Source organism: Variovorax sp. GW821-FHT09B01 (assembly GCF_059418345.1).
The window spans coordinates 1-191,446 of record NZ_JBWKPQ010000016.1; the positions used below are offsets into that span (position 1 = coordinate 1).

171 protein-coding genes, 1 tRNA gene and 1 pseudogene are annotated in these 191,446 nt (G+C 68.8%); 95 read left to right on the plus strand and 78 right to left on the minus strand.

Going from position 1 to position 191,446, the window contains the following annotated elements:
- Nucleotides 1-98 precede the first annotated feature (98 nt).
- From ybgC to AC07RV_RS31720, 7 genes are all read left to right on the plus strand, one after another.
- Nucleotides 99-548, plus strand: a complete 450-nt coding sequence (gene ybgC / locus AC07RV_RS31690; RefSeq protein WP_057594488.1) for a tol-pal system-associated acyl-CoA thioesterase — start codon at nucleotides 99-101, stop codon at nucleotides 546-548.
- The gene (gene tolQ / locus AC07RV_RS31695; RefSeq protein ID WP_093344331.1) at nucleotides 545-1,264 is read left to right on the plus strand and encodes a protein TolQ; all 720 of its coding nucleotides are present in this window, start codon (nucleotides 545-547) and stop codon (nucleotides 1,262-1,264) included. Before ybgC ends, tolQ begins: the two co-directional genes overlap by 4 nt.
- A 16-nt stretch (nucleotides 1,265-1,280) precedes the next feature.
- On the plus strand, nucleotides 1,281-1,721 hold the full coding sequence (locus tag AC07RV_RS31700; protein ID WP_093344332.1) for an ExbD/TolR family protein: 441 nt from the start codon (nucleotides 1,281-1,283) through the stop codon (nucleotides 1,719-1,721).
- A gap of 22 nt (nucleotides 1,722-1,743) precedes the next feature.
- Nucleotides 1,744-2,700 (plus strand): cell envelope integrity protein TolA, encoded by a 957-nt coding sequence (tolA, locus tag AC07RV_RS31705; RefSeq protein ID WP_093344334.1) that lies wholly within the window; start codon nucleotides 1,744-1,746, stop codon nucleotides 2,698-2,700.
- A gap of 154 nt (nucleotides 2,701-2,854) precedes the next feature.
- A complete protein-coding gene (locus AC07RV_RS31710; protein ID WP_296785258.1) occupies nucleotides 2,855-4,585 on the plus strand; it encodes a peptidoglycan D,D-transpeptidase FtsI family protein in 1,731 nt (576 codons plus the stop codon).
- Between the two features lie 67 nt (nucleotides 4,586-4,652).
- Nucleotides 4,653-5,906: a M48 family metalloprotease gene (locus tag AC07RV_RS31715; protein WP_296785256.1), complete on the plus strand. Its 1,254-nt coding sequence runs from the start codon at nucleotides 4,653-4,655 to the stop codon at nucleotides 5,904-5,906.
- A complete protein-coding gene (locus AC07RV_RS31720; RefSeq protein WP_296785253.1) occupies nucleotides 5,903-11,110 on the plus strand; it encodes a DUF4011 domain-containing protein in 5,208 nt (1,735 codons plus the stop codon). The genes AC07RV_RS31715 and AC07RV_RS31720 overlap by 4 nt, the downstream gene beginning before the upstream one ends.
- Here AC07RV_RS31720 and AC07RV_RS31725 read toward each other — a convergent pair.
- On the minus strand, nucleotides 11,085-11,480 hold the full coding sequence (locus AC07RV_RS31725; protein WP_093344340.1) for a YgiW/YdeI family stress tolerance OB fold protein: 396 nt from the start codon (nucleotides 11,478-11,480) through the stop codon (nucleotides 11,085-11,087). The two genes, AC07RV_RS31720 and AC07RV_RS31725, sit on opposite strands and share 26 nt — an antisense overlap.
- A gap of 124 nt (nucleotides 11,481-11,604) precedes the next feature.
- Complete coding sequence (gene dnaE, locus AC07RV_RS31730; RefSeq protein WP_296785249.1) at nucleotides 11,605-15,123, minus strand: DNA polymerase III subunit alpha; 3,519 nt, start codon at nucleotides 15,121-15,123, stop codon at nucleotides 11,605-11,607.
- 129 nt (nucleotides 15,124-15,252) lie between these two features.
- Here dnaE and AC07RV_RS31735 point away from each other — a divergent pair, with 129 nt between their 5' ends.
- From AC07RV_RS31735 to AC07RV_RS31755, 5 genes are all read left to right on the plus strand, one after another.
- Nucleotides 15,253-16,047, plus strand: coding sequence for a sulfurtransferase (locus AC07RV_RS31735; protein WP_296785247.1), 795 nt, complete (start codon nucleotides 15,253-15,255; stop codon nucleotides 16,045-16,047).
- Nucleotides 16,048-16,062: 15 nt separating this feature from the next.
- Nucleotides 16,063-16,770 (plus strand): response regulator, encoded by a 708-nt coding sequence (locus AC07RV_RS31740; protein ID WP_093344346.1) that lies wholly within the window; start codon nucleotides 16,063-16,065, stop codon nucleotides 16,768-16,770.
- The gene (locus tag AC07RV_RS31745) at nucleotides 16,730-18,292 is read left to right on the plus strand and encodes a sensor histidine kinase (protein ID WP_296785246.1); all 1,563 of its coding nucleotides are present in this window, start codon (nucleotides 16,730-16,732) and stop codon (nucleotides 18,290-18,292) included. Before AC07RV_RS31740 ends, AC07RV_RS31745 begins: the two co-directional genes overlap by 41 nt.
- A gap of 101 nt (nucleotides 18,293-18,393) precedes the next feature.
- Entirely contained in the window at nucleotides 18,394-18,915 is a 522-nt protein-coding gene (locus AC07RV_RS31750; protein ID WP_371268817.1) for a tripartite tricarboxylate transporter TctB family protein, read from the plus strand.
- 4 nt (nucleotides 18,916-18,919) lie between these two features.
- Nucleotides 18,920-20,479 (plus strand): tripartite tricarboxylate transporter permease, encoded by a 1,560-nt coding sequence (locus AC07RV_RS31755; RefSeq protein ID WP_296785243.1) that lies wholly within the window; start codon nucleotides 18,920-18,922, stop codon nucleotides 20,477-20,479.
- Here AC07RV_RS31755 and AC07RV_RS31760 read toward each other — a convergent pair whose 3' ends face one another.
- The gene (locus tag AC07RV_RS31760) at nucleotides 20,480-20,893 is read right to left on the minus strand and encodes a hypothetical protein (protein ID WP_208512817.1); all 414 of its coding nucleotides are present in this window, start codon (nucleotides 20,891-20,893) and stop codon (nucleotides 20,480-20,482) included. It lies immediately after the preceding gene.
- A gap of 143 nt (nucleotides 20,894-21,036) precedes the next feature.
- Between AC07RV_RS31760 and AC07RV_RS31765 the strand changes: the two genes are divergently transcribed.
- Entirely contained in the window at nucleotides 21,037-21,504 is a 468-nt protein-coding gene (locus AC07RV_RS31765; protein ID WP_296785239.1) for a GNAT family N-acetyltransferase, read from the plus strand.
- Between the two features lie 13 nt (nucleotides 21,505-21,517).
- On the opposite strand, the gene AC07RV_RS31770 is transcribed toward AC07RV_RS31765, so the two are convergent.
- From AC07RV_RS31770 to AC07RV_RS31785, 4 genes are all read right to left on the minus strand, one after another.
- Nucleotides 21,518-22,447 carry a pirin family protein gene (locus AC07RV_RS31770; protein WP_296785236.1) on the minus strand — a complete coding sequence of 310 codons (930 nt, stop codon included), beginning with the start codon at nucleotides 22,445-22,447 and terminating at the stop codon, nucleotides 21,518-21,520.
- A 51-nt stretch (nucleotides 22,448-22,498) separates the two neighbouring features.
- Nucleotides 22,499-23,050, minus strand: a complete 552-nt coding sequence (locus AC07RV_RS31775; RefSeq protein ID WP_208512818.1) for a flavodoxin family protein — start codon at nucleotides 23,048-23,050, stop codon at nucleotides 22,499-22,501.
- Between the two features lie 37 nt (nucleotides 23,051-23,087).
- A complete protein-coding gene (locus AC07RV_RS31780; protein WP_296785233.1) occupies nucleotides 23,088-23,510 on the minus strand; it encodes a DoxX family protein in 423 nt (140 codons plus the stop codon).
- A 103-nt stretch (nucleotides 23,511-23,613) separates the two neighbouring features.
- Nucleotides 23,614-24,315 (minus strand): pirin family protein, encoded by a 702-nt coding sequence (locus AC07RV_RS31785; protein ID WP_296785230.1) that lies wholly within the window; start codon nucleotides 24,313-24,315, stop codon nucleotides 23,614-23,616.
- A gap of 165 nt (nucleotides 24,316-24,480) precedes the next feature.
- Here AC07RV_RS31785 and AC07RV_RS31790 point away from each other — a divergent pair, with 165 nt between their 5' ends.
- From AC07RV_RS31790 to trmB, 4 genes are all read left to right on the plus strand, one after another.
- Nucleotides 24,481-25,434: a LysR family transcriptional regulator gene (locus AC07RV_RS31790; RefSeq protein ID WP_093344364.1), complete on the plus strand. Its 954-nt coding sequence runs from the start codon at nucleotides 24,481-24,483 to the stop codon at nucleotides 25,432-25,434.
- Between the two features lie 118 nt (nucleotides 25,435-25,552).
- Entirely contained in the window at nucleotides 25,553-26,671 is a 1,119-nt protein-coding gene (locus AC07RV_RS31795) for an NAD(P)/FAD-dependent oxidoreductase (RefSeq protein ID WP_296785227.1), read from the plus strand.
- Nucleotides 26,672-26,711: 40 nt separating this feature from the next.
- Nucleotides 26,712-27,626 (plus strand): tRNA glutamyl-Q(34) synthetase GluQRS, encoded by a 915-nt coding sequence (gene gluQRS / locus AC07RV_RS31800; RefSeq protein WP_296785225.1) that lies wholly within the window; start codon nucleotides 26,712-26,714, stop codon nucleotides 27,624-27,626.
- Nucleotides 27,623-28,366: a tRNA (guanosine(46)-N7)-methyltransferase TrmB gene (gene trmB, locus AC07RV_RS31805; protein WP_296785224.1), complete on the plus strand. Its 744-nt coding sequence runs from the start codon at nucleotides 27,623-27,625 to the stop codon at nucleotides 28,364-28,366. Before gluQRS ends, trmB begins: the two co-directional genes overlap by 4 nt.
- A 13-nt stretch (nucleotides 28,367-28,379) precedes the next feature.
- On the opposite strand, the gene AC07RV_RS31810 is transcribed toward trmB, so the two are convergent.
- Complete coding sequence (locus AC07RV_RS31810; RefSeq protein ID WP_093344372.1) at nucleotides 28,380-28,853, minus strand: energy transducer TonB; 474 nt, start codon at nucleotides 28,851-28,853, stop codon at nucleotides 28,380-28,382.
- Between the two features lie 84 nt (nucleotides 28,854-28,937).
- Between AC07RV_RS31810 and AC07RV_RS31815 the strand changes: the two genes are divergently transcribed.
- Nucleotides 28,938-30,104, plus strand: coding sequence for an ABC transporter substrate-binding protein (locus tag AC07RV_RS31815; RefSeq protein ID WP_296785220.1), 1,167 nt, complete (start codon nucleotides 28,938-28,940; stop codon nucleotides 30,102-30,104).
- A gap of 4 nt (nucleotides 30,105-30,108) precedes the next feature.
- On the opposite strand, the gene AC07RV_RS31820 is transcribed toward AC07RV_RS31815, so the two are convergent.
- From AC07RV_RS31820 to AC07RV_RS31845, 6 genes are all read right to left on the minus strand, one after another.
- On the minus strand, nucleotides 30,109-30,783 hold the full coding sequence (locus AC07RV_RS31820; protein ID WP_296785216.1) for a helix-turn-helix domain-containing protein: 675 nt from the start codon (nucleotides 30,781-30,783) through the stop codon (nucleotides 30,109-30,111).
- Between the two features lie 76 nt (nucleotides 30,784-30,859).
- On the minus strand, nucleotides 30,860-31,264 hold the full coding sequence (locus AC07RV_RS31825; RefSeq protein ID WP_057597523.1) for a cupin domain-containing protein: 405 nt from the start codon (nucleotides 31,262-31,264) through the stop codon (nucleotides 30,860-30,862).
- A gap of 116 nt (nucleotides 31,265-31,380) precedes the next feature.
- Nucleotides 31,381-31,992 (minus strand): DJ-1/PfpI family protein, encoded by a 612-nt coding sequence (locus tag AC07RV_RS31830; RefSeq protein WP_296785213.1) that lies wholly within the window; start codon nucleotides 31,990-31,992, stop codon nucleotides 31,381-31,383.
- Between the two features lie 38 nt (nucleotides 31,993-32,030).
- A complete protein-coding gene (locus tag AC07RV_RS31835) occupies nucleotides 32,031-32,357 on the minus strand; it encodes a ferredoxin family protein (protein ID WP_296785211.1) in 327 nt (108 codons plus the stop codon).
- A 10-nt stretch (nucleotides 32,358-32,367) separates the two neighbouring features.
- Nucleotides 32,368-33,696 carry an MFS transporter gene (locus tag AC07RV_RS31840; protein WP_093344384.1) on the minus strand — a complete coding sequence of 443 codons (1,329 nt, stop codon included), beginning with the start codon at nucleotides 33,694-33,696 and terminating at the stop codon, nucleotides 32,368-32,370.
- 338 nt (nucleotides 33,697-34,034) lie between these two features.
- The gene (locus tag AC07RV_RS31845; RefSeq protein WP_296785209.1) at nucleotides 34,035-34,913 is read right to left on the minus strand and encodes a LysR family transcriptional regulator; all 879 of its coding nucleotides are present in this window, start codon (nucleotides 34,911-34,913) and stop codon (nucleotides 34,035-34,037) included.
- A 124-nt stretch (nucleotides 34,914-35,037) separates the two neighbouring features.
- On the opposite strand from AC07RV_RS31845, the gene AC07RV_RS31850 reads away from it, so the two are divergent.
- Nucleotides 35,038-35,589, plus strand: coding sequence for a GNAT family N-acetyltransferase (locus tag AC07RV_RS31850; protein WP_444814057.1), 552 nt, complete (start codon nucleotides 35,038-35,040; stop codon nucleotides 35,587-35,589).
- A 3-nt stretch (nucleotides 35,590-35,592) separates the two neighbouring features.
- Nucleotides 35,593-37,101: an MFS transporter gene (locus tag AC07RV_RS31855; protein ID WP_296785204.1), complete on the plus strand. Its 1,509-nt coding sequence runs from the start codon at nucleotides 35,593-35,595 to the stop codon at nucleotides 37,099-37,101.
- On the opposite strand, the gene AC07RV_RS31860 is transcribed toward AC07RV_RS31855, so the two are convergent.
- Nucleotides 37,077-37,796: a Crp/Fnr family transcriptional regulator gene (locus AC07RV_RS31860; protein ID WP_296785202.1), complete on the minus strand. Its 720-nt coding sequence runs from the start codon at nucleotides 37,794-37,796 to the stop codon at nucleotides 37,077-37,079. The genes AC07RV_RS31855 and AC07RV_RS31860 overlap by 25 nt on opposite strands.
- A gap of 174 nt (nucleotides 37,797-37,970) precedes the next feature.
- Between AC07RV_RS31860 and AC07RV_RS31865 the strand changes: the two genes are divergently transcribed.
- The 13 genes from AC07RV_RS31865 to AC07RV_RS31925 all read left to right on the plus strand — a co-directional run bounded on the left by AC07RV_RS31865 (nucleotide 37,971) and on the right by AC07RV_RS31925 (nucleotide 52,091).
- Nucleotides 37,971-38,561, plus strand: a complete 591-nt coding sequence (locus tag AC07RV_RS31865; RefSeq protein ID WP_296785199.1) for an HD domain-containing protein — start codon at nucleotides 37,971-37,973, stop codon at nucleotides 38,559-38,561.
- A gap of 26 nt (nucleotides 38,562-38,587) precedes the next feature.
- Entirely contained in the window at nucleotides 38,588-39,355 is a 768-nt protein-coding gene (locus AC07RV_RS31870) for a class II aldolase/adducin family protein (RefSeq protein ID WP_093344395.1), read from the plus strand.
- Between the two features lie 93 nt (nucleotides 39,356-39,448).
- On the plus strand, nucleotides 39,449-40,327 hold the full coding sequence (locus tag AC07RV_RS31875) for a bile acid:sodium symporter family protein (protein ID WP_296785197.1): 879 nt from the start codon (nucleotides 39,449-39,451) through the stop codon (nucleotides 40,325-40,327).
- Nucleotides 40,328-40,334: 7 nt separating this feature from the next.
- A complete protein-coding gene (locus AC07RV_RS31880) occupies nucleotides 40,335-41,261 on the plus strand; it encodes a LysR family transcriptional regulator (RefSeq protein WP_296785194.1) in 927 nt (308 codons plus the stop codon).
- A 77-nt stretch (nucleotides 41,262-41,338) separates the two neighbouring features.
- Nucleotides 41,339-42,766 carry an FAD-dependent tricarballylate dehydrogenase TcuA gene (tcuA, locus tag AC07RV_RS31885; RefSeq protein WP_296785191.1) on the plus strand — a complete coding sequence of 476 codons (1,428 nt, stop codon included), beginning with the start codon at nucleotides 41,339-41,341 and terminating at the stop codon, nucleotides 42,764-42,766.
- On the plus strand, nucleotides 42,750-43,979 hold the full coding sequence (gene tcuB, locus AC07RV_RS31890; RefSeq protein ID WP_281078644.1) for a tricarballylate utilization 4Fe-4S protein TcuB: 1,230 nt from the start codon (nucleotides 42,750-42,752) through the stop codon (nucleotides 43,977-43,979). The genes tcuA and tcuB overlap by 17 nt, the downstream gene beginning before the upstream one ends.
- A 34-nt stretch (nucleotides 43,980-44,013) precedes the next feature.
- Nucleotides 44,014-44,802, plus strand: coding sequence for a class II aldolase/adducin family protein (locus AC07RV_RS31895; RefSeq protein ID WP_296785187.1), 789 nt, complete (start codon nucleotides 44,014-44,016; stop codon nucleotides 44,800-44,802).
- Nucleotides 44,803-44,839: 37 nt separating this feature from the next.
- Entirely contained in the window at nucleotides 44,840-45,805 is a 966-nt protein-coding gene (locus AC07RV_RS31900; protein WP_296785185.1) for a tripartite tricarboxylate transporter substrate binding protein, read from the plus strand.
- Nucleotides 45,806-45,818: 13 nt separating this feature from the next.
- A complete protein-coding gene (locus tag AC07RV_RS31905) occupies nucleotides 45,819-46,718 on the plus strand; it encodes an amidohydrolase family protein (RefSeq protein WP_296785182.1) in 900 nt (299 codons plus the stop codon).
- A gap of 29 nt (nucleotides 46,719-46,747) precedes the next feature.
- Nucleotides 46,748-47,746 carry a Bug family tripartite tricarboxylate transporter substrate binding protein gene (locus AC07RV_RS31910; RefSeq protein WP_296785180.1) on the plus strand — a complete coding sequence of 333 codons (999 nt, stop codon included), beginning with the start codon at nucleotides 46,748-46,750 and terminating at the stop codon, nucleotides 47,744-47,746.
- Nucleotides 47,743-48,720, plus strand: coding sequence for a D-2-hydroxyacid dehydrogenase (locus AC07RV_RS31915; RefSeq protein WP_296785178.1), 978 nt, complete (start codon nucleotides 47,743-47,745; stop codon nucleotides 48,718-48,720). Before AC07RV_RS31910 ends, AC07RV_RS31915 begins: the two co-directional genes overlap by 4 nt.
- Nucleotides 48,721-48,756: 36 nt before the next feature.
- Nucleotides 48,757-49,731 carry a tripartite tricarboxylate transporter substrate binding protein gene (locus AC07RV_RS31920; protein WP_296785175.1) on the plus strand — a complete coding sequence of 325 codons (975 nt, stop codon included), beginning with the start codon at nucleotides 48,757-48,759 and terminating at the stop codon, nucleotides 49,729-49,731.
- A gap of 95 nt (nucleotides 49,732-49,826) precedes the next feature.
- Nucleotides 49,827-52,091, plus strand: coding sequence for a glycoside hydrolase family 3 N-terminal domain-containing protein (locus tag AC07RV_RS31925; protein ID WP_296785173.1), 2,265 nt, complete (start codon nucleotides 49,827-49,829; stop codon nucleotides 52,089-52,091).
- Nucleotides 52,092-52,104: 13 nt separating this feature from the next.
- Here the strand turns inward: AC07RV_RS31925 and AC07RV_RS31930 are convergent, their stop codons facing one another.
- From AC07RV_RS31930 to AC07RV_RS31960, 7 genes are all read right to left on the minus strand, one after another.
- Nucleotides 52,105-52,554, minus strand: a complete 450-nt coding sequence (locus tag AC07RV_RS31930; protein WP_296785170.1) for a DUF3592 domain-containing protein — start codon at nucleotides 52,552-52,554, stop codon at nucleotides 52,105-52,107.
- 70 nt (nucleotides 52,555-52,624) lie between these two features.
- On the minus strand, nucleotides 52,625-54,760 hold the full coding sequence (locus AC07RV_RS31935; RefSeq protein WP_296785168.1) for a YadA family autotransporter adhesin: 2,136 nt from the start codon (nucleotides 54,758-54,760) through the stop codon (nucleotides 52,625-52,627).
- A gap of 31 nt (nucleotides 54,761-54,791) precedes the next feature.
- Nucleotides 54,792-57,047, minus strand: a complete 2,256-nt coding sequence (locus AC07RV_RS31940) for a phosphocholine-specific phospholipase C (RefSeq protein ID WP_296785166.1) — start codon at nucleotides 57,045-57,047, stop codon at nucleotides 54,792-54,794.
- A gap of 52 nt (nucleotides 57,048-57,099) precedes the next feature.
- Nucleotides 57,100-57,297, minus strand: a complete 198-nt coding sequence (locus tag AC07RV_RS31945; RefSeq protein WP_143129180.1) for a hypothetical protein — start codon at nucleotides 57,295-57,297, stop codon at nucleotides 57,100-57,102.
- A 147-nt stretch (nucleotides 57,298-57,444) separates the two neighbouring features.
- Nucleotides 57,445-58,479: a phosphonate ABC transporter, permease protein PhnE gene (gene phnE, locus AC07RV_RS31950; RefSeq protein ID WP_296785164.1), complete on the minus strand. Its 1,035-nt coding sequence runs from the start codon at nucleotides 58,477-58,479 to the stop codon at nucleotides 57,445-57,447.
- Nucleotides 58,476-59,306: a phosphonate ABC transporter ATP-binding protein gene (locus AC07RV_RS31955; protein WP_093345025.1), complete on the minus strand. Its 831-nt coding sequence runs from the start codon at nucleotides 59,304-59,306 to the stop codon at nucleotides 58,476-58,478. The genes phnE and AC07RV_RS31955 overlap by 4 nt, the downstream gene beginning before the upstream one ends.
- A gap of 50 nt (nucleotides 59,307-59,356) precedes the next feature.
- Nucleotides 59,357-60,292 (minus strand): phosphate/phosphite/phosphonate ABC transporter substrate-binding protein, encoded by a 936-nt coding sequence (locus tag AC07RV_RS31960; protein ID WP_093344422.1) that lies wholly within the window; start codon nucleotides 60,290-60,292, stop codon nucleotides 59,357-59,359.
- Between the two features lie 191 nt (nucleotides 60,293-60,483).
- Here AC07RV_RS31960 and AC07RV_RS31965 point away from each other — a divergent pair, with 191 nt between their 5' ends.
- Entirely contained in the window at nucleotides 60,484-61,338 is an 855-nt protein-coding gene (locus tag AC07RV_RS31965; protein ID WP_093344424.1) for an HAD-IIA family hydrolase, read from the plus strand.
- On the opposite strand, the gene AC07RV_RS31970 is transcribed toward AC07RV_RS31965, so the two are convergent.
- Genes AC07RV_RS31970 through AC07RV_RS31980 form a run of 3 tightly spaced genes read right to left on the minus strand, consistent with a single transcriptional unit; the run spans nucleotide 61,325 to nucleotide 64,647 of the window.
- Nucleotides 61,325-62,257, minus strand: a complete 933-nt coding sequence (locus tag AC07RV_RS31970; protein ID WP_296785159.1) for a MurR/RpiR family transcriptional regulator — start codon at nucleotides 62,255-62,257, stop codon at nucleotides 61,325-61,327. The genes AC07RV_RS31965 and AC07RV_RS31970 overlap by 14 nt on opposite strands.
- Before the next feature lie 44 nt (nucleotides 62,258-62,301).
- Nucleotides 62,302-63,597, minus strand: coding sequence for an aspartate carbamoyltransferase (locus tag AC07RV_RS31975; protein WP_296785157.1), 1,296 nt, complete (start codon nucleotides 63,595-63,597; stop codon nucleotides 62,302-62,304).
- Between the two features lie 51 nt (nucleotides 63,598-63,648).
- A complete protein-coding gene (locus AC07RV_RS31980; RefSeq protein ID WP_296785156.1) occupies nucleotides 63,649-64,647 on the minus strand; it encodes a LysR family transcriptional regulator in 999 nt (332 codons plus the stop codon).
- Nucleotides 64,648-64,748: 101 nt separating this feature from the next.
- On the opposite strand from AC07RV_RS31980, the gene AC07RV_RS31985 reads away from it, so the two are divergent.
- The 3 genes from AC07RV_RS31985 to AC07RV_RS31995 are packed head-to-tail and all read left to right on the plus strand — an operon-like array spanning nucleotide 64,749 to nucleotide 67,665.
- Entirely contained in the window at nucleotides 64,749-65,978 is a 1,230-nt protein-coding gene (locus AC07RV_RS31985) for a pyridoxal phosphate-dependent aminotransferase (protein ID WP_296785153.1), read from the plus strand.
- A complete protein-coding gene (locus AC07RV_RS31990) occupies nucleotides 65,975-66,961 on the plus strand; it encodes a Bug family tripartite tricarboxylate transporter substrate binding protein (RefSeq protein WP_208511538.1) in 987 nt (328 codons plus the stop codon). The genes AC07RV_RS31985 and AC07RV_RS31990 overlap by 4 nt, the downstream gene beginning before the upstream one ends.
- 14 nt (nucleotides 66,962-66,975) lie before the next feature.
- Nucleotides 66,976-67,665 carry an RraA family protein gene (locus tag AC07RV_RS31995; protein WP_296785147.1) on the plus strand — a complete coding sequence of 230 codons (690 nt, stop codon included), beginning with the start codon at nucleotides 66,976-66,978 and terminating at the stop codon, nucleotides 67,663-67,665.
- Between the two features lie 103 nt (nucleotides 67,666-67,768).
- Here AC07RV_RS31995 and AC07RV_RS32000 read toward each other — a convergent pair whose 3' ends face one another.
- The 8 genes from AC07RV_RS32000 to urtA form a co-directional block, all read right to left on the minus strand.
- Complete coding sequence (locus AC07RV_RS32000) at nucleotides 67,769-68,119, minus strand: alpha/beta hydrolase (RefSeq protein ID WP_208511540.1); 351 nt, start codon at nucleotides 68,117-68,119, stop codon at nucleotides 67,769-67,771.
- A gap of 250 nt (nucleotides 68,120-68,369) precedes the next feature.
- Nucleotides 68,370-68,714 carry a zinc ribbon domain-containing protein gene (locus tag AC07RV_RS32005; protein ID WP_093344436.1) on the minus strand — a complete coding sequence of 115 codons (345 nt, stop codon included), beginning with the start codon at nucleotides 68,712-68,714 and terminating at the stop codon, nucleotides 68,370-68,372.
- Nucleotides 68,715-68,740: 26 nt separating this feature from the next.
- Nucleotides 68,741-69,973: a formamidase gene (gene fmdA, locus AC07RV_RS32010; protein WP_057593110.1), complete on the minus strand. Its 1,233-nt coding sequence runs from the start codon at nucleotides 69,971-69,973 to the stop codon at nucleotides 68,741-68,743.
- A 27-nt stretch (nucleotides 69,974-70,000) separates the two neighbouring features.
- On the minus strand, nucleotides 70,001-70,702 hold the full coding sequence (gene urtE, locus AC07RV_RS32015) for an urea ABC transporter ATP-binding subunit UrtE (protein WP_057593109.1): 702 nt from the start codon (nucleotides 70,700-70,702) through the stop codon (nucleotides 70,001-70,003).
- Between the two features lie 331 nt (nucleotides 70,703-71,033).
- On the minus strand, nucleotides 71,034-71,777 hold the full coding sequence (gene urtD / locus AC07RV_RS32020) for an urea ABC transporter ATP-binding protein UrtD (protein WP_261207132.1): 744 nt from the start codon (nucleotides 71,775-71,777) through the stop codon (nucleotides 71,034-71,036).
- A 14-nt stretch (nucleotides 71,778-71,791) separates the two neighbouring features.
- On the minus strand, nucleotides 71,792-72,976 hold the full coding sequence (gene urtC, locus AC07RV_RS32025; RefSeq protein ID WP_296785143.1) for an urea ABC transporter permease subunit UrtC: 1,185 nt from the start codon (nucleotides 72,974-72,976) through the stop codon (nucleotides 71,792-71,794).
- A gap of 25 nt (nucleotides 72,977-73,001) precedes the next feature.
- Nucleotides 73,002-73,916 carry an urea ABC transporter permease subunit UrtB gene (gene urtB, locus AC07RV_RS32030; RefSeq protein WP_057593106.1) on the minus strand — a complete coding sequence of 305 codons (915 nt, stop codon included), beginning with the start codon at nucleotides 73,914-73,916 and terminating at the stop codon, nucleotides 73,002-73,004.
- 153 nt (nucleotides 73,917-74,069) lie between these two features.
- On the minus strand, nucleotides 74,070-75,335 hold the full coding sequence (gene urtA / locus AC07RV_RS32035; protein WP_057593105.1) for an urea ABC transporter substrate-binding protein: 1,266 nt from the start codon (nucleotides 75,333-75,335) through the stop codon (nucleotides 74,070-74,072).
- 270 nt (nucleotides 75,336-75,605) lie between these two features.
- Here urtA and AC07RV_RS32040 point away from each other — a divergent pair, with 270 nt between their 5' ends.
- Both AC07RV_RS32040 and AC07RV_RS32045 read left to right on the plus strand, forming a co-directional pair.
- The gene (locus AC07RV_RS32040) at nucleotides 75,606-79,022 is read left to right on the plus strand and encodes a hybrid sensor histidine kinase/response regulator (RefSeq protein ID WP_296785140.1); all 3,417 of its coding nucleotides are present in this window, start codon (nucleotides 75,606-75,608) and stop codon (nucleotides 79,020-79,022) included.
- The gene (locus tag AC07RV_RS32045; RefSeq protein WP_093344446.1) at nucleotides 78,994-79,905 is read left to right on the plus strand and encodes a response regulator transcription factor; all 912 of its coding nucleotides are present in this window, start codon (nucleotides 78,994-78,996) and stop codon (nucleotides 79,903-79,905) included. The genes AC07RV_RS32040 and AC07RV_RS32045 overlap by 29 nt, the downstream gene beginning before the upstream one ends.
- Before the next feature lie 9 nt (nucleotides 79,906-79,914).
- Here the strand turns inward: AC07RV_RS32045 and AC07RV_RS32050 are convergent, their stop codons facing one another.
- Nucleotides 79,915-81,810, minus strand: coding sequence for a GspE/PulE family protein (locus tag AC07RV_RS32050; protein ID WP_296785138.1), 1,896 nt, complete (start codon nucleotides 81,808-81,810; stop codon nucleotides 79,915-79,917).
- Nucleotides 81,811-82,165: 355 nt separating this feature from the next.
- Between AC07RV_RS32050 and AC07RV_RS32055 the strand changes: the two genes are divergently transcribed.
- The gene (locus tag AC07RV_RS32055) at nucleotides 82,166-83,071 is read left to right on the plus strand and encodes a LysR family transcriptional regulator (RefSeq protein WP_093344449.1); all 906 of its coding nucleotides are present in this window, start codon (nucleotides 82,166-82,168) and stop codon (nucleotides 83,069-83,071) included.
- Nucleotides 83,072-83,179: 108 nt separating this feature from the next.
- On the opposite strand, the gene AC07RV_RS32060 is transcribed toward AC07RV_RS32055, so the two are convergent.
- Together AC07RV_RS32060 and AC07RV_RS32065 are read right to left on the minus strand one after the other, a co-directional pair.
- A complete protein-coding gene (locus tag AC07RV_RS32060; protein WP_093344450.1) occupies nucleotides 83,180-84,127 on the minus strand; it encodes a fumarylacetoacetate hydrolase family protein in 948 nt (315 codons plus the stop codon).
- A gap of 31 nt (nucleotides 84,128-84,158) precedes the next feature.
- A complete protein-coding gene (locus AC07RV_RS32065; protein ID WP_177239363.1) occupies nucleotides 84,159-85,166 on the minus strand; it encodes a Bug family tripartite tricarboxylate transporter substrate binding protein in 1,008 nt (335 codons plus the stop codon).
- A 340-nt stretch (nucleotides 85,167-85,506) separates the two neighbouring features.
- Between AC07RV_RS32065 and AC07RV_RS32070 the strand changes: the two genes are divergently transcribed.
- The 3 genes from AC07RV_RS32070 to AC07RV_RS32080 all read left to right on the plus strand — a co-directional run bounded on the left by AC07RV_RS32070 (nucleotide 85,507) and on the right by AC07RV_RS32080 (nucleotide 88,736).
- A complete protein-coding gene (locus AC07RV_RS32070; RefSeq protein ID WP_296785135.1) occupies nucleotides 85,507-86,550 on the plus strand; it encodes a porin in 1,044 nt (347 codons plus the stop codon).
- 180 nt (nucleotides 86,551-86,730) lie between these two features.
- Nucleotides 86,731-87,759: an amidohydrolase family protein gene (locus AC07RV_RS32075; RefSeq protein WP_093344455.1), complete on the plus strand. Its 1,029-nt coding sequence runs from the start codon at nucleotides 86,731-86,733 to the stop codon at nucleotides 87,757-87,759.
- Nucleotides 87,756-88,736, plus strand: coding sequence for a Bug family tripartite tricarboxylate transporter substrate binding protein (locus AC07RV_RS32080; RefSeq protein ID WP_143129181.1), 981 nt, complete (start codon nucleotides 87,756-87,758; stop codon nucleotides 88,734-88,736). The genes AC07RV_RS32075 and AC07RV_RS32080 overlap by 4 nt, the downstream gene beginning before the upstream one ends.
- 46 nt (nucleotides 88,737-88,782) lie before the next feature.
- Here the strand turns inward: AC07RV_RS32080 and AC07RV_RS32085 are convergent, their stop codons facing one another.
- Together AC07RV_RS32085 and AC07RV_RS32090 are read right to left on the minus strand one after the other, a co-directional pair.
- Nucleotides 88,783-89,208 carry a VOC family protein gene (locus tag AC07RV_RS32085; protein ID WP_296785129.1) on the minus strand — a complete coding sequence of 142 codons (426 nt, stop codon included), beginning with the start codon at nucleotides 89,206-89,208 and terminating at the stop codon, nucleotides 88,783-88,785.
- Nucleotides 89,209-89,282: 74 nt separating this feature from the next.
- Nucleotides 89,283-90,326, minus strand: coding sequence for a CDP-6-deoxy-delta-3,4-glucoseen reductase (locus AC07RV_RS32090; protein WP_093344461.1), 1,044 nt, complete (start codon nucleotides 90,324-90,326; stop codon nucleotides 89,283-89,285).
- A gap of 272 nt (nucleotides 90,327-90,598) precedes the next feature.
- Between AC07RV_RS32090 and AC07RV_RS32095 the strand changes: the two genes are divergently transcribed.
- A complete protein-coding gene (locus AC07RV_RS32095) occupies nucleotides 90,599-91,267 on the plus strand; it encodes a nuclear transport factor 2 family protein (RefSeq protein WP_296785127.1) in 669 nt (222 codons plus the stop codon).
- Nucleotides 91,268-91,280: 13 nt separating this feature from the next.
- On the opposite strand, the gene AC07RV_RS32100 is transcribed toward AC07RV_RS32095, so the two are convergent.
- Complete coding sequence (locus tag AC07RV_RS32100; protein WP_296785271.1) at nucleotides 91,281-92,777, minus strand: sensor domain-containing diguanylate cyclase; 1,497 nt, start codon at nucleotides 92,775-92,777, stop codon at nucleotides 91,281-91,283.
- A gap of 120 nt (nucleotides 92,778-92,897) precedes the next feature.
- Nucleotides 92,898-93,866, minus strand: a complete 969-nt coding sequence (locus AC07RV_RS32105) for a tripartite tricarboxylate transporter substrate binding protein (RefSeq protein ID WP_093344466.1) — start codon at nucleotides 93,864-93,866, stop codon at nucleotides 92,898-92,900.
- A gap of 193 nt (nucleotides 93,867-94,059) precedes the next feature.
- Here AC07RV_RS32105 and AC07RV_RS32110 point away from each other — a divergent pair, with 193 nt between their 5' ends.
- A complete protein-coding gene (locus tag AC07RV_RS32110; RefSeq protein ID WP_296785124.1) occupies nucleotides 94,060-94,494 on the plus strand; it encodes a hypothetical protein in 435 nt (144 codons plus the stop codon).
- A 104-nt stretch (nucleotides 94,495-94,598) separates the two neighbouring features.
- Nucleotides 94,599-95,045, plus strand: coding sequence for an SRPBCC family protein (locus tag AC07RV_RS32115; protein WP_296785123.1), 447 nt, complete (start codon nucleotides 94,599-94,601; stop codon nucleotides 95,043-95,045).
- A gap of 11 nt (nucleotides 95,046-95,056) precedes the next feature.
- Here the strand turns inward: AC07RV_RS32115 and AC07RV_RS32120 are convergent, their stop codons facing one another.
- On the minus strand, nucleotides 95,057-95,962 hold the full coding sequence (locus AC07RV_RS32120) for a LysR family transcriptional regulator (protein WP_296785121.1): 906 nt from the start codon (nucleotides 95,960-95,962) through the stop codon (nucleotides 95,057-95,059).
- A gap of 108 nt (nucleotides 95,963-96,070) precedes the next feature.
- On the opposite strand from AC07RV_RS32120, the gene AC07RV_RS32125 reads away from it, so the two are divergent.
- The 4 genes from AC07RV_RS32125 to AC07RV_RS32140 all read left to right on the plus strand — a co-directional run bounded on the left by AC07RV_RS32125 (nucleotide 96,071) and on the right by AC07RV_RS32140 (nucleotide 98,818).
- On the plus strand, nucleotides 96,071-96,979 hold the full coding sequence (locus AC07RV_RS32125; protein ID WP_296785119.1) for a ferritin family protein: 909 nt from the start codon (nucleotides 96,071-96,073) through the stop codon (nucleotides 96,977-96,979).
- On the plus strand, nucleotides 96,979-97,380 hold the full coding sequence (locus tag AC07RV_RS32130) for a RidA family protein (RefSeq protein ID WP_296785117.1): 402 nt from the start codon (nucleotides 96,979-96,981) through the stop codon (nucleotides 97,378-97,380). The genes AC07RV_RS32125 and AC07RV_RS32130 overlap by 1 nt, the downstream gene beginning before the upstream one ends.
- Nucleotides 97,370-98,290 (plus strand): alpha/beta hydrolase, encoded by a 921-nt coding sequence (locus AC07RV_RS32135; protein ID WP_296785115.1) that lies wholly within the window; start codon nucleotides 97,370-97,372, stop codon nucleotides 98,288-98,290. The genes AC07RV_RS32130 and AC07RV_RS32135 overlap by 11 nt, the downstream gene beginning before the upstream one ends.
- A 111-nt stretch (nucleotides 98,291-98,401) precedes the next feature.
- Nucleotides 98,402-98,818, plus strand: coding sequence for a PaaI family thioesterase (locus AC07RV_RS32140; RefSeq protein ID WP_057593094.1), 417 nt, complete (start codon nucleotides 98,402-98,404; stop codon nucleotides 98,816-98,818).
- 22 nt (nucleotides 98,819-98,840) lie between these two features.
- Here the strand turns inward: AC07RV_RS32140 and AC07RV_RS32145 are convergent, their stop codons facing one another.
- Entirely contained in the window at nucleotides 98,841-99,257 is a 417-nt protein-coding gene (locus tag AC07RV_RS32145) for a hypothetical protein (RefSeq protein WP_296785113.1), read from the minus strand.
- 76 nt (nucleotides 99,258-99,333) lie between these two features.
- The gene (locus AC07RV_RS32150) at nucleotides 99,334-101,556 is read right to left on the minus strand and encodes a M1 family metallopeptidase (protein ID WP_296785268.1); all 2,223 of its coding nucleotides are present in this window, start codon (nucleotides 101,554-101,556) and stop codon (nucleotides 99,334-99,336) included.
- 902 nt (nucleotides 101,557-102,458) lie between these two features.
- Between AC07RV_RS32150 and AC07RV_RS32155 the strand changes: the two genes are divergently transcribed.
- Both AC07RV_RS32155 and AC07RV_RS32160 read left to right on the plus strand, forming a co-directional pair.
- The gene (locus tag AC07RV_RS32155; protein ID WP_296785111.1) at nucleotides 102,459-103,292 is read left to right on the plus strand and encodes a hypothetical protein; all 834 of its coding nucleotides are present in this window, start codon (nucleotides 102,459-102,461) and stop codon (nucleotides 103,290-103,292) included.
- Between the two features lie 85 nt (nucleotides 103,293-103,377).
- Nucleotides 103,378-103,911, plus strand: coding sequence for a 3'-5' exonuclease (locus AC07RV_RS32160; RefSeq protein ID WP_296785110.1), 534 nt, complete (start codon nucleotides 103,378-103,380; stop codon nucleotides 103,909-103,911).
- Between the two features lie 74 nt (nucleotides 103,912-103,985).
- Here the strand turns inward: AC07RV_RS32160 and AC07RV_RS32165 are convergent, their stop codons facing one another.
- Nucleotides 103,986-104,879 carry an alpha/beta fold hydrolase gene (locus AC07RV_RS32165; RefSeq protein ID WP_296785108.1) on the minus strand — a complete coding sequence of 298 codons (894 nt, stop codon included), beginning with the start codon at nucleotides 104,877-104,879 and terminating at the stop codon, nucleotides 103,986-103,988.
- Nucleotides 104,880-105,075: 196 nt separating this feature from the next.
- Here AC07RV_RS32165 and AC07RV_RS32170 point away from each other — a divergent pair, with 196 nt between their 5' ends.
- From AC07RV_RS32170 to AC07RV_RS32180, 3 genes are read left to right on the plus strand one after another with little or no spacing between them, the layout of a single operon-like run.
- Nucleotides 105,076-105,762 carry a response regulator gene (locus AC07RV_RS32170; protein WP_093344488.1) on the plus strand — a complete coding sequence of 229 codons (687 nt, stop codon included), beginning with the start codon at nucleotides 105,076-105,078 and terminating at the stop codon, nucleotides 105,760-105,762.
- Nucleotides 105,759-107,246 (plus strand): sensor histidine kinase, encoded by a 1,488-nt coding sequence (locus AC07RV_RS32175; RefSeq protein WP_256222610.1) that lies wholly within the window; start codon nucleotides 105,759-105,761, stop codon nucleotides 107,244-107,246. The genes AC07RV_RS32170 and AC07RV_RS32175 overlap by 4 nt, the downstream gene beginning before the upstream one ends.
- A 49-nt stretch (nucleotides 107,247-107,295) precedes the next feature.
- Nucleotides 107,296-108,120: a substrate-binding domain-containing protein gene (locus tag AC07RV_RS32180; protein WP_296785104.1), complete on the plus strand. Its 825-nt coding sequence runs from the start codon at nucleotides 107,296-107,298 to the stop codon at nucleotides 108,118-108,120.
- 13 nt (nucleotides 108,121-108,133) lie between these two features.
- Here AC07RV_RS32180 and AC07RV_RS32185 read toward each other — a convergent pair whose 3' ends face one another.
- Complete coding sequence (locus tag AC07RV_RS32185) at nucleotides 108,134-109,060, minus strand: LysR family transcriptional regulator (RefSeq protein WP_296785101.1); 927 nt, start codon at nucleotides 109,058-109,060, stop codon at nucleotides 108,134-108,136.
- A gap of 116 nt (nucleotides 109,061-109,176) precedes the next feature.
- Between AC07RV_RS32185 and AC07RV_RS32190 the strand changes: the two genes are divergently transcribed.
- Entirely contained in the window at nucleotides 109,177-109,584 is a 408-nt protein-coding gene (locus AC07RV_RS32190) for a RidA family protein (RefSeq protein WP_296785099.1), read from the plus strand.
- Nucleotides 109,585-109,588: 4 nt separating this feature from the next.
- Here the strand turns inward: AC07RV_RS32190 and AC07RV_RS32195 are convergent, their stop codons facing one another.
- From AC07RV_RS32195 to AC07RV_RS32220, 6 genes are all read right to left on the minus strand, one after another.
- Entirely contained in the window at nucleotides 109,589-110,230 is a 642-nt protein-coding gene (locus tag AC07RV_RS32195; protein ID WP_296785097.1) for a LysE family transporter, read from the minus strand.
- Nucleotides 110,231-110,301: 71 nt separating this feature from the next.
- Nucleotides 110,302-112,821 (minus strand): response regulator, encoded by a 2,520-nt coding sequence (locus tag AC07RV_RS32200; RefSeq protein ID WP_296785094.1) that lies wholly within the window; start codon nucleotides 112,819-112,821, stop codon nucleotides 110,302-110,304.
- A complete protein-coding gene (locus AC07RV_RS32205; RefSeq protein WP_093344502.1) occupies nucleotides 112,814-113,272 on the minus strand; it encodes a response regulator in 459 nt (152 codons plus the stop codon). The genes AC07RV_RS32200 and AC07RV_RS32205 overlap by 8 nt, the downstream gene beginning before the upstream one ends.
- On the minus strand, nucleotides 113,265-115,544 hold the full coding sequence (locus tag AC07RV_RS32210) for an ATP-binding protein (protein ID WP_296785092.1): 2,280 nt from the start codon (nucleotides 115,542-115,544) through the stop codon (nucleotides 113,265-113,267). Before AC07RV_RS32210 ends, AC07RV_RS32205 begins: the two co-directional genes overlap by 8 nt.
- A 111-nt stretch (nucleotides 115,545-115,655) precedes the next feature.
- On the minus strand, nucleotides 115,656-116,330 hold the full coding sequence (locus AC07RV_RS32215) for a biliverdin-producing heme oxygenase (RefSeq protein ID WP_296785090.1): 675 nt from the start codon (nucleotides 116,328-116,330) through the stop codon (nucleotides 115,656-115,658).
- Nucleotides 116,330-116,719, minus strand: coding sequence for a response regulator (locus tag AC07RV_RS32220; RefSeq protein ID WP_093344508.1), 390 nt, complete (start codon nucleotides 116,717-116,719; stop codon nucleotides 116,330-116,332). The genes AC07RV_RS32215 and AC07RV_RS32220 overlap by 1 nt, the downstream gene beginning before the upstream one ends.
- 206 nt (nucleotides 116,720-116,925) lie before the next feature.
- On the opposite strand from AC07RV_RS32220, the gene AC07RV_RS32225 reads away from it, so the two are divergent.
- Nucleotides 116,926-117,657: an ABC transporter substrate-binding protein gene (locus AC07RV_RS32225; protein WP_296785089.1), complete on the plus strand. Its 732-nt coding sequence runs from the start codon at nucleotides 116,926-116,928 to the stop codon at nucleotides 117,655-117,657.
- Between the two features lie 4 nt (nucleotides 117,658-117,661).
- On the opposite strand, the gene AC07RV_RS32230 is transcribed toward AC07RV_RS32225, so the two are convergent.
- From AC07RV_RS32230 to alaS, 25 genes are all read right to left on the minus strand, one after another.
- Entirely contained in the window at nucleotides 117,662-118,984 is a 1,323-nt protein-coding gene (locus AC07RV_RS32230; RefSeq protein ID WP_296785086.1) for an MFS transporter, read from the minus strand.
- A 28-nt stretch (nucleotides 118,985-119,012) separates the two neighbouring features.
- Nucleotides 119,013-120,119, minus strand: a complete 1,107-nt coding sequence (locus tag AC07RV_RS32235; RefSeq protein WP_296785084.1) for a porin — start codon at nucleotides 120,117-120,119, stop codon at nucleotides 119,013-119,015.
- A gap of 46 nt (nucleotides 120,120-120,165) precedes the next feature.
- A complete protein-coding gene (locus tag AC07RV_RS32240) occupies nucleotides 120,166-121,134 on the minus strand; it encodes a PDR/VanB family oxidoreductase (RefSeq protein ID WP_296785083.1) in 969 nt (322 codons plus the stop codon).
- A gap of 17 nt (nucleotides 121,135-121,151) precedes the next feature.
- The gene (locus AC07RV_RS32245; RefSeq protein WP_296785082.1) at nucleotides 121,152-122,207 is read right to left on the minus strand and encodes a Rieske 2Fe-2S domain-containing protein; all 1,056 of its coding nucleotides are present in this window, start codon (nucleotides 122,205-122,207) and stop codon (nucleotides 121,152-121,154) included.
- A gap of 10 nt (nucleotides 122,208-122,217) precedes the next feature.
- Entirely contained in the window at nucleotides 122,218-122,439 is a 222-nt protein-coding gene (locus tag AC07RV_RS32250) for a recombinase-like helix-turn-helix domain-containing protein (RefSeq protein WP_057595700.1), read from the minus strand.
- 29 nt (nucleotides 122,440-122,468) lie between these two features.
- Nucleotides 122,469-123,638, minus strand: a complete 1,170-nt coding sequence (locus tag AC07RV_RS32255) for an FAD-dependent monooxygenase (RefSeq protein ID WP_296785080.1) — start codon at nucleotides 123,636-123,638, stop codon at nucleotides 122,469-122,471.
- A gap of 31 nt (nucleotides 123,639-123,669) precedes the next feature.
- Nucleotides 123,670-124,656, minus strand: coding sequence for a Bug family tripartite tricarboxylate transporter substrate binding protein (locus AC07RV_RS32260; RefSeq protein WP_444814283.1), 987 nt, complete (start codon nucleotides 124,654-124,656; stop codon nucleotides 123,670-123,672).
- 14 nt (nucleotides 124,657-124,670) lie between these two features.
- Entirely contained in the window at nucleotides 124,671-125,642 is a 972-nt protein-coding gene (locus AC07RV_RS32265; RefSeq protein WP_296785078.1) for a VOC family protein, read from the minus strand.
- A gap of 15 nt (nucleotides 125,643-125,657) precedes the next feature.
- Complete coding sequence (locus AC07RV_RS32270) at nucleotides 125,658-127,133, minus strand: aldehyde dehydrogenase (RefSeq protein ID WP_296785076.1); 1,476 nt, start codon at nucleotides 127,131-127,133, stop codon at nucleotides 125,658-125,660.
- 8 nt (nucleotides 127,134-127,141) lie between these two features.
- Nucleotides 127,142-127,939, minus strand: coding sequence for an aspartate dehydrogenase (locus AC07RV_RS32275; protein WP_296785074.1), 798 nt, complete (start codon nucleotides 127,937-127,939; stop codon nucleotides 127,142-127,144).
- A 32-nt stretch (nucleotides 127,940-127,971) separates the two neighbouring features.
- The gene (locus tag AC07RV_RS32280; RefSeq protein WP_208511932.1) at nucleotides 127,972-129,678 is read right to left on the minus strand and encodes a thiamine pyrophosphate-binding protein; all 1,707 of its coding nucleotides are present in this window, start codon (nucleotides 129,676-129,678) and stop codon (nucleotides 127,972-127,974) included.
- Nucleotides 129,671-130,513 (minus strand): SDR family oxidoreductase, encoded by an 843-nt coding sequence (locus AC07RV_RS32285; RefSeq protein WP_296785071.1) that lies wholly within the window; start codon nucleotides 130,511-130,513, stop codon nucleotides 129,671-129,673. The genes AC07RV_RS32280 and AC07RV_RS32285 overlap by 8 nt, the downstream gene beginning before the upstream one ends.
- A 5-nt stretch (nucleotides 130,514-130,518) precedes the next feature.
- Nucleotides 130,519-131,355 carry an IclR family transcriptional regulator gene (locus AC07RV_RS32290; RefSeq protein ID WP_093344539.1) on the minus strand — a complete coding sequence of 279 codons (837 nt, stop codon included), beginning with the start codon at nucleotides 131,353-131,355 and terminating at the stop codon, nucleotides 130,519-130,521.
- Between the two features lie 39 nt (nucleotides 131,356-131,394).
- Nucleotides 131,395-132,252: an alpha/beta fold hydrolase gene (locus AC07RV_RS32295; RefSeq protein ID WP_296785069.1), complete on the minus strand. Its 858-nt coding sequence runs from the start codon at nucleotides 132,250-132,252 to the stop codon at nucleotides 131,395-131,397.
- Nucleotides 132,253-132,263: 11 nt separating this feature from the next.
- Nucleotides 132,264-132,812, minus strand: a complete 549-nt coding sequence (locus AC07RV_RS32300; RefSeq protein ID WP_296785067.1) for a cupin domain-containing protein — start codon at nucleotides 132,810-132,812, stop codon at nucleotides 132,264-132,266.
- A gap of 33 nt (nucleotides 132,813-132,845) precedes the next feature.
- The gene (locus AC07RV_RS32305; protein WP_296785066.1) at nucleotides 132,846-133,661 is read right to left on the minus strand and encodes an SDR family oxidoreductase; all 816 of its coding nucleotides are present in this window, start codon (nucleotides 133,659-133,661) and stop codon (nucleotides 132,846-132,848) included.
- Between the two features lie 7 nt (nucleotides 133,662-133,668).
- Nucleotides 133,669-134,652, minus strand: a complete 984-nt coding sequence (locus tag AC07RV_RS32310; protein WP_296785064.1) for a Bug family tripartite tricarboxylate transporter substrate binding protein — start codon at nucleotides 134,650-134,652, stop codon at nucleotides 133,669-133,671.
- A 151-nt stretch (nucleotides 134,653-134,803) separates the two neighbouring features.
- Complete coding sequence (locus tag AC07RV_RS32315; protein ID WP_296785062.1) at nucleotides 134,804-135,379, minus strand: RNA polymerase sigma factor; 576 nt, start codon at nucleotides 135,377-135,379, stop codon at nucleotides 134,804-134,806.
- Nucleotides 135,380-135,491: 112 nt separating this feature from the next.
- Nucleotides 135,492-148,031 (minus strand): filamentous hemagglutinin family protein, encoded by a 12,540-nt coding sequence (locus tag AC07RV_RS32320; RefSeq protein ID WP_296785060.1) that lies wholly within the window; start codon nucleotides 148,029-148,031, stop codon nucleotides 135,492-135,494.
- Between the two features lie 203 nt (nucleotides 148,032-148,234).
- The gene (locus AC07RV_RS32325) at nucleotides 148,235-149,233 is read right to left on the minus strand and encodes a FecR family protein (protein WP_296785059.1); all 999 of its coding nucleotides are present in this window, start codon (nucleotides 149,231-149,233) and stop codon (nucleotides 148,235-148,237) included.
- A gap of 115 nt (nucleotides 149,234-149,348) precedes the next feature.
- Complete coding sequence (locus tag AC07RV_RS32330) at nucleotides 149,349-149,864, minus strand: RNA polymerase sigma factor (RefSeq protein ID WP_296785058.1); 516 nt, start codon at nucleotides 149,862-149,864, stop codon at nucleotides 149,349-149,351.
- 2 nt (nucleotides 149,865-149,866) lie between these two features.
- Nucleotides 149,867-150,613: a hypothetical protein gene (locus tag AC07RV_RS32335; protein ID WP_444852631.1), complete on the minus strand. Its 747-nt coding sequence runs from the start codon at nucleotides 150,611-150,613 to the stop codon at nucleotides 149,867-149,869.
- Nucleotides 150,614-150,730: 117 nt separating this feature from the next.
- Entirely contained in the window at nucleotides 150,731-151,987 is a 1,257-nt protein-coding gene (locus tag AC07RV_RS32340; RefSeq protein WP_296785055.1) for a D-amino acid dehydrogenase, read from the minus strand.
- A gap of 52 nt (nucleotides 151,988-152,039) precedes the next feature.
- A complete protein-coding gene (locus AC07RV_RS32345; protein ID WP_093344567.1) occupies nucleotides 152,040-153,056 on the minus strand; it encodes a 2-dehydropantoate 2-reductase in 1,017 nt (338 codons plus the stop codon).
- Nucleotides 153,057-153,072: 16 nt separating this feature from the next.
- Nucleotides 153,073-155,697, minus strand: coding sequence for an alanine--tRNA ligase (gene alaS, locus AC07RV_RS32350; protein WP_296785051.1), 2,625 nt, complete (start codon nucleotides 155,695-155,697; stop codon nucleotides 153,073-153,075).
- Nucleotides 155,698-155,995: 298 nt separating this feature from the next.
- On the opposite strand from alaS, the gene AC07RV_RS32355 reads away from it, so the two are divergent.
- Both AC07RV_RS32355 and oxlT read left to right on the plus strand, forming a co-directional pair.
- Nucleotides 155,996-156,820: a ferritin-like domain-containing protein gene (locus tag AC07RV_RS32355; protein ID WP_093344573.1), complete on the plus strand. Its 825-nt coding sequence runs from the start codon at nucleotides 155,996-155,998 to the stop codon at nucleotides 156,818-156,820.
- A 211-nt stretch (nucleotides 156,821-157,031) separates the two neighbouring features.
- Nucleotides 157,032-158,360, plus strand: a complete 1,329-nt coding sequence (gene oxlT, locus AC07RV_RS32360; protein WP_296785048.1) for an oxalate/formate MFS antiporter — start codon at nucleotides 157,032-157,034, stop codon at nucleotides 158,358-158,360.
- A gap of 64 nt (nucleotides 158,361-158,424) precedes the next feature.
- Here oxlT and AC07RV_RS32365 read toward each other — a convergent pair whose 3' ends face one another.
- The gene (locus tag AC07RV_RS32365; RefSeq protein WP_495338100.1) at nucleotides 158,425-158,706 is read right to left on the minus strand and encodes a hypothetical protein; all 282 of its coding nucleotides are present in this window, start codon (nucleotides 158,704-158,706) and stop codon (nucleotides 158,425-158,427) included.
- Nucleotides 158,707-159,007: 301 nt separating this feature from the next.
- On the minus strand, nucleotides 159,008-159,385 hold the full coding sequence (locus tag AC07RV_RS32370) for a VanZ family protein (RefSeq protein WP_296785046.1): 378 nt from the start codon (nucleotides 159,383-159,385) through the stop codon (nucleotides 159,008-159,010).
- Nucleotides 159,386-159,523: 138 nt separating this feature from the next.
- On the opposite strand from AC07RV_RS32370, the gene AC07RV_RS32375 reads away from it, so the two are divergent.
- The 36 genes and pseudogenes from AC07RV_RS32375 (at nucleotide 159,524) to AC07RV_RS32550 (ending at nucleotide 191,390) form a co-directional block, all read left to right on the plus strand.
- Entirely contained in the window at nucleotides 159,524-160,282 is a 759-nt protein-coding gene (locus tag AC07RV_RS32375) for a hypothetical protein (RefSeq protein WP_296785044.1), read from the plus strand.
- Between the two features lie 8 nt (nucleotides 160,283-160,290).
- The gene (locus tag AC07RV_RS32380) at nucleotides 160,291-160,923 is read left to right on the plus strand and encodes an FMN-binding negative transcriptional regulator (protein ID WP_296785043.1); all 633 of its coding nucleotides are present in this window, start codon (nucleotides 160,291-160,293) and stop codon (nucleotides 160,921-160,923) included.
- Entirely contained in the window at nucleotides 160,923-161,396 is a 474-nt protein-coding gene (locus AC07RV_RS32385) for a thermonuclease family protein (protein ID WP_296785041.1), read from the plus strand. The genes AC07RV_RS32380 and AC07RV_RS32385 overlap by 1 nt, the downstream gene beginning before the upstream one ends.
- Nucleotides 161,397-161,771: 375 nt before the next feature.
- Entirely contained in the window at nucleotides 161,772-162,404 is a 633-nt protein-coding gene (locus AC07RV_RS32390) for a hypothetical protein (RefSeq protein WP_143129183.1), read from the plus strand.
- A gap of 69 nt (nucleotides 162,405-162,473) precedes the next feature.
- Nucleotides 162,474-162,547 (plus strand) — tRNA-Gly (locus AC07RV_RS32395).
- 240 nt (nucleotides 162,548-162,787) lie between these two features.
- Complete coding sequence (locus tag AC07RV_RS32400; RefSeq protein ID WP_296785039.1) at nucleotides 162,788-164,716, plus strand: tyrosine-type recombinase/integrase; 1,929 nt, start codon at nucleotides 162,788-162,790, stop codon at nucleotides 164,714-164,716.
- A 570-nt stretch (nucleotides 164,717-165,286) separates the two neighbouring features.
- Nucleotides 165,287-166,042 carry a hypothetical protein gene (locus AC07RV_RS32405; RefSeq protein ID WP_296785038.1) on the plus strand — a complete coding sequence of 252 codons (756 nt, stop codon included), beginning with the start codon at nucleotides 165,287-165,289 and terminating at the stop codon, nucleotides 166,040-166,042.
- 118 nt (nucleotides 166,043-166,160) lie between these two features.
- Nucleotides 166,161-166,373: an AlpA family transcriptional regulator gene (locus tag AC07RV_RS32410; RefSeq protein ID WP_003158604.1), complete on the plus strand. Its 213-nt coding sequence runs from the start codon at nucleotides 166,161-166,163 to the stop codon at nucleotides 166,371-166,373.
- A 42-nt stretch (nucleotides 166,374-166,415) separates the two neighbouring features.
- The gene (locus AC07RV_RS32415) at nucleotides 166,416-167,291 is read left to right on the plus strand and encodes a ParA family protein (protein WP_296785012.1); all 876 of its coding nucleotides are present in this window, start codon (nucleotides 166,416-166,418) and stop codon (nucleotides 167,289-167,291) included.
- The gene (locus tag AC07RV_RS32420) at nucleotides 167,275-167,523 is read left to right on the plus strand and encodes a type II toxin-antitoxin system HicA family toxin (protein ID WP_296785010.1); all 249 of its coding nucleotides are present in this window, start codon (nucleotides 167,275-167,277) and stop codon (nucleotides 167,521-167,523) included. Before AC07RV_RS32415 ends, AC07RV_RS32420 begins: the two co-directional genes overlap by 17 nt.
- The gene (locus AC07RV_RS32425) at nucleotides 167,516-169,144 is read left to right on the plus strand and encodes a ParB family protein (RefSeq protein WP_296785007.1); all 1,629 of its coding nucleotides are present in this window, start codon (nucleotides 167,516-167,518) and stop codon (nucleotides 169,142-169,144) included. Before AC07RV_RS32420 ends, AC07RV_RS32425 begins: the two co-directional genes overlap by 8 nt.
- Before the next feature lie 15 nt (nucleotides 169,145-169,159).
- Nucleotides 169,160-169,720 (plus strand): DUF2857 domain-containing protein, encoded by a 561-nt coding sequence (locus AC07RV_RS32430; RefSeq protein WP_034065544.1) that lies wholly within the window; start codon nucleotides 169,160-169,162, stop codon nucleotides 169,718-169,720.
- A 3-nt stretch (nucleotides 169,721-169,723) separates the two neighbouring features.
- A complete protein-coding gene (locus tag AC07RV_RS32435; protein WP_296784999.1) occupies nucleotides 169,724-170,980 on the plus strand; it encodes an STY4528 family pathogenicity island replication protein in 1,257 nt (418 codons plus the stop codon).
- A 317-nt stretch (nucleotides 170,981-171,297) separates the two neighbouring features.
- Nucleotides 171,298-172,098 (plus strand): PFL_4669 family integrating conjugative element protein, encoded by an 801-nt coding sequence (locus tag AC07RV_RS32440; RefSeq protein ID WP_296784997.1) that lies wholly within the window; start codon nucleotides 171,298-171,300, stop codon nucleotides 172,096-172,098.
- Nucleotides 172,095-172,622 carry a DUF3158 family protein gene (locus AC07RV_RS32445; RefSeq protein ID WP_008268255.1) on the plus strand — a complete coding sequence of 176 codons (528 nt, stop codon included), beginning with the start codon at nucleotides 172,095-172,097 and terminating at the stop codon, nucleotides 172,620-172,622. Before AC07RV_RS32440 ends, AC07RV_RS32445 begins: the two co-directional genes overlap by 4 nt.
- A gap of 73 nt (nucleotides 172,623-172,695) precedes the next feature.
- Nucleotides 172,696-173,136, plus strand: a complete 441-nt coding sequence (locus AC07RV_RS32450) for a single-stranded DNA-binding protein (protein WP_022579833.1) — start codon at nucleotides 172,696-172,698, stop codon at nucleotides 173,134-173,136.
- A 269-nt stretch (nucleotides 173,137-173,405) separates the two neighbouring features.
- Nucleotides 173,406-175,418 carry a DNA topoisomerase III gene (locus AC07RV_RS32455; protein WP_296784990.1) on the plus strand — a complete coding sequence of 671 codons (2,013 nt, stop codon included), beginning with the start codon at nucleotides 173,406-173,408 and terminating at the stop codon, nucleotides 175,416-175,418.
- 538 nt (nucleotides 175,419-175,956) lie between these two features.
- Nucleotides 175,957-176,187 (plus strand): annotated as a pseudogene (locus AC07RV_RS32460) (hypothetical protein); the annotation flags it as partial.
- A 330-nt stretch (nucleotides 176,188-176,517) separates the two neighbouring features.
- Nucleotides 176,518-176,730 (plus strand): hypothetical protein, encoded by a 213-nt coding sequence (locus tag AC07RV_RS32465; protein ID WP_296784984.1) that lies wholly within the window; start codon nucleotides 176,518-176,520, stop codon nucleotides 176,728-176,730.
- 21 nt (nucleotides 176,731-176,751) lie between these two features.
- Nucleotides 176,752-177,144 (plus strand): hypothetical protein, encoded by a 393-nt coding sequence (locus AC07RV_RS32470; RefSeq protein WP_125283307.1) that lies wholly within the window; start codon nucleotides 176,752-176,754, stop codon nucleotides 177,142-177,144.
- 170 nt (nucleotides 177,145-177,314) lie between these two features.
- Nucleotides 177,315-178,001 carry a hypothetical protein gene (locus AC07RV_RS32475; protein ID WP_022579837.1) on the plus strand — a complete coding sequence of 229 codons (687 nt, stop codon included), beginning with the start codon at nucleotides 177,315-177,317 and terminating at the stop codon, nucleotides 177,999-178,001.
- A gap of 79 nt (nucleotides 178,002-178,080) precedes the next feature.
- Complete coding sequence (locus AC07RV_RS32480) at nucleotides 178,081-178,818, plus strand: DUF5983 family protein (protein ID WP_296784977.1); 738 nt, start codon at nucleotides 178,081-178,083, stop codon at nucleotides 178,816-178,818.
- A 94-nt stretch (nucleotides 178,819-178,912) separates the two neighbouring features.
- On the plus strand, nucleotides 178,913-179,191 hold the full coding sequence (locus tag AC07RV_RS32485) for a hypothetical protein (RefSeq protein ID WP_022579839.1): 279 nt from the start codon (nucleotides 178,913-178,915) through the stop codon (nucleotides 179,189-179,191).
- A 279-nt stretch (nucleotides 179,192-179,470) separates the two neighbouring features.
- Nucleotides 179,471-180,283 (plus strand): hypothetical protein, encoded by an 813-nt coding sequence (locus AC07RV_RS32490; RefSeq protein WP_022579840.1) that lies wholly within the window; start codon nucleotides 179,471-179,473, stop codon nucleotides 180,281-180,283.
- A gap of 378 nt (nucleotides 180,284-180,661) precedes the next feature.
- Nucleotides 180,662-181,576: a DUF3577 domain-containing protein gene (locus AC07RV_RS32495; protein WP_296784967.1), complete on the plus strand. Its 915-nt coding sequence runs from the start codon at nucleotides 180,662-180,664 to the stop codon at nucleotides 181,574-181,576.
- 54 nt (nucleotides 181,577-181,630) lie between these two features.
- A complete protein-coding gene (locus tag AC07RV_RS32500; protein ID WP_296784965.1) occupies nucleotides 181,631-182,329 on the plus strand; it encodes a DUF3275 family protein in 699 nt (232 codons plus the stop codon).
- A gap of 94 nt (nucleotides 182,330-182,423) precedes the next feature.
- Nucleotides 182,424-182,831 (plus strand): hypothetical protein, encoded by a 408-nt coding sequence (locus tag AC07RV_RS32505; protein ID WP_296784962.1) that lies wholly within the window; start codon nucleotides 182,424-182,426, stop codon nucleotides 182,829-182,831.
- 84 nt (nucleotides 182,832-182,915) lie between these two features.
- A complete protein-coding gene (locus tag AC07RV_RS32510) occupies nucleotides 182,916-183,566 on the plus strand; it encodes a hypothetical protein (protein ID WP_296784959.1) in 651 nt (216 codons plus the stop codon).
- A 31-nt stretch (nucleotides 183,567-183,597) separates the two neighbouring features.
- Nucleotides 183,598-184,752 (plus strand): DUF6094 domain-containing protein, encoded by a 1,155-nt coding sequence (locus tag AC07RV_RS32515; RefSeq protein ID WP_444852630.1) that lies wholly within the window; start codon nucleotides 183,598-183,600, stop codon nucleotides 184,750-184,752.
- Nucleotides 184,753-184,853: 101 nt separating this feature from the next.
- Nucleotides 184,854-185,165 (plus strand): hypothetical protein, encoded by a 312-nt coding sequence (locus AC07RV_RS32520; RefSeq protein WP_077566210.1) that lies wholly within the window; start codon nucleotides 184,854-184,856, stop codon nucleotides 185,163-185,165.
- A gap of 69 nt (nucleotides 185,166-185,234) precedes the next feature.
- Nucleotides 185,235-185,540, plus strand: a complete 306-nt coding sequence (locus AC07RV_RS32525) for a hypothetical protein (protein WP_077566208.1) — start codon at nucleotides 185,235-185,237, stop codon at nucleotides 185,538-185,540.
- A 136-nt stretch (nucleotides 185,541-185,676) separates the two neighbouring features.
- The gene (locus AC07RV_RS32530; protein ID WP_296784946.1) at nucleotides 185,677-187,956 is read left to right on the plus strand and encodes a helicase-related protein; all 2,280 of its coding nucleotides are present in this window, start codon (nucleotides 185,677-185,679) and stop codon (nucleotides 187,954-187,956) included.
- 140 nt (nucleotides 187,957-188,096) lie between these two features.
- Nucleotides 188,097-188,426: an ArsR/SmtB family transcription factor gene (locus AC07RV_RS32535; RefSeq protein WP_296784944.1), complete on the plus strand. Its 330-nt coding sequence runs from the start codon at nucleotides 188,097-188,099 to the stop codon at nucleotides 188,424-188,426.
- Nucleotides 188,427-188,552: 126 nt separating this feature from the next.
- The gene (arsD, locus tag AC07RV_RS32540; protein WP_106685119.1) at nucleotides 188,553-188,912 is read left to right on the plus strand and encodes an arsenite efflux transporter metallochaperone ArsD; all 360 of its coding nucleotides are present in this window, start codon (nucleotides 188,553-188,555) and stop codon (nucleotides 188,910-188,912) included.
- Nucleotides 188,913-188,925: 13 nt separating this feature from the next.
- Complete coding sequence (arsA, locus tag AC07RV_RS32545) at nucleotides 188,926-190,692, plus strand: arsenical pump-driving ATPase (RefSeq protein WP_296784941.1); 1,767 nt, start codon at nucleotides 188,926-188,928, stop codon at nucleotides 190,690-190,692.
- Nucleotides 190,689-191,390, plus strand: a complete 702-nt coding sequence (locus tag AC07RV_RS32550; RefSeq protein ID WP_296784939.1) for an arsenic resistance protein — start codon at nucleotides 190,689-190,691, stop codon at nucleotides 191,388-191,390. Before arsA ends, AC07RV_RS32550 begins: the two co-directional genes overlap by 4 nt.
- The last annotated feature ends 56 nt before the right edge of the window (nucleotides 191,391-191,446 follow it).

Below are 191,446 nucleotides of genomic sequence, written 5' to 3' on the forward strand. Positions count from 1 at the left end.
CTTTTCTTTGGTTACTTTCTTTTGGCGAAGCAAAAGAAAGTGACTCGCCCGCCGGGGCGAGACCCGGCCAACAGCCTAAAAAAAGAACACCAAAAGCAATGACCTACGAGTTCCCCCTACGCGTCTACTGGGAAGACACCGACGCCGGCGGCATCGTCTTCTACGCCAACTACCTCAAGTTCATGGAACGCGGCCGCACCGAATGGCTCCGCTCCCTGGGCGTCGAGCAGCACAAGCTGCGCAACGAAACAGGCGGCCAGTTCGTCGTCAGCGAGACCCAGATCAAATACCACCGCCCCGCCCGCCTCGACGACCAGCTCATCGTCACCGCCGACCTGCGCCAGATGGGCTCCGCCTCACTGATAATCGCGCAGACCGTGCTGCTGAAGCCGGAGCAGGCGGGCGCCACCCCCACCCTGCTGTGCGAAGGCACGATCCGCATCGGCTGGGTCGACGCCGCCAGCCTGCGCCCGGCACGGATTCCGGCGCAGGTTTCGGGAACCCTCGAACGCTATCGCGGCTCCATGACTCAACCCTTCAAGCCATGAATCAAGATCTCTCCATCATCAATCTCCTGCTCCATGCCAGTTTCATGGTGCAAGCGGTCGTGCTCCTCCTGGTGATCGTCTCGATCGCGAGCTGGGCCGCGATCATCCGCAAGTACTTCGCGCTCAAGCGCATGCGCGCGCTCAACGACGACTTCGAGCGCGAGTTCTGGTCGGGCACCAGCCTCAACGAGCTGTTCGCCTCGGCGGCGCAGAACGCCAAGTTCGCCGGCCCCATGGAACGCATCTTCGCCTCGGGCATGCGCGAGTACCAGAAGCTGCGCGAACGCCATGTGAGCGACGCGCCCACGCTGCTCGACGGCGCGCGCCGCGCGATGCGCGCGAGCTTCCAGCGCGAGCTCGACGCGGCCGAACAGAACCTGTCCTTCCTCGCCACCGTCGGCTCGGTCTCTCCCTACGTCGGCCTGTTCGGCACGGTCTGGGGGATCATGCATGCCTTCACCGGCCTGGCCGCTCTGACCCAGGTCACGCTCGCCACCGTGGCGCCCGGCATCGCCGAAGCGCTGGTGGCCACCGCCATCGGCCTGTTCGCCGCCATCCCGGCCGTGGTGGGCTACAACCGCTTCGCGCGCGAGATCGACAAGATCGCGATCGCCCTGGAGACCTACATCGAGGAGTTCTCGAACATCCTCCAGCGCAACCTGTCCTCCAACCCGTCCGCGGCGGCCCCGGCGGGCCCCTCGGCCACCAACCGCTGAACCGGAGCGCGCACGCATGCCCGCCGTTTCGTCCCGCGGCCGCGGTCGCCGCACGATCAACGAGATCAACATGGTCCCGTTCATCGACGTGATGCTGGTGCTGCTGATCATCTTCATGGTCACCGCGCCGCTGATCACGCCGAGCGTGATCAACCTGCCCACGGTCGACCGCGCCAACAAGCAGCCCGACAAGCCGATCGAGATCGTCATCAAGAGCGACGACGAGGTCCAGGTCAAGAAGGATCCCTCCCAGGGCACCGGCGGCGCCTCGGTGCCGATGACGCAGATCGGCAGCATCGCCAAGGCCGCGCAGAACGGCGACGACCAGCGCCCGGTGGTCATCAGCGCCGACAAGTCGGTCAAGTACGAGACCGTGGTGAAGGCCATGAACCAGCTCAAGCGCGCCGGCATCGAGCGCGTGGGCCTGTCGGTCCAGACCACCAACGCCAAGCCGTAGCGCCAGCCGGACCCCGAAACGCATGTCACTTGCCCTCGATCGCCCCGAGTTCGCGCCGCCGCCGCAGCGCGGCACGCCGCGCGCCGTGGTGCTCGCCCTGATCGCGCACGCGCTGCTGATCGCCGCGCTGACCTGGGGCGTGCGCTGGAAGAGCGAAGGCGACGACGACGCGGTGGAAGCCGAGCTGTGGTCGCCCACGCAGCAGGTCGCCGCGCCGCGCATCGCCAACCCGCCGCCGGCCCCAGAGCCCACGCCCGCACCGCCGCCTCCCCCGCCCCCGCCGCCTCCTCCGCAGGCCGTGCGGCCCGATCCCACGCCGGCGCCCAAGGCGCCCGACATCGCGCTCGAGCGCGAGAAAAAACTGCGCGAGGAAAAGGAACAGCGCGAGCGCGAACAGGAACAGCAGCGCCAGCAGGAAAAGAAACGCCAGGAAGCCCAGGCCAAGAAGGAAAAGGACCAGCTCGAGGCCAAGAAGCGCGAGGAAGACCGCCAGAAGGAACTGCAGCAGCAGAAGCAGGCCGAGCAGCAGAAGCTCGCGGAACAGAAGAAGCGCGACGACGCCAAGAAGCTCGAGCAGCAGAAGGCGCAGCTCGACAAGGACCGCCAGGACAACCTGCGCCGCCTGATGGGCCAGGCCGGCTCCACGGCCGAGCAGACCACCGGTCCGCGCTCGGGCAAGGGCGCGGGCAGCGGCGGTCCGTCGGCCGGCTACTTCGGCCGCGTGGCCGCGCTGATCAAGCGCAACGTGGTGTTCGATCCGAACTCGATCAGCGACAACCCCGCGGCCGAGATCCAGATCCAGACCTCGCCCGACGGCACCATCGTCGGTACGCCGCGCCTCGTGAAGTCCAGCGGCAATGCCGCCTGGGACGACGCCGCCCTGCGCGCGGTGCAGAAGACCGAGGTGATGCCGCGCGACGTCGACGGCCGCGTGCCCTCGCCGTTCCCGATCATCAGCGTGCGGCCGAAATCGCAGTGATGCACTGAAGAAGCGAGCGGCGCGGTGCTTCGGCCCCGCGCCGCCGCAGTCTTAGCGCCGAATGAGCGCGCGCGCCGGCCCGGAACTCGCGGCCTCCGGGCCCCTCTACCGCCCACAACAACACGGCGGGGAAGAGCGCTCCCTCAGAAGAACGATGAAGCCCAACGGACACATCCGGTATGGCAGCAGCCCCCTGCTCGCGAGCAGGACACCGGTCTGGCGCAGCAAGCTCATCGTCGCCGCCGTGGCCTTCGGCTTCCTGCTGCTGGCGGTGCGCGCGGCCTACGTGCAGGTCTTCGACAACGACTTCTTCCAGCACCAGGGCGAGGTGCGCTACCTGCGCACGCTCGAGCTGCCGGCCAACCGCGGCCGCATCCTCGACCGCAACGGGCTGATCCTGGCCTCCGACATTCCCGCGCCCAGCATCTGGGCCATTCCCGAGGACATCGAGCGCGACGACCCCGCGGTGCAGGCCCGGCTGCACGAGGCGGCGCGGTTGCTCGGCATGCCGCAGAAGGACTTCGACAAGAAGCTCGAGGACGAGGACAAGAGCTTCGTCTGGATCCGGCGCCAGGTCGACGAGTCGATCGCCAAGCAGGTGGCCGCGCTCGGCATCAAGGGCCTCTACCTGCGCCGCGACTACCGCCGCCAGTACCCCGAGGGCGAGGCCGCGGCCCACCTGGCCGGCTTCACCAACGTCGAGGACATCGGCCAGGAAGGCGTGGAACTGGCCTTCGACAAGGACCTGGCCGGCAAGGCCGGCTCGCGCCATGTGCTCAAGGACCGGCTCGGCCACATCGTCGAGGACACCGAGGACCAGGTGCCGCCGACCGACGGGCGCGACATCCAGCTGAGCATCGACGACCGCGTCCAATCGCTGGCCTACGAGAAGATCCGCGACGCCGTGGTCGCGAACAAGGCCCGCGCCGGCAGCGTGGTGGTGGTCGACGCGCGCACCGGCGAGCTGCTGGCGATGGCCAACTACCCGAGCTACAACCCCAACGACCGGCGCAACCTCAGCGGCGAGCAATTGCGCAACCGCGCCATGACCGACGTCTTCGAGCCCGGCTCGACGATGAAGCCGATCACCATCGCGACCGCGCTGCAGCTCGGCCGCGTCACGCCCAAGACCATCATCGACACCAACCCCGGCCGCATCACCGTCTCGGGCGCCACCATCCACGACGACGAGAACTTCGGCGTGCTCACGGTCGAGGGCGTGATCCAGAAGTCGAGCAACGTCGGCGCGACCAAGATCTCGCAGCGCATGTCGGCGCAGGAGATGTGGAACTCGCTGACCGCGGTCGGCCTGGGCCAGAAGCCGCAGACCGTGTTTCCGGGCGCGGTGACCGGGCGGCTGCGGCCGTGGAAGTCGTGGCGGCCGATCGAGCAGGCCACCATGTCCTATGGCTACGGCCTGTCGGCCTCGCTGTTCCAGATCGCCCATGCCTACACCGCCTTCGCGCACGACGGCGAGGTGATCCCGGTCAGCCTGCTGAAGAACGACGGCACGCCGCCCACGGGCGTGCAGGTGTTCTCGCCGCTGGTGGCCAGCGAGGTGCGCCAGATGATGCACCTGGCGGCCGCGCCCGGCGGCACCGCGCCGCTGGCCCAGACCATGGGCTATTCGGTCGGCGGCAAGACCGGCACCGCGCACAAGCAGGTCGGCAAGGGCTATGCCTCCGACAAGTACCGCGCCTGGTACACCGGCATGTCGCCGATCGACAAACCGCGCATCATCGTCGCGGTGATGGTCGACGAGCCCGGCGCCGGCAAGTACTTCGGCGGGCTGGTGGCCGCGCCCGTGTTCAGCCAGGTGGTGCAGGAGACCTTGCGCATCATGAACGTGCTGCCCGACCTCGCGGTCGCACCAATGGCGCACTGACGAAGGACGGCGCCGCCACAGTGCTCGTTTAGGATCGTCGGCAACTCTTGTTACCGGCGATCCCGACATGGTCGACTCCTCTCCCGGCGCCCCCTCCCCCACGCTTTCTCCCGTCGGCCTGGCCGATCTGGCGCCGCTGCCCTACCAGCAGGCGCTGGCCGCCCACCTGCAGGCGAACGAACCCGAGGCCTGGCGCTGGGCCGCCTCGGCCGAGGCGCGCGAGGAGCATGCGGCCGCCGTGCGCGCCGAGCTGCTGCGCCAGTCGTACCGGCTCGACGCCGACGCCCATCCCGAGCTGCATGCGCACAGCGCGCTGGTCGCGCAGCGGCTCGGCGTCACCGTGCCGATCACGCTCTACCAGGGCCAGGACGGCGCGATGAACGCCGCCATCCACATGCTGCCGGGCGAGGCCCACATCGTGCTCTCGGGCCCGCTGCTCGAGCGGCTGCAGGGGCCCGAGCTGCAGGCCGTGCTCGGCCACGAACTGGCCCACCACCTGCTGTGGACGCGCGACGACGGCCGCCACCTGGTGGTCGACCGGCTGCTGCAGGCGACCGCGGCCGATCCGCGCGCCGACGCGAGCCATCTGCAGACCGCGCGGCGCCACAGCCTCTACACCGAGGCCTTCGCCGACCGCGGCGCCTGCGTGGGCTGCGGCGCGCTCGAGCCCGCGGTGAGCGCGCTGGTCAAGGTGCAGACCGGCCTCGCGCAGGTCCATGCCGCGAGCTACCTGCGCCAGGCCGACGAGATCAGCGCCGGGCCCGACGCGGCCACGCGCGGTACCAGCCATCCCGAGGTCTTCGTGCGCGCCCGCGCGCTGCGGCTGTGGAGCGAGCGCGATCCGCAGGCCGATGCCTGGCTGGCCGGCGCGCTCGAAGGCCCGCTCGACCTCGCCACGCTCGACGTGCTGGGCCAGGAGCGCGTGGGCGGCCTGACCCGCGCCGTGGTCGCGCGGCTGCTGCGCGAGCCCTTCATGCAGTCCGATCCATTGCTCGCGCATGCGCGGCGCTTCTTCCCGGGCTTCGTGCCCTCCCTGCCGCAGGCCGTCGAGCCGCCGCCGCCCGATCCGCTGCCCGCCGGGCTGCACGACTACATGGCCAGCGTGCTGGTCGATTTCGTCGCGGCCGATCCCGAGCTCGACGATGCCGCGCTGGCCGCGGCGCTCGCGCTGGCCGAGCCGCTGGGCTGCGCCGCGCCCCTCGAGCAGCGGCTCGCGCAGGACCTCAAGCTGGCCAGGCGCACGCTCGCGCGCGTCAAGCGCGACGCCGCCACCGTGCTCGACAAGGCCCGGGCCCAGCACGCACGGAGCGCCACGGCATGACGGGCATCGCACCACTGTTGCAGTTGCTCGACACCGCCGATGCCCACGGCGGCCTGCAGACCGACGACGTGCTGGCCCTCGCGCTGCCGCTGCTGCGCGAGGTCTCGGCGCTGCACGAGCAGGGCCGGGTCGCCGCGCTGGGCCATGCGATGGCCTACCGCGTGAACGAGCTGCCCGCGCTGGAACTGGCCCAGCCCGCGGGCGCCGAGCCGAAGCGCAACCCGCAGGCGATCGCGCCGCTCGAGCGCCCGGTGGCCTCGGTGCTGCGCGTGGTGGGCGAGGAACGCGTCACCGTCGAGGGCGGCATCGGCGTCGCGCGCGAGAACCTCGAGGTGCTGCCCGAGGCCACGCCCGACACCGTACCGCAGCGCCCGGCCTACCTGCCGGGCTACGGCGCCTGGGAGCAGCGCTTCGCGCACCACGACGCGCTCAGCGACATGCTGTGCCTGGGCCAGGTGCTCGCCAGCCTGGCCTGCGGGCTCGACTTCACGCAGGGCGAGGAGCTCGCGCGCTTCGCCGAGCACCGCGGCAACCTGTTCGAGATCAACCGCCGGCTGCACCCGGTGCTGGCCGCGGTGATCGTCGAGATGACGGCGCTCGACCGCCACGAGCGCGCGCGCGATCTGCCCTCGGTGATCCGCCGCCTCGAGACCTACCGCGACCAGCCGCTGGACCTGGGCCTGGAGCGCCTCGCGAACCCGAAGGACGGCGCGGGCCAGCGCCGCCAGGCGATCCAGTTGCACCTGCGCGACCGGCTGTTCGACCTCTCGCGGCGCAACCGGCTGCTGTACTTCAAGCCCACGCAGGCGCACGTCAACCTCACGGTGGCCAGCGTGCCGCTGGTGGTCGACCTGCAGAGCATCCGCGTCGACCAGCTCTGCGTGTGGGACGGCCGCTTCGCCGCCGAGGTCGCGAGCGGCGACCCGGTGCCGCTCGCGCGCTGGCTGCGCTTCGAGGACCAGCCCTACCTGCCCGGTGCGCTCGACCGCATCCTGCAGGAGGCGCGGCGCGACCGCGCCGAGTACGGCCTGTCGCAGCTCTCGCTGGTGATCGCCTTCCTGCGCTGGCACAACCTCAAGGAGGATGCGGACGAGCGCATCGTCTCGCCACTGCTGATGCTGCCGGTGGACCTCTCGCGCAAGAAGGGCGTGCGCGACCAGTACCTGCTCGAGGCCGCGGGCCCCGAGGCCCAGGTCAACCCGACGCTGCGGCATCACCTGCGCCAGCTCTACGGCATCGTGCTGCCCGAGAGCATCGACCTGCGCGAGACCTCGATCGAGCAGTTCCATGCCGAGCTGGCCGCGCAGATCGCGCGCACCGAGCCCGGCGTGCAGTTGCGGCTGCTGCGGCAGCCCGAGATCGCGCTGATCCACCAGCGCGCGCGCCAGCGGCTCGAGCAGTTCAAGCGGCGCGTGCGCGAACGCGCGCCCTCGGCCGTGCCCATCGCGGCCACCGACTACAGCTATGCGCAGGACGATTTCCGCCCGCGCGGACTGCAGCTCTTTCATGCCCGCGTGCAACGCGTGCCGCTGCCGCTGGCCGGCGCGGTGGGCGCGCGCCCGACGCCCCGCGCACCACAGATGGCGCCCGCCGAGGCCGAGCGCCAGACCTTCGCGCTGCGCGAGAACGCCGGCAATCCCTACCAGTGGGACGTGGACCTCACGGCCGTGACGCTCGGCAACTTCAACCATCGCAAGATGTCGCTGGTGCGCGACTACAGCGGGCTGGTCGAATCGGACATGGCGAGCGAGGCCTTCGACCGCGTGTTCTCGCTGCAGCCGCGCCAGGTCGACACCGAGACGCCCGCCGTGCTGCCGCTGGCCGAGCAATGGCCGGTGGTGCAGGCCGACGCGACCCAGACCGCTGCCGTGGCGCTGGCGCGCACCGGGGCCAGCTACATCATCCAGGGGCCGCCGGGCACCGGCAAGTCGCAGACCATCACCAACCTGATCGCCGACTACGTGGGGCGCGGCCGCCGCGTGCTCTTCGTCTGTGAGAAGCGCGCCGCGATCGACGTGGTGTTCCACCGCCTGCGCCAGCAGGGGCTGGACGAGCTGTGCTGCATGATCCACGACTCGCAGGGCGACAAGAAGGCCTTCGTGCAGAACCTGCGCCAGACCTACGAGCAGTGGCTCGAGGCGCCCTCCACGCTCGAGGCCGAGGGCGCCGAACGCACGCGGCTGCTCGATGCGATGGACCTCGACCTGCGCGCGCTCGAGCGCTTCGATGCCGCGATGCGCGAGGTGCCCGCGCACCTGGCCGTCACGCTGCGCGAGCTGGTGGCGCGGCTGGTCGCGCTCAAAACCGCCGATCCGCAGCTCACGCCGCTGCAGGCCGAGGCCCTGCCCGACTACGCGGCCTGGCGCCGCCATGCCGAGCTGGCCGCTCGGCTGCACCTGGCCGTCACCGAGAGCCTGGGCGCGCCCACGCTCGCGCAGCATCCGTTCGCGCTGCTCGCGCCCGCACTGCTGCGCCAGCCCAAGCCACTGGCCGCGCTGGTCGAAGGCTCGGAACGCGCCGCGGCGCAAAGCGGGGCCTGCCGCGATGCGCTGGTCGAGGCCTGGCCGCCGCTGGCCGAAGCCGGCGTGACATGGCGCGACGCGCTCGCGCTGGTGGCCGACGCGCGCCGCGTCGCGACGCTGGCCGCGCGCGGGCAGCTCGCGCTGCTCGATGCCGCCCATCCCGCGAGCCAGGCGCTGAATGCCGCGCTGGCCGAACGCCGCGGCCTGCAGCAGGCGCTCGACGAGAAGCTGCAGCGCACCACGCATTGGCGCGACAAGCTATCGCCGGCCGACACCGAGGCCGGCCTCGCGCAGGCCCGCGCGCAGCAGCACTCGCTGCTGCGCTTCCTCCAGCCCTCGTGGTGGCGGCTGTCGGGCGAACTCAAGCGCCGCTACGACTTCGCCGCGCATGCGGTGCGGCCGAAGCCCGCGCAACTGCTCGAGGAACTGCTGGCCGAGCACACCGCCCGCGCCGCGCTGCAAAAGCAGGCCGCGCAGCTCGAGGCCGACTACGGCTGCACCGACCCCGAGGCCTACGCGCAGCAGATGCAGGCGCTGCGCGGCCTCGACGACGCCGGCAGCCTGCGCGTGGCCTTCCAGGCCCATCTGCGCAGCGCGCCCGGCGCGAGCCGCGACGTCGAACGCCTGGTCACCGCGGGCTCACGCTGCGACGCGCTCGATGCGCTGTGGCGCGACCTGGTCCACGACCCGGCGAGCCTGCCGCTGGCCACGCTCGAAGACCTCGCGCGCACGCTGCACGACCAGGCCGATGCGCTGCCCGCGGTGCTCGCGCCGCTGCAGGAACTCGCCGATGCCGACCCGGCCGTGGCCGCCGCGCTGCGCGGCCTGCCGCTCGCGCCCGAGGCGATCGAGTTCGCGGTCGCGCGCGAGGGCCTCGAGCGCGTCTACCGCACCGAGCGCTGGCTGCCGCGCTTCGATGCGGCCACGCTCGCGCGCCATGCGCAGCGCCTGGGCGATGCCGAGCGCCAGTTGCTCGGCCGCAATGCGCGCACGCTGGCCGCCGCCGTGCGCCAGCGCTTTCGCGACCATGTGCAGAAGAGCGCCCTGCCCGCGAGCCAGCTCGATGCCGAGGGCAAGGTCTTCAAGAAGAGCTACAACGCCGGGCGCCGCGAGCTCGAGCACGAGTTCGGCAAGACCATGCGCTACAAGGCGATCCGCGAGCTCGCGAGCGGCGAGACCGGCCAGGTGGTGCGCGACATGAAGCCGATCTGGCTCATGAGCCCGCTGTCGGTGTCCGACACGCTGCCGCTCGCGGCCGACCTGTTCGACGTCGTGATCTTCGACGAGGCGAGCCAGATCCCGGTCGAGGAAGCGGTGCCCGCGCTCTACCGCGCGCCGCAGATCATCGTGGTGGGCGACGAGATGCAGCTGCCGCCGACCAGCTTCTTCTCGTCGGGCCGCGATGCCGAGGACCAGACCGTGTCGGTCGAGGACGAGGACAACGAGGGCGACCGCATCGCGGTGGTGCTCGATGCCGACAGCCTGCTGAACCAGGGCGCGCGCAACCTGCCGGCCACCCTGCTGGCCTGGCACTACCGCAGCCGCTACGAGTCGCTGATCGGCTTCTCGAACGCGGCCTTCTACGCGGGCAACCTCTACACCATCCCCGACCGCAGCCTGCCGAGCGAGGAGCGCGCCGAGATCCTGGTGCAGTCGACCGCCGCCTCGGCCGGGTCGGTGGCCGCGCAGGCCGATGCACTGCTCTCGCGCGCCATCAGCTTCCACCGCGTGACCGACGCGGTCTACGACAGCCGCCGCAACACCGGCGAGGCGCGCCACATCGCGCAGCTGGTGCGCGAGCTGCTGCGCCGCGGCACCGGGCGCAGCCTCGGCATCGTGGCATTCTCGGAGGCGCAGCAGGGCGAGATCGAGGCCGAGCTCGACAGCCTCGCCGCGGCCGACGCCGAGTTCGCGGCACGGCTCGAGGCCGAGTACGTGCGCGAGGAGGACGACCAGTTCTGCGGCCTGTTCATCAAGAACCTCGAGAACGTGCAGGGCGACGAGCGCGACATCATCCTGCTGAGCATCTGCTACGGCCCGAATGCCGAGGGTCGCATGCTGATGAACTTCGGGCCGATCAACCAGCGCGGCGGCGAGAAACGGCTCAACGTGATCTTCAGCCGCGCACGCCACCACATGGCGGTGGTCTCGACGATCCGCCACGAGGCGATCACCAACGACCACAACGAGGGTGCCGCGGCGCTGAAGAATTTCCTGCGCTATGCCGAATGCCTGTCGCGCGGCGACGATGCCACCGCCACGCACGTGCTCGAGGGCATGAACCCGCTGACGCGCGGCGCGGTGCGAGCGGGCCACGTACCGGCCGACGCGGTGAGCGTGCAGCTCGCGGCCGCGCTGCGCGCGCGCGGCCATGCGGTGGACGAGCAGGTGGGCCAGTCGCGCTTTCGCTGCGACCTGGCGATCCGTGCCGCTGGCACGGGTTCAGATGCGGGGGACAGCCACTACGCGCTCGGCATCCTCGTGGACACGGCGGCCCACTACGAGAACCGCAACGTGCTCGAGCGCTATGTCTCGCGCCCGCGGATCCTCGATGCCTTCGGCTGGGGGGTGCGGCAGGTGCTCGCGAAGGACTGGCTGCACGCACCGGAGGCGGTGCTCGACGGGATCGAGCACGCGCTGGTCGAGAAGGGCGCGCTCAGCGCACCACGACCAGCTGCTTGACGTCGAGCTCGACCTTGTTGCCCACGAGGTCCTTGTCGAACTCGCCGGTGATCTCGACGCGCACCTTGTCGTCGATCCTCACGCCGGGCGGGAAGTACTTGGCGTCGATCTCGACCTTCATGCGGCCGGTGTCGTCGGCGAAGGTGTAGTGCTCGCCGCCGTCGTGCGAGACGATGAAGCCGCGCAGGGTGGCGTGCTGGTCGTCCTTGCCGGTGTCGAGCAATTGCTTGACGGTCATGGCGGGCACCGAGCTCGGGCCGGCGTACTGGGCCAGGCTGCTCAGGGGCAGTGCCAGCGCCAGGGCGGCTGTGGCCAGGAAGGCCTGCTTGATGGATGCGTTGCGGGTGCCGGTGGCGGTCTTGTATGGCATGGCGAATGTTCCTCCTCGAACTTGCCGGTTGAAAACGCGCAGGCGCGAAGCCTGCCCCGGTAAGAAGGCCCAGACCGCGAGGAGTTCCCGCTATCGCTTTTCGCCGTCCCTGCGCGCCGCGCGGTTATTCGTAGATGACCGCGGCCTTGCCCGCCTCGGCCTGCGCGGTCCAGCTCGCGAGCGCCGCATCGGTCGGGAAGAACTTCGCGCGCTCGCCGAGTTGCAGCTCGACCTGCGCGCCGCCGCGCGCCATCGACAGGCGCACCGGCAGGCCCTGCACCAGCTCGCCATGCTCGCTCTGCTCGGTGCGCGCCGGGAAGTCCTTGAGCAGGCGCGCGATGTCGGGCGCCTTGCCGTTGACCGCCACGCGCAGGAACTTGCCGAAGCGGCAGCGCGCGCTGGCCAGGTCCCAGACCTGCTGCACCTGGAAGCGCGCCTCGAAGCCGCCGCGCGCGGGCTGCAGCCGGCCCGAGACGATCACCAGTTCGTCGTCCTTGAGCGTGTTGCGGTTGGCGTTCATCAGCGCCTCGTCGGCGGTGGCGTCGATCGAGTCGGACTTGTCGTCGAGCTTGAAGATCGCGAGCCGGCCGCGCTGGCCGTTGATGACGCGGAAGTCGCTCACGATGCCCGCGATCACCTGCTGGTCGCGGCTGTCGAGCAGGTCGGTGATCTCGCGCTTGCAGAAGCGCCGCACCTCGTGCGAGACCTCGTCGAACAGGTGGCCCGAGAGGTAGAAGCCGACCGCCGTCTTCTCGAAGGTCAGCCGTTCCTTCACGCCCCAGGGCGTGGCGTCGACCAGCTCGGGCTCGGCCGTGGCCGAGCCGTGCTCGCTGTCGCCGAAGATGTCGACCTGCGCGGCATTGGCCGCGGTCGCGTTGGCGAATTCGAAGGCGCGGTCGACCGAGGCGATCAGCGAGGCGCGGTTCTGCTGGATGGCATCGAAGGCGCCGGCCTTGATCAGCGCCTCGACCGTGCGCTTGTTGATGCGCTGGCGGTCGATGCGCACGCAGAAGTCGTACAGGCTCTTGAACGGACCGCCCTCCTCCCGCGCGCGCACCACGGCCTCGACCGCGAGCTGGCCCGTGCCCTTGACGGCGCCCAACCCGTAGCGGATGACCTTGTCGGTGACCGGCTCGAAGCGGTAGTTGCCGCGGTTCACGTCCGGCGGCTCGAAGGTGAGGCCGAAGTTCTTCTGCGCGTCCTCGAACAGCACCTTGAGCTTGTCGGTGTCGTCCATTTCCACCGTCATGTTGGCGCAGAAGAATTCGGCCGTGTAGTGGACCTTGAGCCAGCCCGTGTGATAGGCCAGCAGCGAGTAGGCGGCGGCGTGCGACTTGTTGAAGCCGTAGCCCGCGAACTTCTCCATCAGGTCGAAGATCTCGTCGGCCTTGTCCTGCGCGATGCCGTGCGTGCTCAGGGCACCCGCGCGGAATTTCTCGCGGTGCTCGGCCATCTCCTCGAGCTTCTTCTTGCCCATCGCGCGGCGCAGCAGGTCGGCGCCGCCGAGCGAGTAGCCGCCCAGGATCTGCGCGGTCTGCATCACCTGCTCCTGGTAGACCATGATCCCGTAGGTCTCCGAGAGCATCTGGGCCACGGCCGGGTGCGGATACTCCACGTCCTCGCGGCCGTGCTTGCGCGCCACGAAGCTGGGGATCAGGTCCATCGGGCCCGGGCGGTACAGCGCGTTGAGCGCGATCAGGTCCTCGAGCCGGGTCGGCCGCGCGTCCTTCAACATGCCCTGCATGCCGCGCGATTCGAACTGGAACACGGCCTCGGTCTTGCCCTCGGAGAACAGCCGGTAGGTCGGCGCGTCGTTGAGCGGGATGTTCTCGTAGGCGAAGTTCTCGCGGCCCTTGTGCCGCTTCATGATGAACTCGCGCGCGATCTCGAGGATCGTCAGCGTGGCCAGGCCCAGAAAGTCGAACTTCACGAGGCCGATGGCCTCCACGTCGTCCTTGTCGTACTGGCTCACGGCCGAGTCGCTGCCGGGCTGCTGGTAGAGCGGGCAGAAGTCGGTGAGCTTGCCGGGCGCGATCAGCACGCCGCCGGCGTGCATGCCGATGTTGCGGGTCATGCCTTCGAGCTTCTGCGCCAGCTCGACCACGGTCTTGACCTCTTCCTCCTTCTCGAGCCGCTCCGCGAGCTGCGGCTCCATCTCGAGCGCGTAGTTGTTCTTGTCGCCCTCGATCTTCTGCGCCGGCGGGTACTGCAGCGTGACCGACATGCCGGGCTTGTTCGGGATCAGCTTGCTGATGCCGTCGCAGAACATGTAGCTCATGTCGAGCACCCGGCCCACGTCGCGGATGGCCGCGCGCGCGGCCATGGTGCCGAAGGTGGCGATCTGGCTCACGGCATTGCGGCCGTACTTGTCCTTCACGTAGTCGATCACGCGGTCGCGGTTGCCCTGGCAGAAGTCGATGTCGAAGTCGGGCATCGAGACGCGCTCGGGATTCAGGAAGCGTTCGAACAGCAGGTTGTATTCGAGCGGATCGAGGTCGGTGATCTTCAGCGCGTAGGCCACCAGCGAGCCCGCGCCCGAGCCCCGGCCCGGGCCGACCGGGCAGCCGTTCTGTTTGGCCCAGTTGATGAAGTCGCCCACGATCAGGAAGTAGCCCGGGAACCCCATCTTCAGGATGGTGTTGATCTCGAACTCGAGCCGCTCGACATAGCGCGGCCGCTGCGCATCGCGCTTGGCCGCGTCGGGGAACAGGTGCTCGAGGCGTTTCTCGAGCCCCTCGAACGATTCCTGGCGGAAGAACTCGTCGATCGGCATGCGCACGCCTTCGCTCACGAAGGGCGTGGGGAAATCGGGCAGCTGCGGCTTGCCGAGCACCAGCGTCAGGCTGCAGCGCTTGGCGATCTCGACCGAGTTGGCCAGCGCGCTCGGGATGTCGGCGAACAGCGCCTGCATCTCGGCGCTCGACTTGAAGTACTGCTCGGGCGTGAAGCGGCGCACGCGCCGCGGGTTGCCGAGGATCTCGCCCTCGGAGATGCACACGCGCGCCTCGTGCGCCTCGTAGTCCTCGCGCGTGGCGAACTGCACCGGGTGCGTGGCCACCACCGGCAGCCCCAGCCGCGCGGCCAGTTGCACCGCGGCCAGCACGTGCGGCTCGTCCTCGGGACGGCCGGCGCGCTGCAGCTCGATGTAGAAGCGGTGCGGGAAGATGCCCGCGAGGCGCAGCGCGAGCTCGGCCGCGCGTTCGCCCTGCCCCGCGGCCAGCGGCGCGCCGAGCGGGCCGGCCTGCGCGCCCGACAGCGCGATCAGCCCGCCCTGCAGTTCCTCCACCCATTCGAGCTTGCAGGCCGCCTGGGCCTGGCCGCGGCCGACGTTCTGCGTCCAGGCGCGTGCCAGCAGCTCCGAGAGGTTGAGGTAGCCCTGCTTGTTCTGCACCAGCAGCACGATGCGCGTGAGCGTCGCGGCATCCTTGCCCATGCCCTCGAGGAAGATCTCGGCGCCGATCACGGGCTTGACGCCCTTGCCGCGTGCTTCCTTGTAGAACTTGATCCCGCCGAACAGGTTGTTGAGATCGGTGATGGCCATCGCGGGCTGCTTGTCGGCAGCGGCGGCCTTGACGACTTCGTCGATGCGGTTGGTGCCGTCGACGACGGAGAACTCGGTGTGCAGGCGCAGGTGAACGAACATCCGTCCATTGTAGGAAGGCGGGCCTCCACGATGTGAGTTGGCGCGGCCCCTATTGACACCCGGGCCGCCAGTGGTTCGGGAGTGCCCGAGTCAGGAACGGGTCAACCTGCGGCGCCTAGAATTCCCGCCGTGCAAGAGACCCAAGAGATATTGAACATCGCGGCCTACAAGTTCGTGGCCATCGACGACGGCCCGGTGCTGCGCGAACGCCTGCTGGAACGCAGCCGCGCGCTCGGGCTGATGGGCACGATCCTGATCGCGCCCGAGGGTATCAACATGTTTCTGGCCGGCGAGCCCGGCGCGATGGCGGACTTCCTGGCCGGCGTGCGCGCCGATGCGCGCTTCGCCGACCTCGAGACCAAGGACAGCTGGTCGGCCGCCCAGCCGTTCCGGCGCATGCTCGTGAAGCTCAAGCGCGAGATCATCCGCATGGACCATCCCGCGATCCAGCCCGCGGCCGGCCGCGCGCCGGGCGTGGACGCACCCACGCTCAAGCGCTGGCTCGACCAGGGCCACGACGACGCGGGCCGCGCGATCGCGCTGCTCGACACGCGCAATGCCTTCGAGGTCGACCACGGCAGCTTCGAGGGCGCGATCGACTGGCGCATCGAGAAGTTCACCGAGTTCCCGCCCGCGCTGCGCGAGCACCGCGCCGAGTTCGCGGGCAAGACGGTGGTGAGCTTCTGCACCGGCGGCATCCGCTGCGAGAAGGCCGCGATCCTGATGCGCGAGGAAGGCGTCGACAACGTGCTGCAGCTCGAGGGCGGCATCCTCAAGTACTTCGAACTGGTGGGCGGCGCCCACTACCAGGGCGACTGCTTCGTGTTCGACGGCCGCGAGGCGCTCGCGCCCGACCTCAGCGCCCGCGCGGCCAAGGCCAGCGCGCGCGCCGCCGAAGACCCCGACCTCCACAAGAAACGATAGGCCGACCGCCCCGCGATGCGCATCCTGCTGGTGGAAGACGAACTGGACATGGCCTCCTGGCTGGTGCGCGCGCTCACGCAGAGCGGCTTCGTCACCGACCATGCGCCCGATGCGCGCACCGCCGAGGCCTTCATGGCCGGCACCGAGTACGACGCGGTAGTGCTCGACCTGCGGCTGCCCGACAAGCACGGCCTCGCGGTGCTGGCCGACATGCGCAATGCCGACGACCGCACGCCGGTGCTGATCCTCACCGCGCAGGGCGCGCTGCAGGACCGCGTGCGCGGTCTCCATCTTGGCGCCGACGATTTCCTCACCAAGCCCTTCGAGCTGGTCGAGCTCGAGGCGCGGCTGACCGCGCTGGTGCGGCGCAGCCGCGGCCGGCAGCATCCGCGGCTGCAGTGCGCCTCGCTGGCCTACGACGGCGAGAGCCATGCCTTCACGCTGCGCGGCACGCTGCTGGCGCTCACGCCGCGCGAGCACGCGGCCCTGAGCGCGCTGCTGATGCGCAGCGGCTCGCCGGTCGGCAAGTCGCAGCTGTTCGGCAAGGTGTTCACCAACGACAGCACCGCCGGACCCGATGCGATCGAGGTGGTGCTGCACCGGCTGCGGCGCAAGCTCGCCGACAGCGACGTGCGCATCGTCACCGTGCGCGGGCTGGGCTACATGCTCGAAGGCATCGCCGATGGACCCGCACGCGCCGCCGCCGTCTCCACCCCCCACTGAAAGCTGGCGCTTCGGCATCCGCGCGCGCCTGCTGGCGCTGCTGCTGCCGGGCATGGTCGCGCTGCTCGCGCTCGACAGCTGGAGCAACTACCAGGCGCTGACCGAGAGCCTGGTCGACGCCTACGACCAGAGCCTGCTCGAGCCCGTGCAGGCGCTGGCCAACGGCATCGTGGTCGCGAGCGACGGCAGCGTGCGCGTGCAGGAGGCCTTCTCGGTGCAGGCGATGTTCGAGTCGACCCACCTGCGCTACAAGTACCTGCACGTGGGCGCGGCGCCGCTGGCCAGGGGCGAGGCCGGCACCGAGGAGACGCTGATGGGCGTGCCCGACCTGCCCGCCCCGCCGCCGAAGACCGCCACCGGCGCCGACGACGCGCCGGTGTTCTACGACGCGGTCTACCAGCAGCACCCGGTGCGCGTGGCCGCGCTGCGCCAGACGGTCTACAACAGCCACGCGGGCAGTGCCTACACCGTGCTGATCCAGGCCGCCGAAGGCACCGGCCCGCGCCAGCGCGCGGTGGACGAATCGCTGCGCCAGGAACTGCTGCGCGCCGCACGCATGGTGCTGGTGATGGCCCTGCTGGTGTGGCTGGGCGTGGCCTGGACCTTGCGCCCGCTCGAGCGGCTGCGCCGCTCGCTGCGCGAGCGCGCGCGCGACGACATCAAGCCGCTCGACCCGGCCGGCGTGCCGCAGGAGGTGGTGCCGCTGGTCGACGCGGTCAACCACCACATCGGCCGCCATCGCCGCATGGTGGCCGAGCATTCGCAGTTCCTCGCCGATGCCTCGCACCAGCTGCGCACGCCGCTGGGCATCCTGTCGATCCAGGCCGGCTACGCGGTGCGCGAGACCGACCCCGAGCGCATGCGCGAATCGCTGCATGCGATCGTCGCGCAGCTTGCGCGCACGCGGCGCCTGAGCGAACAATTGCTGGCGCTCGCGCATGCGACGCACGAGGACGAGACCGAGGCCGCCGCGCCCGGGATCGTCGACCTCAACGCGATCGCGCGCGCGGTGGTGCTGCAGTACCTGCCGCTCGCGCGCGAGCACGACCAGGACCTGGGCTGGGTCGATGCGCGCGGCGACACCGCGGCCGACGGCCTCGCCGCGCCCGACGAGGAAGAGGACGCGGCATCGCCCGTGATCCCGGTGCGCGCCAACGCCGAGGAGCTGCACGAGCTGCTCGCGAACCTGGTGCACAACGCGATCAAGTACACACCGCGCGGCGGCAACATCACGGTGACGGTGCGGCGCGATGCCTCGCAGGCGCTGGCCGAGGTCTGCGACAGCGGCCCCGGCATCGCGCCCGAACGGCGTGCCAGCGTGTTCGAGCGCTTCCAGCGCGACCCGGCCTCGCATGGCGCGAACGCACCCGCGATGCAGGGCGCCGGCCTCGGCCTCACCATCGCGCGCGGCTATGCGCGGCGCAACGGCGGCGAGATCCTGCTCGACAGCGCCGACATGCCCGAGAGCGCCAACGGCGGCGGGCTGCGCGCGATCCTCCGATTGCCGCTTGCTCGTACGTGATAACACGTATTTTGGGCCTCGAAGGCCCTTGCAAGCGTGTTGCGAAAGGGGATTGAAAGGCCCGCTTCCTAGACTGCATTGCTTCAGCCCGAAGGAGACATATGCAGCACAGCACGGGTGGTGGCGCGGCCTCGCAGGCATCGCGCGCCCCATCGAAATTCAAGAAAGACTATTACGGCGGAGCCCTGATGGTGATCGTCGGACTGGCCGCCGCCTATGCCGGCTACGGCTATCGCGTCGGCGAACTCGCGCACATGGGACCGGGCTTCTTCCCGGTCGCGCTCGGGCTGCTGCTGGCCTTCATCGGCCTCTTGATGGTGATCTCGGCGCGCGGCCAGCAACCGGCGCCCGAGGCCGCCGTCTCGCACGGCCATCCCGCCGGCCTGCCCGACCTGCGCGGCTGCGTCTGCATCGTGCTGGGCATCCTGGCCTTCCTGCTGCTCGGCGAGTACGGCGGGCTGTTGCCCGCGACCTTCGCGATCGTGTTCATCTCGGCGCTCGGCGACCGCGACAACACGCTGCGCGAAGCGCTGCTGCTCGCGCTCGCGATGATGGCCATCGCGGTGGTGGTGTTCTGGTGGGCGCTGAGCCTGCAGTTGCCGCTGTTCCAGTGGGGAGGCTGAGACCATGATCGGACAATCGCTCCACGACCTCTGGTTCGGTTTCGGCGTCGCGTTCCAGGGCTCCAACCTGCTCTGGTCCTTCTTCGGCGTGCTGGTGGGCAACCTCATCGGCGTGCTGCCCGGCATGGGCGCGCTGCAGGCCATCTCGATCCTGCTGCCGCTCACCTACGTGATGCACCCGGTGCCCGCCATCCTGATGCTGGCCGGCATCTTCTACGGTTCGCAGTACGGCGGCGCGATCGGCGCCATCCTGATGAACATGCCCTCGCACCCGCCGCACGCGGTGACCTGCCTCGACGGCTACCCGATGACCAAGCAGGGCAAGGGTGGCGTGGCGCTCGGCGTGACGATGATCTCCTCGTTCTTCGCAGCCTCGGTGGGCATCGTGGTGATGATCTTCGCCTCGCCGCTGCTGGTGCAGATCGCGTTCAAGTTCGGCCCGACCGAGATCTTCTCGATCATGATGCTGGGCCTGCTCGCGGGCTCGACCATGTCGCGCGGCTCGGCGCTCAAGGGCGTGGCGATGACGGTGTTCGGCCTGCTGTGCGGCGTGGTCGGCACCGACGTCAACAGCGGCAGCTTCCGCTTCGCCTTCGACCTGCCCGAGCTCAGCGACGGCCTCGAGCTGGTCGCGATCTCGATGGGCCTGTTCGGCGTGGCCGACTTCCTGCTCAACGTGAACCGCATGAAGAGCATCGGCGACACCGGCACGCTCAAGCTCAGCGACATGCGCCCGAGCAAGGAAGAGCTCAAGCGCGCCTTCCCCGCGATGATCCGCGGCACCATCGTGGGCACGATCTTCGGCGCGATGCCGGGCACCGGCCCGACCATCACCACCTTCATCGCCTATGCGCTCGAGCGCAAGGTGTCGAAGACGCCCGCGGCCTTCGGCACCGGCATGATCGAAGGCGTGGCCGGGCCCGAGGCCTCGGCGCATTCGAAGACGCAGGTCGACTTCATCCCGACCATGAGCCTGGGCATCCCGGGCGACGCGGTGATGGCGCTGATCCTCGGCGCGCTGCTGATCCAGGGCATCCAGCCCGGCCCGCAGCTGATCACCGAGCACCCGGACATCTTCTGGGGCCTGATCGCCAGCTTCTGGATCGGCAACGTGATCCTGGTGGTGCTCAACGTGCCGCTGATCGGGGTCTGGGTGAAGCTGCTGAAGGTGCCCTACAAGTACCTGTTCCCGGCGGCGATGTTCTTCATCGCGGTGGGCGTGTTCAGCACGCAGAACAGCCTGTTCCAGATCTGGGAGGTGCTGGTGTTCGGCATCATCGGCGCGCTGCTGATGTCGCTCGAGTTCTCGGTCGCGCCGATCCTGCTGGGCTTCGTGCTCGGGCCGATGGTGGAGGAGAACTTCCGCCGCGCGCTGCTGCTCTCGCGCGGCGACATGTCGGTGTTCATCACGCGCCCGATCAGCGGTACCTTCATCGGGCTGTGCGTGCTGCTGCTGATCGGCGTGGGCTACTCGGCCTGGCGCGGCTCGCGCCGCAAGTCGCAGCTGCTGCCCGATGCGCCCGACGGTGCGCCACCGGCCGAAGCGGTGACGCTGGGCAAGTAGTTAGAGGCCTTCGGCGAAGGCCAGCACGCGGCGCCCGTCGGCCTCGGTGTAGACCGCGGCCGGCGTGAGCCCCACATAGCGGCCGCCCTCGTGCGGCCGCGCTTCCACCAGCTGGAAGCCCACCACCTCGCCCGACTTCACGTAGCGCGTCTCGATGTAGATGCCGGTCTGGCCGGCCTTGTTGATCGGCAGCTGCGCGACCGCCGCATAGTCCTCGGCCTTGAGCAGCGCGGTCAGGCGGTCCTTGAGGTGGAAGTCGTACCAGGCCTGCTTGTAGATCTGCGACTCGCCGGTCTTCACGTGCTTGAGCATCACCAGCAGCTTGCGCTGGAACAGCTTGAGTTCCTTCATCAGGAATTCGAACAGGTCGCCGTACTCGCCCGGTGCCGTTTCCGGCGTCTTCTGAATGGCCATCTCGCCTCGCTCGCTTTCTTCAACGTCGTTGTGGTTGTGGGTCGCGAGGCCGGTGTTCCCTCCCCCGCGGCGGGCGCACTTTACTATCGGACGATGGCATTTCGCGCCGCCTGGCGCGCGAACGATGCAACAGAGTTTCACAAGTGAACCCAATAGTTTTCAGAACCGCGACACGCGCCGACCTGGCCGCCATCGTCGCCCTGCTCGCCGACGATCCGCTGGGCCGCGAACGCGAGGCCGCGGGTGCTTCACCCGATGCCGTCGATGCGCGCTACGTCGCCGCCTTCGAGGCCATCGCGGCCGATGCGAACCAGCAACTGGTGGTGGTGGCCGAGGGCGACACGGTGGTCGGCACGCTGCAGCTCTCGTTCATTCCGGGCATCGCGCGCCAGGGCGCATGGCGCGGCCAGATCGAGGCCGTGCGCATCGCGGCGCAGCGGCGCGATGCGGGGCTGGGCCAGCGGATGTTCGAGTGGGCGATCGCGCGCTGCCGCGAGCGGGGCTGCACCCTGGTGCAGCTCACGACCGACAAGCGCCGGCCCGATGCCCATCGCTTCTACGAGAAGCTGGGCTTCGTGGCGAGCCACGAGGGCTACAAGCTCACGCTGTAGCCGCGCAACGCGCTCAGGTGGGCGTGCTGCCCGTGTCGGGCTCGCGCACGCCGAAGGGCTTGCCCGGCAGCGGGATGAACTCGGTCTCGCCGGGCACGTGGCCCATGCGCTGCGCGGCCCAGTCCTCGCCGGCCTGCAGGATGCGTTCGCGCCGGCTCGAGACGAAGTTCCAGGTGATGTAGCGCGGACCGTCGAGCGGCTCGCCGCCGATCACCACCAGCCGCACCGGCGCGGTCACGGGTGCCGTGAGGTTGGCACCCTGCCCGTCGGCCAGCACCGCCATGGTGTGCATCGGTGCCACGACGCCGTCGATGCCGACGTCGCCATCGATCGGGTAGACCGCGAGCTCGGGCGCCAGCGCGGGCAGCGCGAAGCTCGCGCCGGCCGGCAGGGCGATGTCGAGGTAGACGGTCTGCGAGAAGGTCGTGACCGGCGAGCGCACGCCGAAGGCCTCGCCCACCAGCACGCGCACGCCCACGCCCTGCTCGAACAGGGCAGGAATGGCGTCGGACGCGGTGTGCTCGAAGCTGGGCTCGACCTCTTCATGGGCCTGCGGCAGCGCGGCCCACAGCTGCAGGCCGTGATTGACGAAGCTCTCGGCCAGCAGGCGCTCGGGCTTGCGCTCGGAGTGCACGATGCCGCGGCCCGAGGTCATCCAGTTGATGGCGCCCGGCAGGATCTCCTGCACGCTGCCGATGCTGTCGCGGTGCATCATCGCGCCCTCGAACAGGTAGGTGACGGTGGCCAGGCCGATGTGCGGATGCGGGCGCACGTCGTGCGAGTTGCCCGGCTGCTCGGTGGCCGGGCCGAAATGGTCGAAGAACACGAAGGGGCCGACCGAGCGGCGCACGGCCGCGGGCAGCAGGCGCCGCACGTTGAAGCCGCCCCCCAGGTCCTTGTCATGCGGTTGCAGCAAACGGGTGGTGGGGGTGGCGTCGGTCATCGTGTTCTCTCCGTGGGTGCCCCGGGCCGGGGCGGCCCGCGCAGGCGGTGGTCAGCCGCGCGATCTTGCCACCGCGGCCACGCGCTCGCCGAAAGACCGCGCGGTGTCGAGGTCACCGCGGGGGATCTCGGCCGGGCTCGCGTCCGAGGGCGACTGCGTCAGCAGGCCGCCGTAGCCGCCGATGTAGTTGGTCGAGTCGCGCGTGGCGGCCTTGTTGTTGGTCGGCAGGATGCCCATGCTGACCCAGATGCCGCTGTGCTGCATCGCGAGCGTCCAGAGGTAGGTCATGGTCGTGACCTTGTCGCCGTTGATGGTGGCGCTGTTGGTGAAGCCGGCGAACAGCTTGTCCTTCCAGCCCTGCGTGTACCAGACCTTCGACGATGCATCGGCGAATTTCTTGAACTGCCAGCTCACGCCGCCCATGTAGGTGGGCGAGCCGAAGATGATCGCGTCGGCCGCGGCCAGGGTTTCCCAGCCGCCCTCGGGCAGGTTGCCGTCGGCGTCGATGGCGAGCAGTTGCGCGCCGGCGCCGTCGGCCACGGCCTGCGCCACGCGCTGGGTATGGCCGTAGCCGGAATGGAAGACGATGACGATGTTGGCCATGTTCGGTTGCTCCTCGTGGTGGATGGGTGGGCGCGGCTCAGCGCTTGTCGATGCTGAAGCGGCCCGGGCCGAAGGCGGCGAAGGCGAGCAGGCCGCCGGCGATGGCCATGTTCTTGTTGAAGTTGATCTGCTGCATCATCTTCATCGCATCGGGCACGGCCCAGTACTTGTGGAAGAACAGCGCGGTCACGACGGTGAAGATGGCCATGACGATCGCGGTCCAGCGGGTCTTGAAGCCCAGCAGCAGCGCGATGCCCAGGCCGAGTTCGATGACGATCGCGACCGCGGCCGCCACCTCGGGCAGCGGCAGGCCGGCCGAGGTGATGTAGCCCACGGTGCCGCCGAAGCCCATGAGCTTGCCGATGCCGGCCGGGATGAACAGGTAGGCGATCAGGATGCGGCCGATCAGCGCGAGCGTGTCCTGCGCGCCATTGGGGGTTGCGGTGGTGGTGGTGGTCATTGCTGGGAACTCCTCTGTGGTTGTGGATGGGAAACGGGGAAAAACAAGGAGGGTGAGCAGGAAGACGCGCCCCGCGGACAGGGCGCCTCCCCTTCTACACCGCTCAGGCGGCCAGGTCGAACACCAGCACCTCGGCGTCCTTGCCGGCGGCCAGCGTCAATTGCGATTCGCCTTCGAGCATCGCGGCATCGCCGCCCAGGAGCTTCTGGCCATTCACTTCGAGCTCGCCGCGCACCAGGTGCACATAGCTCTTTCGCGTCGGGTCGAGCACTAGGCTGGCCTGCTCTTCGCCGTCGAGCAGACCCGCGAAGAGGCGCGCATCGGCATGCACCGTCACCGAGCCGTCGCTGCCGTCGGGCGAAGCCACGAGACGCAGCTTGCCGCGCTTCTCGGCGTTGCTGAACTGCTTCTGCTCGTAGCCCGGCTCGATGCCGCGCACATTGGGCTGGATCCAGATCTGCAGGAAGTGCGTGGTCTCGTCGGCCTTGTGGTTGAACTCGCTGTGCATCACGCCGCGGCCGGCGCTCATGCGCTGCACGTCGCCCGGCGGGATCGATTCCACGTTGCCCATGCTGTCCTTGTGCGCCAGCTCGCCCGAGAGCACGTAGCTGATGATCTCCATGTCCTTGTGGCCATGGGTGCCGAAGCCGGCACCGGCGGCCACGCGGTCCTCGTTGATCACGCGCAGGTTGCCGAAGCCCATGTGGGCCGGGTCGTAGTAGTTGGCGAAGGAAAAGCTGTGGAACGAGCGCAGCCAGCCGTGGTCGGCATAACCGCGTTCCTGGGATTTACGGACTTGCAACATCGTCGGACTCCTTGGGCCGGGCCCCGTGGGGGAAACCTTCGGCCTTCTTCGTATGCCGCGCCGGATGCGCAGCGGATGGGAAGAACTTTAGGCCCGCGCCCCCGAGGGAAAAGCGCCGCGCTTTGATGGCATCATTCAAATTTTTTGAATGATGGAGCCGCGACCATGCCCAGCCCCCGCGACGTGCTGACCCCCGATGCGCTCGCCATGCTGCAGACCGTGGCCCACACCGGCAGCTTCGCCGCGGCGGCGCGCGCGCTCGACCTCGTGCCCAGCGCGCTGAGCTACCGCGTGCGCCAGATCGAGGACGCGCTCGACGTGCTGCTGTTCGACCGCAGCGCGCGGCAGGCGAAATTGACCGAGGCCGGCGCCGAACTGCTGCGCGAGGCGGCGCGGCTGCTGGGCGAGATCGACGCGGTGGCCAACCGCGTGAAGCGCGTGGCCACCGGCTGGGAGCCGATGCTCACGATCGCGGTCGACAGCGTGATCGCGCGCGATCCGCTGCTCGACCTCGCCACCGCTTTCTTCGCGCTCGAGCCGCCGACGCGCCTGAAGCTGCGCGACGAGACCCTGCTCGGCACCATCGAGGCGCTGACCAGCGGCGAGGCCGACCTCGCGATCGGCGCGGTGCTCGATGCCGCCAGCCTGGCCCTGACCGCCACCGGCCTGCGCAGCCGGCCGCTGGGCACCTTGCGCTTCGTCTATGCGATGGCGCCGCACCATCCGCTCGCGCGGCTCGAGGAGCCCCTGAGCGACGCGGTGCTGCGCCAGTACCGTGCCGTGGCCGCGGCCGACTCGGCGCGCAGCAGTCCCGGCCTCACGGTCAACCTGGTCGGCGGGCAGGACGTGCTGACGGTGCCGACCATGCAGGCCAAGCTCGCGGCGCAGCTGCACGGCCTGGGCGGCGGCTTCCTGCCCGAGCCGATGGCGCGTCCCTACATCGAGGCCGGCCACCTGGTCGAGCGCCGCACCGAACGCCAGCCGCCGCTGGGCACCATGCACTGCGCCTGGCGCGTGCGCGCGGCCGGCAAGCCCGGGCGCGCGCTCGAATGGTGGCTCGCGCAGTTCGAGCACGAGGGCACGCGGCTCGCGCTGCTCGAACGCCATCGCGGCCGCTGATGCCCGCGCGGCGCGCATCGTCGTTTGCCCCAGGGTGGCTGCGGCGCGCGCGAAGACCGGGTTAGAGTCGGCGCAGCATCCAACCGTCTTCACCTCGTCACAAGAAAAGGGTCCAGCAATGACCACTCGTCCTCGCGCCAAGGCAGACCGCCACCGAACCCCGGCCCCCTCCCCCGACACAGCCCCCGACACGGCCTCCGCCGCCGCACCGCGCCACTACGCCGTCGTCGGCGCCGGCATGGCCGGCGTGGCCTGCGCGCGCACGCTGGTGCAGGCCGGCCACCGCGTCACGCTGTTCGAGCGCGGCGACGGGGCGGGCGGCCGCATGGCCAGCGTCGACACCGCCTTCGGCCGCTTCGACAGCGGCGCGCAGTACTTCACCGTGCGCGACGCGCGCTTCGCGCTGGCGCTCGAGACCGTGCCCGGCCTGTGCCGGCGCTGGAGCGCCAACCTCGTGCGCGTGCTCGATGCCCACGGCCGCGTGGCCGAGGCCGCGCTGCCCTCGCTCGAATCGCACTGGGTGGCCCAGCCCGGCATGGACTCGCTGGTGGCGCAATGGGCCCGGCCGCTGGGCGACAGCCTGGTCACCGGCACGCAGGTCACGCGCATCGAGCCCGACGCGCTCGATGCCGCGCGCTGGCAGCTGCGCACCGCCGGTGCCGGCGACTCGCAGCGCGTGTACTCGGGCTTCGACGCGGTGCTGCTCGCGGTGCCGCCTTCGCGCGCCCGCGCGCTGCTCGAGGACGGCAAGCTGTCGCGCACCATCAGCCGCCAGGTCGAACCCGTGCGCATCGCGCCGTGCTGGACGCTGATGATCGCCTTCCCGCAGGCCAACCAGCCGACCATGTCGCACCTCGGCCCGCAATGGAATGCCGCGCGCAGCACGCACCACCGCGTGGCCTGGCTGGCGCGCGAATCGTCCAAGCCCGGCCGCGAACGCATCGAGCGCTGGACCCTGCAGGCCAGCGCCACCTGGTCGCAGGAACACCTGCGCGACGACGCGCCGCGCATCGAGGCCAAGCTGCTGCGCGCCTTCTCCGAGATCACCGGCATCCATGCCACGCCGGCCCATGCACAGGCGCTGTGCTGGGCCGAGGCCCAGACCCAGGTGCCGGTGGGCCAGAGCCACCTGTGGGACGCCAAGGCGCGCATCGGCGTGGCCGGCGACTGGTGCATCGGGCATCGCGTCGAGGACGCCTTCGTCTCGGGCCTGTCGCTCGCGCTCGCGGCGCTGTAGTTCGCGTTCCGGGGCCGGCCGCGGCCCCTTGCTGTTCTTCATGCCTCCCGTCGGCCGCTTCGCTCCCTCGCCCACCGGCCCGCTGCACGCGGGCTCGCTGGTCGCCGCGCTCGCGAGCTGGCTCGACGTGCGTGCGCGCGGCCCGCAGGCGCGCTGGCTGGTGCGCATCGAGGACGCCGACACCGAGCGCTGCCTGCCGGGCATGGGCGAGCGCATCCTGCGCCAGCTGGCCGACTGCGCGCTGATCCCCGACGAGGAGCCCGTGTGGCAGACCGCGCGCAGCGCGCGCTACGAGGCCGCGCTGGCGCGCCTGCGCGAACGCGGCCTCGCCTACCCCTGCGGCTGCTCGCGCAAGGACATCGACGCCGCGCTCGCGCGCCTGGGCCAGCAGCACGAGCGCCATGGCGAACGCGTCTACCCCGGCACTTGCCGCGACGGCCTGCATGGCAAGCCCGCGCGCGCCTGGCGCTTCGCCACGCAGAAGTTCGAGGCCGCGGCGCCGGGCGAGCTCCACTGGACCGACCGCCGCCTCGGCGATCAAAGCCAGGACGTGGGCCGCGAGGTCGGCGATTTCGTGCTGCGCCGTGCCGATGGCCCCTGGGCCTACCAGCTCGCGGTGGTGGTCGACGATGCCGACCAGGGCGTGAGCGACGTGGTGCGCGGCGAGGACCTGGCCGACAACACGGCACGCCAGATCCTGCTGCAGCGCGCGCTCGGCCTGCCGACGCCGCGCTACCTGCACACGCCGCTGGTGCGCGGCGCCGACGGCCACAAGCTCTCGAAGCAGAACGGCGCGGCGGCCTTCGACACCTCGACGCCCGAGGCCGCGCGCGCCGCGCTCGATGCGGCCGCGCGCGTGCTCGGCCTGGGCCCCGCTCGCGGTGCTTCGTGCGCCGAGGCGCTGGCCGGCTGGGTGCCCGCATGGCGCGCTCTCTACAATTCGCGGCCGCAATGACCTTTCCCGACACCGTGTCCCACGACCTTCCGCCCGCCGACGACGACGCAGGCGACAGCACCTCGCCCCATCCGCTGCACCGCCGCCTCAAGAGCTTCGTGAAGCGCGGCGGCCGCACCACCGACGGCCAGGCACGCGCCTTCGCCGAGCTGGGCCCGCTGTTCCTGCTGCCCTACCGCGAGGAGACGCTGGACCTGGCCGCGGCCTTCGGCCGCGAGGCGCCGACCGTGCTCGAGATCGGCTTCGGCATGGGCGAGGCCACGGCCCACATCGCGACCGTGCGGCCCGACACCAACTTCCTCTGCTGCGAGGTGCACGAGCCCGGCGTGGGCGCGCTGCTCAAGCGCATCGGCGAGCAGGCCATCCCCAACATCCGCATCTGCGCGCACGATGCCGTCGAGGTGCTCGACCACATGCTGCAGTCCGCCACGCTGGCCGGCGTGCACGTGTTCTTTCCTGATCCCTGGCACAAGAAGCGCCACAACAAGCGCCGGCTGATCCAGGCCGAGTTCGTGACCAAGCTCGCGCAGCACCTGCGCCCCGGCGGCTACATCCACTGCGCCACCGACTGGCAGCCCTATGCCGAGCAGATGCTCGAGGTGCTGTCGGCCGAGCCGCTGCTGCGCAACACCGCCGCCGACTACGCGCCCAAGCCCGATTACCGGCCGCTGACCAAGTTCGAGAACCGCGGCCTCAAGCTGGGCCACGGGGTCTGGGACCTGGTGTTCGAGCGCGCCTGAGCGCGCGCCTGCGTCAGTCCTCGACCACGAAGCGGAACGGCAGCCGCATCGCGCTGCGCAGGCCCTGGCCGTTCGCGTCGCGCGCCGGCTCGAAGCGCCAGGCTTCGAGGGACTTCGTCACCACCTGCGACAGCAGCGGATGCGGCGAGCTGACGATCCGGATCCGGTCGGCGCGCCCCTCGGGGTTCACGTCGAAGGCCGCGACCACCGTGCCCGCCACGCCCTGCTCGGCCAGTTGCGAGGGATAGCTCGGGATCGAGCGCTGCAGCACGCGCGCATCGGACACCGGCGCTGGCTGCCGCGCCGGTGTCGGATCCGCCATGGGCGGAGGCGCGATCGTGGGCGGCGCGGCGATCTCCAGCGTCGGCGTCCCGGTCCCGCCCTGCGAGAAGTCGGCCTCCTGCGCCTGTGGCGCCCTGTTCCGGGCCAGGTCGGTGCAACCGGCCACCACGGCACATCCCAGTGCCAGCACAGCGATCTTGTTCATGCCGGCGATTCTGCAGTGCGCAAAACTTCCCGCCGGGCATCCAAATTGCTACACTTTTTTACTATTTTGAGCAAAGGGTGTCCGATGAACGACGCACGCAGACAGTGGCTGATCAAGACGGGCGCCCTGTTGGCCCTGGGCACGGCCGGGCCGCGCGCGTTCGCGCAGGCCACCCGCGCGGCCGCGGCCGGCGGCGCCCGCGTGGTGCTGCTGGGCCAGTCGGTGCCGCTGACCGGCACGGCCGGCGAGATCGGCCTGGCCTTCGCGGCCGGCAGCCGGCTCGCGGTGAGCGACTTCAACGAACGCAATGCCGCCAGCGGCCTGCAGCTCAAGCTGCTGCAGCTCGACGACGGCTACGACGCGAGCCGCGCGGCGGCCAACGCCCGCACCCTGCTGTCGCGCGACAAGGCCGACATGCTGTTCGGCTTCGTCGGCACCGCCAGCAGCAATGCCGGCGCCGAGGTCGCCACCCAGCAGGGCAGCCTGCTGTTCGCGCCCTTCGCGGCCTCGGACACCTTGCGCGGCCCCGCGCATCCCAACGTGTTCCATGTGCGCCCCGGCATGATCGACGAGGCGCTGAAGATCGTGCGCCAGTGCGCCACCGTGGGGCAGACCCGCATCGCGCTGGTCGGCGACGACGATGCGATGGGCCATGCCGGCCTCGCGGCGGTGCAGCAGGCCGTGAGCGAACTCAAGCTGCCGCCGCTGGTCGCCACCGCGCTGGTGCCCGCGGGCGGCGGCAAGCCGCTCGAGGATGCGCTCAAGGCCGTGCAGAAGCCCTCGCCCCAGGCCATCGTGCTGGTGTCGCTCTCGGGCACCACGGCCAATGCCATCCGCGCGCTGCGCAAGAGCGGCTACACCGGCAGCTTCATGGCCTTCTCGATCGTGGGCATCGACCCGCTCTACGCCGAGCTCGGCAAGGACATCGGCGGCATCGTGATCTCGCAGGTCGTGCCCTCGCCGCGGCCCTCGGCGATCCCGATCGTCAAGGAGTACCGCGCCGCGGTCGACAACTCCGACCAGGCGCCCTCGTACGAGGGCCTCGAGGGCTTCATCGCCGCCAAGACCGTGGGCGAGGCGGTGCGCCGCGCGGGCCGCGGCTTCACGCCGCAGAGCCTGCAGCGCGTGATGAGCGCGATGACCGACTACGACGTCGGCGGCTTCCGCATCAACCTGCGCCCGGGCCTGCGCGACAACGTGCGCAGCATCGACCTGATCAGCATCTCGGCCGACGGACGCGTTCTGCGCTGAGGCTTCAAGCCAGGTTCGGGTGGTAGCCCACGGGCGAATAGATCACCACCAGCGCCGTGGCCGGCCCCGCGAGCGCATGCCCGCGGTGCGGGATGCGCGCGTCGAAATGCAGCGTGTCGCCGGGTTCGAGGATGAACTTGTCGACCCCGACCTGCCACTCCACGCGGCCCGTGAGCACATGCATCATCTCCTCGCCCTCGTGCTCGAAGAACACGAACTTGTCGACCTTGTCGGGGAAGGTGAACAGGAAAGGCTGCAGCGCGCGGTCGGTGGTCGCGTCGGTCAGCGCGAAGTAGTCGTAGCCGAAGGCGCTGCCGCCCATCACGGTCGGGCGCTTGTCGGCATGCCGCACCAGGCTCACGCCGCGCCAGCTCTGCTGCGCGTGCGTGTTGTCGGTCAGCAGGCTCGCGGCCTCGATGCCCAGCACGCTCGCGATGCGCGCCAGCGAGCCGATCGGCGGCACCTTCTGGCCGCTCTCGATGCGCGAGAGATAGGCCTTGCCGAAGCCGGCTTGCTCGGCCAGCGCCGCGAGCGTGAGGCCCGCCTCGAGGCGCCGCTGCTTGAGGCGCACGCCGAGGTCCACATGGGCCGGCACCTCGGCGGGGGCCGCTGCAACGGCGGCAGCGGCGGGGGCCGCCGCACGCTTGGGCGCGCGGGCGGTTTTCTTTGAAGCAACCATGCTCCGAATTTAACGGAACCGGTTTACCCGCCGGCACAACCGGTTGCCCGGATGGCCGGCACCGCGCAGGAAGAACTCAGTTCTTGTCGGCTTCGAAACCCGCCGCGTTGAAGAACACATTGGGCTTGCGATAGATCGCGAGGATGGTGCAGCCTTCGTCCGAGCGCGTCTCGTGCAGCGAGCCCGGCTGGCGCCAGACGAACTGGCCCGCGCGGCAGATGCCGTCGTGGTCCGAGAACGAACCCTCGAGCACCCAGCTCTGCTCGATCTCGGGATGCTTGTGGAACGGCAGCACCGCGCCGGGTTCCCACTTGAGCAGCACCGTCATCTCGCCCGATGCGTCGTTGCGGTAGAGCACCTTCATCTGGATCTTCGGAAACTGCGAGGGCCGCCATTCGAGCGTGGCGGGATCGACGTAGACGGAACCACCGATGGTGGGTTGCAGCTTGCCGGAGAGGCGTTCCTTGAAGACGGCGGACATGGTGTTTGACTCCTGTGGATGAATGGATGGGTGGGGACGGGGGACATCGCCGCAGCGGGTGGATTCGATTCTAGATCGAAGTTTCCCATTGGACAACTTTTGAAAATCGAAAGCGCTCAGCCCGCGAAGCGCAGCCGGTTGGCCTCGCGCGCGGCGCCGTATTCCATGATCCGGGCCACCTCGGCCGCGGGTGCGGGGCCGAAGCGTTTCTCGATCAGGTACAGCACGGCGTCGATGCACAGCGTGACGCCGCCGCCGGTGACCACGCGGCCGTTGTCGACCACGAGCGCGGGCTCGGTGCGGATCGCCGGATAGCGTTGCCGCAGCTCATCGAGCGGCGAGGTCTCGGGTGGCACCACCTCGAACTTGGTGGTCGCGCGCAGGCCGTCGAGCACGCCGGCCTCGGCCAGGATCATTGCGCCGGTGCAGACCGAGCAGACCAGCGCTTCGGGCGCCACGCGGCGCACGAACTCGAGCACGCGCGCGTCCTGCGAGGCGGCGCGCCAGCCGGGCCCGCCGGGCACCAGCAGCACGTCGACCTCGCGCACCTCCTCGAAGCTCTTGTTCGGCAGCACCTGCAGCCCGTTGGCGAGCGTGACCGGCGCGCGGTCGAAGGACACGGCCTGGTAGCCGAGCTCGGGGATCACGCGCCGCGCCATCGAGACCACGCCGATGGCGGCGAGGTCGACGGGCTCGATGCCCTCGTAGAGCAGGAAGGTCATGTGCATTCGCGGGTCTTTCGTTCTGGATGAAAAGGCGTTGGGGTTCATGGCTCGAGGATCAGGCGCTCGCGCTTGGCCGTGTCGAAGGCATGCGCGTCGGCATCGGCCAGCGGCCGGGTGTCGACCGCCACCGGCCACTGCGCCGCGAGCCGCGCATTGAGCGCGATCCAGTCGCGCTGGTCGGGCGCGAGGTCGGCCGCGGGATGGATCGCCTGCACCGGGCACACCATCTCGCACAGGCCGCAGTTGGCGCAGGCGCGCGGATCGATGACCACGAAGTTCGGTCCTTCGTGGAAGGCGTTCTGCGGGCACACCGACACGCACTCGCCATAGCGGCATGCGATGCAGGCTTCGGTCACGACGAAGGTCATGCGGCCGCGCTCAGAAGTTGCGCACCGAGTCGTCGCGCGTCTCGTGCGCGAAGAAGGCCGCCACCAGGGTCACGCAGGCCAGGCCGATCAGCATGATCGACACGCCCGCGGTGCCGCCGAGCTTGCCCACCAGCAGGGTGGCGAGGATCGGCGCCAGCCCGCCGCCGAGCGCGGCCGACACCTGGAAGCCGAACGAGGCGCCGGTGTAGCGCACGCGCGCACCGAAGAGCTCGGGAAAGTAGGTGGCCTGCGGGCCGAACATCAGGCCGTGGCCGAAGCTCAGCGCCACCGCGGTCGCGGCGATGATGATCCACGGATCGCGCGTGTCCACCAGCCAGAACAGCGGGAACGCGAAGACGATGGTGAAGAGCGTGCCCGCGAAGTAGAACGGGCGGCGGCCGATGATGTCCGACAGCCAGCCGAACAGCGGAATCGTCACCACCTCGATCGCCGCCGCGACCATGATCGCGTTGAGCAGCATCTCCTTGGGCAGGCCGAGGTTCTTGGTCGCGTAGACCACCATGAACACCGTGAGCATGTAGACCCACGAGACCTCGCAGATCTTCAGGCCCACCGCGATCAGGAAGTTCTTCGGGTCGCGGAACACGGCCTCGGCGAAGGGGTTGCGCGCGATCTCCTTCTTGGCCTTCATCTCGAGGAACACCGGCGACTCCGACACCCGCGTGCGGATGAAGGCACCGAGCGCCACCAGCACCACGCTCAGCAGGAAGGGCACGCGCCAGCCCCAGGCCATGAAGTCCTCCTCGGGCAAGGTCGACACCATCGAGTAGACACCGGCCGACAGGATCAGGCCGATCGGGAAACCGACCTGCACCAGGCTGCCGCAGAGCCCGCGCCGGCGCTTCGGCGCATGCTCGAGCACCATCAGCGCCGCCCCGCCCCACTCGCCGCCCAGGCCGATGCCCTGCACGATGCGCAGCACGATCAAGAGGATCGGCGCCCAGACGCCGATCTGCTGGTAGGTCGGCAGCAGGCCGATGGCGAAGGTGCCGAGCCCCATGATCGCGAGCGTCAGCAGCAGCATCGACTTGCGGCCCAGCCGGTCGCCGAAGTAGCCGAACACCGCGCCGCCGAAGGGCCGCGCGAAGAAGCCCACGGCCGCGCTGCCCAGTGCGGCCAGCGTGCCCATCAGCGGGTCGTCGGCGGGAAAGAAGATCTTGTTGAAGACCAGCGCGGCGGCGGTGCCGTAGATCAGGAAGTCGTACCACTCGATGATGGTTCCGACCGAGCTGGCGAACACGACACGGCTGACTTCGGAGCTGTCGGTCTCGGCCGACCGTCCCTCCTGGGCCAGCGCGGGATTGGCGGGGTGATTCATGGTGGTGGCTCTCCGATGCGAGGTTGATGGCTCTGCTGACGGGGACCGCCCGCCTCGGGGGCGGTGGCGGCGTGGGTTGCCCGTTTTCGTGCACGGGCGGTGAAGCTGCGCGAAGATTAGTTTTGTTTCCCAATGGGAAACATATCGCTTTCCCTGAGAAGCAAAATCCATCATTTCAGGGGTAAGTCCTGTATCAGGAGTTGCCCAAGATTGGTGAATAAGTTTCCCATCGGGCGACTTCTTCGCAAGAGCCATGCCACCGGACAGGCGTGCGCAGGCCGCCGCCCGCGGGCGGAATGCATCGGTTCAGGAAGGTCGGGGCGAAGCCGCGCAGCGGCTCAGGCCGTGCTGTCGAGCAGCAGCTCCGCGAAGCGCTGCTGCACGTAGCGCGCGGTGGCGCCCAGCGGCCGCCCCTGCAGCCACAGCATGCGCACCGACAGCCGCGGCAGTGCCAGCGCGGGGCACGGCAGTTCCTTGAGGGCCTGGCGGTAGCCCTCGTAGTGCGCGATGTTGACGGGCAGCACGGCCCATCCGAGCTTGTCGGCCACCATCTCGGCCGTGCTGTAGAAGCTGTCGGAGCGCCACACGCGCGGGCTGTAGGCCACCTCGTGCACGTCGTCCGCATGCATCAGCAGCTGCCGGTGCCCGACCAGGTCCTTGCGCCGCACGGTGCGGCCATCGGCCAGCGGATGGTCGACCGCCACGAACACGCCCTGCGGCACGCTGCCGATGCGGCGCAGCTCGAAGCAGGCGCGCGCCGGGCCGCGGTCGAAATGGAAGGCCACGCTCGCGCGCTCCTGCTCTACGTAGTCGGCCACCTCGGTGGCGGTGCCGTTGAGCAGCGTGAGCTCGAGGTTCGGGTACTTCACCGAGATCTCGCGCAACAGCGTGGCGATGGCGGTGTACGGCAGCGCCTCGTCGAAGGCCATCGAGAGCGCGGCCTCGCTGCCGTCGTGCAACGAACGCGCGCGCTGGTCGAGCTGCTCGGCCTGGCGCAACAGCTCGCGCGCCTCGAGCAGCAGCACCTGCCCCGCCTCGGACAGCTGCGCATTGCGCCGCGAGCGATCGAACAGCGCCACGCCGAGGTCGGCCTCGAGCAGGCCGATGGCCGTGCTCACGGCCGACTGCGCCTTGCCGAGCCGGCGCGCGGCCGCCGAGAACGAGCCGCAGTCGGCGGTGGTGACGAACTGGCGCAACTGGTCGACGGTCCATTCCATGGCACGGCCTCTTCTATCTATTTATCAGATGGGTTTCATCTTTATTCATCCATTCTATTGAAGCAAGATCGGCGGTCCAGGCGAGGCGACCTCGCCCCGTCCCTGAAAAGAGAAGTTCGTTCGTATGCCGATCTCCCGTCTCGCGATGCCCCGCATCCACACCTCCCCCTTGACCCTGCACTGGTGCCACGACCCCGCGCAGGAAGCCGCCATCGCCGCGCTGTTCATGCGCCAGCTGAGCCCGCGCTACATCTCGCATTCCGAGCTGCAGGGCGCACGCGCCGTCGCGCCCGGCGAATGGCGCCGCGACCTGCCCGAAGTGCTGCGCGCCGAACTGCGCGAAACGCTCGCGCTGCCGCCGGCCACGGCCGCCTCGCTGATCGCCACCGCGCATGCCGGCGATGCGCTGGCCGCGATCGCGCTGGTGTCCATCGACGAGGCCCGGCGCGCCGCGCGCGCCTTCGCCACGCTCGACGACCTCGTGGTCGATGCGCCGTTCCAGTCGGCCGGCGTCGGCGGCCAGCTGTTCGACTGGGTCTGCGCCGAACTGCGGCAGCGCGGCATCGCGCGCCTGTTCCTCGAGAGCGGCATCGGCAACCAGGGCGCGCACCGTTTCTTCGAGGCGCGCGGCTGCACGCCGGTCTCGGTCACGATGCTCAAGGAACTGGAGGCCTGAGCGATGAATACCGTGTTCAAGAAATGGATCACGCTGGTGATCGTCTCGATGGCGCTGCTGCTGATCGTGGTCGACATGACCGTGCTCTACACGGCGCTGCCCACGCTCACGCACGACCTCGCGGCCTCCTCGTCCGAGAAGCTCTGGATCGTCAACGCCTACACGGTGGTGGTGTCGGGCTTCCTGCTCGGCATGGGCGCGCTCGGCGACCGCGTGGGCTACAAGCGCATGTTCCTCGCGGGCCTGATCGTCTTCGGCGTGGCCTCGCTGTGCGCCGCCTATGCCGGCAGCCCCGCGGCGCTGATCGCGGCGCGCGGCCTGCTGGGCGTGGGCGCCTCGATGATGATGCCGGCCACGCTGGCCATCATCCGGCTCGCCTTCGCCGACGAGCGCGAACGCGCGGTCGCCATCGGCGTCTGGGCCTCGGTCGCCTCGGGCGGCGCCGCGTTCGGCCCGGTGGTCGGCGGCGTGCTGCTCGAGTACTTCTGGTGGGGCTCCGTGTTCCTCATCAACGTGCCCGTGGTCGTGCTCGCGCTGGTGCTCGGCGCCTGGCTGCTGCCGGGGCGGCGCGCGGGCGCCACCGCGCAGCCGAAGCCCTTCGACGTCATCGGCTCGGTGCAGGTGTTCGTGGCGCTGGTCTGCCTGGTGCTCGCAATCAAGGAATTCGCCAAGCCCGTGCCCTCGGGCCTCGCGATGGGTATCAGCGCCACCGCGAGCCTGCTGGCCATGGCGCTGTTCGTGCGGCGCCAGCGGCGCAGCGCGAGCCCGCTGGTCGACTTCCGGCTGTTCCGCGACCCGTATTTCTCGGGCGGCGTGATCGCGGCCATCGTGGCCTCGGTGGCGCTGATCGGCGTCGAGCTGGTGTTCAGCCAGCGGCTGCAGCTGGTGACCGGCCTCTCGCCGCTGCAGGCCGGCCTGACGATCCTGCCGGTGCCGCTCGCCGCCTTCGTGGCGGGGCCGCTCGCGGGCATGGTGCTGTCGCGCACCGGCTCGCGCCCGCTGATCCTCGGCGGCCTGCTGGCCACGGCGCTCTCGCTGTGCGGGCTGGCGCTGGCCGTCGATGCCACGGGCGTGCTCAAGCTCGCGGTGCTGGTGCTGCTGGGCCTCGGCGTGGGCGCGACCATCACGGCGGCCTCGAACGCGATCATGAACAACGCGCCGGCCGAACACGCGGGCATGGCGGCGTCGATCGAGGAGGTGTCGTACGAACTCGGCGGCGTGCTCGGCATCGCGCTGCTCGGCAGCGTGCTCTCGTCGACTTACACGGCCACGCTGGCCATTCCCGACACGCTGGCGGTGCCGGCCTCGGCGCGCGACGGCATCGACGGCGCGCTGCTCGCGGCCGAGACACTGCCCACGCAGATCGGCACGCAGCTGGTGGCGCTCGCGCACACGGCCTTCGACCAGGCCTTCTTCGCGGTGATGGCCGTGGCCGTGGCGATCGTCGTCGCGGCGGCCTGTTCGGTGGCGCTGCTGGGCCGGCGCGTTCAGCCGGCGCGTACCAGCTGCTGAAGCGCGTCGAGCGACACCAGCTCGATGCGCCCGTAGCCCAGCGCGACCACGCCCTCGCCCGCCAGCGCATTCAGTTCCTTCGACAGCGTCTGGCGCGTCACGCCGAGCATCATCGCCAGCGCCTCCTGCGGCAGCGCCACGCGCTGGCGCGTGTGCTGCGACTGCGTGGCATCGCCGCGCGCCAGCACCAGCAGGCGGTGCGCGACACGCGCGCGCAGGCTGCGCAGCGTGGCGTCCTCGGCCAGGCCGTAGAGCATGCGCACGCGCGCGGCCAGCATGGCGGCGATCGCGTTGGCGAACACCACGTCGCGCATCAGCTGGCCGAAGGACTGCGGCGAAATCACCAGCAGGTCGAGCGCCTCGAGCGCGGTGGCATCGTGGGTGCGCGGCGAGCCGTCGATCAGCGTGATCTCGCCGAACCAGTTGCCGGGCTCGAGCACCGCGAGGATCGCCTCGCGGCCGTCCTGGCGCAGCGACGAGATCTTGATGGTGCCCGCGGCCAGCCCGAAGAAGCCGCCGTCGGCGATCACCGGATCGCCCTGGCGGAACACCATGGCGCCGCGCCGCAGGTGGATCAGCTCGGCCGCGCCCAGCAGGTTCTCGCGCTGCGCGCGCGGCATGCTCATGAACCAGGGGTTGGACTCCATCGCCGCGCGATGGGGGGCGGACAGGCGCGGTTTGGCGGGAGCGGACATGCGGTGCGGCGGTGGCCGGAAAAAGGTGGAGGCCGATGGCGCGAGACAAGTCGGCGACAGGCGCGGGCGGGGTTTACCAGCAGCCTCAATTGTCAAATTCTTGACAGTTGAGCGTCAAGCCCGGGTCTACAGTGCCCTCACCCACGAACGAGAGACCCACCGGAGACGACAACGATGAATGCACGGGCAAGCTTCAAGACCATGCAGGACAGCACGCGCGAGGACTGGCAGCTGATCGGCGGCGAATTCATGCAGTTCACGCGCGGCCTGCCGGAGCGCGTGATCAAGCACCTGCAGATCCTCGAGGGCGACTACGGCGGCTTTCCGGTCGACCGCTACACCCACTCGCTGCAGACCGCCACGCGCGCGCTGCGCGACGGCCGCGACGAGGAGTACGTGGTGTGCGCGCTGCTGCACGACATCGGCGACACGCTCGGCAGCTTCAACCATCCCGACATCGCCGCCGCGATCCTCAAGCCCTTCGTGAGCGAGGCCAACCACTGGATGGTGCAGAACCACGGCATCTTCCAGGGCCACTACTTCTTCCACCACATCGGCCTGGACCGCGACATGCGCGACAACTTCAAGGACCATCCCCACTACGAGCGCACGGCCGAGTTCTGCGCGCTCTACGACAACCCGGCCTTCGACCCGAAGGCCGAGACATTGCCGATCGCCGAATTCGAGCCGATGCTGCGGCGCGTGATGGCGCAGCCGAAGCAGAGCATCTACAAGGCGGCACTGAAGGAGCCGGCCACGGCCTGAACCCATACCTCCAAAGGACCCCCACCATGAACGCCACCACCCAATCCGAAGTCCAGAAGCTCGTTTCCGCCGAGGAATGGCAGCTGCGCGTCGACCTCGCCGCCTGCTACCGCCTGGTGGCGCTGTACGGCTGGAGCGACCTCGTGTTCACCCACATCAGCGCGCGCGTGCCCGGCCCCGAGCACCACTTCCTGATCAATCCCTACGGCCTGATGTTCGACGAGATCACGGCCTCGAGCCTGGTCAAGGTCGACCAGCAGTGCAACAAGATCATCGACTCGCCCTACCCCGTGAACCCGGCCGGCTTCGTGATCCACAGCGCCGTGCATGCGGCGCGCGAGGACATCCAGTGCGTGCTGCACACGCACACCAAGGCCGGCATCGCCGTCAGCGCGCAGAAGAACGGCGTGCTGCCGATCAGCCAGCAGTCGACCTTCGTGCTGGCCTCGCTGGCCTATCACGACTACGAGGGCGTGGCCTTCCGCGACGACGAGAAGCCACGGCTGCAGGCCGACATGGGCCACGCCAACTTCCTGATGCTGCGCAACCACGGCCTCTTGACCTGCGGCAAGACCATTGCCGATGCGTTCCTTTCGATGTACACCTTCGAGAACACCTGCCAGATCCAGATCGCGGCCCAATCGGGCGGCAGCGAACTCACGCACGTGAACCCGCAGATCATCGAAGGCGTGGGCCAGGCCATGAAGGTGCAAAGCGGCGGCCTCGGCGGCATGTTCGTCTGGCCCTCGCTGATCCGCAAGCTCGACCGCATCGACGACAGCTACAAAAACTAAGACGCGTCGACCCCGGTTTCCCAGGCTGCCAGCACCCGCGCGACGGGGGCCGGCAGCCATTTTTTTAGAACGACGAATGAGGAGACAACACCCATGGACGCCACGCTCATCGTGACCCGCTTCCTGTTCGGCGCGCTCGCGCTCGTGATGTTCGGGCTCGGGCTGTCGCTCTCGCTCGACGACTTCCGGCGCCTGTTCCGGCATCCGAAGGCCGTGACCATCGCGCTGCTGCTGCAGGTCATCGGCCTGCCGCTGGCCTGCTACGCGATCATCGTGGGCTTCGGGCTCTCGCCGGTGTTCGCGATCGGGCTCATGCTGCTCGCGGCCTCGCCCGGCGGCATTTCGGCCAACCTGTTCTCGCATCTGTTCGGCGGCAACGTGGCGATGAACATCTCGCTCACGGCCGTCAACACGCTGCTGTCGATCGTCACGCTGCCGCTGATCGCCAACTGGGCCATCAACCATTTCGCGCAGAGCGGCCAGGTGGTGCCGCTGCAGACGCGCAAGCTGGTCGAGGTGATCGCCATCGTGCTGATCCCGGTGGCCATCGGCATGTTCGTGGCCTCGCGCCGGCCCGGCTTCGCGGCGCGCATGGAGAAGCCGACCAAGATCTTCAGCGGCGTGGTGCTCGCGGTGGTCACGGTGCTGGCGATCGCGAACGAGTGGAAGACCATGGCCGCCACCTTCGCCGAGATCGGCCTGCCGGTGGTGCTGTTCAACGTGCTGAGCCTGCTCGCGGGCTACTACCTGAGCCGCGCCGCGGGCCTCGAGAAGCCGCTGGCCACCGCCATCAGCTACGAGATCGGCATCCACAACTCCACCTTGGCGATCTTCGTCGCGGTCAGCGTGCTCGGCAGCTTCCAGCTCGCGCTGCCGGCTGCGGTGTACTCGGTGGCGATGTACGTCACCGCCCCGCTGTTCGGATGGTTGCTGCTGCGCCGTCGCGCGAGCGAAGTGGCGCCTGCGCGATGATGCGCGCATGGAACTGAGGCAACTGCGCTACTTCGTCAAGGTCTGCGAACTGCGCAGCATGGGCCGCGCGGCCGTCGAGCTCGGCGTGGTCACCTCGGCGCTGAGCCAGCAGATCAGCCGGCTCGAGAGCGAGCTCGCCACCCGCCTGCTGCAGCGCAGCTCCACGGGCGTCACGCCCACCGATGCCGGCCTGGCCTTCCTGCAGCAGGCCCAGCTCACGCTGCGCCATGCCGACGACGCGGTGCGCGCGGCGCAGCAGGCGCGGCTGTCGGGCCATGTCAGCGTGGGCCTCGCGCCCACCACCGCCACCGTGCTCGGCGTGCCGCTGATGCGCGCCATGCAGGAGCGCTATCCCGAGGTGCGGCTGCACATGGTCGAGGCGCTGTCGGGCCATCTCACGACCATGCTGCATGCGCGCCAGCTCGACCTGGCCGTGCTGTTCCAGACCGACACGCCGCGGCGCTGGAGCGTCTCGCCGCTGCTGGCCGAGAAGCTCTTCGTGGTCGCCTCGCCCACGCTGGCCAAGCGCCCCATGGGCACCAAGGTGCGGCTCTCGCAGTTGGCCGAGGTGCCGCTGATCCTGCCGAGCGGCAGCCACGGCCTGCGCGCCACGCTGATGGCGGCCTTCCTGCGCGCGCGCGTGCAGCCGAACATCGTGGCCGAGGTCGACGGCCTCGCGCTGCTGATGGACGCGGTGCGCGCCGGCTACGGCGCCACCGTGCAGCCCGGCGCCGCCACCGCGCGCCACGACCGCGACGACCTCGAGCTCACGCAGATCGCCGATGCCCACGTGGGCCGGCGCAACCTGCTCGTGAGCCTGTCGGACGACGAGCTCTCGCCGGCCGCGCTGGCCACGCGCGTGGTGGTGGCCGACACCGCGCGCAGCCTCGTTCGCGACGGCCGCTGGACCGGCGCCAGTCTTCTCGAAAACTGAACACCCGTTGCCTCATCCGGCCTTTCGCGTGAAGGCCGCGCTGCCTAAAGTCTCCTGGATTCCAAGGAGACCCACGAGTGATAGACGTACTGGTTGTCGGCGGCGGCAATGCCGCGCTGTGCGCCGCCCTGATGGCGCGCGAGGCCGGCGCTTCGGTGCTGCTGCTGGAGGCCTCGCCCAAAGAATGGCGCGGCGGCAATTCGCAGCACACCCGCAACCTGCGCTGCATGCACGACGCGCCGCAGGACGTGCTGGTCGATGCCTACCCTGAAGAGGAGTACTGGCAGGACCTGCTGAAGGTGACGGGCGGCCTCACCGACGAGCATCTCGCGCGGCTGGTGATCCGCGCCTCGTCGAACTGCCGCGACTGGATGCGCGGCCACGGCGTGCACTTCCAGCCGCCGCTGTCGGGCGCGCTGCACGTGGCGCGCACCAATGCCTTCTTCATGGGCGGCGGCAAGGCGCTGGTCAACGCCTATTTCCGCAGTGCCGAAAGGCTCGGCGTGCAGATCCGCTACGACACGCCCGTGGCCTCGGTCGAGCTCGACGGCGAGCGCTTCGTGGCCGTGCGCACCGAGGCCGGCGAACGCATCGCGGCGAAGAGCTGCGTGCTCGCGGCCGGCGGCTTCGAGTCGAACCGCGAATGGCTGCGCGAGGCCTGGGGCCAGAACGAGCGCGGCGAATGGCCGGCCGACAACTTCCTGATCCGCGGCACGCGCTTCAACCAGGGCGTGCTGCTCAAGCACATGATCGCCGCGGGCGCCGACAGCATCGGCGATCCCTCGCAGGGCCACATGGTCGCCATCGACGCGCGCGCGCCGCTCTACGACGGCGGCATCTGCACGCGCATCGATTGCGTCTCGCTCGGCGTGGTGGTCAACCGCGAAGCCCGGCGCTTCTACGACGAGGGCGAGGACTTCTGGCCCAAGCGCTATGCGATCTGGGGCCGGCTGGTGGCGCAGCAGCCGGGGCAGATCGCCTGGTCGATCATCGACCAGAAGGCGGTCGGCCGCTTCATGCCGCCGGTGTTCACGGGCACGCAGGCGAGCACGCTCGGCGAACTCGCGCAGAAGATCGGCCTGGACGAAGCCACTTTCGTGCGCACCGTGCAGGACTACAACGCCGCCTGCCGCGTCGGCCGCTTCGACCACACCGCGCTCGACGACTGCCACACCGAGGGCCTCGCACCCGCCAAGACGCACTGGGCGCGCCCGCTCGACACCGCGCCCTTCTACGCCTACCCGGTGCGCCCCGGCATCACCTTCACCTACCTGGGCCTGAAGGTGGACGAGACCGCGGCCGTGCGCTTCGGCGGCCGGCCCAGCCCCAACCTGTTCGTGGCCGGCGAAATGATGGCCGGCAACGTGCTCGGCAAGGGCTACACGGCGGGCGTCGGCATGAGCATCGGCACGGCCTTCGGCCGCATCGCCGGCACGCAGGCAGCGAAAGCCGCCAAGAACATTTCGAAGAATTCCCCGGAGACCCCTCTTGCAGCAGCTCACTGATCTCGTCGCCCGCGCGCGTGCCGATGCGGACGGCATCGGCGCCACCCCGTCGCGCGTGATCCCGATCCAGCCCGCCCTTCCGCTGACCGCCCCCGAGGGCGAGGTCGCGCGCATCCTGCAGATCTGCAACGCCTGCCGCTACTGCGAGGGCTTCTGCGCCGTGTTCCCCGCGATGACGCGGCGCCTCGAGTTCGGCAAGGCCGACACGCACTACCTGGCCAACCTCTGCCACAACTGCGGCGCCTGCCTGCATGCCTGCCAGTACGCGCCGCCGCACGAGTTCGCGGTCAACGTGCCGCAGGCCATGGCCCAGGTGCGCATGCAGACCTACCACGACTACGCCTGGCCCGCCGCGATGGGCTCGCTCTACGAGAAGGCGGGGCTCACGGTCGCGCTGGCCCTGGCCGGCGGCCTCGCGCTGTTCCTCGTGCTCGCGGTCGCGATGAGCGGCTCGCTGCTGCACGAGCCGCTGGCCGGCAACTTCTACGCGATCTTCCCGCACAACTTCCTCGCGCTGCTGTTCGGCGCGGTGTCGCTGTTCGTGCTGCTCGCGCTGGCGCTGGGCGTGCGGCGCTTCTGGCGCGAGGTCTCGCCGGCCAACGACCCCGGCAACGCGCCGGCCATGGCGGGCGTGCGCGGGCCCGCGAGCGCGGAAGCGGCGCACGACGCGTTGCGCTTGAAGTACCTGGGCGGCGGCCACGGCGAGGGCTGCAACAACGAGGACGACCGCTTCACGCTGTGGCGCCGGCGCTTCCACCACTTCACCTTCTACGGCTTCATGCTGTGCTTCGCCTCGACCTGCGTGGCCACGCTCTACCACTACCTGTTCGACCTGCATGCGCCCTATGCGCTGACCAGCCTGCCGGTGCTGCTGGGCACCGCGGGCGGCATCGGCCTAGTGGTCGGCCCGATCGGCCTCTTGTGGCTCAACCTGCGGCGCGACCCGGCGCATGGCGACGTCGCGCAGCGGCCCATGGACCGCGGCTTCATCGCGCTGCTGTTGCTGACCAGCCTCACGGGCCTGGCGCTGCTGGCCTGGCGCGACACGAGATTCATGGCGCTGCTGCTCGCGGTGCACCTGGGCGTGGTGATGGCGCTGTTCCTCACGCTGCCCTACGGCAAGTTCGCGCACGGCATCTTCCGCTGCGCGGCGCTTCTGAAGTTCGCGATCGAGAAGCGCCTGCCCAGCCGCCTGCAGCTCGGCGCCGACTGAACCCATACCCGATATCGAAGAAAGGACCTCCGCGATGACGAACCCTGGCGTGCTCCAGATCCCCTCCATGAAGGACCAGTGCTCCCCCGCCGAATGGCAGGCGCGCATCGACCTCGCCGCCTGCTACCGGCTGGTCGACCTCTACGGCATGTCCGACATGATGGCCAACCACATCTCCTCGCACGTGCCCGGCGAGAAGGGCGCCTTCCTCATCAACCCCTACGGGATGATGTACGAGGAGATCACCGCGTCCAGCCTCATCAAGGTCGACGCCGACGGCCGCATCCTCTCCTCGCCTGACTTCGGCGAGCTCGACTACGGCATCAACAAGGCCGGCTACGTGATCCACAGCGCGGTGCATGCCGCGCGGCCCGACGTGGCCTGCGTGATCCACACCCACAGCTGGGCCTCGATGGCGGTGTCCTCGCTCGAATGCGGGCTGCTGCCGCTCACGCAGACCGCGATGCGCTTCCTCAAGATCGGCTACCACGACTACCAGGGCGTGGTGCTCAACACCGCCGAGCAGGCCTCGCTGCTGGAAGACCTGGGCGACCGCGAGGCCGTGATCTTCCGCAACCACGGCGCGCTGGTGGTGGGCCGCAGCGTGGGCGAGGCCTTCAACTGGATGCACCGGCTCGAGCTGGCCTGCCGCGCGCAGATCGGCGCGATGTCGTGCAACACGCCACTCAAGGCCGTGCCGCAGAGCGTGCTCGAGGAGACCTGGAACAACTACCAGCCCGGCACGCGCCGCCCCTACGGGCTCATGGAATGGCCGGCGCTGCTGCGCAAGCTCGACCGCATGGATCCGGGCTTCCGCGACTGAAGCACCCGCCTCCCTCGAAGAACCAAGACGACTCCCGATGAAAAGAAGACTGTTCCCCGCCGTACTGGCGCTGCTCGCTGCGGCCATGGCCGTTCCCGCCTTCGCGCAGAAATTCCCGCAGAAGCCCGTCACGCTGGTCGTGCCCTTCGCGCCCGGCGGCAACCTCGACGTGGTCGCGCGCACGCTCGCGCCCGTGCTCGGCCAGATCCTGGGCCAATCGGTGATCGTGGACAACCGCGCCGGTGCGGGCGGCGCCATCGGCGCCTCGTACGTGGCACGCGCGCAGCCCGACGGCTACACGCTGCTGGTCAGCACGCCCAATGCGCTGGTGGTGCTGCCGCTGATGACGAAGACCACCTACGCGCTCGACAACTTCGCGCCCATCGGCCTCGCCGCCACCACGCCGCTGGTGATCGCGGTGCGCGGCCAGGGTCCGTACAAGGACATCGAGACACTGCTCACCGCCGCGCGCGGCAAGCCTGGCCAGGTCACGGCCGGCCATGCGGGCCCGGGCACCACCAACCACATCGCGCTGCTGCAGCTCGAGCGGGCCGGCAAGCTGAGCCTCAACACCGTTCCCTACAAGGGTTCGGCGCCGGCGCTCACCGACCTGCTGGGCGGCCAGATCGACCTGGTGGTGGACCAGCTCACGAGTTCGGCCGCCCACATCCAGTCGGGCATGCTGCGCGCGGTGGCCGTGATGTCGAAGGAACGCGACCCCGCGCTGCCGAACGTGCCGACCCTGCGCGAGGCCGGCCTCAAGGACTTCGACGCCACCACCGCCACCGGCCTGCTCGCGCCGGCCGGCACGCCCGCCGACGTGGTGCAGACGCTCAATGCCGCGCTGCGCAAGGCGCTGGCCGACGAGAACGTGAAGCGCCGCCTGATCTCCGTCGGCAGCCCCGGCCAGGCCTCGTCGCCCGAGGAGTGGCTCGCCACGCTGAAGAAGGAAGACGCCGGCGCCCGTCTGCTCGCGAAGAGCGGCAAGCTCAAGGTCGACTGAGGAGGCAGCCCGCATGACCCGCCCCTGCCTGCCTCCCCACGAGGCCTTCGCACCCGTGGCCTTCGCGCCGCCGCCCGGCGCCTGCGACAGCCATGCCCACGTCTTCGGTCCCTACGCACGCTTTCCGCTCGCCGAGGACCGCAGCTACACGCCCGCCGAATACCCGGGCGCGGCCTTCATCGCGCACCTCGACCGGCTCGGCCTCGCGCGCGGCGTGCTGGTGACCGGCAGCGCGAGCGGCACCGACAACGGCGCGGTGCTCGAAGCCCTGTCGCAGTACCCCGGGCGCCTGCGCGGCATCGCCGTGCCGCGCGCCGACACCGGCGATGCCGAGCTCGACCGCTGGCATGCGGCGGGCATCCGCGGCGTGCGCTTCAACCTGTTCCAGCGCGACGGCCATGCGGTCTACCGCAACGGCGTGGGCATCGAGGTGCTGGAGGCACTCGCGCCGCGCCTCGCGGAACGCGGCTGGCATGCGCAGATCTGGATCCACGCACCCGACCTGGTCGAGCTCGCGCCGCGCCTGCTGCGCCTGGGCCTGCCGCTGGTTATCGATCACATGGGCCGCATGGCGGCCGCGCGCGGCATCGAAGACCCGGGCTTTCGCACGCTGTGCCGGCTGCTGGCCGACGGCAAGGCCTGGACCAAGATTTCGGGCGCCGACCGCAACACCGGCCTGGGCCCGCCCTACGCCGACATCGATCCCTTCGCCGAAGCGCTGCTGCAGGCCAATGCCGAGCGCGTGGTGTGGGGCAGCGACTGGCCGCACATCAACTACTTCGAGGCGCAGCAGGTGCCCGACGACGGCGCCTTGCTGAACCTGCTGGCGCGCTGGCTGCCCGACGCGGCGCAGCGCCGGCGCGTGCTGGTCGACAACCCGGCCGCGCTGTACGACTTTCCCCCGCCCGTGTAGAGCCCATCCACCCCCAGAGGATCACAAGAATGAAACGAGACAAGCCCTCCCTCCTGCCGCGACGACTCCTGGGCCTGGCCGCGGCCCTGCTGCTGGCCGCGGGCCTCGGCGCCGCGCCGCGCGCGCAGGCGCAGGCCGCCTATCCCGCCAAGCCCGTGCGCGTGGTCGTCGCCTTCACCGCGGGCGGCACCACCGACATCCTCGCGCGCGCCGTCACGCAGCAGCTGTCCGAGAAGCTCGGCCAGCCCTTCGTGATCGACAACAAGCCCGGCGGCGGCGGCAACATCGGCACCGAGTTCGTGGTGCGCGCGCCGGCCGACGGCTACACGCTGATCGTCAACTCGGTGGGCCCGATGGCCGTCAACCAGACGCTCTACAAGAACCTCCCCTACGACCCGCTGCGCGACCTGGTGCCCGTGGTGCAGATCGCCGACGTGCCCAACGTGCTGGTGGTGAACCCCGAGGTGCCCGCGAAGACGCTCGAGGAATTCATCGCCTATGCCAAGGCCAACCCGAACAAGCTCAACTACGGCTCGACCGGCATCGGCACCTCCTCGCACCTGTCGAGCTACATGCTCGGCAAGCGCATCGGCGCCGACACGCTGCACGTGCCCTACAAGGGCGCCAATGCGCTCACCGACCTGCTCGCGGGGCGCATCCAGTTCATGTTCGCGACCATTCCCTCGGTGATCCCGCACATCCGCGCGGGCAAGCTGCGCGCCATCGCGGTCAGCAGCCTCAAGCGCTCGCGCTCGCTGCCCGACGTGCCGACCGTGGCCGAGAAGGGTTTCGGCGATTTCTCGGCCGGCTCCTGGTTCGGCTTCTTCGCGCCCAAGGGCACGCCCGCGCCGGTGATCGCGCTGCTCAACAAATCGGTCAACGACGCGCTGCCCTCGCTCGAAGCGCAGATGATCCGCGAGGGCGCCGACCCGGTGGGCGGCACGCCCGAGCAGTTCGGCCGGTTCACGCGGCAGGAGTACGAGAAATGGAAGAGCATCGTTCGCGAGTCGGGCGCGACGGCCGAATGAGCGGGCCGCTGCGCATTCTGATGACCGAGGCCGCCGCGCTCCAGGCCGGCACCGGCCTGGTCGAGGCATTGGCCGGCCGCGCGCACGTGGTGGTGGCCGAGGGCGACGATGCCGACGTGGCCTTCGTCTCGCGCGACGTCACGGGCCTGTCGACCAAGCACGAGCTGCTGCCGCAGACCCGGCGCTTTCACGATGCGCTGCGCCATGCGCCCTCGCTGCGCTGGGTGCATGCCCATTCCTCGGGCGCCGACCGGCCCGTGTACGGCGAGCTGCGCGCGCGCGGCGTCGAGGTGACGACCTCCTCGGGCGCCAATGCGGGCGTGGTGGTGCAGACCGCGCTGGCCGGCGTGCTGATGCTCGCGCGCCGCTTTCCGCAACTGCTCGCGGCGCAGCGCGAGAAGACCTGGGCGCCGCTCGTGGGCAGCGGGCTGCCGCGCGACCTCGCGGGCCAGACCGCGGCGATCGTGGGCTGGGGGCCGATCGGTCAGGGCCTGGGCGCGCTGCTGTCGGCGCTCGGGCTGCGCGTGGTCTCGGTGCGCAGCAGCGCCGATGCGGCGCTGGCGCCCGCCGTCGAGAGCGTGCGCTTCGAGGACATCGGCCAGGTGCTGCCGCGCGCCGACTGGCTGCTGCTCGCCTGCCCGCTGACCGAACGCACGCGCGGGCTGGTCGATGCCGCCGCGCTCGCGTTGCTGCCGCCGGGCGCGCGGCTCGTGAATGTCGCGCGCGGCGAGGTGGTCGACGAAGCCGCGCTGATCGAGGCGCTGCGCGGCGGCGCGCTCGCCGGTGCCTATCTCGACGTGTTCGCGCACGAGCCGCTGCCCGCCGACTCGCCGCTGTGGTCGCTGCCGAACGTCATCGTCACGCCCCACACGGCCGGCCATTCGGACGGCAACGAGGCGCGCGTGGCCGCCCTCTTCCTCGACAACCTGCGGCGCTGGAACGCCGGCCTGCCGCTGCGCAACCGCGTGACCTGACCACCCTCTTCATAACAACACCAAGACCCCACGACCATGAAAAGACAAGCCTTCCTCCGCACCACCCTCGCGACCCTGCTGCTGGCCGCGGGCACCCTGCCCGCGCTCGCCGCCGACTGGCCGAGCAAGCCCATCACCCTCGTGGTTCCCTTCGTGGCCGGCGGCACCACCGACATCGTCGCGCGCACCGTGGGCCAGAAGCTCTCGGAATCGCTCAAGCAGCCAGTGATCGTCGACAACCGCGGCGGCGCGGGCGGCACCGTGGGCGCGACCCTCGCGGCCAAGGCGCCGGCCGACGGCTACACGCTGTTCCTCGCGACCATCGCGCACTCGATCGCGCCGGGCCTCTACAAGAAGCTGGCCTACGACTTCCAGCGCGACTTCGACCCGGTGGCGCTGGTGGCCTCCACGCCCAACGTGCTGATCGTCAACGACAAGGTGCCCGCGAAGACCGTCGCCGAACTCGTGGCCTACATCAAGGCCAATCCCGGCAAGATCAACTTCGGCTCGGCCGGCAACGGCAGCACCGAGCACATCTCGGGCGAACTGTTCCGCTCGATGACGAAGACCGAGATCGTGCACGTGCCCTACAAGGGCGGCGCGCCGATGATGGCCGACCTGATGGGCGGCCAGATCCAGATGGCGATCGAGACCAGCCCCTCGGCCTCGCCGCACGTCAAGGCCGGCAAGGTGCATGCGCTGGCCGTGACCACGAAGGCGCGTTCGCCCGCCTACCCCGGCGTGCCCACGCTCGACGAGGCCGGCCTCAAGGGCTACGACATGACGACCTGGTTCGCGCTGATGGCGCCGCACGGCACGCCGCCCGAGATCGTGCAGCGGCTCAACACCGAGCTCTCGCGCGCGCTGCAGCAACCCGACGTGGTCAAGCGCTTCGAGGAACAGGGCGTGACGGCCGGCCGCATGAAGCCCGCCGAACTCGCGGCCTTCATCGGCAGCGAGACCACCAAGTGGGTCAAGGTGGCGAAGGAGTCGGGCGCGACGGCCGAATAGCCCACGGCTCGTGTGAACGGGTCGGACATCGCCCTACGGGCAGGGCGGAAACCCGCTTGCGACCGCGGCGGGCGATGTCTGCAGAATGGGCGCCCATGCACGTCGGAAAAAAAGCCCCGTTCCTCTTTCTCGCCCTCGGTCTCCTCGCCAGCCTCCTCGCCTTCGCCCAAGCCCCCGTCCCGGCCGTCACCGATCAGCGCATCGAGGCGCTGATCGCGCGCATGACGGTCGAGGAGAAGGTCGGCCAGTTGAGCCTCTACGGCCCGGCCGATACCAACATCCCCGGCAACCCGCAGGCCAACCGGCGCAATGCGCAGCTCGAGGCCGACGAGGTGCGCGCGGGCCGCGTGACCGGCCTCTTCAACAACGAGGGCCTGACGCGCAAGCGCGAGCTGCAGCGCATCGCGGTCCAGGAATCGCGCCTGGGCATTCCGCTGATCTTCGGCGCCGACGTGATCCACGGCTTTCGCACCATCTTCCCGATGCCGCTGGCCGAGGCCTCGAGCTGGGAACCCGCGCTGGCCGAGCGCACCGCGCGCGCGGCGGCGGTCGAGGCCAGCGCCGACGGCTTCCGCTGGACCTTCGCGCCCATGGTCGACATCGCGCGCGATGCGCGCTGGGGCCGCGGCATCGAGGGCGTGGGCGAAGACCCGCTGCTCGCGAGCCGCTTCGCCGCCGCGCGCGTGCGCGGCTTCCAGGGCGACGACCTGTCGCGCGCCGATGCCATGCTCGCCACGCCCAAGCACTTCGCGGGCTACGGCGCGGCCGAGGGCGGGCTCGACTACAACACCGTCGACATCTCCGAGCGCACGCTGCGCGAGGTCTACCTGCCGCCGTTCCGCGCCGCGCTCGACGCGGGCGCGCTGTCGCTGATGAGCGGCTTCCACGAGATCTCGGGCATTCCCTCGACCGCCAACCCGGCGCTGCTGACCGGCGTGCTGCGCGGCGAGTGGGGCTTCCGGGGCTTCGTGGTGTCGGACTACACGGCCGACGAGGAACTGATCGCGCACGGCTACGCGGCCAACGGCCGCGAGGCCGCGAAGCAGGCCTTCCTCGCGGGCACCGACATGAGCATGCAGAGCGGCCTCTACATGCGCGAGCTGCCGGGCTTGGTGGCCGCGGGCGAGGTGCCGATGGCGCGGCTCGACGACGCGGTGCGCCGCGTGCTCCACGCCAAGCTCAGGCTCGGCCTGTTCGACCAGCCGATGCGCGGCCTCGACGGCCCGCCGGCCGCGCAGCGCGCCGAGGACCCGGCCTTCATCGCGCTGGCGCGCGAGAGCGCGCGCCGCTCGATCGTGATGCTGAAGAACGAGGGCGCGCTGCTGCCGCTCGCGAAGACCGGCACCCGGGTCGCGCTGATCGGCCCCTTCGCCTCGGGCACGCAGGACCTGCTGGGCGCCTGGAGCCTGTTCCCGGGCCAGAGCGCGCCGGTGGGCATCGACCAGGGCCTGCGCGCCGCGCTCGGCGACGCGGCCTCGCTCACGGTCACGCGCGGCTCGAACGTCGAGTCGCTCGTGCCCGGCGGCATCGAGGCCGCGGTGGCCGCGGCGCGCCAGGCCGACGTGGTGGTGCTGGCCATCGGCGAAGGCGAGCGCATGTCGGGCGAATCGCGCTCGCGCGCCGACATCGGCCTGCCGCTGGTGCAGCAGGCGCTGGCCGAGGCGGTCGCGGCCACCGGCAAGCCGATCGTCGTGCTCTTGAGCAACGGCCGCGCGATGGCGCTGCCGCCGGTGGTGCGCGATGCGCGCGCGATCCTCGTGACCTGGTTCCTCGGCGTGCAGACCGGCCACGCGATCGCCGACGTGCTGTTCGGCGACTTCAATCCCTCGGGCCGGCTGCCGGTGAGCTTTCCGCAGGCGGCGGGACAGGTGCCCTACTACTACGCCCACAAGCGCACCGGCCGCCCGCTGCCACCCGACGCGCCCGGCACCGCCTTCAAGACGCGCTACATCGAGGCCCCCAACGAGGCGCTCTATCCCTTCGGCTTCGGCCTGGGCTTCGCGCCGGTGCGCTACGACAGCGTCGCGCTCGACAGCGAGCAGTTGCCGATGACGGACGGCACGCTGCGCGTGCGCGCCACCGTCACCAACACCGGCCAGCGCGAGGCCGAGGAAGTGGTGCAGCTCTACATCGCGCAGCGCACCGCGAGCGTGACGCGACCGGTGCGCGAGCTCAAGGATTTCCGCAAGCTGCGCATCGCGCCCGGCGCCTCGGTGCAGGTCGAGTTCGCGCTGCGCGCGGCCGACCTCGCCTTCATCGGCCGCGACCTGCGGCCCACCGTGGAGCCCGGCGACTTCGACCTGTGGGTATCGCCCTCGGCCGTGGGCGGGTTGCACGCGCGCTTCGCGCTGGTGCGCTGAAGTGCGCTGAAGCTCAGCCGCGCGGCGGCAGGAACGACAGGTCCACGTGGTAGCGCTTCGGGTTCGCGGGATCGACGTAGACCGCGATCCGGCGACCGCTCAGGTGCCGCGTGGGATCGAACCAGATGTTGGCGCTGCGGAACTGCCGCAGCTCGCGCCCGAAGCCGGCGCGCGCCTCGACGATGGCGCGGTAGGGATGCCGGCCGTTGACCTGGAACGAGGTGTTGAGCTCGACCTCGCGCAGCTCGGCATCGATGCGCTGGCCGTGCTGCAGCAGCCAGGCCGCGCGCTTCGCATTGCGCTCGCCGACGAACAGGATGCCGCCGCCCACGCCCGTGAACATCAGGCCCAGCAGCGTGAGCAGCCACTTGGCCTCGTTGGGCACCACGATCGCGATGACCAGCAGGCCCAGGCCGACGGCGATGAAGATCCACTTGAGCAGCGTCAGCGACGTGTTGTGCATGAGGGATGCGGCGGGTTGAACAGGGCCGCTGCGTTATAGCAGAGCCCCTGCGCCCGCCGGCACCGTGTCCTCAGTCGAACACGCCCGTGAGCGCCACGCGCGTCACCACGCCCGAGCTGCTCGCGCCCACGCCGAGCGTGACGCTGTAGCGGCCGTCCTGCGAGGTGTGACGCAGCGAGCCGCCGATCGCGCTCTCGCTGCGGTAGTTGCCCAGGCCCACGGCATAGCTGATCTTGCCGGGCACCATCGGCGCGGCCTCCATCGCGGCCACGCTGGCGATGCCGGCGTAGGCACGGCGGGCCGTGTCGTCGATCTGGCTCTGCAGGCGGGCGGCCGTGAGGTCGGTGTAGGCCCTGCCGACCGGCAGGCCCTGCGCGGCCACGGTGTCGGTGTAGGCATTGGCCTGGCTCACGCCCTCCTTCACCATGCCCTGCACCTGGCCGACGTTGGTGGCGTCGGTGGGCGCGCTGCCCGGGGCCACGCCGGTGATCTGGCGGTTGCCCAGCGCCACCTCGCCCATCGACGACTGCACGCCGGCCATGCCGATCGCGGTGTAGTTGTTGAGCGCGCCGCGCGTGGTCGCGCTGCCGGCGCCGAGCGCCACGCTGTTCGCATGGTTCACCACGGCGCCGTTGCCGATCGCCACGCCCGAGTCCTCGAAGGCCTGCGCATTGGTGCCGATGGCCAGCGAGTTGTCGGCACTGGCGCGCGCGCCGGCGCCGATCGAGGCGGTCTGGTTGGCGCTCACGTAGGCGCCCGAGCCCGAGCCGATCGCGATGTTGTCGTTGCCGCGCACGTGCTGGCCCGCGCTGTTGCCCTGCGCGAGGTTCGAGTTGCCGCTGACCGCCTGGCCCGCCATCGTGCCCGAGGCCACGTTGTTGCTGCCCTGCACGCCACCGCCCGCGGCCTGGCCGGTGGCGATGTTGTTGTTGCCCGAGACGCCCGCGCCGGCCTGCATGCCCGAGGCCTGGTTGCCCACGCCGGTGACGCCCGCGCCCGAGCCCTGGCCCATCGACAGGTTGTTGCTGCCGTTGACGTTGTTGCCCGCGCCCGTGCCGTAGGCCTGGTTGCCGTTGCCCTTGACGTTGCTGCCGGCACCGGTGCCGTAGGCCTCGTTGTCGTTGCCGGTCACGTTCTGGCCGGCGTTCTGGCCCGTGGCGTCGTTGCGGCTGCCGGTCACGTTCGAGCCGGCCGCGTAGCCGGTCGAGTTGTTGTAGTCGCCGGTCACGTTCTGGCCCGAGCTGCGGCCCATGGTCTGGTTCCAGCCGCCGTTGACGTTGGTGCCCGCGTAGTAGCCGATCGCCTGGTTGGCGTTCTTGCCCGACACGTTGCTGCCCGCGCCCTCGCCGATCGCCAGGTTCCAGTTGGTGCCGACGTTGTTGCCCGCGCCCTCGCCGAGCGACACGTTGTTGCTGCCCGTCACGTTGCTGCCGGCATTGGTGCCGATGCCCGTGTTGTCGCTGCCCGTGACCTTGCTGCCGGCGCCGTTGCCCATGGCGTTGTTGTTGCTGCCGGTCACGGTCATGCCGGCGTTGGTGCCGGTGGCGTTGTTGTCGCTGCCGGTCACGCCGCTGCCGGCATGGAAGCCGGTGGCGTTGTTGTGGTCGCCGGTGACGTTGTCGCCCGCGCTGCGGCCGATCGACTGGTTCCAGCCGCCCTTGACGTTCTGGCCCGACTCGAAGCCGATGCCGACGTTGGCATTGCCGCCCGACACGTTGGTGCCCGCGTTGTTGCCGATCGCGAGGTTCCAGTTGGTGCTGACGTTGTTGCCGGCGCCCAGGCCGATCGAGATGTCGCTGGTGCCGGTGACGTTGTTGCCGGCGCCCTGCCCGATGGCCTGGTTGGTCGGGCCGGTCACGTTGTTGCCGGCGTTCTGGCCGATGGCCTGGTTGCCGCTGCCGTTGACCGTGTTGCCCGCGCCCTCGCCGATCGCCTGGTTGTTGCTGCCGGTGACGCCGGCGCCGGCGTTCTGGCCCACGGCCAGGTTGTCGTCGCCCGTCACCTTGGTGCCGGCCTTGGTGCCGACGGCCGTGTTGTTGCTGCCGCCGACCGTGGTGCCGGCATCGGTGCCGACGCCGAGGTTGGCCTTGGCCGGGTCCCAGACCACCGGCACCGTCTGGGCCAGGGCCGGGCCGCAGATCGCGGCCAGGGCCAGCGACGCGCCGAGCAGGCTCGCGCCGCGCGGCATGCGCTTGTTCTTCTTCATGGTGTTTCTCCTCGTTGGGGTGGAAGCGCGCTCAGGCCTGCAGGTGCATCGCCATCGCGGGGTCGCTCACGGTGGGCTTGCCGGTCTCGACACGGCCCGCGAAGCGGCGCACGGCGTTGCCGGCGGTCACGGTGAAGTCGTACCAGTGGCCGCTGTCCTTGAGCTCCCAGTGCAGCGTGCCCATGTCGCCCTTCGGCGCCCTGAGGGTCCAGGGGCCGTCGGTGCGGTAGGCGTTCGACTGCACGGTCACCTCGCCGTCGATGCTGCCGTTGTTGTGCACCTTCACGTAGACGTCGCCGGCGGCCGGGTCGTAGCAGACCTGGACCTCGGGCCTGAAGGCGGCCGCGTTGAAGGCCATCGCGTCGCCGCTGAAGCTGCGCACGAAGCCGTTGGTGCTGTAGACCCAGAGGTCGTACTTGCCGCCGTCGGTGGCACCGGTGTCCCAGTAGTCCTGCAGCTGCTTGCCGGCTTCCACCGTGTAGCGGCGCGGGATGCGGTCCAGGTGCAGCTTGTCGTAGACGTGGAACACCGCGCCCTGGTCGCCGGTGTTGCTGAAGATCAGCGAGACCAGGCCGCGCGCCTCGACGCGCGCGCTGGTGTGCAGCTCGTAGGGCAGCGCGCGCGAGAAGCGCGTGCCGGTCTCCTGGAACAGCGGCGTGGCGGGCACGGGCGCCTTGGTGATGACGCCGGTGTTGCCCAGCGCCTTCTGCGCCGTGTTGATGGCGGGATAGCCGCTGGTGTCGGGCAGCTTGGGCACCACCGGATCGTTCGGGCTGACGAAGTCGAAACAGCTCGTGAGGTCGCCGCAGACCGCGCGGTGCCACGGGCTGATGGCGTCGATCGTGATGTCGAAGCGCTTCTCGAGGAAACGGCCCATCGAGGTGTGGTCGAACACCTGCGAGTTGACCCAGCCGCCCTTGCTCCACGGCGACACCACGTACATCGGCACGCGCGAGCTCAGGCCCCAGGGACGGATCTTGCCGCTGACGGTGTCGGCGGCGTTGAGGTAGCTGCCCACCGAGGCGTCGAAGTACTCGCCGTCCAGCGGCACGGTGGACTTGCCCATCAGGTTGCCGTTGGCGTCGTACGAGGGCACGGCGGGCATCGCCAGGTGGTCGAAGAAGCCGTCGTTCTCGTCGAAGGTCACGAACAGCGCCGTCTTGCTCCAGACCGCGGGGTTCGAGGTCAGCGCGCTCAGCACGTCCGAGATGAAGTCGGCCGCGCCGGCCACGCCTTCGCTGCTGCCCGGGTGTTCGGCCAGTGCCTGCGTGGGCAGCACCCACGAGACCTGCGGCAGGGTGTCGTTCATCACGTCCTGCTTGAGCTGGGCCAGGAAGTTGGTGGCGCCGTCGGCCGCGGCGGGACCGCCGGTCAACCCGTGCTGGTAGACCGGCGAGCCGGGCTGCGCGGTGCGGAAGCTCTGGAACGCCAGGCAGCCGTTCATGGCGCCGGTCCAGTTGTTGTTCATGTTCTGGTAGATGTGCCAGCTGATGCCGTTCTTCTGCAGCACGTCGGGCAGCGTGTCCCACTTGAACGCGTTGTTGACGTACTTGTAGTTGTAGGCGCCCGTGGTCGCGTTCTTCTGGCCCGTGCCGTCGGCTTCCTGCGGGTTGCCCGCGATCCAGTTCGACGGGCTCGGCCAGCAGCGCGAGTTGACCGGTTCCGAATCGGTGTCGGTGCTGTTGATGCCCTTCTTGCGCAGCTCGGGATTGAAGTTGGAACCCGACCAGAACACGATGCGGTTGGGATCGGTGCCGGTGAGGATCGAGCAGTGGTAGCCGTCGCAGATCGTGAAGGCATCGGCCAGCGCGAACTGGAACGGGATGTCCTCGCGCAGGTAGTAGCCCATCGTCACCTGGTTCTTGAACTGGATCCAGCGGTCCATCTTCCCCTGCGCCCAGGCGCCCTGCATGTCGGGGAAGCTGTGCGGCGCGCCCGAGCCGATCAGCGCGTTGGCGATCGTGGAGTCGCGGCGGAAGGGCTGGATCTCTGGCGCGCCCGCGGTGGTGTTGGGTTGGAAGAACACCGACTTGCCGTTGGCCAGCGGGATCGGGAAGCGGTCGCCGAAGCCACGCACGCCCTTCAGCGTGCCGAAGTAGTGGTCGAAGCTGCGGTTCTCCTGCATCAGGATCACGATGTGCTTGATGTCCTTGATGGAGCCGGTGTCGACCGCGGCCTCGACCGCCAGGGCCTTGCGGATCACGGGCGGAAGCATGGTGAGGGCCGAGGCCGCGCCGATGGCGCCGGCCGACTTGCGGAAGAAATCGCGACGGGAGGTGGTGTTCATGGGAGGTTCTTTCAACGCAGGGGCGAAGGGAGGTCAGGACGAAGGCGCGGACTCAGGGCGCGCACTTGAGCGCGGGCTGGGGCGGCGGGTTGTTGCCGTTGCCGTTGTTGCCGTCGCCGGCCGGCGGGGTCTGTCCCGGCGGCAGGATCGGCAGGCCACCGCCCCCACCACCGCCACCGCAGGCGGCGAGGCTCAGGCACAGGAGAAGGCCTGCCGCAGCGAGGCCGTACCGGGAAGATGCTGTTTTCATGAGGGTTCCTTTCGAATCGAGGGACGTGGGAGACAAAGGCGCGGCCGAAGCCGCTCCGCGCGGCGGACAAGCCGCGCGAGAGTTCGGACAGAAATCAGGGAATGGGGGCGGGCGCCGCGAACGCGGTGCCCGCGGGGGACTCAGGGCTCAGCCATAGCGGCTGCGCAGCCGGGCGGCGATGCGGTCGAGCACCAGCACCGTCAGGAAGATCGCGATCAGGATCGTGCCGACATGCGCATAGTTGTACATGTCGTAGCGGCCCTTGAGCTCCTGGCCGATGCCGCCCGCGCCGACCAGGCCGACCACGGTGGCCATGCGCACGTTGCGGTCGAGCACGTAGAGCGTGTAGGCGATGAACTGCGGCATCACCTGCGGCAGCACCGCGAAGCGCATCACCTTGAGCTTGTTGGCGCCGATGGCGCGCAGCGCCTCCTGCGGCTTGTCGTCGGCGGTCTCGATGTCCTCGGCGTAGAACTTGCCGAGGAAGCCGGCCGAGTGCAGCGCGAGGGCCAGCACGCCGGCGATCGGGCCGAAGCCGTAGGCCAGCACCAGGAACAGCGCGCTCACCAGCTCGGGCACCGCGCGGAACAGGCCGACCACGCTGCGCGCGAGGCCGTAGGCCAGGCGGTTGGGCGCATAGTTCTTCGCGCTGCACCAGGCCAATGGCGCGCTCAGCACGATCGCGATCAGCGTGGCCCAGACCGCGATCTCGAAGGTCTCGAGCATCTTCACCGCCACGTGCCACAGGTAGCCCAGCGGCTCGATCAGCACCTCGCGGCGCTCGACGCGGTCCTCCATCTGCAGGGTCTCGGGGTTCAGCTTGGGCTCGTGCGTCTCGAGGGTCTCGACGCGCGAGAACCAGGGCAGCCGGTTGCGGTCGAAGCCCTCGACGCGCGCGACCTCGGTCTGCTCGGAGATCTGCGGCGGGAACAGCGAGCGCGCGATCGAGCCCAGCCCCGAGAGCACCTGCGAGTTGTCGCGCAGGCCCACCGCGGCGAGCACGCCCTCGCCGGTCAGCGAGAGCATGCGGCCCATCTCCACGCGCTGGCCCGCGAAGAAGCCCACCACGAGCACCAGCAGCAGCACGACCAGCGTGCGGGTGCCGAAGGGCCGCGGCAGGTCCCAGGCCGAGGCCGGGCGCGACGCGCGCGCGTCGGAAGAGGAGGAAGAGATCGTGTTCATTGCGCGAGCTCCAGGGCGCCGGCATGCAGCGGCAGCGCCGCCTCGGGCTCGCCGGCCATCGATGGCCGGGCCGCGGGCACGGACTCGGGCGCGGTGTCGCCGCGGCCGTAGATCGCATCGAAGACCTGCGGCTGGAACATCCGCGGCGCGCCGTCGAACACGACCACGCCGCGACGCAAGGCCACGATGCGATCGGCGAACTCGCAGGCCAGTTCGATCTGGTGCAGGCTGCACAGCACCGTGGTGCCGCGCTCGCGCGCCTGCCGGCGCAGCAGCGACAGCACGTCGTGGCTGGTCTGCGGATCGAGGCTGGCCACCGGCTCGTCGGCCAGCACCAGCGGCGGATCGAGCATGAAGGCGCGCGCGATGCCCACGCGCTGCTGCTGGCCGCCCGAGAGCTCGCTCACGCGGCGCAGCAGGTGCTCCTCGCCCAGACCCACCGACTCGACCAGTTCGCAGGCCTTGCGCCGCTGCGCGTCGGTGAACAGGCCGAGCAGCGCGCGCCAGGTGCCCAGGGCCGGCAAGGCGCCGGCGAGCACGTTCTCGGCCACGCTCGAGCGCAGCACCAGGTTGAACTGCTGGTGGATCATGCCGATGCGCGGACGCACGCGTGCCAGCGAGCCCGGCGCGATGCGCACGCCCTCGACCCGCACCGTGCCCTGCGTGGGCACGACCAGGCCGTTGGCGGTGCGCAGCAGGGTCGACTTGCCCGCGCCCGAGGCGCCCAGCACCACGCAGAACTGGCCCGCGGGCACCTCGAGCGACACGCCGCCGAGCGCGCGCGTGCCGTCGGGGTGGCGCATGGCGACCGATTCGAACTGCAGCATGGGCGTGCTTCCGGCGGCGGGCTGGGCGGCGTGCGTGCGATCGCCGGCGATCAACGCTCGGCCGCCTTGGCGAGGATGCGGCCCTTGAGGTCGTCGGTCAGCAGGCCCAGCTTCTCGGCGGCGACGTTGAACTCCTCCTCGGAGAACTTGGTGTCGTAGCCGTCGATCTTGCCGCCGCCGTAGCCGCGGATCATGTCGGGCGTAATGCCGGGGGCCTTGTTCACGGTCTGGAAGGCGTCCTTGAGCTTGGTCTTCAGCGCCTCGGGCAGCTTGGAGTTCAGCGCCAGCGGCGGATAGGGAATGGCCATGCTCTTGGCGATCACCTTGATGGTCTTCGGATCGGCCGCGCCCTGCTTGACCGCCTTCTCGTACGAGTCGAACGAGAGCGAGGCCACGTCGACCTGGTCCTGCACCAGCGCGGCCAGGCTGCTGGCGTGGCTGCCGGTCATGCGGATCGCCGACAGGTCCTTGGCCGGGTCCATGCCGGCGTCGAGCAGCATCGCGATCTGGAAGGTGAAGCTCGAGGCCGAGTTCACGTCGCCGAAGGCCACGCGCTTGCCCTTCAGGTCCTTGATCGAGGCGATCGGCGCATTGGCCTTGGCGAACATGCCGGCGTAGTAGACCGAGGCGCCCTTCTCCACGCCCACGGCCAGCAGCTGCGCGCAGCCGCGCTTGTGGGCCTGCACGTACGACACCGGGCCGAAGAAGGCGATGTCGGCGAGCTGGTTGCACATGCCCTCGACCACGGCGCCGTAGGACTGGCCGACCTTGAGGTCGAAGTTCAGGCCGGTGCTGCGCGTGATGGCGTTGAACACCGGCGCGTAGTCGGCCTTGGTGCCCGATTCGGTGCCGCCGTCGGCGGGAATCAGCAGCACGCGCAGCGGATGTTCGCGCGAGCCGTCGGCCACGGACTGGGCATGGGACGGGAGGGCCAGCAGCGCGCTGAACGAGACGGCGGCGGCGGCGATGGCCAGGAGTTTCTTCATGATCGGTTCCTTCGGTTCGGGGGCGTTTCTCGGGCGAGTGCCTCGCTCGGTTGCGTTGAACTTTAGAAGTCGAAGATGACAAGCAAATGAAATAAGCTCATTTGAAAATTAGCAAACGACTGAGCAATGTTCAATACAATCCCGCCGCACGGCCAGCACCCCGCTCCCCCGATGGCCCGAACCGGAGATCCATGAAGAACATCGCAACCCAGACCCGGGCGCCGGGAGGCCCCGCGGCAGCGGACCTGGCACCGCTCGCGCAGGCGCGTCACCTGCTGCTCGACCTCGACGGCACGCTGGTGCGCCAGAACGAGGCCATCGATGGCGCGGCCGAACTCCTCGAGCGTTTCGAGGGCCGCTTCGCGATCGTGTCGAACAACTCGACCCACACCGCCCAGGGCCTCGCGCTGCGGCTGCGCCGGCTCGGCCTGCGCGCGCCGCCCGAGCGCATCGTGCTGGCCGGCGAGCTCGCCGTGAGCCTGCTCGCGCGCCAGCACCCCACGGCGCGGCTGATGGTGGTGGGCACGCCGGCCTTGCAGCGCCATGCGCGCGCGCTCGGCTTCCGGCTGGTCGCGTCCGAGGCCGAGTTCGTGCTGCTCGCGCTCGACATGCGCTTCAGCCATGCGCGGCTGGGCGCGGTGGCCAACGAACTGCTGCGCGGCGCGCGGCTGGTGGTCACGAACGCCGACGCCACCCATCCGGGCCCGCACGGCCGCGTGGTGCCCGAGACCGGCTCGCTGCTCGCGGCCGTGCTCACGGCCAGCGGCGTGCAGCCCTGGCGCATCGTCGGCAAGCCCGAGCCGCTGCTGTTCGAGGAAGGCCTGCGCTGCCTGGGCGCGGAGCCCGCGAGCACGGTGGTGATCGGCGACAACCCGGCCACCGATGCCGCGGGCGCCGCGCGGCTGGGCATGGCCTGCCTGCTGGTGGGTGCCGCGCCCGAGGCGGTGGCGCCTTCGGTCGCCGGCCTGCTGCTGCCGCGCGCCACGGCCGAGGTGACCGCCCTGCCCGCGCGGCCGCCCGAGCGCAGCCGCCTCAGTACCGCTTGAGCGACAGCACGTCGAAGGTCTGGCGCAGCGTGCGCACCGAGGTGTCGTAGTCCGACAGCGCCAGGCAGGCGATCAGCACGTCGATGATCGCGAGCTGCGCGAGGCGGCTGGTCATGGCCTCGGTGCGGAAGTTGGTCTCGCGCGCCATGGTGAACAGCAGCACGTCCGAGAAGGCCTGGATCGGCGACTTGCCGAAGTTGGTGATGCACACGGTCGAGGCGCCGGCCTCCTTGGCCAGCCGCGTCGCGGTCACGGTCTCGTGCGTGCTGCCCGAGTGCGAGATGGTCAGCACCGCCACCCGCGAGTCGGTGAGCGAGGCGCTGATCGCCTGCACGTGCGAATCGACCACCACCTTCGCGTTGAGGCCGATGCGCAGCATGCGGTAGTGCGCGTCCTCGGCGATGGTGGCCGAGCTGCCGATGCCGTAGATCTCGATGCGCTCGGCGTCGCGCAACAGCTTCACCGCGCGTTCCATCGAGCCGGCATCGAGCGTGGCCTGCGTGTCGTGCAGGGTCTGCACGTTGCTCTGGAAGATCTTGCGGATCACCGCTTCGGCCGCGTCCTGCGGATCGAGGTCCTCGTGGATGAACTGCACCGGCCGCACGATCTCCTGCGCCAGCGCGATCTTGATCTGCTGGAAGCCGGTGGCGCCGAGGTTCTTGCACAGGCCGACGATGCTGCCCTCGCTCGAGCCGGTGCGCTCGGCCACCTCGCTGACCGACATGTGGACCACCTCGCGCGGGTTCTTCACGATGAAGTCGGCGATGCGCTGGCCCACCGGGCCGAGCGAGGACCAGAGGGTCTCGATGCGCGCGAGCACCGCGAACACCGGGGCGCCGCCGGAGGCCTCGGTGGCCGGGGCCTTGCCGTTCGCGGCGGGGGGAACGCTGGTGGACTTGGCGGTGGTGTTGCGCTTCATGGGCGGCGAGCTTACCCGCGCTCGATGGCGGTTTCGCGCCAGCCTCAGTCGAGGCCGTGGAAGCTGCTGTCGTCGGGACCGATGTGCGAGGGTGGCGTCCAGGCCGCGTCGCGCATCGAGCGGCTCACGAGCCGGTCCACGCCCAGCAGCGTGGCGAAGATGGCCATGCGCACCGGGATGCCGTTGTCGGTCTGGCGGAAGATCGCCAGCCGCGGGTCGTTGTCGAGATCCGTGCTCAGGTCGTGCGAGCCCGGGCGGCCGTCGCGCGGCAGCGGATGCATCAGCACCACGTCCTTCCTGCACGCCGCATCGACCAGCGCGCGGTCGATCGCGAAGGCCTGGTCGAAGCCCTCCAGCACCTCGTCGTGCGCGAAGCGCTCCTTCTGGATGCGCGTCGCGTAGACCACGTCGGCGCCGGCCAGCGCCTGCGCCGGCGCGGTGGCGGTCTCGACCACGTGGCCGTTGCGGCTCACCAGCTCCACGATCTCCGCCGGCATCGCGAGCTGCAGCGGCGCGACCAGCGTGAACTTCAGGCCGCGGTACAGCGCGAGCAGCTTGATCAGCGAATGCACCGTGCGGCCGTACTTGAGGTCGCCGACCATCGCGACATGCGCGCCGTCGACCAGCTTGCCCAGGCGCGAGAACTCGCGCTGGATGGTGTAGAGGTCGAGCAGCGCCTGGCTCGGATGCTCGCCCGGCCCGTCGCCGCCGTTGATGACCGGCACGTTGGTGGCGCGCGCGAACTCGGCGACCGAGCCCTGCTCGGGATGGCGCACCACGATCGCATCGGCATAGCCGCTGATCACGCGGCTGGTGTCGCGGATCGATTCGCCCTTGGCCATCGAGGAGAAGGTGAAGCCCGTCGTGTCGCAGACCGAGCCGCCGAGCCGGCAGAAGGCCGCGCCGAAGCTCACGCGCGTGCGCGTGCTGGCCTCGAAGAACAGGTTGGCCAGCACCGCGCCCTCGAGCACGCGGCTGACCTTGCGGCGACGCGCGATCGGCTGCATCACGTCGGCGAGCCGGAACAGCTCGTCGATGGCCTCGCGATCGAACTGGGCCACCGACAGCAGGTGCTGCGCGCCGTCGACATGGAGCGACCGGCGCAGTGCACCATTCTGTGCGCTCTGCGTATATTCTCCGGGGCGCCCGCTCGAGGCCAGGATCTCGCTCACGAAGCGCCGTGCCACCTCGGGCATGGCCCGAAATTCGTTCGACTCGTCGGGCAGCAGCCAGGCGTCGAGCGCCCTCCGGCGGCTGCCGATGCGCTCGGCGAAGGCATCGCGCGTCATGTTGAGCTGACGCATCGCGTCGCGGAGAAGCACTTGCTGCGGCATGTTCATAGGCCGCGAGTTTATACGCAATGCGTATATTTCAGAAATCCCGCCCGGATCCTAGCGCCGGGCCACCTTCACGGGCTTCTTCGCGCCCGGGCGCAGCGCGCGCTGGCGCGTGCCCGCGCCGCGCGCGGGCCCCGCGGGCGCCACGTCGTGCTGGCTCGCGCGCAGCTTGAAGTCGCAGGTCTGCACGGCCAGCTCGACGATGCGCGCCAGCGCCGGGCTCGCGTTGTCGCGCCGGTGCACGGCGCTGTAGACCAGCGGCGGCGGCATCGGGTCGCTGCGCACGATGCGCAGCAGGCCGCTGCGGATGTCGGGCCGCACGTAGTCGAGCGCCTGCTGGCTGATGCCGAAGCCGCTGATCGTCAGCTCGCGCAGCACCGTCGTGCTGTTGGTCAGCATGACCTTGCCGAAGCGGAAGCCGTGCTCCGCGCGCCAGGCCTCGTAGAAGCGGTTCTTCGAGGCGCCCGCGGGCTGCTCGATCACGGGGTAGTCGGCGAACTCGTGCGGCTTCAGCGCGCGCTGCGGAATGCGCAGCCGCGGGCTCGCGATCCAGGCCTGGTCGACCTGCCCCACCTTGACCGATTCGAAGGCTTGGCCCCAGAAGGTGCCCGGCATGATCGTCAGGTCGAGCTTGTTGGCCTCGAGCCGCTCGAACAGCGTGAGGCCGGCATCCACCACCGGCTCGATCGTCACCTGCGGATGCAGCTTCTGCAGCAGCTGGATCAGCCGCGTGAGCCAGGTCATCGCGATCAGTTCCGTCACGCCCACGCGGAAGCTGCCGCGCAGCGTCTTGTCGAGGCTGATGTCGTGCTCGATGCGCTGCCACAGCCGCAGCGCCTCTTCCGCCAGCGGCAGCAGCTCGCGGCCGGGCTGCGCCAGCTCCAGCCCGTGCGAGGTGCGGTGCAGCAAGGGACCGCCGAGCGACTCCTCGAGCTCGGCCAGGCGCTTGGAGATGGCCGACTGCGTGGTGTGCAGCTTCACCGCCGCGGCGCTGAAGCTCTGGAGCCTGGCACTGAACAGGAAGGCCTCGAGCTGCTTGAAGGTGAAGTTCATGCGGCGGAATGTACGCCCACCACCGGCCAGGAAAAAAAGGAATACCGAGCCACGCCGATTACTCGTTTGTCCCGCGGCGAAGGCACTTCGATACTGGCCGCATGCTTCACATCGCACCACGACTGAACCGGATCCAGCCTTCTCCGAGTTCCATGGCCGGCCAGAGGGCGCGCGAGCTGCGCGCGCAGGGCCGGGACATCCTCGCTCTCACCGCCGGCGAGCCCGACTTCGAGACGCCCGAACACATCAAGCAGGCCGCCATCCGCGCGATGGCCGACGGCCAGACGCGCTACACCGACGTCGGCGGCACGCCGGCGCTCAAGGAGGCCATCGCGGGCAAGTTCCTGCGCGAGAACCGGCTGCGCTACGCGCCGGGCGAGATCATCGTCGGCACCGGCGCCAAGCAGGTGATCTTCAATGCGCTGATGTGCACGGTGGCGGCCGGCGACGAGGTCATCGTGCCGGCGCCCTACTGGGTCTCGTACCCCGACATCGCGCGGCTGGCCGGCGGCGTGCCGGTGTTCGTCGACGGCCCGGCCGCGGCGGGCTTCAAGCTGCAGCCCGCCGACCTCGAGCGCGCCATCACCGGCCGCACGCGCTGGCTGATGCTCAACTCGCCGAACAACCCGAGCGGGGCCACCTACACGCGCGCCGAACTGCTGGCGCTGGCCGAGGTGCTGCGGCGCCATCCGCAGGTCTGGGTGCTGACCGACGACATCTACGAGCACCTGGTCTACGGCGACGCGCCCTTCGCCACCCTCGCCGAGGTGGCGCCCGACCTGCAGGAACGCACGCTGACGGTGAACGGCGTCTCCAAGGCCTATGCGATGACGGGCTGGCGCATCGGCTACGGCGCCGGGCCCGCGGCGCTGATCAAGGCGATGGTCAAGCTGCAGTCGCAGAGCACCTCGGGCCCGAACTCGATCGCGCAGGCGGCCGCCATCGCGGCGCTCACCGGGCCGCAGGACAGCATCGCCACCAACCGCCAGGCCTACCGCGCGCGGCGCGACACGGTGGTCGAGGCGCTCAATGCCGTCGACGGCATCCGTTGCGAAGTGCCCGACGGCGCCTTCTACGTCTTCGCCTCGTGCAGCGCGCTGTTCGGGCTGCGCACGCCCCAGGGCACGACGATCGCCGACAGCGACGACTGGGTGATGCACCTGCTCGACGCGCAGGACCTCGCGTCACTGCAGGGCAGCGCCTATGGCGTGCCGACGCACTTCCGCCTCTCGTTCGCCGCCGGCATCGAGCAGCTGCTCGAAGGCTGCCGGCGCATCGCGCGCGCCCGCGCCGAACTCTCGGGCCCACCGCTTCACCAGGAACCGCAATGAAACTCCGCTCCCTTCTCACGCTGCTGCCGGTCGTGGCCGCGGGCACGGCCTGGCTCGGCGCCGCCACCGCGAGCGCGGCCGACACCTTTCCATCGAAGCCCGTGAAGATCCTCGTGGGCTTCTCGCCCGGCGGCTCGAACGACGTGGTGGCGCGGCTGATCGCACCGAAGCTGGCCGAGGGGCTGGGCCAGCAGGTGCTGATCGACAACCGCCCCGGCGCCGGCGGCAACATCGCGGCCTCGGCCATGCTCGCCGCGCCGGCCGATGGCCACACCCTGCTGATGTGCACCACGGGCACGCTGTCGATCCAGCCGCATGTGCTGAAAAGCATGCCCTTCGATCCCGAGAAGGACATCGTGCCGGTCACGCAGGTCGTCAATGCGCCCTACATGCTGCTGGTCAACGCGAGCCTGCCGGTGAAGAACGTGAAGGAGCTGGTCGCCTACGCCAAGCAGAAGCCCGGCGAGATCAACTTCGCGTCCTCGGGCACGGCCACCGGCGGCCATCTCGCGGGCGAGATGCTCAAGAGCCGCGCGGGCATCGACATCGTGCACGTGGCCTACAAGGGCACGGGCCAGGCCATGACCGACCTGATCGCGGGCCAGGTCTCGATGATCTTCGACCAGCCCGTGAGCTCGATGCAGTACGCACGCGCCGGCAAGCTGCGCGCGCTCGCCGTGGCCAGTCCGCGCCGGCTCGCGGCCTTTCCCGAGATTCCGACCGTGGCCGAGGCCGGCGTCGCCGAGGTCGAGCCCGTGACCTGGGCCGGCATCTGCGCGGCGAAGAACACGCCGCCGGCCGTGGTCGAACGCCTGCAACGCGAGATCGCGAAGGTGCTCGCGCAGCCCGAGATCGCCAAGCGCCTGACGGCCGACGGCCTCGAGCCCGTGGGCAGCACGCCCGAGCAGTTCCGCGCCTTCCTCGCGGCCGACAAGCGCAAGTGGGGCCGCGTGGTGAAGGACGCCGACGTCAAGGCCGAATGAGAGAACACCAGACCATGAACCCGCATCCCGACATCGTTCGCGACTTCGAGCGCGTTGCCCCCGAACTGCTGCACCGCGCCGCGGCCTTCCAGCCGGCCATCCTCGCCGACGTCGCGGGCCGCCGCGGCGCCCTGCACGGCCGCATCGAGGCCCTGCGCCACCGCATGAAGCTGGTGGGCAGCGCGCTCACGGTGGAGGTGCGGCCCGGCGACAACCTGATGATCCATGCCGCGATCGCGCTCGCGCAGCCGGGCGACGTGCTGGTGATCGACGGCAAGGGCGACCGCAGCGCGGCGCTGATGGGCACGATCATGATGAATGCCTGCCGCCAGGTCGGCATCGCCGGCGTGGTGATCGACGGTGCGGTGCGCGACAGCGTGGAGATCGACGAGATGGACTTCCCGGTGTTCTCGGTCGGCACCAACCCCAACGGCCCGACCAAGCTGGCCTCGGGGCGCATCGGGCACCCGGTGTCGGTCGGCGGCGTGGCCGTGCGTCCCGGCGATCTGGTGATCGGCGATGCCGATGGCGTGGTAGTGGTCGAGCGGGAGAAAGTCGAAACCCTGCTTCGCGCGGCGCAGAAGAAGGTCGAGGACGAAGCCGCGCGCATCGAAGCGATCAGGCAAGGCCACACGGCGGCCAGCTGGCTCGACGCGGCACTGCGCAACGCGGGCGTGCTCAAGGAAGGCGAGACGCTGGCGTGAGCGGCGCGCTGTCGCGCCAGACACGAGGAAAGGGCCCGCAGGCCCTTTCCTCATTCGCTTCTTTCATGCGGCCGGTGCTCTCGCACCGGCGTGCCACCGTGGCTCAGAGGCCAGCTTGACGCGTGAACGACACGCTGGGCTTCTTGTAGGCTTGCGGCACTTCGTCGCGGTAGAAGGCGCGGCGGTCGAGGCTTTGCAGCGGATCGTGGGCCTTGGCAACGGCTTCGGCACGGATGGTCGCGCGGTCGGCGGTCGAGCTGAAGGGTTGCGCACCGGCGGTGGCACCTTCGCTGTAGGCATCGCCGGCACGGGCTGCTGCCACGGCTTGCGATGCGACTTCGGAACGCGAGACCGTGGAGTGCACGGTGTGGACGCCGTCATAGGTTTCGGCTTGTGCGCCGGTGGCGGCAAGCAGGGCAACGGCAACGGCGGCGAGGATCTTCGAGGCGGTCATTTGGTATCTCCTTCAGGTTGAACGGTGGTTTGTCCGTGAGGAGAAGTTTGATCCTGTTCGATCCTTTTGAATCACCGCAAAAAGAATCACGGCGTTCGCCGTTTCGAAACAATCCAGAAAGTTTTGGGCAAGTTTCACGCATGCGAGCGGGGCGCTGAATCTACCCTCTTCAGAGGGAGATTGGTCGAAAGCACTACTTTCCCGCATCCTTTGCATGCGCACGGCGCATGCATGAAATCTTGCCGAATCCTCAATGCGAGATCATCCACGGCCGCCGCGACGGTGCCGATTTGGCACCGTTCGACGCGGTCACCGTGGCACCGCGGCGCGCACTCGTCGAGCAGCATCCGCAGCCCGATGGATGGCGCAATCGCGCGTAGTCGCGCGAGCTCGCGGGCTCGTGCCGCGCGCGTTCGTTGGTGGCCATCGCGAGGCGCGTGTCGGCCGCCATGAGCGCGAGGCGCGGCGCGGCCGCGAGCACGCGCGGCGAGGCGCCGCCGCAGTCGGGGCAGGCAGCGGGTTCGTCGCGCAGCGCCGAGGGGCGCAGCGCCTCGAAGCCGCCGCAGCGTCCGCAGTCGTAGTCGTAGGTGGGCATGCGGCTTCCTTGTTCTTCTTTTCTTCTCAGCGCAGGTCGGGCGACAGCGGCATGTCGATGCTGCCGTCGATCATCTTCACCGGCCCCGTGGCGTTGGGATTGATGTCGAAGTCGAAGATGCCCGTGGGCAGCCACAGGGTGGCGCAGGAGTTGGGCACGTCGACCACGCCGCTGATGTGGCCCTGCACCGGTGCCGTGCCGAGGATCGAGTAGGCCTGCGCGCCCGAGTAGCCGAACTTCTTCAGGTACTCGATGGCGTTGAGGCAGGCCTGGCGGTAGGCCACGTTGACGTCGAGGTAGTGCTGCTTGCCGCTCTCGTCGACCGAGATGCCCTCGAAGATCAGGTAGTCGTTGTACTGCGGCGTGATGGGGCTGGGCTTGAAGATCGGGTTCTTGATGCCGTACTTGGCCATGCCGCCCTTGATGAGCGAGACCTTCATGTGCACCCAGCCGGCCATCTCGATGGCGCCGCAGAAGGTGATCTCGCCGTCGCCCTGGCTGAAGTGCAGGTCGCCCACGCTGAGGCCCGCGCCGTCGACGTAGACGGGGAAGAACACCTTCGAGCCGCGCGACAGATCCTTGATGTCGCAGTTGCCGCCATGCTCGCGCGGCGGCACGGTGCGCGCGCCCTCGGCCGCGGCCTTGGCACGCGCCTCGCCGGTCATCTTGCCCATGTGGGCGGTGCCGGCGAACGGCGGATTGGCCAGGCCCGGCACGCGATCGGGGTCGGTGGCGATCAGCGCCTTCTCGCGCTCGTTCCACATGTCGAGCATGGGCTTGTCGGGCAGGCAGCCGATGAGGCCCGGATGGATCAGGCCCGCGAAGTTCACGCCCGGGATGTGGCGCGAGCTGGTGAACATGCCCTTGAAGTCCCAGATCGATTTCTGCGCTTCGGGAAAATGATCGGTGAGAAAACCGCCACCGTTCTTCTTCGAGAAAAATCCGTTGAAGCCCCAGAGGCTGTCCTGCTTGGCGCCGATGTCGAGCAGATCGACCACCAGCAGGTCGCCGGGCTCGGCACCCTTCACGCCCACGGGGCCCGAGAGGTAGTGCACGGTGCTCAGGTCGATGTCGCGCACGTCGTCGGCGCTGTCGTTGTTCTTGATGAAACCGCCGGTCCAGTCGAAGGTCTCGAGGATGAAGTCGTCGCCGGGGTTGACCCAGCAGGCCATCGGAATGTCCGGGTGCCAGCGGTTGTGGATCATCTCGTTCTCGGTGGGCGACTTGGTCAGATCGACCTTGATCAGCGTGTCCGTCATTGCAGTGGCTCCTGGTTGGGGTTGTGGTTAAACAGAGAGATAGGCCTTGATGCGCTCGACATCGGTCTTGTCGCGCGCGGTCTCGTGCACGAGGCGCCCGCCTTCGATCACGAACAGGCGGTCGGCCACGTCCATCGCGAAGCTCAGCACCTGCTCCGACACGACGATGGTCAGGCCGCGCAGCTTGCGGATCTCGTTGAGCGCCTTGGCGATGTCCTTGATGATCGAAGGCTGGATACCCTCGGTGGGCTCGTCGAGCAGCAGCACCTTGGGATCGGTGACGAGGGCGCGCGCGATGGCCAGCTGTTGCTGCTGCCCGCCCGAGAGGTTGCCGCCCTTGCGCCGGCGCATGTCCCACAGCACGGGGAAGAGCGCGTAGATCTCCTCGGGGATGCGGCGGGTCCTGGAGTTCTCGAGGCCGGTCTCGATGTTCTCCTCGACGGTCAGGGTCGGGAAGATCATGCGGCCCTGCGGCACGTAGGCGATGCCTTTGGCGACGCGCCTGAAACTCTCGTCGCGCGAGACGTCCTGTCCCGCCACCTCGATGCGGCCGCTCTTCAAGGGGAGCACGCCCATGAGGCTCTTGAACAGCGTGGTCTTGCCCATGCCGTTTCTGCCCATGATGGCGACGGTCTCGTTGGCCATGCCTTCGAACGAGATGCCATGCAGGGCTTCGCTCTGGCCGTAGGCTACGTGGAGGTTTTCTACCTTGAGGTTGATGTTGCTCATTTGCTTGGCCTCTGTTTGGGTCCGTTCTTTGTCTGGGGTGCTGCTGTTCGGGGCGCGTGCACAGGACAGCGGGTACTTCCCTCCGCGAATGTCCCCCGCCCTTCGGGCTCCTCCTTTATTTCGCTGCGGGAAGCACCCACTGCCCTGTGCACGGGGACGCCGCGGTGGTGCCGGCGACTCAACAACCGTTGCGTCCAGGCGCACGTCGATGGGGTACTCCCCGCAGCGAAATAAAGGAGGAGCCGAAGGCGGGGGACATTCGCGGAGGGGAGTACCCCATCGACGTGTGCCCGCTCCAACCGATGAACACTCGGCACAACGAGAAAACTCATCAATGCCCCAGATAAACGTCGATGACCTTCGGATCCGCCTGCACCTTCTCCATGGGCCCCTCGGCCAGGATCTTTCCCTGGTGCATCACAGTGACCTTGTGCGCGATCTGCTTCACGAAGGCCATGTCGTGCTCGATCACGATCACCGCACGGTTCTGGCAGATGCGCTTGAGCAGCTCGGCCGTGAGTTCGCGTTCGCGCGCGCTCATGCCCGCGATGGGTTCGTCGAGCATCAGCAGTTCGGGTTCCTGCATCAGCAGCATCCCGATCTCCAGCCACTGCTTCTGGCCGTGGCTCAGCAGGCCCGCTTCGGTGTCGAGCCGGTCGGCCAACCCGATCTCCGTCGCCACGGCCTGCACGCGTGCCTTGACCTCGTCGTCGCACTGGAAGGCCAGCGCGCCGAACACCGAGCGGCCCTTGGGGAAGGACACCTCGAGGTTCTGGAACACGCTGAGGTTCTCGTAGATCGACGGTGTCTGGAACTTGCGCCCGATGCCCAGCCGCACGCGCTTGTGCTCGGCCATCTTCGTCAGCTCGGTGTTCTTGAACTTGATGCTGCCGCCGCTGGCGCGCGTCTTGCCGCAGATCAGGTCGAGCAGCGTCGTCTTGCCGGCCCCGTTCGGGCCGATGATCACGCGCAGCTCGTTGCGGTCGATGTAGAGCGTGAGGTCGTCGATGGCCTTGAAGCCGTCGAAGGACACGCTGAGGTCTTCCACGGCGAGCGCGAAGTCGGTGTTGCTCATGGTCGGTCTCCGGTTCAGGCGCGCTGGCTGCCCACGCCTTCGGGCAGCGTGGGTTCGGGTGTTGGCACGACCGGAGTCGCGGCCACCGCAGGCGGCTTGACCGCAGCCTCGCGCAGCGCCTGGCGACGCGACTTCCACCACGGACGGATCTTTTCTTCCCACAGGCCCGCCAGGCCCATCGGGAAGGCCATCGTCACGCCGATGAACAGCCCCGCCATCAGGAACAGCCACAGGTCCGGGAAGCTCTCCGAGAACAGCGTCTTGCCCGCGTTCACCAGCAGCGCGCCGTAGACCGCGCCCACCAGGCTCATGCGGCCGCCCACCGCGCAGAAGATCACCATCTCGATCGAGGGCACGATGCCCACGAAGCTCGGCGACATGAAGCCCACCTGCAGCGCGAACATCGCGCCGCCGATGCCCGAGAGCCCGGCCGCCAGGCAGAAGGTGAAGACCTTGAAGTTCGACACGTCGTAGCCCGAGAAACGCACCCGGTCTTCCTTGTCGCGCATCGCCAGCAGCAAGGTGCCGAGCTTGCTGGTCTGGATCCAGCGGCACAGCACGATGGCCGCAACCAGCAGCGCCACGCAGACGTAGTAGAGGATGTACTTCGCGCTGTCGGTGCGCGTGTCCCAGCCCAGCATCGTCTTCAGGTCGGTCATGCCGTTCACGCCGCCGGTGTAGCCCTGCTGGCCGATGATCAGCACCGTGAGGATCAGCGCCACCGCCTGCGTGATGATCGCGAAGTAGACCCCGCCCACGCGGCGCTTGAACATCGCGAAGCTGATCAGCCAGGCCAGTGCCATCGGCACCGCCACCACCAGGATCAAGGTCAGCGGCAGGCTCTTGAACGGCAGCCAGAACGCCGGCAGCGCCGTGATCTGGTTCCAGTCCATGAAGTCCGGAATGCCGGGCGTCGACTGGATCTTTGTCGACACCGGATCGGAGGCCTCGAGCTTGAGGAACATCGCCATCGCGTAGCCGCCGAGCCCGAAGAACACGCCCTGCCCGAGGCTCAGCACCCCGCCGTAGCCCCACACCATCACCAGCCCCACGGCGACGAAGGCATAGGTGAGGTACTTGCCCACCAGGTTGAGTCGGAAGATGTCGAGCGACAGCGGCAGCACCACCGCGAGCAGCAGCACCAGCAGCAGCAGGCTGCCGAGCTGGTAGCGCTGGATCGAGGCCTTGAGGAAATTCATCGGGAGTTCTCCGGGAAAGCGAAAGTCAGCGACGCACCTTGACGGCGAACAGGCCCTGCGGCCGCATCATCAGAATGAGCACGATCAGCGACAGCGTCAGCACCTTGGCCATCGAGCCGGTCATGAAGAACTCCGAGACCGACTGCGTCTGCGCGATACCGAAGGCCGAGACCACCGTGCCCAGCAGGCTGGCCGCGCCGCCGAAGGTGACGACCAGGAAGGCGTCGACGATGTAGAGCGAGCCCGAGGTCGGCCCGGTCGAGCCGATGGTGGTGAAGGCCGCGCCCGCCACGCCGGCGATGCCGCAGCCGATCGCGAAGGTCAGGCGGTCGGTCTTCTTCGTGTCGATACCGGTGGCGTTGGCCATCGTGCGGTTGGCCACCGTGGCGCGCACCCGCAGGCCCCAGCGGCTCCGGTGCAGCGCGATCAGCACGCCGCCCGTGACCAGCGCCGTGAGCACCAGCACGAACATGCCGTTGATCGGGATGTCGAGGCCCTCGTGCGGCGTCCACGAGCCCATCAGCCACTCGGGCAAGGTCGGGCTCACCTCCTTCGGACCGATGAAGGTGCGAAAGATCTGCTGCAGCCCCAGGCTCACGCCCCAGGTCGCGAGCAGCGTGTCGAGCGGCCGCTTGTAGAGATGGCGGATCAGCGCCCATTCGACCAGCCAGCCGACGATGAACGCGAACACGAAGGCCAGTGCGATCGAGATCGGGAAGTAGTACGGCATGAAGGCCGGTGCCAGGTGCTCGGTCACCTGCGCCGCGAGGAAGACCGAGTAGGCCCCGATGGTCATGAACTCGCCGTGCGCCATGTTGATGACGCCCATCTGGCCGAAGATGATCGCGAGCCCCAGGCCCATGAGCAGCAGCACCGCGAAGAGGCTCAGCCCCGCGAAGCCCTGCATCAGGCCGATGTTCCACATGTCCGACAGCGTCATGGCGACAGTTCCAGGTATTGGGGTGTTGGCTCCTTCCCCCTCTGGGGGAAGGTCGGGATGGGGGCATGCGGCGTGCGCGGTGGTGACGCCGCTTGCCCCCACCCCTGCCCTCCCCCAGAGGGGGAGGGAGAAAGACAGGCAGGCAGGCGGGAATTACTGGTAGCCCTTGGGGAACGGATCCGGCTTGATCAGCTCCGCCGACTCCGCCACCACCTTGAAGGTCCCGTCCGGCTGCCCCTGGCCGATGCGCGCCTTACTCCACAGGTGGTGGTTCGCGTCGAGCTTCACGTAGCCTTCGGGCGCGGTCTTGAGTTCGATGCCCGGCGAGCCCGCCACCACCTTGTCGACGTCGAAGCTGCCGGCCTTCTCGACCGCGGCCTTCCACAGCCACGGGCCGAGGTAGCCGGCCTGCGTCACGTCGCCGATCACCGCGTCCTTGCCGTACTTGGCCTTGAAGGCGGCCACGAACTTCTTGTTGTTCTCGTTGTCGAGCGACTGGAAGTACTTCATCGACGAATAGAAGCCCGCGAAGTTCTCACCGCCCACGCCGGTCATCTCGTCCTCGGTCACGGCCAGGGTCAGCAGGAACTGCTTGTCGCCCGTGATGCCCGCGGCCTTGAGCTGCTTGTAGAAGGCCACGTTCGAGCCGCCCACCACGGCCGCGAAGATGCAGTCGGGCTTGGCGACCTTGATCTTGTTGATCAGCGAGTTGAAGTTGGTGTGGCCCAGCGGGTAGTACTCCTCGCCCTTGACCGAACCCTTCTGGAAGTTCTCGATGTGCTTGCGCGCGATCTTCATCGAGGTGCGCGGCCAGATGTAGTCGGAGCCGACGAGGAAGAAGGTCTTCGCCTTCTTCTCCTTCGCGCCCCAGTCCAGGCCCCAGATGATCTGCTGCGTCGCTTCCTGGCCCGTGTAGATCACGTTCTTGCTCTGCTCCAGGCCTTCGTAGAAGGTCGGGTAGTACAGCAGGCCGTTCTCCTTCTCGAACACCGGCAGCACGGCCTTGCGCGAGGCGCTGGTCCAGCAGCCGAAGACGGCCGCGACCTTGTCGTTGACCAGCAGCTTCTTCGACTTCTCGGCGAAGGTCGGCCAGTCGGAGGCGCCGTCCTCCTTGATGACCTTGATCTTGCGGCCCAGGATGCCGCCCATCGCGTTGATCTGGTCGATCGCGAGCTGCTCGGCCTGGATCGAGCCGGTCTCCGAGATCGCCATCGTGCCGGTGGACGAATGCAGTTGGCCCACCGTCACCTCGGTGTCGGTCACGGCGAGCTTGGTGGTGTTGACCTTGGCCGTGGGGAACTGGCCCTGGCCGAAGCTCAGGCCGCTCAGGCCCATCACGGGCAGTGCGGCGGCGCCTTGCAGCAGGCGGCGGCGACGCAATGCCAGGGCATCGAGGGAAAGATCGGAATCACGCGACATCGAAGAACTCCAGCAGGTTGAGGAAAGTACAGGCCGCGCACCATCGAAGTGCATCGGACGGTGCGGCTGGCACCATGGCTGGAACTTTAGAAATCACTGGCCGCTGCGCGAATACGTCATTCAACGTAGCGGCCTGCGCATCGCCTGCCCGCAGACTCGCGGGACCGACGACGACGGACCGGGGGGCGCACGGCGGGCACGGAGCGCTTCTTGCAATGCAGCTGCACCATGCCGATCCCCTCGCCGTCGCCGTCTCCACGAGACACCCCGATGCCTTCCGTCAATTCCGTGAGCGGGCAGAAGATCTTTCGCATCCGACGCGACTACAACGCCTGGGTCGCGAACGAGACGCTGGAGGACTACGCGCTGCGCTACACGCCGCGCAGCTTCCGCAAGTGGTCGGAGTTCCGGGTCGCGAACGCCGCCTTCGGCGCCACCTCCTTCCTCGCGCTCGAGGCCATCGGCGGCGCGATCGCGCTGAGCTACGGCTTCTCGAACGCGCTGTGGGCGATCCTGGTGGTGGGGCTGATCACCTTCCTCACGGGCCTGCCGATCTCCTACTACGCCGCGCGCCACGGCGTCGACATGGACCTGCTCACGCGCGGCGCCGGCTTCGGCTACCTGGGCTCCACCCTCACCTCGCTGATCTACGCGAGCTTCACCTTCATCTTCTTCGCGCTCGAGGCCGCCATCCTCGCGCTCGCGCTGCAGATGTACCTCGACTGGCCGCTGTGGCTGCTCTACCTGGTGTCCTCGCTGGTCATCATTCCGCTGGTGGCGCGCGGCATCACGCTGATCTCGGGGCTGCAGCTGTGGACGCAGCCGATCTGGATCGTGCTGTTCGTCTGCCCCTTCGTCGCGGTGCTGGTGAAGAAGCCCGAGCTCTATGCCGACTTCACCGGCCTCGTGGGCCGGGTCTCCAACAGCAGCGGCTTCGATCCGCTGATGTTCGGCGCCGCCGCCACGGTCGCCTTCTCGCTGGTGGTGCAGATCGGCGAGCAGGTCGACTACCTGCGCTTCCTGCCCGAGAAGACGGCCGCCAACCGCGCGCGCTGGTGGACCGCGGTGCTGGTGGCCGGGCCGGGCTGGATCGTGCCGGGCATGCTCAAGATGATGGGCGGCGCCTTCCTGGCCTTCCTCGCGCTGCAGCACGAGATCCCGGCCAACCACGCGATCGAGCCGACGCAGATGTACCTCACGGGCTTCGCCTACGTGCTGCGCGACCCGGCCTGGATCCTCGGCATCACGGTGCTGTTCGTGGTGGTCTCGCAGATGAAGATCAACCTCACGAACGCCTATGCCGGCTCGCTGGCCTGGTCGAACTTCTTCGCGCGGCTCACGCACAGCCATCCGGGCCGGGTGGTGTGGCTGGTGTTCAACGTGGTGATCGCGATCCTGCTGATGGCGCTGGGCGTGTTCGCCGCGCTCGAGCATGTGCTGGGCTTCTACAGCAACATCGCGATCGCCTGGGTCGGCGCGCTGGTGGCCGACCTGGTCATCAACAAGCCGCTGGGCTGGAGCCCGAAGACCATCGAGTTCAAGCGCGCCCATCTCTACGACATCAACCCCGTGGGCCTGGTCGCCACGCTGGTGGCGGCGGCGCTCGCGATGCTGGCCTACTCGGGCGCCATCGGCCAGTGGGCGCGCTCCTTCTCACCCTTCATCGCGCTGGCCACCGCGCTCGCGGTCTCGCCGCTGCTGGCCTGGCGCACGCGCGGGCGCTACTACCTCGCGCGGCGCGACATCGCGCACTGGACGCCGGGCCAGATCGTCAAGTGCTCGGTCTGCGACAACGGCTTCGAGTCGGAGGACATGGCGCACTGCCCGGCCTACAGCGCGCCGATCTGCTCGCTGTGCTGCACGCTCGAGTCGCGCTGCCACGACCGCTGCAAGACCGACTCGCGCGCGGCCGAACAGATGAGCGGCTGGCTGCAGTCGCTGCTGCCGCCGGCGCTGTCGGCGCGGCTCAACTTCCGCGTCGCCCACTACCTGATGGTGGCGGCCTCGCTGGTGGCGCTGCTGGCCACGGTGATGGGCGTGGTCTACGCGCAGGAGGCGATCACCGGCGCCAGCGCGGTCGATCCGCGGCTGCGCGACGCCTTCCTCAAGGTCTTCACCCTGCTGTCGCTGGTGGCGGCGGTGGCGGCCTGGTGGGTGGTGCTGGGCAGCGAGAGCCGGCAGATGGCGCAGGAGGAGTCGAACCGCCACAACCACCTGCTCACGCTCGAGATCGAGGCCCACCAGCGCACCGATGCCGCGCTGCAGGCCGCCAAGGAAGCGGCCGAGGCGGCCAACCAGGCCAAGACCCGCTACGTGGCCGGCATGACGCACGAGCTGCGCACGCCGCTCAACAGCATCCTGGGCTACTCGCAGATCCTGCTCAAGGGCGATGCCGCGCTGCCGCCGCGCGAGGCGGTGCAGACCATCCACCGCAGCGGCGAGCACATGCTGGGCCTGATCGACGGCCTGCTCGACCTCGCGCGCATCGAGGCCGGGCGGCTGCAGCTCGAGCCGGCGCCGCTGGCGCTGCCGGCCTTCCTCGACCAGGTGGTGCACATGGTGCGGCCGCAGGCCGAGAACAAGGGGCTGGCTTTCGTCTACACCCACGCCGGGCGGCTGCCGCCCTGGGTGCATGCCGACGCCAAGTGGCTGCGCCAGATCCTCATCAACCTGCTGACCAATGCCGTGCGCTTCACCGACAGCGGCACCGTCACGCTGCACGTGGACGCGCGCCGCGAGGTGCTGCGCTTCGACGTGATCGACACCGGCATCGGCGTGGCGCCGCAGGACCACCAGCGCATCTTCCTGCCCTTCGAGCGCGGTGCGGCCGGGCGCCGGCGTGGCGAACCCGGCACCGGGCTGGGCCTCACGATCACCGGGCTGCTGACCTCGCTGATGGGCGGCGAGCTCAAGCTGGCCGCCACCTCCTCGGCCGGCAGCACCTTCAGCGTGCGCGTCTACCTGCGCGCGGTGGCCGACCCCGGCCCGCAGGCCAAGGCCGGCGCGCTGCGCCAGCCGGTGTCGGGCTACCTCGGCGAGCGCCGCACGCTGCTGGTGGTCGACGACCAGCCGGTGCAGCGCCAGATGCTGGCCGGCATGCTGGCGCCGCTGGGCTTCGAGGTGCGCGAGGCCGCGAGCGGCACCGAGTGCCTCGACAGCCTGCGCGAGGAGCTGCCCTCGGCGATCCTGCTCGACCTCAGCATGGACGACCTCGACGGCTGGCAGACCGCGAGCCTGGTGCGGGCCTCGGGCTTCGATGCGCTGCCGATCATCATCGTCTCGGCCAACATGTTCGAGAACCAGGCCGAACGCCTGCGCGCCGCGGGCTGCCAGGCCTTCGTGGGCAAGCCGGTGATCGAGTCCGAACTGATCGCCACGCTCGAGCGCCACCTCGGCCTCGAATGGCTCGATGCCGCCGACGCGCTGCGCCCGCGGGCCGACGAAGAACTCGCGCCGGTTCGCCCGCCGCGGCTGCTGCTCGGCGAGGACGACCGGGCCGAGCTGATGCGGCTGGTGCAGATGGGCCACGTGCGCGGCCTGCACCAGGCGCTCGACCGGCTGGCCGCCCAGTCGCCCGGCGCGGCCGCCACCTGCACCTGGCTGCGCGGCATGGTCGCGCGCTTCGAACTCGACTCCCTCCGCAAGGCCCTCGCCGAAGATGCAGACACCCTCGCCTCCCCTTCCTGAAGCCGAACGCCCCGTGGTGCTGGTGGTGGACGACGCCCCCAGCAGCCTCGGCATGCTGTGCGACACGCTCGAGGCCAGCGGCTACACCGTGCTGGTGGCGGCCGACGGCGAATCGGCGCTGCAGCGGCTCGAACTGGTGGTGCCCGACGCCATCCTGCTCGACGGCATGATGCCCGGCCTCTCGGGCTTCGAGACCTGCCGTCGCATCAAGGCCGACGCGGCGCTCGCGCACATCCCCGTGATCTTCATGACCGGCCTCTCTGAAACCGCCGACGTGGTCGAGGGCTTCGAATGCGGCGGCGTCGACTACGTGGTGAAGCCGATCCGCGCGCAGGAGGTGCTGGCGCGCCTGCACACCCATGCGCGCAACGCCCGCATCACGCGCATGGCGCGCGACGCGGTCGACGTGGCCGGCATGGGCGTGGTCTTCGTCGATGCGCGCGGGCGCGTCGCCTGGCGCTCGCCGCAGGCCGGCCTGTGGCTGCATGCGCTGGGCGAGGCGCGCGCGCCGGGCCTGCTGCCGCGCGCGCTCGAGGCCGCGCTGGCGCCCGGCGCCACCCTCGGCGTGGTCACGGCGGCCGGCATCCGGCTGTCGGTGCGCAACCTCGGCGCGGCCGCATTGGGCGAGACCATGCTGCTGTTCGCGGTGCAGCGCGAGGGCGCGGGCGGCGCCTCGTCGGCGCGGCTGGCCGAGGCCGCGCTCACGCCGCGCGAGACCGAGGTGCTGTCGTGGCTCGCCAAGGGCAAGACCAACCGCGACATCGGCGAGATCCTCGGCACCAGCCCGCGCACGGTGAACAAGCACCTCGAGCACATCTTCGAAAAGCTCGGCGTGGAGACCCGCGCGGCCGCGGCGGCGCTGGCCAGCGGCCAATTCGATTGAGGTTCGCGCTCAGGCGTTGCTCGTCGCGCGCACTTCCTCGATCGTGGTCTGGCCCGCCAGCACCTTCTCGATGCCGTCCTGGCGCAGCGTGCGCATGCCTTCCTTCAGCGCCGCCTGCAGCAGCTCCTCGGCGCGCGCCCCGCTCTGCACCAGCCGGCGCAGCTCCTTCGAGACCGTCATCAGCTCGTGGATGCCGACGCGCCCGCGAAAGCCCGTCTTCGCGCAGTGCTCGCAGCCCGCGCCGCTGTGCAGATGCAGCCGCCCGTCGCGGCCGAAGCGCTGCAGCCAGCCATCGAGCGTGGCCTGCCGGCGCGCCGGGATCTCCTCGGCCGGGAAGGCGTGCAGGTAGTCGGCCAGCAGTTCCTCGACCGCCTCCTCGCTCGCGGGCGCGCTGCGCACGCAGTGGCCGCAGATGCGACGCACCAGCCGCTGCGCCAACACCGCGAGCAGCGAGTCGGCGAAGTTGAACGGGTCCATGCCCATGTCGAGCAGGCGCGTCACGGTCTCGGGCGCGCTGTTGGTGTGCAGGGTCGACAGCACCAGGTGGCCGGTCAGCGAGGCCTCGATCGCGGTCTTCGCGGTCTCCTCGTCGCGGATCTCGCCGACCATGATCACGTCGGGATCGGCGCGCACGAAGGCGCGCAGCGCCTTGGCGAAGGTCCAGCCGATGCGCGGATTGATCTGCACCTGGCGCAGCCCGTTCTGCGTGATCTCCACCGGGTCCTCGGCGGTCCAGATCTTGCGCTCGGGCGTGTTGATGTGCATGAGCGCCGAATGCAGCGTGGTGGTCTTGCCCGAGCCCGTGGGCCCCACGCACAGCACCATGCCGTAGGGCCGTTCCACCGCGTGGGTCAGGCGCCGCAGGTTGTCGGGCGACAGGCCCAGCGACTGCATCGGCAGCGGCTTGGCCGAGGCCAGGATCCGCATCACCACGTCTTCCAGGCCGTTGTTGGTGGGAATGGTCGCCACGCGCAGCTCGATCTTGTGCTGCGGCGAGTACTTGGCGAAGTTGATCTTGCCGTCCTGCGGGTTGCGCTTCTCGCTGATGTCGAGGTCGCACATGATCTTCACGCGCGCCACGATCGCGTTGCGGTAGCTCGGCGGCAGCTCGAGGTAGGTGTAGAGCAGCCCGTCGCGGCGAAAGCGGATGCGCGTCTTCTCCTGGCCCGGGTAGCTCTCGATGTGGATGTCCGAGGCGCCATCGCGGTGCGCCTCCTGGATCATGCTGTTGATCATGCGCACCAGCGAGTTGTCCGACTGCTCGATCGGCGACTCCGCGGGCGCCGGCGCCGGGCCCTCCTTCTCGAGCGTCTGCAGCAGCTCGCTGGTGCCGGCCATGTCGAACTCGAGCGGACGCATCGGGTCGAGATTGGCCGCGCCGCCGCCGCCGCCGTCGGCCACGTCGCCGATCTTCTCGTAGGCCGCGGCCAGCACGCCGTCGAGGTCCAGGCACTGGCCCACGACCGGGATCACCTTCATCTGCGCGACGAACTGCACCTCGTCGATCACCGAATAGCGGCTCGTGGGATCGTCGATCGCGATCACCAGCCGCCCCTCGTGCAGCATCAGCGGCATGACCTGCAGCCGCCGCGCCACCGCGTGGCCCACCTTGCGCAGCGCCTCGGCCGCGGGCGGGAACACATGCAGGTTGACCAGCGGATAGCCCATCTTGCGCACCAGCGCGGTCTGCAGCTGGCCGCGGCTCACGGCGCCCATGCGCACCAGCGTCTCGCCCAGCGGCACCAATGGTTCGCGGCGCTGCTGGCGCAGCCCGGCGGCGAGCTGGTCGCCGGTGATCATGCCCAGCGCGACCAGCGCCTCGCCGATCCGCGTGATCGGCATCCGGCTCTGCGCATCGAGCGCGCGCACGAGCTGCTCGGGCAAGGCGACTTCGGCGAATGACATGGCTTGTTCTTTTCCTGTTGTTGGGTTGGGCGGCGCGCCGGATGGCGATGCGATCGCGGCACGCGGGATGCGCGATCGTAGAGCGCCACGCGAGGGCGCGCCACCTGGCGGGATCGAGCAATACGCAAGTTCTCATACGGCAGTCACCTCGACGAAATGCAAGGCTCACCAACACGTCGACCGTAACAAGCACAGCGGCCGACCTTGTGTGTCGAAGGCGATCGGAGGCATTGCAAAGCAAGACGCCGGTGCAGTTACGGCATGCCGATGCGGGATAGCTCCAATGGTCGATCGATATCAAAACTCCAGAAAATCGGCAAAACGATAGCCAATTCGCATCACCGGCAAAGCCCACGTGAAGATCAATTCCATTCGAGACTTCCTCGCAGTCGCAGAGCACGGCAGCTTGCGTTCCGCCGCACGCCACCTGGGCCTGGCGCAACCGGCCATGACGCGCAGCATCCAGGAGCTGGAGCGCGAGCTCGGCGCCACCTTGTTCGAGCGCCGCGCCAAGGGCGTGCAGCTGACCACGATGGGCGATGTCCTTCTGCGGCGTGCGCGGTCCGTGCGCAGCGAACTCGCTCGGGCCAAGGAGGAGATCGATCAGCTCAAGGGTGCTGTTCACGGGCACATCCGCATGTGCCTGTCCGGCGTCGCGCACATGGCGCTGCTCGCCGATTCGCTGCCCGCGTTCCGGCAACGCTTTCCCGCGGTGAAGCTGGAGGTTGTCGACGCCGTGCTGCCGCGGGTCCAGCTCGAACTCATCGGCGGCACGATGGATCTCTACATCGGGCCGGTCCCCGAAAAGCCCACCAGCGAGCTGGCGGTGGAGAAGCTCTTCGACAACAAGCGCGTCGTGCTGGGGCGCCGGGGGCATCCGCTGGCCGGGGCGCGCTCGCTGCGCGAGATCGCGGATGCCGAGTGGATCACGATGTCGGGCGTGCACCACCCCGAGGATGAGCTCACCCTCATCTTCAGGGAGCAGGGCCTCCCTGAGCCCCGTTCGGTCATCCAGGGACATTCGGCTCTCACGTTCTTCTTCGTCGTGGCCCATACCGATCTGCTGGCGATGCTGCCGGTGCAATGGGCGCAGACACCGCTGTTCCGCGGCTTTCTTCAGACCATCGACGTGGTGGATCCCCTGGCCGCTGCACCGATCTGCCTCGTGCATCGCGCCGGTCTGCCGCTGACTCCGGCCGCGCAGTACTTCTGCGACATGGTGCGGCGCGCGGCGCTGCATGTGCAGCCGCTCGCGCGCTGACGCGTTTCCCGCCAATGCCGTTTCGATGGCTAGGCCTGGTCATCGTCAGGGGCGAGCAAGCGGGATCGCGACGGTGCGCGTTTGCGAATGCCCGCAACACGCCCTGTGTCAGCCGCGCACGTGCGTCACCAGGGTTCCCAAGGTGCCGACCTCCAGCGTCATCGTGTCGCCCGGCGCGAGGAATTCGCCGCGTCCTGCACCCACACCGGCCGGTGTTCCTGTCAAGAGCAGGTCTCCGGGATACAGGGTCACGAGCTTCGAAAGATGGGCGATCTGCTCGGCGACCGAGTAGATCATCTCCGAGGTGTTGGACTGCTGCTTGATCTCGCCATTGACGCACAGCCGCAAGGCCAGGTTCTGCGGATCGGGGACCTCGGCTGCGGGGGTGATCCAGGGGCCGATGGGACAGGCGCCCTCGAACCCCTTCTGCCCCATCCAGTCGAAATGCATGGGCGTCCCGGCTTCGGCGTTCGGGCGCCGGAACAGGTCGCGCGCGGAAAGGTCATTGGCCGGAAGGTAGCCCGCCACGAAGCTCAACGCGTCGTCCACGCGCACGTGTCTCGCCTTGCGTCCGATGACCACGCCGAGTTCGGCCTCCCAGTCCAGTTTTGCGCATCCCGGCGGCGCGACGACGGTGGCACCCTGTCCCACCACGCAGCCACGCGAAGGTCGCACGAAGTGCCATGGAGGATTGCCAGCCGCCTTGGGATCGACGGCACTCGGTCTGCCGGCGGCTCGCGCCATTTCCTGCATGTGGTCACGGTAGTTTGCGCCGGCACAGTAGACGGTGCCGGGATACAGCAGCGGCGCATGCAACACCACGTCGCCCAACGCGGCCGTGGGCTCCGGGCCGCTCTTCAGGTAGCGGGCAATGGCGGCCAGGGAAACGGCCCAGTCCTCCAGCAGCGCCAACACGTCGACGCCGCCATGGGAAGTCCCGTCGCCAAGAAGGGGGGCCGCGTCAAAAACATCCTCGCCGACCAGAAGGCCCGCGCGCGGCGGCCGGCTATCTCCGAGCGAGTACGTCAGAAGCTTGAACGATGGATTGGTGTGCATGTGAAGAAAAATAAAGAAGTAACGGACGGATTCATTCGACTTTGATGCCGGTGCGCCGCACCTGCTCGGCGACCCGCGCGGCGTCGTCCTGCATCAGCGTCAACATCTGTGCGGGCGTGCTCGACAGGACACTCACGCCAGCGCGCTTGTAGCGTTCGATCAATTCGGGCGAGCGCAACGCGCGCGCGATCTGATCGTTGGCCTCCTGGATCACCGAGGCCGGCGTGCCGCGCGGCGCCATCAGGCCGACGAAGGTTTCCGCCTGATATCCCTTGGGGCCTCCCGCCTCCTGCACGGTCGGCACATCGGGCATCAGTTCGGAACGCTGGAGCGACGACACCGCCAGGACCCTCACCTTGCCGGCTTCGACGAACGGCTGCACCGAATTGAGGACCGTCATGTTGAAGTCGACCTCCCCCTTGGCCACCGATGTGAGCCCCCCGTCCTTGTATGGAACCGGGAGCATCCTTGCGCCGACCAGGTTGCCAAGCACCTCGATGCCCAGGTGCTGGGCCGCGCCGAAGTACGCAATGCTGTAGCTGACGCCGCGCTCCTCGGCCTTTGCCTTGGCGAGCAGCTCCTGCAGATTGCGGAAGCCGCTGTTCGCGCTCACCGCCAGGAAGAACGGCGCGCTGTACAGCGTCGCCACCGGCACCATGTCGCGCTGTACGCTGTACGGCGCGTTCGGCATCAGTGCGGGAACGATGCTGAGGTGGGCATTGCTGACCAGCAGCAAGGTGTTGCCATCGGCAGGTGCGCGTTTGAGCGCCGACACGGCGATCACGCCGTTGCCACCGGGGATCGCCTCGATCACGAAATGCCTGCCGCCCTGCTTGGCGACCTGCTCGCCCAGAAGCCGCATGGCGACGTCCGGACCGGTTCCGGCGGGGAACGCGGAAACGACCCGCACCGGCCGCTTCGAAGCATCCTGCGCGGATGCAGGCGCGGGCACCGCGAGAGCCACCAGCACCGTGGCCGCCATCAGGGTCAAGAAACCGTGCCGGGGAAATCCCCGGCGCCATCGCATCGCATGGGTCACTGTCTGTCTCCGTATCGTTGATGCCATCGAAGGCATCGATGTGGGCCGTGTCCTCCGTCCGCCGGGCCGCAAGCAGCCCACGTCCGGTCTCCAGATCTTAGGAATCGAGCCGAACCCGCAGAAGATGAAAAACATCCGACTGCGATAACGGATTCGCATCGCCGCTGTGCGCATCGGCGCGGATCGTCGAAGCCAACCGACGCATGCGATGCGGCCGTGCTATCGCTGAGAAGAAGTTGTCATCTTCTGGTTCGATTTCATGCTGCCTAGATTCCACGGGCGTTCGCATGGCGTCACCGCGCCACGCCGCAAACCCCATGACTCGAATTCGGGAGACTTCATGAAAAAACTCAGGAGGAGCGCGATCGCCGCATGCGCGCTCAGCACATCGGCCGCCTTCGCGCAATCCAGCGTCACGCTCTATGGACGCCTCGACGCTTCCATCAACTCGCTGCACTTCTCCGGCCCGAACCGGGCCAGCGTGCGCACCGTTTCCAGCGACTCGTCCCACTGGGGCATGCGAGGCACCGAGGATCTCGGCGCGGGCCTTCGCGCCCTCTTCAAGATGGAAAGCCAATTCCAGGTGGACTCCGGGGCACAGGGCAACAAGGAGTTCTACTTCAATCGCGACAGCTATGCGGGCCTGCAGAGCGACAGGTTCGGCACGCTCACCCTGGGGTCCCACCTCACACCGCATGTCAGGCTCACGTTCAAGGTCAGTCCCTTCGAGCGCGCGCAACTCGGCAACGTCGTGGCCCTGTTCCAGGGTGGGCCGCGCGGCTACCAGGTGGTTCAGAACAACTCGGCTGCGTACACCAGCCCGAGATGGCGCGGCTTCATGCTGCGGGCCATGCTGGGTCTTTCCGAAGGTGCTGCCCTGAGCAAGACGCGCAGCCTCGGCCTGGAATACGAGGCGGGCCCATGGTGGCTTGGAATGACCCACGACGCCCTGAAGGTTTCCGCCGCGTCGGTCGGATTGCCGGCGACACAACCGAGCCTGTGGTCGCGCACGACGGTGCTCGGCGCCTCCTACGACTTCAAGGTGGTCCGCATCATGGCCTACTACCAGACGAACCATGCGCAACGGCTCACGGACATCGACGGCTGGATGGTCGGTGCCGTGGCGCCCGTTGCCACCGGCGAGGTCCGCATGGGCTACAGCAGGAACAACATCACCGCCACCACGCGAGCGACGCAGCTCACGCTCGGTTATTCCCACTTCCTGTCGAAGCGGACCTTGCTCTATACGAATGTCTCCAAGATCTGGAACGACGGCTCGAGGATCGTGTTCCTGCCCGCTCGCCAGGACATCGGCGCAAGCGGCTTTCCCATCGCCGGCCAGGATGTCCGAGGCTTTCAGATCGGCATGCGACACCTGTTCTGAACCCGCCAGGTTTCAAGCGATGCGCTTCCAGCATCGTTGCCGCATTTCCAGCATCTTTTTCGGGCGGCGGCGCCTTCCTACGATGCGCGCCCAAGGACTTGATCACCCACCCCGAGCAGCCGCTCACCGCGGCTTCGAACGACCACCCAATGCGCACCCGAGGCGCGACAAGGAGACCCCATGAGCACCGCTCCATCCGGAACCCCGCAGCTCACTCAGATCTACACCCCGCCGCCCGTACGGCTCATCGCGCTCGAGGAGCATTTCCTGTTCGATGGGCTGCTGGAGACCTACGACGACACCGACCGCGCCCTGCAGTCGCCATCACGCGTGCCCGGGCTGCACGACTTGGGCGACATGCGCATCGCGGAAATGGACCGCGCAGGCATCGACGTGCAGGTGCTATCGCACACCAAGCCTGGCGCGCAGGAGATCGAGAACGGCGCGCAGGCCGCGTCGCTGGCTCAAGCGGCCAACGACCATCTCGCCGAAGCGGTCGCGCGCCATCCCACGCGGCTTGCTGCTTTCGCCACGCTGGCCACCGGCGCGCCACAAGCGGCAGCGGCCGAACTCGAACGCACGGTGCAGCGCATGCAATTCAAGGGCGCGATGATCAACGGCCACGCTCGCGGCGCCTACCTGGACGAGCAACGCTTCTGGCCCATCTTCGAAGCGGCCGAAGCGCTCGACGTTCCCATCTATCTGCACCCGTCCAACCCGCACCCGCAAGTGTTCGACGCTTACTACAAGGACTATCCGCAATTGGGCTTCGCCTCGTGGGGTTATGCGGTGGAAACCGCCACGCACGTGCTGAGGCTGATCCTGTCGGGCGTGTTCGACCGCTTTCCGGGCCTGCGCATGATCATCGGGCACATGGGCGAACTGCTGCCCTTTGCGCTCTGGCGTGCCGACGGACGGCTCACGCCGAAGTCGCCGCACCTGAAGAAATCGGTGCGCGCCACCTTCATCGACCATTTCAGCGTGACCACCTCAGGGGTGTTCTCCACACCGGAACTCATGTGCACGGCCAGCGTGATGGGATGGGACAACATCCTGTTCTCGGTCGACTATCCCTTCGAATCGAATATGGAAGCGGTGCGCTGGTTCTCGCATCTTCCGATCGCCGAAAGCGATCGCGAGAAGGTCGCGTACCGCAATGCCGAGCGGCTGTTGAAGTTGCCACCGGCGACGCCGAAGGGCGCGGTGTGAATCCCGAGAGCCATGTCGCTCTGGCATTGGCCTGCATGCTCGGCGCGACGTCACCCACGCTCGCCGCGGATGCACCGTCCTTTCCGTCGCGGCCCGTCACGCTGGTAGTGCCTTTCACGTCCGGTAGCGGCAGCGACACTATCGCGCGCATCGTCGGCCCACGGCTCGCTACGCGCTGGAGCCAGCCCGTGGTGGTAGACAACCGCCCGGGCGCCAGCGGCAATCTCGGCACGGCCTACGCAGCCAAGGCCGACGGCGATGGCCACACCCTGCTGATGACGATCAACACCCACACCATCACGCCAGCGGTCTACAGGAATCTTCCTTACGATGCCCTGCGCGACTTCGCACCGATCGGCAAGCTCGCCGATGCCAGGCTGGCCCTCGTGACCAACCCGGCCCTGCCGGTGACGGACATGAAGTCGTTGATTGCTCATGGCAAGGCCCATCCTGGCCGTCTGAACTACGCCACGCCCGGCAGCGGCACACCGCACCACCTGGCAATGGAACTGCTGAAGTCCTCGCAGGGCGTTTCGTTTTCGCACGTGCCCTACAAAGGAATCGCGGGCGCGCTCACAGACCTGATGGGCGGCCACGTTGACCTGATGTTCGCTTCGTTGCCCTCGGTACGCACACAGGTACAGGCCGGCAGGATGCGGTTGCTGGCAGTGACCGGTGAACAACGCAGCAGCCAGGCGCCAGGGGTGCCAACATTTCGCGAACAGGGCTTCGGCGACGTGGACGCCATTGACGCCTGGTATGCGGTTCTGGCACCCGCACGTACACCGCCCGCGCTGGTGGCGCGCCTGAATGCCGACTTCGTGGCGGTAATGAATACCGACGAGGTTCGCTCCGAACTCTCGCGGCAGGGATTGCAGGTGAGAACCGGAACGCCGCAGCAACTCCAGAGCCTGATGCAAGGCGACCTGGCTCGGTGGAAGAAGGTGGTCAAGGCGGCCAACATCACCCCAGACTGAATCGATACCCCGGGGGATCCTCGCGCCATCGGCGTCCTTTCGGCATCTACTCCGGAAAGCGATCTCCGAAATCGAAGATGTCGTCGTGCTGAAAGCCTTCGTAGTGTTGGATCTCCCACCAGTTGTGGTCGATGTCCTGCAGATAGAACGCATACACGCCATGCTGGCTCTGGCGTTCGGTCACTGCCCGGATTCCGTAGGCATCCTTCATCGCCAATGTGGCTGTATAGGCCGCGTCGACGCTCTCCCGGCTACCGACGTCCAGACCCCAGTGGTTAAGCAGCCCCATGGGGTTGAGACGCTCGCCCACCTGCACGCAGATCACGTGAAAGCGCAGGCCGCAGCGCACCGCCATGGCTGACCGGGCATGACGCACGCACTCCAGCCCCAGAAAGTCTTCATAGAAGCGGCGTGATACGGCCAAGTCGGCGACTTCCAGCGTCCCGTGGGACATCACATAGGGCTGGATCACGGCGCGCTCGTTCGGAGGGGGGACGCTGGCGGGTTGTGGAATCTGCATAGGGTTGGTGTGATGAGAGTGGAAGGTCACTGTTGGATTTCGAAAGAGGCCTTCTCGATCGAAGAGAGAAAGGCATCCGCATGGAAGTCGCTGGCCGAGAGACCGCAGTGGTTGGAAAAATCGCGCCGGGCCGCGGCCACCATGGCCGGCGCACCGCATGCGTACACCTCGGCACCGGACAGGTCGAGCCAGTCCTCCATCACGGCCCTGTGGACCTGGCCGGTGCGGCCCGGCCAGTCGCCATCCGAAGATGCCGAAAGCACGGGTGTGTAGTGGATATGGCCGCAGTCCCGCGCCCACCTGCGCGCCATCTCGTCGCCATAGAGGTCGGCACGCTGGCGCCCCCCCCAGTAGATATGCAGGGGTCTTTGGTCCCCCCGGTGAATGGCATCCTCGACGATGGCCTTGATCGGAGCGAAGCCCGTTCCACTGGCCAACAGGATCGCGGGTCGGTTGGCGTCGCGCAGGAAGAAGGTGCCCCAGGGCGCTTCCAGACGCACCATGTCGCGCAGCTTGATGCCGCCACGAAAGAGACGGTCCGTGAAACTGCCGCCCGGCACATGGCGAATATGGAATTCCAGATGCGGCATCTCGTGCGCGTCCGGCCTGTTTGCGATGGAATAGCTGCGAGTGCAGCCATCTGGAAGCTGCAGTTGCACGTACTGGCCGGCCCGGAATGGCAAGACCTCATTCATCGGCATGCGCAGCGTCACGATCATCACATCGGGCCCCACGCGCCTCATGCCCACCACTCGCGCGGGATAGCTTCGCGGCTCCGCGGAGAGAAGGCCTTCGACTTCGCACGCCTCGATGACGAGGTCAGACGCGGCCCTCGCGAGGCATGGGAGCGTGAATCCGCTCTGGCGTTCTGGCGTGGGCAGGTGGGCCTCGGTGATCGATCCATGGTCGATCGTCCCGCTCGCCACACGCGATTTACAGGACGAGCAGATGCCGACGCGGCAGCTGTACGGCAGATTGACGCCGGCCCGGATGGCTGCGCCGAGGATCGATTCGCCAGCCTGGGCTTGGAACGTACGCCCGCTCGGACGTATTTCGACAGTAAAACTCAAACGACTCTCCTCAGGATGAGACCAGCGATCAAGGACGTTGACGCGACATCCACGCCCTCCCGCTTCAGCGATCCTAGGAATACTGACCGCCCGGGAACAGATGAAAAAAACAGCGCCCCGATGCCACGGCAGCATCGCCGAGCGGTGCGCCAGGCAGGCGATGCGAATCGCGCAGCATTCGCGCATTTCTGTCATCTCCCGCTTGCTGCGATGCACTTCTACAGTTCCGGACGCAGCCACTCATCTTTCGCGATCACCCTGGAGTCCTATCCTTGAAGCAACCCCAGAACCCCGAGACCCCCATGGGCCAAGGCCGCTCACCGAGTTACATCGACCCGCAGCTGTCAAACTTGCTCGACCGTGCCGCCATGGTCCAGGTCGTGCAGGACTGGGGGCTGGCACGGGACACCGGCCGCTGGGATCGGCTGCGCGCCTGCTTCGCGCCCGGCGCGACGATGCGGACGACGTGGTTCGCGGGCAGCGCCACCGAATTCGTCGAGCGCTCCATCGCCGCGGCGGCGAGCGGCTCGCGCGCACAGCATTTCATCGGCGCCGCAAGCATCGAGATCGACGGCGACCGGGCGCTGGTGGAGACCCGCATGATCCTCATGGTGCGCGCGCGGCTGGATGGCATCGAGGTCGACGCGACCTGTCACGGGCGCTTCCACGATCAATTCGTCCGGCACCAGGGGCAGTGGCGCATCCTGCACCGCGTGCCCATCTACGAGAAGGACCGGCTCGACGTGCTGGATCCCGCACGCACGATCATGCTGGACCCGCGGCGGCTCGCGGCGCATCCGGAAGGCTATCGCCACCTGGCCTATCTGCAGGCCGCGAATGGCGCAAGCATCACGCCGGACCTGCCCACACCGGGCAGCGCATCGCTGGAGCGTCTCCATGCGCAAGGCGCCGCCTGGCTGCATGCGCAGGCTGACGCATGACGACGTTTTCGCGCTAAGCCTTCTGCTCCGCGTTCGTGCACACCCGATTGCGCCCACCCGACTTGGCCACGTACAGCGCCTTGTCGGCGCCGCGCACCAGCTCCTTGGGCTGCACGCTGCCGGCCTCGGGCCGCAGCGCGTCGACGCCCGCGCTCAGGGTGACGAAGCCGTCGGCGGTGCCGGCATGCTCGATCTCGAGCGCGCGCACCGCGGCGCGGATGCGCTCGGCCAGCAGCGCGGCCGCCTCGACGTCGGTGCCCGGCAGCAGCACCGCGAGCTCCTCGCCGCCGTAGCGGGCCGCGAGGTCGCCGGGCCGGCGCGCCGCCACGTTGGCGATGGTGCGGCAGATCTTCTGCAGGCATTCGTCGCCGGCCGTGTGGCCGTAGATGTCGTTGTATTCCTTGAAGCGGTCGACATCGAGCAGGATCAGCGCCAGCGTGCTGGCATTGCGCACCGCGCGGCCGAACTCGGTGTCGAGCGTGACGTCGAACTGGCGCCGGTTCGCGAGGCCGGTCAGGCCGTCCTCCATCGCCAGCGTGTTGAGCGTCTTGTTGAGCGCCTCGAGCGCGTCGCGCGCGCGCAGCAGCTCGGCCTCGGTGCGCGTGCGCCGCTCGATCTGGCGCACCAGCCCCAGGCCGACGAAGGCGACCACGGCGCTGAGCGCCAGCACGCCGCCCGAATGCCAGAAGGTGTCCTTCCACCAGCCTGCGAGGATCTCGTCCTTGGACAGCGCCGCACCCACGAACAGCGGGTAGTTGTCGAGGCGCCGGAAGCTGTTGAGCCGCAACACCCCGTCCTGCGCCGACTTGATGTAGGCGGTGCCGACCGGGCCGTTCTCCCTGTACGAAGTGAACAGCTGCGAGCCGCGCATGTCGCGCCCCACCATCTCCGGGCCGAAGGGGCGGCGGACCATCATGGTGCCGCTCTCGAGGATCAGCGCCGCGGCGCCGCCCTTGCCGATGTCGAGGCTGTCGTAGAACTTGAGGAAGAAGTCGACGTCGATGCTCGCGAGCGCCACGCCCGCGAAGCTGCCGTCGGCATGGTCGATGCGGCGCGACACCGGGATCAGCAGCTTGCCGCTGGTGCGGCTCTTCACGGGAATGCCGATATGCGGCCCGCGGTCGGCGTGCGTGCGGTGGAACACGAAGTACTCGCGGTCCGCGTTGTTGAGGTTCTGCGGCGGCACCGCGCGCGAGTTCGCGACCCAGTTGCCGTCCTGGTCGTAAACGTGCAGCGCATCGATCTGCGGCAGCTCGGCCGCCTGCGCGGCCAGCACCCGGCGCAGCCGCTCGACCTGGGCCGGGCCCGCGCCGTCGTTCTCGAGGCGCTCGACCACGCCGATCAGCACCGTGTCGGCCTGCTTGATCGTGTCGTCGGCCTGCTGCGCCAGCGCGCGCGAGAGGTTCGCCGTCGCCACGCCCATCTGCTCGAGCAGCGCTGTGCGCGACTCCCAGCTGTGCCAGACGTCGAGCGCCACGAGCGCGAGGCACACGGCGGCCACGAAGGCCATCGTGCGGACGGCAATGGAAAGGCGTTGGAACACGGGAACCTTGGCGGCAGTGAATGCGGCCGGATTCTCGCCGGTATCGGCCGTTTCGGTGCGCCGGCCGGCGCGCTCGTCAGGCAGCGGTCAGGGCGCGAGACCCGCGGTCTTCACGACCGCCGCGTACTTGCCGGCTTCCTCGGCGACATAGGCGGTGAACTGCGCGGCATTGCGCGGATCGGGCTCGGCGCCGATGTCGCGCAGCCGCTGCGCCAGCGCCGGGTCTTCGAGCACCTTGGCCATGGCGGCCGAGAGCTGCTGGCGCACCGGCGGCGGCAGCTTCGCGGGCGCGAACACGCCGAACCAGGCGCTGACCTCGAAACCCGGCAGCCCGCTCTCGGCCACCGTGGGCACCTCGGGCAGCAGCGGGCTGCGCCGGCTGCCGGTCACGGCCAGCGGCTTGAGCTTGTGGGTCGCGATGTTGGGCAGCGAGGTGGTCTGCAGGTCGAACATCAGCGGCACGTGGCCCGCGAGCACGTCGGCCAGCGCCGGCGCGCTGCCGCGGTAGGGCACGTGCAGCAGCTTGAGCTTCGCGGCCGAGGCGAGCATCTCGCCGGCCAGGTGGTTCGAGGTGCCGGGGCCGGCCGATGCGTAGCTGATCGATCCCGGCGCCTGCCGGGCCGCCGCGAGCAGTTCGGCCACGCTGCCGTAGGGCGCGCCCGGATGGGCCACCAGCACGAACGGGATCGATGCCAGCGCGCTGACCGGCACGAAGTCCTTCACCGGGTCGTAGCCGACCTTGGACATCGCCGGGTTGATGGCCTGAGAGCTCACCGTGCCGAGCAGCAGCGTGTAGCCGTCGGGCTTCGCTTCCGCGACGAAGCGCGCGCCGATCGCCGTGCCGGCGCCGCCCTTGTTCTCGATCACCACCGGCTGCCCGAGCTGCGCCGCCAGCTTCTGCCCCACCGTGCGCGCCAGGATGTCGGCCGAGCCGCCGGCCGGATAGGGCACGACCAGCGTCACCGGGCGATCGGGAAAGCCCTGGGCCAGGGCCGGCGCGGCGATGCCGGCGGCAAGGAGCAGCAGGCCCGCGAGCAGCGTGCGAGGGAGATTCATCGGGGGGACTCCATGTTGGGAACCGCATGGTGCGAACGGGGGCGGCGGTCTGTCCAATACGTTCACTGGCCGGCGTTCATATATGAAATGAATCACCGGTGGCTATAGCCATCACGCCGGCGAAAGCCCGGGACCCGCCGCCGGGCCCGCGGTCACGGTCCTGCGGTAATCTGCCGGCAGGAGGGCCCTGCATTTGGACCAGGCACAGACCGCATATTTTCTCGACCGTTACGCCAGGATGAGCGACGAAGAACTCTCGTATCTGCTCGTCACCCGCGGCGACAGTCTCTCGGAAGAGGCCAGCCATGCGTTGCACACGGTGCTGGGCGGCCGGGACCCGACGCTGCTTCGCCAGGAAGTGCAGGCCACCACCGCCGACCTCCATGCGCAGATCGAGCGCGCCGAGCACGAGGCGCGCAAGCAGCAGAAGGCGGCCCGGCTCCAGCACAACGGGATTCGCATCGTCTGCGCCGTGCTGCTGATCGTCGGGCTGATCGCGTGGATGTCCGGCCACGCCAACGAGGGCATCGGCTTCGCCATCGGCGGCATCGCCCTCTTCCTGCTCATCGAGATCCGCCGCCTCGTCTGGCGTTTCATCGCCGCGCTCTTCGATCCGAACGCGCGCTGAGCCGTCGCGAAAAATATTTGTCGCCCCATGTCGATGTGCCGCAGGCTCATCCGTCGTGTCAATGGAGGGTCGTCCTCCGCACCACTTCACCAGGAGAACACACCATGGCTACCCACACCGTCCGTCTGCACCGCGTGCTGCGCGCCCCGCCCGAGCGCCTCTACCGCGCCTTCACCGAACCCGGCGCCTTCGAACGCTGGCTGCCGCCCTTCGGCTTCACCGGCAAAGTCCACCAGATGGAGCCGGTGGTCGGCGGCAGCTGGCGCATGTCCTTCACCAACTTCAGCTCGGGCCACGGCCATTCGTTCGGCGGCAAGTACCTCGAGCTGGTGCCGGGCCAGCGCGTGGCCTACGACGCGACTTTCGACGACCCCAACCTGCCGGGCACGATGAAGACCACCGTCACGCTGACCGCCGTGTCCTGCGGCACCGACGTGGCGATCGTGCAGGAGGGCATTCCCGAGATGATTCCGGTCGAGATGTGCTATCTGGGCTGGCAGGAGTCGCTGGTGGCGCTGGCGCAGCTGGTGGAGCCCGACATTCCGGGTTGAGGCGAACGGGCTCAGCGCTCCGCCCCCTCCACCGCCTTCTTCGCCACCGCCAGGAACGACTGCACCACCGGGTTGTCGTTGCCGCTCGCATGCGCGAACACCAGGCTGTAGGTCGGCGGCGGCCGCGAGCCGGCGATCTCGAGGAAGGCGACGTCGGCCATCGCGAGCACGCGCATCGCGGCCGGCACCAGCGCGATGCCCAGGCCGCCCGCGACCAGCGTGAGGATCGACTGCATCTGCGCGGCCTCCTGCACCACCTTCGGCAGAAAGCCGGCCGCCTGGCAGGCGCCGAGCAGCGCGGCGACGAAGCCGGCGCCTTCCGCGGCCGGGAACGAGATGAAGGATTCGGCCGCCAGCGCCGCGATCTTCACCGAGCGCTGCGCCGCCAGCGGATGGCTGCGCGGCACGGCGATCACGAACTTCTGCGCCTGCAGGTCCACCAGCACCAGCCCGCGCGATTCGTAGACCGGGCCCACCACCAGCGCGAGCTCGACCTCGCCCTTGCGCAGGTCCTCGAGCTGGCGCGCGGTCGTTTCGGCCGTGAGCCGCAGCTGCACGGTCGGGTAGTCGTGCTGGAAGCGCTTGAAGATCGCGGGCAGCACGTCGAGCGCGGCGCTCGGCACGAACGAGAGCCGCAGCGAGCCCTCGAGCCCCTGCGCCGCGCGGCGCGCGCGCTCGCCGGCCGCCTGGGCCTGCTGCAGCAGGCGCTGCGCGTCCTTGTGGAAGACCTGGCCCGCGGGCGTGAGCCGCACGTGGTGCCGGCTGCGGTCGAACAGCACCGCGCCGAGCTGCTCCTCGAGATTGCGCATCGCCACGCTCAGCGGCGGCTGCGACATGTGGAGCCGGATCGCGGCGCGGCCGAAGTTCAGTTCCTCGGCCAGCACCACGAACTGGCGCAGTTGTCTGAATTCGAACATGGGCGTGGAGATAGCTGCGGCGAATGACGAGCCACTTTAAACAGTATTGGATGTATGAGCGCGGCCTTCCTAGCATGGCCTTTCCCCCACCCACGACGGACACCGCCCATGCAAGCCTCGCTGCTCGAAGAGATCCCTTCCGTGCCGAACCCCTATCCCGTGGTCTCGAAGGTCGAATACCCCGAGGTCTGGCGCCTGTGCACCCAGGCGCGCGAACTGGCCTGGGACCCGGTGGCCGACATCGACTACAGCGACCTGCGCGAGGCCGAGCTGCCGCCCGAGGTGCGCCAGGCCGGCGCCGAATGGTGGAGCCTGCGCGCCTGGATGGAGCATGGCGCCACGCCCTATGGCGCCGAGCGGCTGCGCGAGGCGATCTTTGGCCACCAGCCCTTCGAGATCAAGCAGCACATCACGAACTTCATCGCCGAGGAGTTCCGCCACCACGAGGCCAGCTTCCGCATCGCCGAGCACCTCGCGGCCTACGAGCCCACGCCGCGGGCCGACTACTTCCGCGACATCATTCCGCGCTTCCACGACGAGAAGGACGAGAAGGCGATGAGCTTCTTCGCAGGCCTCTCGGTCAACACGCTGTTCGAGCAGCTCTCGGGCGAACTGCTGCAGGCGCGCTACGAGAACGCGCGCTTCGGCTCGATCCGCGAGGCCTGCCGGCTGATCCTGCGCGACGAGGCGCGCCACATCCAGTTCGGCCGCATCATCATGCGGCGCTTCTTCAGCGAGCTGCCGGCCGACGAGAAGCGCACCATCGGCGAGAAGGTCGCGAAGAAGCTGCGCGGCAGCCTGCTCAACGGCGTCTACGCGGTGGTCAACCTGCCCGAGGACGAACGCCGGCGCTCGGGTCGCAACCGCGCGCTGGCGGCCGACCACGGCCTGGGCGCCACCCATCCCGACGAGGAGATGGGCATCATCAAGCGCGGGGTCGACAAGATCCGCGAGGACATCGGCACCTATGGCGTCGAGATCCCGTTCATTCCCGAACTCGACGGCGCGGCGCATTGATGACGCACACCGCCGCCACCCGCCTCGCACCCGCGGACGTCGCGCCGCCGGTGGGCGCCTACAGCCACGGCATCGTCACCCAGGGCCCCGGCCGCTGGCTGCACATCGCGGGCCAGATCGGCACCGCGGCCGACGGCACGCTGCCCGAGAGCTTCGAGGCGCAGGCCAGGCAGGCCTGGACCAACCTCGTGGCCGTGCTGCGCGCGGCCGGCATGGGCGTGTCGCACCTGGTCAAGGTCACGACCTTCCTGACCGACGCCGCCGACGTGCCGCGGCTCGGCCCGGTGCGCGCCGGCTTCCTCGGCGAGGCGCGCCCGGCCTCGACCTTGCTCGTGGTGCAGGCGCTCGCGCAGCCGGCCTGGCGCATCGAGGTCGAGGCCTCGGCCTTCCGTGCCGACTGAAGACGGCATGCGCCCCGACGGCCGCTCCGAAGCCATCGACCGGATGCTGCGCGAGACCGGCCCGGCCTGGCAGGCCGACATCCGCGCGGCCGGCGACCGCGTGAAGGCCGCCTACCTGCCGCTGCTGCTGGCCGCGCCCGCGGACGGCTGCGAGGTCGTCCACGACCTGCCCTACGGCACGCATCCGCGGCAGGTGCTCGACGTCTACCGGCCGCGCGGCGCACGGGCCGCGCCGGTGATCGTGTTCGTGCATGGCGGCGCCTTCGTGCGCGGCGGCAAGGACATCAATGCCGCGATGTACGGCAACGTGCTGCGCTGGTTCGCGCGCCGGGGCTGCGTGGGCATCAACGTCGAATACCGGCTCGCGCCCGAGGCCATGCATCCGCAGGGCGCGTTCGACGTGGCCGCGGCCTGCGACTGGGTCGCGCGCCATGCGGCCGAGCACGGCGGCGATCCCCATGCGATCTGCCTGATCGGGCATTCGGCCGGCGGCACGCATGCGGCCAGCTACGCCTGCGATCCCTCGCTCGACTTCATGGGCCGGCACCTGCGCGCGCTGGTGCTGGTGTCGGCGCGGCTGCGCGCCGACGCGCGGCCCGAGAACCCGAACGCGGCCGGCGTGCGCGCCTATTTCGGCGACGACACCGCGGCCTACGAGGGCCGGTCGCCGATGGGGCATGCCCACCGGCTGGCGCTGCCCACCTTCGTCGTGCATGCCGAGTACGAGAACCCGCTGCTCGACGTCTACGCGACGGAGTTCGCCTGGCGCATGGCCAAGGCCCAGGGCAGCGCGCCACGCCACCTGAGCGTGCCCGGGCACAACCACGTCTCGGTCATGGCCCACTTCGACAGCGGCGAGCAATGGCTGGGCGAAGAGATCCTGGCCTTCCTCGCATCGGCACGCGGCTGACTATCTCTTTCGTGGAATCGATCGCGGCGCGCCGGTGCGGTACGCTGCCGGCCTTCGCCGCGCCGGCGCGCGGCGCCCCTCCACCGCATCGACCACGGAAAGACCTCAGCCATGACCGCGTTCACCCTCGAAGAAGCCAGGGACGTCCTCGCCACCGCCTTGCCGGGCTGCGTGCGCAGCCTCGGCGTCAGCGTCGAATCGCTGGGCGAAGGCAAGGCCACGCTGCGCATGCCGGCCGGCGAGCAGGCCACGCGCGAGGGCAACATCTTCGGCGGCCAGGCGCTCTCGGTGCTGGCCGACAGCGCGATGTGCTTCGCGATCTGGACCGACGGCCGCGGGCGCCGCCCGATCGCCACGGTCGACCTGCACATGACCTTCATGCGCGCGGGCGGCGGCGAGGACGTGCTCGCGCATGCCGAGCTGGTGCGCTCGGGCCGCTCGCTGGCCTTCGCGCGCGTGACCATGGACCTGGCCTCCACCGGCCAGACGCTCGCGACCGCGGTTGCGACATTCGCGCTGCCGGCCTGAGCCGGCTCGCGCATGGCGGCGCTCAGAGCTTGTAGGCCTCGACCGGTCCGTGCGAATAGAACAGGAAGTAGCCGGTCGAGGTCCGGAAGCCGTTCTTCTCCCAGCCCGGCGGCACCTTGAACAGCGCGAGCTGCTCGCTCTTCATGCCGACGAAGGCCGTCTGCGCGGTGTCGGTGGTGATGCGTTGCCAGTCGTCGCGCGTGGCCGGCGCGAGCTGCAGCTTCGGCTCGCTCCATTCGGGCGTGCGCACCTTGTCGCGCAGCACGTAGCGCCCGTCCTTGCGCTCGATCTTGATCAGTTCCTTGAGCGCCCCGCCCTGCTTCACGGCATAGACGCCGACCAGCTCGGCCTCGGGGCCGCCGCGCGCGCCGCAGGCGGCCAGCAGCAGCGCGCAGGCGATGCACGCGAGCGCGCGCAGTCCGTTCTTCAGTGTGTTCATCGTCATTCTCCGGTGATGGGTTGCAAGGCCCGCCGGGCGCGCTCCCTCGCGGTCGGCACCCGGCGGGCTCGGGCCGTCAGCGCTGGAGGTTCTCGCGCAACTTCAGGCTGCCCTGGAAGCGCAGCGCATGCGGGTACTCCTCCTTGGCGCCCGCATCCACCGCCGCCATCTTCTGCTGGCTCTCCTGCGTCTTGGCCAGCAGCGCGGTCGGCAGGTTCAGCACGCCCTTGATCTGGTCGTACTGCGCCTGCGTGATGCGGCCCACGCCGAGCAGCCGGAAGGCATCGCGCTCGATGTTCAGCAGCAGCGGCTTGTTGTCGGCGAAGTTCTGCGCCTGCGCGAGCAGCGCGCTCCACGAAGCGGCGCTGTAGTTGCTCACGTAGTAGTCCTGGCCGGTCGGCCCGGCCAGCACCGCGGTGCAGCCCGGCAGCTCGAGGTTGGTGCGGTTGTTGTCCATCACGAAGGTCTTGCGCTGCGCCATCGCGTCGCCATAGGCCAGCGTGACCGGCACGGTCCAGGTCGAGGCCGGGTACTGGTTCTGGTTCGGGAACGACTCCTGCGTGATCGACACGTAGGTGCGGTCGCCCGCGCACTGCGCATCGACCGTGAGCAGCGGCACGCCGGTCTGGCGGATCAGGCTGTCGCCGATGGCGCTGACCTTCTTGTCGGTCGCCTTCTCGAGCGAACTCCACAGCCGCGAGGGCGTGACGTTGCCATAGGCATAGTCCTTCAGGTAGATCTGCAGGCCCTTCTGCATCGCCTCCTCGCCGATGTAGTTCTGGATCGTCTCGAGCACGTGGCTGCCCTTGTTGTAGACGAAGATCGACGGGCTGATGAAGCCGAACGAACCCGCGTCGTTGAGGTTGCGCTGCACCGGCACCGCCGTGTTCTTGAGGTCGGCCACGATCACGCTGTGCTTGTCGAGCACGTAGTCCGAGAAGCTGTAGTACTCGGGGTGGAACTTGATCGTGGTGCGTCGTTCGAACCAGCGCGCGAACGACTCGTTGAGCCACACGTTGTCCCACCAGTCGAGCGTGACCAGGTCGCCGAACCACTGGTGCGCGACCTCGTGCGTGACCACCGTCACCGAATAGAGCGTGGGCGTGTCGCCGGGCTTGGTCAGCACCGAGTCGGCGAACTCGAAGATCGAGCCCCAGTTCTCCATGCCGCCGAAGCCGGTGTTGGGCTTGTTGTCGTAGCTGTCGTTGGCGGCCACGGTGTCGAACTTGTCGAAGGGCAGCGGGATGCCGGTGTATTTGTAGTAGTAGTCCATCGCGACCTTGGTCCACTCCATCGCGAAGGTGGCCCAGGTCGAGCGGCCCGGCGGCGTGAACCAGCGCAGCGGCATGGTCTTGCCGTCGAGCGGGCTCTTGAAGCTGTCCTCGAGGATGTCGAATTTGCCGCCGCCGAAGAAGGTCAGGTACATGGGCATCGAGGGCGTCTTCTCGAACGACACCAGCTGGTAGCCGTCGGGCAGTCGGGTCTGCGATTTCTGCGCGCCGTTCGACACCGTCTTCCAGTCGCCCGGCACCTCGGCCGAGATCTCGAAGGTGTGGCGGAACGCGGGCTCGTCCCAGCCCGGGAACCACTGGCGCGCGAAGTTGGTCTCGCCCTGGGTCACGATGGCATCGCTGCTCACGCCCTCGGGCGTGGAGAGTCCGACCTTGAACACGCCGGTGGCGGCCGAGCACAGCGGGTTCTTGATCATCTCGGCCGGCGGGCAGTACTCGGCGTCGGAGAACTGGATCTTGCCGTCCCACTCCATGTGCAGCAGGTACTTGCCCTTGGCGATCTGGCCGTCGTTGAGCCGCAGCTGCACGAAGTCGCCGCGCGTCTGCGGCGTGGGGATCAGCGCGATCGCCTCGCCCGGGCTCGAGAGCTTGCGCAGCGTGGTGCGGCCGTTGGCGAACTTGAGGTCGTGCGCGGCCACCACGATCGCATCGACCGGCTTCAGCACCTCGATCTCGACGTCGCCACGGCCCGTGAAGGTCTTGAGTGCCGCATCGGGCCGGAACCACAGCTTGTAGTTCTTCGGCCAGACCGTGTCGGGCAGCTCCATCGGCTGGGCCGAACGATCGATGTTGTTGCTCGCGGCCGAGTCGGGCGCGGCCTGGGGATTGCCATCGTCGGGCGCGTCGGCATTGCCGTTCTGCGCCACCACGTTGCCGGTGTCGGGCGCGGCGCCGGTGCCACCGAACGATGGCGTGCCGCCACCGCCGCCACCGCAAGCCACGAGCGCGGCAAGGGTCACTGCACCGATGGCAAAGTACGGGACTGCGGGCTTGAGAAATTTCTTCATGATCGCCTCTTGTAGGGACATGCGCCGTCCTGCACCTGCCGGCGTGTGGCCGGCTCCTGCATGGAACGCGCGCGGGTTAAGGGGGTGAAAGGCTCGCGCAGCGGCAAGACGCCGCCCTCCCGTCGAACCGATCGTTCGACAGGCAGGCAGTGCCAGCCATGAGCAGCGGTTTCAGTGGACGCGGCAAGCGCGTGCCGCGTGCGACCGCACCGGCGATCGATGCGGCGGACCGAGGATCCGCGGCATCAGCCGCACCAGCGGACTGGGCGCGCGGAAAAAGAGGCTGTGCATACCCGACGATGCGCGGGGCAGCGAGAGGACGAATCGCACCAGGATCCGGGGCGTTCGATTCAGCGCAGGGCGCGCGTGCGATGCACGCGACGGGCGATGGCCGAGGCCGCGATCGGCATGGACCCATCGGCCGCCTTGCGTCTTCCCGCACCGGCCACGAGGCGATCGGCAGCGAGGACGCAACGGCGGGAGTGTGTGCGCTTGGTGTTCGATATCTTCACGCGTTCTCCCTCCATCGAGTGCGCACAGTTCTAACTGCCGCTCCCCCCGTGCGTCAACGAAGCGCGGAACTTTTCCCTCTCAAATTGTTCGCGCGTCATACGACGAATGGAGTCAAGACCGCGCGATGCTTCGTGGGGTACGAAGATGGACCCCACAACGCGGCGATGCGATGCGAGTGCATCGATGCGCGCAGCCAACACTTGCGATGCAGAATCGTTGCTGCAGCACAGTTGCATCAATGGCGAGACATGCGTTCTTTGGTTCGCGCATGGGCGCGGCGTGGCTTGCGATGCAGCCTTTCGACAGCGCGGATCGGTGCAGCAGAATTCGCGCGATCCGCGGACCTGGATGAGTCGAGGACCGCATACCGAACGGGAAGCACGATTCAGATGTTGCATTGGCTCAGGAAGGTGCTCGGCCAGCCCGCCGACGCCTCTTCGGAAACCGTCGCCGCCGCATGGCAGCGCGCCTACGCGCGTCAGCCAGGCGGAATGGCCGTGCTTCTCGCGCCCGAGCACGGCCGCGTCGAACATCTCGCCAAGAGCGCGCTGCCAGCGCTGGGCGTGGAGCTCGATCTCGAACTGGCGCTGATGCTCAAGTACGTCGCCAAGGAACCGCAAACCTGCGAGGCACTGCTGGACCGTGCGCTGCAGATCGCGCAGCGCGTGCGCATCGATGGCCTGTGCGATGCGAGGCCGCAGCCGGCCAGTTGCCATTTGCAGCTCGAACGCGCGGAGACCTATGTGCGCTGGCTGAAGACCGGCCACCTCGAGAAGGACCGGCTGCTGCTGGCCTGCGAGCTGGCCCTGCGAAGCGTGCGGGAGAACTCGAGCGACGCGTATTTCGCCGAAGGCTACGCGCTGGACGCGGCGCGCATCGCGCTGGTGGGCGAGGAGCCGGAACTGGCGCTGTCGGCGCTGCGCAGCCGCAAGCGCTGGCACCACGCCGCGGCGATCGGGATGCACGACGTGCTGGCCAACGTCGCGCGCCTGCAAGGCAACAAGGAACTCGAAGACCCACGGGTTGCGCGCGATGAATTCAGCGCACTCTTCGATCTCTATCGCCATCCCCACCCCGACAAGGCATTGACCGAACTCAGTGGCTCCAAGCCGGTGATCCGCTTCGAACTCGCGGTGCTGATGGCGAGGTTGCGGCTTGGCCGCGATGCGCTGGTCGATCCGGGCCGGGCCTGTGAACTGGTGGTTGCTCTCGACCTGCCATGAAGGACGCCGCACATTCGATGCGGCAGAATTCATCCGACCCGCAGGCCCGATACGCCTGAGAAAACAAGAAGTCCCGAGGAGCCGTGTGACCTACATCATTGTCGACTTCGAGGCCACCTGCTCGGACCGGAACGAGGTGCCCCGCGAGGAAATGGAGATCATCGAGATCGGTGCAGTGGCCCTGTGGCAGAACGGGCCCGATCTGCGCGGCGAGTTCCAGTCGTTCGTCAAGCCCACACGACACCCGGTCCTCACCGACTTTTGCAGACGACTGACGAGCATCACGCAAAAGAAGGTGGAAGCCGCGGATCCATTCCCCGCGGTTCTCGAACGATTCGCTGCCTGGATCCAGTCCTTCGACTCGCCCGTGTTCTGCAGCTGGGGCGACTACGACCGATACCAGCTGCAACAGGATTGCGCGTACCACGACGTGCCCTACCCCTTCGGCGAAGAACACATCAACATCAAGACACGCTTTGCCGGCAGCCTCAACTTGCGAAAGGCCTGCGGACTCGAGCAGGCGCTGCGGCGCGTCGGTCTGCCTTTCGAGGGTACGCCGCACCGAGGCATCGACGACGCCCGGAACATGGCAAATCTGTCGGGGTATCTCTTCTTCTGAGGCGGATGGGATTGCGCCGTTGATCGGCGGTGATGGCCAGGCAGGGTCGCGACGGCGCCGCGCCCTTCCTCGACCTACAGCACGTACCCCCGCCCCCGAAAGTGATCGAGCAGTATCTGCCCCACCCGCTGCGCCTGATCGAACTCGATCGCATGCCCCGCATCGGGCACCACCATCAGCTCCACGCGCGGCGCATTGATGCGCAGCCTTCGGCTCGCGATGTCGATGGCATGCAGCGCATCGTCCTCGCCGAGCAGCACGCGGGTGCCGGCCGGCAGCAGCCGCATCTCGGCATCGCTGAGGCCGGCGGCGCGCGGCAGTCCGGCGCCCTGGCTGCGCCAGCGCACGAGCAGGTCCTCGAGCGCCCATTCGGGCAACGGGCAGGCGCGCGGCGACGAACTCAGTGCATGCAGGCGGCGCAGGTTGCCGTCGCTGGGAAACAGCCGCGCCAGCAGCGCGCAGGCGGCGGGGACGACGCGCCGCGGGCCGATGCGCGGCGGTGCGAGCAGCGCGAGCTTCGAGACACGGCGCAGCGAGCGCCGCATGTAGGCGGCGGCGAGCCAGGCACCGAAGGAGACGCCGCACAGCCCCACCTTGGGCCGGCCGACGCCGATCAGCACGTCCTCGAGCCAGTCGCAGTAGTCGTCCTCGCTGGCCGGTCGGCGGCCCTCGCTGCGGCCAGCATCGCCCACGATGTCGACCGCGTACACGCGCAGCGCGCCCGCGAGCACGCCGGCCATGTGGACCCAGGTGGTGGCATTGCCGCCCTCGCCATGCAGCAGCAGCACCGGCACGCCATAGGCCGGGCCGTACACCAGCAGATGGGCGCGGCCGCGCCGCGTGTCGACATGGCGCGACTCCACCGGCACCGGCCAGTGCGCGAGCACGCGGTCGTACGACTGCGAGAGCGCCGCATGGGCCTGGGGCGAGCGGAAATGCGGCAGGAAGGAAGTGGCGTCGAGGGACATCGTCGGGAGGCGAAGGAAGACGGGGGAATGCCATGCCGGCACGGGCCGGCCGGTGAGCAACGCGCGAGCCTGCGGCATCGTGGGCGGCGCAGATGAAGATCGGCTGAAGATTCGGCGACTTGCAGCGCCTTGCACCTTTCGGGCCCGATCGAGAAGTATTAGGAATTCCTTCAGCTTCGCCGGTTAGATTGCATTCATGAAGATCCTTCTGGTGGAAGACGATTTCGACCTCGCGACCGGCATCCGGGTGGCGCTGCAGACGCAGGGCATGGAGGTGGTGTGGGTGCGCCGCATCGAGGATGCGCAGCGCATCCTCGATGGCGAGGGCTGCGACCTGCTGCTGCTCGACCTGGGCCTGCCCGACGGCGACGGCCTGGGCCTGCTGCAGCACGTGCGGCGCGCCGAATCGCGGCTGCCGGTGCTGATCCTCAGCGCGCGCGATGCGCTCGACGACCGCCTGCTCGGGCTCGACAACGGCGCCGACGACTACCTGGTGAAACCTTTCGTTCTCGCCGAGATGCTGTCGCGCGTGCGCGCGCTCGCGCGCCGCAGCTACGGCAGCGACGGCGTGACCTTCGAGGTGCGCGGCCTGTGGCTGCACGAGCCCACGCAGCGCGTGCAGGTCAACGGCCAGCCGGTCGACCTGTCGCGCAGCGAATTCAAGCTGCTGAGCCTGCTGATCAAGCGCACCGACCGCGTGATCACGCGGCGCATGCTCGAGCAGCAGGTGCTGCCGGCCTGGCAGACCCATGGCAGCAACGTGCTCGAGGTCCACATCTCGAACCTGCGCCGCAAGATCGGCGACGGCTACATCCGCACCGTGCGCGGCATCGGCTACGTGATCGACCAGGCCGCGCTGAAGCTGCCGGGAACGCCGTCTTGACGGCCACTGCGGCGGCCTCCGACGCCCCGCGCGGCTGGCGTCGGCTGCTGCGGCCCACGCTGGTGCGCCGGCTGATGCTGGCGCAGGTGGCGATGCTCACGCTGCTGTGGAGCATCGCGGTGGGCCTGGTGCTCGGCACCTCGCTGACCGAGGACATGGGCATGGTCGACACCTCGCACCGCAGCGTGCTGTCGGTGGCGCACAACCTGGCCGACCGGCCCGCGGCGCTGGCCGAGAGCCTCCAGCGCATGGACATCGCGCTGCGCGAGACCATGGGCAGCGACAACGATCCCTCGCTCTCGCCGAGCCTGCTGGTGTGGCAGCACGGCCGGCTGGTCTACCACTCGGACGGCGTGCCGGCCGACATCGCCAACAGCCGCCTCGGCGTGCCCGAGGACGTGACCGCGCAGGGCAAGCAGTGGCGCACGCGTTCGCTGGAGAGCGAGGACGGCGCCACCCGGGTCGCGCTGGTGCTGCCGGCCGGCCCGCAGATGTGGCTGACCTTCCATTCGCGCGGCTACTACATCCTGCCGCTGGTCATCAGCGTGCCCTTCCTGCTGCTGCCGGCCTGGCTGTCGATCCGGCTCGCGCTGCGGCCCTGGCGCAAGGTGGCGCGCGAGATCGCGTCGCGCGACGTGCGCGAGCTCGCGCCGCTGGCCACGCAGACGCGCCACGACGAGCTGCGCCCGCTGGTCGACAACTTCAACGCGCTGATGCAACGGCTGCGCGCGAGCATGGAGCGCGAGCAGAGCTTCATCGCCGATGCCGCGCACGAGCTGCGCACGCCGATCGCGGCGCTGCGCGTGAACGTGGAGGCGCTGCAGGGCCTGCAGGCGCAGCCCGGGACGGTGCCGCCCGCGCGCCAGCACGAGCTGATGGCGCGCATGGTCAGCGCCAGCGCGCGCGCCGAACGGCTGGTGAACCAGCTGCTGCACCTGATGCGCAGCGCGGCCCAGGTTTCGGCGCCGCGCCCCGCGCTGCTGCGCCTCGATGATCTGGTGCAGGAACGGCTGGCCACGCTGTCGGTGCTCGCGCGCACGCGCGGCGTGGAGGTCGAGCTGCTGAGCGACGACCCGGCACCGGTGGCCGGCGATCGCGACAGCCTGGTGTCCATGATCGACAACCTGATCGACAACGCCACCAAGTACGCGCCGCCGGGATCGACCGTGACCGTGGGCATCCGGCGCGATGGCGCGCAGGCCGAGCTGAGCGTGGCCGACCATGGCCCGGGCATTCCGCCCGAGCTGCGCGAGCGCGTGTTCGACCGCTTCTTTCGCGACCCCGACCAGACCCAGACCGGCAGCGGCCTGGGCCTCGCGATCGTGCGCTCGGCCACCGAGGCGCACGGCGGCAGCATCGTGCTCGGAGAAACGCGGCCCGGCCCGGGCCTGCTGGTGACGGTGCGGCTGCCGCTCGCGCGCGAAGGCATCGAGCCGGGCGCCACGGCCTCGGTGAAGACCCGCGCTGCGCTGACGGCGGATTGACAGGCAGGACTCCTACGATGGCGGACGCGACATCGACACAGGAGACACCATGACCATCCAGCGCCCCCGCCTCGCGGCCTTCACGCGCCGCGCCCTGCTCGGCGCGGCCCTCGGGCTCGCGCTCGCGGGCTGTGGCAGCCCCGCGGGCCATGCCCCGGCACCGAAGCCCGAGCTCCACGTGATGACCTCGGGCGGCTTCACCGCCGCCTACAACGAACTGCGCCCCGGCTTCGAGCGCGCCAGCGGCCGCGCGGTAAAGACCGCCTACGGCGCCTCGATGGGCAATGCCGCCGACTCCATCCCGAGCCGCCTCGCGCGCCAGGAGCCGGCCGACGTCGTGATCCTGGCGCGGCCCGCGCTCGATGCACTGGTCGCGCAGGGCCAGGTGCGGGCCGGCAGCCAGGTCGACCTGGTGCGCTCCTCGATCGGCTTCGCGGTGCGCAAGGGCGCGCCCAAACCCGACATCTCGAGCGTCGAGGCGCTCAAGCGCACCCTGCTCGCGGCGCCGTCGATCGCCTATTCGGCCAGCGCCAGCGGCACCTACTACGAGACCGAGCTGCTGAAGAAGCTCGGCCTCGAGGCCCAGGTCAAGCCCAAGAGCCGCCGCATCCTCAGCGAGCGCGTGGGCAGCGTGGTGGCGCGCGGCGACGCCGCGCTCGGGCTGCAGCAGGTCAGCGAGCTGCTGCCGATCGAGGGCATCGACTACCTGGGCCCGCTGCCGGCCGAGGTGCAGCAGGTGACGGTGTTCTCGGCCGGCATCGCCACCGCGTCGACGCAGCCCGAGGCGGCGCGCGAACTGATCCGCTACCTGAACTCGCCGGCGAGCGCGCCGACGATCGCGAAGACGGGGCTGGAGCCGCTGGCCTCGCGTTGAGGCGCGTGCCGCATCAGGCGCCGCCCGCCACGACGAGCGGCGCATGCTTCGCCATCAGTTCGTCGACCCAGTCGATGAAGACACGCAGCTTCGCGCTCTGGTGCCGGTTCGGCGGGAACACCAGGTACAGCGGCATCGAAGCCACCTCCCAGTCCTCGAACAGCGGCACCAGCTCGCCGCCGGCGAGGTGCGGCGCGGCCATGTAGCGCGGCAGCCAGAGCACGCCCATGCCCGCGACGCCGGCCGCGGCATAGGCATTGCCGTCGTCGAGCGCGACCACGTAACGGCCCTGCGGCACGAACTGCTCGCCCGCACGCGACAGCGCGATCGGCGCCAGCGTGCCGCTGCGCGAGCGCAGGAAGCCGACGATGCGGTGGTGCGAGTCCTCGAGCTCGCGTGGATGCACGGGCGTGCCCGCGCGCGCGAGGTAGCCGGGCGCCGCATAGACGCCGAGTTGCAGGTCGCCCACGCGGCGCGCCACCAGCGAGGAGTCGGTGAGCTCGCCGCCGCGCAGCACGCAGTCGACGTTGTCGCCGATCACGTCGACCACGCGGTCGCTCACGCCGAGGTCGAGCTGGATCTCGGGATGGCGCGCATGGAAGGCCGGCAGCGCCGGCACCAGGATCAGCCGCGCCAGCGGAGCCGGCACGTCGACGCGCAGCCGTCCCTTGGGCGAGGCCGAGGCGCTGGCCAGGCTGGTGTCGGCATCCTCGAGATCGGCCAGCAGGCGCACCACGCGCTCGTAGTAGAGCGCGCCATCGGCCGTGACCTTGACCTGCCGCGTCGTGCGGTGCAGCAGCTTCACGCGCAGCCGTGCCTCGAGCTGCTGCACCAGCTGGGTCACGGTGGTCTTGCTCATGTGCAGGGTCTGCGCCGCCTTGGTGAAGCTGCCGGCCTCCACCACGCGCGCAAAGGCCTGCATCGCATCGAAACGGTCCATCTGATCGCCTGATTGTTTGGGATTGCCAAACAGTCATTGTGCGTCTTGCCCGTTTATCCGCAAAGAGCGAACACCTAGATTCACTGCATCCGCAACCATCGAAGAAAGTGAATCCCATGTCCTCCACACGCGATGTCGTCTTCCCCGCCGGCCGCCAGGCGCTCTACGAGCGCCACCGCTACTCGCCGGCCGTGCGCGCCAACGGCCTGCTGTTCGTCTCGGGCCAGGTCGGCAGCCGGCCCGACGGTTCGCCCGAACCCGAGCTCGAGGCCCAGGTCCGGCTGGCCTTCCAGAACCTGAATGCCGTGCTCGCGGCCGCCGGCGCCAGCTTCGCCGACGTGATCGACGTGACGATCTTCATCGTCGATCCGGCCTCGAAGTTCGAGCGCATCTGGCAGCTGGTGCTCGCCGAGTTCTGGGGCGAGGCACCGCATCCCACGGCCACCGCCATCGGCGTGACCTGGCTCTACGGCTTCGACTTCGAGATCAAGGTGGTCGCGAAGCTGCCGGAAGCCGCCGCCTGAGACGCTATCGAGCGACGATCCGCTGCACGCCGAGCATGACCAGCATGCCGCCGGCCACGCCATCGACCCAGCGCTCCACGCGCAGGTAGCGCGCGCGGATCGCCTCGGCGCCGAACACCACGGTGATCCCGAAGTGCCACAGCAGCGAGAGCACGGCCACCATCAGGATGGTGGCGGGATAGAACCAGCCCGCGGCCTGCGCGGGCACCAGGGTCGCGAACACGCTGGTCCAGAAGGCCGCGCCCTTGGGGTTGGTGATGCCGGTCAGCAGGCCGGCGCGGTAGGCGCTGCGTGCATCGCGGCGCGTGCCCGCGGGCGCGCGGCGGGCGCTCCCCGCCGCGGTCTTGGCGGGCGGCGACACGGCGCGCCACAGCAAGCTGCCGCCGTACCAGACCAGGTAGCTCGCGCCGAGGAAACGCACGGCCGAGGCCAGCCACGGATGGTGCGCCATCAGGGTGGACATGCCCGCGAGCGAGAGCACGACCCAGAAGATCGAGCCGGTCGTGAGCCCCAGCACCACGTAGCGCGATTCGCGCTGGCGCCCGTCGAGCGCCATCTGGCTCAGGATGAAGAAGTTGGGGCCCGGGCTCGCGAGCACGGCGAGGTAGACGCCGGCGATGAGCAGCAGGGGCGAGAGTTGGGTCATGGCGCCGAGGAGGATGCAGGAGGATGCGAAAAGGACCCGCCGATCCTAGCGGCGGGCGAACATCCCTGCCCTCAGCGCGACTCGATCAGCGTCTTGACCCGCTTGGCCAGCGCATCCATCTCGAAGGGCTTGGTCATCACGTGCATGCCGGGCGCCAGGTGGCCATGGCTCAGCACGGCGTTCTCGGCATAGCCGGTGATGAACAGCACCTTGAGGCCCGCGCGCAGGGTGCGCGCGGCATCGGCCACCTGGCGGCCGTTCATGCCGCCGGGCAGGCCGACGTCGGTCAGCAGCAGGTCGATGCGCTGGTTCGACTCGAGGATGCGCAGCGCATCGGCGCCGTCGCCGGCCTCGAGCGTGGCATAGCCCAGGCCCTGCATCACCTCCACGATCAGCATGCGCAGCGAGGCCTCGTCGTCGACCACCAGCACGGTGTCGCCGCGGTCGGCGCGCGGCGCGGTCTCGACCTGCTCGGCCTCCGTGGTGTTCTCTTCCGTGCGGTCGTGGCGCGGCAGGTAGATGCTGACCGAGGTGCCCTGGCCGACCTCGGAATAGATGCGCACCTGCCCGCCCGACTGCTTGGCGAAGCCGTAGATCATCGACAGGCCGAGCCCGGTGCCCATGCCGATGGGCTTGGTGGTGAAGAAGGGATCGAAGGCGCGCGCGGCCACCTCCGCGCTCATGCCCACGCCGTTGTCGCTGACCGTGAGCGACACGTACTGGCCCTCGGGCAGGTCGCGGGCCGGCGCGGTGCGCGCGTCGACCCAGCGATTGGCGGTCTCGATCACCAGCGTGCCGCCCTCGGGCATGGCGTCGCGCGCGTTGATGCACAGGTTGAGCAGCGCGTTCTCGAGCTGGCTCGGGTCGGCATGCACGTTCCACAGGCCGACGGCGGCCACGTTCTCGAGCGCGATGCCCGGGCCCAGGGTCCGGCGCAGCAGGTCTTCCATGCCGTTCACGAGGCGGTTGAGGTTGACCGACTTGGGCTCCAGCGTCTGCCGGCGCGAGAAGGCCAGCAGCCGGTGCGTGAGCGCGGCCGCGCGCTTGACCGCGCCGTGCGCCACGCCGATGTAGCGCTCGAGGTCGGCCTGCCGCCCCTCGAGCCCGCGCCGGCGCATCAGCTCCAGGCTGCCGCCGATGGCCGCCAGCAGGTTGTTGAAGTCGTGCGCGAGGCCGCCCGTGAGCTGGCCCACGGCCTCGAGCTTCTGGCTCTGGCGCAGCTGCTCGCGCGCCGCGTCGAGTTCGGCGGCGCGCTCCTTCTGCTGCGTGATGTCGCGCGCGGCCGAGTAGTTGAGGCCGCCCTCGGGCACCGCGGTCCATGACAGCCAGCGGTAGCTGCCGTCCTTGGCGCGGTAGCGGTTCTCGAAGCCGCGCGTGCGCTCGCCCTTGGCCAGCCGCGCGAGCTCGGCCTCGGTCGCGGCCAGGTCGTCGGGATGCACCAGCTGGCGGAACGGCATCGCCATCAGCTCCTGGCGGCTCCAGCCGAGCACCGCCTCCCAGGCGGGATTCACGCTCTCGAAGCTGCCCTGCCCGTTGGCCACGGCCAGCAGGTCCTGGCTCAGCTCCCAGGTACGGTCGCGCTCGCGCGTGCGCACCTCGACCTCGCGCGCCAGCGATTCGGCGAAGGCCTGCAGCTCGAGCTGCGCCTCGCGCCGCGCGATCGCCGAGCGGATGCGCTCGCCGACCTCGCGCGTGAAGTCGAGCTCGTCGCGCGACCAGGCGCGCGCCCTGCCGTGGTTGAGATAGAGCAGCCCGACCAGCCCGCCGCGCTCGGTCAGCGGCATGTTGACCACGGCGCGCGCGCCGATGCCGTCGAGCGCATCGGCGGTGGCACGCGTGCGCGGGTCGTCGTGGGCATCGGCGAAGGCCACCGTCGTGCCCTGGCGCAGGTCGTCGATGTAGCTGCCGTAGTCGCGAAAGTGCAGCGTGCCGGCCAGGCTCCTGACGCCGGGCGCGGTCCAGTCGCGCTCGATCTCGATGGTCTCGGTCGCCTTGTTCACCACGCCGTAGCCCGCGCGGTCCACCTGCAGCTGCATGCCGAGCATCTGCGAGGCGGTGTAGGCGATCTCGCAGATGCCGTCCATGTCGCGGATGCGGTCGCTGAGCTCGATCAGCGCCAGCCGCCGCGACTCGGCGGCCCCGAAGATCTCGTGGGCCACGCGCAGCTTGGCCTCGGCCGCCTGCTTGGCCTCGCGGTCGGCCGCCTCCTTGAGCGCGCGCTCCATCACCACCGGCAGCCGCGCCAGCCGGCCCTTGCTCACGTAGTCGGTGGCGCCGCGCTTGAGCAGCTCGACCGCGTTGTCCTCGCCGATCACGCCCGAGACGAAGATGAAGGGCGTGAGCGGCGCCACCGCGCGCGCGATCTCGAGCGCATGCGCGCCCGAGAAGCCCGGCAGCTCGTAATCCGACAGGATCAGCTGGTAGCGCGCGCTCTCCAGCGCGCCCGTGAAGCCCTCCTCGTCGCACACCACGGTCACGCGCGCCCCGGGGAGCGCGGCGACCAGCGCCTCGGTCAGCAGTTCGACGTCGAAGCGCGAGTCCTCGAGGACGAGGATGTCGGGGGCCGTCGTGGAAGCCGTGCCGCTACTCATGGCGCCGGGTGGCCTTGAGCGACCCCGGCGGCGGTTCGTTGAGCACGGCCCAGAACACCCCGAGGTCGGCGATCGCCGAGACGAACCGGTCGAAAGCCACCGGCTTGACCACATAGGCGTTGACGCCGAGCTCGTAGCTGCGCAGCACGTCCGATTCCTCCTGCGACGAGGTCAGCATCACCACCGGGATGCTGCGCAGCGTCGCCGAGGCGCGCACTTCCTGCAGCACCTCCAGGCCGGTCACCTTGGGCAGCTTCAGGTCGAGCAGGATCACGGCCGGGTTGCCTTCGGCGCGATCGGCGTGCTCGCCCTCGCGCTTGAGGTAGTCGAGCGCCTGCGCGCCGTCGCGCAGCACGACCACGTCGTTCGCCAGTTGGCTGCGCTCCAGGGCCACCAGGGTCAGTTCCAGGTCGCGCTTGTCGTCCTCGACCAGCAGGATCGGCTTAAGCATCCTCTTCTCCGTCAGTTGCGTTGCTCGAATTCGTTCCATCCGTCTCCGCGCCCGGCAGCACGAAGCCGAAGCAGGCGCCCGCGCCCAGTTCGCCGCGCGCCCACACCGTGCCGCCATGCCGCTCCACGATCCGCTTCACGTTGGCCAGGCCGATGCCGGTGCCCTCGAACTCCTCGGCCTGGTGCAGCCGCTGGAACACGCCGAACAGCTTGTCGACGTACTTCATCTGGAAGCCCACGCCGTTGTCCTCGACCTCGAGGCCGGTGCCGGCGTCGTTGCGCACCGCGCGCACCGTGATCACGGCGGGCTCGCGGGTGCGCGAGTACTTGACCGCATTGGCCAGCAGATTGCGCACCGTGACCTGCAGCAGCAACGGGTCGGCGTACAGCGGCGGCAGGTTCGGCTCCACGCGCCATTCGATGGCGCGGGTCGGCTCGATGCGCACCAGCTCGCGCACCAGGCCCTCGACCAGCGAGGGCGTGTCGACCATGCGCTTCTGCAGCGCGGCGCGGCCCATGCGCGAGAAGTCGAGCAGCGCGTCGACCATCTGGCCCGCGAAGGCCGCCGCGTCCTTCACGTGGCCCAGGTAGCGCCGCGCGCGGTCGGTCAGTTGCTGGCCCTCGGTCTGGGTCACCAGGTCGACATAGCCCGCGATGTGGCGCATGGGCGCGCGCAGGTCGTGCGAGACGGTGTACGAGAAGGCCTCGAGCTCGCGGTTCACGCGGCCCAGCTCGGTCGCCACGGCCGCGAGCTCCTCGGCGCGCCGCAGCACGATGCCGATCAGCGCCTGGCGCAGCTCGACGGCCGCGCCCACCTCGGCCGCCGACCAGGGGTTGGAGCGCCCGCGGATGTGCTCGACCCAGCTCTGGAAGCTCAGCCGCGGATGCATGCGCTGGCCGTCCGGCACCATCGGCTTGCGCGGATCGCCGGCCCATTGCACCGTCTGCACGATCTCGGGCCGGAACCACAGGATCAGGTGGCGGTGCACCTGCGAGATCGAGATCGCCAGCACGCCGGCCGCGACCGCCTCGCAGTCGGCGAAGGGCTTGAAATGCCCGGCCAGCGAATCGCTGTCGTAGACCTCGACGCCGAGCCCGGCGATCCAGTGCGCGAGCTCCTGGATGCGCGGCTCGGGCGGCACGTCGCCCACGGTCCAGACCGCGTCGTCGAGCACCACGGCCGCGCCGGTGGCGCGTGCCACGCGCAGCAGCAGGGAGCCCTCCTCGACCAGCCGGCGCAGGGTGGCATCGCTATCGGCGAGCTGCGACACGGTCTGCAGCGTGAGCTGCCGCAGCTCGAGCCGGTCGGCCACCTCGCCATGGGTCTGCTTGGCGTCGATCTGCATCGACAGCAGCTGGCCCATGTGCTCGCAGGCCAGCCGGGTCGCGGTGTCGAGGAAGCGCGGGTCGTGGTCGTGGCAGGAGATCAGGCCCCAGAGCTGGCCGCGCACCACGATCGACACCGACATCGAGGCCAGGGTGCCCATGTTGCGCATGTACTCGAGGTGGATCGGCGACACGCTGCGCAACTGCGCCTGCGAGAGGTCGATGCCGGTCGGCGCCAGCGCCGCGTCGCTCGAGACCAGCGGCACCGGGCGGTAGTTGGCGTCGGCGATCAGCCGGAAGTGGTTGACCAGGTAGAGCGCGCGCGCCTGCTGCGGAATGTCGGAGGCCGGGAAGTGGTGGCCGACGTAGCTGTCGTAGCCCGCGTCGGCCGCCTCGGCCAGCACCTCGCCATGGCCCGCGGCATCGAAGCGGTAGACCAGGCAGCGGCCGAAGCCCGTGAGCTGCTTCATCGCGCGCGCGACCAGCCCGGTGAGCTCGTCCACGTCGCGCGCCTGCTGCAGCGCGGGCAGCAGGACGCGGCTCAGCGCATAGATCGGCGCCTCGTTGCCCGCGGCCGGCTTCGCGGCCTCGAACTCGGCGATCAGGTGCTGTTCGGTGCGGTGCACCGCCACGTCGAACAGGCGGCCGTCGATCTCGAACGCGCCCAGCGACACCGGCGAGGCGCCGGGCTGCAGCACCGGCAACGCCATGCCGCGCAGGGTTTGCGCCGCGGCGGCGGCTTCGCCCTCGGGCCAGTTGTCGCTCCAGGCCAGCCGCTCCAGGCCCTCGGCCGCCAGCACCAGCATGCGGCCGTGCGGCTGGATCGAGCCCGGCACGCGGATCGGCTCGAGATCGCAGCTCGTCAGGTCGGCCGCGTCCGGCGAGCCGGAAACAGCACCCGGGGCACCCGGCTGGTGAGGGTTCGAGGACGTGGGAAGTGCTGACACTTTCGAGGGGAAGGACGGGGCCGGATCGGCCGGCACGGGGTTGGAGGGGGAATGAATCGGGGTCGGATCGATCATGCCAGCGGCCCCGGGGGCCGCTTCGTCGGCCGATTCCTACCCGGCATGCAGGCTGGCGGCGCGGCTTGGGGACGGCGCGGTTCCGCCCTCACGCGCGAGGCCGAAGCACGGCATCAGCGCCTCGAAGCCCGCCACCGCGCCGCGCTGCGCGGACTGCATGGCGGCCGTGTCGCGCAGCGCCTCGCCGAGCTGGGCGACGAAATGGCGCCAGTGCGCGGGCGTGCCGTCCTCGGCGCCGACGGGCGCGAAGTAGCGCATCGGATGCGGCGCGAGCCGCGGCGCCAGGCGGCGGTGCATGACGCTGCCGCCCAGGCGCGAGCCCTCGACCACGTAGGCCAGGCCCCAGGCGAAGCCGGGGTCGGTGGCCTGCGCGGCGAGCGCCGCGCTGTCAGGCAGGGCGGGCGGCGTGGCCGGCCTGGCCGCCGGCGCATCGCGCAGATCGCGCAGATCGCGCAGATCGAGTTCGAGCGCCTCGAGGCGCAGCGCGAGCTGCCGCGACACGGCCTCGAGCGCCGCGACGCCCGAGGCCGCCAGCGCGCTCCGCACGGCCCCCAGCCAGGGCCGCAGCGCGCGCAGGTGCTCGGCATAGTCGGCCAGCGTGGCGTCCTCGCCGCCGATGCGCAGCCGGCTGTCGAGCGCATGGTGCAGTTCGCGCGTGGCCTCGCGCAGCGGCTGCAGCGCGGCGGAGGCGGCCGGTCCGGGCGCCGCCATCAGCGCGCGCCCGGGGCCTCGGCCCCGAGTCCGGCGCAGAAGGAGAAGAAGTCGTCGAGCCCGGCCGACTTGTCGAACACCGCGTCGGCGCCGAGCTCGCGCGCCCAGCCCGCGATGTCGTCGGTGCCGTAGTTGGTCAGCACCACCACGCGCTGGCCGGCGCGGCGCTCGCGGTAGCGCTTGACGATCCCGAGGCCCGAGCCTTCCTCGAGGAACAGGTCGACCACCAGCAGTTCCCAGGGCGGATCGCAGGCGTCGAGCCGCTCGATGGCCTCGGCCTCGGTGGCGGCCGTGCCCACCAGCAGGATGTCGGCTTCGTCCTCCATGGCGGCGATGAGGTTGTGGCGGATGAGGGGGTTGTCTTCGACGAGAAAGGTGGAGATCGGCACGATGGGCGACAGCCTCGGTATTTTTTTTCGGATGCAGCGAGCCTACGCGATAGGGCTGAATATCCGGTGAGCGAGAACCTTCAGCCCAAGTAGGAATTTCGGCCGCCCGGGCGCGCCGGACGGCGGGCGACCGGCGGGCCCGGCGCCGCGCCCGTAAACTCCAGGGCCGCGCCGGCCGCTCGCGCGCCTCCCTCCGACGGACTGCCATGACCCAGATCTCCCCCGCCCTCGTCACCGCCTTCGCGCCCAGCGGCACGCTGCGCGCCTCGATCAACCTCGGCAACCCGATCCTCGCCAACAAGCACCCGGTCAGCTACCAGCCGGTCGGCGTGTCGATCGACCTGGCCCACGAGTTCGCGCGCCGCCTCGGCCTGGGCGTCGAGCTGGTGGTGTTCGACAAGGCCGCGGCCTCGGTCGACGCGGTCCGGGCCGAGCGCGCCGACATCGGCTTCTTCGCGATCGACCCGGCGCGCAGCGAGGGCCTGCGCTTCACCGCGCCCTACGTGCTGATCGAGGGCAGCTACCTGGTGCGCGACGGCTCCGAGCTGCAGGACAACGCCGAGGTCGACACCCCCGGCCACCGCATCGCGGTCGGCGCGGGCAGCGCCTACGACCTGTTCCTCACGCGCGAGATCCACCAGGCCGAACTGGTGCGCGTGCAGGGCGCGCAGGCCGTGCTCTCGGCGCTGCGCGCGGGCCAGGTCGACGTGGCCGCCGGCATCCGCCAGTTGCTCGAGACCGAGGCGCAGCGCTCCTCGGGCGTGCGCTTGCTGCCGGGCCGCTTCATGGTGATCCAGCAGGCCATGGGCACGCCGGCCAGCCGCGGCGCCGAGGCCCAGGCGCTGCTCGCGGCCTTCGTGGAAGAGATGAAGTCCAGCGGCTTCGTGGCCGAGGCGCTGCAGCGCCACGGCATCGAGGGCGCGAGCGTCGCGCCCTGATGAACTAGGACACCCGGGGCACGGCCTCCGCGCGGCCGGCCGCCTCCGGCGCGCGGTCGCGCCGCCACAGCGCCAGCCCGCAGCCGAACACCACCACCTGGGTGCCGATCAGCAGCGCGAAGCCCGCGAAGAAGCCCGCCGCCGATCCACCGCCGGCGCCATGGCCCGCCGCGCCGGCCGACGAGAGCGCGCCGATCACCCCTCCCATCAGCACCGGCATGAAGCCCGCCACCAGGCTGCCCACGCCGTTGGTCACGCCGAAGGCGCTGGCCGTGTGCTCGGGCCGCGCGCAGTGCTGCACCGTGCTCGGGATCGCCGGGCTCTGCAGGCCCCAGAAGAAGTTCGCCGCCACCAGGCAGCAGGCCGCCAGGTAGGGATCGTGCGCGCTGATCGCCATCAGCACCGACAGCGCCACGCCCGCGCTGGCGCCCATGAAGATGAAGGGCACGCGCGCGCGGCCCAGCCGGTCGACCAGCACGCCGCCCACGAACACCGCGAGCACGGTCGCGTACTGCGGCAGCGAGGCCAGCCAGCCCATCTCGCGCAGCGAGAAGCCGCGCGCCTCGCGCAGGTAGGTCGGCAGCCAGTTGCTGCTGCCCCAGAGGTAGGCCAGCGCGGCCGAGGTCAGCAGCGTGATCAGGAACAGGTGGCGCGTCTGCAGCGCGCCCTTCACGATGCCGCCCACGCGCGCCATCGCGTCGCCGAAAGACTTCGGAGCTATCGCATCGCCCTGCCCCGCCGGCATGCGCACGAAGGCCAGCACCAGTGGAATGCCCAGCACGATGTTGAGCACGCCCAGCACGTGGAACGAGCTGTCCCAGGCGTACTGCGCGAGCAGCCAGCCCACGAGCGGAAAGCCCAGCGCCAGTCCGAGCCCGGTGCCCATGTTGACGATCGCGTTGGGCTTGCCGTTCTCGTCGCCGCGGAAATGCGCCTTGATGTACGACGAGGCCAGCGAGAACAGCGGCCCTTCCGACACGCCCAGCAGCACGCGCGAGGCCAGCAGCAGCCCGTAGCTGTGGAACAGCGGCGAGGCCCAGGTCACCACGCCCCAGAGCACCAGTCCGAAGATCAGGCTGCGCCGCACGCCGAACAGCGCCGAGCAGAACGGCGTGAGCACGAAGGCCGAGATGCCGTAGCCCAGCATGAAGGCCGTCGCGAGGAAGCCCTGGCGCACCCGGTCGTCCGGCGCGATGCCCACGTGGCGCAGGAAGTCGGCGTCGGTGATCAGCACCGCGATGTTGATGCGGTCCACATAGGAGATCGCGACGATCAGGAACAGCGTGATCACGCCGTACCAGCGGAGGTTCTTGCTCTGGCTTCGCATGGGACTTTCCGGGCGCGCGATGCGGCCCTCAGAACATGTGGCGCATGCCGAACTCGGTGCCGCTCGAGGACCGGTTCGGCGCCGTGATCGCGCCCGTGAGGGCCGCGGCCGCGCCGTTGCTGTTGCTGATGCGCGCCACGGTCGCGTAGAGCGCGGTGCGCTTCGACAGGTTGTGCACGTAGCCCAGCGCGAGCTTCGACGAGGTGGGATTGCGCAGCGCGCCGAAGGGCTCGAGCCGGTAGCGCGCGTACGAGCCCTTGATCTCGCCGGGCCCGATCGGCAGGTGGAAGCCGATCAGCGCGCCCTTGGCATCGGTGGAGCCCTTCGACTCGCTGTAGAGCTCGCCCGTGAGCTTGAAATTCATCAGCGACGGGCCGAAGGTGTAGGAGGCGCCGAGATTGGTCACGCGCAGGTCGCCGCTCGCGTAGCGCGTCTTGCCGGTCGCCAGCGCGATGTTGAAGCCGCCGTCGGCATAGCCCACGCGCAGGCCCGCGTGGTTGCCGTCGCGCTTGTTCGACACCAGCGTGCCCGGCAGCACCGAGGTCGACTCGTTCTCGCCCATCGCGTACATCACCTGGCCGTAGAAGCCGCCGAGGCCGCCCGGCAGCAGGTAGCCCACGCTGTTGGAGGCACGCGTGCCGGTCGGCGCCGTGAGGCCGCCCAGCCCCGAGAAGTAGAGCTGGTTGGCGCCGATGCCGCCGCCGGTGCCGAAGGGGTCGTAGATCGCGGTGTTCCAGAACGCCGGCACGTAGTCGCGGCCCAGGCGGATCTCGCCGAACGGTCCCGCGAAGCTCACGGTGGCGCGGCGGTTGAAGCTCAGCACGCCGGGCGTGCCGTTGCCGCTGGCCTGGTTGTTCGAGTTCGAGGGGAAGCCCAGCGCGCTGTCGTTCTGCAGCCCCATCTCGAGCCAGAAGCTCGCCGACAACCCGCCGCCGAGGTCCTCGGTGCCGCGGAATCCGAGCCGGCTGAACATGTTGCCGCTGTTCGTGAGCTGCGTCTTGCTGCCCGCGCCGGGCCCGTTGCCGCGCGTGTAGGTGACGGCGGCGTCGACCACGCCGAAGATCGTGAGGGAGGATTGGGCCAGCGCTCCGCCAGCCGCGCTGATCGAAACCAGCGTGAGCAAGTACTTTTTCATGGAATGTCTCGGGTGGTTCTTCTTTCGGCCGGAGGCCTTCGGGGGATCAGATGTCCAGTACCAGGCGCGCGCCCTTGCAGCGCGACACGCAGATCATCATGGTCTTGTTGGCCGCGCGTTCGGCCTTGGTGAGGATGCCGTCGTGGTGGTCGATCTCGCCTTCGAGCACGGCCGTCTCGCAGGCACCGCAGACGCCTTCCTTGCAGCTGTGGTCGGGGTCGAGGCCGGCATCGATCAGGCTGTCGAGGATCGACTTGCCCGCGGGCACCTCGATCTCGCGCTGGCTCTTCGCGCAGGCCACCACGCAGCCCTGCGTGGCGGCCGGTGCCTCCACGTGCACGGCGGCGAAACGCTCGATGTGCACGTTGGCATAGCCCAGCTGCTCGCAGCTGCGCTCGAAGGCATCGAGCATCGGCGTGGGTCCGCAGCAGTAGTAGTGGCTGTCGTCGCCGCGCCCGGCCAGCAACTTGGCGAGATCGGGCGGCGCGCCCTGCTCGTCGTCGAAGTGCCAGCTCAGTTCAATGGACTTGTCGCGCGCCAGCGCCTCGATGGCGTCGACGAAGGCCGCTTCCTTGCGGCTGCGCGCGCAATAGACCAGCTCGACCGGCCGCCCGAGCGACGCGAGCCGCTGCAGCATGCACCAGATGGGCGTGACGCCGATGCCGCCAGCCACCAGCACCGAGCGCCGAGCATCCTCCTCGAGCGCGAAGTTGTTGCGCGGCGCCGAGATCGGCAGGGTCATGCCCACACGCAGCTGCTGGTGCACGTAGCGCGAGCCGCCGCGGCTCTTGCGGTCGTTGAGCACGCCCACCACGTAGCGCTGGCGGTCGCTGGCCGGGTTGCACAGCGAGTAGCTGCGCACCAGGCCGTTGGGCAGGTGCAGGTCGATGTGCGAGCCGGCCTCGAAGGCGGGAAAGTCCACCGCGGGCGTGGCCGGCCGGAACTCGACGCTCACGATGCCGTCGGCCTCGTAGCGCATCGTGTGCACGAGGGCGTTCAGCGTGGGGGAAGACATGGCGATCGCTTCCCCGCTCAGGCCGCGACCGCCGCGGCGGGCTCGGCCGCTTCAGCGAGCTGCGCCACCGCCAGGTTGCGCATGTGGCGGCGCAGCCGCACGATGCCCAGGTCGTGCTGGTAGAGGTTCTCGTGCTGGTTGGCGTCGGCCTCCATCTCCTCGAGCATCACGCGGTCCTGCTCGAGCACGTGCCAGTGCCGCGCCTCGAGGCGGTTGCGGTAGAGGAAGCGCCAGGTGTCGCGCTGCCAGCCCGGCGCCAGCTTGCGCACGCGCCAGAAGAAGGTGGCGGTCATGCCCTTCACGATCGGCGAGAAGGCGCCGACGATGATGAAGTTGCCGCCCGGGCCGCCGGTCTTCGGGTACGGGATCTCCAGCCGCATCCAGTGGATGCCGGTGTCGGCCCACTCGGTCCAGTCGAAGTTGACGTTGCGCTGGCCTTCCTTCTCGAACACGAAGCCGATGTCGGTCGGCCGGATGCCGAACTTGGCGCTCGAGTCGCCCTCGGCCATCGAATGCGACTGCTTGTGCAGGTAGGTGCCGTGCATCGGGTCCATCACGTTGTCGAGCACGTAGCGGTAGTCGCCCTTCCACTCGGTGTAGCAGAGGAAGCTCGAATACTCGGCGTCGTCGGTCAGCTGCTCGGGCAGCACCAGCGGCGGCGGCACGTCGACCGGCTCCTTCGCGTTGTAGAGGAACACCGCACCCGCGCGCTCCTGCACGTGGAAGTGGCGCGTGGCCTTCGAGCCCTCGAGCTTGCAGCCCGGGCTGCCGGGCACGCGCGTGACCACGCCATCGTGCCGCACTTCCACGCCGTGGTAGGGGCACGAGAGCCGGTCGCCGAGCACCACGCCCTGCGACAGCGGCGCGCCGCGGTGCGGGCAGCGGTCCTCGAGCGCATGCAGCACGCCCTCGCCGTCGCGCCACAGCGCGAGCTTGCGGCCCAGGCGGCGCAGCGAGACGGGGTTCTCCTTGATGAAGTGCGAGGGGCAGATCGGATACCAGAGGTCCTTGAGGCCGATCTCGAGCAGGTGGTCGACCGGGTCGGCGGGAACGGGTTGGATGGCGATGCTCATGGGTGTCTCCTCAGCCGGCCAGCGTGGCCATTTCCTTGCGGTACAGCGCCTCGGTCCAGGCCAGGCCGCCGGGCGTGGCCAGGCCGCTGTCGTTGAGCCGCTGCACCAGGCCCGGCAGGTCGTGGATCCCGTCGGCGAAGGCGCGCTCGATCACGTCGCCCAGCAGGTCTTCGTAGGTGGTGGCCGGGCGCTGGCGCGCCTGGTGCGGTTGCAGGTAGCGGTCTTGTGGCATGGGGTCCTCCGTGGGTGAGGTGGAATTCTTCAAACGGTCGCGGCCATCGCGGCCTGCGCGGGCGTGGCCAGCGGCGCGGTCCAGGCGTCGTAGCCGTAGACCCAGTCGGCGTTGCCGCCCTCGCGCAGCCAGTTGTTGCCGCGCGAGCCGAGCTGCACCTGGCTCGCGCGCTCGATGCGGGCGGTCTCGAAGTCGGCCAGCGCGGCGGCGATGCCGTCCATCGCCACGCCCTCGAGATGGCGCGCGAGCACCACCGCGTCCTCGATCGCCATGCCCGCGCCCTGCGCCATGAACGGCAGCATCGGATGCGCGGCATCGCCGATCAGCGCCATGCGACCCTGCGTCCAGGCGGGCATCGGGTCGCGTTCGTAGAGCGCGGTCTTGAGCACCGTGTCGCAGGCGTCGAGCAGCGCGCGCGCCTCGGGGTGGTAGGCCGTGTACTGCGCGCGCAGCTCGTCCACGTCGCCCGGCGCGGTCCAGGACTCGAGCTGCCAGCTGTCCTGCGGCGTGGTCGCGAAGATGAAGATGTCCTTGCCGCGGTTGAGCGGGAAGGTGACGATCTGGCTCTGCGGATTCGGCCCCCACCACTTGGTGAAGGCGCCGAGGTTCGGCAGGCCGGCCACGCGTTCGGCGGGCACCACGGCGCGGTAGGCCACGATGCCGGTGAAGCGCGGGCTCTCGGCGCCGAACATCGCGTTGCGCACGCAGGAGTGGATGCCGTCGGCGCCGATCAGCGCGCCCACGCGGGCCTCGCTGCCGTCGGTGAAGGAGATCGTCACGCCGCCCTCGTCGGCCGCGATGCGCTCGGCGCGCCTAGCCAGTGCCACGCGCTCGGCCGGGAACATCTGGGCCAGCGCGGCCAGCAGGTCGGCGCGGTGGATCGTGAGCTGCGGCGCGCCGTAGCGTGCCTCGGCCGATTCGGCCATCTCGAGGCGCGAGGTCTCCGCGCCGCTGTCGTAGGTGCGGCTGATGCGGTGCGAGGGCCGCGCGGCGGTCACGCGGGCCGCCTCGCCGACGCCGAGGCCGTCGAGCGCGCGCACCGCGTTGGGCGTGAGGTTGATGTCGGCGCCGACGCGCGCGAACTGCTTCGCCTGCTCGAACACGACCACGTCGTGGCCGGCGCGGCGCAGCGCGATGGCGGCGGCCAGGCCGCCGATGCCGGCGCCGACGATGCCGAGGGTGGATTCGCTGGTGTTCATGGGTGTGTGTCTCTTCCTTCTTGTTCGCGGCTCATTCGGCCACGATGTTTCGCGCCTTGACTATCCGGGCCCAGACGGCCGTCTCGTCGCGGATGTGAGTGGCGAACTCGGCCGGCTTCATCGCTGCACCGGTCATGCCCTGCGCCTTCAGGCGCTCGCGCACCTCGGGCTGGGCCAGCATCTCGGCCGCGTCCTTCGCGAGCTGGTCGACCACCGCCGCCGGCGTGCCGCGCGGCGCCATCAGGCCGTACCAGGAGGTCACGGCCACGCCCTGGATGCCCTGCTCCGCCAAGGTGGGGATGTCGGGCGCGGCGGGGCTGCGCACGGCCTCGGTCACGCCGAGGGCGACCAGCTTGCCGTTGCCGATGAACGGCAGGGTCGCGGGCAGGTTGCTGAACATCAGCGGCACCGAGCCGCCGAGCACGTCGTTGAGCGCGGGCGGCGTGCCCTTGTAGGGCACGTGCAGCAGGTCGATGCCGGCCTGCTGCTTGAACAGCTCGCCCGCCAGGTGCAGCCCGCTGCCCACGCCGGGCGAGGCATACGACAGCGTGGCCGGCTTGGCCTTGGCCTGCGCCACCAGCTCCTTCACGCTCTTGATGCCCGAGGCCGGCGATGCCACCAGCACGTTGGGCGCCTTGGCCAGCATGGTGATCGGCACGAAGTCCTTCTGCATGTCGAACGGGAAGTTCGGCATCAGCGTGGGATTGATCGTGACGTTGCCGGCCGGGATCACCAGCAGCGTGTGGCCGTCGCCCTTGGCGCGCTTGACCTTCTCCATGCCGATGTTGCCGGCCGCGCCGACCTGGTTGTCGACCACGGCCGCTTGTCCATAGCGCTTGGCGAGGCCGTCGGACAGCATGCGCGCCAGCGTATCGACCGGCCCGCCCGGCGGGAACGGCGAGACGATGGTGAAGCGCTCGGCCGCGAGCTGCTTGTGCACATCGCTTTGCGCGCTCGCGGGCAAGGCGACGGCGGCCAGTGCCGCGAACAGGAGAGAGAAACAGAAGCGTCGTTGCATGGTGATCGGAACCGTCATTTCTTCTCGGTGAGAAAGGCGCCCTTCGGCCCCTCCGCGTTCTTCTGGCGCCGCGTGTGGCCGTCGAGGCCGCCATCGACCGCCCATTCGGCGAACACCGTCGGGCCCGGCTCGAACTCGCGCGGCTGCCACTCGGCCGTGAGCTGGTCCTCGTCGGCGTAGTACTCGATCAGGCCGCCGGCCGGGTTCTTGAAGTACCAGAAGTAGGCCGAGGAGACCGGATGCCGGCCCGGGCCGAGCTGCGTGTCCCAGCCCTGACGCGAGAAGTGCAGCCCGCCGCCGAACACCTCGTGGATGTCGCGCACCGTGAAGGCCACGTGGTTGAGCCCGCGCTTGCCCGAGGGGATTTGCAGCAGGAACAGGTCGTGGTGGCCGCCCTCGGGCGCGCAGCGCATGAAGGCGCCGCGGTTGGGATAGCTGTCGGAGCCGACGAAGCCGAAACGCTCGGCATAGAAGGCGCTCGTGGCCTTCACGTCATTCACGAAGAACACCACATGGCCGACCTCGATCGGCGTGGCGCGCTCGTAGATCGGCGCGGACTGGTTGAGGCGCGGCTTGGCGTTCCAGGTGTTCATCGCGCCGCAGTCGACCTCGACGGCATGCTTGCGGCTGACCTGCAGGCGCACGGCCAGGCCGTTGGGATCGATGCAGCCGATGCGGCGCGCGCCGTCGATGCTGGCGTCGAAGAAGGCCGGATCGTTCGCGATGGCGGTGGCGTAGCGCTCGAGGTCGGCCTCGCTCTCCACGCCCCACACCACTTCGCGCAGGGTCGGGCCCTCCTCCATCGCGGGCGGCAGGTTCGCGTCGTCCAACGCCGCAACGACGACCCGGCAGCCGTTGAGGCACTCGAAGACGAGTTCGCCGGGCGCCTCGGACTTCAGCGCGAGGCCCCAGTCCTCGAAGAAGCGGCGGCAGGTGGGCAGGTCGTCCGCCCCGTAGGTGATCTGGTCGATGCCTAGAACGCTCATGGTGTGGCCCTCAGTTCAGTTCGCCCACGCGAGCGGTTGTTCGTTGGTGCCCCAGTACATGCTCTTCTGCTCCATGTACTGGAAGATGCCTTCGCGGCCCTTCTCGCGGCCCAGGCCGCTGTCGCGCCAGCCGCCGAAGGGCGTGGAGACCGAGAACTGCTTGTAGGTGTTGACCCAGACCGTGCCGGCCTGCACCGCGCGGCCCAGCTTCCAGGCGCGCTTGAAGTCGCGGCTCCAGACGCCCGCGGCCAGCGCATAGACGCTGTCGTTGGCCTGCGCGATCAGCGAGGCTTCGTCGTCGAAGGGCATCGCGACCAGCACCGGGCCGAAGATCTCCTCCTGGCTGGTGCGCGCGCCGTTGTCCAGGCCTTCGATGATGGTCGGCCGGTAGAAGTAGCCGCTGTCGCAGCCGGCGCCCTGCGGGCGCACGCCGCCGGTGCGGATGCGGCCGCCCTCGGACACGCCGAGCTCGACGTAGCGCTCGATGCCCTCGCGGTGCTTCGCCGTGATCAGCGGGCCCATCTGCGTGCGCTCCGAGGCCGGGTCGCCCACGCGCAGCGCGTTCGCGCCTTCGGCCAGCCGCGTGAGGAACTCGTCGTAGATGCCGCGCGCCACGAACAGCCGCGAGCCCGCGATGCACGATTCGCCCGACGAGCTGAAGATGCCGTAGAGCACGCCGTTGACCGCATGGTCGAGGTCCGCGTCCTCGAGCACCATGGTCGGCGACTTGCCGCCGAGCTCGAGCGACACCGGCATCATCTTGTCGGCCGCGATGTGCGCGATGTGCTTGCCGGTGGTGGTGCCGCCGGTGAAGGACACGCGCTTGACCAGCGGATGCTGGGTGATCGCATCGCCGATCACCGAGCCCCGGCCCGGCAGCACGCTGACGATGCCCTTGGGCACGCCGGCCTGTTCGCAGATGCGCGCCAGTTCGAGCGCCATCAGCGGCGTGACCTCGGCGGGCTTCACCACCACCGCGTTGCCGGCCGCCAGCGCGGGCGCGAGCTTCTGCGCCTCGCTCGCGATCGGCGAGTTCCACGGCGTGATCGCCGCGACCACGCCCATGGGCTCGTGCACGCTCATCGTGACGAAGGCGCCGCGCGACGGGGTGATGCTTTCCTCGAGCGTCTCGAGCGCGGCCGCGAAGAACTGGAAGGTGCCCGCGGCGCTCGCCACGAGGTTGCGCGTCTCGTTGATCGGCTTGCCGTTGTCGAGGCGCTGCTTCTGCGCCAGCGACTCGGCCTCGTCGCGGATCAGCTGCGCCACGCGGTGCAGCACGGTGGCGCGCTCGTGCGGCAGGCGCTGGGCCCAGCCGCTGGTGCGGAAGGCCCGGTCGGCGCCCGCGATGGCCTCCTCGACGTCGGCCAGGCTCGCGGCGCGCAGGCGCGCGATCGGCTCGCCGGTGGCCGGGTACAGGCTCTCGTAGACGTCGCCGCCGCCCAGGCGCCATTCGCCGGCGATGCAGATCGGAAGAAGTTCGGAAGAAATCATGGGGTGGCTCAGATGGCGAGCGCCGCGACGCGGTTGCGCAGCGCACGCACGGCGCTGTAGACGGTCAACGCGGAGGTCTTGGGATTGGCCGCGAGCGGCTTGTTGCGCATGGTCAGCTCGAAGCTGCCAAAGGCGCCCTCGGCTTCGACGGTGTGCACGTTCTCGGCCGTGGCCGGGTCGGCGATCAGCCGCACCTGCGTGCGGTCGAGCCCCAGCCCCGCGAGCGAAACGGTGGCCGCGACGTTGGCATTCTTCGGATAGAGCAAGGCCGCCTCGCGCGCGCTGCCCTCGAAGATGACGGTGGCCTGCGCCAGCGCATCGAGGTCGCGGCCCTGCTCGGCCGGCGTGCCCTTCCAGGCCTTCGGCGGCTTGCGGCCGGTGTAGCGCACGCTGGCCAGGCCGCCGATGCGGGCCGCGGCCAGCGCATCGATCGCGCCGATGGCACCCGGAATCAGCTGCACCTGGGTGCGGCCCGCGACCGCCGCGGCCTCGAGCCGTTCGGCGAAGCCTGCCGCCGACAGCGCGCCCACCGAGGCGACCACGCAGGGCGTGCCGCGTTCCAGCGCCGGCAGCACGTGCTGCTCGATGGCCGCATGGCCCGCGGTCTCGACCACGAGGTCGATGCCTTCGGCCGGCACCGCGGCGAGCACCTGCGCACCGGGCGCGGCCTGGCGCGCGGCTTCGGCGCCGTCGGCAGGCACGACGACGGTCGTCACCTTCAGGGCCGGGTCGTCGCGCAGCAGTTCGAGCACCGCGGTGCCGATGGCGCCGCAGCCGACCAGGGCGATGCGCGTGGGGGCGGTCATGGATCGGGTCTCGCTCGCTGTCACTTCTACTGTCACTTGGCCGTGCCAAGCGCGGGAATCTGCGTGACCGTGTTGGTCGGCGGGCCCGCGAAGCTGGTCTTGAAGCCGCCGATCGACAGCATGTCGATCTCGAGCAGGAAGGGGCCGTCCGTGGACAGCGCCTCGTCCAGGCGCGCCGGCAGCTCGGCCAGGTCCTTCACGCGCGCATGCGGCAGCGCGATCGACCGGCACAGCAGTTCGTAGTCGGGCGTGTGCAGCTCGGCATAGCACTGGCGGCCGCCGTACTGCGCGTCCTGGATGTTCTTGATCACGCCGTAGCTCTGGTCGTTCATCAGCACGATGGCCATCGGCGCCTTCTCCTGCACCATGCAGGCCAGCTCGCCGAGGTTGAGGATGAAGCCGCCGTCGCCGGCCAGGCAGAAGGTCTTGCGGCCCGAACCGGTGACCGCGGCACCGATGGCCGCGCCGATCGCCATCGGCATGCCCTGCCCGATGCCACCGCCCGTGGCATGCACGCCGGCGCTCGGTTCGAAGATGCGCAGCTCGCGGTTGCCCCAGGTGCTGTTGGAGACCGTCACGTCGCGCACCCAGTTGAACTGGCGGCCGGCCGCCGACTGCAGGCGGCGCACGAGTTCGGCGTAGGGCCCGAGGCCGTCGCGCAGCGTCGCCACCGCCTGCTCGTGCGCGGCGCGCAGGTCGACCAGCAGTTGCGGATCGGCGCGGTAGCCCGCCGCCTCGAGGCGATCGGCCAGGCCCTCGAGCGCGAGCGCCGAGTCGCCGCAGACGAAGGCCTCGGAGGCATAGCAGCGGCCTTCGGCGGCGGCGTCGGCATCGATGCGGTAGAGCGGGCGCGGCAGCTTGAGTTCGTACTTGAGCGTCTCGTTGCCGCGCAGCCGCGAGCCGACGACCAGCAGCGCATCGCAGCTCTGGTAGAAGGCCTCGACCGGCTTCTGGATGTTGTAGGCGCCGAGCGAGCCGGCATCGTCCTCGGGCACGGTGCCACGGCCCTGCGTGGTCGTGACCACGCCGAAGCCCAGCTTCTGCAGCCGCTGGATCGCGGCGCGGGCATGGCGCGCGCCGCCGCCGATCCACAGCAGCGGACGCTTCGCGGCGGCGAGCCGCGCGGCCAGCGCGTCGAGCCCTGCCACCGAGGGCACGGGCCGCTCGATGGGCAGCGGCGACAGGTCGGCCGGCATGGTGGTCAGCGCCGACTGGATGTCGATCGGGATCTCCACGCTGACCGGGCCGGTGGGCGCGGTCAGCGCGAGCTGCACCGCGCGCTTGAGCGTGCCGAGCACGGTCTCGACGCTGCGCACGCGCAGGGCCGCCTTCGACACCGCCTTGAGCATGGTGAGCTGGTCGGGCGCCTCGTGGATGTACGACATGCCCTTGTCGAGGTAGGGCGTCTCGATCTGCCCGGTGATGTGCAAGAGCGGCGCGCCGGCGGTCAGCGCCTCGACCAGGCTGCCCGCGATGTTGCCCGCGGCCGGGCCGGTGCTGGTGATGCACACGCCCAGGCTCGCGGTGGAGCGTGCATAGGCATCGGCCATGTTGCCCGCGCCGGCCTCGCCGCGCGCCGAGACGAAGCGGATCGTGCCGCGCTGCGCGAAGGCATCGAGGATCGGCATGTTGTGGATCGAGATCACGCCGAAGGCGGCCTTGACGCCGCACTGCTCGAGGAAGGCGGCGACGACCGCGCCGACGGTCACGGGGCTGTTGTTGTTCTGGGGGTTATGCATGGCGCGAGTGGCCTCCGGAGATGTCGATATGGCTGCCCGTCGTGTAGGAAGCGAGGGGGGAAGCAAGGAACAGGATCGCGCGCGCGGCTTCGGTCGGAAGCCCCAGGCGACCCAGCGGGATGTGTTTGGTCTTCGCGAGCTGGCCGCTCCAGGCGGCCCAGTCCAGCGACTTGTCTTCGCGCGCCTCGAAGCGGCGGCGCCACTGGCCCGACTCGACCAGGCCGATCAGGATGCCGTTGACGCGCACGCCCTGCGGCGCGAACTCGGTCGCCATCGAGCGCACCAGGTTCAGCAGGCCCGCGCGCGCGGCGGAGGTCGCGACCATGTGCGGCTCGGGCTGGCGCGCCAGCAGCGAGTTGGCGCAGACGATGGCGGCGTCGCCGAGCACGGCGCGCTGCGCCGCGAGCTGCGGCAGGAAGGCGCGCGTGGGATGGATCACCGAGAAGAACTTCAGGTGCAGCTCCTGCGTCCATGCCTCGTCGTCGGTGTCGGCGAAGGTCGAGACCCGGCCCTGCCCCGCGTTGTTGACCAGCATCGAGGCCGGGCCGAGCGCGGCCTCGCTGGCGGCCGCGAAGGCGCGCACCGCGGCGGCATCGAGCACGTCGCAGGGCTGCGCGAACAGCCGCGCCTCGGGAAAGCGCGCGCGCAGGCCGGCCACGGCGCCATCGAGCCGCTCGGTATTGCGGCCGCACAGCGCGACCGCGGCGCCGCAGGCCAGCAGCAGCTCGACCGTGGCCAGGCCGATGCCCGACGAACCGCCCGTGACCACGGCCACGCGGCCGGCCAGCGCATCGGCGGCGAAGAAGAACGAGGAGGAGGAAGAAGAAGCAGCCATGGGTCTCAGGCGCTGCGCAGCGGCACCACCTTGGCGGCGCGCGCGGGCGAGTAGTTGAGCAGGCCCGAGATCTCGTCGGCCGTGCCGCGCACGCGCTGCACCATCTCGTCCATGCGGTTCTCGTCGATGTGGCCCGAGGTGATGGTGGCGCCCAGCGCCGCCACGATGTGGCCGCCGTGGTCGCGCACCGGCGCGGCGATGGTCGAGATGTTCGACTCGAAGAAGCCTTCGCCGAGCACGTAGCCGCGCTGGCGGTCGGCCTGCACCATGTCGAACAGCTCGTTGACGGTCTTCGGCGTGCTCGGCGAGAAGGTCTCGAGCTTGTCCTCGGGATAGAGGGCGCGCAGCTGCGGCAGGGTCAGGTCTTCCAGCAGGATGCGGCCCAGCACCGTGGCATGGGCCGGCAGCCGCGTGCCCACGGTGACCGAACTCGCGAAGGGCGTGGGCGGCGCGACCTTGGCGACGTAGACGATCGAGCGGCCGTCGCGCACCACCAGGTTGCAGGGCGTGCGCAGCTCCTCGCAGAGGCGATTGAGCAGCGGCGTGCCGAGCTGCGTGAGCTCGAGCGAGGCCAGGTATTCGAAGCCCAGGCGCAGCACGGCCAGGCCCAGGCGGTAGTCGCGCCCGCCCTCGGCGCGCTCGAGAAAGCCCATGTTCTCGAGCGTGGTGAGCAGGCGGAAGACGGTCGAGCGCGGCAGGTCGAAGCGGCGCGCCAGCTCGGGCGCCGAGAGCGTGCGGCTCTCGCGGCTGAACTCGCACAGCACGCGCAGTCCGCGCTCGAGCGCGGGCACGTTGTAGCGGTCCGCGCCTTCGTCCATCGCGTCGTTGTCGTTGGTGGCCATGTCTCTTGATTTCCTTCGTTGGATAGGGGGTGATGGCGCTCAGTGCGCGAGCGATTCGCGCAGCAGCGCGGCGACGGCCCGCGGTTGCTCCACGTAGCCGGCGTGGCCCGCATCGTCCACCAATTCGAGCGCCACGCCGCAGCGCCGCGCCACTTCCTCGCAGGCCGCCGGCGGCGTGACCGCATCGAGCGCGCCGCAGGCCACGCGCACCGGCATCGGCGGTGGCAGCTCGGCCAGCAGGTCGGCGTTGCACAGCAGCTCGACGGCCTGGCGGTAGCCGCGGTCGTTCAGGCGCGCCATGTTCCAGCGCACCCATTGGCGCGCGGGCTCGCCGGCCTGGTCGGACACCAGCCGGCCCGCGCGCTGCGCGGCCATGCCGGCGATGCCGAGCTGGTCGAGCGTGGCGAGCCGCTCGGCGCGGACCTTGGCGCGCGCCTGCGCGCGCTGCGCGGCGCCGTAGCCGATCGCGGGGCTGACCAGCAGCAGCCGGCGGATGCGCGCATCGCGGCGCGCGGCCGCGGCGGCGACGATCGCGCCGAGCGAATGGCCGAGCAGCACGCAGGACTCGATGCGCAGCGCATCGAGCAAGGCGCCCAGGCGCGCCGCGTAGTCGGCGGCAGTCGGTGCATCGGCCTCGAGCGGCGTCGATGCGCCGTAGCCCGGGGCATCCCAGGCGATCAGGCGCGCCTCGGGCGCGAGCAGTTCGGCGACCTCGAGCCACGAGGCCGCGCCCGAGCCGATGCCATGCAGGCAGACGATCGCCGGGCCCTGCCCACGCTCGCGCACCGACACCACGGCACCGCCCGCGACCGCGACCTCGCGGGCCGCGAAGCGCGCACCGAGCCGCGCCAGCTCGGCAGCGGGCGGCATCGAGGCCTGGGTATCGAGGGTCTGCATGGCCGTCGCGCTCAACGCTTGATCCTGGCCAGCGGGTGGTCGGCCGGATAGGTCGGCGTCACCGGCTTCTTGGCGCCGAGCATCACGCACATCAGCGCGTCCTCGTCGCCGATGTTGATCTCCTCGCGGTAGACGCCGGGCGGCACCGAGATCAGGTCGCGGTCGGTCATGATGGTCTCGAAGCGCTCGCCGTCCTTCTCGATCACCACCTTGAGCTTGCCGCGGATCAGGAAGAACACTTCCTCCACGTCGGTGTGCAGGTGCGGCGGGCCTTCGTGGCCGGCCGGGATCACCATGGTCGAGAAGGTGAAGTGCTCGGCCGGCACGGTGTTGACGTCCTTGGCGACGCCGGTGCCGCCCGTGCCCACGTAGCGCATCTGGGCGCGGCGGAACTTGGGATCGAAATCGGCCTGGAACTTCAGCGCGTCCCAGTCGTACTTGCGGGTCGAATAGCGCGCGATGCGGCTGTCCATCCACTCGGCGAGGCTGCTGCCTGCGGGCTGCGCCAGGCTGTTGCTGCCGGCATCGTTGATCTTTTGCTGTTCGGACAGATCGCTCATGGTGTGGGACTCCTGGGTCGAAGAGGAAGGGATTCAGTGCATCGCGAAGCCGCCGTTCACGGCCAGCAACTGGCCGGTCACGAAGCGCGCGAGGCCGGAGAGCAGGAACACGGTGGCGCCGCAGACGTCGGCCGCCTGCTGTTCGCGCGGGATGGCGCGGCCCTCGAGGTATTTCTGGTGGCGCGCCATCGGCACGTACTCTGTGGCCTCGACCAGCGTGAGGCCGGGCGCCACGGCGTTGACGGTGATGCCGTCGCCGCCCCATTCGCGCGCCAGCGAGCGCGTCATGGAGATCACCGCGCCCTTGCTCGAGGCATAGGCCAGCAGGTTGGGCGCGCCCCACAGCGCGGTGTCGGAGGCGAGGTTGACGACGGCGCCGCGGCCGCTGTCGGCCAGCGCCGCGCGGCAGGCGCGGCCCATGAGCCAGCTGCCGCGCACGTTGACGGCCATCACGCGGTCCCACATGTCGATCTCGAGCTGGTGCGCGTCGCGGCCGCCCGAGTTGGTGATGGCGGCGTTGTTGACCAGGCCGTCGAGCCCGCCGAGCAGCCGGATCGCCTCGGCGGCGCCGGCCTCGATCGAGGCGGGGTCCGCGAGATCGATGGCCAGCGCATGCGCCTGGCGGCCGGCGTCGCGCAGCGCCTTGGCTTCGCTTTCGGCCTGCTCGCCGAGGATGTCGGCCAGCACCACGCCGGCACCGGCCGCGGCGATGCATTGCGCGAACGCGAGGCCGAGGCCGCGCGCGCCGCCGGTGACGAGCACGCGGCGGCCGGCCAGCAGGTTGGCCGGCAGTTCGGCCAGCAGCGCCTGCAGGCTGGCGGGATCGGCGGTGGTCTTGAGTTCGGTCATGGCGGGTTCAGTCGGCCTGGATGCCGAGCTCCTTGATGACCTTGCCGAAGCGCGCGTAGTCGGCGGCATTGGTCTTGCCGAGCACCTCGGCCTCGCCGCCCACGGGCGTGGTGCCGAGCACGGCCATGCGCGAGACGATCTCGGGCATGCGGAGGATCTCGTTGAAGTGGCCGTTGAGCGTCTTCACGATCTCCGGCGGCAGGTTGCGCGGGCCCCAGAGGCCGTTCCAGGCCGTCACCTCGACGTCCTTGTAGCCCTGCTCGGCCAGCGTGGGCACGTTGGGCGCGAGCGGCGTGCGCTGGGCCGAGGCCACGGCCAGCGCGCGCAGCTTGCCGTTGGCGAAGTACGGCGCCACCGGGCCCAGCGTGATGAAGGTGACGGGCACGTGGCCGCCGAGCACGTCGTTGACCGCCGGCGCCACGCCCTTGTAGGGCACGTGCGCGAGGCTGGCGCCCGAGGCGCGCGCGAACATCTCGCCGAGGATGTGCATCGGCGAGCCGCTGCCCGGGCTCGCGTAGCCGAGCGGTTTGCCGGGCCTGGCCGCGGCCACCGCGTCCTTCAGGCTCGCGAAGCCGCTGCCGGCGCCGGCCACCAGGAACAGCGGCTGGCTGCCGGTCTGCACGATCGGCGTGAAGCCCGCGAGCACGTCGTAGCCCGAGGTGCCGCCGGTCTTGAGCACCAGCTGCGCGATCGAGAAGGTGCTGGGCGCGAGCAGCAGCGTGTAGCCGTCGGGCGCGGCCTTCGACACGAAGGCGCTGCCGATGATGCCGCTGGCGCCCGGCCGGTTGTCGACCAGCACCGGCTGGCCGACGCGCGTGGCGAGCTTCTCGGCGAACAGCCGCGCGAGCGCGTCGGTGTCGCCGCCGGCCGGGTAGGCGACCACCAGCGTGATCGGCTTGGCCGGATAGGCATCGGCCCAGGCGGACCCGGTGGCGCTGGCGGCGGCCGCGCAGACGGCGGCGGCAAGGGCGTGGCGGCGAGTGAGGGGCATGGATTCGTGGGTCCGGGTGGATCGTTGTTTGTTTCACTAACGAAACAACGATTTATTAATGGAACGCCACGAAGGATAACGATCAGGACAACTTCACATCTAAGTAGAAACCCTAGTCAACGAATCTCGAAAAAGTCACGGCCTCACGCCGTCAACCGAGCATCGCCATTCCGGCTTCCTCGGCGCAGCACGCCAGTGCCTGGCGCAGCACGGTGTCGAGCCGCCGCAGCGACAGATCGCTGCGGCGCGCCACCTCCTCGCGGGTCATCTCGTCGACGCGCAATGCCATGAACACGGCGCGGTGGCGCTGCGGCAGCCGCCGCATCGCGCGGTCCACCGCATGCAGCGCGCTGCGCGCCTCGGCGATCGCGCAGGGGCCCGGCGCGTGGTCGACCAGCGCCTCGAGCTCGGTGTCGGCGGCGTACTGCCACGCGCGGTTGCCGCGCATGCGGTCCATCGCCACGTTGCAGGCGACGCGGTAGACATAGGCCTCGGGGTTCTGCACCGACGCGACCGGGGTCTCGCCCAGGCGCAGCCAGGCGTCGTGCAGGCACTCGCTGGCGAGGTCGGGGCACCGCAGCTGGCGCACCAGGCGCTGGTGCAGGCGCCGGTAGTTCGCGGCCAGCCAGGCCTGCAGCGCCCACTGGCGCTGCGCCTCGTCGAGCGGCTCGTTCGCCGCCTCGTGCGCAGCGCACAGGTCAAGATCGTGGAGCGCATTCGACGCCATGGCGGATCTCCCTCTTCGGTCGTGGATGGTTCGCGCAGCGCCGTGCCCGCCCGCTCCCGTCCTGCACGCGTGCAGGCGGGAGACCGGGCGGCGCGGCCGCGCGGTGCTCGGCTCAGCGGTCCTGGCGCAACTGGCCGCGTTGCTCGCGGGTCAGGCGGGCCAGTTGCCCGGCATCGAAGTCCTGGCCCACGCCCACGATCTGCACCGGGCTGGCCGGGTCGTAGGGAACGCCGCGCGACTGCAGGCCGGTGCGGCGCGGCTCGGGCGGCCTGCCATCCTCGCCGGGCTCGTTGCCGAAGCCGAGCACGCGCACCGTGAACACCGAGGGCAGCGCCTGGCGCTGCGCCGTGCGCTCGCGCTGCAGCACGTTCTGCGCGGCGGCGGCCGCCTGCGAGGTGGCCGCGCTGGCATTGGTCAGCGCGCTCACGTTCACCGCCGCCAGCACCGGGATGCCCGCCGACTCGCCCTTGACCGCGATGTTGGCCGCGTTGACCACCTGCAGCGCCGCGAGATTCACGTTGCCCGACACGCGGATGCCGGCCTCCCCCGCATCGATGGTGCCCAGCGGCGCGATCAGGTCGATGTCGCCCGCGGGCACCTCGGGGATCGGCGCCAGCGTGGCGATGCCGGCGCCGGTGCTCGGCACGTTCGAGGACAGCGTCACGTTGCCCCAGGCGTCGTACTCGCGCTTGGGCGGCGTGTAGACCACGGTGGTCTTCGAGCCGCGGCCCGCGTTGATGTCGCCCTCGGCCGACCAGCCCAGGATGTGGCCGCCGAAGGTGGTCATGATGCGGCTCTGCCCGAGCAGGATGCTGCCCAGCGCATAGGTCGAGATGTCGCCGCGGCCCTGCGTGATGACGCCCGGCGTGACCCGGCCCCTGGCCACGGGCGCGTCGCCCTCGATGCCGAACACCTGCGCGCCACCCGGGGTCAGCAGCTGGATGTCGCCGCCGAACAGCGTGTTGATGCCCGCGGGACCGTACATGGTGATGTCGCCGCGGTAGCTCAGCGCGCCGCCCGCGGCATCGGTGGAGGGGAACAGCGCCGCGATGGCATTGCGCCCGCGCAGGTAGCTGCCGAAGCGCACGCCGTCGGCGTCGTTGTACTCGCGCCCGCCGGCCTTCAGTTCGGCGAAATACACCTGGCGCGCGAACACGCGCTGCTGCGCGGGTGGCAGGGCCTCGAAGAAGGCCCGCGCATCGGCCGCCGTGCCGGCGAAGCCGAAGCCGTTGGCCGGATCGGCCAGCCATGCGAGCAGCTCGGCCTCGTAGGTCTTGACGACCTTGCCGGGCTGGTCGGCCAGCGAGGTGCCCGACTGCGCGCGGTTGGCCGCATCGAGATAGCGCGCGAGGAAGCCCGCATAGTCCGCGCCCTGCGCGCCGGTGCCGGCCGTCATCGCGATGCGCGCGCCCGGCCGCTTGTCGCCCGGCGTCGCCGAGCCCAGGCTGGCGATGGCGGCACGGTCCTCCATCACGATGTTGCGGCCCGCGCCGAGCTCCAGCGTGCCGGGGCCGGCCACGTAGAAGCTGCTGTAGAGGATGTCGCGGCCGGCGACCACGCGCGACACGTCCTGCGCATGGCCGTGGATCGCCAGGTTGCCGCTCGAGGTCGCCGCGTTGTCCAGGCTCACCAGCGTCGACTGGCCGGGCGCGGTGCCCGCGCCCACGATGTCGCGTCCGGCCATGACCCAGCTCGGCGCGGCGGCTTCGTACCAGGTGCTGCCATCCTCGCGCGCCAGGATCTCGCCGCTGCGCAGGCCCACTACGTCGCCGGCCAGCGCATAGAAGCGCGCCGGCGTGCGCGGCGCATCGCCGCTCGTGCCCGCATAGGTCTCGGGGACGAAGGCGAACAGGCGGAACGGGTCGGTGCGCGCCGTCATCCTCAGCCCCTCGGTGCCGAGATTGCTGGCCACGCGCGCATTGCCGCTGAAGCCGGCGAAGGCAGGGTTCAGCGGGCCGGGCATCGCCGCCGGGTCGGCGCCAGACTGGTTGATGGGATAGCTGCCCAGATACAGCGAATCGCCGGCCAGCAGTTCCAGCTGGCCGCTGCGCGACGGGGCCAGCAGCAGCGAGGTGCGCGAGGCGAAGTCGTTGACGCTGTCGCTCGCCGCGTTCGCGGCCGCGCCGCTGAAGATGCTGCCGCCCGCGGCCGTCGCGCGCAGGATGGCCGGGTAGACGAAGCGGTAGTCGCTGGCCGAGGCGTTGACGCTGGCGGTCAGCGACGAGCTCGTCGCCTCGCTCATCTGGGTGCTCGGCGTCAGGCTGCCGCCGGCCGAGAACAGGTCGATGGCGGTGTGCCCGGTCCACAGCGAGAACCAGCTGAGCCCACCGCCGCCGTAGGCGCTGGTGCCGACGCTGAAGGGCGTGCTGTTCAGCATCCGCACGCGGCCCGGATCGGCCGCCGCGCCCACCACCAGGTCGCCCAGCGTGTCGATGCGCACGGCCGAGTCGCCGGGCACCAGCACCAGGCCACCGGTCGCCTCGGCGCGGTTCGCGCTGAAGGGGTCGAAGGCGCGCGGGTCCTTCAGGTCGCGGCCGCCCAGGATCATGCCGCCGACCGAGGCCGCGCTCAGCTGCGTGGCGCCGCGCAGGTTGACCAGCGCGCCCTGCAGGTCGTGGTTCGGGACGAAGGTGCTGTTGGCGTTGCCGCGCGCCTGCTGCGAGCTGTTGATGCCGCCGCCGATGCGCATGTCGATGTCGCCGCCGCCCGTGAGCACCAGGCTGCCGTCGTCGGCCACGCGGCCGGTGCTGCCGGCCGCGACCACCAGGCCCTGGCTGCGGGTCGTGCCCTTGCGCTCGAGCATGCCGGCATCACCGCCGGTGAGGATCTGCACATTGCCGCCGCCCAGCGTGCCGAAGCCGGTGAAGCCCACCAGCGACGGCTTCGGGTCGGCGCCCAGCAGGCCCGCCGGGTTCACCGCGTAGCTGCCGAAGTTGATCCACCACGCCGTCGGCAATTGCGCGCTGCCGTCGCCCTGCCGCCAGAGCCAGTTGCCCACGCCCACGCTGGCCTGCTGCACCACGTCGCTGGTGGACGCGGACAGCATGTCGCTCGTGAGGTTGCCGCCCGCGCGCACCGTGAGGTTGCCGCCGGCTTCGGGGAACCACGCCTGGTAGGTGCGACCGTCGCCGGCCACCAGCGATTCGTACTCGATGCCGCCCGCGCCGAGCACGCTGCTCGCGCCCGGCGCGTTGCCGCGTGCCCGGTTGAAGCGGCTGTCCACACCTGCCGACTGCGTGCCGGCCGTATAGATGCCGTAGAGCGAGCGCACGTCCACGTCGCCCGAGGCGATGAGGTCGAGGTCGCCGGTGCCGGTGCGCACCACGCTGAGGCCCTGGCCGTGCGCGGCGATCACGTTGGTGGCCGAGCCGTAGTCGATGCAGGAGCCGGCGATGATGTCGCACAGCACCAGGTATTCGTCGGGAACGGTGGTGCCGGCGGGCTCGCCGAAGACGTTGTCCGGCGCCCACACGATGCCGGTCTTGCTGACGCAGTCGGACGGGTCGATGATCGGACACAGCCCCTCCTCCTCCTTGGTCACCGGCTGTCCCGCGGGCATGCCCCAGTTGTTGTTCTCCGCCCAGACCAGCGTGCCGCCGCCCCTGGTGACGGTGGCACCGTAATGCGTGTCGGCCAGGCGCAGGCTGCCGGTGTTCGCCAGCGCGATGCGGGTGTCGGCCGCGCCCAGGTCGGCGCCGGCCACCAGCCGCACCGCCCATGACTCGCTGCCCGCCGGCAGCATCGGCGCCAGCGCCCAGTTGCGCCCGCGCGTGCCGTCGCTGTCGGGGCGCAGCTCGATGTAGCCGACGCCGTTTTCGAGCACCACCCGCGTGGTCGACGGAATCAGCGCGCCGCGTCCCAGTTCGAGCGCACCGCGCAGCAGCACGGTGCTGCGAACGACGTCGTTCTCGTAGGCCACCGGCAGCGGCACGCCCTTGGGCCATCGCATGTCGCGCAGCGCGGTGCCGCTCGGCAGCGGCGTGCCGGCGCCCAGTTGCGTGCCGGCCGGCAGCGTGACGGCGTCCTTCAGCAAGGTGCCGCGCGCATGCAGCAGCGTGCCCGCCGCGTCGCGCACATCGGCGGCCAGCACGGTGCCGGCGGCCAGCGAGAGCGGCTGCGCCAGCGTCGCGGCAGCGGGCAGGCGCACGGCCGCGCCCAGCGTCAGCGCCTGGATCGGCAGGTCGTAGTTCAGCGTCGCACCCGACGGGAACGCCGTGCCCTCGGCCAGGCGGACGCCGCCGATGGGCAGCACGAGGTCGCCGTTGTAGGGCTGCACGCCCGGCACCAGCGCCCAGCCGTTCTCGTCGGGCGTGAGCGGCGGCGGCGCGAAGCCGTCGTTGATGCTGCCGTAGACGTCCATGTTTCCCGCCGCGCGCAGCACCAGGCTGCCCGCTTCGCCCGAGCCGTAGACGCCGGTCTTCTGCGTGCGCGGGTTCAGGCTGGCATAGCGGTAGCCCGACAGGTCGAGGTCGCCCTGCACCACCAGGTCCTTGTCGGTCACGATCTCCACGCCGGGGCGCAGGTGCAGCGCGTCGGCATAGGTGGCGTTGTTCAGGCCGGCGAGCTTGCCGTGCAGCAGCGCGCCGTTGGCGAGCGCGGCGTCGATGAACTTCGTGCTCTGCGCGTGCTTCTGGTCCAGGTAGGCCTGGGTGATCTCGCGGTACGGACGGCCGCTCACCGAGTCCAGCCCGTCCTTGATGACGGCCGCCGGATCGCTGTCGTCGTAGCGCCAGACGGCGTTGAGCGCGATGGAACGCGCGCCCTCGATGTCCAGGCGGCCGCTGGCGTCGATGCGGATGTCGCCGCTGGTCTCGCCGGTGCGCGCCGCATTCAGTTCGAGCGTGCCGCGCTGCCGGCCGTCGTGCTGGCCGGGCTGGCTGCCGACGCTGGCGTCGGTGCCGTGGCGCAGGTCGATGCGCGCGCCGCCGGCCAGCGTGAGCGTGCCCTGGCCGCCATCGAGCTCGACCATGGCGCGGTTGGGCGCGTCGATGATCTGGCCGCGGCTGTCCACGCGCAGCACCGTGCCGTGCGCATCGAGCACGGCGCTGCCGCCGAGGGTCAGGCCGTTCCTGCCCGCCAGCCGGATGCTGCCCACGCGCTCGCCGCTGGCATCGATGGTGCCGCGCACCGTGAGGCTGCCGTTGTCGACGGAGACGTTGACCTCGCCGGCCTTCAGGCCGTCGCCGATGACGAGGTCGCCCTGCTTGAGCTGGAAGCTGCGGTTGCCGAACACCGCGCCGTCGTTCAGGCGCCGGTTGAGGGCCGCGAACTGCTCGTCCAGCGCACCGCCATCGCCCAGGCGCTGCGCGCGGATGTCCACGCTGCCGGCCTTGAACGGCACCAGGGTGCCGCCGGCGTCGTAGTGGCCGCCGCTGGCGCCGAGGATGCGGCCCTGCAGGTCCACCGTGCCGGCCGCCGCGCCGAGCGCCACGGCCGAGAGCGTGCCGGCGCGGTTCTGCTGCGCCGACAGGTCGATGCTGGCGCCCGCCGCCTGGCGGATGCTGCCGGCGCGGCTTTCGAGGGCGACGTCGCCGCCCCAGCTGTACTTGTCGACGTCGTTGAAGGCCAGCCTGCGGCCGCCCACGTCGATCAGCGCGCCATCGGCCAGCGTGATGTCGTCCCGGGCCGTCAGCGTCAGCTTGCCGCTGGGCAGCACGATGGCCGAAGCCAGCGCGATGGTGCGCGCGTCGAACGCGAGGTTGGCGCCCAGTGCCTGGATGCCCTGGGCCGCCGCCGCGTCGAGCGCCCGGCCTTCGGGCGCGCCGATGCGCAAGCCCTCGCCCGCGGTGATGCGCAGGACCGCGCCGGCCTCGCCGGTGATCAGCGGCGTCGAGATCTCCAGGTCGCCGCCGCTGTAGGCGTAGCCCTTGCCCTCCTCGTAGGTGCCCTGGCTGCGGTAGACCGCGAGGCTGCCCTTGCGGCCCGCGCTCAGCCGCTCGCTGGCGGTCAGCTTCACGGTGGAGAAGCCCAGCGCGAGGCGGGCCTCGTCGTCCTGCCCGTTCGCCACCGTGTGCGGCGCGTCGCCGAGCTCGATGCGCGCGGCCTGGATGTCGAGCGTGCCGCTGCCCGTGCCCGCGCCGCCGGCGATGACCATGCCGGGCGCCTGGGTGGCGCCGCTCCAGACCAGGTTCTGCGTCCGGATGGTCGCCACGTCGCCCGCCGCGCCGGCGCCATGGATGGCGGGCGTGGCGAGCACCAGCGTGTCGAGCCGCGACCTGCCCGTGACCGGGTCGATGGTGTCGAGCGTGACGTTGCCGTAGAAGTTGATGGCGTCGCGCACCGTGAGCGTGAGCGACTCGAGCGCGGGCGCGCCGCTGCCGGTGTCGCCGTTCAGCAGACGCTGCAACAGGTCCTGCGTGAGCGTGAGGCCGCTGGCGAGCACGCCGCGCGCCTGCGCATCGGCCAGCGAGTCCGAGGAGCCCGCGTTCACCGCGCCCACCGCCAGCGCGAGATGGCGCGTGCCATAGCGGGTCGCGTCGCCCAGCTCGAAGGCACCGTTGGTGGCCACCGTCAGCGTGCCCTCGGAATAGAGGGTGCTGGCGCGGTCGCAGGACGGCAGCGCGCAGGTGCCCAGTCGCACCGAGCCCGCGCCGCCGACGCTGGGCGCCAGCGGCGCCAGCACGTCGAGCCGCCCGTTCGAGACCGCCAGCAGGCTGGTGGTGTCGGGCTGGTAGGCGAAGCCCGTCGACGCGTCGTAGATCGCATCGCCCTGCCCCAGTGTCGAGATGCCGGCGCCGGCTTCCACCGCCACGTCGCGCGCGGCGAGAAAGACCTCGGGGGCGCTCAGCGAAGCCCCCGCGCGCAGCGTCACGAGGCCGGACGGCGCGCTGAACGTGACGAAGCGCCCCCGCTGGCCGTAGACCACCGTCGGCGTGGCACCGACCACCAGCCGGCCGGCATCGAGCGCGTCGAGCGTGTCCGAGCGCACCGACGCGCCGTCGAAGCCCGCCGTATGCCGCTGCCCCGCGCCCAGCACCTCGAGGTGTCCACCGAGCACCAGGGCCGTGCCGCCGCGCCCGCCTTGCGCCGCCTGGAAGCGCGCCAGGCCGTCGAAGCGCAGCGCGACGTCGTCGTTGCCGGAGCTCAGCACGAAGGCCAGCGAGCCGGCATCGGCCGGCAGCACGGCGCGCGGCACGCCCAAGCGCGCGGCATCGGCGCGCACGAAGTCGGCATAGCTGGTTTCGTTGTACTGCGCGTAGCTGCGCAGCCCGTCGGCCGGCGTCAGGATCAGCTGGCTCGGCAGGCTGTCGCGCAGCCCCGTGCCGGCCACCGAGAGCTGGCCGCTGGTCGACCAGGAGCCGTTGCGCATCGCCAGCGGCAACGCGGCGGCGCCGTGGGCACCGGGCGCGCCGTTGAGTTCGACCCGGAAGGCACCCGGCAGCAGCGCATAGGTCGAGGGCATCAGCGTGTAGGTGCCCGCGGGCAGCCCGGGCACGCCGGCGCCGATGGTGATCTGGCGGCCGAGCGCCGCCTGCGACGCGCCCGCGGCACCGCCGCTCGGGGCCGCCACCGGCTGCACGCCGGGGACGATGGCATAGACCGCGTTGGTCGACAGCGACGGCAGCGAGAAGCGGCCATCGGCACCGATCTGCATCAGCGGATGGAAGCGCGCATCGGTCGAGCCGCCGCGCCCCGCGATGAAGCCGGCGCCCCTGAGCTCGCCGCCGCCCGAGAGGTCGAGCAGCGCGCCGGCCTGCACGTCGACGAGTTCGGCGCCCAGGCGGATGCCGGCCCCGCTGCCAGCGCCCTTGAGCGCCACCGTCCGGCCGTCGTACTGGTAGCCGATGCCGTCGGTGGTGCCGCCGTAGGGCATCGCCAGCCCGGCGGCGCTGACCGAGGTGATGCTGTCCGGCAGCAGCGCCACGCGCCGGGTGCCCTGCCCCAGCTCGGAACCCAGCGTGATGTTGCCGAGCGGCGCGCGGATCGTGCCGCCCTGCTCGATCACGGCGGCGCCGAATTCCAGCGAGCCGAAGGCCGAGTACGGAACGCCGGCCGGCGTTTCGCCGCGGCGCTCGATGCGCAGCACGCTGCCGGGGTCGTAATAGGTCCGCAGCAGCACCGGGTCCATGCGGTAGCCCGCCTGGACCTGCGCGCTGGCGCCGGTCTCGGGCGAGAGCTGGGCGGCGGCGAACGTGAGGCCGCCACGCGTCCACAGGCGCGAGAGCGCGCTGCCGTCGTTGGGCGCGAGGAAGCGGATCTCGCCGTCGCTCGCCAGCGTCACGTCCGAAAAGCCGCGCCGAGCGACCGGCACCGGCGTGAACTCGGTCTGCTGCGCATAGCGGCCTTCGGTGCCGAAGGAGATGCTGTTGCCCAGTTCGAGCAAGCGGCCGGCCTGCACCGAGAACGCGGCCTCGGAATCCAGCGGCGTCATGCCGTGCAGCATGCGTGGGCGCAGCACGCCGTTGTCGGCGTGGTAGAGCCCCGTGCCCGAGAGCTTCACGTAGGGCGCGGCCAGTTGCACGCGGGCCGTGCCGCTCGACGCCTCGGCCAGCGTGAGCGAGCTCGCATAGAGCGCAAGGCTCCGGCCCAGGCGCAGGCTCACGTCGCCCTCGAAGGACAGCTGGCCGTTGGCCAGCAGCGTGAGCTGGTCGAAGCCGCCGGCACTCAGCCGGTCGACCGAGATGCGGGTCTTGCCGTAGCGCAGCCCGGGGTCTGCCTGGCCCGGCGCGAGGCCGTCCGGCAGCAGGGAGTCGGCCGTCTGCGCCACGATCAGTTCGCGCGGGACGATGGCCTCCTGCTGCGCCCGGTCGGTGCCGGTGGCGTCGTACAGCGGCGATTCGAGCGCGATGTCCAGCGCGCCGCCGGCCGCGCCCGCGCCACCGGCCGCCGCGCGCAGCGAGCCGTCGATGTGCAGGCCGAGGAAGGAACTCAGCGAGATGCGCCCGCCGTCGCTGGCGACGCGGGTGCGTCCCATGCCCGGCAGGTCGAGCACCGCCTGCGCACCCGAGGCCTCGAGCCTGGCGCCCGGCCGCACGATCACGTAGGCATCGGCCGAGGTGGCGACGGCCCGGTCGTGGTCGATCTCGCCGCCGATCGTGATGCGGCCGCCGCCATCCACGACGCCGTAGCTGCGCCCCTGCACGTCGGTGGCCGTGTGCGCGCGGCCCGACACGTCGAGCACCGCGTTGTCGCCGATCCAGATCGAGCGCTCGTGCACCTTGCCGTCGACCTCGGTCGTCGACTCGGCCGGATCGACGAAGCCATGCTGCTGCTGGCGCACGTCGATGCTGCCGCCGTGCGCGACCAGCACGGCGTCGATGGTGATCTGGCCGGCGCCGCGCAGCGCGATGGCCTGCCCGGGGTCGACCTCGATGCGCGCGCCGCGCCCCACGGTCAGCGGGCTGGCGGCCGGATCGATCTCGGTCAGCAGGTTGCGCCCGGCCTGCAGGCCGAGGCTCGCGCCCTTGCGCTGCAGCAGCACGCCGTTCGCGGCGTCCTCCTGGTAGAGCGGCGGGGTCCACAGCTCGAGGGCCCGCGCCGTGCCGCTGGCGGTCGCCACGTGGCGCGCGTCGTCCCGCAAGCGCAGCACGGGCATGGTCACGTCGACCTGCGTGCCCTCGGCCACGCTCAGGCCTTCGCTGCCGGCGATCTCGTAGGCGGAGAAGCCCTTGTCGAAGAAGCCGCCGCCCAGCACCAGGGTGCCCGGGCCGGCATCGGACGGCCGGTCGGACACCAGCACCCTGGCGGCCTCCAGCGCCAGCGTGCCGCCGCCCGCGACCCCGTGGCCGCGCAGCTGCGCCTCGGGATCGAGCTGCAGCGTGGCGGTGGGCGTGGTGGCGGCCAGGGTCACGCTGCCGCCCTTGCCGCCCAGCGCCTTGCCGCCCGTGCGCATCACGGCGCCGGACGACACGTCGATGACGCTCGCGCGCCGCAGCGCCACGTCGCCGCTGCCGCGGATCGACACGCTGCCGCCGTTGGCGTAAGCGAGGTCCTGCGCGGACGGGTCGAGCTCGAGGTTGCGCCACAGGCCGCTCGCGTCCAGCTTCACGCCCTCGACCAGCGTCACGTCGCCGACCGCCGTCGCGGTGTTCACGAGGGTGTCGACACGGCCGCTCGCGCCCAGCTGCGACAGCACGTTGCCCAGCACGATGCTGCCGCCGCGCGCCGTCAGGTTGGCCTGCACCGCGACCTCGTTGCCGTACAGCGTGAGGTTGCCGCCCGCGGCCACCTGCAGCTCGGCATCGACCTCGATCCGGCCGCGCGCGGCGATGCGCACGGCGCCCAGCGCCATGCCGTTGAGCTGCGCGGTGTCCAGCACCAGCTTGTCGCGGCGTTCGTCCGGCAGTGCCGTGCCCAGGTCCAGCCCGGCCGTGATGCGCTCGCTCGTCGCGCCCAGTTCGACCCGCTCCAGCGTGGCACTGAGCACGTGGCTCACCTTGCCCGTGCTGCGGTCGAACATGGGCACATAGCCGCCGATGACCAGCTGGCCGCGCCGGGAGGCCGCGTCGTGCGACTGGTCGTAGCCATCGAGCCCCGCCTGCGGGACCTGGGTCTGGCGCGCGCCCTGGAAGGCTTCGCTGACGATGTCGCCCTCGAGCACCGCCGCGGCGGTGGAGACGACCAGCGTGCCGGCGTCGCGCCCGACCGTGTAGCCGTTCTCCAGCCGCTTCTGCGGGCCGATCAGCGGGTTGTAGAAGAAGCCGGTGGTCTTGTCGCCCCAGCGCTTGTGCGCGTCCTCGAAGCCGCGGTAGAGCCCCTCGTAGCGCTGGTCGCCCGGCGCCTTCGACACTTCGTAGAGGCGGCCGTCCGCGCCTTTGAGCCAGGTCTGGCGGATGAAGCCGGTCTGCACGTCGAGCGTGCCGCCCGAGAGGTTGATGCGCGAGCCGCCCTGCGTCACGAGCTCCGCGCCGCCGAAGCTGACGGTGCCGCCCTGCGCCATCCATTCGCCGATGCCATGGCCCTCGGTGCCCAGGTAGCCGCCCACCTCGAGCAGGCCGCCCGCGGTGTACCAGCGGTCGCTGGCGTAGCCGTTGGTGCCCTTGGGCACGAAGACCAGGCTGCGCCGGTCGATCCACACGTCGTTGTTGTTGAGGCTCTTGCCGTCCCGGTTGAGCGGCGCGTCGCGCTGCTCGTTGCCCTGGACGTTGACCTTGAGGTTGTTGCTCTCCATGGCCAGGTTCACGCCCACCGCGCCCGACACGTCGATCTGCGCGCGATCGCGCACCAGCGCACGCCCGGCGGCGGTGACCGCGATCTGGCCGCCCGTGGCGAGCGTCAGGGAGTCGGCCTGGAAGTCGACCGTGCCGCCGCTGGCGATCTCGATGCGCGACTGGTCGCGGCGGTCGGTCACCGCCACGATGTCCTGGTTGGCGACGGGCAGCGCGGGGCCGCGCAGTCCGTCGCGCTGGCTGTCGAGCGCGGTGGCCCGGCCGTCGTCCTCGATCGCCACTGCCGTGACGGCGCCCTGCCCGAGCGCGACCGCGCCGCGCTCGCCCACGGCGGCGAGGTGGACCGTGCCGCGGGTGTTGAGGGTGGTGGTCGCCAGCGCCACGCCGTTCTGCTGCACCTCGCGTCCCGCCATCGTCACGTCGCCCTCGCGCGCGACGATCAGGCCGGTGTTGACGACCTTGCCCGCGAGGCTGTCCGCATTGAATTGCGGCGTGACCTCGTTGCCCTGCGTGGTCGAAGCCTGGTTGCCGCCGGTGCCCGCGCCCTTGCGGATGAGGAAGCTGTCGCCCGCCGCCAGCGCCGCCTGGCCCCGGGGCGTGGCGATGTCGCCGCCGTTGTGCACCTCGCGCCCGAGCAGCAGCACGTAGCCGCCGCCATCGGTCGAGACCGTGGGCGCGCGCGTGGCGATGCGCGCGCCCGGCAGCACCTCGACCGTGCCGCCGGCGTCGGTGAAGCCGGGCGTGCTGCCGTTCGCGTAGATACCGTTGGCCTTGAACTGCGCATCGGAGATGCGCGCGGCTGCGGCAACCAGGTTGCGTGTGTCGACCTGGCTGCTGCCGCTGAACACCACGCCGTTGCGGTTGGCGATCAGCACCGTGCCCTCGGCCTTGATCTGCCCCTGGATCTGCGAGGGCCGCGCCTGCGGATCGTTGACGCGGTTGAGCACGGCCCAGTCGGCCTGCTGCCTGAATTCGAGCGTGGTGTTGCGCCCGACGTTGAAGCTCTCCCAGTTGAGGATCGCCTTGTCCGCCGTCTGCTGGATCGCGACCTGGGTGCGGCCGTCGGCCTGCCGCGACTGCTCGGGCGCGTTGGCGTTGAGCCAGCCGGCGGTCAGCGAGTTGCTGTCGATCTTCAGGCCGCCTTCGGCCAGGCCGTCGGGCACGCTGCCCCCGTCCCGGAGCGCGGCCTCGCGCGCGGCGGCCTGCGCCGCCTGCTGGGCGGCGATGCCGCGCGCGGCCAGGTTGAGGTTCCCGATGGAACGCTGCAGCTGCGCCTGGGCCTGCTGCTGTTGCGCCTGCGGGCTCGTGAGCATCGACGCGGGCATGCCGTTGGGCAGCCGGCCGGTCTGCACGGCCGTGTTGTGGATCGCGCCCTTGTCCGCGAACCAGACCGGGCTGAATGCGCGCTGCGCCTGCGCCGGGCCGATCAGGCCGCCGGCGGCCAGCGCCCAAGCGATGGCCCGGGCCGTCGGCGCCAGCCTGAAGATCCTGTTGTCCGTGCGTGGGGTTCGACGGTCCCTGGGGCCTTGCCCGCGTGTGCTCATGTGAAGTTCTCGCCCGATCGTTGGTTCGATGTCATCGGGCCGAACCGCCTGTGCCGCTCAGCCCCATGCGCGAAGGACCGCAGGCACCGCCAACGACTCGCGCCGGCGACACAACGGCCCCCCTACGTAGGAGTGACGAGTGGCAGCCGTCGAATGCCGCAAACTTTTTTTGCGCGCTGTTCGCGATGCGCCGGCGCACGCGCTCAGCTCAGGACCAGCAGGCCGCCGGGCAGCGAGCGCGCGCGAAGATCGAAGGCTTCCTGGAGCTGCCAGAGCGCGAGGTCCAGCGAGGCGATGGCAAAGCGTCCGCTCACGGGCTTGTCGCGCGCGGCGTCGTTGAGCAGCAGCACGCGGCCGGGCCGGTAGCGGTCGATCTCCTCCAGCGCATCGGCCAGCCGGGTCTGCTGGAACACCAGCATGCCCTGGCGCCAGGCCGAGGCGGTGTCCGGGTCGACACCCGCGATGCCGCTGACGGAGGTGGCGTGGTAGACGGTCTGCTGCCGCGCCTCGAGCTGGCGCACGCCCGCCGGATGCTCGACGCGCACGCGGCCTTCGAGGCAGGTGACGCAGACCTTGCCGTCCCAGCGGCGCACCTGGAACGACCCCGACTCGGCCACGCTGCGGCCGGCGCCGGCCACCACCACGAACGTGCCGCGCGAGCCGCGCAGGTCGATCGCGGCTTCGCCGGCGAGCAGGTCCAGCCCGACCATCCGGCCCGCGACCACCTCGCGGCGCACGCTGGTGCGGGTGTTCAGCGTGACGTCCACATCGCCCGGCACCGCGACCGTGCGCTGCTCGCCCGCGGCCGTGTGGTCGTCGGCCTGCCAGGCGTCGGGCCCTTGCCACAGCCCCGGGGGCGCCACCGCCACGACCACGCCGGCCGCCGCCGCGGCACTCACGGCCGCGCCGATGAAGGCCCGGCGCTGCCGCAACGGCACGGCCGGCCGCGGCTCGCGCAGCGTCGCGGCCTCGGGCCGGCGCCGCAGCAGCTCGCGCGCGGGCGCCTCGATCGCATCCCAGCGGCGCTTGACGTCGTGGTACGCGGCGCGATGCGAGGGGCTGGCGCCGATCCAGCGACGGAAGCGCTGCGCGTCGAGCTCGCGCGCCTCGCCCGAGGTGAGCAGGCGCAGCCAGCGCCACGCCTGGGCTTCCAGGTCGTCGGGCTGGGCGGCTTCGCCGTCCCTGTGGGCAGAGGGCTTCATCGTTTCAGGCCCGCCCGCCCGACCACGCGGCCGCGCAACGGGCGCGCGGCCCGTGCCGTGCACGTGGTTTTCGGGATGTCATGCTGGGTGACGAATGGCGGCGCGAGAACCCGCATCATTTTTTCTCCGCGGCCAGATAGGCATCGAGTCGCTCGTGGACACGCTGGAGCTCGTACTCCACCGTGCGCAGCGAAACGCCCAGCCGCCGGGCGGCTTCGCTCTGCGTCAGGCCCTCCGCATGCACCAGCAGCGCGACGGCGCGGCGGCGTTCAGGCATGCGCTCGAGCAGGGTGAGCACCGTCTCGAGCTCCGAGCGGATTTCGGCGCTGCGTGCCGGACCGGGCGCCGGATCCTCGACCTCCTCGAGCAGTTCGTCGATGTCGTCGCCCGACAGCAGGCGGCTGTTGCGGCGCTGCACGTCCACCGCGATGTTGACCGCCATGCGCGACAGATAGGCGCCGGGGTTCTGGACCGCGCCGTGGTCCTCGCTCCCTTTCAGCCGCAGCCAGGTGTCGTGCAGCGCGTCGCCGGCGTCGTCCGCGTTGCCGAGCTTGCGGGTCAGGCGCTGCTTGAGCGAGGTGTAGTGCTTGCCCAGGTAGTTCAGCAGGACGAGCTGCGTGTCGTCGGACATCGCTAGCCGCCTCCCCGCCGCGGGCCGCACTGCGGCCCGGTGCCCGCCTCGTCGCGCCGGATCGCCAGCGTGAGCGGCTGGCGGACGATGGCCGCGGGCGGCGGCCGGTCGAGGCGAACGCCGTCCACCGTGCGCAGCAGCGCGGCGTCGCGCTGCGCATCGCCGCTGCCGCCGATCAGCTGCGTGCTGCCCACGCGGCCGTTCGCGTCCAGCTCGAAGCGCAGCAGGGTGTCGTAGGCACCCGGCCGGGTCCGCGCATTGGCGCACAGCGCCTGCCAGACGCGCGACTGCAGCAGTCCGGCATAGCCCTCGTCGCCGAACAGCGCGGCCCTGCCGCCGCGCGGCGCGCCCGCCTCCTTGAGCACGAAGGTCTGCCCCAGCGCGGAACTGCGCTTGTCGGCGACCAGGCCGGTGTCCTGCAGCAGGCGTCGCAGCGCGGCTTCCGCCGTCAGGCGGCCGCGCACGGCCGTGGAGGTACGGGCATCCGCGATGTCACTGGGAAACAGCGCTGGCTGGCCCGAGATGTCCGCGTAGCGGCTCAGCGCGGCATGCAGGGCTTGGGCGGGGATGTCGAAGTCGAAGCGCGGCGCCGCGCTGTCGGATGCGCCGGGAGCGGGCGCCCGGTCGGCCTCACGGACCTGGGGCGGCGGAGCCGCCGCATCCGCGGTCGCCCACGCCGGGCCGCCGAGCCCCCATGACAAGCAGAACGCCACCTCGCGAAAACTCAACCGAAGGGCGTGCGCAGGCACGGGACAGATTCGTCGGGCAAGACGCGGTTCCAAGATGTAAACCGCAATGGTTACATCCGAATGCGACAGGTCCGTTACACCGCCGTGTCGCCCACACGCGAGGCGTGCCGCTCGCGCTCAGCCGCCGTAGCGCGCGACCGTCAGGCCTTCCATGTCGATCGCCGGCGCGCGCCCTCCGACCAGGTCGGCCATCACGCGGCCGGTGCCGGCCGCCATGGTCCAGCCCAGCGTGCCGTGGCCCGTGCTCAGCAGCAGGTTCGGCAGGCGGCAGGCGCCGATCACGGGCGTGCCGTCGGGCGTCATCGGGCGCAGGCCGGTCCAGAAGCTGGCCGTGCCCATGTCGCCGCCGCGCGGAAAAAGATCGGTCACCACGTGCTCGAGCGTGTCGCGCCGGCCGGCATCGAGGCGCAGGTCGAAGCCCGAGAGCTGGGCCGTGCCGCCGACGCGGATGCGCTCGCCGAGCCGGGTCACGGCGACCTTGAAGGTCTCGTCCATCACGGTGGATTCGGGCGCGCCCGCCGGGTCGGCGATCGGCACCGTGATCGAGAAGCCCTTGACCGGGTACACCGGCAGGTCGATGCCCAGAGGCCTGGCGAGCGCGGGCGAGTAGCTGCCGAGCGCGAGCACGTAGCGGTCGGCGACGAAGGGCCCGGCTTCGGTGCGCACCGCGGTCACGCCGCCGCCGTCGTGCTCGATGGCCTCGATGTTCACGCCGAAGCGGAAGCTGGCGCCATGGCCCTCGGCCAGCACCGCGAGCGCCTGCGTGAACTTGAAGCAGTCGCCGGTCTCGTCGCCCGGCAGCCGCAGGCCGCCGACGAACTTTTCGCGCACCGCGGCCAGCGCGGGCTCGTACGCCACGCAGCCGTCGCGGTCGAGCAGCTGGTAGGGCACGCCCGAGGCCTTGAGCACCTCGACGTCCTTGGCGCTGCCGTCGAGCTGCTGCTGGCTGCGAAACAGCTGCAGCGTGCCCTGCATGCGCTCGTCGTAGGCGATGCCGGTGTCGGCGCGCAGCGCCTTCAGGCAGTCGCGGCTGTATTCGGCCAGCCGCACCATGCGCGCCTTGTTGACCTCGTAGCGCGCCTGCGTGCAGTTGCGCAGCATCGCGAGTCCCCAGCGCCACATGGCGGGGTCGAGCATCGGCTTGATGACCAGCGGGCTGTGCTGCATCAGCATCCACTTGACGGCCTTGAGCGGCACGCCGGGCCCGGCCCAGGGCGCCGAATAGCCGGGCGAGACCTCGCCCGCATTGGCGAAGCTGGTTTCGAGCGCCGGCGCCGGCTGGCGCTCGAGCACCGTCACCTCGTGGCCGTCGCGCGCCAGGTAATACGCCACCGAGGTGCCGATGACACCGCTGCCCAGGACCAGAACCCGCATCGAAGACCTCCCGCTGCCGAAGCCGGCATGCCGCGAGGGTACAGCGGCGCGGCTACAGCTTCAAAGCGTCCTGCAGTTCGGAGGCCGACCAGCGCCGCGGCGAGCGCGGCCAGGCCTCGAGCAGCTCGAGCATGCGCGCGTTGCGCGGTGCCTCCAGGCCGCAGGCCTCGGCCAGCCGCACGATCTCGCCGCTGAGCGCATCGATCTCGGTGCGCCGGCCGAGCGCGAGGTCGTCGGCCATGCTCGAGCGCGCCTTGGCATCGATGCGCAGCATGCGCGCGGCGACGATGCGGAACAGCCAGTCGGGCAGCCGCAGCAGCCCCGGCAGCCGGCGCGGCGGCACGGCCGTGACCTGGGCCGGCGCGATGCCGGCCTGGCGCAGCACGCGCAGGCCCTCGTCCATCAGCGCCGCGAAGCAGCGCCGGTAGCCGCGCTGCATCAGCTGCTCGCGCAGCGGCAGGCCCGACAGCGCATTGACCGGGTTGTTGAGGTTGATCAGCAGCTTGCCCCACTGGATCGGCTGCAGGTCGGCATGCAGGTCGAGTGGCACGCCGGCGCGCTCGAACACGGGCAGCCAGGGCCGCAGCGCCGCGTCGTCGCGCGCCGCGAGCCGACCCGGCGTGCCGCGGTGGAAGGCACCGGGGCCGAGCTCGGCGACGTTGTAGGGCACCATCGCCGGCACCACGTTGAGCGTGGGACCGGCCTCGGACGCGACCGCGGCATTCGACACCCCGTTCTGCAGCGAGACCACCAGCGTGCCCGCGGGCAGCGCGAAGGCCAGCTCGGCCGCCGCCTCGGCGGTGGCGCCGCTCTTGACGCTGAGCAGCACCAGCGCGGGCTTGATGCCGCTGGGGACCCGGTCGATCAGGTGCAGGCCGGCGGCCGGCAATCGGTGGCTGCGGCCTTCGAGATCGGTCAGGGCCAGGCCCTGCGCGGCCAGCGCCTGCAGGACGCGCGGACGACCGACGAAGGTGACCGGCACGCCGGCCGCCGCGAGGCTGCCGCCGACGAAGCAGCCGATGGTGCCCGCACCCATCACGAGGACTTCGCCGGGCACCGTGTCGTTCATCGCGAGGGCGCCGGGATCAGAGGCGTTCGCTCACCCAGGCCTGCACCGACTGCAGCGCCGCGGGCAGCGCCGCGGCATCGGTGCCGCCGGCCATCGCCAGGTCGGGCTTGCCGCCGCCCTTGCCGCCCACCTGCTGAGCCACGAAGTTGACGAGCTCGCCGGCCTTGACCTTGCCCATCGCGTCGGCCGTGACGCCGGCCGCGATCTGCACCTTGGCACCGTCGACCGCGGCCAGCACGATGGCGGCGCTCTTGAGCTTGTCCTTGAGCTTGTCCATGGTGTCGCGCAGCGTCTTGGCGTCGGCGCCGTCGAGCTTGGCGGCCAGCACCTTCACGCCCTTGATCTCGATGGCCTGCGCCAGCAACTCGTCGCCCTTGGAGGAAGCGAGCTTGCCCTTGAGCGATCCGACCTCGCGCTCGAGCGCGCGGATCTGCTCGAGCACCTGGCCGAGGCGGCCCTGCAGTTCGGCGGCCGGCGCCTTGAGCGTGGCGGCCGCGCTGTGCACGGTGGATTCGAGGTCCTGCAGGTAGGCCAGCGCATTGGCGCCGGTGATGGCTTCCACCCGGCGCACGCCGGCGGCCACGCCGCCTTCGCTCACGATCTTGAACAGGCCGATGTCGCCGGTGCGCGTCACGTGCGTACCGCCGCAGAGTTCGCGGCTCGAGCCGATGTCGAGCACGCGCACGGTCTCGCCGTACTTCTCGCCGAACAGCATCGTCGCGCCGGTCTTCTGGGCCGATTCCATGTCCATCACGCGCGCCTGCGTGGCGGCGTTGGCGAGGATCTCGGCATTCACGCGCTGCTCGATCTCGAGGATCTGCTCGCGCGTGACCGGTGCGTTGTGCGCGAAGTCGAAGCGCGTCTTGTCGGCATCGACCAGCGAGCCCTTCTGCTGCACATGGCCGCCGAGCACTTCGCGCAGTGCCTTGTGCATCAGGTGGGTGACCGAGTGGTTGCGCATGGTGGCGGCACGGCGCGCGCCGTCGACCGCGGCCTTGACGCTGTCGCCGACCTTGAGCGTGCCCTGGGTCTGCGTGCCGTGGTGGCCGTAGACGTCGGCCTTGATCTTGAGCGTGTCCTCGACGCCGAACTGCACGCCCTCGGCGATGAGCACGCCCTGGTCGCCAACCTGGCCGCCGCTCTCGGCATAGAACGGGGTGGTGTCGAGCACCACGATGCCGCTCTGGCCTTCCTTGAGTTCCTGCACGGCCGAGCCTTCGAGGTACAGCGCCAGCACCTTGGCCGCTTCCTCGAGGTGTTCGTAGCCGGTGAAGACGTTGCCCGCGCCGCTGTATTCGACCGCGCGCTCCATCTTGAATTTGCCGCCCGCGCGGCCGGCTTCCTTCTGGCGCCGCATCGCGTCGTTGAAGCCGTCCTCGTCGACCTGCACGTCGCGCTCGCGGCAGACGTCCTGCGTCAGGTCGAGCGGGAAGCCGAAGGTGTCGTGCAGCTTGAAGGCCACGTCGCCCGGCAGGGTCTTCACGCCGCCGGCCAGCGCCGAGTCGAGGATTTCCATGCCGATCGCCAGCGTCTCGAAGAAGCGCTCTTCCTCGGCCTTGAGCGTGTCGGTGATCTGCTTCTCGTCGGCCACCAGCTTCGGATAGGCCTCGCCCATCAGCCGCGCCAGGTCGGGCACCAGCTTGTGGAAGAACGGCTTCTTCTGCCCCAGCTTGTAGCCATGGCGAATCGCGCGGCGGATGATGCGCCGCTGCACGTAGCCGCGGCCCTCGTTCGAGGGGATCACGCCGTCGGCCACCAGGAAGGCGGTGGCGCGGATGTGGTCGGCGATCACCTTGAGCGAGTTGTTCGCGAGGTCCTTCTCGCCGGTCTCGCGCGCGGCCGCCTTGATCAGCGCGTCGAAGATGTCGATCTCGTAGTTGCTGTGCACGTGCTGCAGGATCGCCGCCAGGCGTTCCAGGCCCATGCCGGTGTCGACGCAGGGCGCGGGCAGCTTGACGACGCTGCCGTCGGGCTGCATGTCGAACTGCATGAACACGTGGTTCCAGATCTCGATGAAGCGGTCGCCGTCTTCCTCGGGGCTGCCCGGGGGGCCGCCGGGGATGTGCGGGCCGTGGTCGTAGAAGATCTCGGAGCACGGGCCGCAGGGGCCGGTGTCGGCCATCATCCAGAAGTTGTCGGACTTGTACTTGCCGCCCTTGTTGTCGCCGATGCGGATCACGCGCTCGGGCGGGAGGCCGATTTCCTTGGTCCAGATGTCGAAGGCCTCGTCGTCCTCGTGGTAGACGGTGGCCAGCAGGCGCTCGGGCGGCAGCTTGAAGACCTGCGTGAGCAGCTCCCAGCCCCAGTGCAGCGATTCGCGCTTGAAGTAGTCGCCGAAGCTCCAGTTGCCCAGCATCTCGAAGAAGGTGTGGTGGCGCGCGGTGTAGCCCACGTTCTCGAGGTCGTTGTGCTTGCCGCCGGCGCGCAGGCAGGCCTGGACCGAGGCGGCGCGCACGTAGGGGCGCTTGTCTTCGCCGAGGAACACGTCCTTGAACTGCACCATGCCCGAGTTGGTGAACATCAGCGTCGGGTCGTTGCCCGGCACCAGCGGGCTCGAGGCCACCACCGTGTGGCCCTTGGAGGCGAAGAAATCGAGAAAGGTCTTGCGGATGTCCGCGACAGTGAATGTGGGCTGGCTCATCTTTGGATTCGTCTTCTGTCGAGGGCGGCGCGGCGATGGCGACCCTCATGTCGAACCCACTGCGGCGAACCGGCCTAACTGCTTGATTTGCTTGAACAATCGATTATAGGTTTGGCGCCCGCCGGGCGGCCCGGCCGGATGCAATCCCCCGCGGCCGGCCCCCACGCCCCCGGACGGCCCGCCCTGCACGCTCCCGGACACGGGGCTAATATGCGCCCTGACGCGAATCCGGCGACCGACGAGAACCAAAACCGGCCGGGCTCCTCCTATTCATCTGGACATGAATCAAGGAACACGCATGGCAAGCCACGAGGTGGAAGCGCACTGGACGATCGAAGACCTCGACTTCTCGCGCATCGCGCTCGACAGAGTGCGCTCCGACGAGAACCTCTTCTACCTGGTGGCCGCCGCCTCCTTCATCGAAAGCGGGTCGGACCTCTACACCCACAACCTGGTCGATTTCTTTCGTGGCGATGAGGAAGTCACCGCCTGGCTCAGCACCCAGTGGGAACAGGAAGAACTGCAGCACGGCAAGGCGCTGCGCGCCTACGTCGAGTACGTCTGGCCCGAGTTTCCCTGGGAACAGGCCTACCGCGGCTTCCTCGAGGAGTACGCCACCTACTGCAAGGTCGAGCTGCTGGCGCCCACGCGCGGCCTCGAGATGAGCGCGCGCTGCGTGGTCGAGACCGGCACCGCCACCTACTACAAGGCCATGGCGCGCAGCACCGACGAGCCCGTGCTGCACGACCTCGCGACGCGCATCGCGACCGACGAGGTCAACCACTACAAGCACTTCTACCGCTTCTTCCGCCGCTACCGCGAGCAGGAGCGGCTGGGCCGCTTCCGCGTGCTCGGCACCATCGGTCGGCGCACGCTGGAGCTCAAGAGCGAGGACGCCGACTGCGCGATCCGCCACGTGGTGCGCGCGCGCTCGCCCGAGCGCGCCGACGATGCCGCCTACGTGCGCGGCCTCGGCGCCACCATGAACCGCACCATCCGCACCCACCTGAGCCCGGGCGCCACGCTCAAGATGCTGATGCGTCCGCTCGAGCTGCCCGCGCGCGTGCAGACGGTGGTGCAGTACCCGATCCAGCAGTTCATGCAGCACGTGTTCCTGCGCTGAGGCCAAGCGCACGCATGCGCGCGAGGCCATCCATTCACGACAGCGAATAAGGGAGAACGAGCATGCCGCCATCGGCATGAAATTGACGCACGTCAAGAGTTTTTGAGGCGAACGCTCCGACAGTGGAAACCGTTTCGGAAGCCCTCCACGCGAAGGCTCTGAGCACCTTCCATAACTACAGACTCGCCCAGAGACAAAGGACAGGTTCGTCATGACCACTCCCTCGCCCATCGCCGTCGAGAGCAGCAGCGCGCCGCGCTCCGCCTCGGCATCCACCCCCAACACCCGCAATCCCGCGACGCGCTGGATCCAGCTCTCGCTGGGCATCGTCTGCATGGCGATGATCGCCAACGTCCAGTACGGCTGGACCCTGTTCGTCGCACCGATGGAGGCCAAGCACCACTGGGGGCTGGCCGCGATCCAGATCGCGTTCTCGGTCTTCGTCGTGGTCGAGACCTGGCTGGTGCCGATCGAAGGCTGGCTGGTCGACCGCTTCGGCCCGCGGCCGGTGATCGCCGGCGGCGCGATCCTCGCGGCCTGCGGCTGGATCATCAACGCCTACGCCGACAGCCTGCCGATGCTCTACGTCGCGGCCGTGGTCTCGGGCATCGGCGCCGGCTGCGTCTACGGCACCTGCGTGGGCAACGCGCTCAAGTGGTTCCCCGACCGCCGCGGCCTGGCCGCGGGCCTCACGGCCGCCGGCTTCGGCGCCGGCGCGGCGCTCACCGTGATCCCGATCGCCAACATGATCCAGACCTCGGGCTACGAGCACACCTTCCTGTACTTCGGCATCCTGCAGGGCGCCTGCATCTTCGTGATGGCGATGTTCATGGTGAAACCCTTCGTGCCCAAGGGCGTGGTGGCGCAGACCCGGCTGGTGATGACCAAGGTCGACTACACGCCCGCCGGCATGGTGAAGACGCCCGTCTTCTGGCTCACCTACCTGCTGTTCGTGCTGGTGGCCGCGGGCGGCCTGATGGCCACGGCCGAGATCGGCCCGATCGCCAAGGACTACCACATCGACAAGCTGCCGATGCACTTCCTCGGCCTGTCGATGCCGCTGCTGACCATGACGCTGGCCATCGACAACCTGGCCAACGGCTTCACGCGGCCGCTGTGCGGCTTCGTGTCGGACAAGATCGGCCGCGAGAACACCATGCTGATCGTCTTCATCGGCGAGGGCCTGGCCCTGCTGGGGCTGCGCCAGTACGGCCACGAGCCGGTGGCCTTCATGACCTTCGCGGCGCTGGTGTTCCTGTTCTGGGGCGAGATCTACTCGATCTTCCCGGCGCTGGTGGCCGACACCTTCGGCATCAAGAACGCCGCCGGCAACGCCGGCACCATGTACACCGCCAAGGGCACCGCCTCGCTGTTCGTGCCGTTGGGCACCGTGCTGGCCGCGGGCGGCAACTGGGACCGCGTGTTCCTGCTGGTCGCGGTGGTGTCGATCGGCTCGGGCATCGCGGCCAAGCTGGTGCTGGCGCCGCTGCGCCGGCGCACCATCGAGGCCGCGAACGCGGCGGCCGCGGCGCGCCACTGAAGACGCTCTCGCCCCCAAAGAAAAACGGCCGCATCAGCGGCCGTTTTGTCGTCTGCGGGCAGTGTCAACTCGCCGAGGTCGCGCCGGCACGCCGGCTGGCATCGAGCGAGTAGAGCTGCGGCTGCGGACGCTCCTCGGACACCTTGGGCGCGTCGGCGCCGACGGGCTGCTGCGGCCGGTAGAGCTCGCTCTCGAGGCGGCGCACGCGCTCGGCGTACATGCGCGCCAGCGCGCTGTGGTGCTCGGCCGCGGCCTGGTGCTCGATGCGCGCCATCTGCGCTTCCTCGAGCAGCGTGGCTGCGCGCTTCAGGTAGGCGGTCGGGCTCGAACGAAGGAAGTCGAACATCATGGATGCTCCTTTCGGATGTGATGCGATGGAGCCATCCTTCGCCGATGGGCGGCGGCGGTCTGTAGTCTCATGCGCCACGCGGGCGTAGACACGAGGAAATCGTTCACGGAATCGCGTCCGGATCCGGGCCGGATCGCCGCTGTCGCCCACGCGGCACGAAGGCAGGGAAAGTACTGACGTTGAACTTTTGTTTTCATCGGAAACTTCGCTCGAATCCTCCCTCCCCCTGAGCTACATGCTCACCTCACCCGCTTCGGCGGGTGTTTTTTTGGGGCACGCGATCCGCGTCCCGCACGCCTCAGGCGCGCCGCAGCCGGCTCGCCAGGAAGGCGGCGACGGCCGCGCCGATCAGCAGCCCGACCGCGTCCGCCAGCAGGTCCTCGAACTCCGCCGAGCGATCGGGCGTGAAGGACTGCAACACCTCGATCAATCCGCCATAGGCCAGCAGCGCGGGCAGCACGAGGCGCAGCCGTCCGGGCCACGACCAGCACCCGAGCCCGCCGAGCGTCGCGAAGGCCAGCAGGTGGTTGGACTTGTCCCAGCCGGTGCTCGGCATCGGCACGTTCTGGGGCAGCAGGCTCAGCACGAGCACCGCGACCATCGTGATGGCCAGCAGCCAGCGCCACTTGCGCGGGCCGGCGAGGGCCGCATGCGAAAAGATCTCCGGTCGGCTCACGCCATCTCCTGTAGCAAAGCCTTCGATTGTGCCGCCCGCGACCGATGCGGCTTGCCGCCGCGCGCGACGCACTTGCAGAATGGCGCGTGCCCGCACCCGCGCGCATTCGCCCCCAAGAAAAATACGAGGAGACAACCGATGCCGAAGCGCCTCCTGGCCCTTGCCGTTCTCGCCGCCGCGCTCGCGGGCTGCACCACGGCGCCCCCCGTTCCACCCAACGCCGGCAAGCTGCCCAAGGGCGCGAAGGTGGGCCTGCTCGTCAACATGCCGGCGCCCGCGCAGCACATGCACGTGGGCACCACCGTCTTCACCAACTTCGCGACAAACCACCAGTTTCCGTGGAACCCCACCTCGCGCACCTACGAGGTCTTCACGGCCGACCTCGAGCGCGCCGGCTTCCAGGTCGTGCGGCTCACGAGCTACGCCACCACCACCGTCAATGCGCTCGCGGTCTCGCAGAACGACGGCTGGCGCGCCAACCCGGCCCAGTCCTGGGCGACGCAGAAGCTCAAGGAGGAACAGATCGCGGCGGTCGTCGTGGTCGAGGGCAAGCGCACCCTGACGCGCATGGAGTGCAGCGGCGGTCCCTGCGCCGAGAGCTACATGGCCAATTCGGGACTCTTCACTCGCAGCATGTTCGGCTCGACGCGCTATTCCGCCGTGCCCGCGATGGAGGCCAAGGTCTTCGCCCTCGCCCCGCCGATCGAGCTCTCGGCCTACGAGCCCTTGAAGACGCTGCAGGCGGGCCGCGTGCGGCAGCTCAAGGACTTCGCGGAACCGAAGGACTTCAACCAGTTGAGCAAGGCCGAGTTCCAGCCGGTGGTGACGGCGATTGACGCGCACATCGCCGCGATCTCGCGCGCGACGGTGCAGACGCTGGTCAGCGGCGCGAAGTAGCGCGGCGCATGCACGTCCAACCGCTGTTCGCCATGACCGGGCGCGAGGAGTTGCACCGGCTCATGCGCGACTACCCGCTCGCCACCGTCATCGTCGCCCGGTCGGGCAAGATGGACGCGAACCTGCTGCCCCTGCACCTCGCGGACCGCGGCGCGCATGGCCTGCTCTCGGGCCACGTGGCGCGAAGCCATTCGCTGTGGACGGAGGACCCGGGAGAGACCGAAGTCACCGCCGTCTTCCAAAGCCCCAACGCCTACATTTCCCCGCGCTGGTACGTCAACGGACAGCGCAGCAGCCGCAATGCGCCGAGCTGGAACTACGTGGTGGTGCAGGCGCAAGGGCGGCTGCGCTTCATCGACGACGCCGACTGGATGCGCGCCCACCTTGCCGCGCTGACCGCGGCGCAGGAGGCGGGCCGGCCGCAGCCCTGGTCGGTGGAGGATGCATCGCCCGAATTCTTCAGCGAAACGGCACGGCGGCTCGTGGGTTTCGAGATCGAGATCCAGGCCTTGACCGGCAAGCGCTTTCTTTCCCAGCAGCGGACCGCGGCGGATCGGGAGAGCCTGGTGCGGAACCTTGAGGGGGAGGTGTCGTGGGGGGCGCGGGCGGTGAGTGGGCTCATCGGGCGCCGGGGCGCGTGATGCTGCGCGCGCTCGTCCTGGCCGCCCTGCCCCTCTTGGCCAATGCCGAGGCCCGCACCTGCCTCGCCGTGAGCGTCAACGACGGCGATACGCTCACCGCGCGATGCGGCGCCGCCGGCAGCCACGAGCGGATCAAGGTGCGCATTGCCGCCATCGACGCGCCAGAGAAAAACCAGCCGTTCGGGCAGCGTGCGAGGCGGGCACTGAACGAGCTTTGCCTCCACGACATGGCGAAGATCTACCGCCGCTCGACGGACCGGAACGGCCAGGCCGTCGCGGGCGTCGAGTGCCGAGACGAGGATGTTGCGCGGCACATGATCGCTGGTGGCTGGGCCTGGGTATACGACGGCGCCACGGAACTCGGGGATGCGCGGCTGTACAAGGCACAGGACGTGATGCGCGACGCCAGACAGGACTTTGGAGAAACCCGGCAGCGGTTGTGCCGTGGAATTGGTGCAAGCCCCAAGCTGTAGGCGCGGCAACCTCACCAAACTTACGCCAAAAGCTACGCCGCCAAGGAAGACTTCGTCCCAAGCAAACTGCTTCATGGAAGCGGGATGCGTGGCGGCGCGAACGGCACGAGGAATTCAATGAAACAGCCGGACCTGATGGCGCGGTCCGCGTTCGCCCTCCCGCGATGGCACCTAGGGTCTTCGCGCTCTCGCCGCCGATCGAACTCTCGGCCCATGAACCCTTGAAAGCGCTACAGATGGGCCGAGCCCGGTAGCTCAAGGATTTCGCGGAACCGAAGGACGCCAAGCACGCTCGTCGCGCATGCCGATACCCGCCTCCTCGATGAATGACACGTCGTTACACTACGACGATCAATTGAATGGAGTGGAGAAGCCGTGAATCGAATCGTTGTCGCTATCGCTTTGGCCTCCGCGCTGGCTGGTTGCGCGGGCAAGCTCGACTACATCCGACCGCCCGCGCTCGGCGCGGCTGAGAACAGCAAGATCATCAACAAGCCGCGCCAAGCCGTATGGGACGCCGCCGTCCCGCAACTCGGCAAGGAGTTCTTCGTCATCAACAATCTGGACAAGTCATCCGGGCTCATCAACATCAGCTATACGGGCGACCCGGAAAAGTACATCGATTGCGGCCGTATCGTGTCCTATGTGAAAAACGCTCGGGGCGAGCGCACTTACGACTTCGCGGCGTCAAAGCAGCAGATGACGTATGAGGTGATGACATCCAACCTGTTCTTCCTGAACCGGCAGATGAATCTCGAAGGTCGAGTCAACCTGATCTTCGAAGAGGTCGGACCCGATCAGACCCGTGTCTCTGCCAATACCCGGTATGTCGTCAAGCGCGATCTGACGGTTCGAGATGTCCGCGAGAAATCGCAAAGCCGCAGCGACGTCGTGAACTTCAACACAAACACTTCTGCGAGCTTCCCACCCAGCAACGAGTTCGGAGATACGGCAACGTGCCAAGCTTCCGGTGTTCTGGAAAGGGAGATTCTTTCCAACATTCGCTGACGGCGCGCCCTGCATCGCCGTCATCTCTGGCGACGACGGTTTGACAGGCACGCTAGAATCCGCCCCCACGCGGGTGTAGTTCAATGGTAGAACGGCAGCTTCCCAAGCTTCATACGAGGGTTCGATTCCCTTCACCCGCTCCACCTCGACTTTCCAGGGACTTCCACCGAACGCCAGGGAACGTCGTAAGTCATTGTCAGGATTGAGATTTTTACCTGATCTCAATCCACTGACATCCAGCGAAATCCACTCCCAGCCGGTTCTAACTGGTACGTTGAGCGGTACACTGGCAATACGGAGGTCCCCAAAACCGTATTGTTGCTGGAGGAGCCGGGGTTCCGTCGGGAACATGGCATCCAACTCGCTTCGCAGGAGTTGGACTCATGCTTTCAGACCTCCAGGTTCGACAGGCCAAGGTGACCGGCAAGGCGTATTCGCTTGTCGATTTCGACGGTCTCTACTTCTACATCTCCGCCACCGGCTTCAAGGCCTGGCACTTCCGCTTCACTTGGGGCGGCAAGCGCGAGCGCATGTCCTTCGGTGGCTATCCCGCGCTTTCCCTGAAAGACGCTCGCAATCTGCGCGACGAGGCCCGGGCCATGCTGGCCAAGGGCATCAACCCGCATTCGGAGCGCAAGCGCAAGCGCCACGCCATCGTCCTGGCGGGCGAGCACACCTTCCAGGCCATCTACGACAAATGGCTGGCCCACCGCAGCCTCTCTCTGGAAAATGAGGGCCGCCAAAGTACGCCCAAGCAGATCGGGCGCGTCTTCGCCAAGGACGTGTTTCCCGTATTGCGCCACCTGACCATCTACGACGTCACCCGCGCCCACCTGCTGGACATCATCGGCAGAGTGGAAAAGCGTGGCTCGCTGTCGGTGGCCGAGAAGCTGCGCACCTGGTTCAGCCAGCTATTCACCTACGCCTCGGTGGTGGTGCCCAACATGGGCGACAACCCGGCCAAGGATTTGGACGTGGTGGCGATGCCGCTGCCCCCGGTGGAGAACAATCCCTTTTTGCGCATGCCCGAGCTGCCGGCAATGCTGCAGACGTTGCGCAAGTACAGCGGTCGCCTGAATACGCAACTGGGTCTACGTCTACTGCTGCTCACGGGCGTGCGCACCGGTGAATTGCGCTACGCCACGCCCGATCAGTTTGATCTGGAGCGCGGTCTGTGGATCATCCCGGTTGTCAGGCTCAAGCAACGCAAGCAGCTCACCAAGAAGAAGCGCCAGCGTTTCGCCGACATCCCGCCATACATCGTGCCACTGTCGTTGCAGGCACAAGAGGTCGTTCGTCATTTGCTGGGAAATCTGAAGCCAGCACAGGTGTATCTCATCCCCGGTGATTGGTGCCTGAAAAAAACTCTCAGCGAGAACACGCTCAATGGCGCGCTCAAGCGCATGGGCTATGAAGACCAGCTCACTGGGCACGGCGTTCGCGCCACCATCTCGACCGCGCTCAATGAATTGGGCTATCCGCCCAAGTGGGTAGACGCCCAACTTTCGCATGCCAATCCGGATCGGATCAGCGCGACCTACAACCACGCCGAGTACGTCGAGCAGCGCCGCGTCATGATGCAAGACTGGGCCGACCGCCTGGACTTGTTCGAGCAGAATCAGGTCGAAGTTGCCAGCACGCACCTGACCATCACGCTGCAGGGTCTGCCCACGATTGCCGGACAGGCGGCAGCGCAGCCGCCCGCCATGAATCCAAACGCCCCTCAGTTGATCGTTGCGCCTGCACCGGATGCGCCAGCGGTTCCAGCTTCCGTCTATCGACTTTCGGCGGTGCATCTGCCCGAGTACGCGCGACCCACGCTGTCAGAGGTGCAGCGCGAGCGCTTGCAATTGCTGGAGATGTTCGAAGCATCCCACAACCTGTCGGTGGCCGACTACGCCAAGCTGGTTGGCAAGTCCCGCCGCTGGATCACTTACGAGATTCAGGCCGGCAATCTCCTGTCGATCCATCTGGGTCACCGTGGGCAGCGCGTCCCGGACTGGCAACTCGACCCCATCAAACGCAAGCTGATTCAGGCTGTCCTGAAGCTGGTGCCGCGCGGCATCGACACCTGGCACATCTATCACGCACTGCTGCGGCCATACGATGCCCTGGGCAAGTGTCCAGTCATCGAGGCAGTCGATCCGACCAACCTGCACCTTGCAGCTCGACTGGTCGCCGCACATGCCATAGAAACCGATGAGCTTGCAGAGCAATCGCAGGAGTCTCCGGTGCTGGCCAGGCAGACTGTAGAGCGCCTGGTAAAAACGGCAATGTTGGTTGATACGCCCGAAGATCTAGTCGCCCGTTGAGCTGAGGCCGGACGGCAGCACCGTCCGGTCAAGGTCCAAGCAGGGAAGCAATAGGTCGATCGCTTCGCATGACCACCCATCCGCCTTCTGCGCGACCAACTCGCAATTTCCAAGTGTTGGCAGGCAGTGTTTAGCGTCGATTCTGCGCTTGGCAGTCACCATAGGCGACTTCTCTGTGATGCTATCTCGCTATATCAGTATCCTGATTGGATATGACGACAGCGGATTTCCGCAGCCAATCCCAAGCCCGGATCAATAGATTCCGACCGCTCGCAGCTTTTTCAAACCGCTGCCGTATCAGACCATACCGATACGGTTTTGCGTGAGCCGCCACTTCTCACGATCCTGATAGCGCAAGCGTCACTGTCGAGCCGCGACGGACGCTCGCTTTTCTTGTGCTCAATGGATTTTTGTACATCGAGCACACAACGCCTACTCGTTGCGCGAACTGATCAGAAGTAATCAAAAGCGGGCGTCATCACTCGCGTCTTGCGCGGACAACAGGCCGACCATGAGGACGGCTGCAAAAGCAGTCGGCCCTGTAGTTCTTCTCCAGGAAGGAGACGGAGCATGCACGAGAACAAAAATGATGCACCAACATCAAAGGTGTTCTACCGCCCGCTCGAAGCGTCCATCCGCTGGGCCGGACTGCTGCGATACGAGCAGGTGATCCTGGCTTCGGTCTCGTCGCCGATGAATCTGCCGCAGTCGCTGGACTGTCCACGTTTGGGCGAACTTCGGCTGTACACCGACCGCATCTATGACGGCATCCTCAACGGGGAACTGCCCTTCGGGCAGCACGGCGTCACGACGCGCGACACCACGTTGATCGAATCGCCTGATCTGACGGTACGCCATGTCGATCTGAAGTCCTGGATGCGCCAGCACTACCCCGAGCAGCGGCCCGGCTTTCTCTTCTCCCGCAGCGAGCGCATCACCCATCCCTTCATCTCTCTGGAAACAGGGCAAGCCATGCTGGTCGAACGCCAGGCTTTGAAATCCGTCCTGAAACAGACCAAACGTCAGCTTCGCGAGTTGCAGGACAAGCATGACGCGCTGCTCAAGCAGCCCACGGTGATTCCGGCATGCGCGCAGTGTCCGATCAGTGATCGAGCCGAGGCCACCTACCTGAACATCGTTGGCGGCCTGTTGGAGCTGATGCTCGGCCAGTCGCCATCGGGCACGCCGTACTCCAGCTTCAAGACGCAGGAGGCCGTGGTCAGCGCGCTGGTCGCCCATCACAGCGGCGCCATGGGCATCGCGGAGCGGACATTGAACGGTAAGTTCGCCACCGCCAGGCGCCGGCTGCGTAGCGCCTCCCGCTGAGATTTGCCAGCTTGTATGTGCAGTCGCGGAGATTGCATTTGCAATGTCTTTTCGCAGCCGTGTCTATTGAATAGAGGTCACGCCAACAAACGCCACTGAGCGTTCAGGAGTGACTGCCATGTCGCAAACATCTGTACTGCAGCCAAACGAGCGCCGCATCCTGCGCCTGGAAGAAGTCGAAGCGAAATCCGGTTTCAAGCGCGCCCACATCTACAACCTGATGAAGAAACGCCAGTTCCCGCAGGCGCTGCGTCTGGGTGTGCGCGCCGTAGGCTGGGACTCCATCGAAATCGATCAGTGGATCGACGAGCGCGTCAACAACCGGGCCTGACCCGTTCTCCCGAAGTCTTTTCATCTTGACACGGAGAACGCCATGCAGGTCGTATCCATCATTTCAACCAAAGGTGGGGTCGGCAAGACCACCACGGCTGCGAACCTCGGCGGTCTCGCTGCGGACGCCGGACTGCGCGTGCTGCTGCTCGACCTCGATGTGCAGCCCACCTTGTCCTCATACTATGAGCTGGCTCACCGCGCGCCGGGCGGTATCTATGAATTGCTGGCCTTCAACGAGCGCGACCTCGACCAGCTTGTGTCCCGCACGATCATCGCGGGCCTGGACTTGGTGCTCTCCAACGACCACCGAGGCGAACTGAACACTTTGCTGCTGCACGCGACGGACGGGCGCTTGCGGCTGCGGCATCTGCTTCCGGCGCTCAATCCCCTCTACGACCTGGTGCTGATCGACACCCAGGGCGCGCGCTCGGTGCTGCTGGAGATGGCGGTGCTGGCCTCCGACCTCGCACTGTCACCCGTGACCCCAGAAATTCTCGCCGCCCGCGAGCTGCGACGCGGCACCATGCAATTGCTGGAGGACATTGCACCGTACCGGCAGCTGGGCATCGAGCCGCCGCCGCTGCACCTGCTCATCAACCGCGTCCATCCGGTGTCCGCCAACGCCCGCCTGATCCAGCAGGCGCTGCGCGATCTGTTCCAAGACCATGCTGACATCCGTGTGTTGGCTACCGACGTGCCGGCCATTGAGGCTTATCCGCGTGCCGCGACGCGCGGCCTGCCGGTGCATCGGGTCGAGTACCGCCAGCCAGTGGGCAGAGTCGCTCCCGCCGCGCTCGCCACCATGCGCGATCTTGCCGGCGAATTGCTCCCGCAGTGGCAGGATCGATTTGCCGCAGTGTCCGGCCGTCCGCCACAGCCTCTTGATACCAGGAGGCCCCATGGCCAACGCACATGAACTGGCCCGAGGTCACAGCCGGCTGCGCGCCCTGATCGAGTTCGCCGTCGGCGAAGGCTGGCACGTCAAGCGCACGGCGGGCGGTCACCTCAAGTTCACCAAGGCAGGCTGCGCCGCGATCTACACCAGTTCGACGGCCAGCGATCATCGGGCAGCCCTCAACGCCCGTGCGCAGATCCGTCGCGCCGAGCGCGAGACCCGATCTCAAGTGCAGGGGGGCGGCCATGACTGAGATCACCTCCCAGCAGATGGCCGGCAAACTGCTTGCGTCCGGGTTCGCGCGCAGCGGCCCGTCAGCAACGACCTTGAGCGACCCGATCGCCGACACGCCCATGGTCGTGACGCTCGACCAGTTGCGCCCCTACGACCACGACCCGCGCAAGAAGCGCAATCCGGTGTACGAGGAAATCAAGGCATCCATCCGCGAGCGTGGTCTGGACGCGGCTCCCGCCATTACCCGGCGGCCCGGCGACGATCACTACATCATCCGCAATGGCGGCAACACGCGACTGGCAATCCTGCGCGAACTCTGGTCGGAGACCAAGGACGAACGTTTTTTTCGGGTCTCATGCCTGTTCCGCCCATGGCCCGAGCGTGGCGAGATCGTCGCGCTCACCGGGCATCTTGCAGAAAACGAACTGCGCGGTGGCCTCACCTTCATCGAGCGCGCTTTGGGCGTCGAGAAAGCGCGCGAGTTCTACGAACTGGAAAGCGGCTCCACCCTGAGCCAGTCCGAGCTGGCCCGCCGCCTGGCCGCCGACGGATACCCCGTGCAGCAGTCGCACATCAGCCGGATGGCCGACGCCGTACGCTACCTGCTGCCCGCAATCCCGACCGTGCTCTACGCCGGCCTGGGGCGTCACCAGGTCGAGCGCTTGTCGGTCATGCGCAAGGCCTGCGAGCGCACCTGGGCGCACTACGCCAAAGGCCGCGCACTGGTTCAGGACTTCGACGAGTTCTTTCAGGAAGTGCTGTCGCAATTCGATGTCCAGGCCGACGAGTTCTCTGCGCAGCGCATACAGGACGAGCTGATCGGCCAGATGGCCGAATTGCTGGACGTCGATTACGACGTGCTCGCTCTGGACATGACCGAATCCGAGAGTCGCCAGCGTGCCTTGGTCAGCGAGCCGACGCTGCCCCCGACGCCGCCTGCCTTGCCAGAGCCAGAGGCCATCGCGCGCCCACCTGCCAATACTGCGCCACCTGCTGCGAGGCCGACGGCAACTCCCTCGACGGGCGAGAGCGACGCGGATGCCAGTCATTCGGGCGCGGTCAGTCCGGCGGTAGATGACGACGTGCTTCGGGAGCACATCGTCTCGCCAGCGCCGACGACCGAACGGCTTGAGTCCATCCAGCGCATGGTCGCCGACCAGTTGGGCGATGCACTGCCGCACGATTTCTCGGCGAACGTCTTGCAGTCCATCCCGGTGCAGGCTGGCGGGCTCTATCCGATCTCGGATGTCTGGTACATCGCCCCCGGCCTGGACACACCCGAGCACCTGCGCATCCACGTCGCGCAGTTTGCCCGCGAGATTGCGGTCGAGGCAGACCTGGGCGAGTGCATCGATGACCGCCCAGACGGCATCGGCTTCGCCTGCCGTGCTCGCACCACAAACCCAGCGCCGCTGGGCCGTGCCGTCCATGCGCTGTTGGCTTGCCTGGCCGGTCAGCAGCCCGCCGACGTCGGTCTGGACAACGGGCAACTCGTCATCGACCTGCCGGCGCTGCTGTACGGCCAGGGCGACGTAACCCGAAGATTGAGCGACACCGCGCTGGTCAAGCTGTTCCGCCTGCTGCGACTGGCCCGCCGCCTGCTCGATCTCGAAGCCGGCGCTGCGGACTCTGGAACCTAAGCGAGGGAGGCCAGCATGTCCACAGCACACCCACTCAACCAGGCTGTCATCGCCCAGGCCCTCTATGACCTGCGCAATGGGCAACTGCGCCGCTGCAAACTGATGGGGTTTGGCGAGGCAGAGCTGGATGCCCTCAAGCATCCCGCGCTGATCAGCGTGCTGGCCAACGCCAACGTCTCCTGGTGCTCAGTGACGGTCAACCGCGAAGTGCTGCGGCGGCTGCTCCAGCAGGCGCAGGACGTGGAGAAGGAAATCGCCACGGTCGATCGCATGCTCAGGCTGGGCGCGAGCACGGAGATGGTCAGCAAGTTCTATGGCTTGACGCATCAGGAAGTAGCGCTTCGCCGTGAAATCCTCGGTCTACCCAAGCGCAAGGGTCGGCACCCCGTGCTGGACGAGGAGCAGGACACGGAGCTGTGGCGGCAATGGAAGGCCGTGACCAACAACAGAACCGTCGATCTCGAAGATGACACTTCCATCCTCGATGCCGCCATGGACTTGGCCGAAGGCATGTCGCTGCCTCTGTCGGTGGTCTGGGCCTCGATCAAGAGCTGGGTCGATCAGGGACTGGCTTGAGTCATGGCCGTGGACGACACCGCACCACGGGCCCTACGCCAAGGCCCCATCGCACTGGCAGAACTGTTCGATGCTGCGCTGAAAGACCTTGCGCCCACCCCCAGCGCACCTGCGCCTACACCGGCACAGTCGCCCACGCCCACGCTCACGCTCACGCCCACCTCCGGCGATGCTTTCCTATTCAGTGGCAACCGACACGAAACGGTGCCACGCAAGCTGTTCCTCGACCGCCGCCTGACGCCGCTGGAACGAAACGCCTGGCAAGTGTTCCGGCTGATGCTCAACGACGACGGCGTAACCGCATTTCCCACCTACGAGCAGTTGCGCCCCTGGCTGGCGTCCATGCCCTGCGCAGGCCAGGCCTCGCATGAAACCGTGGCACGGGCGCTGACACTGATGCGCCTGACCCGCTGGCTGAGCCTGGTTCGGCGACGGCGTGACCCCAAGACCGGCCGCATCCTCGGCAATCTGTACGTGCTGCATGACGACCCCCTGACACCGTTCGAGGCCATGCAGCTCGACCCGGACTACCTGCAACTCGTCAGCCAGGCGCTCGGCCATTCTGCCAAGGCCGTGCAAATCGTGGGCCTGCACACGCTCAAGGAAATCGGTGAAGACCCATTACTGGCCGGACGCACCCTCCCGTCACGGTTGCAGGTGATGGCCGAACGTCTCGCCAACCAGAACCTCATGGCCAGTGATAGTTATCCACAGGAGGACGCCATTCACCATTCCGAAGAAGGGGCTCCGAGCCTTCTTCGGAATGGTGAACGACCCGCTACGGATTTCGAAGCAGGGCTGAAACCCGCGCCAGACGTCTCTCTTCGGAATCCGAAGCAGGTCCGTACAGTACGTAGTAGTTGTCTTAATGAAGTACGTACTACCGCGCAAGCACGCGCGTTGGGCGATCTGCAATGGCCCAAGCGCTTCACGGAACTGAAGGCGGAACAGCAAGCGGGTGCCAAGGTGGCATTGCAGCAGGTTGATGCTTCGCTGAGGCAGGACGTGCTGGACGAATGGGCCGCGCGTTGTAGCAACCATGGCATCCGCAATCCCGCTGGGTATCTGTTCGGCATCATCCAGCGGGCCATCCACGGTGAGTTCAATGTCTGGGCCAAGAAAGACCCTCCACCGGCACCCACCCCGCCAAACGAACGGCCACCGCCCGCATCACCACCCCAAACGCAGGGTAAGCCGGTGCCACCAGAAGTCGCCAGGCAGCACATCGAGCGGCTGCGCAATCTGCTCGCCAGCAAGTGAGCCGACCGACAAGGCGGTGAAGTGGACGCCCATGGATGCCAGTAGAGCTATCCCCTGGGGATAGTTCCACCGTTGGGGCGGATGCCGTGCAGTCGTAGGCCTCGCCTCGAACATCTGCCGCAGCATCGGCGTGGCCTCCCCTGATGCCGACGCGCAGCGTTCGCTGGCGCTCCATGGAGCTATCCCCTGGGGATAACTCGCGACGCAGGCGGCCACCACGCGCTGAACCGGGGTCTGGCTGGTTTCGGTTTGTTGACTGACGGCCTTCCGCTTTCTGCCGAAGCTGAGCGCTCCTTTCCACACAACGAGCGGACACCATGGCGACCAATGAGCCTCTGCAACTGAATCTCGGTTCCCTGCGCAGCGCGATGTCGCTGACGCTTCACACGCACCACGCCTCGCGCATCTGGCATGGCCGTGCCGCTGCCGAGGGGCGACCGGGCATCGTCGGCCTGAACGGCTACATCGCCCAAATGAACAAGATGCGGCGCGGTTCGGAGCAGGACGACCCGTACTCGGATTGGTGGATGCTGCGCATCGAGGTCAAGCTCGACCAGACCAAGACCACGCTGCAAGCGCTGCGCGAGCAGGTGGATCAGGCGCTGGCGAGCGTGCCGCCCGCACTCAGCCTGGGCGAGAACCTCAACGTGCAGCCCGTCAAGTTGCCGCTGTTCGTCAATGCGCAGCTCGGCTTTGCCGCCGTCTATCTGCTGGCCGACTACGACGACATCGCCCGCAAACTGATCCTCGCCCACCACACGGCGCTCATCGACCGCAGCACCTTGGAGCGCTGGCTCAACGAGGGCGCCCATGCACTGCGCAGCCTGTTCTCGCTGGCCCAGCAATACCGCTATTCGGGCTGTACGCGCGACGACTTCGTGTCAAAGAACGCCGCAGCACGGGCGGCGTTGGAGAAATTCGGCGAACTGCCGCAGGACGTGCTGGAAGGCACGCTCCGCTCGAAGTTCGCGCCGCCCATCGTGCGCCGTGGCCTGCAACAGCGTGTCGAGAGTCCTGCTGCAGCGCCTGCCCCCAACGACGAGGCCGCCACCGACGAGCCCGCCACTGACGCAGCACCCGAAATCAGCGCCGGCGAGGTCGAGGGCGAGCAGGCATGAGCGATCCGAACCGCGAACCCCGCTACTTCCAGGGCCTGCAACAGGCAGCCTTCATGAAGCTGGAACACGCTGCCTCTCTAAAAGGCCTTTTAAAGCCTTTTAAGGGTAAGGGGGATCTTGAGGCCTGGGCCAGCCAGTGCTTCGCCATGCGCGACGAGCTGATTGGCTTGGCGCAGCGGCAGGTGCTGCAACAGGTAGTCGGGCATCCCTTCCACCTGCTGCCTGTCGACCTGGCCCAGCAGACCACTGGCGCAGGCACAGCGTTTTTGCGCTGGCGCAAGCACGACCGCTCAGCCATGGGCGTAGCCCTGTGGCAGGAATTGATGGCGAGCACCGGCACGCCGGTCAACCTGCTGGCCGAGCTGCACGCGATCGAGCTTCAGCGCATCACGCTGAACATGCAGATCAGCCTGTTGCACACCCTGGGCAGGCAGGCCCAGGAGTGCGCCAGCAAGGCCGCCAAGGCGGAAGACGCCTACCTGCGCCGGATCGCATCCATTCCCGCTGCGATGCGCGATCGGTGATTGCGTCAATCATTCCAGCAAGCGCCCGGCACCGACGCAGCACGGGTATTTCAACCACCATGGAGATTGCAACATGAGCACGCATTTTTGGGGCGAAGGCAACATTGGCTCCCCGCCCGAGTACCGGGAGTTCCCCAACGGCAACGACGAGCCGCGGCGCTTGCTGCGGCTGAACGTGTATTTCGACAACCCCGTCCCCACCAAAGGCGGCGACTTCGAGGATCGCGGTGGCTTCTGGGCGCCCGTGGAAATCTGGCACCGCGACACCGCGCACTGGAAAAACCTCTACCAGAAAGGCATGCGCGTCCTGGTTGTTGGCCGCATGGAGCGCGAGCCCTGGACGGACAACGAAGATCAGCCGCGCGAGACCTGGCAGATCAACGCGCGCAGCGTCGGCATCCTGCCGTTTCGCATCGAGTCCGTGACCCTCAGTCCGAAGCCGCAGGATGCGGAGGCAAAGTCCCAGGCCACCCAGGAACCGGCTGTGCCAAAAGAGCCGCGGCGTAGGAAGTGACCCGGCATGGGCCGGCCACTGTTCGCAGCTCCATGCACCCGTGAGCTATCCCCAGGGGATAGCTCCATCTACGTCCACTGGCTTCCACGTGCTCCTGAAAATCGCGGCTCCCGGCCCGCACACCCCGGCTGCACGCTATCTCCGCCCGAGCCATTCCATCCCGTGAAAGTGGTCACCACCGCTTGCGACTTGTTTGCTGTTGCCCCTGGTGGTGACCGGCACCCTCGATTCCAGCAACTCAATGAACCACGGAAATCGGATGGACGGATATGCGGCTGTTCTTGTGCGAGAAGCCCTCCCAGGGCAAGGATATTGGTCGGATTCTCGGCGCGACACAGCGCGGTGAAGGCTGCCTCAACGGCTCCGGCGTCACGATTACCTGGTGCATCGGCCATCTCGTAGAAGCGGCAGCACCCGAGGTCTATGACGCGGCGCTCAAGCGCTGGTCACTGGAGCAGTTGCCCATCATTCCCCAGCAGTGGCGGGTCGAGGTCAAACCCAAGACCGCCACGCAATTCAAGGTCGTCAAGGCGCTTCTGGCGAAGGCGACCCATCTCGTCATCGCCACCGATGCCGACCGCGAGGGCGAGTTGATCGCCCGCGAGATCATTGACCTGTGCGGCTACCGCGGTCCCATCGAGCGGTTGTGGCTGTCGGCGCTCAACGATGCGTCGATCCGCACCGCGCTCAGCAAGCTGCGACCGTCGTCCGATACGCTGCCGATGTACTACTCGGCATTGGCGCGTTCGCGGGCGGACTGGCTCGTCGGCATGAACCTCAGCCGGTTGTTCACCGTGCTCGGGAGGCAGGCCGGCTATGACGGCGTGCTGTCGGTCGGCCGGGTCCAGACTCCGACCCTGAAGCTGGTCGTGGATCGCGACCGCGAAATCGCGGCTTTCAAGTCGGTGCCGTTCTGGGCCATCGACGTGTCTTTGTCCGCAGAGGGTCAGGCTTTCTCCGCGCAGTGGGTTGCGCCCGATGGCTGCACCGACGACGCCGGTCGTTGTCTGCAACAGCCGGTCGCCCAGCAGGCGGCGCAGCAGATTCGCGCTGCGGGCAGCGCCCAGGTGGTGTCGGTCGAGACCGAGCGCGTGCGCGAAGGCCCGCCGCTGCTGTTCGACCTGGGGACGCTTCAGGAGGTCTGTTCCAGGCAGCTCGGGCTGGACGTTCAGGAGACATTGCAGATCGCCCAGGCCCTGTACGAGACGCACAAGGCCACGACCTACCCGCGCTCGGACTCTGGCTACCTGCCCGAAAGCATGTTCGCCGAGGTGCCCACTGTCCTGGACAGCCTGTTCAAGACCGACCCGTCGTTGCGACCGATCATGGGTCAGCTCGACCGCTCCCAGCGTTCGCGTGCATGGAACGACGGCAAGGTCACGGCGCACCACGGCATCATTCCGACGCTCGAACCCGCGAACCTCTCAGCTCTGAGCGAGAAGGAGCTGGCGGTGTACCGGCTGATCCGGGCGCATTACCTGGCGCAGTTCCTCCCGTACCACGAGTTCGACCGTACCGTGGCTGAATTTTCCTGCGGCCGACAGACGCTGGTGGCCACCGGTAAACAGGTGGTCATCAAGGGCTGGCGTCTGGTGCTGGCCGAACCGCAAGCGGACGAGGACTGCGTCGACGCGGCGCGCAGCCAGGTGCTGCCCCCACTGCGTGAGGGCCTGGCGTGCCAGGTGGCCGAGGCCGAGATCAAGGCGCTCAAGACGATGCCGCCCAAGCCCTATACCCAGGGCGAACTGGTCAAATCAATGAAGGGCATTGCGCGCTTCGTAACCGACCCGCGCCTGAAGCAGAAGCTGAAGGACACGACGGGCATCGGCACCGAGGCGACGCGGGCCAACATCATCAGCGTGCTGATCGCCCGTGGCTACATCGTGAAGAAAGGACGCTCCATTCGCGCATCGGATGCGGCATTCACGCTGATCGACGCCGTGCCCGCAGCGATTGCAGACCCCGGCACCACAGCGGTGTGGGAGCAGGCGCTCGACATGATCGAGGCCGGACAGCTCACCCTGGACGTATTCCTCAGCAAGCAGGCCACCTGGATTTCGCAGTTGATCGCGCAGTACGGCAGCATGTCCCTGTCCATCAAGCTTCCCCATGGGCCAGCATGCCCGCAGTGCGGCGCAGCGACGCGCCAACGCACCGGCAAGAGCGGTCCATTCTGGTCGTGCAGTCGCTACCCCGACTGCAAAGGCACGCTGCCGGTCGAATCCGGTCCGCCCAAGCGTGGCGCTTCGCGCTCGCGTAGCAGCGGCCGCAAAGGCGCCTGACCGACTCCGTTTCCCGTGGGCCGCACCCTGTTTCAAAGGCGTGGCCCGTGTCCCGCACGCCCCTGCGGGTCGCCCAGCGCGCAACGCCTTCTTGTTCGTGTGCGCGTCCCGTCCAGCCGTCCCCGGCTGCGGGACCTGAAGGTAGCTTTTCCGCGAACCGTCTCCCGCGTGTTCTGCTGGTCTGTGTTTCTCCCGCCTACTGCGAAGGGTCCCCCGATGGCTTGCCAGGCTGCGCGAGCCACCCGGAGACCCTTTGTGGTCAGCGGTATTCGGTGCCGGTGCCCACCGGCGCAAAAACGGGCTCCCTTTGTGCGCGGATGTGCGCCAGACGATGCCGGCCCCAGCCACGACATGGGCCGGGTGTGATTGCTGATGAGCAGACGGTTCTAGCGACGACCGGGCCTGCAACAGCCCACGGGTGGTTATTCCCTCCCGAGCCGAAGGTCAGCGAGCCTTCGGCACCTTTATCTCGCCGATCAACGTTCCGACCCAATGGCCGGCCACAGCAACAGGAAACCGACGCATGCAACAACCGGAGAAAGTACGAGCCGCGTTCGAGCGCGACCTTGGCAACAAGGTGCTGTTCATCAAGGGCGGCAAGCTGCTGTTTATCGATGGCATCAATCTCAAGGCCATCGCCGACCGTAAGGCGTATTTCGCTTCGCTGCGTGCGCGGCAGGCGCAACCCATTGTGGTCCTGGCCGAACTGGGACAGGACGAGGCATTCGCCCTGTGGAAGCAGCATGTGCTGGGCGACACGCCCGAGTGAGCCAACGCACCCACGCCCCCCCCTGACAGCCCGCACTCGATGCGGGTTTTCTGTCTCTGCGCCCATCAATCCGGGCTGGGCCGAATGCCGTTTTCCAACTGACGCAGCGCGGCCCCCGGACGAAGCTGCCCGCATGTTCGCTGATTCGTCAGCACATGCCAGCAGCCATGGGTTCCAGGCTGCCGTGGGTTCTTCCCGCGTAACCCGCCAGTCCGTATCGCATCAAGTCTGCGGACGCGCGTCCCCGTGACGCCGATGCTTTTTATCCACCGCGTGCGGGAGCTGCCATCCCGTGAGGGACAAGGCCTCGCTTTTCCAAGGAGCCTATCCATGTCCCACAAAGCCTCTTTCGGCCAGTTGGCCTTGACCTATTGCGGCAAGTTCCTGCCGCTCGAAGTCCTGCAAAGCGCCGCCGGCCACTACATCGGCACGCGCGATACCGAAGGTCCCGTTTCGCGGGAGTCGCACGAGTACTTCCGCAGCCATGCGGCGGCTCAACGCGCCCTCGACAGAGGCGGCTGGTCCCAGCTCGCCATTCCCTGATCCAACTGGAGGAATTACGCCATGAATCAACTGCTGCCGCAGGAAGTCGTCGATCAGATCATGCGGGAAGAGCAGCATTTCGCTGCCGCGCCCCAAGCCTTCTTCGAGGCATGGAAGCGTGGTGCCGAGATCGCTGGCCCTGAATGGTTTGGCGATGGCACCCGTGAAGGTCTGAACCAGGCCAAGAGCAAGTGGGATCTGCGTCCCAACATGCTGCGGCTCAACGATGCCCTCGGTGTCCTGAGCAGCGGGCAACGCATGTTTCTGTCCGCCATGGTCAGCTTCTACAACGCGCACGAGGGCGGTGCCATGCTCAAACGCTGCCATTTCCACGGGCTGTCGGACTTCGACGGTCTCGACCTGGAACGCCGCAAGGTCATTGCCGACTTGATGCTGAACTATAGCGGCTGGTGAGCCGGCCTCCGGCACACCACCGCTTTTTCGTTCCCCACAAGGGACATGCGCCTACACGGTCATGTCCCTCAATTTCTTCCTATCGCCCAGCGCCAACGGCCTCGGGCTATTTCCTGCGGATGCAATCGTCCGCATGGGCTGGCTCCGCTCACTTCTCGAAAGGAGCCACCATGGCAAACAACTACTACGAAGGCACCGGCGTTCTGGTGCTCGACCGCGTTACTCCCGTCATCAAGGCGCTGTTCGGTGCCTTCGCGCTGGATGAACGCTATCCCGACAATGGGCAAGCCTACATCGCCCAAATCGCCGAGACCAATGATCCGCGATGGACAGATGTGCAGGAGGGGCTGGAAGACCTGGCCGCACAACTCGGCATCCCGATTCCCGACGATGAAGATTTGTCGATTCCGCCTCTACTCGAACGGCTGGCCGCGCACTTTGGTGCCGACCAGGACGGGGAGTTGGAGAACCTGATCAAACACCACCCGTTCGAGGACAGCGTCAACCTGGAAGCCTTGCTGCTGATCGCCTCCTGCTTCGATGACGGTCATCACCTGACCAGCATCCAGTTCGAAGGCTGCTGGTATTGCAGCAAGCCAAGGCTGTTCGAGTTCGGCGGCAACGGCTGCTACCTGAGCCGCGAGATTCAGGTTTTCAGAACTTCATCGCAGGCACTTCAGCTCGGTGACCAACTGCGCAAAGCCATCCTGGCCGCCGACATCGAAGAGGCCTCGGCGTTGATCGCGCTGGAAGCCACCAATCTTCTCGCAGGCATCAACGACGAGCAATTGCGCCTGAATGTGCGCCATCGCGTCGCAGAACGACTGGCACAAACGCCAACGATCAGCGCCGACTGACGCATTTTCCCCTTTCAACCCACCGGGTCCAATTCCCGGTGGCGGGAATTGGCTCCATTATTCAATCTGGAGCGTTCCCATGTCTCAGAATCCCAATCCCTTTGTTCGCGGCTACTGGAATTTGAAAATCGTCCGCACGCTGTCCATCAGCTACGAGGACGGAAGCCCGCCTGTCTGGCGAATTATCCACCCGAGCCAGCAACACCTGTCCGACCAGGAACTGATTTCATCCTCTTGCATCGTCACCAGCGATTTCGCGGTGGTCACGAACGGCTCTGAACCTGTGAGTGCCGAGGTACTGGCCGAATGCGATGCCGATGAAGGCGTTAACGGCGAAGGCGTGATCGGTGCCGTGGTCTATGCCATTCATGGCGAGGACTTCGACGGTCGCCTGATCCACGTTGGTGACAGCTATTCGGTCGAAGCCGCGCGGGAAGTCGTGCATCGCCTGAGTTTCGAGACCGGCTACTACAGCCGATGCTGGGAGATCAGCAGCGCGCACATCAGCCCGGAAACCGGCCAGTACCTCGCCAATCTGGCGGACCTTGCCACGCCGGAGGCCTTTTTGTTTATCGCCTTTCGGGTTCCGTACAGTCCGGCGATCGGCGTCAAGCTGATCTCCACGCCCTGGACGGACAAGAACCTGGAGCACGCCGAGGGCATCACCGCCGAGCAGCTTCGGCAGGAGCACCGCAGCAAGGGCATGCCAGACGACCTGGCGAACATCCTGGAACTGGCTGGCCAGGCCGATGTGCGCATCCTCATCCTCGACGCTGACGCGCCCGTGTTGCTGGGCCTGCCGCTGGCCGAGTCCTAGCAAACACACCACGCGCCCACCTTCCTCTTTGTCCTCCATGCCAGCCCGTCTCCTTTCTGGGAGCCGGGCTGGTCCAATTTCATAGGAGCACTTTATGTTCCCCGACCTCATCTCGCCCGCACGCGACTTCGAGCATCAGCTTGGAGCCTGCGTCAACGCCATGGGCCAGGACGACGCCATCGGCCAGATCCTGGTATTCGAGCGCTTGAGCGGCACGCTGCACATGCGCCATATCGCCAGCGCCGATCTGGCAGACACCGACATTGATGCCTACGAAATGGTCGTCTTCGACGGTGGCAACACCGGCGGCGACACGTGGAAGCATGTGTTCTTTCCACGTCAGCGCGAACACTACTTCGTGTACCAAGCCTGACCACCCAGCCCCTTTCGAGGGGCCTTTTCTTGTCGCGGCACAGGAAAGCGGGTGCGGCGCGGTGCGGTTTCCTGAGCGCAGGCCGCTCACTCCAGGGCCATCCTTATCCCATGTTCGTCGGCGTTGCCGACCATGCCCAGGCAGCCAAGACCTTCAAGGCTGCAAGCGCGGGAAACCGTGCTGGTTGTTTCTTCCTACGGACGCATCGCGCCCATTCACCCACAAGGGACCTCTCCCTTGCGGGCGGGGAATCCCTTGTTCTTCCTCAAGGAGATTCACATGGATCGCTCTCTTATCAAGACCCTGATGCCTTCGCTGGTCGCAGGCCATGTGCCCCGCAACGTGCGGTCGTTCAAGTACCGCGTGTTCGATGATAAGCCACAGTCCTCGACACTGGGCTTCGTCATCGATCCCCAGCCCTTCGACGGCAAGGTGGTCGCAGCCAGCGAGGACGCCATCGTCGTCAAGCTCAAGCCCAGCGAGTTCGCGGTACTCGATCCCAACCTGGTGACCTCCGTTCCCAGCGAGGGCACCAAGGTGCATGTCCAACCCTATGCCCGTCGCCGCTTCGACGGTCTGCGTGCGGACACACCAGAAGAGCGCACCGAGATGATGTCCGACGGCACGCCCTACACCGTCAAGACACACATCCTCGGCTCCGCGCCGGCCAAGCTGCCCATTCCCGAGCCGCAGTGCATGGAACTGGGTCAGCTCATCGAGCAGTTGGAGGAAATGCCGGCGCCCGACGGGTTCCGGCGCATCACCCACATGCTGGTCGATGCGGGCGCCCACGACTTCACCTGGGTCGATCCGAAGCCGTCCAAGATCATCGAAACGCCCCCGGCGATCAGTTTCACGGTTTCGACCGCGAAGTTCGCCGGCCAGGTGACGATCCTCTACCAGCGCGGCAGCGATACCTATGCGGTGGAGCTGCGCCGCGACGGCGAGTTGGTCGATCGGCACGACGAGGTGTATTTCGACATGCTCGGCGAAGTGCTGGAGCGGCTCATCGACGACGGGCGCTGGCGCCTGATCGACGTGAGCGTGATCGGCGCGGAGACGTCCCGACGGCGCCGCGCTGTACCGGCGTAACACCACGAAAAGAACCAGGCAACATGCCCCCACAGGCTCTCCCTCCATTCGGAAGGAGGGCCTTTTTTTCTGCCTGGGAGATTTCATCAAAGGGAATCGATCGGATACCGATTGATGGCTGCCTCGCGCGCGAGGCCTGGCCATGCTGAGCCCATGCCTGCTGACGTTGTCAGCGACATGCCAGGCAACCATCGGTCTTCGAGGTTGCGGCGCAGTTCCCACTGCGTGACCGAGCCAGCTCGCACCGCATCCATCCGCGAGCGGCCACCAGTCTCTGGTGGTGGATGCTTTCGCCTTATCAACCCATCGCGGGGTTACGCACCTTTCCCCGCAGCGTGGGGCCGGTGTGTCTCCGCTTCATCCCTATGGAGATTCACCATGAGCACCACGTCCAACGAGAAATCGTATTTCGACCTCCACACCTCGGGCATCGGCTACATCCAGCGTGCCCGTGAAGTGCCTGTTCGGGGCGGCCGCCGTGCGCAGCCTTTCCTGGCGTGTACCATCGCCGCGCTGGTCGGTTCCGCGAAGGACCCCAGCTATCGCTATTTCGACGTCAAGGTCTCGGGTGCCGAGGCCAAGAAGCTGGTCGAGCGCTACATCGGCGTTGACGATCCCAAGCAGCGCCCGCTGGTGCGCTTTCGCCTCGGCGACCTGTGGGGCGATGCGTACATCCGCGACAAGGGTGAGCAGAAAAGCCAAGCCGCCGCGTCCCTCAAGGCGCGACTGCTCAAGGCCGAGCCATTTGACCGGGCCGAACTGGCTTCGATCAGGCAACACGAGCTGATCACCCGCGGCATCGGCTACCTCAGCCGTCCGAAGGACGTCACGCCCAAAGATGGCGACCCGTTCCTCTCTTGCACCGTCGCCGCGCTAGCCGGGCCTGTCGATGAACCGGAGTATCGGTACTTCGACACCATCGTTACCACCCCTGAAGCCGAGCATCTGGTTCGCCGGTGCGTGCAGGCCATCGAGGGGGACTGCAAGGTGCTGATCGCCTTCCGTCTCAACGACATGAAGATCGATCCGTACATCCGCACCAAGGGTGAGCGCGCTGGGGAACCGGCCGCGAGCCTGGATTCGACACTGATCCACATCGGCCTGATCAAGATCGACGGCACCAAGGTCTATCCGACGAGCCCCGCGCAAGCCGATTCGTCGCCGGCCCAGGACGCTCCCGCGCCTGAAGCCGAGGACGCCGACCCCGCTGCAGATCAGCCTGCCGAGCCCGCCGAGCGCGAGCCCGAAGGTGAAGTCGAGGAACAGGAGCCGGCATTGGCTGCTTCGTTCTGATCGGCAAGGCCCTCGCGGGCCTTGTCGTTTTCCCAATCGCTAAGGAGAACCATCATGGCAGCCACATCGGCATCCGAGAAATCGGTTTCGCCCATCGTCGTCCCCGGCCAGCTCACGCTGCGCACCATCCGCGGCAAGAACGGCCCCTTCACAGTCGGTCGCCTCGCCACGCATCTCGGTACGTTCGAGGTCAAGGACCCGGAGCTGGAGCAATACCCCGAAGGCAAGTACGACGGGGAGTTCATCATCAGGTACATCTTCCCGAAGTCCTACCCGGTCGGTGGCGGCATGCGCTTCGAGATCCGCGCCAGCCTGGACGGGATGACGCTCTACGACATCGACAAACTGAGCCGTGACGAGGCACGCAGCTTCGCCACCCAGGATCTCGATCCACTTGATGAAGAGTTGGGCGCACAGCCTGCAACAACGCCGGCAACACCGGCCAAGCCCAGCAAAACGTCCAGGCCCGCCAAGCCCGCCCCCGTGCAGGCATCCACGGACCCGCTGGTCGATACCACGCCCTTCGGCGTGGATGCGCCGACGCCCACTGCGGCAACTGCTCCCGGCAGTACCGAAGATGGCGACGCCGCGCTGTTCAGCCTGCTCTGGCCGTTGGGCGAGTCCGTGAAACTGGATTCGACCATTGACCGCCGCACCCTGCGCGCGCAGATCGCCCGCCTGGGCGAACTGGGCTACGCGCTGGACTTCAAGACGCAGGAGTGGAGCCGCCAAGCCGAACTGCAACCTGCGTAGTACTGGGCGCCGCATCTGCGGTGTGCTTCATCCACCCGCCGGGGGTCTTCCCCACCGGGGAGGCTTCTGGCTCAATTTTTCCAGGAGGCCTCTCATGGGCTGGTATTTCTCACCCCAATCGCGGTCTGAACTGATCGCGGAGTTGATCGCACCGCAAGAGACCGAGCGCGCCAGCGTCAAGGTCATCGCCCACGCGCTGCGTGGCAACGTCCTCTGGTCCGTTGCGCAAGTGACGGCCAAGGCCGAAGGCGTACACCGTGATCTCGCACCGGGTCAATCCCTGTGCACCATCCGCTGCGATCTGCTGGAACGCAGCGGCGGCCAGTGGGGCTACAAGCCGCTGGACGAATCCATGCACCCGTACTACTACTCGTGCCCGCTGTCCTATCTGAACCTCGCACCGGAGCAGTCCGCCGAATGGCGTGCAGGCGTTCGCGCTTACCACGCACGGCGGCGCACATCCAAGGCGACCACAGCTCCAGCTACGGCGCTGATGGCCTGAGCCAGGGCGTTTTTCCTTCCACCCCAAGGGGCAGTACTTGCCTCCTGCGGGCGGTGCTGTTCCCGTTCATCCGAGGACACCACCATGCCCGCAAACACTTCCTCCACCACGCTGTATCGCATCGACGAATGCCCGGACGTGATGGCCGACGCCTGCGTCGGCGATGACCAGGGCAACCTGATCTTTCTGTCGATCTGGGCGCGAGACACCGCCGTCCAGCAGTTCCTGGCTCGCCTGACCCTCGGGCGCGACGAACAGGGGCTGGAGCAGTTCCACGTCATCACCGACCAGGGCGGCAGCGTCCCGGTGTTCGTCGGCAACGTCGATCGCCTGGAAAAGCGCATGACCCGCGCCTACCGGCGAACGCTGTTCGGTTCGCTGTCCAACGTGTGGCTGTTCGATCGGCGCTGCGTCAAGCCTGACAAGGCCAACGCCAGCGCACTGGCATTGCTGCCCCGCGATAGCGACCACCGGCTTGACCGCCTGTGGCCGTTGGTGCAGGACACCTGCCTACTGCCATTGCTCGACCACTGGCGCGAAACCGTGCTGGAACTGCTGCAAAGCCGCGAGATGCTGACCCGTCTGCCATTCGCCCTCGGGCCTTTGGTGGGCCATCAGCTCGCCATCGACGTGCCGGCGCTGACCCAGGCGCTCGGCTCGCTGATCCGCAGTGACGTGCTCACCGCCTATCCCTATCCGGCCAAGATTTGGACGCCGGAAACGGTAGCGGCTTGACCCACCTGCACAGGCACGCCAAGGCGCGCCTGTGCCATTCCTATCCGCCAACCAGGAGACTTCCATGGCTCTCATGTTCCCGCGGCTCGCCCGCAATTTCGTGAAGAACGGGTACTTCCCGACCGACGAACCAACGCTCGAAAGAGCCCTCAATGCACTGATGCCCAGTGCGCCTGAATCCAATGGGCCGATGTGCATCCTCGATCCCTGCGCCGGCGAAGGCGTGGCGATTGCCGAAGCGGCTCATGCCCTCGGGCGCGAGCATGCCAAGGCGTTCGCCGTCGAGTTCGACGCAGAGCGGGCGCGCCATGCCCGCGGCCTGGTCGATCACTGCCTGCACGCGGACCTGATGGACACGATGATCTCCAAACAGTCCTTTGGGCTGCTCTGGCTCAATCCGCCGTATGGCGACCTGTCCAAGGACGTCAACGGCAACATTGGCTATCAGGGTCAGGGCCGTGCCCGCCTCGAAAAACTGTTCTACCAGCGCACGCTGCCCCTGTTGCAGTACGGCGGCGTGCTGGTCTTCATCGTTCCCGGCTACGTGCTCGACGCCGAGCTGGTCGGCTGGCTGACACGCCACTACACCGATCTGCGGATCTACCGAGCGGTGGAAACGCAGTTCAAGCAGGTGGTGATCTTCGGTCGCCGGGTGCGCCAGCGCGAGCAGACGCCCGATGGCGTCAAGGCCGTGCGCAATCTGCTGCTGCAGGTTGGGCTTGGCGAAGTCGAAGCCGAGGAGCTGCCGAGCGAATGGCCGTTCCTGCCGTACATCGTCCCCACCAGCCCGGCAGAGCCGGGGCATTTCTTCCGCGTGACGATGGAGCCGGAGCAGTTCGCCGATGAGGTTGGCAGGCTGCAAGGCCTCTGGCCGTCGCGGGATACGCAGTTGGGGGCCGCGCAGCAGACGCTGCGTCCACCGGCGCGGGCCTTGTCCCACTGGCATCTCGCCCTGGCTTTGGCCGCAGGCGCGATCTCGGGAGTCGTGCAATCCAAGGCGGGGCGCGTGCTCGTCGTCAAAGGTGACACCCACAAGGACAAGACGCTCCAGCGGGAATTCACCGAACGCGACGACGGCTCCATCGCCGAAACCCGCATCCTCACCGACAAGTTCGTTCCTGTCATCCGTGCATGGGACATGACGCCTGGCTCCGCCACGCGGGGCGAGGTGTTGACCATTCGCTGATCGTTTCTCCACCGCCGGCGGTTCGCCGTCGATTTTTTCCACCCACCGGGGTCCAGTCGCCCCGATGGGGTGCCGTGACCCTCCATATCCAGGAGCCTTCCATGGCAGCCCACGCACTTTCCATCAGCCAGACACCGAGCCTGCGCTTCTCGCCAGGCCAGGTGGTCATGACCATCGGCATCGATGACCTGGTCCAACAGGGCCGGCTCAACCCGATTCCCTACCTGCGCCGCCACCTCGGTGGCGATTGGGGCGATCTCGACGACAGCGACAGGCGGCAGAACGATGCCGCGCTGAAGTCCGGTGAGGATCGCCTGTTCTCTTCCTACCAAGTCGCACCTGACCTGAAGCTCTGGATCATCACCGAATGGGATCGCAGCGTCACCACGTTGCTGCTGCCCAGCGAGTACTGATCTTCTCCAACGCGGGGCCACCGACACCCCGCAAGGGTGTCATGGCCCCTTCACTTCGAAGGAAGCCACATGACCTCCAATCAACATGACAAGCACCGGCGCAAACGGCTGTTCGAGATCGGTGCGCTGGAGTTCAGCGAAGGCGTCGAACGCCTGATGAACGAAGGCCGGCTCGATCCCATGCCGCTTTTCGAACGCCACATGCATGGCGACTGGGGCGACGTCGCCGACTACCAATGGCAACAGAACAACGCTGCGTTGGAGTTTGGCGAACGCCTCGATTCGTTTTACGTCGTCACCCGTGACCTGAGCATCCGCATCTTCACCGAAGCAGATCGCAGAGCGACCCGCATCGTGCTGCCGTCCGAGTACTGACCGCGAGTTATCACCGCAGGCCACGAGCGCCTGCACTGTCCAACCACCGACGGTTCGCCGTCTCTCTTCCCACCACGGGGCATGCCATCGCCCCGCTGGGATGGTGCATGCCTCATTCTTTTTTTGGAGCACCACCATGTCTACCAATCTTGAAACCACTGCCATCGAGACTGCACCCGCACAAGGCGATCTGCTTGAAGCGGAATCCAACCCTCTCACCCTGAGCCTTCAGGATTTCGTCGGCGAGTTCGGCGACGAACTACTCGATTCTCTCAACCGCGCCAACCCGCCGGTCTATACCGGCCAAGCGCAAGTACAGCGGCAACTCGTCGTCGCCAGCCTCAAGCGCAAGTTGTTCCAGGCCCAGGCCGAAGTTGTCCATGCCGCCGCCGAGCTGCTGGTCGATCAAGGCGAACGCGCTGCGATCGTCAATGGCGAAATGGGTTGCGGCAAGACGACCGTCGGCATCGCCACGGCTGCCGTGCTCAACGCCGAAGGCTACCGGCGCACCCTGGTGCTTTCGCCTCCCCACTTGGTCTACAAGTGGCGGCGCGAGATCCAGGAGACGGTGGCCGGCGCCAAGGTCTGGGTGCTCAATGGCCCGGACACGCTGGTCAAGCTCATCAAGCTGCGCGAGCAGTTGGGTGTGCAGCCCACGGGCCAGGAGTTTTTCATCCTGGGGCGCGTCAGGATGCGGATGGGGTTCCACTGGAAACCTGTCTTCACCCAGCGGCGCACCCGCCACGGCGACGTGGCAGCCTGCCCGGACTGCGGCACGGTCATCACCGACCTCGACGGCGAGCCGGCCAACCCGGTCGCGCTCGAAGCCGAGGAGTCCCGCAGGAAGTGCAGCCACTGCGCCGCGCCCCTGTGGACACTGATCCGTCCACGCAGCCTGTCCGGCAGCGACCAGTCCTCGGTCGTTCTCAAAGCCTTGAAGCGTATCCCGACCATCGGGGAAGTGACCGCGCAGAAGCTGATGCAGAAGTTCGGTGACGGCTTCCTGGCCTCGATGCTGGGCGACAACATCCATGAGTTCATCAACCTCATGGATGGCAACGGCGAGCTGGTGTTTTCCGACCGTCAGGCCACGCGCATGGAACGTGCGATGGCCAACATGGAGTTTGGCTTTGGCGAAGGCGGCTACCAACCGTCCGAGTTCATCAAGCGCTACCTGCCGCAAGGCACGTTCGACCTGCTCATCGCCGACGAGGCGCACGAGTACAAGAACGGTGGCAGCGCCCAGGGCCAGGCCATGGGCGTGCTGGCGGCGAAGGCTCGCAAGACCTTGCTGCTGACCGGCACGCTGATGGGCGGCTATGGCGATGATCTGTTCTACCTGCTGTTCCGAGCCCTGCCTGGGCGAATGATCGAAGACGGCTACCGCCCGACCACGAGCGGCAGCATGACCTCGGCCGCGATGGCGTTCATGCGCGATCACGGGGTCTTGAAGGACATCTACTCCGAGAGCACCGGCACGGCGCACAAGACGGCCAAGGGCACCAAGGTATCGGTGCGCACAGTCAAGGCTCCCGGCTTCGGGCCGAAAGGCGTCTTGCGCTGCATCCTGCCGTTCACGATTTTCCTCAAGCTCAAGGACATCGGCGGCAACGTCCTGCCGCCGTATGACGAGGAGTTTCGTGAAGTCCAGATGGACGTGGCGCAAGCCGCGGCCTACCGCGACCTGGCGGGTCGGCTGACCGCGGAGCTGAAACAGGCTCTGGCGCGACGCGATACGGCCTTGCTGGGGGTGGTGCTCAACGTGCTATTGGCCTGGCCGGATTGCTGCTTCCGGTCGGAGACCGTGGTGCATCCGCGCACGCGCAACACCTTGGCGTTTGTTCCGGCTCAGTTCAATGAGTTCGAGATCAGCCCCAAGGAGCGTGAGCTGATCGACATCTGTAGGCAGGAGAAGGCACAGGGCCGCAAGGTTCTGGCCTACACGGTCTATACCGGCACGCGCGACACCACGTCGCGCCTGAAGGGGCTGCTGGAGCAGGAGGGCTTCAAGGTGGCGGTACTGCGCGCAAGCGTGGATGCCAGCCGCCGAGAAGACTGGATCGCCGAGCAACTGGATCGTGGCATCGACGTGCTCGTCACCAATCCCGAGCTGGTCAAGACGGGACTGGATTTGTTGGAGTTTCCGACGATTGTGTTCATGCAAAGTGGCTACAACGTGTATTCGCTCCAACAGGCAGCACGCCGCTCCTGGCGCATCGGGCAGAAACAGCCCGTGCGCGTGATCTACCTCGGCTACGCCGGTTCCTCGCAGATGACCTGCCTGGAACTGATGGCCAAGAAGATCATGGTCTCGCAGTCCACCTCGGGCGATGTGCCCGAATCGGGGCTGGATGTGCTCAACCAGGACGGTGATTCCGTCGAGGTCGCACTGGCCCGGCAATTGGTCACCGCCTGATTTCCACGCCATCGCCGGCCTAGCGCCGCCGGCTTTCTGTTCTTCCCACCTTGCAGCCCCGTCCGCGATCTTCGTTGGCGAGGCTGCGTTTTTTGGAGTGCATTTATTTTTTAGTTCGATAAATGTTGTATTATCGAACCATGAACGAAGATCAAGCTGTTTCCGCCCTCGGCGCCCTGGCTCACACCCAACGCCTGCGCGTATTCCGCGCCTTGGTCGTCGCAGGCTCCGAGGGGCTGACGCCCAGCGTCCTCGCCGACCAGCTCGGCGTGGCCCGCAACTCTTTGTCCTTCCACTTGAAGGAACTAGCCCATGCCGGCCTCGTCACCATCGAACAGCAAGGCCGCAACCTGATCTACCGCGCCGACTTCACGCAGATGAATAGTCTGCTTGGCTACATGACCGAGCACTGCTGCCAGGGCGGCGTATGCGAAGTCACTGAATCTCCCTTCACTTGTGCCTCCTGCTGAAAGGAACTCTCCATGAAGCGCTTCCACGTCCACCTGCACGTCGATGGCCTGAACCGCGAGTTGCGAAACATCGGCCAAGAGTGAAGAGCGTCACTTCATCAACAACCAGACTTGAAAGGACACCCCATGCCAAACATCCAGATTTTCGACCCGGCGCTGTGTTGCAGCACCGGCGTATGTGGCGTTGAAGTGGATCAAAACTTGGTGAACTTCGCCGCCGATGTGGATTGGGCCAAGCAAAACGGTGCTCAGGTCGAACGCTTCAACCTGGCACAGCAACCCCTCGCTTTCGCCGAAAACCCGACTGTAAAAGGCTTTTTGCAACGCTCGGGCCAAGAGGCGCTGCCCCTGGTTCTGGTCGATTGTGAGGTGGCCTTGGCCGGCCGCTACCCCAGCCGAAGCGAATTGACCCGCTGGGCTGGCATCGAGGCGCCCGAAGCCTCTCCAGCCCAAAACACCTGCTGCTCTGGCGACCGCTGCTGCTGAACAAGGAAATTCCATGCACTTTCTGACCCAACCGCCCCGTTTTCTTTTCTTCACCGGCAAAGGAGGCGTCGGCAAGACCTCCATCGCCTGCGCAACGGCCGTACAACTTGCGGCCCAGGGCCAGCGCGTGCTGCTCGTCAGCACCGACCCGGCTTCCAACGTGGGGCAGGTTTTCGGCGAACGCATCGGCAACCACATCACGGCGATTCCCGCCGTACCGAACCTATGGGCGCTGGAGATCGACCCACAGGCGGCAGCGCAAGCCTACCGTGACCGCATTGTCGGCCCGGTGCGAGGCGTGCTGCCCGACGACGTGGTGCGCGGCATCGAAGAATCCCTGTCGGGTGCCTGCACCACGGAAATCGCCGCCTTCGACGAGTTCACGGCCTTGCTGACCGACTCGGCGCTGACGCAGGATTACGCGCACATCATCTTCGACACGGCCCCTACCGGCCACACCATCCGCCTGCTGCAACTTCCGGGCGCGTGGAGCGGTTTTCTGGAAGCGGGCAAGGGCGATGCGTCGTGCCTGGGGCCGCTGGCGGGCCTGGAAAAACAGCGCAGTCAGTACAAGGCTGCGGTGGAGGCACTGGCCGACCCCTTGCGCAGCCGCATGGTGTTGGTGGCCCGTGCGCAGCGCCCCACACTGCGCGAGGCGGCACGCACCCATGAAGAACTGGCCGCCATCGGCCTGTCGCAGCAACACTTGGTCATCAACGGTGTCTTCCCCGCCGGCGAGGCCGAAAACGACCCACTCGCCGCCGCCATCTACCAAAGAGAGCAAGCCACACTGGCCACCATTCCGCAGGCACTGCAGGCCTTGCCTCGGGATCAAATCGCGCTCAAGCCGTTCAACCTCGTCGGCCTCGATGCCCTGCGTCACCTGCTGGTCGATACCGACGCCACGCATGGCGCCGATGCCATCCAGCTGCCCGACCAGATCAATGCGCCAGACTTGTCCGCCCTGGTCAACGAGATTGCCGCCGATGGACATGGACTGGTCATGGTGATGGGCAAGGGCGGCGTGGGCAAGACCACGCTGGCCGCTGCCATCGCCGTGGAGCTGGCGAGCCGGGGCTTGCCCGTGCACCTCACCACCTCCGACCCGGCCGCGCACCTGGCCGATACGTTGGAAGGCTCGCTTCCCAACTTGGCGCTCAGCCGTATCGACCCTCAGGAAGCTACGGCGCGCTACCGCCAGCATGTGATGGAAACCAAGGGCGCGCAGCTCGATGCCGAAGGCCGCGCCCTGCTGGAAGAAGACTTGCGTTCGCCCTGTACCGAGGAAATCGCGGTGTTCCAGGCGTTCTCCCGCGCCATCCGCGAAGGGAAACGGAAGTTCGTGGTGATGGACACCGCGCCCACCGGCCACACCTTGTTGCTGCTCGATGCCACCGGCGCCTACCACCGCGACATTGCCCGGCAGATGGGGGAGACGGGCGTTCACTTCACGACGCCGATGATGCAGTTGCAAGACCCCAAGCAGACGAAGGTGCTCATCGTCTCGCTCGCCGAGACCACACCGGTGCTGGAAGCGGCCAACCTGCAAGACGACCTGCGTCGTGCAGGTATCGAGCCGTGGGCGTGGGTCGTCAACAACAGCGTGGCGGCCGCGCACCCGCATTCCCCGCTGTTGCGCCAGCGCGCGCGCAACGAGCTGCGCGAGATCGACGCTGTGGCCACGAAGCATGCGCAGCGTTACGCCATCGTGCCGCTGCTGGCGGAGGAACCGGTGGGTGTGGAACGCCTGCGGGCCTTGGCGAATTGGAGGGTTTCATGATCCGCGCTGCCTCGCCCATGGGCCTGTTCGAGCGCTACCTGACGCTCTGGGTCGCGCTGTGCATCCTGGCCGGGCTGGCTCTGGGCAACCTGATGCCAGAGCTGTTCAGCGCGCTGGCGGCCATCGAATACGCCTCGGTCAACCTCATCGTCGCGGTGCTGATCTGGGCCATGGTGTACCCGATGATGATCGCCATTGATCTGGGTTCGCTCAAGGCCGTGGGCCGGCGACCAAAGGGGCTGGTGATCACGTTGACGATCAACTGGCTGATCAAGCCCTTCACCATGGCGGCGCTGGCGGTGCTGTTCTTTGAGTATCTGTTGGCTGATCTAATCAACCCGGGTGATGCTCAGCAATACATCGCCGGTCTGATCCTGCTGGGCGCCGCGCCTTGCACCGCCATGGTCTTCGTGTGGTCACAAATGACTCGGGGCGATCCGAATTACACGCTGGTGCAGGTCTCGGTGAACGACCTGGTGATGGTGGTGGCGTTCGCACCCATCGTCGCCCTGCTGCTGGGCGTCACCGAAATCGCCATCCCCTGGGAAACCTTGGTGCTGTCGGTGGTGCTTTACATCGTGCTACCCCTGATCGCCGGCTGGTGGACGCGCAAGCGCCTGACCGCCCAGGGTGGCGAGGCGGCCGTCTCGGACTTCACCGCGCGCATCAAGCCTGCTCGTTCGCGCAAGACATTTTGACCCTAGATCTGGGGTCAAATAGCAGCTGAATCCCCTCCTTTCGTGCCAGTTTCAGG

Bases quoted from the DNA above. Each gene is read 5' to 3' on its own strand.
- ybgC (WP_057594488.1), top strand. From the start codon at position 99: ATGACCTACGAGTTCCCCCTACGCGTCTACTGGGAAGACACCGACGCC.
- tolQ (WP_093344331.1), top strand. From the start codon at position 545: ATGAATCAAGATCTCTCCATCATCAATCTCCTGCTCCATGCCAGTTTC.
- AC07RV_RS31700 (WP_093344332.1), top strand. From the start codon at position 1,281: ATGCCCGCCGTTTCGTCCCGCGGCCGCGGTCGCCGCACGATCAACGAG.
- tolA (WP_093344334.1), top strand. From the start codon at position 1,744: ATGTCACTTGCCCTCGATCGCCCCGAGTTCGCGCCGCCGCCGCAGCGC.
- AC07RV_RS31710 (WP_296785258.1), top strand. From the start codon at position 2,855: ATGAAGCCCAACGGACACATCCGGTATGGCAGCAGCCCCCTGCTCGCG.
- AC07RV_RS31715 (WP_296785256.1), top strand. From the start codon at position 4,653: ATGGTCGACTCCTCTCCCGGCGCCCCCTCCCCCACGCTTTCTCCCGTC.
- AC07RV_RS31720 (WP_296785253.1), top strand. From the start codon at position 5,903: ATGACGGGCATCGCACCACTGTTGCAGTTGCTCGACACCGCCGATGCC.
- AC07RV_RS31725 (WP_093344340.1), bottom strand. From the start codon at position 11,480: ATGCCATACAAGACCGCCACCGGCACCCGCAACGCATCCATCAAGCAG.
- dnaE (WP_296785249.1), bottom strand. From the start codon at position 15,123: ATGTTCGTTCACCTGCGCCTGCACACCGAGTTCTCCGTCGTCGACGGC.
- AC07RV_RS31740 (WP_093344346.1), top strand. From the start codon at position 16,063: ATGCGCATCCTGCTGGTGGAAGACGAACTGGACATGGCCTCCTGGCTG.
- AC07RV_RS31745 (WP_296785246.1), top strand. From the start codon at position 16,730: ATGGACCCGCACGCGCCGCCGCCGTCTCCACCCCCCACTGAAAGCTGG.
- AC07RV_RS31750 (WP_371268817.1), top strand. From the start codon at position 18,394: ATGCAGCACAGCACGGGTGGTGGCGCGGCCTCGCAGGCATCGCGCGCC.
- AC07RV_RS31755 (WP_296785243.1), top strand. From the start codon at position 18,920: ATGATCGGACAATCGCTCCACGACCTCTGGTTCGGTTTCGGCGTCGCG.
- AC07RV_RS31760 (WP_208512817.1), bottom strand. From the start codon at position 20,893: ATGGCCATTCAGAAGACGCCGGAAACGGCACCGGGCGAGTACGGCGAC.
- AC07RV_RS31770 (WP_296785236.1), bottom strand. From the start codon at position 22,447: ATGACCGACGCCACCCCCACCACCCGTTTGCTGCAACCGCATGACAAG.
- AC07RV_RS31775 (WP_208512818.1), bottom strand. From the start codon at position 23,050: ATGGCCAACATCGTCATCGTCTTCCATTCCGGCTACGGCCATACCCAG.
- AC07RV_RS31780 (WP_296785233.1), bottom strand. From the start codon at position 23,510: ATGACCACCACCACCACCGCAACCCCCAATGGCGCGCAGGACACGCTC.
- AC07RV_RS31785 (WP_296785230.1), bottom strand. From the start codon at position 24,315: ATGTTGCAAGTCCGTAAATCCCAGGAACGCGGTTATGCCGACCACGGC.
- AC07RV_RS31790 (WP_093344364.1), top strand. From the start codon at position 24,481: ATGCCCAGCCCCCGCGACGTGCTGACCCCCGATGCGCTCGCCATGCTG.
- AC07RV_RS31795 (WP_296785227.1), top strand. From the start codon at position 25,553: ATGACCACTCGTCCTCGCGCCAAGGCAGACCGCCACCGAACCCCGGCC.
- gluQRS (WP_296785225.1), top strand. From the start codon at position 26,712: ATGCCTCCCGTCGGCCGCTTCGCTCCCTCGCCCACCGGCCCGCTGCAC.
- trmB (WP_296785224.1), top strand. From the start codon at position 27,623: ATGACCTTTCCCGACACCGTGTCCCACGACCTTCCGCCCGCCGACGAC.
- AC07RV_RS31810 (WP_093344372.1), bottom strand. From the start codon at position 28,853: ATGAACAAGATCGCTGTGCTGGCACTGGGATGTGCCGTGGTGGCCGGT.
- AC07RV_RS31815 (WP_296785220.1), top strand. From the start codon at position 28,938: ATGAACGACGCACGCAGACAGTGGCTGATCAAGACGGGCGCCCTGTTG.
- AC07RV_RS31820 (WP_296785216.1), bottom strand. From the start codon at position 30,783: ATGGTTGCTTCAAAGAAAACCGCCCGCGCGCCCAAGCGTGCGGCGGCC.
- AC07RV_RS31825 (WP_057597523.1), bottom strand. From the start codon at position 31,264: ATGTCCGCCGTCTTCAAGGAACGCCTCTCCGGCAAGCTGCAACCCACC.
- AC07RV_RS31830 (WP_296785213.1), bottom strand. From the start codon at position 31,992: ATGCACATGACCTTCCTGCTCTACGAGGGCATCGAGCCCGTCGACCTC.
- AC07RV_RS31835 (WP_296785211.1), bottom strand. From the start codon at position 32,357: ATGACCTTCGTCGTGACCGAAGCCTGCATCGCATGCCGCTATGGCGAG.
- AC07RV_RS31840 (WP_093344384.1), bottom strand. From the start codon at position 33,696: ATGAATCACCCCGCCAATCCCGCGCTGGCCCAGGAGGGACGGTCGGCC.
- AC07RV_RS31845 (WP_296785209.1), bottom strand. From the start codon at position 34,913: ATGGAATGGACCGTCGACCAGTTGCGCCAGTTCGTCACCACCGCCGAC.
- AC07RV_RS31850 (WP_444814057.1), top strand. From the start codon at position 35,038: ATGCCGATCTCCCGTCTCGCGATGCCCCGCATCCACACCTCCCCCTTG.
- AC07RV_RS31855 (WP_296785204.1), top strand. From the start codon at position 35,593: ATGAATACCGTGTTCAAGAAATGGATCACGCTGGTGATCGTCTCGATG.
- AC07RV_RS31860 (WP_296785202.1), bottom strand. From the start codon at position 37,796: ATGTCCGCTCCCGCCAAACCGCGCCTGTCCGCCCCCCATCGCGCGGCG.
- AC07RV_RS31865 (WP_296785199.1), top strand. From the start codon at position 37,971: ATGAATGCACGGGCAAGCTTCAAGACCATGCAGGACAGCACGCGCGAG.
- AC07RV_RS31870 (WP_093344395.1), top strand. From the start codon at position 38,588: ATGAACGCCACCACCCAATCCGAAGTCCAGAAGCTCGTTTCCGCCGAG.
- AC07RV_RS31875 (WP_296785197.1), top strand. From the start codon at position 39,449: ATGGACGCCACGCTCATCGTGACCCGCTTCCTGTTCGGCGCGCTCGCG.
- AC07RV_RS31880 (WP_296785194.1), top strand. From the start codon at position 40,335: ATGGAACTGAGGCAACTGCGCTACTTCGTCAAGGTCTGCGAACTGCGC.
- AC07RV_RS31895 (WP_296785187.1), top strand. From the start codon at position 44,014: ATGACGAACCCTGGCGTGCTCCAGATCCCCTCCATGAAGGACCAGTGC.
- AC07RV_RS31900 (WP_296785185.1), top strand. From the start codon at position 44,840: ATGAAAAGAAGACTGTTCCCCGCCGTACTGGCGCTGCTCGCTGCGGCC.
- AC07RV_RS31905 (WP_296785182.1), top strand. From the start codon at position 45,819: ATGACCCGCCCCTGCCTGCCTCCCCACGAGGCCTTCGCACCCGTGGCC.
- AC07RV_RS31910 (WP_296785180.1), top strand. From the start codon at position 46,748: ATGAAACGAGACAAGCCCTCCCTCCTGCCGCGACGACTCCTGGGCCTG.
- AC07RV_RS31915 (WP_296785178.1), top strand. From the start codon at position 47,743: ATGAGCGGGCCGCTGCGCATTCTGATGACCGAGGCCGCCGCGCTCCAG.
- AC07RV_RS31920 (WP_296785175.1), top strand. From the start codon at position 48,757: ATGAAAAGACAAGCCTTCCTCCGCACCACCCTCGCGACCCTGCTGCTG.
- AC07RV_RS31925 (WP_296785173.1), top strand. From the start codon at position 49,827: ATGCACGTCGGAAAAAAAGCCCCGTTCCTCTTTCTCGCCCTCGGTCTC.
- AC07RV_RS31930 (WP_296785170.1), bottom strand. From the start codon at position 52,554: ATGCACAACACGTCGCTGACGCTGCTCAAGTGGATCTTCATCGCCGTC.
- AC07RV_RS31935 (WP_296785168.1), bottom strand. From the start codon at position 54,760: ATGAAGAAGAACAAGCGCATGCCGCGCGGCGCGAGCCTGCTCGGCGCG.
- AC07RV_RS31940 (WP_296785166.1), bottom strand. From the start codon at position 57,047: ATGAACACCACCTCCCGTCGCGATTTCTTCCGCAAGTCGGCCGGCGCC.
- AC07RV_RS31945 (WP_143129180.1), bottom strand. From the start codon at position 57,297: ATGAAAACAGCATCTTCCCGGTACGGCCTCGCTGCGGCAGGCCTTCTC.
- phnE (WP_296785164.1), bottom strand. From the start codon at position 58,479: ATGAACACGATCTCTTCCTCCTCTTCCGACGCGCGCGCGTCGCGCCCG.
- AC07RV_RS31955 (WP_093345025.1), bottom strand. From the start codon at position 59,306: ATGCTGCAGTTCGAATCGGTCGCCATGCGCCACCCCGACGGCACGCGC.
- AC07RV_RS31960 (WP_093344422.1), bottom strand. From the start codon at position 60,292: ATGAAGAAACTCCTGGCCATCGCCGCCGCCGCCGTCTCGTTCAGCGCG.
- AC07RV_RS31965 (WP_093344424.1), top strand. From the start codon at position 60,484: ATGAAGAACATCGCAACCCAGACCCGGGCGCCGGGAGGCCCCGCGGCA.
- AC07RV_RS31970 (WP_296785159.1), bottom strand. From the start codon at position 62,257: ATGAAGCGCAACACCACCGCCAAGTCCACCAGCGTTCCCCCCGCCGCG.
- AC07RV_RS31975 (WP_296785157.1), bottom strand. From the start codon at position 63,597: ATGAACATGCCGCAGCAAGTGCTTCTCCGCGACGCGATGCGTCAGCTC.
- AC07RV_RS31980 (WP_296785156.1), bottom strand. From the start codon at position 64,647: ATGAACTTCACCTTCAAGCAGCTCGAGGCCTTCCTGTTCAGTGCCAGG.
- AC07RV_RS31985 (WP_296785153.1), top strand. From the start codon at position 64,749: ATGCTTCACATCGCACCACGACTGAACCGGATCCAGCCTTCTCCGAGT.
- AC07RV_RS31990 (WP_208511538.1), top strand. From the start codon at position 65,975: ATGAAACTCCGCTCCCTTCTCACGCTGCTGCCGGTCGTGGCCGCGGGC.
- AC07RV_RS31995 (WP_296785147.1), top strand. From the start codon at position 66,976: ATGAACCCGCATCCCGACATCGTTCGCGACTTCGAGCGCGTTGCCCCC.
- AC07RV_RS32000 (WP_208511540.1), bottom strand. From the start codon at position 68,119: ATGACCGCCTCGAAGATCCTCGCCGCCGTTGCCGTTGCCCTGCTTGCC.
- AC07RV_RS32005 (WP_093344436.1), bottom strand. From the start codon at position 68,714: ATGCCCACCTACGACTACGACTGCGGACGCTGCGGCGGCTTCGAGGCG.
- fmdA (WP_057593110.1), bottom strand. From the start codon at position 69,973: ATGACGGACACGCTGATCAAGGTCGATCTGACCAAGTCGCCCACCGAG.
- urtE (WP_057593109.1), bottom strand. From the start codon at position 70,702: ATGAGCAACATCAACCTCAAGGTAGAAAACCTCCACGTAGCCTACGGC.
- urtD (WP_261207132.1), bottom strand. From the start codon at position 71,777: ATGAGCAACACCGACTTCGCGCTCGCCGTGGAAGACCTCAGCGTGTCC.
- urtC (WP_296785143.1), bottom strand. From the start codon at position 72,976: ATGAATTTCCTCAAGGCCTCGATCCAGCGCTACCAGCTCGGCAGCCTG.
- urtB (WP_057593106.1), bottom strand. From the start codon at position 73,916: ATGACGCTGTCGGACATGTGGAACATCGGCCTGATGCAGGGCTTCGCG.
- urtA (WP_057593105.1), bottom strand. From the start codon at position 75,335: ATGTCGCGTGATTCCGATCTTTCCCTCGATGCCCTGGCATTGCGTCGC.
- AC07RV_RS32040 (WP_296785140.1), top strand. From the start codon at position 75,606: ATGCCTTCCGTCAATTCCGTGAGCGGGCAGAAGATCTTTCGCATCCGA.
- AC07RV_RS32045 (WP_093344446.1), top strand. From the start codon at position 78,994: ATGCAGACACCCTCGCCTCCCCTTCCTGAAGCCGAACGCCCCGTGGTG.
- AC07RV_RS32050 (WP_296785138.1), bottom strand. From the start codon at position 81,810: ATGTCATTCGCCGAAGTCGCCTTGCCCGAGCAGCTCGTGCGCGCGCTC.
- AC07RV_RS32060 (WP_093344450.1), bottom strand. From the start codon at position 84,127: ATGCACACCAATCCATCGTTCAAGCTTCTGACGTACTCGCTCGGAGAT.
- AC07RV_RS32070 (WP_296785135.1), top strand. From the start codon at position 85,507: ATGAAAAAACTCAGGAGGAGCGCGATCGCCGCATGCGCGCTCAGCACA.
- AC07RV_RS32075 (WP_093344455.1), top strand. From the start codon at position 86,731: ATGAGCACCGCTCCATCCGGAACCCCGCAGCTCACTCAGATCTACACC.
- AC07RV_RS32100 (WP_296785271.1), bottom strand. From the start codon at position 92,777: ATGGCCTTCGTGGCCGCCGTGTGCCTCGCGCTCGTGGCGCTCGACGTC.
- AC07RV_RS32105 (WP_093344466.1), bottom strand. From the start codon at position 93,866: ATGAATCTCCCTCGCACGCTGCTCGCGGGCCTGCTGCTCCTTGCCGCC.
- AC07RV_RS32115 (WP_296785123.1), top strand. From the start codon at position 94,599: ATGGCTACCCACACCGTCCGTCTGCACCGCGTGCTGCGCGCCCCGCCC.
- AC07RV_RS32120 (WP_296785121.1), bottom strand. From the start codon at position 95,962: ATGTTCGAATTCAGACAACTGCGCCAGTTCGTGGTGCTGGCCGAGGAA.
- AC07RV_RS32125 (WP_296785119.1), top strand. From the start codon at position 96,071: ATGCAAGCCTCGCTGCTCGAAGAGATCCCTTCCGTGCCGAACCCCTAT.
- AC07RV_RS32130 (WP_296785117.1), top strand. From the start codon at position 96,979: ATGACGCACACCGCCGCCACCCGCCTCGCACCCGCGGACGTCGCGCCG.
- AC07RV_RS32140 (WP_057593094.1), top strand. From the start codon at position 98,402: ATGACCGCGTTCACCCTCGAAGAAGCCAGGGACGTCCTCGCCACCGCC.
- AC07RV_RS32145 (WP_296785113.1), bottom strand. From the start codon at position 99,257: ATGAACACACTGAAGAACGGACTGCGCGCGCTCGCGTGCATCGCCTGC.
- AC07RV_RS32150 (WP_296785268.1), bottom strand. From the start codon at position 101,556: ATGAAGAAATTTCTCAAGCCCGCAGTCCCGTACTTTGCCATCGGTGCA.
- AC07RV_RS32155 (WP_296785111.1), top strand. From the start codon at position 102,459: ATGTTGCATTGGCTCAGGAAGGTGCTCGGCCAGCCCGCCGACGCCTCT.
- AC07RV_RS32165 (WP_296785108.1), bottom strand. From the start codon at position 104,879: ATGTCCCTCGACGCCACTTCCTTCCTGCCGCATTTCCGCTCGCCCCAG.
- AC07RV_RS32170 (WP_093344488.1), top strand. From the start codon at position 105,076: ATGAAGATCCTTCTGGTGGAAGACGATTTCGACCTCGCGACCGGCATC.
- AC07RV_RS32180 (WP_296785104.1), top strand. From the start codon at position 107,296: ATGACCATCCAGCGCCCCCGCCTCGCGGCCTTCACGCGCCGCGCCCTG.
- AC07RV_RS32185 (WP_296785101.1), bottom strand. From the start codon at position 109,060: ATGGACCGTTTCGATGCGATGCAGGCCTTTGCGCGCGTGGTGGAGGCC.
- AC07RV_RS32190 (WP_296785099.1), top strand. From the start codon at position 109,177: ATGTCCTCCACACGCGATGTCGTCTTCCCCGCCGGCCGCCAGGCGCTC.
- AC07RV_RS32195 (WP_296785097.1), bottom strand. From the start codon at position 110,230: ATGACCCAACTCTCGCCCCTGCTGCTCATCGCCGGCGTCTACCTCGCC.
- AC07RV_RS32200 (WP_296785094.1), bottom strand. From the start codon at position 112,821: ATGAGTAGCGGCACGGCTTCCACGACGGCCCCCGACATCCTCGTCCTC.
- AC07RV_RS32205 (WP_093344502.1), bottom strand. From the start codon at position 113,272: ATGCTTAAGCCGATCCTGCTGGTCGAGGACGACAAGCGCGACCTGGAA.
- AC07RV_RS32215 (WP_296785090.1), bottom strand. From the start codon at position 116,330: ATGGCGGCGCCCGGACCGGCCGCCTCCGCCGCGCTGCAGCCGCTGCGC.
- AC07RV_RS32225 (WP_296785089.1), top strand. From the start codon at position 116,926: ATGACCCAGATCTCCCCCGCCCTCGTCACCGCCTTCGCGCCCAGCGGC.
- AC07RV_RS32230 (WP_296785086.1), bottom strand. From the start codon at position 118,984: ATGCGAAGCCAGAGCAAGAACCTCCGCTGGTACGGCGTGATCACGCTG.
- AC07RV_RS32235 (WP_296785084.1), bottom strand. From the start codon at position 120,119: ATGAAAAAGTACTTGCTCACGCTGGTTTCGATCAGCGCGGCTGGCGGA.
- AC07RV_RS32240 (WP_296785083.1), bottom strand. From the start codon at position 121,134: ATGTCTTCCCCCACGCTGAACGCCCTCGTGCACACGATGCGCTACGAG.
- AC07RV_RS32245 (WP_296785082.1), bottom strand. From the start codon at position 122,207: ATGAGCATCGCCATCCAACCCGTTCCCGCCGACCCGGTCGACCACCTG.
- AC07RV_RS32250 (WP_057595700.1), bottom strand. From the start codon at position 122,439: ATGCCACAAGACCGCTACCTGCAACCGCACCAGGCGCGCCAGCGCCCG.
- AC07RV_RS32255 (WP_296785080.1), bottom strand. From the start codon at position 123,638: ATGAACACCAGCGAATCCACCCTCGGCATCGTCGGCGCCGGCATCGGC.
- AC07RV_RS32260 (WP_444814283.1), bottom strand. From the start codon at position 124,656: ATGCAACGACGCTTCTGTTTCTCTCTCCTGTTCGCGGCACTGGCCGCC.
- AC07RV_RS32265 (WP_296785078.1), bottom strand. From the start codon at position 125,642: ATGAGCGTTCTAGGCATCGACCAGATCACCTACGGGGCGGACGACCTG.
- AC07RV_RS32270 (WP_296785076.1), bottom strand. From the start codon at position 127,133: ATGATTTCTTCCGAACTTCTTCCGATCTGCATCGCCGGCGAATGGCGC.
- AC07RV_RS32275 (WP_296785074.1), bottom strand. From the start codon at position 127,939: ATGACCGCCCCCACGCGCATCGCCCTGGTCGGCTGCGGCGCCATCGGC.
- AC07RV_RS32280 (WP_208511932.1), bottom strand. From the start codon at position 129,678: ATGCATAACCCCCAGAACAACAACAGCCCCGTGACCGTCGGCGCGGTC.
- AC07RV_RS32285 (WP_296785071.1), bottom strand. From the start codon at position 130,513: ATGGCTGCTTCTTCTTCCTCCTCCTCGTTCTTCTTCGCCGCCGATGCG.
- AC07RV_RS32290 (WP_093344539.1), bottom strand. From the start codon at position 131,355: ATGGCCACCAACGACAACGACGCGATGGACGAAGGCGCGGACCGCTAC.
- AC07RV_RS32295 (WP_296785069.1), bottom strand. From the start codon at position 132,252: ATGCAGACCCTCGATACCCAGGCCTCGATGCCGCCCGCTGCCGAGCTG.
- AC07RV_RS32300 (WP_296785067.1), bottom strand. From the start codon at position 132,812: ATGAGCGATCTGTCCGAACAGCAAAAGATCAACGATGCCGGCAGCAAC.
- AC07RV_RS32305 (WP_296785066.1), bottom strand. From the start codon at position 133,661: ATGACCGAACTCAAGACCACCGCCGATCCCGCCAGCCTGCAGGCGCTG.
- AC07RV_RS32310 (WP_296785064.1), bottom strand. From the start codon at position 134,652: ATGCCCCTCACTCGCCGCCACGCCCTTGCCGCCGCCGTCTGCGCGGCC.
- AC07RV_RS32315 (WP_296785062.1), bottom strand. From the start codon at position 135,379: ATGGCGTCGAATGCGCTCCACGATCTTGACCTGTGCGCTGCGCACGAG.
- AC07RV_RS32320 (WP_296785060.1), bottom strand. From the start codon at position 148,031: ATGAGCACACGCGGGCAAGGCCCCAGGGACCGTCGAACCCCACGCACG.
- AC07RV_RS32325 (WP_296785059.1), bottom strand. From the start codon at position 149,233: ATGAAGCCCTCTGCCCACAGGGACGGCGAAGCCGCCCAGCCCGACGAC.
- AC07RV_RS32330 (WP_296785058.1), bottom strand. From the start codon at position 149,864: ATGTCCGACGACACGCAGCTCGTCCTGCTGAACTACCTGGGCAAGCAC.
- AC07RV_RS32340 (WP_296785055.1), bottom strand. From the start codon at position 151,987: ATGCGGGTTCTGGTCCTGGGCAGCGGTGTCATCGGCACCTCGGTGGCG.
- AC07RV_RS32345 (WP_093344567.1), bottom strand. From the start codon at position 153,056: ATGAACGACACGGTGCCCGGCGAAGTCCTCGTGATGGGTGCGGGCACC.
- alaS (WP_296785051.1), bottom strand. From the start codon at position 155,697: ATGAGCCAGCCCACATTCACTGTCGCGGACATCCGCAAGACCTTTCTC.
- AC07RV_RS32355 (WP_093344573.1), top strand. From the start codon at position 155,996: ATGGCAAGCCACGAGGTGGAAGCGCACTGGACGATCGAAGACCTCGAC.
- oxlT (WP_296785048.1), top strand. From the start codon at position 157,032: ATGACCACTCCCTCGCCCATCGCCGTCGAGAGCAGCAGCGCGCCGCGC.
- AC07RV_RS32365 (WP_495338100.1), bottom strand. From the start codon at position 158,706: ATGTTCGACTTCCTTCGTTCGAGCCCGACCGCCTACCTGAAGCGCGCA.
- AC07RV_RS32375 (WP_296785044.1), top strand. From the start codon at position 159,524: ATGCCGAAGCGCCTCCTGGCCCTTGCCGTTCTCGCCGCCGCGCTCGCG.
- AC07RV_RS32380 (WP_296785043.1), top strand. From the start codon at position 160,291: ATGCACGTCCAACCGCTGTTCGCCATGACCGGGCGCGAGGAGTTGCAC.
- AC07RV_RS32385 (WP_296785041.1), top strand. From the start codon at position 160,923: ATGCTGCGCGCGCTCGTCCTGGCCGCCCTGCCCCTCTTGGCCAATGCC.
- AC07RV_RS32400 (WP_296785039.1), top strand. From the start codon at position 162,788: ATGCTTTCAGACCTCCAGGTTCGACAGGCCAAGGTGACCGGCAAGGCG.
- AC07RV_RS32405 (WP_296785038.1), top strand. From the start codon at position 165,287: ATGCACGAGAACAAAAATGATGCACCAACATCAAAGGTGTTCTACCGC.
- AC07RV_RS32410 (WP_003158604.1), top strand. From the start codon at position 166,161: ATGTCGCAAACATCTGTACTGCAGCCAAACGAGCGCCGCATCCTGCGC.
- AC07RV_RS32415 (WP_296785012.1), top strand. From the start codon at position 166,416: ATGCAGGTCGTATCCATCATTTCAACCAAAGGTGGGGTCGGCAAGACC.
- AC07RV_RS32420 (WP_296785010.1), top strand. From the start codon at position 167,275: ATGGCCAACGCACATGAACTGGCCCGAGGTCACAGCCGGCTGCGCGCC.
- AC07RV_RS32425 (WP_296785007.1), top strand. From the start codon at position 167,516: ATGACTGAGATCACCTCCCAGCAGATGGCCGGCAAACTGCTTGCGTCC.
- AC07RV_RS32430 (WP_034065544.1), top strand. From the start codon at position 169,160: ATGTCCACAGCACACCCACTCAACCAGGCTGTCATCGCCCAGGCCCTC.
- AC07RV_RS32435 (WP_296784999.1), top strand. From the start codon at position 169,724: ATGGCCGTGGACGACACCGCACCACGGGCCCTACGCCAAGGCCCCATC.
- AC07RV_RS32440 (WP_296784997.1), top strand. From the start codon at position 171,298: ATGGCGACCAATGAGCCTCTGCAACTGAATCTCGGTTCCCTGCGCAGC.
- AC07RV_RS32445 (WP_008268255.1), top strand. From the start codon at position 172,095: ATGAGCGATCCGAACCGCGAACCCCGCTACTTCCAGGGCCTGCAACAG.
- AC07RV_RS32450 (WP_022579833.1), top strand. From the start codon at position 172,696: ATGAGCACGCATTTTTGGGGCGAAGGCAACATTGGCTCCCCGCCCGAG.
- AC07RV_RS32455 (WP_296784990.1), top strand. From the start codon at position 173,406: ATGCGGCTGTTCTTGTGCGAGAAGCCCTCCCAGGGCAAGGATATTGGT.
- AC07RV_RS32465 (WP_296784984.1), top strand. From the start codon at position 176,518: ATGTCCCACAAAGCCTCTTTCGGCCAGTTGGCCTTGACCTATTGCGGC.
- AC07RV_RS32470 (WP_125283307.1), top strand. From the start codon at position 176,752: ATGAATCAACTGCTGCCGCAGGAAGTCGTCGATCAGATCATGCGGGAA.
- AC07RV_RS32475 (WP_022579837.1), top strand. From the start codon at position 177,315: ATGGCAAACAACTACTACGAAGGCACCGGCGTTCTGGTGCTCGACCGC.
- AC07RV_RS32480 (WP_296784977.1), top strand. From the start codon at position 178,081: ATGTCTCAGAATCCCAATCCCTTTGTTCGCGGCTACTGGAATTTGAAA.
- AC07RV_RS32485 (WP_022579839.1), top strand. From the start codon at position 178,913: ATGTTCCCCGACCTCATCTCGCCCGCACGCGACTTCGAGCATCAGCTT.
- AC07RV_RS32490 (WP_022579840.1), top strand. From the start codon at position 179,471: ATGGATCGCTCTCTTATCAAGACCCTGATGCCTTCGCTGGTCGCAGGC.
- AC07RV_RS32495 (WP_296784967.1), top strand. From the start codon at position 180,662: ATGAGCACCACGTCCAACGAGAAATCGTATTTCGACCTCCACACCTCG.
- AC07RV_RS32500 (WP_296784965.1), top strand. From the start codon at position 181,631: ATGGCAGCCACATCGGCATCCGAGAAATCGGTTTCGCCCATCGTCGTC.
- AC07RV_RS32505 (WP_296784962.1), top strand. From the start codon at position 182,424: ATGGGCTGGTATTTCTCACCCCAATCGCGGTCTGAACTGATCGCGGAG.
- AC07RV_RS32510 (WP_296784959.1), top strand. From the start codon at position 182,916: ATGCCCGCAAACACTTCCTCCACCACGCTGTATCGCATCGACGAATGC.
- AC07RV_RS32520 (WP_077566210.1), top strand. From the start codon at position 184,854: ATGGCAGCCCACGCACTTTCCATCAGCCAGACACCGAGCCTGCGCTTC.
- AC07RV_RS32525 (WP_077566208.1), top strand. From the start codon at position 185,235: ATGACCTCCAATCAACATGACAAGCACCGGCGCAAACGGCTGTTCGAG.
- AC07RV_RS32530 (WP_296784946.1), top strand. From the start codon at position 185,677: ATGTCTACCAATCTTGAAACCACTGCCATCGAGACTGCACCCGCACAA.
- AC07RV_RS32535 (WP_296784944.1), top strand. From the start codon at position 188,097: ATGAACGAAGATCAAGCTGTTTCCGCCCTCGGCGCCCTGGCTCACACC.
- arsD (WP_106685119.1), top strand. From the start codon at position 188,553: ATGCCAAACATCCAGATTTTCGACCCGGCGCTGTGTTGCAGCACCGGC.
- arsA (WP_296784941.1), top strand. From the start codon at position 188,926: ATGCACTTTCTGACCCAACCGCCCCGTTTTCTTTTCTTCACCGGCAAA.
- AC07RV_RS32550 (WP_296784939.1), top strand. From the start codon at position 190,689: ATGATCCGCGCTGCCTCGCCCATGGGCCTGTTCGAGCGCTACCTGACG.